At 62.1% G+C, this 225,650-nt stretch carries 213 protein-coding genes, 8 tRNA genes, 3 rRNA genes, 4 pseudogenes and 1 riboswitch (2 of these 229 running past the window's edge); of the genes and pseudogenes, 123 read left to right on the forward strand and 105 right to left on the reverse strand.

The features are described from left to right. The 11 genes from C4K40_RS25990 to wecB all read left to right on the forward strand — a co-directional run. On the forward strand, positions 1–541 hold the 3' portion of the coding sequence (locus C4K40_RS25990; protein ID WP_053131949.1) for a thiamine pyrophosphate-binding protein. Its footprint begins 1,175 nt before the window's first position; the window shows 541 of its 1,716 coding nt (coding positions 1,176–1,716); its start codon lies beyond the left edge, outside the window; the stop codon is at positions 539–541. Next, entirely contained in the window at positions 541–1,473 is a 933-nt protein-coding gene (locus C4K40_RS25995; RefSeq protein ID WP_053131952.1) for an NAD-dependent epimerase/dehydratase family protein, read from the forward strand. Before C4K40_RS25990 ends, C4K40_RS25995 begins: the two co-directional genes overlap by 1 nt. Next, positions 1,470–2,777: a hypothetical protein gene (locus tag C4K40_RS26000; protein WP_053131955.1), complete on the forward strand. Its 1,308-nt coding sequence runs from the start codon at positions 1,470–1,472 to the stop codon at positions 2,775–2,777. Before C4K40_RS25995 ends, C4K40_RS26000 begins: the two co-directional genes overlap by 4 nt. Positions 2,778–2,779: 2 nt before the next feature. After that, positions 2,780–3,796 carry a glycosyltransferase family 2 protein gene (locus tag C4K40_RS26005; RefSeq protein ID WP_083456907.1) on the forward strand — a complete coding sequence of 339 codons (1,017 nt, stop codon included), beginning with the start codon at positions 2,780–2,782 and terminating at the stop codon, positions 3,794–3,796. After that, the gene (locus C4K40_RS26010; RefSeq protein ID WP_083456908.1) at positions 3,771–4,427 is read left to right on the forward strand and encodes a DapH/DapD/GlmU-related protein; all 657 of its coding nucleotides are present in this window, start codon (positions 3,771–3,773) and stop codon (positions 4,425–4,427) included. The genes C4K40_RS26005 and C4K40_RS26010 overlap by 26 nt, the downstream gene beginning before the upstream one ends. Positions 4,428–4,504: 77 nt before the next feature. Further along, a complete protein-coding gene (locus C4K40_RS26015; protein ID WP_053131957.1) occupies positions 4,505–5,323 on the forward strand; it encodes a glycosyltransferase in 819 nt (272 codons plus the stop codon). Between the two features lie 52 nt (positions 5,324–5,375). Further along, positions 5,376–6,569 carry a glycosyltransferase family 4 protein gene (locus C4K40_RS26020; protein ID WP_053131959.1) on the forward strand — a complete coding sequence of 398 codons (1,194 nt, stop codon included), beginning with the start codon at positions 5,376–5,378 and terminating at the stop codon, positions 6,567–6,569. Between the two features lies 1 nt (position 6,570). Beyond that, on the forward strand, positions 6,571–7,800 hold the full coding sequence (locus tag C4K40_RS26025; protein ID WP_053131961.1) for a glycosyltransferase family 4 protein: 1,230 nt from the start codon (positions 6,571–6,573) through the stop codon (positions 7,798–7,800). A 1-nt stretch (position 7,801) separates the two neighbouring features. Then, on the forward strand, positions 7,802–8,659 hold the full coding sequence (locus tag C4K40_RS26030; protein ID WP_053131964.1) for an SDR family oxidoreductase: 858 nt from the start codon (positions 7,802–7,804) through the stop codon (positions 8,657–8,659). 87 nt (positions 8,660–8,746) lie between these two features. Continuing rightward, positions 8,747–9,757: a polysaccharide biosynthesis protein gene (locus C4K40_RS26035; RefSeq protein WP_053131967.1), complete on the forward strand. Its 1,011-nt coding sequence runs from the start codon at positions 8,747–8,749 to the stop codon at positions 9,755–9,757. Next, positions 9,750–10,877 (forward strand): non-hydrolyzing UDP-N-acetylglucosamine 2-epimerase, encoded by a 1,128-nt coding sequence (gene wecB / locus C4K40_RS26040; RefSeq protein WP_053131970.1) that lies wholly within the window; start codon positions 9,750–9,752, stop codon positions 10,875–10,877. Before C4K40_RS26035 ends, wecB begins: the two co-directional genes overlap by 8 nt. Positions 10,878–10,944: 67 nt before the next feature. Here wecB and C4K40_RS26045 read toward each other — a convergent pair whose 3' ends face one another. From C4K40_RS26045 to C4K40_RS26055, 3 genes are all read right to left on the reverse strand, one after another. Further along, positions 10,945–11,445: a methylated-DNA--[protein]-cysteine S-methyltransferase gene (locus C4K40_RS26045; RefSeq protein WP_022640846.1), complete on the reverse strand. Its 501-nt coding sequence runs from the start codon at positions 11,443–11,445 to the stop codon at positions 10,945–10,947. Positions 11,446–11,591: 146 nt separating this feature from the next. After that, complete coding sequence (locus C4K40_RS26050; RefSeq protein ID WP_022640847.1) at positions 11,592–11,840, reverse strand: hypothetical protein; 249 nt, start codon at positions 11,838–11,840, stop codon at positions 11,592–11,594. Next, positions 11,821–12,003, reverse strand: coding sequence for a hypothetical protein (locus tag C4K40_RS26055; RefSeq protein ID WP_031320500.1), 183 nt, complete (start codon positions 12,001–12,003; stop codon positions 11,821–11,823). Before C4K40_RS26055 ends, C4K40_RS26050 begins: the two co-directional genes overlap by 20 nt. A 137-nt stretch (positions 12,004–12,140) precedes the next feature. Here C4K40_RS26055 and C4K40_RS26060 point away from each other — a divergent pair, with 137 nt between their 5' ends. From C4K40_RS26060 to C4K40_RS26070, 3 genes are all read left to right on the forward strand, one after another. After that, entirely contained in the window at positions 12,141–12,815 is a 675-nt protein-coding gene (locus tag C4K40_RS26060) for a response regulator transcription factor (RefSeq protein WP_053131973.1), read from the forward strand. Next, positions 12,808–14,148, forward strand: a complete 1,341-nt coding sequence (locus tag C4K40_RS26065) for a HAMP domain-containing sensor histidine kinase (protein ID WP_022640850.1) — start codon at positions 12,808–12,810, stop codon at positions 14,146–14,148. Before C4K40_RS26060 ends, C4K40_RS26065 begins: the two co-directional genes overlap by 8 nt. Positions 14,149–14,319: 171 nt before the next feature. Next, on the forward strand, positions 14,320–15,246 hold the full coding sequence (locus tag C4K40_RS26070; protein WP_053131976.1) for a LysR family transcriptional regulator: 927 nt from the start codon (positions 14,320–14,322) through the stop codon (positions 15,244–15,246). Here the strand turns inward: C4K40_RS26070 and C4K40_RS26075 are convergent. The 5 genes from C4K40_RS26075 to C4K40_RS26095 form a co-directional block, all read right to left on the reverse strand. After that, on the reverse strand, positions 15,243–17,978 hold the full coding sequence (locus C4K40_RS26075; protein ID WP_053131979.1) for a LuxR C-terminal-related transcriptional regulator: 2,736 nt from the start codon (positions 17,976–17,978) through the stop codon (positions 15,243–15,245). The two genes, C4K40_RS26070 and C4K40_RS26075, sit on opposite strands and share 4 nt — an antisense overlap. A 311-nt stretch (positions 17,979–18,289) precedes the next feature. After that, on the reverse strand, positions 18,290–19,654 hold the full coding sequence (locus C4K40_RS26080) for a DUF1329 domain-containing protein (protein ID WP_022640853.1): 1,365 nt from the start codon (positions 19,652–19,654) through the stop codon (positions 18,290–18,292). A gap of 30 nt (positions 19,655–19,684) precedes the next feature. Next, positions 19,685–21,574, reverse strand: coding sequence for a DUF1302 domain-containing protein (locus C4K40_RS26085; RefSeq protein ID WP_053131982.1), 1,890 nt, complete (start codon positions 21,572–21,574; stop codon positions 19,685–19,687). A gap of 337 nt (positions 21,575–21,911) precedes the next feature. Then, positions 21,912–23,594: a fatty acid--CoA ligase gene (locus C4K40_RS26090; protein WP_053131985.1), complete on the reverse strand. Its 1,683-nt coding sequence runs from the start codon at positions 23,592–23,594 to the stop codon at positions 21,912–21,914. Between the two features lie 145 nt (positions 23,595–23,739). Continuing rightward, the gene (locus C4K40_RS26095; protein WP_053131987.1) at positions 23,740–24,924 is read right to left on the reverse strand and encodes an MFS transporter; all 1,185 of its coding nucleotides are present in this window, start codon (positions 24,922–24,924) and stop codon (positions 23,740–23,742) included. Positions 24,925–25,010: 86 nt separating this feature from the next. Here C4K40_RS26095 and C4K40_RS26100 point away from each other — a divergent pair, with 86 nt between their 5' ends. After that, positions 25,011–25,784: a helix-turn-helix domain-containing protein gene (locus C4K40_RS26100; RefSeq protein WP_053131990.1), complete on the forward strand. Its 774-nt coding sequence runs from the start codon at positions 25,011–25,013 to the stop codon at positions 25,782–25,784. On the opposite strand, the gene C4K40_RS26105 is transcribed toward C4K40_RS26100, so the two are convergent. After that, entirely contained in the window at positions 25,768–26,397 is a 630-nt protein-coding gene (locus tag C4K40_RS26105) for a LysE family translocator (RefSeq protein ID WP_053131993.1), read from the reverse strand. The genes C4K40_RS26100 and C4K40_RS26105 overlap by 17 nt on opposite strands. Before the next feature lie 84 nt (positions 26,398–26,481). On the opposite strand from C4K40_RS26105, the gene C4K40_RS26110 reads away from it, so the two are divergent. The 3 genes from C4K40_RS26110 to C4K40_RS26120 all read left to right on the forward strand — a co-directional run bounded on the left by C4K40_RS26110 (position 26,482) and on the right by C4K40_RS26120 (position 29,326). Then, on the forward strand, positions 26,482–27,447 hold the full coding sequence (locus C4K40_RS26110) for a 2-hydroxyacid dehydrogenase (protein ID WP_053131996.1): 966 nt from the start codon (positions 26,482–26,484) through the stop codon (positions 27,445–27,447). Positions 27,448–27,479: 32 nt separating this feature from the next. Beyond that, positions 27,480–28,478 carry a class I SAM-dependent methyltransferase gene (locus tag C4K40_RS26115; RefSeq protein WP_053131999.1) on the forward strand — a complete coding sequence of 333 codons (999 nt, stop codon included), beginning with the start codon at positions 27,480–27,482 and terminating at the stop codon, positions 28,476–28,478. Between the two features lie 52 nt (positions 28,479–28,530). Continuing rightward, a riboswitch (yybP-ykoY riboswitch) is annotated at positions 28,531–28,665 on the forward strand. Positions 28,666–28,741: 76 nt separating this feature from the next. Next, positions 28,742–29,326, forward strand: coding sequence for a TMEM165/GDT1 family protein (locus C4K40_RS26120; RefSeq protein ID WP_022640859.1), 585 nt, complete (start codon positions 28,742–28,744; stop codon positions 29,324–29,326). 76 nt (positions 29,327–29,402) lie between these two features. Here C4K40_RS26120 and C4K40_RS26125 read toward each other — a convergent pair whose 3' ends face one another. Continuing rightward, positions 29,403–30,224, reverse strand: a complete 822-nt coding sequence (locus C4K40_RS26125; protein ID WP_022640860.1) for a M48 family metallopeptidase — start codon at positions 30,222–30,224, stop codon at positions 29,403–29,405. A 1,360-nt stretch (positions 30,225–31,584) separates the two neighbouring features. Here C4K40_RS26125 and C4K40_RS32315 point away from each other — a divergent pair. Together C4K40_RS32315 and C4K40_RS32320 are read left to right on the forward strand one after the other, a co-directional pair. Then, positions 31,585–31,782: pseudogene (locus C4K40_RS32315) on the forward strand (HAMP domain-containing protein); the annotation flags it as partial. A 111-nt stretch (positions 31,783–31,893) separates the two neighbouring features. Continuing rightward, on the forward strand, positions 31,894–32,637 hold the full coding sequence (locus tag C4K40_RS32320) for a methyl-accepting chemotaxis protein (protein ID WP_371263437.1): 744 nt from the start codon (positions 31,894–31,896) through the stop codon (positions 32,635–32,637). 24 nt (positions 32,638–32,661) lie between these two features. On the opposite strand, the gene C4K40_RS26135 is transcribed toward C4K40_RS32320, so the two are convergent. From C4K40_RS26135 to C4K40_RS26145, 3 genes are read right to left on the reverse strand one after another with little or no spacing between them, the layout of a single operon-like run. After that, positions 32,662–33,282, reverse strand: coding sequence for an SOS response-associated peptidase (locus C4K40_RS26135; protein ID WP_053132002.1), 621 nt, complete (start codon positions 33,280–33,282; stop codon positions 32,662–32,664). Between the two features lie 35 nt (positions 33,283–33,317). Beyond that, complete coding sequence (locus C4K40_RS26140; RefSeq protein ID WP_022640862.1) at positions 33,318–33,578, reverse strand: putative signal transducing protein; 261 nt, start codon at positions 33,576–33,578, stop codon at positions 33,318–33,320. Positions 33,579–33,597: 19 nt separating this feature from the next. Next, complete coding sequence (locus C4K40_RS26145) at positions 33,598–33,780, reverse strand: CPXCG motif-containing cysteine-rich protein (RefSeq protein ID WP_022640863.1); 183 nt, start codon at positions 33,778–33,780, stop codon at positions 33,598–33,600. Between the two features lie 141 nt (positions 33,781–33,921). On the opposite strand from C4K40_RS26145, the gene C4K40_RS26150 reads away from it, so the two are divergent. Beyond that, positions 33,922–35,088: a 1-acyl-sn-glycerol-3-phosphate acyltransferase gene (locus tag C4K40_RS26150; RefSeq protein WP_053132005.1), complete on the forward strand. Its 1,167-nt coding sequence runs from the start codon at positions 33,922–33,924 to the stop codon at positions 35,086–35,088. Between the two features lie 67 nt (positions 35,089–35,155). Here C4K40_RS26150 and C4K40_RS26155 read toward each other — a convergent pair whose 3' ends face one another. Continuing rightward, complete coding sequence (locus C4K40_RS26155) at positions 35,156–35,443, reverse strand: hypothetical protein (RefSeq protein WP_172681634.1); 288 nt, start codon at positions 35,441–35,443, stop codon at positions 35,156–35,158. Positions 35,444–35,633: 190 nt separating this feature from the next. Here C4K40_RS26155 and C4K40_RS26160 point away from each other — a divergent pair, with 190 nt between their 5' ends. Next, a complete protein-coding gene (locus C4K40_RS26160) occupies positions 35,634–35,840 on the forward strand; it encodes a hypothetical protein (protein ID WP_022640865.1) in 207 nt (68 codons plus the stop codon). A 131-nt stretch (positions 35,841–35,971) separates the two neighbouring features. Here C4K40_RS26160 and C4K40_RS26165 read toward each other — a convergent pair whose 3' ends face one another. Beyond that, positions 35,972–36,556 (reverse strand): YajG family lipoprotein, encoded by a 585-nt coding sequence (locus tag C4K40_RS26165; RefSeq protein ID WP_022640866.1) that lies wholly within the window; start codon positions 36,554–36,556, stop codon positions 35,972–35,974. 206 nt (positions 36,557–36,762) lie between these two features. On the opposite strand from C4K40_RS26165, the gene C4K40_RS26170 reads away from it, so the two are divergent. Both C4K40_RS26170 and mqo read left to right on the forward strand, forming a co-directional pair. Beyond that, complete coding sequence (locus C4K40_RS26170) at positions 36,763–36,996, forward strand: hypothetical protein (RefSeq protein ID WP_022640867.1); 234 nt, start codon at positions 36,763–36,765, stop codon at positions 36,994–36,996. Positions 36,997–37,741: 745 nt separating this feature from the next. Further along, positions 37,742–39,253 (forward strand): malate dehydrogenase (quinone), encoded by a 1,512-nt coding sequence (gene mqo, locus C4K40_RS26175; RefSeq protein WP_053132011.1) that lies wholly within the window; start codon positions 37,742–37,744, stop codon positions 39,251–39,253. Positions 39,254–39,342: 89 nt separating this feature from the next. Here mqo and C4K40_RS26180 read toward each other — a convergent pair whose 3' ends face one another. From C4K40_RS26180 to C4K40_RS26195, 4 genes are all read right to left on the reverse strand, one after another. Then, the gene (locus tag C4K40_RS26180) at positions 39,343–39,630 is read right to left on the reverse strand and encodes a PA4642 family protein (protein ID WP_022640869.1); all 288 of its coding nucleotides are present in this window, start codon (positions 39,628–39,630) and stop codon (positions 39,343–39,345) included. Positions 39,631–39,693: 63 nt separating this feature from the next. Continuing rightward, positions 39,694–40,179, reverse strand: coding sequence for a hypothetical protein (locus C4K40_RS26185; RefSeq protein ID WP_053132015.1), 486 nt, complete (start codon positions 40,177–40,179; stop codon positions 39,694–39,696). 143 nt (positions 40,180–40,322) lie between these two features. Beyond that, complete coding sequence (locus C4K40_RS26190) at positions 40,323–40,796, reverse strand: WbuC family cupin fold metalloprotein (protein WP_053132018.1); 474 nt, start codon at positions 40,794–40,796, stop codon at positions 40,323–40,325. A gap of 3 nt (positions 40,797–40,799) precedes the next feature. Continuing rightward, positions 40,800–41,357: a hypoxanthine-guanine phosphoribosyltransferase gene (locus tag C4K40_RS26195; protein ID WP_031320504.1), complete on the reverse strand. Its 558-nt coding sequence runs from the start codon at positions 41,355–41,357 to the stop codon at positions 40,800–40,802. 165 nt (positions 41,358–41,522) lie between these two features. On the opposite strand from C4K40_RS26195, the gene upp reads away from it, so the two are divergent. Together upp and C4K40_RS26205 are read left to right on the forward strand one after the other, a co-directional pair. Continuing rightward, a complete protein-coding gene (upp, locus tag C4K40_RS26200; protein WP_022640873.1) occupies positions 41,523–42,161 on the forward strand; it encodes a uracil phosphoribosyltransferase in 639 nt (212 codons plus the stop codon). A gap of 2 nt (positions 42,162–42,163) precedes the next feature. Then, complete coding sequence (locus C4K40_RS26205; protein ID WP_022640874.1) at positions 42,164–43,438, forward strand: uracil-xanthine permease family protein; 1,275 nt, start codon at positions 42,164–42,166, stop codon at positions 43,436–43,438. A 55-nt stretch (positions 43,439–43,493) separates the two neighbouring features. Here the strand turns inward: C4K40_RS26205 and hemH are convergent, their stop codons facing one another. Together hemH and C4K40_RS26215 are read right to left on the reverse strand one after the other, a co-directional pair. Next, complete coding sequence (gene hemH, locus C4K40_RS26210) at positions 43,494–44,516, reverse strand: ferrochelatase (RefSeq protein WP_053132021.1); 1,023 nt, start codon at positions 44,514–44,516, stop codon at positions 43,494–43,496. 13 nt (positions 44,517–44,529) lie between these two features. Further along, positions 44,530–45,432: a TIGR01777 family oxidoreductase gene (locus C4K40_RS26215; RefSeq protein ID WP_053132024.1), complete on the reverse strand. Its 903-nt coding sequence runs from the start codon at positions 45,430–45,432 to the stop codon at positions 44,530–44,532. A gap of 194 nt (positions 45,433–45,626) precedes the next feature. Here C4K40_RS26215 and C4K40_RS26220 point away from each other — a divergent pair, with 194 nt between their 5' ends. The 12 genes and pseudogenes from C4K40_RS26220 to C4K40_RS26275 form a co-directional block, all read left to right on the forward strand. After that, complete coding sequence (locus C4K40_RS26220) at positions 45,627–46,613, forward strand: NAD(P)/FAD-dependent oxidoreductase (RefSeq protein WP_022640877.1); 987 nt, start codon at positions 45,627–45,629, stop codon at positions 46,611–46,613. Next, positions 46,610–46,825 carry a TIGR02450 family Trp-rich protein gene (locus C4K40_RS26225; RefSeq protein WP_022640878.1) on the forward strand — a complete coding sequence of 72 codons (216 nt, stop codon included), beginning with the start codon at positions 46,610–46,612 and terminating at the stop codon, positions 46,823–46,825. Before C4K40_RS26220 ends, C4K40_RS26225 begins: the two co-directional genes overlap by 4 nt. Positions 46,826–46,941: 116 nt before the next feature. Further along, positions 46,942–47,892 (forward strand): DUF523 and DUF1722 domain-containing protein, encoded by a 951-nt coding sequence (locus C4K40_RS26230; protein WP_022640879.1) that lies wholly within the window; start codon positions 46,942–46,944, stop codon positions 47,890–47,892. A 3-nt stretch (positions 47,893–47,895) separates the two neighbouring features. Beyond that, on the forward strand, positions 47,896–48,819 hold the full coding sequence (locus C4K40_RS26235; protein ID WP_053132027.1) for a MerR family transcriptional regulator: 924 nt from the start codon (positions 47,896–47,898) through the stop codon (positions 48,817–48,819). 13 nt (positions 48,820–48,832) lie between these two features. Next, positions 48,833–50,278, forward strand: a complete 1,446-nt coding sequence (gene phrB, locus C4K40_RS26240) for a deoxyribodipyrimidine photo-lyase (protein ID WP_053132030.1) — start codon at positions 48,833–48,835, stop codon at positions 50,276–50,278. Then, the gene (locus C4K40_RS26245) at positions 50,271–50,696 is read left to right on the forward strand and encodes a nuclear transport factor 2 family protein (RefSeq protein WP_022640882.1); all 426 of its coding nucleotides are present in this window, start codon (positions 50,271–50,273) and stop codon (positions 50,694–50,696) included. Before phrB ends, C4K40_RS26245 begins: the two co-directional genes overlap by 8 nt. Then, positions 50,693–51,463: an SDR family oxidoreductase gene (locus C4K40_RS26250; protein ID WP_053132034.1), complete on the forward strand. Its 771-nt coding sequence runs from the start codon at positions 50,693–50,695 to the stop codon at positions 51,461–51,463. Before C4K40_RS26245 ends, C4K40_RS26250 begins: the two co-directional genes overlap by 4 nt. Then, a complete protein-coding gene (locus C4K40_RS26255) occupies positions 51,460–52,707 on the forward strand; it encodes an NAD(P)/FAD-dependent oxidoreductase (protein WP_053132036.1) in 1,248 nt (415 codons plus the stop codon). Before C4K40_RS26250 ends, C4K40_RS26255 begins: the two co-directional genes overlap by 4 nt. Beyond that, positions 52,704–53,519: a DUF1365 domain-containing protein gene (locus tag C4K40_RS26260; RefSeq protein ID WP_053132038.1), complete on the forward strand. Its 816-nt coding sequence runs from the start codon at positions 52,704–52,706 to the stop codon at positions 53,517–53,519. The genes C4K40_RS26255 and C4K40_RS26260 overlap by 4 nt, the downstream gene beginning before the upstream one ends. Next, entirely contained in the window at positions 53,506–54,777 is a 1,272-nt protein-coding gene (locus tag C4K40_RS26265; protein WP_053132040.1) for a cyclopropane-fatty-acyl-phospholipid synthase family protein, read from the forward strand. The genes C4K40_RS26260 and C4K40_RS26265 overlap by 14 nt, the downstream gene beginning before the upstream one ends. Then, positions 54,770–55,285 carry a DUF2878 domain-containing protein gene (locus C4K40_RS26270; protein ID WP_022640887.1) on the forward strand — a complete coding sequence of 172 codons (516 nt, stop codon included), beginning with the start codon at positions 54,770–54,772 and terminating at the stop codon, positions 55,283–55,285. Before C4K40_RS26265 ends, C4K40_RS26270 begins: the two co-directional genes overlap by 8 nt. A gap of 54 nt (positions 55,286–55,339) precedes the next feature. After that, positions 55,340–55,642, forward strand: a pseudogene (locus C4K40_RS26275) (YkgJ family cysteine cluster protein); the annotation flags it as partial. Between the two features lie 9 nt (positions 55,643–55,651). Here C4K40_RS26275 and C4K40_RS26280 read toward each other — a convergent pair. From C4K40_RS26280 to hemA, 6 genes are all read right to left on the reverse strand, one after another. Next, positions 55,652–56,170: an acyloxyacyl hydrolase gene (locus tag C4K40_RS26280; RefSeq protein WP_022640889.1), complete on the reverse strand. Its 519-nt coding sequence runs from the start codon at positions 56,168–56,170 to the stop codon at positions 55,652–55,654. Between the two features lie 116 nt (positions 56,171–56,286). Next, positions 56,287–57,078 carry a glutamate racemase gene (gene murI, locus C4K40_RS26285; RefSeq protein ID WP_053132043.1) on the reverse strand — a complete coding sequence of 264 codons (792 nt, stop codon included), beginning with the start codon at positions 57,076–57,078 and terminating at the stop codon, positions 56,287–56,289. After that, positions 57,071–57,826, reverse strand: a complete 756-nt coding sequence (locus C4K40_RS26290) for a molybdopterin-synthase adenylyltransferase MoeB (RefSeq protein WP_022640891.1) — start codon at positions 57,824–57,826, stop codon at positions 57,071–57,073. Before C4K40_RS26290 ends, murI begins: the two co-directional genes overlap by 8 nt. Next, positions 57,820–58,650, reverse strand: coding sequence for a peptide chain release factor N(5)-glutamine methyltransferase (gene prmC, locus C4K40_RS26295; RefSeq protein ID WP_022640892.1), 831 nt, complete (start codon positions 58,648–58,650; stop codon positions 57,820–57,822). The genes C4K40_RS26290 and prmC overlap by 7 nt, the downstream gene beginning before the upstream one ends. Further along, a complete protein-coding gene (prfA, locus tag C4K40_RS26300) occupies positions 58,651–59,733 on the reverse strand; it encodes a peptide chain release factor 1 (protein WP_053132046.1) in 1,083 nt (360 codons plus the stop codon). It abuts the gene before it with no gap. Then, the gene (hemA, locus tag C4K40_RS26305; protein WP_031320508.1) at positions 59,730–61,007 is read right to left on the reverse strand and encodes a glutamyl-tRNA reductase; all 1,278 of its coding nucleotides are present in this window, start codon (positions 61,005–61,007) and stop codon (positions 59,730–59,732) included. The genes prfA and hemA overlap by 4 nt, the downstream gene beginning before the upstream one ends. Positions 61,008–61,190: 183 nt before the next feature. Here hemA and C4K40_RS26310 point away from each other — a divergent pair, with 183 nt between their 5' ends. The 10 genes from C4K40_RS26310 to C4K40_RS26355 all read left to right on the forward strand — a co-directional run bounded on the left by C4K40_RS26310 (position 61,191) and on the right by C4K40_RS26355 (position 70,995). Beyond that, entirely contained in the window at positions 61,191–62,915 is a 1,725-nt protein-coding gene (locus tag C4K40_RS26310) for a tetratricopeptide repeat protein (RefSeq protein ID WP_031320509.1), read from the forward strand. Between the two features lie 4 nt (positions 62,916–62,919). After that, complete coding sequence (lolB, locus tag C4K40_RS26315; RefSeq protein ID WP_022640896.1) at positions 62,920–63,537, forward strand: lipoprotein insertase outer membrane protein LolB; 618 nt, start codon at positions 62,920–62,922, stop codon at positions 63,535–63,537. Position 63,538: 1 nt separating this feature from the next. After that, on the forward strand, positions 63,539–64,390 hold the full coding sequence (gene ispE / locus C4K40_RS26320) for a 4-(cytidine 5'-diphospho)-2-C-methyl-D-erythritol kinase (RefSeq protein ID WP_053132050.1): 852 nt from the start codon (positions 63,539–63,541) through the stop codon (positions 64,388–64,390). A gap of 36 nt (positions 64,391–64,426) precedes the next feature. Continuing rightward, positions 64,427–64,501 (forward strand) — tRNA-Gln (locus C4K40_RS26325). Between the two features lie 48 nt (positions 64,502–64,549). Further along, a complete protein-coding gene (locus tag C4K40_RS26330) occupies positions 64,550–65,491 on the forward strand; it encodes a ribose-phosphate pyrophosphokinase (protein WP_003171603.1) in 942 nt (313 codons plus the stop codon). A gap of 139 nt (positions 65,492–65,630) precedes the next feature. After that, a complete protein-coding gene (locus tag C4K40_RS26335) occupies positions 65,631–66,230 on the forward strand; it encodes a 50S ribosomal protein L25/general stress protein Ctc (RefSeq protein ID WP_022640899.1) in 600 nt (199 codons plus the stop codon). A 169-nt stretch (positions 66,231–66,399) separates the two neighbouring features. Further along, the gene (gene pth, locus C4K40_RS26340) at positions 66,400–66,984 is read left to right on the forward strand and encodes an aminoacyl-tRNA hydrolase (RefSeq protein ID WP_031320511.1); all 585 of its coding nucleotides are present in this window, start codon (positions 66,400–66,402) and stop codon (positions 66,982–66,984) included. Between the two features lie 22 nt (positions 66,985–67,006). Continuing rightward, the gene (gene ychF, locus C4K40_RS26345) at positions 67,007–68,107 is read left to right on the forward strand and encodes a redox-regulated ATPase YchF (protein WP_022640901.1); all 1,101 of its coding nucleotides are present in this window, start codon (positions 67,007–67,009) and stop codon (positions 68,105–68,107) included. Positions 68,108–68,332: 225 nt separating this feature from the next. Further along, a complete protein-coding gene (locus C4K40_RS26350) occupies positions 68,333–69,319 on the forward strand; it encodes a LysR family transcriptional regulator (RefSeq protein ID WP_053132053.1) in 987 nt (328 codons plus the stop codon). 353 nt (positions 69,320–69,672) lie between these two features. After that, positions 69,673–70,995: an OprO/OprP family phosphate-selective porin gene (locus C4K40_RS26355; protein WP_083456909.1), complete on the forward strand. Its 1,323-nt coding sequence runs from the start codon at positions 69,673–69,675 to the stop codon at positions 70,993–70,995. Between the two features lie 60 nt (positions 70,996–71,055). Here C4K40_RS26355 and C4K40_RS26360 read toward each other — a convergent pair whose 3' ends face one another. Both C4K40_RS26360 and C4K40_RS26365 read right to left on the reverse strand, forming a co-directional pair. Beyond that, entirely contained in the window at positions 71,056–73,110 is a 2,055-nt protein-coding gene (locus C4K40_RS26360) for a TonB-dependent receptor domain-containing protein (protein WP_053132056.1), read from the reverse strand. A gap of 322 nt (positions 73,111–73,432) precedes the next feature. Next, entirely contained in the window at positions 73,433–74,650 is a 1,218-nt protein-coding gene (locus C4K40_RS26365; protein ID WP_022640905.1) for an MFS transporter, read from the reverse strand. A 255-nt stretch (positions 74,651–74,905) separates the two neighbouring features. On the opposite strand from C4K40_RS26365, the gene C4K40_RS26370 reads away from it, so the two are divergent. From C4K40_RS26370 to rimJ, 3 genes are all read left to right on the forward strand, one after another. Then, a tRNA-Met gene (locus tag C4K40_RS26370) sits at positions 74,906–74,982 on the forward strand. Between the two features lie 181 nt (positions 74,983–75,163). Continuing rightward, on the forward strand, positions 75,164–76,012 hold the full coding sequence (locus C4K40_RS26375) for a 5'-nucleotidase, lipoprotein e(P4) family (RefSeq protein WP_031320515.1): 849 nt from the start codon (positions 75,164–75,166) through the stop codon (positions 76,010–76,012). 70 nt (positions 76,013–76,082) lie between these two features. After that, on the forward strand, positions 76,083–76,655 hold the full coding sequence (gene rimJ, locus C4K40_RS26380) for a ribosomal protein S5-alanine N-acetyltransferase (RefSeq protein ID WP_053132058.1): 573 nt from the start codon (positions 76,083–76,085) through the stop codon (positions 76,653–76,655). A gap of 66 nt (positions 76,656–76,721) precedes the next feature. On the opposite strand, the gene C4K40_RS26385 is transcribed toward rimJ, so the two are convergent. Further along, on the reverse strand, positions 76,722–77,714 hold the full coding sequence (locus tag C4K40_RS26385; protein ID WP_083456910.1) for a cytochrome-c peroxidase: 993 nt from the start codon (positions 77,712–77,714) through the stop codon (positions 76,722–76,724). A gap of 213 nt (positions 77,715–77,927) precedes the next feature. On the opposite strand from C4K40_RS26385, the gene ggt reads away from it, so the two are divergent. The 8 genes and pseudogenes from ggt (at position 77,928) to C4K40_RS26425 (ending at position 83,856) form a co-directional block, all read left to right on the forward strand. Beyond that, complete coding sequence (ggt, locus tag C4K40_RS26390) at positions 77,928–79,763, forward strand: gamma-glutamyltransferase (RefSeq protein WP_053132060.1); 1,836 nt, start codon at positions 77,928–77,930, stop codon at positions 79,761–79,763. Positions 79,764–79,903: 140 nt separating this feature from the next. Continuing rightward, complete coding sequence (locus tag C4K40_RS26395; protein ID WP_022640910.1) at positions 79,904–80,404, forward strand: GNAT family N-acetyltransferase; 501 nt, start codon at positions 79,904–79,906, stop codon at positions 80,402–80,404. Between the two features lie 8 nt (positions 80,405–80,412). Beyond that, positions 80,413–80,662 (forward strand): annotated as a pseudogene (locus tag C4K40_RS26400) (DUF3077 domain-containing protein). A gap of 115 nt (positions 80,663–80,777) precedes the next feature. Next, on the forward strand, positions 80,778–81,080 hold the full coding sequence (locus C4K40_RS26405; RefSeq protein WP_022640911.1) for a type II toxin-antitoxin system HigB family toxin: 303 nt from the start codon (positions 80,778–80,780) through the stop codon (positions 81,078–81,080). Between the two features lie 5 nt (positions 81,081–81,085). Next, positions 81,086–81,457, forward strand: coding sequence for a type II toxin-antitoxin system HigA family antitoxin (locus tag C4K40_RS26410; protein WP_022640912.1), 372 nt, complete (start codon positions 81,086–81,088; stop codon positions 81,455–81,457). Between the two features lie 78 nt (positions 81,458–81,535). Beyond that, a complete protein-coding gene (locus tag C4K40_RS26415) occupies positions 81,536–82,348 on the forward strand; it encodes a MerR family transcriptional regulator (RefSeq protein WP_053132062.1) in 813 nt (270 codons plus the stop codon). Positions 82,349–82,469: 121 nt separating this feature from the next. Then, positions 82,470–83,195 carry a polyphenol oxidase family protein gene (locus C4K40_RS26420; RefSeq protein WP_053132064.1) on the forward strand — a complete coding sequence of 242 codons (726 nt, stop codon included), beginning with the start codon at positions 82,470–82,472 and terminating at the stop codon, positions 83,193–83,195. A 79-nt stretch (positions 83,196–83,274) separates the two neighbouring features. Further along, entirely contained in the window at positions 83,275–83,856 is a 582-nt protein-coding gene (locus C4K40_RS26425) for a hypothetical protein (RefSeq protein ID WP_022640915.1), read from the forward strand. Between the two features lie 2 nt (positions 83,857–83,858). Here the strand turns inward: C4K40_RS26425 and C4K40_RS26430 are convergent, their stop codons facing one another. Genes C4K40_RS26430 through C4K40_RS26440 form a run of 3 tightly spaced genes read right to left on the reverse strand, consistent with a single transcriptional unit; the run spans position 83,859 to position 85,853 of the window. Then, positions 83,859–84,212: a gamma-glutamylcyclotransferase family protein gene (locus C4K40_RS26430; RefSeq protein ID WP_022640916.1), complete on the reverse strand. Its 354-nt coding sequence runs from the start codon at positions 84,210–84,212 to the stop codon at positions 83,859–83,861. A gap of 32 nt (positions 84,213–84,244) precedes the next feature. After that, a complete protein-coding gene (gene ddlA, locus C4K40_RS26435; RefSeq protein ID WP_022640917.1) occupies positions 84,245–85,339 on the reverse strand; it encodes a D-alanine--D-alanine ligase in 1,095 nt (364 codons plus the stop codon). 34 nt (positions 85,340–85,373) lie between these two features. Beyond that, on the reverse strand, positions 85,374–85,853 hold the full coding sequence (locus C4K40_RS26440) for a GNAT family N-acetyltransferase (protein WP_053132067.1): 480 nt from the start codon (positions 85,851–85,853) through the stop codon (positions 85,374–85,376). Between the two features lie 179 nt (positions 85,854–86,032). On the opposite strand from C4K40_RS26440, the gene C4K40_RS26445 reads away from it, so the two are divergent. The 5 genes from C4K40_RS26445 to C4K40_RS26465 all read left to right on the forward strand — a co-directional run bounded on the left by C4K40_RS26445 (position 86,033) and on the right by C4K40_RS26465 (position 90,820). Then, the gene (locus C4K40_RS26445; RefSeq protein WP_022640919.1) at positions 86,033–86,368 is read left to right on the forward strand and encodes a DUF190 domain-containing protein; all 336 of its coding nucleotides are present in this window, start codon (positions 86,033–86,035) and stop codon (positions 86,366–86,368) included. Positions 86,369–86,441: 73 nt separating this feature from the next. Further along, positions 86,442–87,248, forward strand: coding sequence for an AraC family transcriptional regulator (locus C4K40_RS26450; RefSeq protein ID WP_053132069.1), 807 nt, complete (start codon positions 86,442–86,444; stop codon positions 87,246–87,248). A gap of 79 nt (positions 87,249–87,327) precedes the next feature. Further along, positions 87,328–87,723 carry a cupin domain-containing protein gene (locus C4K40_RS26455; protein ID WP_022640921.1) on the forward strand — a complete coding sequence of 132 codons (396 nt, stop codon included), beginning with the start codon at positions 87,328–87,330 and terminating at the stop codon, positions 87,721–87,723. A gap of 251 nt (positions 87,724–87,974) precedes the next feature. Then, positions 87,975–88,589: a biliverdin-producing heme oxygenase gene (locus C4K40_RS26460; protein ID WP_053132072.1), complete on the forward strand. Its 615-nt coding sequence runs from the start codon at positions 87,975–87,977 to the stop codon at positions 88,587–88,589. After that, complete coding sequence (locus C4K40_RS26465) at positions 88,586–90,820, forward strand: ATP-binding protein (RefSeq protein ID WP_053132075.1); 2,235 nt, start codon at positions 88,586–88,588, stop codon at positions 90,818–90,820. The genes C4K40_RS26460 and C4K40_RS26465 overlap by 4 nt, the downstream gene beginning before the upstream one ends. Before the next feature lie 3 nt (positions 90,821–90,823). On the opposite strand, the gene C4K40_RS26470 is transcribed toward C4K40_RS26465, so the two are convergent. Continuing rightward, a complete protein-coding gene (locus tag C4K40_RS26470; protein ID WP_053132077.1) occupies positions 90,824–91,723 on the reverse strand; it encodes a LysR substrate-binding domain-containing protein in 900 nt (299 codons plus the stop codon). A gap of 102 nt (positions 91,724–91,825) precedes the next feature. Between C4K40_RS26470 and C4K40_RS26475 the strand changes: the two genes are divergently transcribed. Next, positions 91,826–92,755 carry a DMT family transporter gene (locus C4K40_RS26475; RefSeq protein ID WP_022640925.1) on the forward strand — a complete coding sequence of 310 codons (930 nt, stop codon included), beginning with the start codon at positions 91,826–91,828 and terminating at the stop codon, positions 92,753–92,755. Between the two features lie 5 nt (positions 92,756–92,760). On the opposite strand, the gene C4K40_RS26480 is transcribed toward C4K40_RS26475, so the two are convergent. Next, complete coding sequence (locus C4K40_RS26480) at positions 92,761–94,167, reverse strand: MFS transporter (RefSeq protein ID WP_053132080.1); 1,407 nt, start codon at positions 94,165–94,167, stop codon at positions 92,761–92,763. 95 nt (positions 94,168–94,262) lie between these two features. Between C4K40_RS26480 and C4K40_RS26485 the strand changes: the two genes are divergently transcribed. Next, a complete protein-coding gene (locus C4K40_RS26485; protein WP_022640928.1) occupies positions 94,263–95,147 on the forward strand; it encodes a LysR family transcriptional regulator in 885 nt (294 codons plus the stop codon). Between the two features lie 6 nt (positions 95,148–95,153). Here the strand turns inward: C4K40_RS26485 and C4K40_RS26490 are convergent, their stop codons facing one another. Then, positions 95,154–95,648, reverse strand: a complete 495-nt coding sequence (locus C4K40_RS26490; RefSeq protein ID WP_022640929.1) for a YbaK/prolyl-tRNA synthetase associated domain-containing protein — start codon at positions 95,646–95,648, stop codon at positions 95,154–95,156. Between the two features lie 12 nt (positions 95,649–95,660). After that, entirely contained in the window at positions 95,661–96,266 is a 606-nt protein-coding gene (locus C4K40_RS26495) for a flavin reductase family protein (protein ID WP_053132083.1), read from the reverse strand. Between the two features lie 162 nt (positions 96,267–96,428). Here C4K40_RS26495 and C4K40_RS26500 point away from each other — a divergent pair, with 162 nt between their 5' ends. The 3 genes from C4K40_RS26500 (at position 96,429) to C4K40_RS26510 (ending at position 98,797) form a co-directional block, all read left to right on the forward strand. Beyond that, positions 96,429–97,202, forward strand: coding sequence for an SDR family oxidoreductase (locus C4K40_RS26500; RefSeq protein WP_053132086.1), 774 nt, complete (start codon positions 96,429–96,431; stop codon positions 97,200–97,202). Between the two features lie 90 nt (positions 97,203–97,292). Next, positions 97,293–98,198, forward strand: coding sequence for a LysR family transcriptional regulator (locus C4K40_RS26505; RefSeq protein ID WP_022640932.1), 906 nt, complete (start codon positions 97,293–97,295; stop codon positions 98,196–98,198). A 71-nt stretch (positions 98,199–98,269) separates the two neighbouring features. Further along, positions 98,270–98,797 (forward strand): GNAT family N-acetyltransferase, encoded by a 528-nt coding sequence (locus C4K40_RS26510; RefSeq protein ID WP_031320520.1) that lies wholly within the window; start codon positions 98,270–98,272, stop codon positions 98,795–98,797. Between the two features lie 44 nt (positions 98,798–98,841). Here C4K40_RS26510 and C4K40_RS32325 read toward each other — a convergent pair whose 3' ends face one another. Continuing rightward, positions 98,842–99,273: a methyl-accepting chemotaxis protein gene (locus C4K40_RS32325; RefSeq protein ID WP_235777324.1), complete on the reverse strand. Its 432-nt coding sequence runs from the start codon at positions 99,271–99,273 to the stop codon at positions 98,842–98,844. 162 nt (positions 99,274–99,435) lie between these two features. After that, a pseudogene (locus tag C4K40_RS32330) lies at positions 99,436–100,158 on the reverse strand (PAS domain-containing protein); the annotation flags it as partial. Between the two features lie 214 nt (positions 100,159–100,372). Between C4K40_RS32330 and C4K40_RS26520 the strand changes: the two are divergent. Then, entirely contained in the window at positions 100,373–100,876 is a 504-nt protein-coding gene (locus tag C4K40_RS26520; RefSeq protein WP_053132089.1) for a RidA family protein, read from the forward strand. Positions 100,877–100,942: 66 nt separating this feature from the next. Here C4K40_RS26520 and C4K40_RS26525 read toward each other — a convergent pair whose 3' ends face one another. Further along, on the reverse strand, positions 100,943–101,275 hold the full coding sequence (locus tag C4K40_RS26525; RefSeq protein ID WP_031320521.1) for a DUF2790 domain-containing protein: 333 nt from the start codon (positions 101,273–101,275) through the stop codon (positions 100,943–100,945). 328 nt (positions 101,276–101,603) lie between these two features. On the opposite strand from C4K40_RS26525, the gene C4K40_RS26530 reads away from it, so the two are divergent. The 3 genes from C4K40_RS26530 (at position 101,604) to C4K40_RS26540 (ending at position 104,144) form a co-directional block, all read left to right on the forward strand. After that, positions 101,604–102,932: an OprD family porin gene (locus C4K40_RS26530; RefSeq protein ID WP_053132092.1), complete on the forward strand. Its 1,329-nt coding sequence runs from the start codon at positions 101,604–101,606 to the stop codon at positions 102,930–102,932. Positions 102,933–103,107: 175 nt separating this feature from the next. After that, positions 103,108–103,314 (forward strand): hypothetical protein, encoded by a 207-nt coding sequence (locus tag C4K40_RS26535; RefSeq protein ID WP_022640938.1) that lies wholly within the window; start codon positions 103,108–103,110, stop codon positions 103,312–103,314. Between the two features lie 356 nt (positions 103,315–103,670). Then, on the forward strand, positions 103,671–104,144 hold the full coding sequence (locus tag C4K40_RS26540) for a transposase (RefSeq protein WP_235777323.1): 474 nt from the start codon (positions 103,671–103,673) through the stop codon (positions 104,142–104,144). An 84-nt stretch (positions 104,145–104,228) separates the two neighbouring features. Here the strand turns inward: C4K40_RS26540 and C4K40_RS26545 are convergent, their stop codons facing one another. From C4K40_RS26545 to C4K40_RS26555, 3 genes are all read right to left on the reverse strand, one after another. Next, positions 104,229–107,363 carry a CusA/CzcA family heavy metal efflux RND transporter gene (locus C4K40_RS26545; protein ID WP_053132098.1) on the reverse strand — a complete coding sequence of 1,045 codons (3,135 nt, stop codon included), beginning with the start codon at positions 107,361–107,363 and terminating at the stop codon, positions 104,229–104,231. 27 nt (positions 107,364–107,390) lie between these two features. Then, entirely contained in the window at positions 107,391–108,620 is a 1,230-nt protein-coding gene (locus C4K40_RS26550) for an efflux RND transporter periplasmic adaptor subunit (RefSeq protein WP_022640941.1), read from the reverse strand. A gap of 199 nt (positions 108,621–108,819) precedes the next feature. After that, a complete protein-coding gene (locus C4K40_RS26555) occupies positions 108,820–110,088 on the reverse strand; it encodes a TolC family protein (RefSeq protein ID WP_053132101.1) in 1,269 nt (422 codons plus the stop codon). Between the two features lie 382 nt (positions 110,089–110,470). Between C4K40_RS26555 and C4K40_RS26560 the strand changes: the two genes are divergently transcribed. Further along, a complete protein-coding gene (locus C4K40_RS26560) occupies positions 110,471–111,145 on the forward strand; it encodes a heavy metal response regulator transcription factor (RefSeq protein ID WP_053132105.1) in 675 nt (224 codons plus the stop codon). Between the two features lie 9 nt (positions 111,146–111,154). On the opposite strand, the gene C4K40_RS26565 is transcribed toward C4K40_RS26560, so the two are convergent. Further along, positions 111,155–112,051, reverse strand: coding sequence for a cation diffusion facilitator family transporter (locus tag C4K40_RS26565; protein WP_053132110.1), 897 nt, complete (start codon positions 112,049–112,051; stop codon positions 111,155–111,157). Between the two features lie 211 nt (positions 112,052–112,262). Here C4K40_RS26565 and C4K40_RS26570 point away from each other — a divergent pair, with 211 nt between their 5' ends. Beyond that, a complete protein-coding gene (locus C4K40_RS26570; protein ID WP_053132113.1) occupies positions 112,263–112,682 on the forward strand; it encodes a lysozyme inhibitor LprI family protein in 420 nt (139 codons plus the stop codon). A gap of 15 nt (positions 112,683–112,697) precedes the next feature. Here C4K40_RS26570 and C4K40_RS26575 read toward each other — a convergent pair whose 3' ends face one another. Together C4K40_RS26575 and C4K40_RS26580 are read right to left on the reverse strand one after the other, a co-directional pair. After that, a complete protein-coding gene (locus C4K40_RS26575; protein ID WP_053132115.1) occupies positions 112,698–114,014 on the reverse strand; it encodes an MFS transporter in 1,317 nt (438 codons plus the stop codon). An 88-nt stretch (positions 114,015–114,102) separates the two neighbouring features. Further along, the gene (locus C4K40_RS26580) at positions 114,103–114,336 is read right to left on the reverse strand and encodes a Pathogenicity locus (RefSeq protein ID WP_053132117.1); all 234 of its coding nucleotides are present in this window, start codon (positions 114,334–114,336) and stop codon (positions 114,103–114,105) included. 115 nt (positions 114,337–114,451) lie between these two features. On the opposite strand from C4K40_RS26580, the gene C4K40_RS26585 reads away from it, so the two are divergent. The 5 genes from C4K40_RS26585 (at position 114,452) to C4K40_RS26605 (ending at position 122,554) form a co-directional block, all read left to right on the forward strand. Then, positions 114,452–115,870, forward strand: a complete 1,419-nt coding sequence (locus C4K40_RS26585) for a short-chain fatty acid transporter (protein WP_053132119.1) — start codon at positions 114,452–114,454, stop codon at positions 115,868–115,870. A 188-nt stretch (positions 115,871–116,058) separates the two neighbouring features. After that, complete coding sequence (acpA, locus tag C4K40_RS26590) at positions 116,059–117,759, forward strand: acid phosphatase (protein ID WP_053132121.1); 1,701 nt, start codon at positions 116,059–116,061, stop codon at positions 117,757–117,759. 166 nt (positions 117,760–117,925) lie between these two features. Further along, positions 117,926–119,623 carry a molecular chaperone HscC gene (locus tag C4K40_RS26595; RefSeq protein WP_053132124.1) on the forward strand — a complete coding sequence of 566 codons (1,698 nt, stop codon included), beginning with the start codon at positions 117,926–117,928 and terminating at the stop codon, positions 119,621–119,623. Between the two features lie 9 nt (positions 119,624–119,632). Then, complete coding sequence (locus C4K40_RS26600; protein WP_053132128.1) at positions 119,633–121,264, forward strand: J domain-containing protein; 1,632 nt, start codon at positions 119,633–119,635, stop codon at positions 121,262–121,264. A gap of 117 nt (positions 121,265–121,381) precedes the next feature. Next, on the forward strand, positions 121,382–122,554 hold the full coding sequence (locus C4K40_RS26605; protein ID WP_053132131.1) for a hypothetical protein: 1,173 nt from the start codon (positions 121,382–121,384) through the stop codon (positions 122,552–122,554). 62 nt (positions 122,555–122,616) lie between these two features. Here the strand turns inward: C4K40_RS26605 and can are convergent, their stop codons facing one another. Continuing rightward, positions 122,617–123,261 carry a carbonate dehydratase gene (gene can / locus C4K40_RS26610; protein WP_053132134.1) on the reverse strand — a complete coding sequence of 215 codons (645 nt, stop codon included), beginning with the start codon at positions 123,259–123,261 and terminating at the stop codon, positions 122,617–122,619. 152 nt (positions 123,262–123,413) lie between these two features. On the opposite strand from can, the gene C4K40_RS26615 reads away from it, so the two are divergent. After that, positions 123,414–123,746, forward strand: a complete 333-nt coding sequence (locus tag C4K40_RS26615) for a hypothetical protein (protein WP_053132136.1) — start codon at positions 123,414–123,416, stop codon at positions 123,744–123,746. A gap of 22 nt (positions 123,747–123,768) precedes the next feature. Here the strand turns inward: C4K40_RS26615 and rimI are convergent, their stop codons facing one another. Together rimI and C4K40_RS26625 are read right to left on the reverse strand one after the other, a co-directional pair. Next, the gene (gene rimI / locus C4K40_RS26620; protein WP_053132139.1) at positions 123,769–124,221 is read right to left on the reverse strand and encodes a ribosomal protein S18-alanine N-acetyltransferase; all 453 of its coding nucleotides are present in this window, start codon (positions 124,219–124,221) and stop codon (positions 123,769–123,771) included. Positions 124,222–124,229: 8 nt separating this feature from the next. Beyond that, a complete protein-coding gene (locus tag C4K40_RS26625) occupies positions 124,230–125,015 on the reverse strand; it encodes an energy transducer TonB (RefSeq protein ID WP_083456913.1) in 786 nt (261 codons plus the stop codon). Positions 125,016–125,193: 178 nt separating this feature from the next. Here C4K40_RS26625 and mksB point away from each other — a divergent pair, with 178 nt between their 5' ends. The 3 genes from mksB to mksF are packed head-to-tail and all read left to right on the forward strand — an operon-like array spanning position 125,194 to position 130,014. Beyond that, positions 125,194–126,471 carry an Mks condensin complex protein MksB gene (gene mksB, locus C4K40_RS26630; protein WP_053132175.1) on the forward strand — a complete coding sequence of 426 codons (1,278 nt, stop codon included), beginning with the start codon at positions 125,194–125,196 and terminating at the stop codon, positions 126,469–126,471. Continuing rightward, on the forward strand, positions 126,461–127,168 hold the full coding sequence (gene mksE / locus C4K40_RS26635; RefSeq protein WP_053132143.1) for an Mks condensin complex protein MksE: 708 nt from the start codon (positions 126,461–126,463) through the stop codon (positions 127,166–127,168). Before mksB ends, mksE begins: the two co-directional genes overlap by 11 nt. Continuing rightward, positions 127,165–130,014 carry an Mks condensin complex protein MksF gene (gene mksF, locus C4K40_RS26640; protein WP_053132145.1) on the forward strand — a complete coding sequence of 950 codons (2,850 nt, stop codon included), beginning with the start codon at positions 127,165–127,167 and terminating at the stop codon, positions 130,012–130,014. Before mksE ends, mksF begins: the two co-directional genes overlap by 4 nt. 64 nt (positions 130,015–130,078) lie before the next feature. Here the strand turns inward: mksF and C4K40_RS26645 are convergent, their stop codons facing one another. From C4K40_RS26645 to mrcB, 17 genes are all read right to left on the reverse strand, one after another. Beyond that, positions 130,079–132,409: a PqiB family protein gene (locus C4K40_RS26645; protein WP_053132148.1), complete on the reverse strand. Its 2,331-nt coding sequence runs from the start codon at positions 132,407–132,409 to the stop codon at positions 130,079–130,081. Beyond that, on the reverse strand, positions 132,402–133,025 hold the full coding sequence (locus tag C4K40_RS26650) for a paraquat-inducible protein A (RefSeq protein ID WP_053132151.1): 624 nt from the start codon (positions 133,023–133,025) through the stop codon (positions 132,402–132,404). Before C4K40_RS26650 ends, C4K40_RS26645 begins: the two co-directional genes overlap by 8 nt. After that, on the reverse strand, positions 133,012–133,671 hold the full coding sequence (locus C4K40_RS26655; RefSeq protein WP_053132153.1) for a paraquat-inducible protein A: 660 nt from the start codon (positions 133,669–133,671) through the stop codon (positions 133,012–133,014). The genes C4K40_RS26650 and C4K40_RS26655 overlap by 14 nt, the downstream gene beginning before the upstream one ends. A 148-nt stretch (positions 133,672–133,819) precedes the next feature. Then, a 5S ribosomal RNA gene (gene rrf, locus C4K40_RS26660) occupies positions 133,820–133,935 on the reverse strand. A 140-nt stretch (positions 133,936–134,075) separates the two neighbouring features. Next, positions 134,076–136,967 (reverse strand): 23S ribosomal RNA (locus C4K40_RS26665). A 214-nt stretch (positions 136,968–137,181) separates the two neighbouring features. Then, positions 137,182–137,257: transfer RNA gene (locus tag C4K40_RS26670), tRNA-Ala, on the reverse strand. A gap of 10 nt (positions 137,258–137,267) precedes the next feature. Continuing rightward, positions 137,268–137,344, reverse strand: a tRNA-Ile gene (locus C4K40_RS26675). A gap of 123 nt (positions 137,345–137,467) precedes the next feature. Further along, positions 137,468–139,004: ribosomal RNA gene (locus tag C4K40_RS26680) — 16S ribosomal RNA — on the reverse strand. The 16S, 23S and 5S rRNA genes sit together here with 2 tRNA genes alongside, the layout of an rRNA operon. A gap of 543 nt (positions 139,005–139,547) precedes the next feature. After that, positions 139,548–140,168 carry a protein-methionine-sulfoxide reductase heme-binding subunit MsrQ gene (gene msrQ, locus C4K40_RS26690; protein WP_053138718.1) on the reverse strand — a complete coding sequence of 207 codons (621 nt, stop codon included), beginning with the start codon at positions 140,166–140,168 and terminating at the stop codon, positions 139,548–139,550. After that, entirely contained in the window at positions 140,168–141,181 is a 1,014-nt protein-coding gene (gene msrP, locus C4K40_RS26695; protein WP_022640999.1) for a protein-methionine-sulfoxide reductase catalytic subunit MsrP, read from the reverse strand. The genes msrQ and msrP overlap by 1 nt, the downstream gene beginning before the upstream one ends. Positions 141,182–141,244: 63 nt before the next feature. Then, positions 141,245–142,102 carry a CDP-diacylglycerol--serine O-phosphatidyltransferase gene (gene pssA, locus C4K40_RS26700; protein ID WP_053138721.1) on the reverse strand — a complete coding sequence of 286 codons (858 nt, stop codon included), beginning with the start codon at positions 142,100–142,102 and terminating at the stop codon, positions 141,245–141,247. A gap of 146 nt (positions 142,103–142,248) precedes the next feature. Next, entirely contained in the window at positions 142,249–143,265 is a 1,017-nt protein-coding gene (ilvC, locus tag C4K40_RS26705; protein WP_022641000.1) for a ketol-acid reductoisomerase, read from the reverse strand. A 45-nt stretch (positions 143,266–143,310) separates the two neighbouring features. Beyond that, positions 143,311–143,802 carry an acetolactate synthase small subunit gene (gene ilvN / locus C4K40_RS26710; RefSeq protein WP_011063488.1) on the reverse strand — a complete coding sequence of 164 codons (492 nt, stop codon included), beginning with the start codon at positions 143,800–143,802 and terminating at the stop codon, positions 143,311–143,313. Between the two features lies 1 nt (position 143,803). Further along, complete coding sequence (locus C4K40_RS26715; protein WP_053138778.1) at positions 143,804–145,528, reverse strand: acetolactate synthase 3 large subunit; 1,725 nt, start codon at positions 145,526–145,528, stop codon at positions 143,804–143,806. 577 nt (positions 145,529–146,105) lie between these two features. Then, positions 146,106–146,441 carry a YqcC family protein gene (locus tag C4K40_RS26720; protein WP_053138724.1) on the reverse strand — a complete coding sequence of 112 codons (336 nt, stop codon included), beginning with the start codon at positions 146,439–146,441 and terminating at the stop codon, positions 146,106–146,108. Next, positions 146,441–147,187, reverse strand: coding sequence for a M48 family metallopeptidase (locus tag C4K40_RS26725; protein WP_053138727.1), 747 nt, complete (start codon positions 147,185–147,187; stop codon positions 146,441–146,443). The genes C4K40_RS26720 and C4K40_RS26725 overlap by 1 nt, the downstream gene beginning before the upstream one ends. Positions 147,188–147,203: 16 nt before the next feature. After that, positions 147,204–149,528 (reverse strand): penicillin-binding protein 1B, encoded by a 2,325-nt coding sequence (gene mrcB, locus C4K40_RS26730; protein ID WP_053138729.1) that lies wholly within the window; start codon positions 149,526–149,528, stop codon positions 147,204–147,206. Positions 149,529–149,642: 114 nt separating this feature from the next. Between mrcB and C4K40_RS26735 the strand changes: the two genes are divergently transcribed. The 4 genes from C4K40_RS26735 (at position 149,643) to C4K40_RS26750 (ending at position 152,942) form a co-directional block, all read left to right on the forward strand. Then, the gene (locus tag C4K40_RS26735) at positions 149,643–151,199 is read left to right on the forward strand and encodes a bifunctional aminoglycoside phosphotransferase/ATP-binding protein (RefSeq protein ID WP_053138732.1); all 1,557 of its coding nucleotides are present in this window, start codon (positions 149,643–149,645) and stop codon (positions 151,197–151,199) included. 93 nt (positions 151,200–151,292) lie between these two features. Beyond that, positions 151,293–151,637 (forward strand): pentapeptide repeat-containing protein, encoded by a 345-nt coding sequence (locus tag C4K40_RS26740; RefSeq protein ID WP_022641006.1) that lies wholly within the window; start codon positions 151,293–151,295, stop codon positions 151,635–151,637. Between the two features lie 218 nt (positions 151,638–151,855). Then, complete coding sequence (locus tag C4K40_RS26745) at positions 151,856–152,128, forward strand: TfoX/Sxy family protein (protein WP_022641008.1); 273 nt, start codon at positions 151,856–151,858, stop codon at positions 152,126–152,128. A gap of 13 nt (positions 152,129–152,141) precedes the next feature. Then, positions 152,142–152,942, forward strand: a complete 801-nt coding sequence (locus C4K40_RS26750) for a Crp/Fnr family transcriptional regulator (protein ID WP_031320547.1) — start codon at positions 152,142–152,144, stop codon at positions 152,940–152,942. Between the two features lie 232 nt (positions 152,943–153,174). Here C4K40_RS26750 and C4K40_RS26755 read toward each other — a convergent pair whose 3' ends face one another. From C4K40_RS26755 to C4K40_RS26770, 4 genes are read right to left on the reverse strand one after another with little or no spacing between them, the layout of a single operon-like run. Further along, complete coding sequence (locus C4K40_RS26755; RefSeq protein ID WP_053138735.1) at positions 153,175–154,038, reverse strand: ChaN family lipoprotein; 864 nt, start codon at positions 154,036–154,038, stop codon at positions 153,175–153,177. Positions 154,039–154,060: 22 nt separating this feature from the next. Further along, positions 154,061–154,828 carry a heme ABC transporter ATP-binding protein gene (locus C4K40_RS26760; RefSeq protein ID WP_053138738.1) on the reverse strand — a complete coding sequence of 256 codons (768 nt, stop codon included), beginning with the start codon at positions 154,826–154,828 and terminating at the stop codon, positions 154,061–154,063. Continuing rightward, positions 154,828–155,811 (reverse strand): iron ABC transporter permease, encoded by a 984-nt coding sequence (locus C4K40_RS26765; RefSeq protein ID WP_164485065.1) that lies wholly within the window; start codon positions 155,809–155,811, stop codon positions 154,828–154,830. The genes C4K40_RS26760 and C4K40_RS26765 overlap by 1 nt, the downstream gene beginning before the upstream one ends. Before the next feature lie 50 nt (positions 155,812–155,861). Continuing rightward, positions 155,862–156,737, reverse strand: coding sequence for a hemin ABC transporter substrate-binding protein (locus tag C4K40_RS26770; RefSeq protein WP_022641013.1), 876 nt, complete (start codon positions 156,735–156,737; stop codon positions 155,862–155,864). Positions 156,738–156,954: 217 nt separating this feature from the next. On the opposite strand from C4K40_RS26770, the gene C4K40_RS26775 reads away from it, so the two are divergent. Next, positions 156,955–157,272: a Rieske (2Fe-2S) protein gene (locus tag C4K40_RS26775; protein ID WP_053138780.1), complete on the forward strand. Its 318-nt coding sequence runs from the start codon at positions 156,955–156,957 to the stop codon at positions 157,270–157,272. Here C4K40_RS26775 and sfsA read toward each other — a convergent pair. Both sfsA and C4K40_RS26785 read right to left on the reverse strand, forming a co-directional pair. After that, the gene (gene sfsA / locus C4K40_RS26780; protein WP_053138741.1) at positions 157,269–157,976 is read right to left on the reverse strand and encodes a DNA/RNA nuclease SfsA; all 708 of its coding nucleotides are present in this window, start codon (positions 157,974–157,976) and stop codon (positions 157,269–157,271) included. The two genes, C4K40_RS26775 and sfsA, sit on opposite strands and share 4 nt — an antisense overlap. Continuing rightward, positions 157,976–159,148, reverse strand: a complete 1,173-nt coding sequence (locus C4K40_RS26785) for a pyridoxal phosphate-dependent aminotransferase (RefSeq protein ID WP_022641016.1) — start codon at positions 159,146–159,148, stop codon at positions 157,976–157,978. The genes sfsA and C4K40_RS26785 overlap by 1 nt, the downstream gene beginning before the upstream one ends. A gap of 336 nt (positions 159,149–159,484) precedes the next feature. Between C4K40_RS26785 and dksA the strand changes: the two genes are divergently transcribed. The 16 genes from dksA (at position 159,485) to C4K40_RS26865 (ending at position 181,185) form a co-directional block, all read left to right on the forward strand. Then, positions 159,485–159,925 carry an RNA polymerase-binding protein DksA gene (gene dksA, locus C4K40_RS26790; RefSeq protein WP_011063504.1) on the forward strand — a complete coding sequence of 147 codons (441 nt, stop codon included), beginning with the start codon at positions 159,485–159,487 and terminating at the stop codon, positions 159,923–159,925. 153 nt (positions 159,926–160,078) lie between these two features. After that, positions 160,079–160,966, forward strand: coding sequence for a tRNA glutamyl-Q(34) synthetase GluQRS (gluQRS, locus tag C4K40_RS26795; protein WP_053138744.1), 888 nt, complete (start codon positions 160,079–160,081; stop codon positions 160,964–160,966). Positions 160,967–161,041: 75 nt separating this feature from the next. Continuing rightward, complete coding sequence (locus C4K40_RS26800; protein WP_003176118.1) at positions 161,042–161,218, forward strand: hypothetical protein; 177 nt, start codon at positions 161,042–161,044, stop codon at positions 161,216–161,218. Beyond that, positions 161,202–164,156, forward strand: a complete 2,955-nt coding sequence (locus tag C4K40_RS26805; protein ID WP_164485042.1) for a sensor histidine kinase — start codon at positions 161,202–161,204, stop codon at positions 164,154–164,156. The genes C4K40_RS26800 and C4K40_RS26805 overlap by 17 nt, the downstream gene beginning before the upstream one ends. Positions 164,157–164,178: 22 nt before the next feature. Then, entirely contained in the window at positions 164,179–165,597 is a 1,419-nt protein-coding gene (locus C4K40_RS26810) for a sigma-54 dependent transcriptional regulator (protein WP_053138750.1), read from the forward strand. A 733-nt stretch (positions 165,598–166,330) separates the two neighbouring features. Then, positions 166,331–167,728, forward strand: a complete 1,398-nt coding sequence (locus C4K40_RS26815; RefSeq protein WP_053138753.1) for a polynucleotide adenylyltransferase PcnB — start codon at positions 166,331–166,333, stop codon at positions 167,726–167,728. A gap of 3 nt (positions 167,729–167,731) precedes the next feature. Continuing rightward, positions 167,732–168,211, forward strand: a complete 480-nt coding sequence (gene folK, locus C4K40_RS26820) for a 2-amino-4-hydroxy-6-hydroxymethyldihydropteridine diphosphokinase (protein ID WP_053138756.1) — start codon at positions 167,732–167,734, stop codon at positions 168,209–168,211. A 392-nt stretch (positions 168,212–168,603) separates the two neighbouring features. Then, positions 168,604–169,404, forward strand: coding sequence for a 3-methyl-2-oxobutanoate hydroxymethyltransferase (gene panB / locus C4K40_RS26825; protein ID WP_053138759.1), 801 nt, complete (start codon positions 168,604–168,606; stop codon positions 169,402–169,404). Next, positions 169,401–170,261 carry a pantoate--beta-alanine ligase gene (panC, locus tag C4K40_RS26830; protein WP_053138762.1) on the forward strand — a complete coding sequence of 287 codons (861 nt, stop codon included), beginning with the start codon at positions 169,401–169,403 and terminating at the stop codon, positions 170,259–170,261. The genes panB and panC overlap by 4 nt, the downstream gene beginning before the upstream one ends. Before the next feature lie 105 nt (positions 170,262–170,366). Beyond that, entirely contained in the window at positions 170,367–170,747 is a 381-nt protein-coding gene (panD, locus tag C4K40_RS26835) for an aspartate 1-decarboxylase (protein WP_053138765.1), read from the forward strand. A 231-nt stretch (positions 170,748–170,978) separates the two neighbouring features. Further along, positions 170,979–172,643, forward strand: coding sequence for a glucose-6-phosphate isomerase (pgi, locus tag C4K40_RS26840; RefSeq protein ID WP_053138768.1), 1,665 nt, complete (start codon positions 170,979–170,981; stop codon positions 172,641–172,643). Positions 172,644–172,758: 115 nt separating this feature from the next. Beyond that, positions 172,759–174,696, forward strand: coding sequence for an acetate--CoA ligase (acs, locus tag C4K40_RS26845; RefSeq protein WP_053138771.1), 1,938 nt, complete (start codon positions 172,759–172,761; stop codon positions 174,694–174,696). A gap of 50 nt (positions 174,697–174,746) precedes the next feature. Beyond that, positions 174,747–175,613, forward strand: a complete 867-nt coding sequence (locus C4K40_RS26850) for an oxygenase MpaB family protein (protein ID WP_053138775.1) — start codon at positions 174,747–174,749, stop codon at positions 175,611–175,613. A 153-nt stretch (positions 175,614–175,766) separates the two neighbouring features. Further along, entirely contained in the window at positions 175,767–176,945 is a 1,179-nt protein-coding gene (locus C4K40_RS26855) for an acetyl-CoA C-acetyltransferase (RefSeq protein WP_124421367.1), read from the forward strand. A gap of 200 nt (positions 176,946–177,145) precedes the next feature. Continuing rightward, positions 177,146–178,162, forward strand: coding sequence for a class I SAM-dependent rRNA methyltransferase (locus C4K40_RS26860; RefSeq protein ID WP_022641053.1), 1,017 nt, complete (start codon positions 177,146–177,148; stop codon positions 178,160–178,162). Positions 178,163–178,266: 104 nt separating this feature from the next. Next, positions 178,267–181,185, forward strand: coding sequence for a DUF748 domain-containing protein (locus C4K40_RS26865; protein ID WP_053134592.1), 2,919 nt, complete (start codon positions 178,267–178,269; stop codon positions 181,183–181,185). 215 nt (positions 181,186–181,400) lie between these two features. On the opposite strand, the gene C4K40_RS26870 is transcribed toward C4K40_RS26865, so the two are convergent. Together C4K40_RS26870 and C4K40_RS26875 are read right to left on the reverse strand one after the other, a co-directional pair. Further along, complete coding sequence (locus tag C4K40_RS26870; protein ID WP_022641055.1) at positions 181,401–181,757, reverse strand: BON domain-containing protein; 357 nt, start codon at positions 181,755–181,757, stop codon at positions 181,401–181,403. 215 nt (positions 181,758–181,972) lie between these two features. Next, entirely contained in the window at positions 181,973–182,389 is a 417-nt protein-coding gene (locus tag C4K40_RS26875) for a pilin (RefSeq protein WP_022641056.1), read from the reverse strand. A 287-nt stretch (positions 182,390–182,676) separates the two neighbouring features. On the opposite strand from C4K40_RS26875, the gene C4K40_RS26880 reads away from it, so the two are divergent. From C4K40_RS26880 to yacG, 4 genes are read left to right on the forward strand one after another with little or no spacing between them, the layout of a single operon-like run. Beyond that, a complete protein-coding gene (locus tag C4K40_RS26880) occupies positions 182,677–183,894 on the forward strand; it encodes a type II secretion system F family protein (RefSeq protein WP_053134597.1) in 1,218 nt (405 codons plus the stop codon). Positions 183,895–183,896: 2 nt separating this feature from the next. Beyond that, complete coding sequence (locus tag C4K40_RS26885) at positions 183,897–184,769, forward strand: A24 family peptidase (RefSeq protein ID WP_053134598.1); 873 nt, start codon at positions 183,897–183,899, stop codon at positions 184,767–184,769. Continuing rightward, positions 184,766–185,389: a dephospho-CoA kinase gene (gene coaE / locus C4K40_RS26890; protein WP_053134599.1), complete on the forward strand. Its 624-nt coding sequence runs from the start codon at positions 184,766–184,768 to the stop codon at positions 185,387–185,389. Before C4K40_RS26885 ends, coaE begins: the two co-directional genes overlap by 4 nt. Beyond that, complete coding sequence (gene yacG, locus C4K40_RS26895) at positions 185,386–185,589, forward strand: DNA gyrase inhibitor YacG (protein WP_022641061.1); 204 nt, start codon at positions 185,386–185,388, stop codon at positions 185,587–185,589. The genes coaE and yacG overlap by 4 nt, the downstream gene beginning before the upstream one ends. A gap of 19 nt (positions 185,590–185,608) precedes the next feature. Here the strand turns inward: yacG and C4K40_RS26900 are convergent, their stop codons facing one another. The 3 genes from C4K40_RS26900 to C4K40_RS26910 form a co-directional block, all read right to left on the reverse strand. Continuing rightward, positions 185,609–185,824, reverse strand: a complete 216-nt coding sequence (locus C4K40_RS26900) for a hypothetical protein (RefSeq protein ID WP_022641062.1) — start codon at positions 185,822–185,824, stop codon at positions 185,609–185,611. Between the two features lie 63 nt (positions 185,825–185,887). After that, entirely contained in the window at positions 185,888–186,577 is a 690-nt protein-coding gene (locus tag C4K40_RS26905) for an energy-coupling factor ABC transporter permease (protein ID WP_022641063.1), read from the reverse strand. Then, complete coding sequence (locus C4K40_RS26910; protein WP_053134602.1) at positions 186,574–187,041, reverse strand: hypothetical protein; 468 nt, start codon at positions 187,039–187,041, stop codon at positions 186,574–186,576. Before C4K40_RS26910 ends, C4K40_RS26905 begins: the two co-directional genes overlap by 4 nt. A 150-nt stretch (positions 187,042–187,191) precedes the next feature. On the opposite strand from C4K40_RS26910, the gene C4K40_RS26915 reads away from it, so the two are divergent. The 3 genes from C4K40_RS26915 to C4K40_RS26925 all read left to right on the forward strand — a co-directional run bounded on the left by C4K40_RS26915 (position 187,192) and on the right by C4K40_RS26925 (position 189,543). After that, positions 187,192–187,821: a DUF1780 domain-containing protein gene (locus C4K40_RS26915; RefSeq protein ID WP_022641065.1), complete on the forward strand. Its 630-nt coding sequence runs from the start codon at positions 187,192–187,194 to the stop codon at positions 187,819–187,821. A gap of 189 nt (positions 187,822–188,010) precedes the next feature. Then, positions 188,011–188,184, forward strand: coding sequence for a DUF3094 family protein (locus C4K40_RS26920; protein ID WP_022641066.1), 174 nt, complete (start codon positions 188,011–188,013; stop codon positions 188,182–188,184). Between the two features lie 60 nt (positions 188,185–188,244). Then, a complete protein-coding gene (locus C4K40_RS26925) occupies positions 188,245–189,543 on the forward strand; it encodes an NAD(P)/FAD-dependent oxidoreductase (protein WP_053134605.1) in 1,299 nt (432 codons plus the stop codon). Positions 189,544–189,641: 98 nt separating this feature from the next. Here the strand turns inward: C4K40_RS26925 and C4K40_RS26930 are convergent, their stop codons facing one another. Continuing rightward, the gene (locus tag C4K40_RS26930; protein ID WP_022641068.1) at positions 189,642–190,271 is read right to left on the reverse strand and encodes a response regulator transcription factor; all 630 of its coding nucleotides are present in this window, start codon (positions 190,269–190,271) and stop codon (positions 189,642–189,644) included. 326 nt (positions 190,272–190,597) lie between these two features. On the opposite strand from C4K40_RS26930, the gene C4K40_RS26935 reads away from it, so the two are divergent. Beyond that, positions 190,598–191,788 carry an EAL domain-containing protein gene (locus tag C4K40_RS26935; RefSeq protein ID WP_053134608.1) on the forward strand — a complete coding sequence of 397 codons (1,191 nt, stop codon included), beginning with the start codon at positions 190,598–190,600 and terminating at the stop codon, positions 191,786–191,788. 105 nt (positions 191,789–191,893) lie between these two features. After that, entirely contained in the window at positions 191,894–195,526 is a 3,633-nt protein-coding gene (locus tag C4K40_RS26940) for an ATP-binding protein (protein WP_053134611.1), read from the forward strand. A gap of 108 nt (positions 195,527–195,634) precedes the next feature. Here C4K40_RS26940 and C4K40_RS26945 read toward each other — a convergent pair. From C4K40_RS26945 to rluD, 7 genes are all read right to left on the reverse strand, one after another. Then, a tRNA-Pro gene (locus tag C4K40_RS26945) sits at positions 195,635–195,711 on the reverse strand. Between the two features lie 93 nt (positions 195,712–195,804). Further along, positions 195,805–195,880, reverse strand: a tRNA-Lys gene (locus tag C4K40_RS26950). Between the two features lie 5 nt (positions 195,881–195,885). Continuing rightward, positions 195,886–195,962: transfer RNA gene (locus C4K40_RS26955), tRNA-Pro, on the reverse strand. Between the two features lie 9 nt (positions 195,963–195,971). After that, positions 195,972–196,047 (reverse strand) — tRNA-Asn (locus C4K40_RS26960). A 295-nt stretch (positions 196,048–196,342) separates the two neighbouring features. Beyond that, positions 196,343–198,907, reverse strand: coding sequence for an ATP-dependent chaperone ClpB (gene clpB, locus C4K40_RS26965; RefSeq protein ID WP_053134614.1), 2,565 nt, complete (start codon positions 198,905–198,907; stop codon positions 196,343–196,345). Positions 198,908–199,037: 130 nt separating this feature from the next. Beyond that, on the reverse strand, positions 199,038–199,763 hold the full coding sequence (gene pgeF / locus C4K40_RS26970; protein WP_053134616.1) for a peptidoglycan editing factor PgeF: 726 nt from the start codon (positions 199,761–199,763) through the stop codon (positions 199,038–199,040). Next, positions 199,760–200,722 (reverse strand): 23S rRNA pseudouridine(1911/1915/1917) synthase RluD, encoded by a 963-nt coding sequence (gene rluD / locus C4K40_RS26975; protein WP_031320555.1) that lies wholly within the window; start codon positions 200,720–200,722, stop codon positions 199,760–199,762. Before rluD ends, pgeF begins: the two co-directional genes overlap by 4 nt. 150 nt (positions 200,723–200,872) lie before the next feature. Between rluD and C4K40_RS26980 the strand changes: the two genes are divergently transcribed. From C4K40_RS26980 to C4K40_RS26990, 3 genes are all read left to right on the forward strand, one after another. Further along, positions 200,873–201,895, forward strand: coding sequence for an outer membrane protein assembly factor BamD (locus C4K40_RS26980; RefSeq protein WP_053134619.1), 1,023 nt, complete (start codon positions 200,873–200,875; stop codon positions 201,893–201,895). A gap of 128 nt (positions 201,896–202,023) precedes the next feature. Further along, a complete protein-coding gene (locus tag C4K40_RS26985) occupies positions 202,024–202,257 on the forward strand; it encodes a PP0621 family protein (RefSeq protein WP_053134621.1) in 234 nt (77 codons plus the stop codon). 270 nt (positions 202,258–202,527) lie between these two features. Further along, positions 202,528–203,859: a sigma-54 dependent transcriptional regulator gene (locus tag C4K40_RS26990; protein ID WP_053134623.1), complete on the forward strand. Its 1,332-nt coding sequence runs from the start codon at positions 202,528–202,530 to the stop codon at positions 203,857–203,859. On the opposite strand, the gene thiO is transcribed toward C4K40_RS26990, so the two are convergent. Genes thiO through pilV form a run of 6 tightly spaced genes read right to left on the reverse strand, consistent with a single transcriptional unit; the run spans position 203,856 to position 207,372 of the window. Further along, complete coding sequence (thiO, locus tag C4K40_RS26995) at positions 203,856–204,968, reverse strand: glycine oxidase ThiO (RefSeq protein ID WP_053134625.1); 1,113 nt, start codon at positions 204,966–204,968, stop codon at positions 203,856–203,858. The two genes, C4K40_RS26990 and thiO, sit on opposite strands and share 4 nt — an antisense overlap. A 56-nt stretch (positions 204,969–205,024) precedes the next feature. Beyond that, positions 205,025–205,426, reverse strand: a complete 402-nt coding sequence (locus tag C4K40_RS27000; RefSeq protein WP_022641078.1) for a type IV pilin protein — start codon at positions 205,424–205,426, stop codon at positions 205,025–205,027. Between the two features lie 15 nt (positions 205,427–205,441). Continuing rightward, positions 205,442–205,789, reverse strand: coding sequence for a hypothetical protein (locus C4K40_RS27005; RefSeq protein ID WP_022641079.1), 348 nt, complete (start codon positions 205,787–205,789; stop codon positions 205,442–205,444). Continuing rightward, positions 205,776–206,249: a PilX N-terminal domain-containing pilus assembly protein gene (locus C4K40_RS27010; RefSeq protein ID WP_022641080.1), complete on the reverse strand. Its 474-nt coding sequence runs from the start codon at positions 206,247–206,249 to the stop codon at positions 205,776–205,778. Before C4K40_RS27010 ends, C4K40_RS27005 begins: the two co-directional genes overlap by 14 nt. Continuing rightward, the gene (locus C4K40_RS27015; RefSeq protein WP_053134628.1) at positions 206,249–206,959 is read right to left on the reverse strand and encodes a PilW family protein; all 711 of its coding nucleotides are present in this window, start codon (positions 206,957–206,959) and stop codon (positions 206,249–206,251) included. Before C4K40_RS27015 ends, C4K40_RS27010 begins: the two co-directional genes overlap by 1 nt. Further along, positions 206,956–207,372 (reverse strand): type IV pilus modification protein PilV, encoded by a 417-nt coding sequence (gene pilV / locus C4K40_RS27020; protein WP_053134631.1) that lies wholly within the window; start codon positions 207,370–207,372, stop codon positions 206,956–206,958. The genes C4K40_RS27015 and pilV overlap by 4 nt, the downstream gene beginning before the upstream one ends. A 302-nt stretch (positions 207,373–207,674) precedes the next feature. Between pilV and C4K40_RS27025 the strand changes: the two genes are divergently transcribed. Continuing rightward, positions 207,675–208,199, forward strand: coding sequence for a GspH/FimT family protein (locus tag C4K40_RS27025; RefSeq protein ID WP_053134634.1), 525 nt, complete (start codon positions 207,675–207,677; stop codon positions 208,197–208,199). Here the strand turns inward: C4K40_RS27025 and ispH are convergent, their stop codons facing one another. The 6 genes from ispH to murJ all read right to left on the reverse strand — a co-directional run bounded on the left by ispH (position 208,200) and on the right by murJ (position 215,678). Next, positions 208,200–209,147 (reverse strand): 4-hydroxy-3-methylbut-2-enyl diphosphate reductase, encoded by a 948-nt coding sequence (ispH, locus tag C4K40_RS27030; protein WP_053134637.1) that lies wholly within the window; start codon positions 209,145–209,147, stop codon positions 208,200–208,202. Positions 209,148–209,270: 123 nt separating this feature from the next. Then, positions 209,271–209,723, reverse strand: a complete 453-nt coding sequence (gene fkpB, locus C4K40_RS27035; protein ID WP_053134640.1) for an FKBP-type peptidyl-prolyl cis-trans isomerase — start codon at positions 209,721–209,723, stop codon at positions 209,271–209,273. Beyond that, complete coding sequence (gene lspA, locus C4K40_RS27040; RefSeq protein ID WP_053134643.1) at positions 209,716–210,228, reverse strand: signal peptidase II; 513 nt, start codon at positions 210,226–210,228, stop codon at positions 209,716–209,718. Before lspA ends, fkpB begins: the two co-directional genes overlap by 8 nt. Further along, entirely contained in the window at positions 210,221–213,052 is a 2,832-nt protein-coding gene (gene ileS / locus C4K40_RS27045; RefSeq protein WP_053134646.1) for an isoleucine--tRNA ligase, read from the reverse strand. Before ileS ends, lspA begins: the two co-directional genes overlap by 8 nt. A gap of 13 nt (positions 213,053–213,065) precedes the next feature. Continuing rightward, on the reverse strand, positions 213,066–214,010 hold the full coding sequence (ribF, locus tag C4K40_RS27050) for a bifunctional riboflavin kinase/FAD synthetase (protein ID WP_022641088.1): 945 nt from the start codon (positions 214,008–214,010) through the stop codon (positions 213,066–213,068). A gap of 129 nt (positions 214,011–214,139) precedes the next feature. Further along, a complete protein-coding gene (gene murJ / locus C4K40_RS27055; RefSeq protein ID WP_053134649.1) occupies positions 214,140–215,678 on the reverse strand; it encodes a murein biosynthesis integral membrane protein MurJ in 1,539 nt (512 codons plus the stop codon). Positions 215,679–215,929: 251 nt separating this feature from the next. Here murJ and rpsT point away from each other — a divergent pair, with 251 nt between their 5' ends. Then, positions 215,930–216,208 (forward strand): 30S ribosomal protein S20, encoded by a 279-nt coding sequence (gene rpsT, locus C4K40_RS27065; protein WP_009050949.1) that lies wholly within the window; start codon positions 215,930–215,932, stop codon positions 216,206–216,208. Between the two features lie 111 nt (positions 216,209–216,319). Here rpsT and C4K40_RS27070 read toward each other — a convergent pair whose 3' ends face one another. The 5 genes from C4K40_RS27070 to rplU all read right to left on the reverse strand — a co-directional run bounded on the left by C4K40_RS27070 (position 216,320) and on the right by rplU (position 220,128). Further along, the gene (locus C4K40_RS27070) at positions 216,320–216,781 is read right to left on the reverse strand and encodes a CreA family protein (protein WP_022641089.1); all 462 of its coding nucleotides are present in this window, start codon (positions 216,779–216,781) and stop codon (positions 216,320–216,322) included. A gap of 20 nt (positions 216,782–216,801) precedes the next feature. Continuing rightward, positions 216,802–217,920 (reverse strand): glutamate 5-kinase, encoded by a 1,119-nt coding sequence (proB, locus tag C4K40_RS27075; RefSeq protein ID WP_053134652.1) that lies wholly within the window; start codon positions 217,918–217,920, stop codon positions 216,802–216,804. 185 nt (positions 217,921–218,105) lie between these two features. Continuing rightward, entirely contained in the window at positions 218,106–219,329 is a 1,224-nt protein-coding gene (cgtA, locus tag C4K40_RS27080; RefSeq protein ID WP_031320559.1) for an Obg family GTPase CgtA, read from the reverse strand. A gap of 194 nt (positions 219,330–219,523) precedes the next feature. Continuing rightward, positions 219,524–219,781: a 50S ribosomal protein L27 gene (rpmA, locus tag C4K40_RS27085; protein ID WP_053134655.1), complete on the reverse strand. Its 258-nt coding sequence runs from the start codon at positions 219,779–219,781 to the stop codon at positions 219,524–219,526. Between the two features lie 35 nt (positions 219,782–219,816). Then, positions 219,817–220,128 carry a 50S ribosomal protein L21 gene (rplU, locus tag C4K40_RS27090; protein ID WP_003228361.1) on the reverse strand — a complete coding sequence of 104 codons (312 nt, stop codon included), beginning with the start codon at positions 220,126–220,128 and terminating at the stop codon, positions 219,817–219,819. Between the two features lie 380 nt (positions 220,129–220,508). Here rplU and C4K40_RS27095 point away from each other — a divergent pair, with 380 nt between their 5' ends. From C4K40_RS27095 to C4K40_RS27105, 3 genes are all read left to right on the forward strand, one after another. After that, positions 220,509–221,477, forward strand: a complete 969-nt coding sequence (locus C4K40_RS27095; protein WP_053134658.1) for a polyprenyl synthetase family protein — start codon at positions 220,509–220,511, stop codon at positions 221,475–221,477. Positions 221,478–221,599: 122 nt separating this feature from the next. Next, positions 221,600–221,941 (forward strand): zinc ribbon domain-containing protein YjdM, encoded by a 342-nt coding sequence (locus tag C4K40_RS27100; protein ID WP_022641094.1) that lies wholly within the window; start codon positions 221,600–221,602, stop codon positions 221,939–221,941. A gap of 189 nt (positions 221,942–222,130) precedes the next feature. Further along, positions 222,131–222,400 carry a hypothetical protein gene (locus C4K40_RS27105; protein WP_022641095.1) on the forward strand — a complete coding sequence of 90 codons (270 nt, stop codon included), beginning with the start codon at positions 222,131–222,133 and terminating at the stop codon, positions 222,398–222,400. An 87-nt stretch (positions 222,401–222,487) separates the two neighbouring features. On the opposite strand, the gene C4K40_RS27110 is transcribed toward C4K40_RS27105, so the two are convergent. From C4K40_RS27110 to C4K40_RS27120, 3 genes are all read right to left on the reverse strand, one after another. Further along, a complete protein-coding gene (locus C4K40_RS27110; RefSeq protein WP_022641096.1) occupies positions 222,488–223,105 on the reverse strand; it encodes an FKBP-type peptidyl-prolyl cis-trans isomerase in 618 nt (205 codons plus the stop codon). A 126-nt stretch (positions 223,106–223,231) separates the two neighbouring features. Continuing rightward, on the reverse strand, positions 223,232–223,537 hold the full coding sequence (locus C4K40_RS27115; protein WP_022641097.1) for a DUF6482 family protein: 306 nt from the start codon (positions 223,535–223,537) through the stop codon (positions 223,232–223,234). Between the two features lie 132 nt (positions 223,538–223,669). After that, positions 223,670–224,158, reverse strand: a complete 489-nt coding sequence (locus tag C4K40_RS27120; RefSeq protein WP_031320561.1) for a TIGR00645 family protein — start codon at positions 224,156–224,158, stop codon at positions 223,670–223,672. A 152-nt stretch (positions 224,159–224,310) separates the two neighbouring features. Here C4K40_RS27120 and C4K40_RS27125 point away from each other — a divergent pair, with 152 nt between their 5' ends. Continuing rightward, positions 224,311–225,650, forward strand: the 5' portion of a protein-coding gene (locus C4K40_RS27125; RefSeq protein ID WP_053134661.1) for a hypothetical protein. Its footprint extends 493 nt past the window's final position; the window shows 1,340 of its 1,833 coding nt (coding positions 1–1,340); it begins with the start codon at positions 224,311–224,313; its stop codon lies off the right edge, out of view.

Raw genomic sequence — 225,650 nt, forward strand, 5'->3', positions numbered from 1 at the left:
TGTCCTCGACGTAGGCAACAATCAAATGTGGGGCGCGCATACACTCAGACTCAACAACGGCCAAGCCATGCATCATTCAGGCGGCCTGGGCAGCATGGGATTTGCGATACCTGCCGCCATTGGCGCTTGTTTCGCAGGCAAGAAACCGGTCATTGTAATTACCGGCGACGGTGGTGCTCAACTCAATATCCAAGAGCTGGATATCATATCCAGAGACAAACTACCCGTTTTGACAATTGTCTTGAATAATCAATCCCTAGGGATGGTTCGAGGCTTTCAAGAAATGTACTTTGAAGGACGAAACTCATCGACCTACTGGAACGGGTACACATCTCAGTTCAAAGATATCGGCTCAGCCTATCGAGTCGAATCAAGAGTCATAATAGACATTATGGCTTTCAGCTCCGCCCTGGAGAGCTTCTTGGAATCGCCGCGCCCTATGCTGCTGGAAGTGTCGATGACCGATGCCAGAGAATGCCGACCAAGGCTGGAGTTCGGCCGTAAAATCGATGAACAATTGCCCATATGGAATAACATCTGATGGAAGTGGCAATATTAGGTGCTAGCAGCCACATAGCCAAAGACTTAATTTTTTCTTTTGCACATGAAACGTCTGTGCGACTGACTCTTTTTTGCCGACAACCTTCGACCCTAGACTCGCAAACCAAGAAAATCGCTGAAGAAAAAAACTATCAAATACTTGAATACTCAGACTTCACGCATGATCTTGATTTCGACGTAATTATAAACTTTGTCGGGATAGGAGACCCAGCAAAAGCAGCGAGCATGGGCAGCCAGATCCTGCAGATCACAGAGCATTACGATGAACTGGCTCTCAGCTACCTAAAACAACACAGCGCCTGTAAATATATATTCTTGAGTAGCGGCGCTGTATATGGTGGAAATTTCACAACCCCCGTAAACAAGAGCTCCCCAGCAATCTTTGAAATTAACGACTTAAAAAATACGAATTGGTACGCCATTGCAAAACTCTATGCCGAAACAAAGCACAGAGCATTACAACATCTACAGATCGTAGATCTTCGAGTATTCAACTACTTCAGCTATACGGCTGACATAGAATCAAGATTTTTAATTACCGACATGGCAAGAGCCATCTTGCGATCTGAAACCTTCTACACCTCAGATCAAAACATTACCCGCGACATTATTACTCCAAAAGACTTCTTTCAGCTCGTTGAAAAGATAGCCCTTACCTCCAGCTTCCTCAACCAAGCTATCGACTGCTACAGTAGCGCCCCGGCTGACAAGCTCTCAATATTAGAAGAGATCAGAAATAACTTCTCCTTCACTTACATTCTTCAAGAGGGTTTTCAATCGGTTAACGCAACAGGTTTCAAGCTCAATTACTACTCGCTATCCAGAGCTCCTGAAGTACTAAAATACCGACCAACTTTATCCTCCATAGAGGGGCTAATTTATGAGATCAAAAAAATACCAGGCATAAGATGAATCTCAAAAACCTCCTCAGTAAAGATTTTCGCCACACTGCCCTGAACCAAATCTGGAAACTGTTTTCCAGCCCACTTCTACTAATACTACTTCCAATATACCTTACTCCTGAAGCACAAGGTTATTGGTACACTTTCATCAGCATGGCTGCTCTGGCCGTTTTCGCCGACATGGGTTTCTCTGCGGTTCTACTGTTATTTTCGGCCCATGAATTTGCGCATCTATCATTTAACGATAGAAAAATTCTAATTGGCCAAGAGGCGAACTTAATTCGGATGGCAACACTTTTCATGTTTGCCGCAAGATGGTCCGCAACGATGGCATTCATTACCTTCCCCATAGTACTTCTAATTGGCTTTTACATTTTAGACTCCAAACAATCAACGGCCGACTGGAAACTTCCCTGGTTGATTTATGGTGCATCCTCAATATTAGTTTTTTTTAACAGTATGCTTCTATCTTTTATAGAGGGGTGCGACAGTGTTAGCGATGCACAGAAAATCCGATTCCAAACCAGCATAGCAACTTTTGCCTCGACTTTTATTTTGCTAATTCTTGGAGCGGGTTTGTACGCACTCGCCATCTCCCTACTGGCAGGAGCAATTACAAGCAGCTTACTAATATTTAAAAAATATAAAAATATGATATTTCAACTATATAAAAAAGGTTTAGTTGAACATCACCCATGGCGTCAAGAAACCCTACCACTAATCTGGCGATTCGCCATTAGCTGGATTAGTGGCTACTTCATATTTTCAATATTCACTCCTATCGCCTTCCACTATTACGGAGCAATAGAAGCAGGGAAAGTAGGTTTATCCATGGCTGTCTGCACAGCAGTTTTTGGAATTTCCAACATATGGATAACGGCCATAACACCAAAAATGAATATTCATGTAGCACAGAACAACTATTTAGCCTTGAACTCAGAGTTCAAAAGAAGCTTATGCATGGCAACACTGACCTATTTCCTGGGAATACTGGCCTTCACATTTGCGTTTAAAGCACTCAAAAATCACATCCCCCTTATAGATCGCTTGGTTTCAATAGATGCATTTCTCATGATTTCTTTAGGCTGGTTAGCCCAGCTTATAATTAATTCACTAGCGATCTACATGCGCACTCACAAAAAAGAGCCCTTGGTAATAGTTTCGGTCACAAACGGAATCTATGTATGTATTTCCACCATATTAGCGGCAGCATACCTTCCTTTTGAATATTTTTTCATCGGTTTCATTAGTGCGTACCTGATAGTCTTACCTTGGGTCTGCAAGATTTTCACGCAGCATTATAAAAAGGCATAGCGATGACTTTGCTTACAAATCCAAAGCTCTCCATCTGCATACCAACATACAACCGCGCAGACTACCTAGATTATTCTCTTGGCGTTCACCTACCAAAGCTAAAAGAACACAACATACAAATATTCATATACGACAACGCATCCAATGACACAACATTCGACGTCGTAAGCAAGTGGAAAAAAGAATATCCTTTAATAAACTACCATCGAAATAACATCAATTTAGGTGCCGACCTTAATATAGAGCTCGCACTAAAAGCCCCAACTACGGATTATATATGGCTGATGGGCGACACTTACCTCATACCTGACAATGGCCTTTCGCATATTCTTGACCTTGCCCAACAGCAAATCGCCTATGATGCTATAGTCGTAAACCTCTTCAACAAGCTGGCATTTCCGACTGGAAACTATAGTGACCATGACCAACTACTCGGTGACCTTGGCGCACTGATGAGTTGTCTAAGCTGCCTAATATTCCATAAAGACCTTATCTCTAACGCCGACTTCCCAAGGTATCGCAATACGAACTTTATCCAAACAGGGATAATATTCGAATACTTATCACGCAAAGAATTCACTGTACACTGGGCCCGAGAAATATCTATAGCCTCTCTAAACAATCCAAACCTCAAAAAAAGCAGTTGGGCCAGTTCAAAAAAAATATTCGATATAGGTATAACTAGCTGGACAAATTTTATATTTTCGCTGCCAGCAAAATACTCTTTAGAAAAAAAACTAGCCACCTGCGTCGGCTTTGGCCAAGTCTCACAAGCATTTACTATCAAGGGCATGTTAATATTGAGGGCACAAGGAACTCTGGATTACGAAATTTATTGTAAATTCAAAGACATCTTCAAACTATCCCTGCCCTATCCAACCTTATTAGTTCTAGCTTTAACCATAATCCCTAAGGGTCTATTGAAGCTGGCTATTTCGGCAAAAAAAAAATTCAAAATCCAACATGAAACTGAATCACATCACGAAAAAAAACATGAAGCTAAACTTGGAAACGCTTAAAAAAAATCATATATTTTTAATATACAAACCATTCAGAAAAATATTTAATATTTTAAAAGTCTTTATCAATTTAAAAATAAACCCTTTTACAAGAAAAAAATGCAACCTAGGCCTATCGCCTAGAATACTTGGGGTCGAAAATATCCATATATCAGGCGACTTCTCGATGGGAGATCACCTGTGGTTGGAGGCAATATCGGAGTACCGAGAGCAGAAGTTCAAACCAAGAATTGAAATAGGTGACAACTTCTCTGCAAGCGACTTTGTTCATATTGCCTGCATAAATAATATAAGCATTGGAAAGAACGTGCTTATAGGGAGCAAAGCCCATATAACGGACCATGCCCATGGCGTTTACAACCACAATTACCCACCTCAATCAAATCCTACAACTGCTCCTATAGAGAGGCCGCTTAGTAGCCCTGGCCATGTTATTATTGAGGATAACGTCTGGATTGGAGATAACGTAGTAATACTACCGAACACCACGATTGGGAGTGGCTCTATTATCGGAGCCAATAGCGTAGTATCGAAAAGCATACCTAAGAATGTTATCGCCGTAGGAATACCCGCCAAGCCCATCAAGGGCTGGGATGAAGAGCAAGAAAAGTGGATAACTTTAACTCCATAGAGTTTCTTCTGAAACTACAAACTTTTCACTCTATTTATATATTGACCAACACCCTCTGACTTCGAAAGAGCAAACCCATGAGCTATTTAATCTTAGTGGTGCTATACGAGAAGTCTTTTACACAATCGGAAAGCATCTCATCCATACTAAAGTCTTTAATATACTTGCAGAGCTCGACCATAATAATATGGGACAACAGTTCAAAGTCAAAAGACGTATCACAGGTAGGCAAATTAAAAAAAATTACAGCCGGGCTCGATGTGATTTACAAACACACGCCCGAAAATAAGCATCTTTCAGAAATCTACAACTCTTTCGTAAATCTTTCGCCTAGAAAACACGACTTCATAGTTCTGCTTGATCATGACACAGTCTTTGACAGCCAGCTCTTCAAAGCCCACCAACAAGCGATCAATGCTGAGAGAAACTCAAACCTTTATCTTCCAGTAGTTAAATTCAAAAACTCGATTGTCAGTCCTGGCAAACAGATTTTCTTCAAAAGTCTTCCTTACAAAGACTTAGGCCCAGGTTTGATGTCTTCGAAGCGAAACACCGCTATTAACAGTGGCATGTTCATTCGCTACTCTTACTTTACCGAAACGTTCAAAGGCTACGATAAGCGCCTTAAATTTTACGGAACTGACGACTACTTCATGATGGAGTATCGGAAGACCAATGAGACATTTTACCTACTGGACTATAGCATCAACCATGACCTGACTTGTAATCCAGACTCGGATAATATTTACAAGTTCAAGTCCAGCTTCCATGAGTCTCAAAAAGCGTTTCTAGTTCTACACGGCAATGGGCGGGCACTATCGATCGCTGGTTTAGTCGTTTTTATAAGACGACTGAAACATACATTAAAATTTCGAATAAACTTTTTCACTGATTAATTATTTACCGTTCTCTGCCCCTAAGGTTTTATCAGAGAGCTTGGAGATTTTCATGGGGCCTGTCTCAAGAAAAAAAGTAAGAATCCTGACATTTGTAAGCTACTATCTTCCGGGCTATAAAGCTGGCGGACCATTACGCACCTTGGCCAATATGGCTGAAAATCTTGGCGACTCATTCGAATTCTGGATAGTCACACGAGATCGTGATCAAGGTGAATCTCAGGCTTTTGACTCGGTTTGTATAAACCAATGGCAAGAAATAGCTAATGCTCATGTCTATTATATTTCTCCCGAGCGTTGCGGCATTCAAAATATAGCTGAGATCATTAGCTCCACAGATCATGATTTGATTTATCTCAACAGTTTTTTTGATCCAACGTTCACCTTGAAACCTTTATTAGCATTAAAATTTTTACTCGCTAGCTACAAGCCAATCATTCTGGCACCCCGAGGTGAGTTTTCAGAGGGCGCATTAATAATTAAGCCTTTTAAAAAGAAATTATATATAAAATTAATCTCTCGATTCTATAAAGGTGTAAAATTCCAAGTTTCAAGCAACTATGAAAAATCCGATACGCTGCGCACCTTGCCATGGTTGCAAGAAAAAGATACTTACATAGCAATCGATCTGGCCGAGAAGCCTACGGCTACACTTCCAATGTCAACAACCCGCACCTTTTCGACAGAGCAATCTATAAGGCTGATTTTTCTGTCCAGAATATGCAAAATGAAAAACCTGGACTATGCGTTATCTGTCCTATCCAAGGTAACCAGCCAGATTTGCCTTGATATATATGGCCCGCAGGAAGAGCCAGACTATTGGAGCGAATGCGAAGTTCTTATCCGAGACCTGCCTGCGAATATTCAGGTGAATTACTGCGGCAACGTGATGCCTGAACACGTCAAACCCACCTTTGCCGCTTATGACCTTTTTTTCTTCCCGACAAAAGGAGAGAATTACGGCCATGTGATCGCAGAGTCCATCAGTGTGGGGACTCCGGTGTTATTGAGTGATCAGACACCGTGGCGTGATCTTGAAAACGAAGGGCTGGGCTGGGACTACCCCCTGGATGACCCTCTTCAATTCGCCAGAGCAATAGAACGGTTCGCATCGATACCAGTGGAAGAAAGAAAATTGCGCCGAGATCTCGTCTACAAGAAAGCAGTCGAAAAGCTCTCTGACCAAAGCGCTATCGAGTCGAACAAACAACTGTTCCTTTCTGTTCTCAAAAACGGGAAGCCCTGAGATGCGAATATTGGTGCTAAGTCAATATTTCTACCCTGAGAGCTTCATCATCAACAACATAGTCTCGACCTTGGCAGAGCAAGGCCATGAGGTGACTGTAGCTACTGGTAAGCCGAATTACCCGGAAGGAGAAATCTTCGAGGGCTATACAGCTCGAGGTGTACAGCGCGACAAATTCCAGGAAAAGGTGGATGTGGTGCGGGTTCCCTTGTGGCCACGTGGTATTGGGGGCGCCAGGAATCTCTTTTTCAATTATCTCTCGTTCGCCTTCTTGGGTTTACTGTGCTTTCCCTGGCTGCTGCGCAAACACAAATTCGATGCAATCCTGGTGTTCGCCCCCTCTCCGGTCACCCAGGCTATTCCAGCCATCCTGCTTAAATGGTTAAAAGGCGCCAAGCTGGCCTTGTGGATTCAAGATCTTTGGCCTGAAAGCCTCTCTGCCACGGGCTTCATCAAGAACCGGCATGCCTTGGGAGTCGTGGGATGGGTAGTCAGGGCGATCTACCGTTGCTGCGATACCTTGCTGGTTCAGTCGCGCGCCTTCGTGGAGCCCGTGGCGCAATACGCTGACAGAAAAAAGATCATCTATTACCCGAACTCCTTCGATTCGAAAATCAAAAGCACTACCCCTATTCCCGACTCGCTGGGCCAGTTGCTCGACCAGCATTTCTGCTTGGTCTTTGCCGGCAATCTTGGAACCGCACAAGCTCTGGATACGCTTGTGCAAGCGGCACTGGAGTTGCGCGACGATCCTTCGATCCGCCTGGTACTGATCGGCAGCGGCAGCCGTCTTGAATGGCTCGATAGCCAACGTAGGGCGCATAATTTGGAGAATCTTGCGTTACCTGGACGCTTCCCAATGGAAAGCATGCCGCAGATATTTCAGCAAGCCTCGGCTTTGCTGGTCTCGCTGACAGACGAGCCCATCTTCGCCCAGACAATCCCAAGCAAAATCCAGGCTTACCTCGCTGCCGGACGCCCGATCATCGCAAGCCTCAATGGCGAAGGTGCTCAAATCGTACTCGACTCGGGGGCAGGGTTCGCTTCGGCGGCCGAGGCAGTTGCTCCCCTGGTCACGAACATACGTCGGATGAAAGCGCTCGAGGAAAGCGAGCGGGAGGCCATGGGACGTGCAGGGCGTGCCTATTTTGATGAACACTTCGAGATGAGCCGGCAGGTTTCAGTGCTGGTGGATCTGCTCGGACAAGACTCGAAAAGCAAGGTTGATTGAAATGAAAGTATTGGTTCTTGGCGTCACGGGCATGCTCGGACAAGCAGTGTTTCGACTGTTTAGTGGCGATACAAAGCATGAGACCTGGGGCACCTTGCGAAGTGCTTCCGGCCTTAGGTACTTTCCCGAAGTCCAACACCCCTACCTGATCAGCGGAATCGATGTCCTGGACCAGGACGCGTTGACCATGACCTTGACCCAGGTCCGTCCTGATGTCGTGATCAATTGCGTCGGCCTGATCAAGCAATTGGCCGATGCCAACGATCCTCTGACCGCACTCCCCATCAACGCAATGTTGCCGCATCGTCTGGCGCGGCTATGTGCACTGGCAGGTGCGCGCTTGGTTCATGTGAGCACTGATTGCGTGTTCTCTGGACGCAAAGGCGGTTATCTGGAGTCGGATATTTCGGATGCAGAAGATCTGTACGGCAAGTCCAAATACATCGGCGAGTTGCATGAAGCTCCCCATGCCATCACCTTGCGTACCTCCATCATTGGTCACGAACTAGGCTCCAGCAATGCTCTGGTCGACTGGTTCCTATCCCAACAAGGCTGCGTGAAGGGCTTCTCCAAAGCCATATTTTCCGGCCTGCCCACAGTGGAACTGGCGCGGGTGATGAAGGATTATGTACTGCCCCATCCGCGACTCAGCGGCCTGTATCATGTAGCAGCCGCCCCGGTTAACAAGCTGGACCTGCTGAGGATGGTGGCCAGCGAGTATGAGCATCCGATAGAGATCGAACCGGATGATGCACTGGTGATCGATCGTTCCCTCAATGGCCAGCGTTTCCATGAGGCCACCGGATACGTTGCCGCTCCTTGGCCAGAGCTGATTCGCAGCATGCACATCAGTCGCTAAGGTAATTGTAAGGATGGCTCCCTGCTGTGGAGTCGACCGGTATCTTTTCTGACCCGTAAATCGGGTCTACATGATTTGGAAGGTTTTATGTTCAACGACAAGGTATTGATGATCACCGGTGGCACCGGCTCATTTGGTCATACTGTGTTGCGCCGTTTTCTCAATACCGATGTACGCGAAATCCGCATCTTTTCCCGTGATGAAAAAAAGCAGGAAGACATGCGCATCGCCCTGTCGAACGACAAGGTCAAGTTCTACATTGGTGACGTGCGTGATCTGGACAGCCTGAGACAAGCCATGGTTGGAGTGGACTATGTCTTCCATGCCGCCGCCTTGAAACAAGTCCCATCCTGCGAGTTCTATCCCATGGAGGCGGTTCGCACCAATGTCCAGGGAACGGAGAATGTACTCAATGCCGCGATTGCCTGCGCAGTGAAGCGCGTGGTGGTGCTAAGTACCGACAAGGCGGTGTACCCCATCAACGCGATGGGTATCTCCAAAGCCATGGCCGAAAAGCTCATGGTGGCCAAGTCACGCATGATCCCTGAAGGAGGCACAGTGGTTTGCGCCACTCGCTACGGTAATGTAATGGCCTCCCGCGGTTCGGTCATCCCGTTGTTCATCGAGCAGTTGCGCAAAGGCGAGGCGCTCACGGTGACAGATCCGCTGATGACTCGCTTCCTCATGTCTCTGGAAGACTCGGTCGATCTGGTACTGCATGCTTTCGAGCACGGTCAGCAAGGCGATCTGTTCGTGCAGAAGGCTCCAGCTTCCACCGTGGGAGACTTGGCACAGGCTCTAAAAGAACTGTTCGTCCTCGATAGTCCGGTTCGGGTCATTGGTACCCGCCATGGCGAAAAACTGTATGAGTCCTTGGTATCGCGCGAGGAAATGGCCAAGGCCGAAGACATGGGACGCTACTACCGGATCCCTGCCGACAACCGCGATCTGAACTACAAGAAATACTTCGTCGAAGGTGAGGAAAAGATCTCCGAGCTTGACGACTATACCTCGCATAACACCGAACGCCTGGATGTACCGGGAATCAAGCAGTTGTTGCTCAAACTCGACTACATCAAGGAGCAGCTCGATGCTTAAAGTCATGACACTGGTAGGCACCCGACCAGAGCTGATCAAAATGAGCCGAGTGATCGCCGAGTTGGACAAGCAGGTCGATCATGTCCTGGTGCATTCGGGGCAGAACTACGATTACGAACTGAACCAAGTGTTCTTCGACGACCTGGAAATCCGTAAGCCCGATCATTTCCTCGGAGCTGCCGGCGAAACCGCCGCCCAGACCATTGCCGAAGTCATCGCCAAGGCAGACCAGGTATTCGAGCTCGAACAGCCCGATGCCTTGCTGCTCTACGGTGACACCAATACCTGCCTTGCAGTGATAGCCGCCAAGCGCCGCAAGATTCCGGTTTTCCATATGGAGGCCGGGAACCGCTGCTTCGACCAACGCGTCCCAGAAGAGTTGAACCGCAAGGTGCTGGACCATCTGTCCGACATCAATATGGTGCTGACTGAACACGCCCGGCGTTACCTGATCGCCGAGGGTATTCGTCCGGAAACCATTATCAAGACCGGTTCGCACATGCAGGAAGTGCTGGACTACTACATGCCCAAGATCCTGGAATCCCAGGTACTCGAACGCAGCGGCCTAGAGGCAGGAAAGTTCTTTATCGTCAGTGCACACCGGGAAGAAAACGTCGACACCCCGGACAATTTGCGCAATCTGCTGGCAAGCCTGCGTGCCCTGGCCGATGAATATGGCTATCCACTTATCGTCTCCACTCATCCACGGACCCGCAAACGTCTTGAAGCACTGGGAGAGTCGCTGGATCACCCACTGATCCGCTTCGTCAAGCCGTTTGGCCTGCTGGACTACATCAAGCTGCAGATGTCGGCTTTCTGTGTCCTGTCCGATAGCGGCACCATCACCGAAGAGGCGTCGCTGCTCAACCTGCCAGCGGTGACTCTGCGTAATGCCCACGAGCGACCAGAGGGGATGGACGAAGGTACGTTGATCATGAGCGGGTTGGAGAAATCTTCAATTCTCGCTGCTGTGAAAGTCATCACCGCGCAACACGATGGGCAGCAACGGACTATCCCGATGGTCCCCGACTATCAGGGAGGCCCCGTATCGCTGCAGGTAGTCCGTGTGGTCCTGAGCTACACCGACTACATCAATCGCACGGTCTGGCGCAAAGCCTGAAGCACCTGCATAACGCCCTTCCACAACGGCTGTTGATGACTCATCGGCTCATCAACAGCCCTCCCTTCTAGAACCCCAGCGGCAAGGTTTCCCCACCTTCCAGCGCCAGCAGGAACTGCTTGGCCTCGAGCCCCCCGGCAAAGCCGGTAAGGCTGCCCGAAGCTCCGATCACCCGGTGACAAGGAGTGACGATGGAAATCGGGTTGCGCCCATTGGCCGCGCCTACCGCACGCACCGCCTTGGGGCTGCCGATCTGCTGGGCGATCTGGCTGTAGCTGCGGGTTTCACCGAAGGGAATGGTCAATAGCGCCTGCCAGACCTTGCACTGGAACTCGGTACCGACGAAATCCAGTTCGAGCTCGAAACGCTTGCGCGTACCGGCGAAGTATTCCTGCAACTGGCGCTCGGTCTCCAGCAGTTGCGGGTGCTCGGGGGCTTGCTCGAGCGGGCCGAGGCGCACCCGGTTCTCGCGCTCCTGCTCCCAGAGAATCGCGGCCAGCTTCGCGCCCCTGGCTACCAGGGTCAGCTCGCCCACAGGGGAGGGAATGATCTTGAATGCACAGGACATGTCGGGGTCTCCTTCAATCCACCAAGGCAATCAGGCGGCCCCTTGCGGGGTTCGAGCCTGGATACGCCTTCACTGTAAATCGCGGTTCGGGCGCAAGAACTACGTTTCTTGCGCTCGAACTCGACGGAGAACCATACGCCCCCGGGCTAGTTATCGTCTTCGATCACGTAGCAGTTGTCACTGCTACTGCGCTGACCATAAGGGTCGACGATAAAGGCTCCACGCCCCTTGCCACACTCGAGCAGGTGCACGGGAGACAGCTCGCGCTGCTTATCGATCTGCGCATTGAAACGCATGATGTAGGCGCCCAGGGAAATCGAAACACAGAGAATCAACACCAGGCACAACACCAACTGATCGGTGTAGCTGGCGTCATCAGAATGCGCTGGCAACATAATCCGGACCTGCACGCTCGGCGCTCTGCCCAATCAGGAACCAGCTCAGCGGGCCACCCTCGCCCAGGCGCACCAAAGGCGCCTTGGAGGGCAGGACGGAGGCCATCAGGCCCAGAAGAATCAAGACCAGCAAGAGACCTCTGATTACCGAAGACAGGTTCATGGCAGCGCCACGCTCAAGAGAAGTAGGATTGCAGACTAGCGAGCCACGGGTTAACAGCAGGTAAACATCGGCGGAGCCCGAATGGAGTTCGCTATCCTTCGCACCAATGAGCGACACAGGCCCTGAGGGACACTCCCGTGCACATTAACCTGCTGCTGGTCGAGGACAATCTCGATCTAGCCAATACCGTCATCGAATACCTGGAAATCAGCGGCATCGTCTGCGATCACGCCAGCAATGGCCAGGCCGGACTCAACCTGGCCCTCAACCAGCATTACGACGTCATTCTCCTGGACATCATGCTGCCGCGCCTGGACGGCCAGCAGCTCTGTGCGCAACTGCGCCAGCAAGGCAGCCGGACCCCGATCCTGATGCTCACCTCCCTCGATGCCCTGCCGGACAAGCTGGCCAGCTTCGCCGCCGGTGCCGACGACTACCTGGTCAAGCCCTTCGAACTGGCCGAGCTGGTCGCCCGGATCCGCGCCCTGAGCCTACGCCGCAGTGGCCAGGCCAGCCGCTTGCAGGTGGCCGACCTGGTCATGGAACTGAGTACTCGCAAGGTCAGTCGGGCCGGCCAGGAACTGCACCTGTCGCCGATTTGCTGGACCTTGCTGGAATGCCTGATGCGCGCCAGCCCAGAACCTGTCACCCGCGAACGCCTGGAAGCGACCATCTGGGGGGACGAACCGCCAGACAGCAACACGCTCAAGGTGCACATGCACCGGCTGCGCAAGACCGTGGACAAGTCCTTCGGCCAGCCGCTGATCCACACGCTCCCCGGCGTCGGCATACAGTTGAGGTCCCATGGGTAAGCGCCTGGCTCTGAAATGGGTGATCAGCGGCAGCTTCCTGTTGCTGATCGCCATCGTGTTGCTGATCTACAGCCTGCTGCTACCCGAATACAGCGTGCGCGGCCTGCTCTATACCGCCAGCGCGATGATGGAAGAGGAGGCGCAGTATTTCTCCAGGCACTACGCCAAGGATCCGAACACGCCGCCACCGAGCAACTATTTCTATACCAGCGTCATCGGCAAGGAAGCATTGCCGGAGAAGATCCGCCACATGCTCGATACCCCGCCGAGCATGTCCTTCGGCGCGGTACAGGTGTTCGGCGACCTGGACTCCGACGACGAGGACGAAGGCCGGGCGGTCCTGGCCCAGCCCCTGAGCGACGGCAAGACCCTGTACATGTACGACATCGATCATGACCAGGAGGAAGGCGGAGAGGTGGAAACCCCACGCTCCGATGCCTACCTGGATCATGAACTGCGTGGCGTCATCTTCATCAGCCTCGCGGTGTTCATACCGGCCCTGATCATCATCGCCCTGCTGGTCTGGTGGGTGGTCCGCCCCCTGGGACGACTGGCCCAGTGGTCCACCACCCTCAAGGACCCGGAAGCCGTGTCCGGCGAACGTCCGAATTTCGGATTCAAGGAGTTCAACATGTTGGCAGATGCCCTGGCCCAGAGCGTGCAACAAGTACAGGCCGCCAGCGTGCGCGAAGGTCGCCTGCTGCGCTACACCAGCCACGAACTGCGTACCCCACTGGCGGTGCTCAAGGCCAATATCGAACTCTTGGCCCTGCAGTCCGGCGGGGTCTTGCCGCCGCCATTGCAAAGGATCGAACGCTCGGTGCTGAACATGCAGCGCATCGCCGAGACCCTGTTGTGGATGAGCCGCGAACTGCCCGAGCCCTTGCCCGAGGAGCCCATCGACATGAGCGGGCTGGTCAACGACCTGATCGAGGAACATCGTTACCTGATCGGCACCCGGGATATCGAGCTGATCCTCGACATCAGCGACGAGCCTTGTCGCCTGCCACTCACGGCCTGCCGCATCGTGGTCGGCAACTTCCTGCGCAACGCCCTGCAGTACGCCGATGACGGCGTCGTCGAGATCAGTTTCGGCTACCCGCAACTGCGCCTGGTCAATCGCATCCGCGAAACCCTGCAAAGCGAGACCTCCAATGACTTCGGCTACGGCCTGGGGCTGGAGTTGATGCGCCAGCTATCGGCACGCCTGGGCTGGCACATCGAGGTGGTAGTCGAAGAACAGTGCTACATCGTCACCCTGGCATTCGAGCCCGCACCGGTCGCCGAGCAGCCACCTGCCGAAGAAGACGGCGAGGCCGGGCAACTGGCCTAGACGGCCTCGGCAAGCGAGGAAAAATATGCTCGCAGGCGATGAAAAAGCTCGGCCGCCCAGGCCCTGTACAGCATCGCTTGTGGGTATCGTGGGCGCACGACAATCGCGCTCGGGAGGCCAGCCACCGGTCCTGCTCTCCCCTTGCGCCCCGGGCAAAGAACGAGGTTCGCCGTGGCCGCCTACAATCTGCGTCAGTTGAAGTACTTCATCACCACCGTCGAATGCGGCAGTGTCGCCGAGGCATCGCGCAAGCTGTACATCGCCCAGCCCTCGATCTCCACCGCGATCAAGGGCCTGGAGGACAGCTTCGGCGTGCAGTTGCTGATCCGCCATCACGCCCAGGGCGTTTCCCTGACTCCCAGTGGCGCGCGCTTCTACCGCAAGGCCCAGGAGCTGCTGCGCATGGCCAGGGAGTTCGAGCAGAACGCCCTGGCGGACAACGATGTGGTTTGCGGGCAGATCGACATCGGTTGTTTCGAGACCGTGGCACCGCTGTACCTGCCGCAATTGATCGCCGGCTTCGGTGCGCTCTATCCCGGGGTGGAGATCCGCATCCGCGATGGCGAGCAGCAGGAACTGGTGCAGGGCCTGACCGGCGGTGCCTACGACCTGGTGATCCTGTACGAGCATGAGCTGGACGGCACCATCGAGACCGAGCCGCTGATGCCGCCGCAACGTCCCTATGCCCTGCTGCCGGCCAACCACCGCTACGCCCAGCAAGCCCGGGTTTCGCTGCGCGACCTCTGCCTGGAACCGATGATCCTGCTGGATGTGCAGCCGAGCCGGACCTACTTCGTCAGCTTGTTCGAGGAGCTGGGCCTGACTCCGCAGATCGCCTTCAGCTCACCGTCCATCGAGATGGTCCGGGGCATGGTGGGCCAGGGCTTCGGCTTCTCGATCCTGGTCACCCGCCCTCACTGCCAATGCTCCTACGACGGCAAGCCGGTGGTGTGCGTGGAGATAGTCGAGGAGGTGACCGGCTCCGGGCTGGTGGCGGCCTGGCTCAAGCGTGGTCAACTGACCAAACCGGCACGCCTGTTCGCCGACTACTGCAAGCAGCACCTGGCCCTGGTCGCCAAGCCGCACGCCGAGCCCTAGCCCAGCAGGCCCAGCTCCTGGGCCCGGGCCACCGCCTGGGTCCGGCGCTCGACACCCAGCTTGCTGTTGATGTGGCTGGCGTGGGTCTTCACGGTGTGCAGGGAAATGAACAGGCGCTCGCTGATCTCCTGGTTGGAGCAGCCTCGGGCAATCAGTTGCAGCACTGCCAGCTCCCGGGAGCTGAGGCTCTCGCTATGGGCGGCGGCTTCGTGCAACTCACGGGGCGCCGAGGGCAGGCGTGCGAGCAGGGCCTGGGTCAACGCGGTGCCGGTACACTGCTCCAGTTGCTCGCGCATCCAGCCGGGATAGTCGAGGATCAACCCGGCGAACGGCTGGAGGATTCCCCCCACTGCCGCCTCCAGGGCCAGGAGCAGATCCTGGCGTGCCTCCTGACTTCGACCGAGGGCCAGCAACAGTGCGGTCTTCTGGGTCAGGGCCATGGCACACAGCAACTGCCGGCCGCTGTTCTGCCCATGCTCCACCAACCGCGCCAGGCGCAGCTCGGCCTGGGCGGCATCACCCTTGATGACTTCCAAGCGAGCCTGCTGCAACTCGATATGCAAGGGCAGTTGGGGATGGAATTCCGGCGGAGCCGCCGCTTGCCCGCCGGTGTAGGTCTGCCCCAGGCGCGCCAGCCAGGCTTCGGCGAGGTCGGTACGGCCCTGGGCCAGCCAAAGCTCGCATTTCACCAGGGTGATCATCGCCAGGTAGTAGATCGGCGGCACGTCCCAGATATGCATCAGGCGCTCGGCCTCGGCCAGTTCGGCGAAGGCCCGGGCGAATTCGCCACGCATGCCGTCCTGCTTGGCGATCACGCAATGACCGATCAGCACGCTGATATCACGACAGGCCCGAGCTTCCACCAGCCCGGCCTGCAACCTGGCCAGGCCGGTCTCGGACTCGAGCCTCAGGGTCAGCAGGTAGCCTTCATACAAGGTCAGCCGGGCCCGCACCGCGTACAACCGCTGGGCCGACAGCCCCTGCAAGCGGCCCAGCCCTTGCTTCACTTCATCCATCGCCCGCAGCACTTCGCCCCGGGCCTGCAGGACCCGCGCCCGATCGTAGTGGGCCAGGGCCTCGAAGAGCGGGTTGCCGACCCGCTGCGCCAGCTCCAGCGACTCACGATTGAGGCTGCGGGCGCGCCACAGGTCGGCATCGGTGATGGCCAGGTTGGACAAGGTCGACAGGCACATCAACCGCTGTCCATAACGCTTGAGGGGCAGGCTCTCCAGGGCCTCGCTGCAATAGGCCAGGGTCTGCTCCCGCTGGCCGCGCCCACGAGCGATGATCCCGCTCAGGGCCAGCCACTGCGCCAGCATCGACTTTTGCGCCGTCGCCGAAGGCGCCGGCAGGAAACGGCTCAACTGGGCCGCCAGCTCCTGGGCCGCATCCAGCTGGCAAGCCAGGCCCAGGGCCCAGCTATACAGCACGATCAGGCGCGGCGTGCTGACCAGCAAGCTGTCGGGCAGGTCCATCTTCCAGCGCAACAGCATGCCGATGTTCTGCTCCGCCAGCAGTTGTTCCTCGGACAAGTTCTGTACCAGGTTGGCGGCCACGTCCAGGTGCCCGGCACGCAGTGCCTGTTCCACCGCCTCATCCAGCAGGCCCTGGGCGTTGAACCAGCGACAGGCACGCAAGTGCAGGCTGGCGGCCGGCACCAGGGCACTGGCCGCTGGACGGCTACGCAACAGGTCGGAAAACAGATGGTGATAACGGTACCAGTGCCCATGCTCGTCCAGTGGCACCAGGAACACCTGGTGCGCCTGCAGGAAGCCGAGGATCTCGGCGCTGTCGTGGGCCTCGCGCAGGGCATCGCACAGCTCGGCGCAGAAGCGCTCCTGGGAGGCGGTGTCGTACAGGAAGGCCTGGACCTCGGCGGGCAGGCAATCGATGACTTCTTCGAGCAGGTAATCGCGGATCAACCCCTCGCCACCATGCAAGCCTTGGGGCAAGGTGCCCATGGCACCGGCTTCGGAGGCGGCGAGCAGCCAGAAGCGCAGCCCCGCGACCCAGCCCTCGCTACGTTCGATCAGGTTTTCCAGGGCCTCGCCGCGCAAGGCGCTGCTGTGTCGGTCCAGCAGGCTCAGGGACTCGTCGTGGGTCAACCGCAGGTCCTGCTCATGCAGCTCCAGCAATTGCCGTGACAGGCGCAGGCGCGCCAGGTGCCAATCCGGGCGCTGCCTGCTGGTGACCATCACCAGCAGGCCATCGGGCAGGTGGTTGAGGAAGAACTGCAGGCAACGATCGAGTACCGGCCCCTGGGCCAGGTGATAGTCGTCCAGCACCAGCAATACCGGGCTGGCACTGGATAACTGCTCCGCCAACTCGTCCAGCAAACCATCCAGCCACTCCTCGAAGGCGAACGGCTGGTGACGCTGGCGCATTTTCAACAACCCCAGGGACTGCCGGCCCAGCTGCGGAAAATACTGCTGCAAACCGGCCAGCAGGCGCTCGAGGAAACGCCCCGGATCGCTGTCCCGCCGGCTCAGGCCCAGCCACAGGCTCTGCCAGTTGCCGGGCAGGCTTTGGCAGAACTCGATCGCCAGGGAGCTCTTGCCGAACCCGGCCGGTGCGCAGACCAGCAACAGGCGTCCCTTCAGCCCTCCCTTCAAGCGCTCACAGAGGCGCGGCCGCGACACATAACCATCAGGCAATGGGGGCCGATAGAAACGTCCTTCCAGTGCAGGAATCACTGCACTGTCAGACCGCTGGAGGGAGAACAGATCAGTCATGGCCAACTCTTATTGGTGTACGGTTGTCGGCGTAGCAGATGTCCGCAGACTAGCGGTAAAAGGCCACCTGTTGAAGATTTTTGCGACCATTCGCGCGAAAAAGACTATGACCAAATCGGTCAGATATTCCGCAATTATTGGGCGATATTTCGTTTGCTTATTTAGACAAGCTCCCAATTCGTCCCGAGAAAGATAGTCGCATTGCCACTGATTTCTACGTCAGCCGGCCCGGACCCTATCCACAGGCAAAAAAAAGCCCCGAACCAGCCGGGGCAATTTTCGAGGATGCGGCCTCTAAGGGGTAACGCGGATCAGCGAACTCCGTCCTGGCGCAGGGCGGCCGGGGTGAAGTCGCTGGTGGTGGCGGTGAAGCCGAAGTCATACGCCTGTTTCTCTTCGTTCTTCATGCCCAGAGCCAGGTAGCGGCCGGACTGCAGGTCGTAGAGGGTTTCCAGGGCGTACCACGGCACTTGCTTGTCGTAGTAGTCCTCGGAATGGGCCTCGGCCACGCGCCACAGTTGGCCACGACCGTCGTAATGGTCGATCACCGCGGCCTGCCAGGTGTCCTCGTCGATATAGAAGTCACGCTTGGCATAGATATGGCGCTGGCCTTCCTTCAGGGTCGCGACCACATGCCAGACCCGGCGCAGCTCGTAGCGAGCCAGGTCCTGGTTGATGTGGCCGGCCTTGATGATGTCGGCGTACTTGAGGGTCGGCGAGTCGATCTTGTAGCTGTTGGAGGCGATGTACATCTCCTTCTTGCCTTCCAGCTTCCAGTCGTAGCGATCCGGAGCGCCGTTGTACATGTCCAGGTTGTCGGAAGTACGCAGGCCGTCGGCGGCGGTACCCGGGCCGTCATAGGAGACTTGCGGGGCGCGACGCACACGGCGCTGGCCGGCGTTGTAGACCCAGGCCGAACGCGGCTCCTTCACCTGGTCCAGGGTTTCGTGCACCAGCAGCACGCCACCGGCCAGGCGCGCCGGGGCGGTGACCTTCTGCTTGAAGTAGAACAGGATGTTGCCCGGGTTCTTCGGATCGTAGTCCTTCATCTTGTCGCGGAACACGAACTGGTCCTGGAAGTACACCAGGCTGTAGGAGCCGTTGGCTTGCGGAGTGGCCTGGGTCACCAGGCGGGTCACGCTGCCGCCGCGATAGCGGGTGATGTGGTTCCAGATCACCTCGACCCCGCTTTTCGGGATCGGGAACGGAATCGCCGTCTCGAAGTTCTCCAGGCCGTTGCCGCCGGAGACCAGGTTGGTCTTGGTGGCGTTGCGCTTGATGGCGGCGAACACGTCAGCCGGCACGGTAGCGCCACGGTGGGTGGCGTATACCGGCATCTTGTAGCTGTCCGGGTAGCGCTTGAACATCGCGTACTGCCCGGGTGCCAGCTTGTCCTTGTACTGCTCGACGTTCTGCGCGGTGATGGTGAACTGCGGTTGTTCGTTGCCATAGGGGTTGGACAGGAAACCCTTGCCATCCACGCTGCCGGCGTTGGTCGCCAGCGGCTTCCAGGCCGGGATGGTGCCGGCGGCGTTACCGGCCATCTCGGCGCCCATCGGCGTCAGGCTGCTGCCCAGCTTGGCAGCCTCGTCGGCCGATACCGCAGCCATGACTGCGGTAGCCAGCAGCGACAGTCCCAGCACACCGACGTGCAACAGACTCTTGGTGATTTTCATATTGTTGTTCTTCCTGAAAATACAATGTGCTTAGAAGTTCACGCCAACGCTCAATGCGAGGAAATCCCGGTCATCCACGGTGCTGTAGTCGCCACCGAAGAAGTTGGTGTAGGCCAGGCTCGCGGTGTAGGTGTTCTGGTACTCGGCGTCCAGCCCCAGGCTGATGGCCTTGCGCCCTTCCTCGAAGTTGCCGCCAGGACCAGGTGAGTAACCCTTGACGTCATGGGACCAGGCCACGTTGGGCTTGAGGTTCACGCCGGCGAACACATCCGGGTATTCCCAGATCGCCCGGCCGCGGTAGCCCCAGGAGGTGGTCGTGGTGAAGCCATCGTTGTTGCAATTGCTGGTGGCGTTGCTGGCATCCGCGCCAGGACCCGCCCCGGCGATGGTAGTGTTGTTGAGCCCAGCGCAGGTGTTCTGGCCGAACGTGGCCGGCAGCTTGCCTGGGCCGAACACTGGATCGCGGCCATACCGCACTTTCGATTTGCTCTCCAGGCCTCCCACGCGGGTAATACCCAATTCACCTACCAGGGTCAGGCGGCTGGCGCCCATGACCTGATCGAAGAAATGCGTGAGCGTGGTCTGGAACTGGGTGATTTCCTTGCGCCGATAGCCATTGAGGTCCTGCCCTGGAACGCCCTCCAGCAACGAAGCATTGGTGAAGGCTCCCTTCAAGGGACGCACGGCGGAATACAGGATGTCGGTGGAGTTGAGCTGGACCGGCGCGTTCGGCCGGTAGCTGATCTCGCCGCTCCATGCGGTCCCCGTGGGCAGGGTGGTGGAGAAGCTCAGGCCGTACAGGCGGATGTCCTCGGGATACTCGACGAAGTACTTCGAGTTGCCGGCGATCCATACCGGAGCCAGGGTGCCGAAGCCCGGGGCCATGGCATAGGCCGACTCCGGTGCGGCGGTAGCGCTGAAGATCGGCGCGCGGCTGTGGTAGTTCATGAAGTAGGCGCCGAACTCGGTGTCCAGCGGCTCGAAGTTGTAGCGGAAGGCCACGCCGAATTGGCCGCCGTCACGGGCATCGCGGTCGCCGCTGCGGCGTACCAGGGTGCCCTCTTCGTTGGTATCGACGCCACGGGCCTGCATCGCCGCCAGCGCCGCTCGCCCCGGGGCCGTGGCGGCGATGGTCGAGCGCTTGGCCAGCAAGCGCAGGTTGTCATCGCAGCCGTCGGAAATGTTGTCCGGCTGGGAGAAGAAGGTCCCGCAGTTGTCGGTGACGGTCTGGTCCCATTCCAGCTGGTAGAAGGCTTCGGCCGACAGGTTTTCGGTCAGGTTCTGCGAGATGTAGAACATGTTGACCGGAATCAGGCCTTCCTTGATTTCGGCACCGGGACGACGGAACGCCGAGACGTCGATCGGGTTGATCGAGTTGATGCCGCCGCCGATGAAGGTGCTCTCGCCCCAGCTCACCACCTGCTTGCCCAGGCGCACCGAACCCGGCTCATCGCCGATGGAGTAGTTGTGGTAGACGAAGGCATCGAGGATCTGCCCGCCGGAGGACTTGGCGCCTTCCTTGCGGTTGCTGTCGCTGATGTTCTTGAAGTCCATGTCTTCGTCTTTGAGCTTGAAGTCGTACCAGTACTTGCCACGGACGAAGACACCGGTATCGCCGTACTTGAGCTCCAGGTCATGGATGCCCTTGAAGATCTTCGAGAAGGTCTGCCCCTTGTTGAAGTTCAAGTGGCCGTCGTCGGTGGTCTGGGACAAGCCCTTGCCGCCGTTGTTGACCCCGATCAGATCCTTGTTGCGCCCTGCGGTCGACCAGCTGGCCCCCAGGGAAAGGGACGAATCGAAGCTGCCTTCGATTTCACCGACGTTGAAAGTGACGCCGAATGCAGGCCCGGCGAGCGTGGAGGCGAGACCGACGGCCAGGGGCAGTTTCGCCCGGCGCCAGAACTGGTTTGCTGATGTCATCGACGCTACTCCATGTGCATTATTGTTATGGCAGTTGGTTTTTCCGAGACCGCCCCGGGTAGCGGCGCCAGCACACTGGCGCAGGCCCTGGGGTTGCGTGGCGCCAATACCCCGCAATGCCCCGTCCCTCGAAAAAGACTGTTAACGGACTATAGCCAGCAAGGATTACTGCTTGATCCCTCTAAAGTGTGATTTGCAGCCATCCGGCCGTGCTGGAGCGGCCCGTTGCCATAACCGCTGAAAAATGGCCGGCAAGGATGACGGAAAAATCCGCGAGTACAAGGCAAAGGCTTGCAGGGTGGGCGCGCCGTGCCCGGGCGGACACGGCGGGAAAGACTCAGAGGGTGGAGAGAAAGGCGCTGTTGCTGGCCTGCCACTCGCTGATGTTGACGCGGATGCGCTTCTTGTCGAGCTTGCCGACGCTGGTCTTGGGAATTTCCGTAACAAGGGCGATCTGGGTGGGAATGGCCCACTTGCTCAGGTGCCCCAGTTCGACGAATGGCTTGAGGTGTTCCTTGAGCTCCCGGGCGCCGATCTCGTGGCCTTCACGGACCACCAGCAAGGCGAACGGCCGCTCTCCCCATTGCGGATCGGCGATGCCCACCACTGCTACTTCGCGTACCGCCCCATGCCGGCTGATGAGGTCCTCCAGGTCCAGGGACGAGATCCACTCCCCGCCGGTCTTGATCACATCCTTGATCCGGTCGCGGATATCGATCACGCCCATGCCGTCCAGGGTCGCCACGTCGCCGGTATGCAGCCAGCCGCCTTCCCAGAGCTCGGCGCCCTTTTGCGGCTCGTTGAAATAACCCTCGCTCAGCCAGGGTGCGCGCAGTACCAGCTCGCCCTGGGATTCGCCGTCCGCCGGCAGGAAGTTGCCCTCGGCGTCGACGATCGCCGCCTCCACCAGGGGCCCGGGCACGCCGGCCTTGATCCGGTAGGTGGTGCGCTCGTCCTCGCTGCCCGCCATCAGTTCATCGTTGAGGTGGGCGCAGGACACCAGCGGCCCGGTCTCGGACATGCCGTAGGCGGCGGTCAACTGCACGCCCCTGGCCTTGGCGGCCTCGTACAGCGCGCGGTTCAGGGCGCTGCCGCCGATAACGATCTTCCAGCCGCCGAAATCCGTGCCCTGGGCCGCCTTGGCATTGAGCACCATCTGCAGGATGGTCGGCACGCAGTGGGAGAAGGTGACTTTTTCCCGGCGCCACAGCTCCACCAGGTACTCGGGGTCGTAGCGCCCCGGATAGACCTGCTTGAGGCCCAGCATGGTGGCCACGTAGGGCAGGCCCCAGGCATGCACGTGGAACATCGGGGTGATGGGCATGTAGACGTCGTTGGTGCCCAGCAGGCGCACGCTGTCGATGGCGCCCATGATGGTGGACACGCCCATGGTGTGCAGCACCAGTTGCCGGTGGGTGAAGTACACGCCCTTGGGATTGCCGGTGGTGCCGGTGGTGTAGAAGGTGGTGGCCACCGAGTTCTCGTCGAAGTCCTCGAACTGGTAGTGCGGGCTGGCGGCCGCCAGCAAGGTCTCGTACTCGCCCACCAGGTTCGGCAGGTCGGCGGTCTTCTGTTCGCCATCGGTGAGCAGCAGGGTCTTGTCCACCGTGGTCAAGTGCCCGGCAATCGCCTGGTACAGGCCGACGAACTCGCTGTTGACCAGCACGAAGCGGTCCTCGGCGTGGTTCATGGTGTAGAGGATCTGCTCCGGCGACAGACGCACGTTGATGGTGTGGATGACCGCGCCGATCATCGGGATGGCGAACATGCACTCCAGGTAACGATGGCTGTCCCAGTCCATCACCGCCACGGTGTCCCCGGCCTTGACCCCGGCCGCGGTCAACACGTTGGCCAGGCGCGCCACCCGCTCGATCAGGGTCGGATAGGTGTAGCGCAACTGGTCGCGGTAGATGATCTCGCGGGTCTTCTCGTAGCGGCTGCCGGACATCAGCAGCCGCTTGATCAGGAGCGGGTATTGGTAGGCCCCTTCGGCGGGGGGGATAACGCGAGTCTGCAACATAAGAATCCCTTTTCTGACGGCTCGGTCGTAACAGGAGAATACTCACTCTAGAGTGCCTGCGCGCCAGCCAAATCAGCCAAAGGGATGATTTGCAGGGACGCCTGATACTAGCTCCAGGCCAGTATCGGCGCGGCCCCGCGTGCCATCACGCCTGCTGGCCCAGCGCCGCTTCAGCCGGCGTGCGGGGGAAAGCCAGGGCGGCGACGAAGGTCAGCGCCGCGATCGCGCCCAGGATCAGGTACAGCCCGGCCAGGCCCTGGCGCGGCTCCACCAGGGCGATCAGCGGAATCGCCGTGGCGCTGGCACCGAACGACAGGCAGTAACGCAAGGCGAATACCCGGGCCTGCCACTGGGGGGCGACGAAGTTGGCGACCATCGCATCGTTGACCGTGACCTGGCCGAACACCACGAACATGAACGCCGCACCCAGCACAATCACATTCCAGCCCTCAGCATGGGCCAGCGCCAGCAACAAAGGCCCCTGGAACAGGGTCATGACGATGAATGGCCATTTCAGGCTGAAGCGATGCAACAGTCGTCCCATGGTCAACTGCGCCACCGCACCGAAGGCGTAGGCCAGGCTCACCACCAGTCCCAGGGTCTGCGGCGAGGTGAAGACGTCCAGCAAGCGCTCCTGGAACAGTTTCGGATAGGTCATGGTGGTGGCGTTGAACACCACGCCACCGGTGGCCGTGGCCAGCGCCAGGACAGCGAACACCAGGAACATCGAGATCTGTTGCCCGCCCTGCCCTTTGAGCGGCGCATGGGCCCGGACCGGGATCGGCTCCTCACGCACCTGCCAGGCAAAACCGATACCCAGCACGATCGCCACGGCCCCTGGCAGGATGAATGCCGAGCGCCAGCCGAAGCGGGCCACCAGGAAGCCGGTGAGCAGCGCCGAGAAGGCCACCCCGAGGTTGCCCCACATGCCGTTGATACCGATCTCGCGCCCACGGTTGCGGGCGTAGGCCACCAACATCGCCGTGCCCACCGGGTGATAGATGGCGGCGAACACCCCCATCAGGGTCAGGCCCAGGGTCAACATCGCCGGGCTGCTGCTCAGGCCCGTGAGGATCGAGGAACCACCGATGCCGAAGAAGAACAGCAGCATCATCCGTCGGCGGCTCCAGTGGTCGCCCAGCCAGCCGGCCGGCAGCGAACAGGCGCCAAAGGCGATGAAACCTCCCAGGGACAAGCCGATCAGAGCGGCATAGTCCATGGCGAAGGCCTGGGTCATGCCCAGTACCGCCGCAGGGAAAATCAGCATGAACATGTGGTCGATGACATGGGCGGCATTGACGTAGCGGATGACATTTCGGGCTTGGTTCATGGCGGCACGCTGCAGGTAGTGAAGGTGACGCTTATGCTAGGTTGGCGACAAACAGCATTCTGGACAACAAAGTCATCGGAACGGACATGTTAATCAGCCACTTCCAGCAGGGCCCGGTCAGCGCCTACTCCAGGGACTACGCCGATGCCGCGCACCAGCCGCTGCACTGTCATCACGAGGCGCAGTTCCTCTACGCCGCCTGCGGCACCATGCGCCTGGTGACCGCCCATGGCGCCTGGGTCATCCCTCCGACCCGCGCAGTATGGATTCCACCACTGGTGGAGCATGAGATCTTCATGGCCGGGGAAGTGCGCATGCGCACGCTGTTCATCGCTGCCGAGCTCTGCCCGGCATCCTTGCAGCAGTGCTGCGTACTGGCGGTCACACCGCTGTTGAGGGAATTGATCTTGCGCGCGGTGCAAGGCCCGAAGCAGGCCCGCAACCCGCTGATCCAGCAACTGATGCTGGAGGAGATCGCCGGCCTGGAGAACCTGCCGCTGCATATCCCGATGCCCCAGGACCGCCGCCTGCAAGCCATCTGCCTGGCCCTGCTGCGCACTCCCGACCATTGCTACACCCTGGAGGATTGGGCGCAGCAGGTGGGCGCCAGCTCACGGACCCTGGCGCGGCTGTTCCAGCAGCAGGTGCGGATGAATTACAACGCCTGGCGCCAGCAACTGCGCCTGATGGAAGCCCTGCCACGCCTGCTCGCCGGGGAAAGCGTGCACAGCGTGGCCGACTCACTGGGCTATGGCAGCGCCCGGGCCTTCAGCGCCATGTTCCAGCGCTTGCTCGGGGATACGCCACGGCATTACGTGGCATCCCTGAACCAGCTCAGTGCCCTCAATGCATCTCGGTGAAGGCCAGCTTGACACCGATGGCGATCAGCACCGCACCCATGGTGCGATCGAACCAATGGCCCATGCGGGCGAAACCAGCCCGCACCCGCTGCTGGCTGAACAGCATGGCCACCAGGCAGAACCAAAGGGCCGTGGCCGCCGCCAGGTAGACCCCATAGCCGGCCTGGATCGCCAGTGGTGTATGAGGGTTGATCACCACGGTGAACAGCGAGAGGAAGAACAGCGTCGCCTTGGGATTCAGGCCATTGGTGACGAAACCTGAGGTGAAGGCTCCGCGGGCGGTGCGCACGCCGGCCTCCTTGTGCAGGTCGTCCGTGGCCGGCTTGGCTGGCTGGGCACGCAGGGCCTTGTAGCCGATGTACAGCAGGTAGGCGGCGGCCAGCCACTTCAGGGCGTTGAACAACACGATGGACTGGGAAACGATCAGGCCGATCCCCAGCAACGAGTACCCCACGTGCAGGAAGATCGCCGAACCCACTCCCAGGGCGGTCCAGGTGCCAGCGCGACGGCCATGGGTCACGCTTTCGCGCACCACCACGGCAAAGTCCGGGCCGGGGCTGGCCACCGCCAGCAGATGGATGAGGGCAACGGTCAAGAACTCGGTGAGGTACATGCAGGCTCCTGTATATGTCTAATTATTTCATCTGTTAGGCTCGGCAGATTACGCCTTGGTTTCCTCGCACGAAAGGTACAGTTCATGACCGACAATCGCCGCGCCGTCTTCCTCGATCACAGTTCGCTGGACTTGGGTGACCTGGATCTGGGGGTGCTGCACGACAGTTTCAGTCCCTTGCACTTGCATGCCCATACGTCCCCGGAACAGGTGGCCGAGCGCCTGCAAGGAGCCCAGGTGGCCATCAGCAACAAGGTGGCGATCAACGCCCAGGCCCTGGCCGCCTGTCCCGAGCTGCGACTGATCCTGGTGACGGCCACCGGCACCAACAACATTGACCTGGAAGCCGCCCGGCGCCAGGGCATCACCGTCAGCAACTGCCAGGGCTACGGCACGCCGTCGGTGGCCCAGCACACCCTGATGCTGCTGCTCAACCTGGCGACACGGGTCGCCGATTATCAACAGGCCGTGGCTGCCGGACGCTGGCAGCAGGCCAGCCAGTTCTGCCTGCTGGATTTCCCGATCATGGAGCTGGCGGGCAAGACCCTGGGCCTGCTGGGCCATGGCGAACTGGGCGGCGCGGTGGCACGCCTGGCCGAAGCCTTCGGCATGCGCGTGGTCCTGGGACAGATTCCCGGACGCCCGCTGCGCGCCGACCGCCTGCCCCTGGACGAACTGCTGCCCCAGGTGGACGCCCTGACCCTGCACTGCCCGCTCAACGAACACACCCGCAACTTGATCGGCGCCCGGGAGCTGGCCCTGCTCAAGCCCGGGGCCCTGGTGGTCAACACCGCCCGCGGCGGGCTGATCGACGAACAGGCCCTGGCCGACGCTCTGCGCAGCGGCCACCTGGGAGGCGCGGCCACCGACGTCCTGAGTGTCGAGCCGCCGGTCAACGGCAACCCCTTGCTGGAGGCCGATATCCCACGCCTGATCGTAACCCCGCACAACGCCTGGGGCAGTCGCGAAGCCCGCCAGCGCATCGTCGGCCAACTGGTGGAAAATGCCCGGGCCTTCTTCAATGGTGAACCGCTGCGGGTCGTGAATTGATAGACTGCGCCACTTTTTTTCAGGTGCGGACGATGGACATACGCAGCGAAATACTCTTACGCCAGGCCGAGCTGTTCCAGGGCCAGGTACTGCTGGCCGGCCTGAGCGCCGATGACCTGCTCGGCCGCCTGCCGGCCGCCCAGGGCTGGAGCTGGCACGCCGGCGACCACACGGCGCTGCAAGCCCGCTTCCCGGATCGCTGCCATTTCGGGGTGAACGCCCCGGACAGCGCCTTCGACAGCGCCGTGCTGTTCCTGCCCAAGTCCAAGGACCTGGCCCACTACCTGCTCAACACCCTGGCTTCGCGCCTGGCCGGGCGCGAGCTGTACCTGGTGGGGGAAAAACGCGCCGGCGTGGAAAGTACCGCCAAGCAGCTCGCCGCCTTCGGCAAGCCGCGCAAGCTCGATAGCGCCAGGCATTGCCAGCTGTGGCAGGTCACGGTGAGCAACGCCCCCGAACCTGTGGCCCTGGAGAGCCTGGCCCAGGAGTACCTGTTGCCATTGGCCGAAGGCCCGCTGAAGGTCGTCAGCCTGCCCGGCGTGTTCAGCCATGGCCGCCTGGATCGCGGCACCGCGCTGCTGCTCGAACACCTGGACCACTTGCCTGCCGGCCACCTGCTGGATTTCGGTTGTGGCGCCGGAGTGCTGGGGGCGACGGTCAAGCGCCGCTATCCGCAAACCCGCGTGACCCTGTTGGACGTGGACGCCTTCGCGGCCCGGAGCAGCCGCCTGACCCTGGCAGCCAACGGCCTGGAAGGCGAAGTCCTGACCGGGGACGGTATCGATGCCGCGCCCATGGGCTTGAACTGCATCCTGACCAATCCGCCGTTCCATACCGGGGTCCACACCGACTATCAGGCCACGGAAAACCTGCTGAGAAAATCCAGTGAACATCTGGAAAAAGGCGGTGAACTGCGGGTAGTCGCCAACAGCTTCCTGCGCTACCAGCCACTGATCGAAGAGCACCTGGGGCCCTGCGCGATCAAGGCCGAAGGCGATGGTTTCCGCATCTACCGGGCCAAGCGCGGCTGAGCGTCTTTTTCACAAACAAGGCTTGCCGAAAGGATTTTGCCTAGGCAGAATCCGCTCCGTCCTAGGGGAGTAGTCTCCCACGAGCGCCACGCTCGTCCGGCATGCGTCAACATACTTGGTCCGAAGACCATGGCGCATGCGACCCAAGAGTCCGCACAGACGGGCTGCCGGGTTTGACAAGACCTATGACACGCACACCTTACCCGGGGCGGGAAGGCTGTACGTGTCATAGCCGTGTCGACCCGCCCCTTAGGAAAACCCTGATGCTGGACTCCCTGCTCGTTCCCACCGCAATCGTTGCCTTGGCCGAAATCGGCGACAAGACGCAACTGCTTGCCCTGATCCTCGCTGCGCGCTTTCGCAAACCCTGGCCGATCATCGCCGGCATCGTCGCCGCGACCCTGGCCAACCATGCGGCCGCCGGTGCGGTAGGTGCCTGGTTCGGCAGCTTCTTCTCGGATGCGACCCTGCACTGGATCCTCGCCGCCAGCTTCACCGCCACCGCGCTGTGGACCCTGGTGCCGGACAAGATGGACGACGACGAAGCCACCACCGCGCGCAAGTTCGGCCCCTTCCTCACGACCCTGATCGCCTTCTTCCTGGCCGAGATCGGCGACAAGACCCAGGTCGCCACGGTCATGCTGGCTGCGCAGTATCCGGAATTGTGGCTGGTGATCATCGGCACCACCCTGGGCATGCTGATCGCCAACGTCCCAGTGGTGCTTGCCGGCAACTTCGCCGCGGACAAACTGCCGTTGACCCTGATCCGGCGCCTGGCGGCATCGGCGTTCGTCATCCTGGCCCTGGTCGCGGTATACAAGGCCATGCAGAGCAGCGGCTGGTTGTAAACGAAAACGCCGGCAAGGCAGCCCCCGTTACGGGAACCGCCTTGCCGGCGAATGCATCATCGGCTGACGCGGTGGATCAGGACTTCTTGGCCTGCTGGTACAGCGGCATCACCTTGGGAATTGCCGCCTGCAACGAGGCGATACGGCTGGTGGACGCCGGGTGAGTGCTCATGAACTCGGGCGGCGCGGAACCACCGGCAGCCTGGCCCATCTTGTTCCACAGGGTAATGGCCGCGTTCGGGTTGTAGCCGGCACGGGCGGCCAGCTCCAGGCCGATCAGGTCAGCCTCGTTCTCGTTCTCACGGCTGTTGGGCAGGGTCATCAACAGGTTGACGCCGTTGTCGCCCAGGGCAACCGTCTGCTGGGAAACACCGAACAGGGTCGCGATCTGCTTGCCGGCACCCAGCGCGTACTGCTTGGACATCGCCTCGCGACCGTGCTCACGCAGGGCGTGGGCGATCTCATGGCCCATCACCGCGGCGATTTCATCGTCGGTCAGCTTCAGTTGCTCGATCAGGCCGGAGTAGAAAATGATCTTGCCGCCAGGACCGCAGTTGGCGTTGAGCTCATCGCTCTTGATCAGGTTGACTTCCCATTTCCACTGCGCGCAATCCGGACGGAAGTTCGGAGCCTGGGCAATCAGGCGGTTGGCGATGACCTGCAGGCGCTTGGCGTTGGCGCTGGTCTTGTCCAGCGCGCCCTGGCTGCTAGCCTCGCTCAGGGTCTCCTGGTAGGACTGTGCGTAGGACTGGTTGACCTCGGCACTGGATACCATGCTGAACATGGACTGTTTGCGATCCACGCCCACCACACCTGCGTTGGTGGTGTTGACCGTCTCGCAACCACTGAGCAATACCGCGGCGCTCAGCGCACATACAACCAATGACTTCTTCTTCATGAAAACCTCCCTGAAAACATGGCGCGTATCCTAAGGGCGAGTTGGTATCCGCGCCAGATGCAAAACGCTTTTTCGCTCGCAATTGAGATGCAGGTCAGCGCTGCAGGAAAAAATTCATCTTGTCCCCAGGGCCCGTGGCATTTGACGTGGCACCTTGCCACTAACGACCTCCGCCTCCTTCCCGGCGTCATTTGTGCAATCCGGGCTAATGACCCACAGGGCTGCGGCCGATACAGCACGGCAGACCTCAATTCCTGCGCCCGGAGCCTCTATGAAGTTCAAGTCGATCCAGTTTTCGGTGGCCGCACTGGCCGGAGCCATCGTCCTCAGCGTGGTTGCAGCCCTGGTGCTGTATGCCCTGTTCTCCGGCGCCCGGACCCAGCAAATGGTGCAGGAAAGGACCCAGGCCCAGTTCGAGCACGTCATCGAGCAACGCTTGAGCGGCCTGGCGCAGACCCAGGTCAGCCAGATCCAGCGGGAACTGGAGGCGCCGCTGCTGATTGCCGCCGGCCTGGTGCGGGTCAACGCCCTGATGGGCAGCCGGGATGCCCAGGGCCAGGCGCAACTGAACCTGAGCCGCGAACAGCTGATCGCCCTGATCAAGGAAAACGTCACCCAGAACCCGAAGATCCTCGGCGCCTATATAGGCTGGGAGCCCAACGCCATCGACCACAACGACGGGGCCTATGTCGGCACCAGCGTGGCCGGCATCGATGCCGCTAGCGGCCGCTTCCTGCCCTGGTGGTTCCGCAACCAGGACTCCAGCCTGGGCCTGGACAAGCTGGCCGACGTCAACGACCGGACCGTGCTGTCCACCGGGGTGCGGGCCAGCGAGTACTACCTGTGCTCCAAGGACAACCTCAAGTCCTGCGTGATCGATCCCGCGCCTTACAAGGTCGGCGACAAGGTGGTGATGCTCGCCTCCTTCATCCAGCCCATCCTGCTGGACGGCAAGTTCCAGGGCATAGTCGGTGCCGACCTGTCGGTGAACTTCATCCAGGACATGCTGGTGGGCGCCAACCAGAAGCTCTACGGCGGCGCCGGCGAGATGGCCCTGATCGGCGGCAACGCGCGCCTGGTGGCCTACACCAAGGACCCCGGCAAGTTCGGCGAGAAGGTCAGCGACGTACTCAACAGCGATACCGTCGCCAAGCTGTCCAATCTCAAGCGCGGCGAGGTGACCTATGACGTCGACCAGGCCAACGGCAAGATCGCCCTCTACCTGCCCTTCGGCATCGGCCAGACCGATGCCCAGTGGACCCTGATGCTGCAGCTGCCCCTGGGCGCGGTAATGGCTGACCTGGACAAGCTCCAAAGCGACCTGGCCGAACAGCGCCAGGCCGACATTTTCGGCATGGCCATGGTCGGCCTGGTGATCGCCGGCGTCGGCCTGCTGGTGATCTGGCTGGTGGGCCACGGCATCGCCCGGCCGCTGCGGCAGATGGTGGCGATGCTCGACGATATCGCCCAGGGCGAAGGCGACCTGACTCGCCGCCTGAGCAGTGACCGGGCCGATGAGCTGGGCTCGATCGCCAAGGGTTTCAACACCTTCCTGGCCAAGTTGCAGGCGATGATCAGCCAGGTGGTGACCTCGGTGCAGAGTGTCAGCGACTCCTCGGAACACACCGCCGATATCGCCATCCGCACCAACCAGGGCGTACACAAGCAGATGGTGGAAATCGACCAGGTGGCCACAGCGGTGCACGAGATGACCGCCACCGCTCAGGACGTGGCACGCAACGCGACCCAGGCTGCACAAGCGGCCAGCCATGCCGACCAGGCCGCCAGCCAGGGCATGCAGGTGGTGCGTGATACCTCCAGCGCCATCGCCGCCCTGGCCGAAGAGATCGGTCGCGCGGTGACCGTGGTGCAGACCCTGGCCAAGGACAGCGAGAACATCAACGCCATCCTCATCGCCATCCGCGGGATCGCCGAACAGACCAACCTGCTGGCCCTCAACGCAGCGATCGAGGCCGCCCGTGCCGGCGAGCAAGGCCGCGGCTTCGCGGTGGTCGCCGACGAGGTGCGCAACCTGGCGCAGAAGACCCAGCAGGCCACCGAGGAAATCCAGTCGATGATCCAGCAACTGCAGCAAGGCACCCGGGAAGTGGTGCGGGTCATGGAGGACAGCCAACACAAGACCGACCAGAGCGTCGAGCATGCGGCCAAGGCGGCCCAGGCCCTGGAGACCATTACCCAGGCGGTCTCGGTGATCAACGACATGAACACCCAGATCGCCAGCGCCGCCGAGGAGCAGAGCGCGGTGGCCGAGGACATCAACCGCAACGTGATCAACATCGGCCAGGTGGCCAACGAAGTGGCTGGCGGGGCCGACGAGTCCAGCGCCGCCAGCGCCGGCCTGACCAAGCTGGCCGAACAGCAACGCCGGCTGATCAACCAGTTCAGGGTCTGAATGTCGAGGCGCCTCGCCCCGGCCTCAAGCGGGGGTCAGGCACTCCGGCCCATTGAGCTTGGGATCGTTGACCAGGTTGGCCAGGACCCGCTCGCGCAAGGCCGCGGGCGGGCTGGCCAGCAAGGCGTGCAGGACATGCAGGGGAGTCTGCGGATCCAGCCAGGCATCCTGGCCGGCAGCGTCGAGGATCAGCGGGCGGCGCAGGGTAGAAGCCGCCTGGGTCACCACCGCGGTGCTCAGCCAGACCTGCTCCTGCACCGGGTAAGCCTCCCAGATCGCAGCGAAGAAGATCGACGACCCTTCCCCCGGCGTCAGCCAGTAGGGACGCTTGCGGCTGCCTCCGCGCCACTCATAGAAACCGTTGGCCGGCAGCAGGCAGCGCCGTTCGCGAAACGCCTGGCGGAACATCGGTTGCTCGGCCAGGGTTTCTGCCCGGGCGTGGGCCGGGGTACGGGACAGGTCGGTCAACCAGGCCGGGGTCAAGCCCCAACGAGCCCTGGCCAGGGTACGCTGGTCGTTCTCCAGGCGCTGGATCAGCACCGAATCATTCGGCGAAATATTCCATTGGGCCCGCTGGTCCGCGGGAAATCCCGGCAAGGCCGCGAAGGCGGGGTTCCAGCGAAACAGGGCATAACGTCCACACATGGGGCAATACGACTCTCGGCAAATCGGCGCTCAGCCTAACAGACCAGCACGCCGGCAAACCCCTCCGGCTCTTCGAAGGGCAACGGCAGGGCGGCATTGTACGCAGCGATCAGTTCCCGCGCGCGCTGCGCCTCGTGGTTTTCCACCGACAGCGCCAACAGCCCGAAGACCGGCAACTCCCCTGCCCCGCCCAACAAGTCGCGTCCCTGCAGGTGCGCCTCGATGCCCTCGCTGGCCAGCATGCGCTGGAGCAGTTCACCTTCCATCAGATTTTCCGGCTCGTAGATCCGCTGCATAAGCACTACTCCCCCAGGTTCAGTCGTTTTCCGCGTGCACATCCAGCATCCATTCCTGGCCATCGGTCTGCAGCGTGAACACGATGGGCCGGCAGCAAACCGGGCAGTCCTCGATATAGGTCTGGTCGCCGGCGGACAGGTCCAGCACCGCCTCTGCCTGTTCGCCGCAGTAAGGACATTGATAATGGTCGGTTTCCAGCATCGCGGTCTCCCGAGTGACTTATGCGTATAATCGCCGGTCTATTTGCAGGGCTTTTAATGCTTGAGCTGAATCTTCAGACCGCGCCCGGCTTTTTTTCGATCCGAACCTTCTTCTTACCCTAGCCGTTTCCAACAAGAGAGCATGATGGGCGAATTCGATGCCATCCGACCTTACCACGACAGCGAAGTACCAGCGGTGCTGGCCCGGCTGCTCAGCGACAAGGCATTCCTAGATATCCTCACCCACTTTCGCTTCCCGCGTTTTGCCAACACTTTCGGTTGGCTGCTCAAGCCCCTGATCGCTCATCGCCTGCGCCGCGAATTCGCCGGCATCACCTCGGTGGCGACCTTGCAGGACAAGGTCGAGTTCTATGTCGACCACACCATCGAACGCGCCACCGACGGCGTGACCTATACCGGCGTCGAGCAATTCAAGTCGGGAACCGCCTACGTGTTCCTGGCCAACCATCGCGATATCGTCATGGACCCGGCGTTCGTCAACTATGCGGTCTATCACGCCGGCCTGCCGACCCCGCGCATCGCCATCGGTGACAACCTGCTGCAAAAACCGTTCGTCAGCGATCTGATGCGCCTGAACAAGAGCTTCATCGTGCATCGCTCCCTCAGCGGGCGGAGGGAAAAGCTCGCGGCCTACCAACTGTTGTCGGCCTACATCAACCACTCGATCCGCAACGACGGTCAGTCGATCTGGATCGCCCAGGCCGAGGGCCGGGCCAAGGACGGCGACGACCGTACCGAGTCGGCGATCCTCAAGATGTTCCACATGAGCCGCAAGGACGAACCGTTCGGCGAAGTGATCCAGTCACTGAACCTGACGCCGGTGTCCATCAGCTACGAATACGATCCTTGCGACCAGGCCAAGGCCCGGGAGCTGTATATCCGCGCCACCACCGGCAGCTATACCAAGGCACCGGGGGAAGACGACGTGAGCATCGCCAAGGGCATCACCGGCTACAAGGGCCGGGTCCACGTGAACTTCGCCACGCCCATCAGCGAAAAGTTCGAAGATACCAAGCAACTGGCCATGGAAATGGATCGGCAGATCCTCGGCGGCTACCGGCTGTTCCCGGTGCACTACCTGGCCTATGCCCAGTGGAGCGATGCCGATCCGCAGTTGCAGGTGCCCAGCGCCGCCGAGGTGTTCCCGGCCCAGGAACTGGCCAAGGCCGAGCAGGAATGGCAGCGTCGCCTGCAAGAATGCCCGCCGGAGCATCGCCCCTACCTGGTGCTGCAGTATGCGACCCCGGTCCGCAACCAGTATCGGGTCAAGGCCGGCCTGGCGCTGTAGGGCCCGGCCTGCTAAAGCACAACGGCGCCTGGGGGCGCCGTTGTCGTATTCGTGGCCAGGTGGGCGATCAGAACCGCGTGCTGATCCAGGACACCAGCAGCGCCAGGCCCAGGCTGGCGAAACCGAAACGATAGAAGAAGCGGTTGATGCGCAGGGTGGCCGGGTCGAGCATCAACATGGGCTGGTCCACCGCCCGTTCTTCACTCTGGACTGCCAGGTTGGCCAGGGCCCGCTGCTCTCGGCGACGAGTGGCGTGCAACAGCCAGCTGCCCGGGCAGGCCAATAGCAGGGCGAACAGGTTGATCAGCTTGCCGGGATGGGCAATGAACATCGACCAGAACATTTGCAACGACATCATGAACCTCGAAAAAGACCGGTGTTCGGGCCGTCGAGTGCGCCCGCGGCGCGGATTCTACTCAATCCCCGGGCGGCCCCACGGACCTTTCCGACCAGTAACGAGGCGCCGGGCAATTAATTTAGTTCGTCATCTTTTCGTCATCTGAACAAGCCAGTCTGTCGCCCCTCGATGACCCACGGAGCTTGTCATGTTGCATGCAGAAAACCAGGACCGCCTCTACCTGATCGCCCCTAGCGAGGAACAGCAGGCGCTGGTCGGAGCCCTGGCCTTCAACGTCCAGGATCGTCACTGGCTGGTGTATTGCGCCCTGGGCGGGCATCAACACGCGGACTTGCCGGAGACCGACCTGCTGACCGGCGTCAGCGTGCTGGACTTCTACGTCGAAGCGGCATGAAGCACTGCCCGACAGGCAATGAAAAAGCCCGGCGTCCAAGGGACCCGGGCTTTTTTGCATCTGTCGGTTTATAGCGTCAAACAAGACCGTGTGGGCTTGCTCGCAGCCGGCGGGCAGCTACAGGGTGCGCATCACTCGCCGAGGATCTGGCCGATGCTCGGATCCTTGAACAGACGGGTCAGCGCGTCGCTCAGTACGTCGCCCACCAGCTTGGTGTTGGTGTCCTGGTTCGGCGCCATGCCGAAGCGCTGGTCCAGGGAAGCACCATAGCGGCCGCTGTAGCGGCGGTTGGCGTTCTGCACGTCGGAGCGGAAGGTCGCACCGATGGTCGCCTCGGTCACGTACATGCCTTCCTTGGGCGATTGATACTTGAGCTCGGCCAGGGTCACGGTCAACTGGGGGGCATTGCTGCCACCGGTGGTCGGGGTAAAGCCCAGCAGGCGCACCGCGGCCTCGGCCTGGGCCTGCAGCTTGGGCAGGATCTGCGCGCCCTGCACGGTGATCGAGCTGGTTTCAGGGTACAGACCGCCACGGGTACCCAGCACAGGGGACGAACGGCCATCGACCACCCTCACCACCACCGGCTGGCCATGGCCCACTGGCGCCAGCTGGGAGGTGAGCTTGGGCTCCGGAGTGAGTTGTTGCGGGCTGTGGGCGCAGCCTGCCAGCGACAGGCTGGCCACAGTGATCAAACCGAACAACAGGCGTTGCAACATGCTCATTTCTCCAGGAATCAGGCACAAACAGGCCCGCAGTATAGCGGTGCACGACAGCGGCAAACCAGCATTGCCGGGGACTTAAGTCATCACTCGGACAGGTCCCGTACAAGCAGGTTCCTGTAACCTGCCGTTCACCCGTAATACACGATGATGTAACGGCTCGGCGGCATGCTTATCGTCAATGACACACTAGGTGCCTGGTCATGAAGCTCCTTCGCTCCCTGTTCGCTCCACGCCATGAGTTCCGTAGCTTCGCCCTGCTGGATTGCCAGGGCCGCTGCCAGGCATTTCGCCATAGTATCGAGGCACCTGTCGGCGACGGCTGGGTGGAAATCCAGGAGATCCGCCTGAACTGGCTGCACCATATGCTGCCCGCCAGCGCCCGCGTGAGCCCGCGCAGCGTGGTCACCGGGGCGCGACCGATACTGGCCACCTGACCAAAAGCCTAATAAAAGTCGCGAAACAGGATCATTTCTGCACATTTCTTCGTTACAATCTCCCCCCGATTATAAGGACGTCTCCTGATCGGGCCTCGCAGTACCGCCAACGCCACTGCCTTGGCACCCCGCACCGCCCACAGAGAGCCGCCCACACAGATCGAGTGAAGCTGGCGTGCTTGCTGTTGTCCCACCTTGCAACCCTCCACTTTTCACGAATCTGCAGAGCTGCCATTGCTCGGACACTTATGCTGTTCGCCCGTCGTGCCCGCATGCCCCAGTCATGCCGGTACCACCGCTCGGGCCAGGTGCCAGGCCAAGGCAGCCCTTTTTTGAGGTTCACGTCTTCAAAAGAGCGTGAAAAAACGGGTTTTCACAACTTCACAAGAGTGTGGCGAGCAAATGAATAGTTTTGCGTCTGAACTGGCACCATTAGCCTCTACAACAGCCCGATTACACAGGTCCGAGCGCTCCTCGAGAGCTGAAGCTTGAAGCCTGTCCGCTGACGGATTTGGTTGCACTGGCGGATGTATCGACCATAAGTCGAATTGCCCCGAGGCTCCCCGAGATGCGTTCATATGCACCTTGAGGCCCGGTTGGTAGCGTCCGCAGAAGTTGCAAAGAATTGCGAAGACTCGGACATGGCAATCCTGGCCATGGGTAACCTGGGGCACCACGTGAATCGCCCCGTCACTCCTGGCAGCCATGCCGTCAATTTGGTGCTGCAGATTTTGGAGACGCGTTAATGGCGCATAACGAAGCAGTAGACGTTGTATTGGTCGGGGCCGGCATCATGAGTGCCACCCTCGCTGTACTGCTCAAGGAGCTCGACCCCGCGATCAAGCTGGAAGTCGTCGAGCTGATGGATTCGGGTGCCGCGGAGAGTTCCAACCCGTGGAACAACGCCGGTACCGGCCACGCTGGCCTCTGTGAGCTGAACTACACGCCACAGGCCGCCGATGGCAGCATCGATATCAAGAAAGCCGTGCACATCAACACCCAGTTCGAGGTGTCGAAGCAGTTCTGGTCCTACCTGACCCGCAAAGGCACCTTCGGCTCGTCCAGGTCCTTCATCAATCCGGTGCCGCACCTGAGCTTCGTCCAGGGCGACAAGGGTGTCGCCTACCTCAAGAAGCGCCATGAAGTGCTGAGCCAGCACCATGCCTTCGCGGACATGGAGTACACCGAGGACAAGGCCAAGATGGCCGAGTGGATGCCGCTGATGATGCCGGGCCGCCCGGCGGATGAAACCATCGCCGCCACCCGGGTCATCAACGGTACCGACGTCAACTTCGGCGCCCTGACCAACCAGTTGCTCAAGCACCTGACCAGCGCCCCCGACGCCCAGGTCAAGTACTGCAAGCGCGTCACCGGCCTCAAGCGCAACAAGGCCAACGGCTGGACCGTGAGCATCAAGGACGTCAACAGCGGCAACACCCGCGAAGTCGACGCCAAGTTCGTCTTCCTCGGTGCCGGCGGCGCGGCCCTGCCGTTGCTGCAGGCTTCGGGCATCGAGGAGAGCAAGGGCTTCGGCGGCTTCCCGGTCAGCGGCCAGTGGCTGCGCTGCGACAACCCGGAAGTGGTCAAGCACCACCAGGCCAAGGTCTACAGCCAGGCCGCCGTGGGTTCGCCACCGATGTCCGTACCGCACCTGGATACCCGCGTGGTCGATGGCAAGAAATCCCTGCTGTTCGGGCCTTATGCCGGCTTCACTACCAAGTTCCTCAAGCACGGTTCGTTCATGGACCTGCCGATGTCGGTTCGCGCCGGCAACATCGGCCCGATGCTGGCCGTGGCTCGCGACAACATGGACCTGACCAAGTACCTGGTCAGCGAAGTCATGCAGTCCATGGAGCAGCGCCTGGAATCCCTGCGTCGGTTCTATCCTGAAGCCAAGGCCGAGGACTGGCGCCTGGAAGTGGCCGGCCAGCGGGTGCAGATCATCAAGAAGGATCCGAAAAAAGGCGGCATCCTGCAGTTCGGCACCGAATTGGTGGCCGCCAAGGACGGTTCCCTGGCCGCCCTGCTGGGCGCCTCGCCTGGCGCCTCGGTGACCGTATCGATCATGCTGGAACTGATCGAACGCTGCTTCCCGGCCAAGACCAGCGGCGAATGGGCCGCCAAGCTCAAGGAAATCTTCCCGGCACGGGAAAAGGTCCTGGCTACCGACGCCGCGCTGTATCACAAGATCAACAGCGAGAACAATCTGCGCCTGGAGCTGGTGGAGCCAAGCAAGGAAACCGAAAGCTACGCTTGATCCGCGACCATGAAAAACGCCCCGTCCTTTGCAGGACGGGGCGTTTTTTTTGCCTGGCCAACAGCTTAGGCACACCGGACAAAGCGCAATCAGCCGCGGGCCTTGTCCATCAGTTCGATGTAGTCGGCGCCGTTGCGCTGGTCACGGATCAGCTCGACGAAGGTCTTGCCCTGCTCGTCCCGGCCGTCCAGGTCGTAACCGGCGGCGACGAAAAAGCCCAGGAAGCGCTCGAAGTCATCGATACGCAGGCCGCGATAGGCCTTGATCAGCTTGTGCAGGGACGGCGAGGTGGCATCGGCCGGTTCGAAATCGAGGAACAACTTGACCTGCTCATCACCGATCTCGTCACCAATCACTTGTTTCTTATCTTTACGCATCGCCGACTCCAGCTCGCAGACATTTCACAGGGCGGGCAGTTTACCTCCAGCCCGCCTCCAGCCTCAACGCGGACGCACGCTGCCGGTATGCAGGTCGGCCCAGATGTGGCCGTTGGCATAGCTGAGGAACTGGCAATACACGGTGTCGTTGCGCAGCAGGTCCATCACCGCCCGGTACTGGGCCAGCGGGTAATAGAGGGTCAGGGTTCGGCTCTGGGCATCGTATTGCGGTTTTTTCAGGCTTTTGCTTTCGCCATCGAAGTTGACCAATACCTGGCTGATGGTGGCGCCCTTGTTCAGGGGCTTGCCCTTGAGCCGCACCCAGACCGGCGAAGTTACCGGAATCGGCTGCTGGTTGGACTGGCGCTGGCTGCCGATGACCACCGAATATTCGGTGACCTGCAGCAGTTGCTGTTGTTCAGGCACCGCATCGCGCAGGGTCAGGTCGTCCGGCGGCAGGAACTGCCCATGCAAGGGCGCCGGGGCGGCCGCCAGGGGCAGGCTCAAGCTCAGAAGAAGGACTGCGCTACCGCGAATCAACAGGCTCATGACAGGCTCCAGGCAAGGGCCGAGCACTCTAGCACGGCTTTCCCCGGATATTGCAGCCACCGGGCGGCCATCAATGCCGAAGGCGGCGCTCCCCGGGGAAAGCGCCGCCTTCAGTGATTCACCCCCTGGCAGGATCGCGGGCGTCAGTCGAACTGCGCGCGCATCCAGGCCAGGTACTCGGCTACGCCGGGCTCGCCTTCGCGGGGTGCCCAGGTCGCTTGTTCGTTCGCATTCAACGCACGATAAGGCCCGGCCTTGCATTCGAACATCAGGCTGTCGGGCTCCAGGGCCACCAGGCCATGGAACACCCCAGCCGGTATATCCACGCCAACGCAGTCGCCACCGGCCTGCAGCTCGCGCTTGTCCTGGAGCTGGCCGGCCTCGTCGAAGACCAACAGGCCCAGGCGGCCCTTGAGCACCAGCAAGGTCTCGGCTTTATCGGCACTCAGGTGGCGATGGGGCGGAACATAGGTCGAGGGCTGCAACCCCACCGCCAGGCGATGGCAGGGCTCTTCCATGGCGTGGAAGTTGTGGTGCTGGCGACCACGGGGGTTGGCCGCGGCCTTCTCTGCCAGGTCGCTGAACAACGCTTGATCGAGAAAGCTCGGCCCGGCCATGTCTTACAGGCCCTTCACGGCATAGATGCCGGCGGCGTTGCGCCAGTAGCCCTTGTAGTCCATGCCGTAGCCGAAGACATAACGGTCGACGCAGGGCAGGCCCATGTAGTTGGCCTTGAGATCGGGACGGGCCTTGCGGTCATGATCCTTGTCGATCAGTACCGCGGTATGCACGGCGCGGGCGCCGGCATGGTGGCAGAAATCGATGATGGCGGTCAGGGTATGCCCTTCGTCGAGGATGTCGTCGATGATCAGCACGTCGCGGTCGATGAAGGAGATTTCCGGCTTGGATTTCCAGAACAGCTCGCCACCGCTGGTTCCGTTGCGATACCGGGTCGCATGCAGATAGGAGGCTTCCAGGGGAAAACGCAGGTGCGTCAGCAACTTGCCAGCGAAGATCAGCCCGCCGTTCATGACACAGAACACCACCGGATTACGCTCAGCCAGTTCTTCAGTGATTTGTGCACCGATCCGGGCGATGGCCGCCTCGACTTCAGCTTCGGTGTACAGGCAGTCAGCCTCGCGCATGATTTGACGGATATGCTCGAGATCAGCGGACATGGCGCTCTCCAAGGGGGTGGCAGTTTCGGAAAAGCGGGCAAAGGTACGCATCCGGCCCCGCCAGATCAAGCGTTTCTGGACTAACGTACTTTATGTCTATAGGACATCAACCCCGGATAGATTAATCTAGGCCGTTTTTTTTGCCCGCCGCCGGAGCCTTTCCCTATGCCCATCCATGAGATCCGCCATCCGCTGATCCGTCATAAACTTGGCCTTATGCGCCGCGCAGACATTAGCACGAAGAACTTTCGCGAACTCGCTCAGGAAGTCGGCGCCCTGCTGACGTACGAAGCCACCAAGGACCTGCCCCTGGAAAGCTATGAGATTCCAGGCTGGTGCGGCCCCGTCCAGGTGGAAAAGATCGCCGGCAAGAAGATCACTGTGGTGCCGATCCTGCGCGCCGGCATCGGCATGCTCGAAGGCGTGCTGAGCCTGATCCCGGGCGCCAAGGTCAGCGCCGTAGGCGTGGCCCGCAACGAGGAAACCCTACAGGCCCACACCTACCTGGAAAAACTGGTACCGGAAATCGACGAGCGCCTGGCGATGATCATCGACCCGATGCTGGCGACCGGCAGCTCCATGGTCGCCACCATCGACCTGCTGAAGAAAGCCGGTTGCCGGGACATTCGCGCCATGGTCCTGGTGGCCGCTCCCGAAGGCATCGCCGTCGTCCAGCAGGCTCACCCGGACGTGACCATCTACACCGCGTCCATCGACCAGAAACTCAACGAGCATGGCTACATCATTCCTGGCCTGGGTGATGCCGGTGACAAGATCTTCGGCACCAAGCAGAAGGACTCCTGATCATGCAGGATGAGTTCAACGATCCGCTCTGGCGCCAGGTGTTGTCTGGCGCCCAGATGCTCTTCGTAGCCTTTGGCGCCTTGGTGTTGATGCCGCTGATCACCGGTCTTGACCCCAACGTGGCGCTGTTCACGGCGGGTCTTGGGACTCTGTTGTTCCAACTGGTCACCGGTCGCCAGGTACCGGTGTTCCTGGCTTCGAGCTTCGCCTTCATTACCCCGATCATCCTCGCCAAGGGCCAGTTCGGCCTGGCCGCGACCATGGGTGGGGTGATGGCGGCAGGCTTCGTCTATACCTTCCTCGGCCTGGCGGTGAAGATCAAAGGCACCGGTTTCATCGATCGCCTGCTGCCGCCAGTGGTCATCGGCCCGGTGATCATCTCCATCGGCCTGGCCATGGCTCCCATCGCCGCCAACATGGCCATGGGCAAGGCGGGCGATGGCAGCGAGCTGATCCATTACCAGACCGCCATGATGATCTCGATGCCGGCGCTGCTCACCACCCTGGTGGTGGCGGTGTTCGGCAAGGGGATCTTCCGCCTGGTACCGATCATTTCCGGGGTACTGGTGGGCTTTGCCCTGTCGTTCTACTTCGGCGTGGTGGATACCGCCAAGATCGCCGCCGCCCCGTGGCTGGCGTTGCCGCATTTCACGGCACCGGAGTTCAACTGGCAGGCGATCCTGTTCATCGTTCCGGTGGCCCTGGCCCCGGCCATCGAGCATATCGGCGGGGTGATCGCGGTAGGCAGCGTGACCGGTCGCGACTACCTGAAGAAGCCCGGCCTGCACCGCACCTTGTTCGGTGACGGCATCGCCACCACCGCTGCCGGCCTGTTCGGCGGCCCGCCCAATACCACCTACGCCGAAGTGACCGGCGCGGTGATGCTGACCAAGAACTACAACCCGAAGATCATGACCTGGGCCGCGGTATTCGCCATTTCCCTGGCCTTCATCGGCAAGTTCGGCGCATTGCTGCAAAGCATCCCGGTACCGGTGATGGGCGGGATCCTCTGCCTGCTGTTCGGTTCGATCGCCGCCGTGGGCATGAACACCCTGATCCGCCATAGGATCGACCTGGGCGAGGCACGCAACCTGGTGATCGTCTCGGTGACCCTGGTGTTCGGTATCGGTGGGATGCTGGTGGGTAGCGGTACCGGGCAGGACGACTTCGGCCTCAAGGGCATCGCCCTGTGCGCCATCGTCGCCATTGCCCTGAACCTGATACTGCCGGGCAACGACGGCTGGAAGAACAAGAAGTCCGACGACCCCCTGATCTGAAAACACTTTCGCCGACCGGTCCTGCAATCAACGAGGGCCGGGCCGGCGAAACCTTCTATAGCGCCAAGGGTGCTCGCAGGCACAAGGCGTTCAAGGCCTGGGCCCATTGCGGGTCGTCATTCAGGCACGGGACCAGCACCAGGTCCTCCCCCCCTGCGGCACGAAACTGCTCACGTCCACGATCACCGATCTCCTCCAGGGTCTCGATGCAATCGGCGACGAAGGCCGGGCACATCACCAACAACTTCTTCACGCCCTGCTTCGCCAGCTCATCCAACCGAGCCTCGGTATAAGGCTCGATCCACTTGGCCCGCCCCAGGCGCGACTGGAACGACACCGACCATTGCTCGTCGGCCAGGCCCATTTGCCCGGCGAAGGCCTTGGCCGTGCGGAAACACTGGCCGCGATAACACTTGGCGAGCACCTGCGGGGAGGCATCCTTGCAGCAGTCACCAGCGCCATCCAGGCTATGCCCCGGATTGAGCTTTTGCAGGTGCCGCTCGGGCAAGCCGTGGAAACTCAGCAGCAGGTGATCGAAGGGTTGCTCCAGGTGCGGCCTGACGCTGGCGACCAGGGCGTCGATGTACTCGGGTTCGTCGTAGAAAGGCTGCAATACATTGAGTTGCACATCCAGGCGGTGCTCGCGTATCACCCGCCGCGCCTCTTCGACCACCGTGGTCACGGTGCTGTCGGCGAACTGTGGATAAAGCGGCGCCAGGGTGATCTTGCGCTGCCCCTTGGCCGCCAATTTCAGCAGCGCCGATTCGATCGATGGCTCGCCGTAGCGCATCGCCAGTTCCACCGGCCCGCACTTCCATTGCTCGCTCATCACTCGCTGCAAGCGCTGGCTTATGACCACCAGCGGCGAACCGTCCTGCCACCAGATCGATTGGTAGGCATGGGCCGACTGGGCCGGACGCTTGATCAGGATCAGCGACACCAACAGGCGCCGCACCGGCCAGGGCAGGTCGATCACATAAGGGTCCATGAGAAACTGATTGAGGTAGCTGCGCACATCCGCCACGGAGGTGGAGGCCGGCGAACCGAGATTGACCAGAAGCAACGCGTGATCGGTCATGCAACGTCCTATTTCAATGGCGGCTGGACACATCGTCCAGGGCCGCGGGCAAATCGGTGAACTGGAAAGTGAAGCCCGCTTCCAGCAAGCGCGCGGGCACGGCACGTTGGCCTCCCAGCAGCAACAGCGACAACTCGCCCAGCGCCAGGCGCAGGACAAAGGCCGGTAGCGGCAGCAATGCGGGCCGGCGCAGGACTCGCCCCAGGGCGGTGGCGAACTCGCGGTTACGCACCGGCTGCGGCGCGCAGGCATTATAAGGACCTCGTGCCGCATCCTGATGCACAAGAAAATCAATCAGGGCGATTTGGTCATCGATGTGGATCCACGGCATCCACTGCCGCCCGTTGCCGATCGGCCCCCCCAGGCCCAGCTTGAACGGCAGCAGCAGGCGCGACAAAAAGCCGCCGTCGGCGGACAGCACCAGGCCGGTGCGCACCAGCACCACGCGCACACCCATGGCTTCTGCACGCTGGGCGGTTTCTTCCCAGGCGATGCACAGCTGGCTGGCAAAATCCTCGCTGACCGGCGGAGAGTCCTCGGCCAGCTCCCGTTCTCCACCGTCGCCATACCAACCCACCGCAGACCCGGAGACCAGCACCCGGGGCTTGTGCTCGCGGCTCTCGATCCAGGTCAGCAGGGTTTCGGTAAGGGTGATGCGGCTGGCCCACAGCAGCGCCTTGCGCTTATGGGTCCAGGGACGATCGGCTATGGGCGCGCCGGCCAGGTTGATCACCGCATCCAGCGGCGCCTGGTCCAGCTCTTGCAAAGATTTGACTGCCCGTACCTGGGGACCGCACAAGGCGGCAACTTTATCGGGCTGGCGGCTCCATACACTCAACTGGTGCCCCTGGGCCAGCCAATGGCGACATAACGCCCGCCCGATCAAACCAGTACCGCCGGTCAGCAAGATATGCATGACGTGTTCCTCGCGTGGCGTTTTACCCGAATCCCTAGTCTATTTTTATAAGCAGGGATCTTTTCAATCGGGCAGGCTGCGTTTTAACGATAGACAACCTGCACAACCGATGACGCCGAAAGCTATACCAAAGAACAACATTGTACAGGTTTTGGCAGCGGCGTAGTCTGTACCAAAAGGTAAACGAGGCCCCTATGACAGTACCCATTGCAATCATTGGTACCGGCATCGCCGGACTCTCCGCCGCCCAGGCGCTTCGAGACGCCGGGCACTGCGTCCAACTCTTCGACAAAAGCCATGGCAGCGGTGGCCGCATGGCGAGCAAGCGCAGCGACGCCGGTAGCCTGGACCTGGGAGCCCAGTACTTCACCGCCCGCGATCGCCGCTTCGTCACCGAGGTCCAGCGCTGGCAGGCCAAAGGCTGGGTCGCCGAATGGACACCGCAGCTCTACAACTCCCATGCCGGCCAGCTCAGCCCTTCCCCCGACGAGCAAACCCGCTGGGTTGGCACGCCGCGCATGAGCGCCATCACTCGCGCCCTGATCGGCGACCTCGAAGTGCACTTCGCCTGCCGTATCACCGAAGTCTTTCGCGGCGAGCGGCACTGGCACCTGCAGGATGCCGAAGGCTCCAACCATGGTCCGTTCAGCCATGTGATCATCGCCACCCCGGCGCCACAGGCCACCGCCCTGCTGGCCGCCGCGCCGAAGCTGGCGGCAGTCGCCGCCGGAGTGAAGATGGATCCGACCTGGGCCGTCGCCCTGGCCTTCGAAACACCCCTGGAAACCCCGATGCAGGGCTGTTTCGTCCAGGACAGCCCACTGGACTGGCTGGCCCGCAATCGCAGCAAGCCCGGGCGTGATAGCCACCTCGACACCTGGGTCCTGCACGCTTCCAGCACCTGGAGTCGACAACACATCGACCTGCCCAAGGAGGCCGTGATCGAGCAGCTGCATGGCGCGTTCGCCGAGTTGCTGCACAGCGTCATGCCCGCCCCCGCTTTCAGCCTGGCGCACCGCTGGCTCTATGCCCGGCCTGCTACCAGTCACGAGTGGGGTGCCCTGGCCGACGCCGACCTGGGCCTGTACGCCTGCGGCGACTGGTGCCTGTCCGGGCGTGTCGAAGGCGCCTGGCTAAGTGGCCAGGAAGCTGCTCGCAGGCTGCACGCGAACCTGCAGTGAACCGGCTCGACCCGCGTAAATTGCTGCTGTCGAAATGGACAGCAGCCCACCCGCAACATCGCGAGAAGCATTTTCTCGTCACCGAACTGTTCTGCAACGAAGAAGGCCGTGTGCTGGAAGTCCAGCTGCAGGCAGTCCTCAACTGCCGCAACCAGCGCCTGGATTGGCAAGCCCTGAAGGACGACCGCCAATGGCGGATGGGCTGGCATTGAACGCAGCGAGTAGCCGCCAATACTTGTACAAATAATTTGACTCGTACAACTTTAAACCTATGATGGAAAAAGTTGTACACGTCTCGTTTCATGTACAGGTATCCGGAGGCCGAACCATGACCGCCAAGCCGAAAATCGCCATCAGCGCCTGCCTGGCCGGCGCCGAAGTCCGCTACAACGGCGGGCACAAGGAATCCCGCCTGTGCAGCCGGGTACTCGCCGAGCACTTCGAGCTGGTGCCGCTTTGCCCGGAGGTCGCCATCGGCCTGGGCATCCCTCGCGAACCGATCCGACTGGTGCAGGGCAACGACCAGCCACGGGCCATCGGGACCCTGGACCAAGCCCTGGATGTCACCCGCCCCCTACAGGACTACGCCGAACGGATGGCCGCCGAAATGACCGACCTGTGCGGCTACATCTTCATGCAGGACTCACCCTCCTGCGGACTGGAACGGGTCAAGGTCTACCAGGGCAGCGGGCCTCATCATCGGCGCGATGGCCGTGGTGTATATGCGCGGGTTTTCTGCGAGCGACGCCCTGACCTGCCAATGGAAGAAGCCGGACGCCTCAACGATCCGGTGCTGCGGGAAAACTTCCTGGCCCGGGTCTATGTCTACCGCGACTGGCGGGCCCTGCTCGAGCAAGGCCTGACCCGCCGCGCCCTCACCGAATTCCATGCCCGCTGCAAATACCTGCTGATGGCCCATCACCCGGTGCAGTACAAGGTCCTCGGCCACCTGCTGGGCAGCATGGGCAGGCAGGATGCGGCACAGGTCGGCCCACGCTATTTCAGCCAATTGATGAACGCCTTGAGGCAATGCGCTACCCGAGGTACCCACAGCAATGTGCTACAGCACCTGAGCGGTTATTTCCGGCAGGCCATCAGCGCCGAAGACAAGCAGGAAATGCAGCATCTCATCGGCCAGTATCGTCAGGGCATCGTGCCCCTGGTGGTACCCCTGACCTTGCTCAAGCATCACTTGCGCCGATACCCCGATCCCTATATCGAGCGGCAGTTGTACCTGCAGCCGCACCCGGAAAACCTCAGCCTGCGCAACGCGATCTGACCCATGGAGCCCAATCTCTTGCCCGCCACGCCCCCCCAAGACAGCCCGGACCAGGAGTGGTTGCCGATCCGCGAGATCGCCCGGCTGACAGGCGTCAATGCAGTCACCTTGCGCGCCTGGGAGCGGCGCTACGGACTGATCGTGCCCCACCGCACGCCCAAGGGGCACCGCCTGTACACCCGGGAACAGGTGCAACAGGTGCTGACCATCCTGACCTGGCTCAACCGTGGCGTCGCGGTCAGCCAGGTCAGGCACCTGCTCGAAAGCGCCCCGGCGTTCAGCGTCCCGGCGCAAAACGATTGGCAACGGCTGCGCCAGGTACTCAGGCAAGCCATCAGCCAACTGGCCGAGCGCAAGGTCGACGATGCCTTCAACCAAGCCATGGCCCTGTATCCACCACGCACCTTGTGCGAGCAGCTGTTGATGCCGCTGCTGGCGGAGCTGGAACAGCATTGGCAAGGACAAGTCGGCAGCCAGTCCGAGCAGGTGTTCTTCTATTCATGGCTGCGCAGCAAGCTCGGCGCCCGGATCTACCACAACAACCGCCAGGTGCAAGGCGCGCCGCTGTTGCTGGTCAATCAGTCGGACCTGCCCCTGGAACCCCATCTGTGGCTCACCGCCTGGCTGGCCAGCAGCGCCGACTGCCCGGTAGAGGTCTTCGACTGGCCCCTGCCCGGGGGCGAACTGGCCCTGGCCACCGAGCGCCTGCAAGCCCGGGGCCTGCTGCTGTACTCCAGCAAGGCGCTCAACCCCGCCCAACTGCCACGGCTGCTGGGCGGCATCGCCTGCAAAAAATTCATCGCCGGACCCACGGTGTGCATCCGTCCCGCCGAGTGGTCCGTATGTATCACTGAAATCGCCGATCTGTACCTGGCCCAAGACCCGATTGCGGCCTACCAGGCACTGCTCGAGCGAGGACTTTTCTGATCCGGAAACCGACATGCAATTGATCTGGCTGCGCAGCGATCTGCGCCTACACGACAACACCGCCCTGAGCGCCGCCGCCGAGCGGGGCCCGACCGTGGCGGTGTACCTGCTGAGCCCGGAGCAGTGGCAGGCCCATGATGATGCGCCCTGCAAGGTCGATTTCTGGCTGCGCAACCTGCAATCGCTGAGTACCGCCCTGGGCCAGCTGAACATCCCGCTCTTGATTCGCAGCGCCGCCACCTGGGACCAGGCACCCCGGGTCCTGCTGGACCTGTGCCGGCAACTGCAGATACGCATGCTGCACTTCAACCAGGAATACGGCATCCACGAAAGCCGTCGCGATGCAGCGGTGACAAGGGTTCTGGAGAAGGCCGGTATCAGCGTCCAAGGCCACTTCGATCAACTGCTGTTCAAGCCCGGTAGCGTGCTGACCAAGAGCGGCGGCTACTTCCAGGTCTTCAGTCAGTTCCGCAAGGTCTGCTACAGCCGCCTGCACACCGCGCTGCCCGTGCTGGTGAGCGCGCCAAGGGCGCAGATGCCGCTGTCGATCAGTGCCGATCCGCTGCCAGGCCAGATCGAGGGCTTCCCCACCCCGAAGCCCGCCTTGCGCGAACTTTGGCCAGCCGGCGAAGACGAAGCACAAGCGCGCCTGGAGCGATTCGCCGATGAGCAGATCCACTACTACCAGGGCGAACGCGACTTTCCGGCCAAGCCCGGCACCAGCCAGCTGTCGCCCTACCTCGCCGCCGGCGTGATCTCGCCCCGCCAATGCCTGCACGCCGCCTTGCGCAGCAACCAGGGCGAGTTCGAAAGCGGCAACCCCGGGGCCGTCACCTGGATCAACGAGTTGCTGTGGCGCGATTTCTACAAGCACATCCTGGCGGGCTACCCACGGGTATCCCGGCACCGCGCCTTCCGACCGGAAACCGAAGCCGTGAAATGGCGCGACGCTCCCGAGGAACTGGCGGCCTGGCAAGAAGCCCGTACCGGCCTGCCGATCATCGATGCCGCCATGCGCCAGTTGCTGGAGACCGGCTGGATGCACAACCGCCTGCGCATGGTGGTGGCGATGTTCCTGACCAAGAACCTGTTGATCGATTGGCGCGAAGGCGAGCGGTTCTTCATGCGTCACCTGATCGACGGCGACCTGGCGGCCAACAACGGCGGCTGGCAGTGGAGCGCCTCCACCGGCACCGATGCGGCGCCCTACTTCCGCATCTTCAACCCGGTGAGCCAATCGCAGAAATTCGACAGCGAGGGGCGCTTCATCAAGCACTGGCTGCCACAACTGGCCGGGCTGAACAAAAAAGATATCCACAACCCGGCGGCCCTGGGCGGGCTGTTCGGCGTCGCCGACTACCCGGCGCCGATGGTGGATCTGCCACGATCCCGGGAACGGGCCCTGGCGGCGTTCAAGGCACTGCCCTCGCGGCTGGATGCGGGAGCCGGCGATGAGTGACTTCCTCGACCACTTCGCCCGGGAATTCGCCACCCTGGACGCCCACAACCTCGATCGCCTGGGCCAGCTCTACAGCGATGACATCCAGTTCACCGACCCTCTGCACGAGGTTCATGGACTGGCCCCTTTGCGCGACTACTTCGCCCAGCTGTACGCCAACGTCCGCGAACTGCGCTTCGACTTCCACGGCAGCGACCAGTGCGCCGAAGGGCAGGGCTACCTACGCTGGACCATGAGCTATCGCCACCCGCGCCTCAACGGCGGCGGCCTGATCCAGGTGGCCGGCTGTTCACACCTGCAATGGCGCGACGCTTTGGTCTATCGCCACCGCGACTATTTCGACGCGGGTGCCCTGCTCTACGAACACCTGCCACTGATCGGGGCAGTGATCGCCTGGTTGAAAAGGAGGCTCGGATGAATCCGGCCATGCCCAGGCGGATCTGGCTCACCGGCGCCAGCAGCGGCATCGGCGCGGCACTGGCCGAAGAGCTGCTCGGGGCTGGTGCCCAGGTGGCGCTCAGTGCCCGCTCGCGCGAGCCGCTGGAGGCCCTGGCCCAGCGCTACCCGGGCCGGGTGCTGGTGGTGCCGGGCGACCTTGGCGACGCCTTGCAGGTACGCGAGATCGGCAAGCGCATCGCCCAGGCCTGGGGCGCTCTGGACAGCGTGATCCTCAATGCCGGGACCTGCGAGTACATCGAGGTGCAGCAATTCGACTCAGCGCTGATCGAACGGGTGCTGAGTACCAACCTGCTGGCCGCAGGCTACTGCATCGAAGCCGCATTGCCGTTGTTGCGCGCCGGCAATCGCCCGCACCTAGTGGGTGTGGCCAGCTCCGTGACCTACCTGGCACTGCCCCGGGCCGGTGCCTACGGCGCCTCCAAGGCAGCGCTGCGCTACCTGCTGCAATCGCTGCGCATCGACCTGGCTGCCGAAGGCATCGATGTGACCCTGGTCAGCCCGGGCTTTGTCGACACGCCGCTGACCGCACGCAACGACTTCGCCATGCCCATGCGCTGGAGCGCCCGGAAGGCCGCTCGGCATATCCATCAGCGCCTGCCCCGCCGGGATCTGGAAATCGCGTTCCCCGCACCGTTCATCTTCGGCCTCAAGCTGCTTTCCTGGCTGCCCGGCCGCCTGCAACTGGCCCTCGCCAAACGCCTGGCCCGTACGGGGAATGCCCCATGAAAATCGCCATCATCGGCAGCGGCATCGCCGGCCTGACCTGCGCCTACCTCCTGAACCGGCGCCATGACATCCAGGTCTACGAAGCCGGCAGCTGGATCGGCGGGCACACCCATACCGTGCAGGTATGCCTCAATGGCGAAACCCAGGCCGTGGACACCGGCTTCATCGTCTTCAACGACTGGACCTACCCCCATTTCATCCGCCTGCTGGGACAGATCGGCGTCAAGTTCAAAGCCACCGAAATGAGCTTCTCGGTATGCGATCCGGCCACGGGCCTGGAGTACAACGGCAACAACCTCAACAGCCTCTTCGCCCAGCGACGCAATCTGCTGTCGCCGGGGTTCTGGGGCATGCTGCGAGACATCCTGCGCTTCAACCAACACGCGCAGCTCGACCTGCAAAACCAGCGGATCACAGCCTCGACCACCCTCGGGGACTACCTGAAGAGCCAGGGCTACGGCGAGCGCTTCATCCAGCACTACATCGTGCCCATGGGCTCGGCGATCTGGTCGATGTCACGGGGGCAGATGCTCGGTTTCCCCCTGCAGTTCTTTGTCCGCTTCTTCAAGAACCACGGCTTGCTGTCGGTGAGCAATCGCCCCCAGTGGTACGTGATCGAAGGCGGCTCAAGCCGCTACATCGAACCACTGACGGCCTCGTTTCGCGAACGCATCCGCCTGGACTGTCCGGTGCAGCGGGTCGAGCGCGACGAACTCGGCGTGCTCATCCACAGCGCCGCCGGCAGCGAGCGCTTCGACAAGGTGGTGTTCGCCTGCCACAGCGACCAGGCCCTGCGGCTGCTGGCCAGCCCTAGCCATGCCGAACAGGAGATCCTCCAGGCGCTGCCCTACGCCGACAACGATGTGGTGCTGCACACCGATACCCGACTGCTACCGCGCCGTCGCCTGGCCTGGGCCAGCTGGAACTACCGCCTCGATGCCAGCGCCGGGAAAGCCGCTGCCGTGACCTACGACATGAACATTCTCCAGGGCCTGCAGAGCAGCACCACCTTCTGCGTCAGCCTCAACCAGAGTGCGGCCATCGATCCGTCGAAGGTCCTCGCCCGCTACACCTACGCCCATCCGCAATACAGCCTGGAGGCGGTGGCCGCACAAGCGCGCTGGAGCGAACTGCAAGGCGCCCGGCACAGCTTCTACTGCGGCGCCTACTGGGCCAACGGTTTCCATGAGGATGGCGTGGTCAGCGCCCTGCGAGTGGTCCAGTCCTTCGGGGAGCAACTGTGAACAGCGCCCTGTACAGCGGCTGGATCAGCCACCGGCGCTTCGCCCCCAGGGGCCACGCCTTCCGCTACCGGATCGGCCTGTTGTACCTGGACCTAGAGGAACAGGACGCGGTACTGGGCCTCTCGCCCCTGGCTGGCCGGAGCCGTTTCGCGCCCTTCGCCTTTCGTCAAGGCGACTACTTGCCGGCCTTCACCGGCCAGGGCATGGACCTGATCGACGCCGTACGCCAGCAGGTGGCCGAGGCCATCGGCCATGCACCGGCTGGCGCGGTGCGACTGCTGACCCAGGTGCGCAGCTGGGGCCTGGCCTTCAACCCGGTGAGCTTCTTCTACTGCTACGAGGCCGATGGGCAACTGGCGGCGATTCTCTGCGAGGTCACCAACACCCCCTGGCGCGAGCGCTATCACTATGTGCTGCCGGCCAGCCCGCACAACGCACAGTCCCCGGAACACCAGCATTTCGCCGTGGCCAAGGCCTTTCACGTGTCGCCGTTCCTGCCCCGGGATCTGGAGTACCGCATGAGCTTCAGCCCTCCGGCCGAGCGCCTGGGCGTGCACATGGCCGACTGGCAGGGTGAGCTCAAGTTGTTCGACGCCACGCTCAACCTGCAACGCCAGGTCCTGGATCGCCGCAGCCTGCACCAGTATCTGCGGCGCTTTCCGTGGATGACCGCCAAGACTTGCCTGGCGATCTACTGGCAGGCCTTGCTCCTGGCTGCCAAGGGCCTGCGTTTTTTTCCCCATCAGGCCGCCGTTGGCGCCTTTCGCACAGCCGCCGTACCACCCAAGGATCGCCGCCATGAAATCCTCTAGCGTCTCGGCCAAAACCAATCTGATCAGCACTCACGGCCTCACTGCCAACCTGTTGCGCCGTGGCGTGCTGCGGCAACTGGCGCAACTCCGGCACGGCCAACTGGTGATCCACGAAAACGGCGAGCGACGGGTGTTCGGCAGCAGCGGCGGCGCCCTGCTGGGGGAAATCCACGTCCATGACAGCAGCGTCTGGGGCTTGGTGGCCAGCAGCGGCTCCATCGGCGCCGGCGAAGCCTTTATCCATGGCTACTGGAGCACCCCGGACCTGACAGCGGTCATCCGCGTGTTCGTCAGCAACCTGGAAGTGCTGGACGCCATGGAAGGCGGCCTGGCCAGGCTCGGCCGGCCGCTGGTTCGCGGCCTGCACTGGCTCAACCGCAACACCCGCAAGGGCGCACAGAAAAACATCGCCGCCCACTACGACCTGGGCAATGAACTGTTCGAGCAGTTCCTGGACCCCACCATGATGTATTCCGCCGCGCAGTTTCGCAGCGCCGAGGACAGCCTGGAGCAGGCCCAGTTGAACAAGCTGCAGCGCATCTGCCAGAAGCTCGCGCTCACCTCCGAGGACCACCTGCTGGAAATCGGCACCGGCTGGGGCAGCATGGCCCTGTATGCCGCGCAGCACTATGGCTGCCGGGTCACCACCACGACCCTGTCCAGGGAACAGTTCGCCTACACCCGGCAGCGGATCGACGCCGCGGGCTTGCAGGACCGGGTGACCCTGCTGCTGGAGGATTACCGCGACCTGCGCGGCCAGTACGACAAGCTGGTGTCGATCGAGATGATCGAAGCCGTGGGCCACCGCTTCCTGCCCACTTACTTCAAGCAGTGCGCACGCTTGCTCAAGAGCAACGGCCTGATGCTGCTGCAGGCCATCACCATTCGCGACCAACGCTACGAGCAGGCGAAGAACGGCGTGGACTTCATCCAGCGCTACATCTTCCCCGGCGGGGCCCTGCCCTGTGTGCAGAAAATGCTCGAGGTGGTCAGTCGCGACACCGACATGAACCTGCTGCACATGGAAGACTTCGGTCTGCACTACGCCCGGACCTTGCGCCTGTGGCACGAGAACTTCCGCCGCGCCCACGGCCGCCTGGGCGAACTGGGCTACGACCCCTATTTCCTGCGGCTCTGGGAGTTCTACCTGTGCTACTGCGAAGGCGGCTTCCTGGAACGCACCATCGGCACCGCACAACTGCTGCTGGCCAAACCCGCCGCGGCGCCACAACCCCTGCTGGGGCGCCTCGATGCCTAGGCAACTGCTCAATGCCCTGCTGTTCCAGCTGGGCTGGTTCATCTGCGTGCTCAGTGGCGACAGCCTGTGGCTATTGCTTGGAGTGGTGATCGTACTGGCGCACTTTCGCTGGGTCGGCCGCTGGAACGACGAAGGTCCGATGATGCTCGGCATTGCGCTGATCGGCATCACCCTGGACAGCTTCCTGAATTGGCTCGGGGTGTTTCAGTTCCAGCAAGTCAGTCTATTGATTCCCTTCTGGCTGATGCTGCTCTGGGTCCTTCTGGCCAGCACCTTGCGCCACGGCCTGGCCTGGAGTGCACGCCCCTGGTGGCGGGCCTGCCTGCTTGGAGCGCTGGCAGGTCCACTGGCCTACTACGCCGGGGGCCGACTGGCCGGCGTGAGCTTTCCCTACGGAACAGGGCCAACCCTGGTCGGGCTGGGGGTGCTCTGGGCCCTGCTGTTGCCACTGCTGCACGTGTTGGCGCAGGCGGCCCTGGAGGCTCCGCCACTGGCCGCTGAAGGCTGAGCGTCTGTCTGGGCTTTCACACAGCCCAGCCCCATGGCCTTACACTACACGCCTATGACCACCATCCCCGTTACCCCCATCGCCGAACCCGCCATCAGTTGCTCGACCTGCGCCGCCTGCTGCTGCCAGCTGGAAGTGATGCTGATCACCGATACCGGGGTGCCCGAACGCTTTATCGATATCGACGACTGGGGTGGGGAGGTGATGCGGCGCCTGGATGATGGCTGGTGCGCGGCGCTGGATCGCGACAGCATGCGTTGCACTATCTATGAGCTGCGCCCCTTGATCTGCCGCGAATTCGAATTGGGAGAGGCGGATTGCCTGAACGAACGCCGGGGCATCGCCACGGCGTATCGCTGGGACGGATCAGAGCGGCATCGTGTAGTGCAGGGCGTAGCTTTCGATACCGTCGTTGGGGGAGCGCAAGCCGGCGTTGGAGTAATGCGTGGCGCGAATGCCGACTTCATGCCCACCGTTGAAGCGCAGGCCGAAACCGATGCGGTCCTCGAACTGGAAGGATGAACCCAGCTTGTTGTCTTCCACCTGGGTATGGGCAAAAGCCGCGACGCCGATCCCGGCCTCGACGTAAGGCTTGACGCTGTTTCCAGCGAACTCGTAGACCAGTACCGGGGAGAATGACAGGCTGTGGTTGCTCGACTTCTTGTCACCGTCCCAGTAGGTATAGGCGCCGCTCCAATAACCGGTCAGGCGACCGACATCGCTTTGCAGCCAGCTCTTGTCCCAGTCGAATTGCATGCCCAATCGGTAGGTTTGCGTGGAATCTCCGGTTTGGCCCACGGAGAACTCGACACCGGCCGCTTGCGCGGAAAGACTTTGCCCCAACAACGCGGCCGCAAGCGCGGCCAGACCCAACAGTCGCTTCATCAGGAACATCCTTTTATTGAACTATTTTGAACGTTTTTGTACCGCCTGGTAGATAGGCTATAGAAGTCCGCGCCTAACCAGAAGTTCAGCGCCGACAGCGGGATTTAACGTTTTTTTCACAAATCGAAAGACTGCACACTACCGGATTCTTGCCACAGGATGGGCAGTACTTTGGCAAAATGCGGCACATCGCCGCTGGTCCAGAAGCGGGTTTCCCGCACGGGGCCATGGGCGCGCAGGTCGCCCTCGTCGAGCAGGCGCTGCAGTTGGCGGGCAACCGCCGCACCAGTGTCCACCAGGCTGATGTGCCCTGGCAGCATCCGTGACAGCACAGGTTTGAGAAACGGATAGTGGGTGCAACCCAGGATGATGGTGTCGCAGCCCGCCGTCAGCAGCGGTTCGACATACCCCTGCAGCAATTGGCACAAGGCCGTGCTATGCAGGTCGCCGTTCTCGATCATCTCCACCAGGCCCGGGCAAGGCTGGGTGACGACCTTCACATCGCCGGCAAAACGGTCGAGCAAGGCGGCGAACTTGGCGCTCTGCAGGGTGCCGGTGGTGGCCAGGACCCCGACCACGCCGCTGCGGGTAGCCGCCGCGGCAGGCTTGACCGCCGGCTCCATGCCGACGATGGGCCAATCCGGGAATTCGCGCCGCAGCTCGGCCACGGCGGCGACGGTGGCGGTGTTGCAGGCCAGCACCAGGGCCTTGGCCCCTTGCTCGCGAAAGAAGCGGGCCATCAGGCCGCAGCGCTGGCGGATGAATTCGGGAGTCTTTTCGCCGTAGGGAATGTAGCCGCAGTCGCCCAGATACAGCAGCGACTCATTGGGCAGCAACTGCTGGATCTCCGCCAGGACCGACAAACCGCCGACCCCGGAATCGAAGACCGCCACCGGCGCTTCACTCATGCCGGCCTCCACAGACCTTGCAGCCTGGGTCGCGCTTGACCCGCAGCTCGCGAAAACGCGTACCCAGGGCGTCGATCAGCAACAACCTGCCCACCAGCGGCTCGCCGAAACCGGCCAGCAGCTTCAAGGCTTCCAGCGCCTGCAGGCTGCCGACGGCTCCCACCAGCGGCCCCAGGACCCCGGCTTCGCTGCAGGTCAGTTCGGCCTCGCTGCCGTGCCCGTACAGGCAGTGATAGCAAGGACTGTGCGCGAGGCGCGGATCGAATACCGACAACTGCCCTTCCAGGCGAATCGCAGCACCACTGACCAGGGGCCTGCCGGCGGCGACACAGGCGGCGTTCACCGCTTCGCGGGTGGAAAAATTGTCACTGCAATCCAGCACCAGGTCCACGCCTGCCACGGCGGCGGCCAGGGAGTCCTCGTCCAGCGCCACTGGATGGGGTACCAGGCGGATCTGCGGGTTGAGGGCAGACAGCCGGCCAATGGCCGAGTCCACCTTGCTCGAACCGACGCTGTTGCTGTCATGGATGATCTGGCGCTGCAGGTTGGTCAGGTCGACGCTGTCGAAGTCGGCCAGGTGCAGCTCGCCGACCCCGGCGGCTGCCAGGTAGAGCGCCGCAGGAGCGCCAAGGCCGCCGAGGCCGACGATCAGCACGCGACTCTGCTTGAGGCGCAATTGACCGTCGATATCGACCTGCTGCAACAGGATCTGCCGGCTATAGCGCAACAGCTCCTCGTCGGTCAGCACGGCAAGCACCCCAGGCTGATGCGCTCATGGCCACCGAGATCGACCCGGCTATGGACTTCGATGAAACCCTGGGCGGTTAGCAACTCGCGTACCGCCGGGGCCTGGTCGTAGCCGTGCTCCAGCATCAACCAGCCACCGGCTTCCAGGTGCAGCGGAGCCTGGGCCACTATCAGGCGCAGGTCATCGAGACCATCCTTGCCGGCCACCAGGGCACTTTCCGGTTCGAAACGCACGTCGCCGGCCGCCAGGTGCGGATCGGCTTCGGCAATATAGGGCGGGTTGCTGACGATCAAGCTGAAGCGCTGGCCCTGGATCGAATCGAACCAGTGGCTGCTGAGCACCGTGACGTTGGCCAGTTGCAGGCGCTGGCGGTTGCGTTCGGCCAGGGCCACGGCTTCCAGCACGCGGTCCAGCGCTGTGACCTGCCAGGCCGGGCGTTCGCTGGCCAGGGCCAGGGCAATGGCGCCACTGCCGGTGCCCAGGTCCAGGACCCGGGCCGGGCCGGCAGGCAACAGTTGCAAGGCGGTCTCCACCAGCAGTTCGGTGTCGGGGCGCGGGATCAGGGTATGGGGAGCCACTTCCAGGTCGAGCTTCCAGAACCCCTGCTGGCCGAGGATGTAGGCCACCGGCTCGCCGGAGCGACGCCGTTGCAGGTATTCACTGAACACCAGGACCGCTTCGCTGGGCACGATGCGCTCCGGCCAGGTATGCAGAAAGCTGCGGGGCTTGCCCAGGGCCGCGGCCAGGAGCAGCTCGGCGTCCAGGCGCGGGGTTGGCGAATCGGGCAGTTGGGCGGCGCGCAACAGGCTGGCGATGATGGTCATTCAATCACCCAATGCGGCAAGTTGGTCGGCCTGGTACTCGGCCAGCAGCGGCTCGATCACCGCTTCCACGCCACCGGCGATGATTTCGTCCAGGGAATACAATGTCAGGTTGACCCGGTGGTCGGTGACACGCCCCTGGGGAAAGTTGTAGGTGCGGATACGTTCGGAGCGGTCGCCCGAACCCACCAGCAGCTTGCGCTCGCTGGCAATGGCGCTGGCCGCCGCACTGGCCTGCTGGTCATTGAGCTTGGCCGACAACCAGGATAGGGCCCGCGCACGGTTCTTGTGCTGGGAGCGTTCTTCCTGGCACTCCACCACGATGCCGGTGGGCAAGTGGGTGATGCGGATGGCCGAGTCGGTCTTGTTCACGTGCTGGCCGCCGGCACCGGAAGAACGATAGGTATCGATGCGCAAGTCCGCCGGGTTGATCTCGATGGCTTCCTGTTCATCCGGTTCGGGCAGTACCGCCACGGTGCAGGCCGAGGTATGGATGCGCCCCTGGGATTCGGTGGCCGGCACTCGCTGTACGCGGTGCGCCCCGGACTCGAACTTCAGCTTGCCGTAGACGTTCTCGCCCTCGACCCGGGCGATGATTTCCTTGTAGCCGCCATGCTCGCCCTCGTTCTCGGAGAGAATCTCCAGGCGCCAGCCACGCCGCTCGGCATAACGCGAATACATGCGAAACAGATCGCCGGAGAAGATCGCCGCCTCGTCACCACCGGTACCGGCACGGATTTCCAGGAACACGTTGCGTCCATCGTTGGGATCCTTGGGCAACAGCATGCGCTGCAGGTTGCTTTCCAGCTCGACCAGTTGTTCCTTGGCTTCGCGGACTTCTTCCACGGCCATCTCCCGCAGGTCCAGATCGCTGTCCTTGAGCAGCGCCTGGGCGCCCTCCAGGTCGGCCTGGACCTTGAGCACCTGTTTGTAGGAGGCGACGATCGGCTCGACTTCCGCGTACTCCTTGGAATAGGCACGGAACTTGGCCTGGTCGGAAATGACCTCGGCATCGCCAAGCAAGGCGGTCAGTTCCTCGAAACGGTCCTGGAGAATGTCCAGCTTACTGAGCAGTGACGCTTTCATTGCGGGGTTTTATCCGAAGAGCCCTCACCGAGGGCAAAGAGTTCTTGGGCCATGGCCAGCGCATCGAGGCGGCCTTCGGCGGAAAGCTTTTTCAACTGCACGCTCGGTGCGTGCAGCAGTTTGTTGGTCAGGCCACGGGCCAGCTGGGCCAGCACGTCTTCGGCGCTGCTACCGTTGGTCAGCATGCGCAGAGCCTTCTGCAGCTCCTCGTCACGCAGGCGCTCGCTCTGTTGACGATAGGCCTTGAGCACGTCCACTGCCGCCAGCTCGCGCAAGCGCACCATGAAATCCTCGGCGCCGATGTTCACCAGTTCCTCGGCAGCCTGTGCCGCGCCCTGGCGACTCTTGAGGTTTTCTGCGACCACTTCGTGAAGATCGTCGACGGTATAGAGGTAAACGTCGTCCAACTCGCCGACTTCCGGCTCGATATCCCGGGGAACCGCGATATCCACCATGAAAATCGGCTTGTGCTTGCGCAGCTTCAGGGCGCTCTCCACCGCCCCCTTGCCCAGGATCGGCAGCTGGCTCGCAGTGGAACTGATGACGATATCGCTGTGCACCAGCTCCTGGGGGATGTCCGAGAGCAGCACCGCATGGGCGCCGAACTGCTCCGCCAGCTGGCTGGCGCGCTCCAGGGTACGGTTGGCCACCACGATGCGCTTGACGCCCAGTTCGTGCAGGTGCCGGGCGACCAGGGTGATGGTCTCGCCCGCACCGATCAACAGCGCCTGGCTGCGCTGCAGGTCGCTGAAGATCTGCTTGGCCAGGCTCACTGCGGCGAAAGCCACGGATACGGGGTTTTCACCGATGGCGGTATCGGTGCGGACCTGCTTGGCGGCATTGAAGGTCGCCTGGAACAGCCGTCCCAGCAAGGGGCCGACGGTGCCGGCCTCACGGGCCACGGCATAGGCGGACTTCATCTGCCCGAGGATCTGCGGCTCGCCCAGCACCAGCGAGTCCAGGCCGGAGGCCACGCGCATCATGTGACGAACTGCCGCATCGTCTTCATGTACATAGGCACTGGCGCGCAGGTCGTCCAGGCTCAGATGGTGGTATTCCGCCAGCCAGCGCAGCACCACATCGGCCGAAAGATGATCCTGTTCTACATAGAGCTCACTGCGATTGCAGGTGGAGAGGATCGCAGCTTCGCGGCTGTCGGTGAGTCGGCAGAGCTGCTGCAAGGCCTCAACCAACTGCTCAGGGGTAAAGGCCACGCGCTCGCGGACGTCTACAGAAGCAGTCTTGTGGTTAATACCAAGTGCAAGGAAGGCCATTCAAGGTCGCTGATGATGTCGAGAAGCCGGCAATTGTCCTACTTCGACAGATTCAGAACAACTCCCGCCGACTATTGTCCTAATAGACTGCCTCTGTTCTGGCATCCCGTTGAGTCTCGGTTATGTTTGGCCGAAGGCTTGTGTCATGATGATCCGACCGCAGGTTAGTCGCCCTCTTCCTATATGAATAGATCCTCCGCGTTGCTCCTCGCCCTTGTCTTCCTCAGCGGATGCCAATCCCTGGCCCCTGTTTCATCGGACGCCACGTCGTCGGTGGAAGACAGCACCCCGGCCCCTGAAAAGCCCAAGGTCTACTCCTCGTTCAGCGAAGACACCGTCTTCAGCCTGCTGAGCGCCGAGCTGGCGGGCCAACGCAATCGCTTCGACATTGCCCTGGACAACTACGTGACCCAGGCCATCAACACCCAGGACCCGGGCATCTCCGAGCGGGCCTTTCGCATCGCCGAGTACCTGGGCGCCGACCAAGCGGCCCTGGATACATCGCTGATCTGGGCGAAGAACGCCCCCGACGACCTCGAGGCGCAGCGTGCGGCCGCCATCCAGCTGGCCCGCGCCGGGCGCTATGACGATTCCATGCTTTATATGGAGAAGGTCCTGCAGGGCAAGGGCGATACCCATTTCGACTTCCTGGCCCTGTCCGCCGCCGATACCGATCAGGAAACCCGTGACGGCCTGATGAAAGGTTTCGACCGCTTACTGCAAAAGCACCCACACAACAGCCAGCTGATTTTCGGCAAGGCCCTGCTGATGCAACAGGATGGCGACGCCAAGGAAGCCCTGGCCCTGCTGGAGGAGAATCCGCCGGAAGACGGCGAAGTGGCGCCGCTACTGTTGCGCGCCCGCCTGCTGCAAAGCCTGAACCGCGGCAAGGAAGCCCTGCCGCTGCTGGAAAAAAGCATCCGCAAGTATCCGGATGACAAACGCCTGCGCCTGACCTACGCCCGCATGCTGGTGGAGCAGGACCGCATGGAAGATGCCAAGGCGCAGTTCTCGAGCCTGGTCCAGCAGTACCCCGAGGACGACGAACTACGCTACTCCCTGGCGCTGGTGTGCCTGGAAGCCAAGGCCTGGGACGAGGCCAAGGGCTACCTCGAAGACCTGATCGCCCGGGAAAGCCATGAAGATTCCGCGCACCTGAACCTGGGCCGGATCGCCGAAGAACTCAACGACCCGCAAGGGGCACTCGCCGAGTATGCCCAGGTCGGCCCGGGCAACGACTACCTGCCGGCGCAACTGCGCCAAGCCGACATTCTGATGAACAACGGCCGTACCGATGAAGCGCAAAAACGCTTGGTGGCGGCTCGCGACGCTCAACCCGACTACGCCATCCAGCTGTATCTGATCGAGGTCGAGACCCTGTCGGCGAACAACCAGGGGCCGCGCGCCTGGAGCGTCATCCAGCAGGCGCTGAAGCAGTATCCCGACGACGTGAACCTGCTCTACACCCGCGCCATGCAGGCCGAGAAACGCAATGACCTGGGGCAGCTGGAAAAGGACCTGCGCCTGATCATCCAGCGCGAGCCGGACAACGCCATGGCACTGAACGCCCTGGGCTATACCTTGTCCGATCGTACGACTCGTTATGCCGAGGCCAAGGCCCTGATCGAACAGGCCCACCAGCTGACGCCGGACGATCCGGCGGTGCTCGACAGCCTGGGCTGGGTGAACTACCGCCTGGGCAACCTGGACGAGGCCGAACGCCTTCTGCGCCAAGCCCTGGAGCGCTTCCCCGACCCGGAAGTCGCCGCGCACCTGGGTGAAGTCCTGTGGCATAACGACAAGCAGCGCGAAGCCCGGCAGATCTGGAGCAAGTTCCTCAAGGACCAGCCGGACAACCCCGTGCTGCGCCAGACCATCAAACGCCTGACCGGATCAGAGACTCTTTAAGACCATGCTCGTGCGCCACTTCATCGTTTTCAGCTTCATTGCCCTGCTGGCCGGTTGCGCCGGTTTCGGCGCCCGCGAATCCGTCCAGGGCCAGGGCAACCCGGCGCAATGGCGCCAGCACAAGGACCAGTTGAGTGGTCTCGATGGCTGGCAGATCAACGGCAAGATCGGCATCCGTGCCCCCAAGGACTCCGGCAGCGGCACGCTGTTCTGGCTGCAACGCCAGGATTACTACGACATCCGCCTGTCCGGCCCGCTGGGCCGCGGCGCCGCACGCCTGACCGGTCGCCCGGGCCAGGTCAGCCTCGAAGTGGCCAACCAGGGCCGCTACGAAGCCAGCAGTCCGGAGTCGCTGCTGGAAGAACAACTGGGCTGGAAACTGCCGGTGTCCCACCTGGGCTGGTGGGTTCGTGGCCTGCCCGCCCCGGGTAGCAAAAGCCGCCTGACCCTGGATGGCGACAGCCACCTGGCGAGCCTGGAACAGGACGGCTGGCAAGTGGAGTACAGCAGCTACTCGCAGCAGAACGGCTACTGGTTGCCCGAGCGGATCAAGCTGCATGGCAGCGACCTTGACGTCACCTTGGTGATCAAGGAATGGCAACCACGCAAGCTGGGGCAATGACATGAGCGTGCAAAAGCTGACCCTGCCCTCCCCGGCCAAGCTCAACCTGATGCTGCATATCCTGGGACGTCGCGCAGACGGTTATCACGAATTGGAGACGCTGTTCCAATTCCTCGACTACGGCGACGAAATCACTTTCGCCGTACGTGATGACGGGGTGATCCGCCTGCATACCGAGTTCGAAGGCGTCCCCCACGACAGCAACCTGATCGTCAAGGCCGCGAAGAAACTCCAGGAACAATCCGGCTGCGCCCTGGGTATCGACATCTGGATCGACAAGATCCTGCCCATGGGCGGCGGCATCGGTGGCGGCAGCTCCAATGCCGCCACCACCCTGCTGGGCCTGAACCATCTCTGGCAACTGGACTGGGATGAAGACCGCCTGGCGGCACTGGGTTTGACCCTGGGCGCCGACGTACCGGTGTTCGTCCGTGGGCATGCGGCATTCGCCGAGGGCGTCGGGGAAAAACTCAGCCCCGAATACCCCGAGGAGCCGTGGTACCTCGTGCTGGTCCCGCAAGTCTCTGTAAGTACAGCAGAAATTTTTTCCGATCCGCTGTTGACACGTGACAGCGCGCCCATTAAAGTGCGCCCCGTTCCCAAGGGAAACAGCAGAAACGACTGCCTTCCGGTAGTCGCAAGGCGTTATCCAGAAGTACGTAACGCATTGAATTTGCTAGGTAAATTTACCGAAGCAAAACTGACTGGAACTGGAAGTTGTGTGTTTGGGGGCTTCCCAAGCAAAGCTGAAGCTGATAAAGTCTCGGCCCTTCTTACAGAGACCCTTACAGGGTTTGTAGCAAAAGGGAGCAACATTTCGATGTTGCATCGCAAGCTGCAAACACTGCTCTAACGGAAACGAGTGCCAGGCACTCGAAGCAACAGATACAGGGGCGTCGCCAAGCGGTAAGGCAGCAGGTTTTGATCCTGCCATGCGTTGGTTCGAATCCAGCCGCCCCTGCCATTTTCCTTATACTCATCCAGGTATACCCTCAGCCTTCAGGTACTGCGCGTGTCCAAGATGATGGTCTTTACGGGGAACGCCAACCCCGATCTGGCTCGGCGTGTCGTACGTCAGCTGCATATCCCTCTCGGTGACATTTCTGTTGGAAAATTTTCCGACGGCGAAATTACTGCCGAGATCAATGAAAATGTCCGCGGTAAAGACGTCTTCATTATTCAGCCGACCTGCGCTCCGACCAACGATAACCTGATGGAACTCGTCGTGATGGCTGATGCCTTCCGTCGTTCCTCGGCTACTCGTATCACTGCTGTTATTCCTTATTTTGGTTATGCCCGTCAGGATCGCCGTCCGCGTTCCGCACGTGTGGCTATCAGCGCGAAAGTCGTGGCTGACATGCTCACCGTAGTCGGTATCGACCGTGTTCTCACGGTTGACCTGCACGCTGACCAGATCCAGGGTTTCTTCGATATCCCGGTAGATAACATCTACGGTTCCCCAGTCCTGGTGGACGATATCGAAGACCAGCGTTTCGAAAACCTGATGATCGTCTCCCCGGACATCGGCGGCGTCGTGCGTGCACGTGCCGTGGCCAAGTCCCTGGGCGTTGATCTCGGGATCATCGACAAGCGTCGTGAGAAAGCCAATCACTCCGAAGTGATGCATATCATCGGCGACGTCGAAGGGCGCACCTGCATTCTGGTCGACGACATGGTCGATACCGCCGGCACCCTGTGCCACGCGGCCAAGGCCCTGAAAGAGCATGGCGCCGCCAAGGTCTTCGCCTACTGCACACACCCTGTGCTGTCGGGCCGGGCCATCGAGAACATCGAAAATTCCGTGCTGGACGAGCTGGTGGTGACCAACACCATCCCGCTGTCCGCAGCAGCACAAGCCTGTGCACGTATCCGCCAACTGGATATCGCACCGGTAGTTGCCGAAGCGGTTCGCCGCATCAGCAACGAAGAATCGATCAGCGCGATGTTCCGCTAAGGGCTAGTCCCTGGCAAAACATCTCGATGACGAAAAGCGCCCCGTCCCAACCTAGGTTGGGACGGGGCTTTTTTGCCCGTATCGCCCTTGGCGCTGGTCGCAAACGCCAAGGCGAACGAGGTTATTTTGGAGATACAAAATGAACGATTTTACCCTGAATGCTGAAGTGCGTTCCGACCTGGGGAAAGGTGCGAGCCGCCGCCTGCGTCGTCTCGCCAGCCTGGTTCCAGCTGTTGTTTACGGTGGCGACAAAGCCCCTGAATCCATCAGCATGCTGGCCAAGGAAATTGCCAAGCTGCTGGAAAACGAAGCTGCCTACAGCCACATCATCGAACTGAACGTCGGTGGCACCAAGCAGAACGTCGTGATCAAGGCCCTGCAACGTCACCCAGCCAAAGGCCACGTAATGCACGCCGACTTCGTTCGCGTAGTTGCCGGCCAGAAACTGACTGCCATCGTTCCAGTGCACTTCATCAACGAATCTGCACCTGTGAAGAAAGGCGGCGAAATCTCCCACGTAGTGTCGGAAATCGAAGTTTCCTGCCTGCCGAAAGATCTGCCTGAGTTCATCGAAGTCGACCTGGCTGACGCTGAAATCGGCACCATCGTTCACCTGTCCAACATCAAGGCCCCTAAAGGCGTTGAGTTCGTGGCCCTGGCACACGGCAACGACCTGGCAGTAGCCAACGTCCACGCTCCACGTGTTGCTCCAGAAGCTGCTGAAGGCGCTGCAGAGTAATTTCACTCTGACGCCGGAGTAGCGGAAACATCGCGGACAGTGACGTAGCGAGAAAGCGGGCGAGAACGCGAAGTTTACGCATCATGGTAAATGAGCTGTTGTCGTCCACTTTCGCCGCTGCCAAGCTGCGCGGCAATGTTATCCACAACTCCAGAGAAGGGCCCCTATCGTGACTGCCATAAAACTGATCGTCGGCCTGGGTAATCCAGGCGCTGAATACGAACAGACCCGGCATAACGCAGGGGCCCTTTTTGTTGAGCGCATCGCCGACAAACAAGGTGTGAACCTTGTGGCCGATCGCAAATATTTCGGCCTGACCGGGCGCTTCAGTCACCAGGGTCAGGACATTCGTCTGCTGATTCCCACCACCTACATGAACCGCAGCGGCCAGGCCGTGGCGGCGCTTGCGGGTTTCTTCCGCATCAAGCCCGAAGAAATCCTGGTGGCCCATGACGAACTAGACTTGCCTCCCGGCGTCGCCAAGCTCAAGACCGGCGGCGGACACGGCGGGCACAACGGACTGCGGGACATCATCGCGCAGCTCGGCAACCAGAATACCTTTCACCGCCTGCGGCTCGGCATCGGCCACCCGGGCGTCGCCAGCATGGTTTCGAACTTTGTCCTGGGTCGTGCGCCACGCGCCGAACAGGAAAAACTCGATGCCAGCATCGATTTTGCCCTCGGCGTGCTGCCGGATATCTTCGCCGGTGAATGGAACCGCGCGATGAAAAACCTGCACAGCCAGAAGGCCTGACTCTTACCCGAGGGGAAACACCATGGGATTCAATTGCGGCATCGTCGGCCTGCCCAACGTCGGCAAGTCCACCCTGTTCAACGCCCTGACCAAGTCCGGCATCGCGGCGGAGAACTTCCCCTTCTGCACCATCGAGCCCAACAGCGGCATCGTGCCGATGCCCGACGCGCGCCTGGATGCCCTGGCCGAGATCGTCAAGCCGAACCGCGTCCTGCCGACCACCATGGAATTCGTCGACATCGCCGGCCTGGTGGCAGGAGCATCCAAGGGTGAAGGCCTGGGCAACAAGTTCCTCGCCAACATCCGCGAGACCGATGCCATCGCCCACGTAGTGCGCTGCTTCGAAGACGAGAACGTGATTCACGTCTCCAACAGCGTCGACCCGAAACGCGACATCGAGATCATCGATCTGGAACTGATCTTCGCTGACCTCGACAGCTGCGAGAAACAACTGCAGAAGGTCGCGCGCAATGCCAAGGGCGGCGACAAGGACGCCCTCGCCCAGAAAGCCATTCTCGAGCAGCTGATCCCGCACTTCACCGAAGGCAAGCCGGCACGCAGTCTGATGAAGAACATGAGCGCCGAAGAAAAGGCCGTGATCCGTGGCTTCCACCTGCTGACCAGCAAGCCGGTGATGTACATCGCCAACGTGGCCGAGGACGGCTTCGAGAACAACCCGCACCTGGACGTGGTCAAGGCCATCGCCGAAGAAGAAGGCGCGGTCGTGGTACCGGTATGCAACAAGATCGAAGCCGAGATCGCCGAGCTGGAAGAAGGTGAAGAAAAGGACATGTTCCTCGAGGCCCTGGGCCTGGAAGAACCTGGCCTGAATCGCGTGATCCGCGCAGGCTACGAACTGCTCAACCTGCAGACCTACTTCACTGCCGGCGTGCAGGAAGTTCGGGCCTGGACCGTTCGCGTCGGCGCCACCGCACCGCAAGCTGCAGGCGTGATCCACACCGACTTCGAAAAAGGCTTCATCCGCGCCGAAGTGGTGGCCTATGACGACTTCATCCAGTTCAAGGGTGAAGCCGGTGCCAAGGAAGCCGGCAAGTGGCGCCTGGAAGGCAAGGAATACATCGTCAAGGATGGCGACGTGATGCACTTCCGCTTCAACGTCTGATCCCCCCGGACGACAGCAACCCCCGTACATCCCCAGGATGCACGGGGGTTTGTTTTTTATGCCCCTGCTTTGCCAGCCCCCGGCCTACTGGCGGGTTGCTCGAACCACCTTGCTGCAAGCAGCTCCCTCCCCCACCCAGGCATTACAGATAAGTAATTTGCCCGCGATGCTGGTGAAAGGTGGCGTTGCGTATCCTTGGCTCCGGATACCAACCAGGAGCCGGGCATGGGGCAGCGAAGAACCACCAACAGTTGCCCTCCAGACACTCCGGGCCTGCCCATGGCTGCAGAAGAACAGCGCATCGACATGCAGTGGATCGATACCCACTGCGCGCAATACTTCCTGGCCAGCGCCCGTTGCGCCTCGTTCAAGCAAGCGGCCCGCAGCTTGAATATCAGTGCGGCAGTGCTACGCAAGAAGCTGCTGGTGCTGGAGCAATGCATAGGCACGCCGCTATTTCTTTACCAGGACAACAAGCTGAGCCTGACCCTGGTGGGCAAGCGCCTGCAAAAAGACCTCTCCAGCCGCCAGGAGCTATGGCCGCCGGGCAAGATCGAGTCCGCCCGGCCGGCCAGCGTGGTCATCGCCGTCGCCGACATGCTGCTGCGAGACGTCCTCACCCGGGACCTAATCACCTTCCTGCGCCGCAACGCCACCTCGCACCTGGAACTGGTTCCGCTGCAAAGAGAGCCTTCGAGCAAGGCCGACATCATGCTGTGGCTGGCCGACCCTGGAAGCCCACGACCGGACCCCGGTTTTGCCACCACCCAACCCATCCGCCTCGCGCAAATCCGCTATTGCGCCCACCTGGCCAAGCGCTATGCCCCCCGGAAGGCCCTGCCCTGGCGCCTCGAGCAACTGGATGACTACCTGCTGGTGCAGGTCAGCGGCCACCATGACATAGCCGCCCTGGAGCCCTGGAACCGCCTGATACGCCGTCGCGCCGGCGGTATCGCACAAACCAGCGACCCGCACCTGGCCCTGGAGCTGATCAGGAACTGCGCCTGCATCGGCCTGTTGCCTGACTACATTGCCCGACTGGACAAGACCCTGCTCCCGCTGCCACAGCTGTTCGATGCACCGCTGCTGCAATACGCCTGGCTCAGCACCCATGCCCAGGCCGCTGCACGCCCCGAAGTCAGGAACCTGGTGGAAGTGATTCAACAGGCCTTCATCAAGCGCCGCGAGTGGTTCTCCCCCTCAGACGCTTGAGCCCGCCGCTTCTGGGGAAGGGAACAAGCCTTATCCCGAGAGTCCCGCCCGCCTCTGGATGACGTTCTCTGTTTGCCGCGAGCTGGTGCGATAGCCAGCCTCTTCGATCCCACGATCCGGCCCATGACTTTTATCTTTCATGTTCCTGACATATTCCAAGGACCTGGTTCGCCATGCCCCCACCACGCCAAGGCCCTTGAAATTCCTGGACTGTGGGATCGCCCTCGCCCGAACGACATAAAAACGTCATGTAAATCAACAAAAAGCTTCATCCGCGCTGACAACTATCCGCCCAGCCAGCCCTACAGGCATGGCCACTCAAGGCAAAAAAGAGAAACGGACGGGAGAGTAGTATGTCGGTCAGAACCACCGGAACCCCAACGGGCTGTGCAGCAGTTTTCGGCCTGTTGGGCATGGCAATCACCCTCACCACTCATGCGGGCACAGTCACCACCGACGGCGCCGATATCGTCGTGAAAACCAAAGGTGGCCAGGAAGTGGCCACTACCGACAAGGAGTTCAGCTTCAAGCTGGGCGGACGCTTGCAGGCGGATTATGGCCGCTTCGACGGCTACTACACCCGTAATGGCAACACCGCGGACGCCGCCTACTTCCGCCGCGCCTACCTGGAGCTGGGCGGCACCGCCTACCGCGACTGGAAATACCAGATCAACTACGACCTGTCGCGCAACGTCGGCAATGACAGCACCGGTTACTTCGATGAAGCGACCGTGACCTACACCGGCTTCGCCCCACTGAACCTGAAGATCGGGCGCTTCTACACCGACTTCGGTCTGGAAAAAGCCACCAGCTCCAAGTGGGTCACGGCCCTGGAACGCAACCTGTCCTATGACGCCGCCGAGTGGGTGGGTGACAACAACGGCACGGGGGTCCAGGCCAATGCCGTGCTGGCCAAGCAGGTCTACCTGTCAGGCAGCCTGTTCAGCGAGAACAACAACGATACCGATGGCGACAGCGTCAAGCGCTACAACTTGCGCGGGGTATTCGCGCCTTGGCATGAATCGGGCAACGTCCTGCACCTGGGCCTGCAATACGCCTACCGGGATCTCAAGGACAGTGCCGTCGACACCCGCATTCGTTCGCGCATGGGCATCCGCGGCGTGGAGACCAATGGCGGCAACAGCGCAGGCAGCAACGGCAACCGCGGGGTCTTCGGCGGCGCCACGGCCCAGTCCGGGTTGTGGAAAGGCGACTCGGTCTGGGGGCTCGAAGGGGCTTGGGCCTTGCAGGCCTTCTCGATCCAGGCCGAATACCTACGCCGTACCCTAAAGGCCGATACCGCCGCCAAGGACCTCAAGGCCTCGGGTTACTACGCACAGCTGGCCTACACCCTCACCGGCGAGCCGCGGATCTACAAGCTCGATGGCGCCAGGTTCGACACCATCAAGCCCGAGGACAAGTCGCTCGGGGCCTGGGAACTGTTCTATCGCTATGACGCCATGAAGGTCGAGGATGACAACGTGGTCGCCAGCAGCGCCTTGCGCAGCGTGGGCGATGCCCAGGGCAAGAGCCATACCCTGGGAGTCAACTGGTATGCCAACGAAGCCCTGAAACTCAGCGCCAACTACATCAAGGCCAGGACCGACAACATCCGCAATGCGGTCGGCGACGACTCCGGCCAGGGCTTGGTCATGCGCATGCAATACGTGTTCTAGACCTACTCGCAACAACAGGGCCGCCCCACCGTCAGGCAATGGGGTAGCCCTGTTGTAACCTCAGAAGTAGGTGGTCGCCCCCGCGAAGAACGCCCTGCCAGGCACATAGAAGTTGGTCGAGCCGTCCCGCAGGTCCTTGTCCAGCAGGTTCTGTACCCCGCCATTCAAGGTCAGCCACTTGGTCAGGGCCAGGTTGGCCGTTAAGTCGTAGGTGGTGTAGGACTGCACGAAGTCATTGCGTATCCCTCGCTGCTTGCCCACATGCTGCGCCGACAGTTCGGTACTCAAGCGATCGTTGACCTGCCAGTCCAGCGCACTGAACAGCGAGAGCTTGGGCGCACTGATCAGGTCCTCGCCGGTGGACAAGTTGCGGCTTTCCAGCATGTAGGTGGCGTTGGTGCGCCAGTTCACCGAGTCGCCCAGCGGGATCCGGGTGGTGCCTTCCCAGCCGCGGGTCCGGGCCTTGTCGATATTTTCCAGCATGGTCCACCAACGGCCTTGGAACTGACCCAGCGGACCATATTCGATCTTGTCAGTGAAGTCGGTATGGAAGTAGGTCAGGCCCAGCTCCCAGTCGTCATGGTTGAAGGACACGCCGATCTCTTTGTTGGTGCTGGTTTCGGGCGTCAGGTCCGGGTTACCGGCCATCCAGCAACTGCCCCGGACATACCCCAGCGGCTTGAGCGAGCCGCAGCCACGGCCACCGGACTCGGTCGCCGCGCCGGCGCTGCCCTCCTTCAGGCTCGGCGCACGAAAGCCCTTGGACACCCCGCCGCGCACCGTCCAGTCCGGATGCGGGTGGTAGACCACATAGGCCCGCGGGCTGTTGTGATTGCCATATTTGTCGCTGTGGTCGAAGCGGTTGCCCAGGGTCAGGGACAGGTTGTCCAGGAGGAACAGCTCATCCTCGATGAAGGCCGCCGAATAATCGCCCTTCAGGGTCGAGCCACTGACTGGCGCGCCCTTGTAGTCCACCGGCACCGTGCCCAGGGTGTCGGTGTTGGTCAGCTCTTCACGCTTCCATTGCCCACCGACGGTCAGGCGCTGGTCCACCAGCAACTCGAACGGCATATTCAGGCTGCCTTCGACGATCTTCTCCTCGGAACTGGCCTTGCCCCAGTCGATATCGTTGCGGTACTTGTTCAGGTAGGCATCGAGTTTCGAGGTACCGAAGCTCCACTCCCCGACATGGGACAGGATGTAGCTGTCGCGGGTCAGGCGGCTGGGGCCAAAGGCTCCGCCAATGGTTTCATCCCAATCACCGAAGGTCTTCTTCGAGGACCAGGCGCGCTCTACGCCATGCACAGCCTCGAAGGACAGGCTCTGCTCATCATTGATCTGCCAGTCCAGCAGGGCATTCAGGCTCTGGTCCTTGGAGCCTCCAGCCCCGTCGCCATACATGAACTCACCCTTCGAATCGAGACGGGCCTCGACCTCGTCCGCCGCGCGCCGGGTCACGTTGGCCCCCAGGCGCAGGCCCAGGGATTCGGTCAGCGGACCGGACAGGTTGGCACTGTACTGGGTGGTCTGGCCGCGGTCGGAATCCTTGGGCACGGTGATATTGGTGCTGGCCGAGCCGCTCCAGGTCCGCGACACCTTGCGGGTGATGATATTGATCACCCCACCCATGGCATCCGAGCCATAAAGCGAAGACATCGGCCCACGGACGATCTCGATGCGCTCGATCATGTTCGGCGAGATCCAGTTCAGGTCCTGGCGCGCCAGGTCACGACGGTAGCTGATATCCCCGGAGCTACCGACCCGCTTGCCGTCCACCAGGATCAGCGTGTACTTGTCGTCCAGCCCCCGCAGCTTGATCTTCGACTGCTCGCCCACCGGGCCGAAACCGCCCGTCACACCCGGCACCCGGCGCAGCAAGGTGTTGAGGTCATAGACCGGCTGACGTTCGATTTCCTCACGGGTGATGACGCTGACACTGGCCGGCGCATCCTTGAGATCAGTGGCACCACCACTGGCCGTGACGAAGGCGGTATCCAATTCCAGCGATGTCGGCTTGGAGTCATCACCGGTCTCGGCGGCCTGTGCCAGCGGACCAAGCAAGCCGACACCGGCACTCAATAGGAGGGAGTTGAACAGGCAGGAGCTGAGTTTCATTACACGCAATCCTTGTCGAACCAATGCACCTTAACGGTGCGCTAAGGGATAGGGGGACCGGAGTGTAATACTAATGATTATCATTTAGATACGAAAAAGTTACAGAACCGACATATTCAGCCGCGTCTGAACCGAGCTCCTGCGGGCGTTTCGCTTGCTGCCATTGTTCAGCCACTTCCTCGAAGGATCGACCCAGGCAACTGTCGATCCAACGCTTGGGCAAATGCCCGTCCGGCCAGATGCACGCCAACGCCAAAACCATTGCCAGGCCCACAAACAAAACGCCCGGGCATGGCCCGGGCGTGTTCGACAGCACTTGGCCTCAGGCCTTGCGAGTCCTGGGCAGGAAGATCGCCAATACGCCGAACAGCGGCAGGAACGAGCACAGGAAATACACATGCTCGATACCGTGCAGGTCCGCCAGGTGCCCCAGTAGGGCCGCACCGATTCCGCCAAAACCGAACATCAGGCCGAAGAATATCCCGGCGATCATGCCCACCTTGCCTGGCACCAGTTCCTGGGCGTAGACCACGATGGCCGAGAATGCCGAGGCCAGGATGAAGCCGATCACCACGCTCAGTACGCTGGTCCAGAACAGGTCGACATGGGGCAGCAACAGGGTGAACGGCGCCACCCCGAGGATCGAGAACCAGATCACCGCCTTGCGCCCGATCTTGTCGCCGATGGGACCACCGAAGAAGGTCCCCGCCGCCACCGCTCCCAGGAACAGGAACAAGTGCAACTGTGAACTGGCCACCGACAGGTCGAACTTCTCGATCAGGTAGAAGGTGAAGTAGCTGGTGAAGCTGGCCATGTAGAAATACTTGGAGAACACCAGCAGCCCCAGCACCACCAGGGCGCTGATCACTCGCTCCCTGGAGAGCCCGTGGGTCGCTGCCTGGCCCTGCTTGAGCTGGTACAGGCGCAGGTGGTTGGCGTACCAGCGACTGATGGCATACAGCACCACCAGGGCGAAGAGCGCGAACAGGCCGAACCAGGCCACGTTGCCCTGGCCATAGGGAATGATGATCGCCGCCGCCAGCAACGGACCGAACGCGGTGCCAGCATTGCCACCTACCTGGAAGCTCGATTGCGCCAGGCCATAGCGGCCGCCAGACGCCAGCCGCGCCACCCGGGAAGCCTCCGGGTGGAAGGTCGAGGAGCCGATGCCGATCAGCCCCGAAGCCAGCAGGATCAAGCCGAAGCTGCCCACCTGGGACATCATCAGGATGCCGACCAGGGTGCAGATCATTCCCGCCGGTAGCAGGAACGGCTGGGGCCGACGGTCGGTGTAGTAACCCACCCAGGGCTGCAGCAACGATGCCGTGAGCTGGAAGGTCAGGGTGATCAGGCCCACCTGGGTGAAGGTCAGGCCATAGTTGGCCTTGAGCATCGGATAGATCGCCGGCATCACCGCCTGGATCAGGTCGTTGATCAGGTGCGCGAGCGCCACCGCGCCAATGATGCGCAGGACCAGCGGGCTGCCTTGGGAAGCAGGAGAAGCCGTCGTTGCGACAGGCTGGGCATTGCTGATAGCCATAGGATTGTTTCCGTACAACGGGTGGATGCACAGGGGCAGGTGCGTCAATGTGCCACTTTTACCGGCACTCACGCCATCCCCTTAGCTTGCTAACGACCTGTTTCGCTCGCAATGCATCCCTGCATCTCGAGCCGCAGGTTGCGACCCGGGAATGCCAGCAAAGCGGGGATTTTGATAAGCGGTTGATAGCGTGGATATTTTTTTGAAAAAAACGCTTGACGCATGTTCGTTCTGAGCGAATAATGCGCGCCACTTGGCTACATAGCTCAGTTGGTTAGAGCATAGCATTCATAATGCTGGGGTCCGGGGTTCAAGTCCCTGTGTAGCCACCAAGTACCGAAAAACGGCTTACCGCAAGGTAGGCCGTTTTTTTATGCCCGCGAAAAAGTACCCGGGATTACGCCTCATTGATCCACAATCGCGACACCCGCATTGAGCGCCGGCGCAGCCTGGGATAGAACACCCGGGCAGTGTTCGTGAGAGCTGCGCAATCCTCACTTCTAGGGCTCGACCATGACAATAAAAACCACCGGGACTTCCCTCGCCCCCTGGCTGTTCTCGCTTCTGGCCATGACCTGTGCCCCGGCCTTCGCCGACCAGGCCAGCGCGCCATCTTCCAACCTGCTGACCGCCGCCGTGGCCTGGCGACAGACCGCCGCCGAGTTCCAGGCGCTGTACTACCAGGGCTTCAACGTGGCCAGGATGCAACTGGACCAGGCCCTGCAACAACGCAAGGCCGGCGACCGCCCGCTGGCGATCATCAGCGATATCGACGACACCGTGCTCAGCAGCAACAGCTACTGGGGCTACCTGATCAACTCGGACAAGGAGTTCTTCGACGACGCCGCCTGGGACCAGTGGGTCGCCGACAACGGCCCGGTCGCCACCCCGGGGGCGCTGGAGTTCCTCAAGTACGCCCAGTCCAAGGGCGTCGAAGTGTTCTACGTCACCAGCCGCGACCAGGGCGAGAAGACCTATGAATACGCCCTGGCCAACCTGCGCCACAACCAGCTACCGTTCGCCGACGAGCAGCACCTGACGGTGTATCGCGACAGCTCCAACAAGGAACCGCGCCAGCAGGAAATCGCCAAGGACCACAACGTGGTGGTGATGCTCGGCGACAACCTCAACGACTTCAAACGCAAGTACTACGTGGCCGACGTCCAGCAGCGCAGCCAACTGATGAACGAAGACCGCGAGCAGTTCGGGCGCAAGTTCATCCTCTTCCCCAACCCCACCGACGGCCATTGGCTGAAGGCGATCTTCGGCGACTCCGAACCACCGGCCACCCCGGAGAACCGCGCCAAGTTCAAGGCGGCCGCCGGAGCGAATGCCTGGCAGGAAAAGGCCGCCAAGCCTTAGGCCCCCACCCTCCACCATGGCCTTTACCGGGCCATGGTTGCGCCCTTCCCCAATCCCGCAGGCGGTAGATATGAACGCTTCCGAAACCCCGACGCCCCTGCCCCTGCATACCGAACGCCTGGTCCTGCGCAGCGCCGATCAAGCCCAAGCCCCGGCCCTGCAGCGTTACCTGCTGGATAACCGCGAGCACCTCGCGCCCTGGGAGCCGCTGCGCGACGAGGAGTACTTCCAGCTTGCGGCGGTGGCCCAGCGGCTAGGGGACATGGCAGGCAAAGTCGCCACACAAGAGGCCCGGCACTGGCTGCTGTTCGATCGTGCCGAGCAGCGAGTGCTGGGCGCCTGCAATTTCACCAACATCGTGCGAGGTGCGTTCCAGGCCTGCCACCTGGGTTTCGCCCTGGCCCGACACGCCCAGGGCCGGGGTCTGATGCACGAAGCCCTGCAAGCGGCCATCGGCCATGCCTTCGATGAGCTGCAACTGCATCGGATCATGGCCAACCACCGCCCCGAGAACCTGCGCAGTGCCCAACTGCTTGCGCGCCTGGGCTTCGAACAAGAGGGCCGGGCCCGCGCCTACCTGAAGATCAACGGTGAATGGGCCGACCATGTGCTGACCGCGTTGATCAACCCTCGGCCGATGTAGGTCGGCCATCCATCAACAGGAGCGCAACGCAAAAAAAACCGCAGCCAGCTGCGGTTTTTTTCATGGTCAGTTGAATGGCTGTGGCCGTGGAGTCTGTGCCGAGGAAGGCGGCAGCATCGGCAGCTTGAAGTCCGGCTGGTCGCCGGTCAGGGTCTGCAGGAACGCGACAATCTGGCCGACCTCCGAGGTGTCCAGCTTGCGTCCCAGTTGCAGGCGGGCCATGACGTCCACCGCCTCGTCCAGGGTCCAGTAGGCACCGTCGTGGAAGTAGGGATAGGTCAGCGCCACGTTGCGCAGGGTCGGGACCTTGAAGCGCATCCGGTCGGCGTCCTTGCCGGTCAGCCCGGCAACGCCCTGGGCCGGGTTCTTGGTCACGTAGGGCTCGATCATGCCCATCTTCTGGAACGAGCTGCCGCCCACTGCCTCGCCGTTGTGGCAGGCCACGCAGCCGATTGACTTGAACAACTGGTAGCCCTTGAGCGCAGTGGGGCTGATGGCCGCCTGGTCGCCTTGCAGCCAGCGGTCGAAGGGCGCGTTGGGGGTCACCAGGGTGTCTTCGAAGGCCGCGATGGCGTTGGTCACGTCATCGAACTTGATGCCATCGTCACCGTAGACCCGCTTGAACGAGGCCCGGTACTGCGGGATGGAGCGCAATACATCCACCGCCAGGTCGTGGGTGAAGCCCATCTCCCCCGGGTTGGCGATGGGGCCGCCGGCCTGCTCCTGGAGCGTGTCGGCGCGGCCGTCCCAATACTGCGCAAAACTCAGGCCCGAGTTGAGCACCGTGGGCGAGTTGATCGGCCCCTGGTGCCAGTTGTGGCCGATGGAGGTCGGCAGGTTGTCGCTGCCACCCATGCTCAGGTTGTGGCAGGAGTTGCAGGAAATGAAACCGGACTTGGACAAGCGCGGGTCGAAGAACAATTGCTTGCCCAGCTCCACCTTGTCGACATCCGTGATCTTCGCCGGCTGCACCGGCTGGATCGGTTCGCTGGGCGGCGCTCCCCACGCCTGGCTCCCCCACAGCAATCCGAAAACAAGCAACCACTTACTCGTGTACATGGCGTCCTCTCATCAGGCTTTATGGTTTGCCCCCAACCATGTGCCCAACGGCTGCCAGGTGCCCTGATTCAGGTCAATCGGTGCAGGTTGAAGCGCCCAGCCGGTCGCACAAGGCCAGGGGTTGCCGGCCGGTGAAGCCCAACGCTGCTTGCTACTGCTGTACATTGCTCCCACGGACGACACCTCAATTCCCCTGCGAACGGAGCTCAACGCGTGTTCTCGACCCTCCCCTCCCGCTATCGCCAACTGGCCGGCATCGGCTTGCTCGCCGCCGCCCTGGGCCTTGCCGCCTGCCACAACCCACCGGCCTCCACCGCCCTGCCACCCGCTCCGGAAGTCGCCTCGGGCTACCGCACCGACATGCAGACCCGGCACGCCGCCAAGCACATGGCCGCTGCCGCCAACCCGCTGGCCGCCGAGGCCGGGCGCGAAATGCTGCGCAAGGGCGGCTCGGCCATCGATGCGGCGATCGCCATGCAGGCCGTGCTGACCCTGGTGGAACCGCAATCCTCGGGGATCGGCGGCGGGGCGATGATCGTGCTCTGGGATGGCAAGGCCGTGCGCACCTATGACGGCCGCGAAACCGCCCCGGCAGGCGCCACCGAGAAGCTGTTCCTGCAGGCCGACGGCAAGCCCATGTCCTTCCCCCAGGCGCAGATCGGCGGACGCTCGGTGGGCACTCCCGGGGTATTGCGTGCCCTGGAGATGGCCCACAAGCAACACGGTCGCCTGCCCTGGGCGCAACTGTTCGAACCGGCGATCCGCCTGGCCGAACAAGGCTTCGCCATCTCGCCACGGCTGCACACCATGATCAGCAGCGACAGCGCCCTGCCGCGCTCGCCGGACATGGCCGCCTACTTCCTCAACGCCGACGGTACGCCCAAGGCCGTCGGCACCCTGCTGAAGAACCCGCAGCTGGCCGCGGTGCTCAAGCGCATCGCCCAGGAAGGCCCGGACGCGCTGTACAAGGGGCCGATCGCCGCCGAGATCGTGGCCAAGGTCCAGGGCCACGCCAACCCCGGCAGCCTGTCGCTCGCCGACCTGCAGAACTACCGCGCCAAGGAGCGCGCGCCACTGTGCAGCGACTACAAGCGCTGGCAGGTCTGCGGCATGCCGCCGCCCTCCTCCGGGGGCGTGGCAGTGGCGCAGATCCTCGGCACCCTGCAAGCCCTGGAGCAGCGTGATCCACGCTACACCCTGGCCAATCTCAAACCGCAGAAAACCCAACAGCCGGCCGGCCTGGAACCGGCGCCACAAGCGGTACACCTGATCGCCGAGGCCGAGCGCCTGGCCTACGCCGACCGCGGCCTGTACGTGGCCGACAGTGACTTCGTGCCAGTGCCGGTAGCCGGCCTGATCGCCCCGGACTACCTGGCCAGTCGTGCCGCCCTGATCGGCGAGCGCAGCATGGGCCAGGCCGAGCCCGGCAAACCGCGGGGCATCCAGGTGGCCTATGCACCGGACCGTTCGCCGATGCGCATCTCCACCTCCCAGGTCGTGGCGGTGGATGACCAGGGCGGCGCGGTGTCCATGACCACCACGGTAGAAGCGGCGTTCGGCTCGCACCTGATGGTCCAGGGCTTCATGCTCAACAACCAGATGACCGACTTCTCCTTCATTCCCGAGGAGAACGGCCAGCCGGTGGCCAACCGCGTGCAGCCGGGCAAGCGCCCACGTTCGTCCATGGCGCCGACCCTGGTCTTCGATCGTGCCAGCGGCGAGCTGCTGGCCAGCGTCGGCTCTCCCGGCGGCTCGCAGATCATCGAGTACGTGGCCAAGTCGGTGATCGGCATGCTCGACTGGAACCTCGACCCGCAAGCCGCCGTTGGCCTGCCCAACTTCGGCAGCCGCAACGGCCCCACCGAGCTGGAGCAGGGCCAGTTCAGCCCGGCGCTGAAACAGGCGTTGCAGGCCCAGGGTCACCAGGTGAATGAAATCGACATGACCAGCGGCACCCAGGCCATCGTTCGCGTGCGTGATGCGAAGGGCAAGGCGTCCTGGGCCGGTGGCGCCGACCCACGGCGTGAAGGCGAGGCGCTGGGGGACTGAGGGTTCTGCGCCGCGCCCGAGGGCTGGCCGTGAGGCCGGCCCTTTTTTGTGGGCCTGTATGCTGTTTTTTGCAGCGCTCTGTATCTGATCGGGCAGGAAGTTCTGCCCTAGCATCAGCGCTTGCCAACGAGGAACAGACAATGCAGCCGATCCCCGCCGATATCACCGTCCCAGGCCTGAGCGTGCGTCGCCTGGGCCTCCAGGACCTGGAACTGGTGTGCACCCACCGCCAGGCGATGTTCCTCGACGCCGGCCACCCGCCAGCCACCTTGCAGGTCATGACCGAACACTTTCGTCCCTGGCTGCATCAACGCCTGGTGGACGGTCGTTACTACGGCTTCGTGCTGCTGGAAGCCGAGCAGCCCGTGGCCAGCATCGGCCTGATGAACATCGACTGGCCGCCCCACCCGGCTCACCCGACCCAGGATCAACGCGGCTACGTGCTCAATGTCTACGTCGAGCCCAGCCACCGCCGCCGGGGCCTGGCCACGGCGCTGATGCAACTGGCGGATGCCGAGTTCCGGCAACGTGGCCTGGGTTTCGCCATCCTGCATGCCACTCGCTCCGGCCAACCCCTCTACCAGGGCCTGGGCTGGGCCGCCACCAGTGAAATGGCCAAGCCCCTGCAACCCTTCGCGTAACCACGCCCCTGACCACCCACGGTGAAATCCGCTTTTCCCTGGGCGGCGAACACCTGCATCCGCTGTTTCGCGTGAAGGCCGATCTACCGATCAGCGAAGCCCTGGAGCACGCCTCGACCCTGTTGCATCTGGCAAAGCAATTCACCCTGGAGACAGCCATGGAGCCCCGGTGCGACCGCTATGCTTGAGCGGCACACTTTCCTGGCGGAGATGGGCAAGGCACCGATGGACGACGTGCACACCACGCTCTGCGCATGACCTTATCGTCACTGAGTCCAGGTAGCGTCTGCGGGCCGATCCATTGATCTGCCCGTACGTCGCTCGACTCACTCAGCGACTTGTTTAAGTCCCATGACGGGACTAGGATCGCGCCATGAGAATTATTGCAGTCAGTCAGTTGAAGGCCTTCTGGAAACGCTACCCGGACGCAGAACAGCCTCTGCTGGCCTGGATCGATGAAGCAAGGAATGCAGAGTGGTCCAACCCTGCGCAGATCAAGGACCAGTACCGCAACGCCAGCATTCTCAAAAGCCGCAGGGTGGTCTTCAACATCAAGGGCAACGAGTATCGATTGATCGTTGCCGCGGCCTATCGTTTCGGTGCGCTCTACATCAAGTTCGTCGGCACTCACCAGCAGTACGACGCGATTGACGCTGACAGCGTAGACATGGAGTAACCCACATGAACATCCGCCCCATCCACACCGACCAGGACTACCGCGCGGCACTGAAGAGCGTCTCGCCGCTGTTCGACAACGAACCACAACCGGGAACCCCTGAAGGCGATTACTTCGACGTGATGATCACCCTGATCGAAGCCTACGAAGCCAAGCGGTTCCCCCTGGACCTGCCCAATCCGATCGAGGCGATCAAGTTCCGCATGGAGCAGTCCGGCTTGTCCGCCGCCGACCTGGTGCCCGCCATCGGCCGCACCAACCGCGTCTATGAAGTGCTCAATGGCAAGCGCGCGCTGACCCTGCCCATGATCTGGAAACTGCACCAGCTGTTCGGCATTCCCGCCCAGAGCCTGATCAAGCCCACAAAATCATCCTGAGCACCACGGCCGGGCTTGAGCTTGCCCTTAGGTAAAGGCCCAACATGCCGGCAAGCCCAACAACACCCAGGACGCTCCATGCTCACCATCGGACAAATGGCCCGCTGCCACGGCCTCACCACCAAGACCCTGCGCCACTACGACAGCATCGGCCTGTTCGCCCCCATGCTCACCGGGCGCGACAACGGATATCGCTACTACAGCCCGCAGCAGATCGCCACCCTCGGCCGGATCGTCTGGCTGCGCCAGTTGGGCATGTCCCTGGAGGACATCCGCACCCTGGCCGACCAGGGCGGCCTGGACAGCCCACTGGCCATGGAGCAGGCGCTGCAAGGGCAGGCACGGCAATTGGAAAGCGACATCGCTCGCGGCCAGAAGGTGCTGGACCAGCTGCAACGCTACCTGGCCCAACCCCCACGCCAGCTCCCCAAGGCCCAGGTGCCGGAACGGGTATTTCTCAGCGCGCAGCGGATCATCGGCATGGCCTGGCAGCAGGGCGATGCGGGCTCCATCCCCGAGTTGTGGCAACGCTTCGAACCCCGCGAGCAGGAGATCCAGCGCCTGGCCGACCCCATGGGCACCTACGGCATCTGCCAGCCCCTGGACGACAGCCAATGGCGCTACATAGCCGGCCTGCCGGTGGCCGCCGACGCGCCCCTGGTACCCGGCATGGTGGAGCTGGAAATCCCCGCTCGCCACTACGCTCGGGTGGAGCACCATGGCACCGTGCAAACCCTGCCGGAAACCTTCCGCGCCGCCTACAGCGAATGGCTGCCCACCGCCGGACTGGTACCCGTGGATGCGGTGGAGTTCGAGTACAGCGGTGAACGCTTCCTCGGCCCAATGCACCCCGACAGCGTGGTGGAGTTGTACATCCCGCTCGGCTCCTGAGGCTCTGGCATCGGGGCGACCGCTGGTCACCCCCCTCTCCCCACGGCTTGCCGGTCAGCAAAAATGCATCGGATACCGCTATGCTCTGCCCCCATCCCCGAGGTAACCGAGCGCAGGCCCGATGAGTTTCCAGGCAAACGTGTTGAAGCAGATCGCAGGTATCCGCCATGAGTTCTCCACCATTGGCGCGACGCTACCGGCCAGCCTGTTCTTCTGCTCCCAGGTGCACAGTGGCGATGTCATCGAGGCCAGCACGACCTTGCCCAGCGGGATCATCCGTGGCGATGCGGTGCTGACTCGCTCCAACCGCCCGATCGCCGTGGTCACCGCCGACTGCCTGCCGATCCTGATCAGCAGCGACGACGGTTCCTGGGTCGCGGCGGTGCATGGCGGCTGGAAGGGCCTGCACGGCGGGATCATCGCCAATGTGCTGCAACACCTGGCAACCAAGGGGGTTGAAGCACACCAGGTACGGGTCGCCATCGGCCCCTCGATCAAGCCTTGCTGCTATGAGGTCAGCGCCGACTTCATCGCCCCGTTCTCGACGGACCCGCAGCGCCCCTGGCCTGCCAGCCAGGCCCCCTGGAGCCATGAGCAGCCGGCACCGCTGCTGCCATCGCAGATCACTCCGCCTTCGGCCAGCCAGCAAGGCTCGTTGTGGTTCGACCTGAGCCGCTACGCCCTGCATCTGCTGCATGCCGCTGGCGTGGCGGACGAGCAGATCGAGATCAGCCCGCTCTGCACCTACTGCTCCACCCCCAGCCTGGCCAGCTACCGGCGCCGAGGCCATCGGGGCGAGGAAAAGACCTTCCAGTATTCCTGGATCGGTCGCACGGCCACGCGCTGAACACAAACATCGAGATGGGCTTGTCCCGCAGGGTGGGGTAACGTGGCCGCCTTTTTCAGGCCCAACCCAAGGAGTGCCCGTGTCTGACAACCTCTATGCCCCGCCCCAGGCGGACCTGGCCACCTCCCTGCCGGAGGCGAAGCAGCCGCCGTTCTACGTGGTATCCCGGGGCAAGTTCCTCACCCTGTTCATCCTCACCTTCGGCCTATACCGGGTGTACTGGGCCTACAAGAACTGGAAGCAGTTCAAGCAGGACAGCGGTGAGGAAATGTGGCCTGTGGCCCGGGCGATCTTCGCCATCTTCTTCACCCATGCTCTGTACCGCGAGGCCGATGCCCGGCTCAAGCGCGATGGCCAGGATTTCAAATGGGAGCACGATGGCCTGGCGACCCTGTTCGTGGTCGTATCGGTGGCCAGCAACGTCCTGGACAGCCTGGCGCGCAACAACGTCGGTTATCCGCTGGTGGATATCGCCAACCTGCTGCTGATACCGGCCCTGGCTTGGATCACCTGGCTGGGCCAGCGCGGCCTGAATGCCGCGGCTGGCGACTTGCACGGCCAGAGCAACGCCCGCTTCACCCCGATCAACTACCTGTTCATGGTGCTCGGGACGCTGCTACTGGTAGTGGTGTGCCTGGGGATGATGGTCATGGCGCGCTGAACTCAGGCGCTGACGTAGACCCAGGCCTGGATGCCGGAAGACAGGGTCACGCTGACTCGCTTGTAGTCCGAGACTTCATAGCGGTCGGCGGCTGCCAGTTCCTCGGCAGTGATGCGAAACACCATGCCGGGGATCGGTGCGCTGTCCGCCGACCCCGGACGCAGGATCGGGTGATGGGTCTTGCCGCTACTGGCCAGCACTTGCGGGTCGGTGATTTCCACCCAGTGCTGGTCGTAGCCGAGCATGGCGTCATGGCGACCCTCCAGTTCGCGGCCGAAGTTGGCCAGTTGCACCGCCTTGTCCTGCAGGGTGCCGTAGGAAAAAAGATAAACCGATGCCGGTGTTGCCGCACTCATCCGTAGTGTCCCAATCAAGGTTGTGATCCGCTTCAGCGGGTGATTTTCAGCGCCTGCCGCTCGTCGTGCCGCTCCAGAGCCAGCTCGATCAACCGGCTGACCAGTTCGCTGTAGCTCATGCCCGCGGCCTGCCACAGCTTGGGGTACATGCTGATGCGCGTGAACCCCGGCAAGGAGTTGACCTCGTTGATCAACACCTGGCCACTGTCGGTGAGAAACACATCGACCCGCGCCAACCCGGAGCAACCCAGCACCTGGAAAGCCTCGATGGCCAGGGCGCGAATCCGCTCGCTGGCTTCATGGTCGATGGCCGCCGGCACTACCACCTGGGCCGCCTGCTCGTCGATGTACTTGCTGTCATAGGAATAGAAACCGCTGCCGACCACGATCTCGCCACAGCCACTGGCGATAGGCTGGTCGTTGCCCAGTACCGCGCACTCGATCTCCCGGCCACGTACCGCCGACTCCACCAGCACCTTGTGGTCGAAGCCCAGGGCCAGCTCTACCGCGGCCTGGTACTGAGCCTCGTCCTCGACCTTGCTCACCCCCACCGACGAGCCCTGGTTGGCCGGTTTGACGAACAACGGCAGGCCAAGCGCCGCCCGGACCTGGGCAAAGTCATGGCGCGCCCGGTTGGCGCGGGTCAGGGTGACGAAGGGCGTCACCGCAAGGCCGGCATCGCGCAGCAGGCGCTTGCTGATGTCCTTGTCCATGCACACCGCCGAGCCCAGCACGTCGGAGCCGACGAAGGGCAAGTCGGCCATGCGCAGCAGGCCCTGCAGGCAACCGTCTTCGCCCAGGGTGCCGTGGACGATGGGGAAGATCACATCGACGTGCCCCAGCAGCTCCTGGCTGGAGGTCTCCACCAGTTGCCCGCTGGCCTTGCCCGGCACCACCGCCAGTTCGCGGTTGGACTGGTTGAGGGCGATCAGCGCCGGGTTCTCCTGGTTGATCAGGAAGTTCGAGGTGTCGTTGAGGTGCCAGTGGCCCTGCTTGTCGATACCGATCAACACCGGTTCGAAACGCGAGCGATCCAGGGCATCGACGATGTTGCGTGCCGATTGCAGCGACACTTCATGCTCGGCCGAACGGCCACCAAAGATAATCCCGACCCGCAGCTTGCTCATGAATGGCTTCCGTCTTGAAAAGAGATTCCCGGCCTCAGCTCGGGCTGTAGCGCAGGTGGATCAGCGCCACCCGCTCGTGTTGTTTGTCCTTGCGTTCCTCGATGGCGAAGGGCACGAACCCCAGCTTCGGATAGAACAACAGCCCCGCCACATTGCTGTTGAAGCAGGACAGGGTCACGTCGCTGGCCTGGTGCCGGCTGCGGGCGAGATAGATCATCTGCCCGATCAACTGCGCGCCCAGCCCGACGCTGCGCACATCCGGGTCGACGATCACGTTGCCGATAGTGCAGGTGCCGCCCTGTTCCCAGCGATAGAAATTGGCGAAACCCACCACCTGTCCGTCACGCTCGATCACCGTGGAATCGCTGCGCTGGGCGATAGAGTCGCGCAACTGCTCATGGGTCAAGGGCCAGGTGGCGGCGGGAAAAAAGAAGAACAGCTCCTGGGCACTGCGCACAAAGCCGCAGATACGCGGGATATCGGCGTCCACCACCGGGCGGAAGGTCACTGCCATGTTCGGTCTCCTGCGGGACGTAGCGTCCTGGTCGAGGTTCGCGTCATGGGCCCCAAACGCTGCCGCATGAGCCTGTAGCGAGGTGGTGGACGCTACTCCTCTCGTTGCGCCCAGGCAACCACCGGGCCGGCCGCCAGCTATGCTCAATTAACGGGCTGCCATGTCGTGGGAGGGCAATCATGCAAGGCTACCTGGTGACCTTCTTCACCCAGCAGAACCGGCGTTACCACGGTCGGATGCTCGGCGACTGGATCATCGACCTGGCCCGGGAAATGGGCCTGCAGGGCGCCACCCTTTCCAGCGCTGTCGAAGGGTTCGGCCATTCCCGGCAACTGCACTCGGTGCATTTTTTCGACCTGGCCGACCAGCCCCTGGAAATCCGCCTGGCCATCAGCGAAGCAGAAGCCCGGCAATTGTTCGAACGCCTGGCCCAGGAAGACTTCGCGCTGTTCTACACCAAGGTCCCCATCGAGTTCGGCCACCTGGGCCGGCAGGCACAACTCGATAGCGCGTGATGGGCCGGGCAAGACAGCCGGTACGGCCTCGGGTTAACGTGCCGGTTTCAGCTACCTGCTCCTGGATTGCCCCATGGCCGGACCGATCATCACCGACTGGGTTCACCGCGCACCGCCCGCCCGGGGCCTGGAACGCATCGAAGCCTACTTCGCCGGCCATGGCTACGACATGCATCGCCACGATACCTACGCCATCGGCCGCACCCTGCACGGGGTACAGAGCTTCCAGTACCGCGGCGGCTGGCGCCATAGCCTGCCGGGCGGAACCATGGTCCTGCACCCCGACGAAGCCCACGATGGCGAAGCCGGGACCCAGGATGGCTTTCACTACCGCATGCTGTATGTCGAGCCGGCGTTGATCCAGCAGATCCTCGGCGGCCAGCCCCTGCCCTTCATCGCTGGCGGCCTGTCCGCCGATCCACGGCTGTTCGCCGCCACCCAGACCCTGCTGCGCAATGTCGACAGCCCCCTGGACCCGCTGGAGCAGCAAGATGCCCTGTTCGACCTGGCCCACGCACTCAACCGGGTATCCGGGGTCGCGGCGCCCCGGCAACGCTTCGACTACCAGGCCGCCGAACGTGCCCGGGAATACATCCACAGTGCCCTGGACCGCACCCTGACCCTCGATGAGCTGGCCGCCCACAGCCAGCGCGATCGCTGGAGCCTGTCCCGGGATTTTCGCCTGCTGTTCGGCACGAGCCCCTACCGCTACCTGAGCATGCGCCGCCTGGACCTGGTCCGGGCGCTGCTGGTGCAGGGCCAGCCCCTGGCCCACGCAGCGCTGGCTGCCGGCTTCGCCGACCAGAGCCACATGACCCGCCAGTTCCGCCAGGCCTATGGCCTGCCACCGGCACGCTGGCTGAAGATGCTCGGCCGCTGAACCACGCACAATCGTTCAAGAATCCACAGCCGCGGGTTGCCTACCCTGGGCGCTCTTTCACCAGCGATATGGAGCCCCCATGGACAATCCCGCCAGCAGCACCGCGCAACGCCAGTACCAGAGCATCAACTTCGCCCAGAAGCTCGGCCTGTTCAGCGAACAGTGGACCCCCAAGGTGATCGCCGAGATGAACGACTACCAGTTCAAGATCTCCAGGCTGCAAGGCGAGTTCGTCTGGCACTCCCACGCCGAGACCGACGAAACCTTCATCGTCCTCGATGGCCTGCTGCACATCGACTTCCGTGACGGCCAGGTGTCCATCGCCAGCGGCGAGATGTTCGTCGTGCCCCGCGGCGTGGAACACAAGCCCTGGTCGGAACAGGAGGTCAAGCTGCTGCTGATCGAGCCTCGGGGCGTACTCAACACCGGTAACCAGGGCGGCGCGCGCACCGCCTTGAACGACGTCTGGATCTGACCCCGCCCGACAGCCGGCCAGGGGAATTAATGCCGTGCTGTCGGAGTCAGAGCTGCGGTAGGCCGTCGATCGACTACCCTTGAACGATCCCTGGAGCGTCGAAAAGCCTGCGCCGCCCCTGGGACCAAAGGTAGAGTGACGCTCCTGCCCTTCTCCGTGCGCTGGCTCGATTGCAGGGACCGCAACCTGGTCCCGGTGTTCGATGACGCCCATGGCGCATCCACCCACCGCAGCGACTCCCGGACCCCTGAATGCCCCAACCGCATCAAGACACTATCGCTCCCACCCTGCTCCAGGACCTGCGCGCCGGCACCGCGACCCTGCATGTGGCCCTGGAACAACGCCTGCCATTTTTCTCCGAGCAGCTCGACGCTGCCTGGTACCAGCGCCTGATCCAAGCCTACTACGGGTTCTACCAGCCCCTGGAGGCGGCCCTGGATCAAAGCGGGCTGATTCCGGCCGGGTACGAGCCGCAACTGCGGCGCAAGACTCCAGCGCTGAACGGCGACCTGCTGGCCCTGGGCCTGAGCCAGGCCGAGATCGACCACCTGCCACGCTGCCCGCAACTGCCCCGACTGGGCACTCCGGGCGCCTGCCTGGGCACTCTCTATGTGCTGGAGGGCGCGACCCTCGGCGGGCAGATCCTGCGCCGCGAAATGGCCCGGCGCCTGGCCCTGGATGCCGGCAATGGCGGGGCCTTCCTCGACGTCTACGGCGCCCTCACCGGCCGGCGCTGGAAGGATTTCCTCGACTACCTGGGCCGCATGCCCAGCCACACCAGCGCCCGCCAGCAAGTGGTGGACGCCGCGCAATCCACATTTGCCTGTTTCGAGCGCTGGCTCGACAGCCGCGAGGTGCTGCTATGACCCCCCAGGATTCCCAGGCCTTCGAGCAGTTGCTGGCCAACTGCGCCAACGAACCCATCCGTTCCCCGGGCGCGATCCAGCCCCATGGCGTCCTGCTGACCCTGGACGAGCCAGGGCTGCGCATCCGCCAGGTCAGCGCCAACGTCGAGACCTTGCTGGGCCAGCGCGCCGAGCAGGTCGTCGAGCAGCCCCTGGACAGCCTCCTGGGCGCCGAACACACCCAGAGCATTCGCCAACTGCTGCAACTGCAACACTTGCTCGATGCCCCGCCGCTGTACCTGGAGCTTCATGGCAGGCGCTTCGAAGCCTTGCTGCATCGGCACCAAGGCGTATTGATCCTGGAACTGGAGCACCAGCTCGAGCAGCACCAGGCCCCGGAGCTCAAGCAGCGCACCGACAACCTCGGGCGCCTGCTGCGCCGCCTGCAGACCGCCAAGACCCTGCAAGAGCTGTACGCCATCAGCGTCAGCGAGATCCAGGCCATGACCGGCTACGACCGGGTGCTGATCTATCGCTTCGAAGACGAAGGCCACGGCCAGGTGATCGCCGAAGCCACGCGACCGACCATGGAAGTGTTCAACGGCCTGTTCTTCCCCGCCTCGGACATTCCCCAGCAGGCCCGCGAGCTGTACCGCAGCAACTGGCTGCGGATCATTCCCGATGCCGACTACCAGCCGGTACCGCTGGTGCCGACCTTGCGCCCGGACACCGGCCAGGCCCTGGACCTGAGCTTCGCCACCTTGCGCAGCGTGTCGCCGATCCACTGCCAGTACATGAAGAACATGGGCGTGCTGTCGTCCATGAGCATCTCCTTGCTCAAGGACGACCAGCTCTGGGGCCTGATCAGTTGCGGCAACCGCCAGCCACTGCTGGTACCCCACGAGTTGCGCATCGCCTGCCAGACCATCGGCCAGGTGCTGTCGCTGCAGATCAGCGCCATGGAAGCCCTGGAAGTCAGCCGCCAGCGCGAGGAAAAGCTCGCCACCCTGGCCAGCCTCAACCAGGCCATGGCGCAGGCCAGCGGCAGCGTGTTCGCCAGCCTGGCCCAGGAGCCCGGGCAGCTGCTGGAGCTGACCGGGGCCGGCGGCGTGGCGATCATCGAGGATCGCCAGCTGCACTGCTTCGGCAACTGCCCGCCGGAGGCTGAAATCCGCGCCCTGCACCGCTGGTTGCAAGAGTCCGGGCAACCGGTGTTCGCCACTCACCACCTGGCCAGCGTCTACCCGCCGGCGGCCAGTTATCAACAGGTGGCCAGCGGTGTCCTGGCCATGAGCCTGCCCAAGCCTGTGGATAACGGCGTGCTGTGGTTCCGGCCCGAGGTGAAGGAAAACATCAACTGGAGCGGCAACCCGCAAAAGCCCCTGGACCTGGAGAACTCCGACGCCGGCCTGCGCCTGCGACCGCGTAGCTCGTTCGAGATCTGGAAAGTGGAAATGGCCGGGATCTCCAGCAAGTGGAGCCACGGCGACCGCTTCGCCGCCAACGACCTGCGCCGCTCGGCCCTGGAGCACGACCTGGCGCGCCAGGTGCTGCGCGAACAACAGGCAGTGCGCGCCCGGGACGAGCTGGTGGCGGTGGTGTCCCACGACCTGCGCAACCCCATGACCGTGATCTCCATGCTCTGCGGCATGATGCAAAAGGCCTTCAGCTCCGACGGCCCGCACACCTCGCGGCGCATCTCCTCGGCCATCGACACCATGCAGCAGGCCGCCAGCCGCATGAACATCCTGCTGGAGGATCTGCTGGACACCTCGAAGATCGAGGCCGGGCGCTACCGCATCGCCCCCCAGCCGCTGGACGTCGCGCAGATCTTCGAGGAAGCCTATTCGCTGCTGGCGCCCCTGGCCCTGGACAAGTCCATCGATATCAGTTTCCACGCCGAACCGGACCTGACCATCCACGCCGACCCCGAGCGGCTGTTCCAAGTGCTGTCGAACCTGGTGGGCAACGCCATCAAGTTCACCCCCAAGCAAGGCAAGGTCGGGGTGGTGGCGATGTCCGACGGCGAGCAGATCGTGTTCAGCGTCCGCGACTCCGGGGAAGGCATCCCCGCCGACCAGCTGCCGTTCATCTTCGACCGCTACTGGACCATGAAGGAAGGCAACCCCAACGGCACCGGCCTGGGGCTGTACATCACCCAGGGCATCGTCCAGGCCCACGGTGGCACGATCCAGGCCTACAGCGAGGTGGGCAAGGGCAGCGAATTCCGCTTCAGCGTGCCCCGGGCCTGAGCCTCACTCGGCGCCGTGGGCCACCAGCCAGTCATGGAACAACTGGCCGCTGGCCGACAGGCGCCGGTTGCGCAGGTGCACCAGGAAGTCCGCCTGGCCGGTATGGAAGGCCCAGTCGCCAACCCGTAGCAACTCGCCCTTGGCCACTCCGTCGCGGGCCATGAAATCCCAGCCCAGGCCCACCCCCAGCTCCTGCTGCACGGCACTGAACATCAAGGTCAGCTGATTGAAGCCCAAGGCTCCCGGCGGCGCGCTGTAGTCCAGGCCGAAGTGACGGAACCAGTCCCGCCAGTCGATGCAGTTCCAGGCCGAGGCGTCCAGCTGGATCAGCGGCAAGGCCGCCAGTTGCTCAAGCTCGCTGACCACCGGCAACTCCAGGCGCCGGCTGGCGATGGGGTAGACGATCTCGGCAAACAGCGGCGTGGCCGCCAGGGACGACCACTGCCCCGGCCCGTAGAGAATGCCGAAATCATGCTCGGCCACGCTGGACTCGTCCATGTCGTTGTTGGCGTGGATGCTCACGGTGATCTCCGGGTGCTGCTTGTTGAATGCCAGCAAGCGCGGGAACAGCCAGAACTGCGCCACCGCATGGGTGCATTGCACGGTGATGGTGTTGGCGTCACGCCCGGCCCGCAAGCGTGTGACGCTGCGCAGCAAGGCTTCGAGCTGGGTGCTGACCTGGGCGAACAGCGTCGCGCCGCTGGCGGTGAGCTTCACTCCGCGGGCCTGGCGCTCGAACAGCTCGGTCTTGAGCGACAGCTCCAGACTGCGGATCTGCTTGCTCACCGCGCTCTGGGTCAGGCACAGCTCGGTGGCGGCCCGGGTGAAGCTGGCGTTGCGGCCCACCGCTTCGAAGGTCACCAGGGTTTCCAGTGGCGGCAAGTGCCGGGCGAAGCGACTCATTAGGTATTCCCCAGGAGAATAGGTAGGTGCCTATATATCCTTTGTCCATCCGGTCAGCAATGACTAGCCTGCGCACCTTGATGAATCGCTGCGAGTGTGTGCATGAAACGCGGAGTTGCTTATGCGGTCCTGGCCGGTGCGGTCTGGGGCCTGGCCATTGTGGTGCCCAGCCTGTTGCCGGAGTTCAGCCCGCTGATGCTCAGCTGTGCCCGCTTCACCCTGTATGGTGCATTCTCCCTGCTCCTGGCTGCGCCCCAGGCACGCGAGCTTCTGCAACGCTTGACCTGGAACGACGCACTGCTGCTGGTGAAGCTGGCACTGACCGGCAACCTGATCTATTTCATGCTGCTGGCCAGCGCCATTCAGTGGGCCGGGGTGGCCAGTACCGCGCTGATCGTCGGCCTCTTGCCCCTGACCATCACCCTGGCCGGGCGCGGGGATGCCGACGCAGTGCCGTTGCGGCGCCTGCGCTGGCCGCTGCTGCTGGTGTTCGGCGGGATCTGCTGCATCAACCTCGACACCCTGCTCACCGCCCAGGGCGATTCGCCGGAGCTGGGCCAGCGCGCCCTGGGCCTGCTGTGTGCCTTCGGCGCGCTGCTGTGCTGGACCTGGTTCGCCAAGGACAACGCCCGCTACCTCAAGAACAGCCGTTTCGACAGCGGCCAGTGGTCGAGCCTGTGGGGCATCACCACCGGCCTGATGAGCGCCGTGGTCTGGCTGCTGGCCCAGGGCCTGGAGTTGCCGGGAACGCGGATCGAGGCCAGCGACCAGCGCTGGATGCTGTTCTGGGGCCTGAGCCTGTGCAGCGCGGTGCTCGGCTCGTGGTTCGGCAATCGCATGTGGAATGCCTCGACCCGGCGCCTGCCACTGACCCTGAGCGGCCAGTTGATCGTGTTCGAGACCCTGTTCGCCCTGCTCTATGGCTTCATCTGCCTGCAGCACCTGCCGAGCTTGCTGCAAGCCAGCGCGGCGTTGTTGTTGCTGGCCGGCGTGCTCTGGGCGGTGCGCCGGCACCTGCCCCAGGCTCACTGAGGGCCTCAGCCCGAGGCCGCAGAACAACCCGGCAGCGCCACCGGGGAATGGGGCAGGCGCAGAGCCAGCAAGGCGCCCAACAACGCCAGCAGGGCGCTGGCGGCGGTGGCCAGCTCGATGCCATAGGCCTGGTTGCCCACCGGGCCCAGGGTGTTGGCCAGGGACACCAGCAAGGCCAGGCCCAGGGCACCGCCGATCTGCTGGCTGGTGGAAGCCACGCCTGCCGCCACGCCCTGCTCGGTTGCGGCAATGCCCTGCCCTGCCGAGATCCACATGGTGTTCCAGGTCATGCCCTGGCCGATGCTCATGATCACGATCCCGGGTAACAGGCCGACAAAACCACGGCTGCCCGGTAGCGCCAGGTAGATCATGCCGATGCCCAGGGCCCCGGCCAGCAAACCGCAGGCCAGGACCGCCCGCAGGCTGGCGCGCCGCAGCGCCCGCTCGCCCAGCCAGATGCCCAGGGTGCAGAGCACCGTCGAGGGCAGGAAGGCCAGGCCACTGTGCAACACACTGAACTGGTAGACCTGCTGGAAGTACAGGCTGAGAAAGTAGTACTGCACGCCGAAGCTGCTCATGAACAACGCGGTGATCAGCATCGCCATGCGCAGCTGTGGATAACCCAGCAGACGCAGGGGCATCAACGGATCACGCCCCAGGCGCTCGATACGCAGGAACAACCCGAGCAAGGCCAGCGCCAGCAGCAGGCAGGCCAGGGTCGCCGGGGCGGCCCAGCCCCATTCCGGCCCCTGGACGATGGCGAACACCAGCAAGGTGCCGCCCAGGGTCACGCTCAAGGCGCCCGGAAGGTCGAACTGGCGCCCGCGCTGGCGCGGAGGATCGGCGGGAATCCAGCGCCGGGCCAGCAGTGCACACGCACCGGCCAGGGGCACGTTGACCAGGAACACCGCCGCCCAGCCCCAGTACTGGGTCAGCACGCCCCCCAGCAGCGCCCCCAGGGCCAGCCCCGCCGCCGACGCCGCGCTCCACACCGCGAAGGCACGGTTACGCGCCGGGCCTTCGGCGTAGTAGGTGTTGATCAGGGCCAGGGTCGCGGGGAACAGCATCGCGCCTCCCACACCCTGCACCGCTCGCGCCAGCACCAGCCACAGGGCACTGCCCCCCAGCCCCCCGGCCAGGGACGCCAGGGCATAAAGTCCCTGGCCGACGATGTAGAAACGCCGCTTGCCCAACAGGTCCGCCGCCCGGCCGCCCAGCAGCAGGAAGCCGCCGAAGGTCACGCTGTAGGCACTGACCACCCATTGCAGCTGCTGGGCGGAAAAGCCCAGGTGCTGGCCGATCTCCGGCAGGGCAACGAAGACGATGGTGGCGTCCAGGGCGATGATCAGCTGGGCCGTGGCCAGCAACAGCAGCATCCAGCCCGACGGCTTGGCTAGTGGGTTCGCGGACATCGCGGGACTCCTCGGATGAAATGACGGCGGTCAGTTTCATCGATGCCATTTAAATGATAAACAAGCCGTTCCTTCTTTCAGTAATGACTTTAATCATGGATCTGAACGCCCTGCGCCTGCTGGTCCGAGTGGCCGAAACCCGCAGCTTCACCCGCGCCGCCGGGGACCTGGGGCTGACCCAGTCCGGCCTGTCCCGGGCCATCTCGCGCCTGGAACAGCAGTTGGGCGTGCGCCTGCTGCAACGCAACACCCGCAGCGTCAGCCTGACCCCGGACGGCCAGATGCTGGTGGAGCGTGCCGGACCGCTGCTGGCGGAACTGGTCCAGACCGAGAGCCTGCTGTTGGAACGCCGCGACTCGCCCACCGGCGTGCTGAAGATCAGCGCTCCCTCGCTGTTCGGACGCAAGGTGGTGATGCCGGTGATCGGCGGCCTGACCGAGCGTTATCCGGCCTTGAGCATCGAGGCGGTGATGACCGACCGGATCGTGGATATCGTCGATGAAGGCTTCGATGCCGTGCTGCGTACCGGAACCATCCAGGACCAGCGCCTGATCGCCCGCCCCCTGGCGCCGCTGCGCTGGGTCACGGTGGCGGCGCCGGCCTACCTGGAACGCCACGGCACACCTCGGGACCTGGCCGAGTTGCAGCGCCACAACTGCCTGACCGTGCGCAACCTGCGCAGCGGCCGGCTGGTGGAATGGCAATTCATGGACCAGGGCAGGCCCCTGGACCTGGCGGTCACGGGACGTTTGATCTTCGATATCGGCGATGCCCTGGTGGACGCCGTGCTGGGTGGTTTCGGCATCGCCCAACTGATGGAGTTCGCCGTGCGCGAGGCCCTGGACGACGGGCGCCTGCGGCCCATTCTCCAGGCGCACGACGGGCGCAGCCGCGAGCTGTCGCTGGTCTACCCGCCCTCGCGCCAGTGTTCGGCAAAACTCACCACGTTCGCCGCGGCCCTGGGCCAGGTGAGCTGGTAAGGCGCGTCAGCCCTCTTCCGGCACATCCTGGGTCACATCGAGCAAGCGCGGCTGGGCGATCCGCAGGTAGTCCTCGGTGGCCAGCACCATGGATGCATCCAGGCGCCCGGCATTGAAGGCGATTTGTTCATAGCGCGAGGTCAGCTGCGGATCGACGATCAACGCAATCCGTGGATCGAAGCTCAGCGGTGGAATGGCTCCGATCACGCAGCCCGTCAGTTCCCGGGCCAGCTGCGGCGCCACGAGCTGGGCTTTCTTGCCTCCCAGGGCCGCGCCGACTTTCTTCATGTCCAGCTTCTGGTTCCCGGACAGGATCACCAGGGCGTAGGCATCGCCACCGCCCTTGAGGCCGCACAGCATGGCCTTGGCCCCCTGGCCCGGCTCGGTGCCGCGAATCTCGGCGACCCGCGCCGACTGCCCTTCGGCCGGGTGCTCGATCACCCGGTAACGGGCTTGATGCCTGTCCAACAGCGCCACCAGGCGTTGGAAAACCTCGTGCATGCAACCTCCTGTTCAGGCCTCGCCGGCCAAGGGCAACTGGCGCCCGTCGATACTCTGGCCAATGGTCAGGAAATGCCCACCGGCCACATGGTGCAAGGTGCGCAGCCGATCATGGCCGTCGAAGTGCCAACGCCCCTCGCTGAACACCCGCGAGTCGGCCTGGGCGGCAATCACTTCGCCGAGGAACAAATCGTATTGCTGGTGGTTGTGGGGCTCGGGCAGCAACCGGCACTCCAGCCAGGCCACGCAACCTTCCAGCAGTGGCGCGGCAAGGGCCTGGCCGGCGAAGGTGGCCAGGCCGTAGGCGCTGAATTTGTCGCGACCGCCCTGGTGCAGTTCCAGCCCGGAGCTGTTGCCCAGGCTCTGGGTGATGTCGACCTGCTCCACGCAGGGCACGTTGAGCACGAAGCTGCCGGAGGCCTCCAGCAGTTGCCGGGTCCAGGTGGTCTTGTCGAGCACCACCGCGACCTTCGGCGGTTGGAAATCCAGGGGCATGGCCCAGGCGGCGGCCATGATGTTGCACTGCCCTTCATGGGCGGCGCTGACCAGTACGGTGGGACCGTGGTTGAGCAGACGATAGGCCTTGTCCAGGGGGACCGAACGACGAAATGCGGGCATGGCAGGCTCCTGAAAAAAAGCGATTGTAGCGCCAAGCCCTGGCCGTGCAGATGGGTCGATTGGACGGATTTCCTGGATGATCCGTCCAGCCCTTGGCGGCTTATCCACAGCGCCCCCCGGACTAGACTCATCCTTCATTTCAACACTTGAAGGATGCGCACCATGGCTGACCATTCCCTGAACGACAAAGTCGTGTTGATCGCCGGCGGCGTGAAGAACCTCGGCGGCCTGATCGCCCGTGACCTCGCCCGCCACGGCGCCCGGGCCGTGGCCGTGCACTACAACAGCGATGCCAGCGCCGCCGATGCCCGGACGACCCTGGCCGCCCTCCAGGAGCTGGGAGTCCAGGCCCAGGCCTGGCAGGCCGACCTGACCCGCGCCGGTGCCGTGGAGCGCCTGTTCGACGAGGTCAAGGCACGCTTCGGCAAGATCGATATCGCCATCAACACCGTGGGCAAGGTGCTGAAGAAACCCATAGTCGAGATCAGTGAAGAGGAGTACGACCAGATGTTCGCGGTCAATGCCAAGAGCGCATTCTTCTTCATCAAGGAGGCCGGCAAACACCTGGAGGACAACGGCAAGCTGGTGACCCTGGTGACTTCGTTGCTGGGTGCGTTCACGCCGTTCTATGCCGCCTATGGCGGCGCCAAGGCGCCGGTGGAGCACTTCACCCGGGCGGCGGCCAAGGAGTTCGGCGCCCGGGGCATCTCGGTCACTGCCGTGGGTCCGGGGCCGATGGACACGCCGTTCTTCTACCCGGCCGAAGGCGCCGATGCCGTTGCCTATCACAAGAGCGCCGCGGCGCTGTCGCCATCGAGCAAGACCGGCCTGACCGACATCGAGGACGTGGTGCCCTTCATCCGCCACCTGGTGACCGAAGGCTGGTGGATCACCGGCCAGACCTTACTGATCAACGGCGGCTACACCACCAAGTAATCCTCGCGTCCAAGGGGTACATTGGCCTGCCGGACCGGCGCCACGGTCCACTCCCCCCAGGCATGCCCGCGAACCAGGACAGTTGCGACGATGGATAAACTTGAGCAGTACCGGGTGTTCATCCAGGTGGCCGACATGGGCAGTTTCATCAAGGCCGCCCATGTCCTGGAGTTGCCCAGGGCCACGGTGTCCTCGGCGGTGCAGCAGTTGGAAACCGGCCTCGGCACAAGGCTGCTGCACCGCACCACCCGCCAGGTGCAACTGACCGCCGACGGCGCCATCCTGCTGGAACGGGCCCGGCGCCTGCTGGCCGACGCGGCGGAACTCAACCAGCTGTTCCAGCATCGCCAGGTGGATGTCAGCGGTCGCCTGAACATCGATGTGCCCAGCCGCATCGCCCGGCGCCTGATCGTGCCCGCCCTGCCCCAGTGGCTGGCTCAATACCCCGGACTGCAACTGGCCCTGGGCGCCTGCGACCGCAGCATCGACCTGGTGCAGGAAGGCGTCGATTGCGCGATCCGCGTCGGCAGCCTGGCCGACAGCAGCCTGATCGCCCGTCCCCTGGGCCAGCTGGGGTTGATCAACTGCGCCAGCCCCGCCTACCTCGCCGCCCATGGTGAACCCCACAGCCCCCAGGACCTGCAGCAGGGCCAGTGGATGATCGGTTATGCCTCACCGGACACCGGCCGCGAGCAACCCTGGGAATACCTGCTCGAAGGCCGCGAGCACCTGATGAGCCTGCCCAGCCGGGTGATCGTCAACAACGTGGAAAACTACATCGCCTGCTGCCGCCAGGGGCTGGGCCTGATCCAGGTTCCGCGCTTCGATGTGCAGCACCTGCTGGACCGTGGCGAGCTGGTGCAAGTGCTGCACGGGCTGCCAGTGGCGCCGATGGATATCTGCGCGCTGTATCCCGACCGGCGCCATCGCTCGCGCCGCCTCAATGTGTTCATCGAATGGTTCGCCGAGCTGATCCAACCACACCTGCAGACTTGAGCCCCAGGCTTGCCCGAGGGCGGCGAATCGTGAGATGAAAGCGCCCCCCAATGGATGGAGGTACCTGGACCATGGCGCACCTGCGAATCGCTGCTCCACAGCTCGACGACCTGAATGACCTGCTGGCCTTCGAAGAGCAGAACCGTGCGTTCTTCGAAGCCTCGATCAACGCCCGGTCGCCCAGCTACTACTGCAGCGAGGGCGTCGCCGAGGCGATCGTCCAGGCGCGGCAAGACGCCGAGGCGGACCGTGGCTACCAGTTCCTGATTCGCCAGGACGGCCTGCTGGTGGGGCGGGTCAACTTGCACCGGGTGCAACGGCACTACTTCAATTGCGCCGAGCTGGGTTATCGGGTTGGCGAGCGTTTCATCGGCCGTGGGATCGCCAGGACGGCGGTAGCCCAGGTACTGCAACGGGCGTTCGGCGAGCTGGGCCTGAGCCGCCTCGAGGCCAACGCCCGGCCGGAGAACATCGGCTCGGTACGCGTGCTCGAGGCCTGCGGTTTTTCCCGCTACGGCCATTCACGCCGCAGCTTCCTGCTCCACGGGCAGTGGTTCGATCGCCTGCACTATGAATGCCACGGGCCGTTGCAGCCCTGAACCGGCCGGCGCCCGCCTGAACGGGCGCCCCTGGCCAGGTGGCGTCAAGTCGAGAGCTGGTTGGCGAACTGCCCCACCGCGCTGACCACCTTCTGGGCGCCGTCCTGGATCTCGACGATCACCGTACCGGCTTCCGCCGCCAGGGCCAGGCCCTGCTCGGCCCGTTGCTTGCCTTCGACCATCAGCTCCACCGCGGTGCGGGCCATGTCCTGGTTCTGGCGCACCACGCCGACGATCTCGTCGGTGGCATTGCTGGTGCGCGAAGCCAGTTGCCGGACTTCGTCGGCCACCACCGCGAACCCTCGTCCCTGCTCACCGGCCCGGGCCGCCTCGATGGCGGCGTTGAGCGCCAGCAGGTTGGTCTGCTCGGCGATCCCGCTGATGGTCTTGACGATGCTGGCGATCACCAGGGACTGCTCGCTGAGGGCCTCGATGCCGTTACCGGCATCCTGCATGTGCCTGGCCAGGTCCTGCATCACCGTCACCGCTTCGGTGACCACCGCAGTGCCGCGCTGGGCGCTGCTGTCGGTCTGCAGCGAGGTGTTGTAGGCGATGCTCGCCGCCTCGGCCACCGCCAGTTCCTGATTCACCTGGTCGGTGATCACGGTGGCGAACTTCACCACCTTGTAGAGCTTGTTGTTGGCGTCCAGCACCGGGTTGTACGAAGCCTCCAGCCAGACCACCCGACCATGGGCGTCGACCCGCTTGAAGCGCTCGGCGATGAACTCGCCGGCATTCAGGCGCCGCCAGAAGTCCTGGTAGGCCGCGCTGTTGTACTCCTCGGGCTCGCAGAAGATGCGGTGATGCTTACCCTGGATCTGCGCCAGGCTGTAGCCCATGCTCGACAGGAACCGCTCGTTGGCGCTGAGGACGTTGCCGTTGAGGTCGAACTCGATCACGGCGGTGGAGCGCACCAGGGCGCCGATCAGGTTCTCGTGCTCGCGGGATGCCTCGATGGTGCGGGTCAGGTCGCTGGAGAAAATCGCGAAGTACTTGATCCGTCCCTCGGAGTCGCGCACCGGCTGGGAAATCGAACGCAGCCAGGCTTCCTGGCCATTGCCACGCAACAGGCGCACCGCCCCGGCGAAATGCTCGCCCCGGGTCAGGGTGCTTTTGAACCGCAGGTGGAACTCGTCGTGCTTGACGTGGGCCGGGACGATATCTTCCAGAGGACGCCCCACCAGGTCGCCGCTCTTGTAGAGCATTTCCTGGGCGAAGTTGTGGTTGACCGATTGAATCCGTCCATCGGCGCTCAAATTGATCACGAGCATCTCGCTTTCAAGGCTTTCCTTCACTTGCTGAAGGCTCGAAAGCTCTTCACGAATGGTCGCCAGCTCTTGCTTCAAGCGTTTATTGAACATGTGGGTGTACCGGGGGACTGGAAAAAATAGGCTGCCTTGGGCCTAACATCGGCCCTGAAATACATTTCTTAATAGCCGTGCGAGGCTGTCCGACGAAAATAATTCGATGGCTGCCACCCCCGTGAAACGGGGCTTTGGCCGGGGATTGTGCGGCGCAGGGCAATGGGTATAGTGCGATTTCGCGAATTTCACTGGCGATCGACGGAGTTGGCTCATGGATGCATCACGCAAGGCACTTTTCCTCCAGGCGGCCGAACGGGTCGGCCACAGTTTCGAAGGCCAGATGCGCATTGGCGGCAACTACGTGCCGGCGGTACGAAACGGCGACGAGGTCTACGTCAGCGGGCAGATCCCCCGGGTCGACAACACGGTGATGGTGGTGGGCCGGGTCGGCGCCGAGACCTCCCTGGAACAGGGCCGGCACGCCGCGCGGATCTGCACCCTGCGGGCCCTGGCCATCCTCGAGCAGATGCTCGGCGACCTTGGGCGGATCAAGCGAATCCTGCGGATCAACGTCTACGTCCAGAGCGCGGCGGACTTCACCCAGCAAAGCGAAGTGGCGGACGGCGCTTCGGAAATTCTCTATGCGGTATTTGCCGAGGCCGGCGTGCATACCAGGACTTCGTTGGGGGTCTACCAACTACCGAAGAACGCTTCGGTGGAGGTCGACATGATCGTCGCCTTGCATCCCGGATCGGCGCAGGACAGAAGACAATGACAGCGGCCGGGCCGCCCTCGGGGGCCCGGCCGGCACATCGCGGGCACGGCAGTGGCCATCCATGGATCAACTGCCATTGTTACGGCACTGGCCCATGATCTGGTACTCGATGGTCTTGAGCTGGCCACTGGAGTCTTCATAGGTCATGCGTGAAGGCACCACCTGGCAAGACTTGATCGGTGGAGTGATGTTGACCACCTTGACGATATCCAGCTCCATGCCATAGCGGTAGTTCTGCACCACCGGCGCGGTCTTGCCCTGCTTCGCGGCGTAGCGCTCCATGGCTTTTTCGTTCTCCTGCATGGCCCGGGCGAAGGTACGGTCACCGCCACCTTCGGCCAACGCCAGGGAAGAGATGGCAAAGAGCATCGCGGCGATGCTCAAGTTAAGTAGTTTCATGACAGCCTCCTCGTTCTGTTGATGTCCACGAGGATAAAAAACCGACCCTGTCAGAATCATCGCGCGCGCATTACTTATCTGTAAGGCACCTCTCCCACCTTCGGCCAGATTCACGAAAAGCCCGGCCCACAAGGGCTGCAGCTCATCCGAGCGATCTCTGGCCAGCCATTTTCTTGCGCAATTGTAATTGTCGGGTCACCCCGTCGTTATCTGCGGTTTGCAACTATCGACAACGGCTCCGGGCGCGGCGATGCCCCGGCGGCCAAACCAATAAGAACGCCTGCGGCGATATAAAAACCGATAGCTGCACACTCAGGAGCGCCCTCCCATGCGTATCAACCCACTTGTGTCCCTGTCCGCACTCACTGCGGCACTGGGGCTCGGTCCTATGGCGGCGGTAGCTGCCGAGGAACGTCCCGAAGGATTTATCGAAGGCAGCCAGCTCAACCTGCTGCTACGCAACTTCTATTTCAATCGCGATGACCGCAAGGGCCAGTCCAGCCCCACCGGCAATGGCTACTCCGAAGCCTGGACCCAAAGCCTGATCGGCAAGTTCGAATCGGGCTTCACCCAGGGCACCGTGGGTTTCGGTCTCGATGCTTTTGTCATGCATGCCTTCAAGCTCGACTCCGGAACAGGGCGCAGCGGCGGCAAGGGGTCGTTCGCCATGCTGCCGGTGAACGGCAGGAACGAACCGGCCGACAGCTATGGCAAAGCGGGAGGCGCGGTGAAGGTGCGAGCCCTGGATACCGTGGCCAGGATCGGCGATGTGTTCCCCATGACACCCGTACTGCACTATGGCGACTCCCGGGTGATGCCCCAGAGCTTTCGCGGCTTCACCCTGGAGAACACCAGCCTCGACGACCTGAAACTGCAAGCCGGGCGCCTGCATGCCGTGGGCTCGACGAACCAGAGCAGCCTGCGCGAGGGCTTCGTCACCTTCTACAAGGGCAAGGTGGACTCTCCCTGGGTCGGCTACTTCGGTGGTGACTACCAAATCGACCCCAACCTCAGCGTCAGCCTCTACGGCAGCCGCCTCAAGGAGGTCTGGGACCAGCGCTACTTCGGCCTCTCGGGCAAGTATCCGTTGTCCCAGGACCTCACGCTGCTGGGCGCCTTCAACTACTACAACGTGGTGGACGAAGGCCGCAAAGAGCTGGGCGAGCTGAACAACAACATTTGGAGCGCCAAGATCGGCGCCACCTTCGGCGCCCACACCCTGGCCCTCTCCCACCAGCGCAACAACGGCAACAACCCCTTCGATTACCTGCGCCAGTCGGACTCGATCTTCCTCGACAACTCGCTCCAGTACAGCGATTTCAACGCCCCCAAGGAACGTTCATGGATGCTGCGCTATGACCTGGACATGCAAACCCTGGGCGTCCCCGGCCTGAGCTTCATGGCCCGCTATGGACGCGGCCGGGGCGCCGATTACAGCCATGCCAACGCGCAGTACATGCAACGCGACGCGGCGGGCAATCCACTGACCGGCCAGCGGCGCTGGGAACGGGATATCGAAGCCAAGTACGTATTCCAGAGCGGACAGCTCAAGGACCTGGCCCTGCGCATCCGCCAGGCCACCGTCCGCTCCAGCCGATTCGAGTCGGACCTGGAGGAATTCCGGCTGATCGTCGAATACCCACTGGCACTGCTCTGATGGCTCTGGCCGGGCAGGTTGCGGCCTGCCCGGTGTTAAAACTTCTTCACAGACTCATGTCTTGCAGAACTGTAATATCCACCTCACCTTCTCGTTAGGTTGGTCTCCTTATACTCCTTGGCAGATTCGGATCCGCTGGTTTTTCGAAGGCGGCCAACCTGTCAGGAGAAACATCATGCGTCCCAGCCAACTGTTGTTCATCGGCCTTCTGGCCAGCACCAGCCTCGGTGCCTGGGCCGCCGACGGCAGCGAACGTTCGCAGCAAGCCCGCGAAGCCTTCCTGGTCAGCCAGGAACAGATTCATGGCGAATCCGAGCAGAAAACGGAAACCGCCACCACCGACGCCCCTTCCACACCCAGCAAGGCTGGCGAAGATATTTGACGGCGTTGGCCCACAGAGCACATTCATCTCTTGAAGCGTTTTCATGATGCTCCTTTGGAAAGAGATGAATCTTCAGCGCCCCCTCGGGGCGCTTTTTTTTGCCTTCCTCACGCACCGCCTTCATGGCGACACCCGCGATCTCGCGCCCCGCAAACCTGTGGCCGCTGCCGCAGGCTGCGCCCGGGCGCGTAGCGGCCGCAACATGAAGTCGCCCGGTCGATCGCCGAAGGCCCTACGGGCCTTGTCGTAGCCTCGCGTTGCTCGGCAGCGGCTACAAGGTTGGGACATACGGGGAAACCGGATACATCTGCCAACAAGCCGGGTCGGGGCTAGGTTGAGACAAATCGTTCAACCTGATGGAGCGCAAGGAAATGAGGGGCCGGCCTGATGGTTTCCGTCTGTTCAAGGGACGGCGTTCGGAGATTGGCAGGATCTATTCCGTGACGGTTGTCACCGAGCACCGGCGCAGAGTATTCGACGACTTCCAGCTCGGCCGTCTGGTGGTCGAGCAACTCAAGGATCAGCACGAGGCAGGCCTGACTCGGACCCTTGCATGGGTAGTGATGCCCGACCACTTGCATTGGCTGTTCCAGCTGCAGAAATGCTCTCTGGAGGAGGCGTTGTGCCGGCTCAAGTCCAGGAGCGGACGCAATATCAACCTGCGCCTGAATAACCGTGGCCGACTTTGGCAGAAGGGGTACTGCCAACGGGCCGTGCGTCAGGAGGAAAACCTCAAGACAATTGCCCGTTACATCATCTGCAACCCGGTCCGCGCCGGCCTGGTCCTGCGTGTAGGCGACTACTCCCTTTGGGATGCGGCTTGGCTCTGACCTGTAACCGCGGCCGCTGCGCTTCCGTGCGCAGCCTGCGGCAGCGGCTAAACGAAGCCACTCCCGGGAGCGATCACACAGGCATCACTCCTCCCGGTGGTGGGCCCACTGGTACAGCGCGGGCAGTACCAGCAGGGTGAGGATGGTGGAGGACAGGATGCCGCCGATCACCACCGTGGCCAGGGGGCGTTGCACCTCGGCGCCGGTGCCGGTGGCCAAGGCCATGGGCACGAAGCCCAGGGACGCCACCAACGCCGTCATCAGTACCGGACGCAACCGGGTCAGGGCGCCCTCACGGATGGCCATGGGCAGCGACCGCCCCTCCTCCCGCAGGTTGCGGATGAAGGCAATCATCACCAGCCCATTGAGCACCGCCACCCCCGACAGGGCGATGAAACCGACCCCCGCCGAGATCGACAGCGGAATGTCCCGCAGCCACAAGGCCATGATCCCGCCGGTCAGGGCGAAGGGAATGCCGGTGAACACCAGCAGCCCGTCCTTGAGGTTGTTGAACATCATGAACAGCAGGCCGAACACCAGCAGCAGGGCCACCGGCACCACCACCTGCAGGCGCTGGGAAGCCTCCTGCAACTGTTCGAACTGGCCGCCCCAGGTGGTCCAGTAACCCGCCGGGACCTTCACCTTGTCGGCGATCAGGGTCGTGGCCTCCTCGACGAAGGAGCCGATATCCCGACCGCGCACGTTGGCGCTGACGATCACCAGGCGCTTGCCGTTTTCCCGGCTGACCTGGTTGGGCCCCAGGACCAGGTCCAGGCTGGCCACTTCCGACAGCGCGATGAAACCAATCTGCCCGTTGACGCTGCCGGCCGTCGCCGGGATCGGGACCAACAACCGCGACAACCCATCGATGTCGGTACGCAACTGATCGGACAGGCGCACCACCATGTCGAAGCGCCGATCGCCCTCATACAGGATTCCGGCCTGGCGCCCGCCCACGGCCACCGCGATGGTGTCTTGCACATCACCGACGTTGAGGCCATAGCGCGCGGCTTTGTCACGGTCGATATTGATGGTCAGCACCGGCAGCCCGGTGGTCTGCTCCACCTTGACCTCCGAAGCGCCCGCCAAGCCCTGCAAGGCGCTGGCGATCTCGTTGGCAGTCTTGTTCAGCACCGCCATGTCGTCGCCGAAGACCTTGACCGCGACATCGCTGCGCACCCCGGAAATCAGTTCGTTGAAACGCAACTGGATCGGCTGCGACAACTCATAGGCATTGCCCGGCACCATGGCGCTGGCGCGCTGGATATCGGCGATCAGCGCCTCCCGGGACTTGCCCGGGTCTGGCCACTGGGCCTTGGGCTTGAGCATCACGTAGCTGTCGGAAATGTTCGGCGGCATCGGGTCCGAGGCGATCTCCGCGGTGCCGGTGCGAGCGAACACCCGCTCTACCTCCGGCACCTGGGCCAGCAGGGTCTTCTCCAGGCGCTGCTGCATGTCCACCGATTGCGAAAGGCTGGTGCCCGGCACCCGCAGGGCCTGCAGGGCCAGGTCGCCCTCGCTGAGGCTGGGGATGAACTCGCTGCCCATGCGGCTGGCCAGCAGGCCGCTGCCCACCAGGACCGCGCCGGCCAGGGCGAAGGTCAGCCCGCGCCGCTGCATCACCCAGTCCAGCACCGGTGCATAACCACGCTTGGCGTTGCGCATCACCAGGTTCTCCTTCTCCTGGACCTTGCCGGTGACGAACAGCGCAATGGCCGCCGGGACGAACGTCACCGAGAGGATCATCGCCCCCAGGAGGGCCATGACCACGGTGAAGGCCATGGGGTGGAACATCTTCCCGGACACACCGGTGAGGGCGAAGATCGGCAGGTACACCACCATGATGATCAACTGGCCGTAGATCAGTGGGCGCCGGGCTTCCTTGGCCGCGGCAAAGACTTCATGCAGGCGCTCCGAGCGGGTCAGCATGCGCCCGTGGCTCTGCTGGGCATGGGCCAGTCGGCGGATGGCGTTCTCGACGATCACCACCGCACCGTCGACGATGATCCCGAAGTCCAGGGCGCCGAGGCTCATCAGGTTGGCACTGACCTTGTTGCTGAACATGCCGGTGAAGGTGAACAGCATCGACAGCGGGATCACCAGGGCGGTGATCAACGCCGCGCGGATATTTCCCAGGAACAGGAACAGGATGACGATCACCAGCAGTGCGCCCTCGAAGAGGTTCTTCTTCACCGTGGCGATGGCTTTCTCCACCAGGTTGGTGCGGTCGTACACGGTGACCGCCACCACGCCCTCGGGCAGTGTGCGATTGATTTCCTCGAGCCGCTTGGCCACCGCCTGGGACACCGCGCGGCTGTTTTCGCCGATCAGCATGAACACTGTGCCCAGCACCACTTCACGGCCATTCTCGGTAGCTGCGCCGGTGCGCAGCTCACGGCCGATTTCCACCTGGGCCACGTTGCGCACGCGGATCGGCGTGCCGTCGCTGCTGCTGATGACGATGTTGGCGATATCGTCGATGGAGGCCAGTTGCCCCGGGGCACGGATCAGCAACTGTTCGCCGCTGCGCTCGATATAGCCGGCACCGACGTTGGCATTGTTGCGTTCCAGGGCCGTCACCAGGTCGGTGAGGGTCAGGCGGTGGGCCGCCAGGCGCTTGGGATCAGGAGCGATCTGGTACTCCTTGGCGAAGCCGCCGATGGTGTTGATCTCGGCTACCCCGGGAACATTGCGCAACTGCGGCTTGATGATCCAGTCCTGGATCACCCGCAGGTCGGTTGGGGTGTAGGGCGTGCCATCTTCCTTGCGTGCGCCTTCCTCGGTCTCCACGGTCCACAGGAAGATTTCTCCCAGCCCGGTGGAAATCGGCCCCATCTGCGCCTCCACCCCTTCGGGCAGTTGCTCGCGAGCCACCTGCAGGCGCTCGTTGACCAGTTGCCGGGCGAAGAAGATATCGGTGCCGTCCTTGAAGATCACCGTCACCTGGGACAGGCCCGAACGCGATAGCGAGCGGGTCTGCTGCAAGCCGGGCAGGCCGGCCATGGCGGTCTCGATGGGAAAGGTGATGCGCTGCTCGGTCTCCAGCGGCGAGAAACCCGGCGCCGCGGAGTTGATCTGCACCTGGACGTTGGTGATGTCGGGGACGGCGTCGATCGGCAGCTTCTGGTAGCTGGCGATGCCGATACCGGCCATCAGCAGTACCCCCAGCAGGACGATGATGCGCTGCTCGATGGCGAATTGAATGATGCGTTCAAACATGGATAGTCACTCTCCGCTAGGGCCTGTTCAGTGGCTGTGCTCGGCCGAACCCTTGCCCAGTTCGGACTTGAGGGTGAAGCTGCCGCGCGTGGCGACCTGGGCGCCGGCGGCCAAGCCTTCGCGGACTTCCACGAACCCATCCTGGCTGGCCCCGAGCACCACGGGCGTAGCCTGGAAACCCTCGGCCACGCGCACGAACACCGAAGGCCGTTCTTCCACGGTCTGGATCGCCTCCTGGGGCACGCTGACCGGCACCTCGACGGCCGCGGTGGCCACCTCGACCGCCACGAACAGGCCCGGGCGCCAGGTCTCCTTGGGGTTGGCCAGGGTCACCCGGACCGTGGCGGTGCGGGTCTGCTCCCCCAGCAGGTTGCCGACATAGGCCACCTGCCCGCGGACCTGGGAGCCCAGTTCGCTGGAGCTGACATTCACCGACTGGCCGACCCGGACCTTGTCCAGGTCCTTGGGGAATACGCCGAAGGTCGCCCAGACCCGGGACAGGTCGGACAGGGTGAAAGCCGCCGTGGTCTCGCCCACCACTTCGCCGACGCTGAGGTGCTTTTCCACCACCACGCCATCGAACGGTGCACGCATTTCATAACGGTTGCCCCCCGCCAGCTGGGCACTGCCAGCTAGCGCCGCCATCTTCTGCCGGGCGTTGCCCAGGGCGATCTCGGCCTCTTGCAGCGTCTGCCGCGCCAGCAGGTAGTCCTGCTCGGCGGAGATCTGGTCGACCCACAACTGACGCTCACGCTCGAAGGTGGTACGGGCCAGTTCCACCCGCCGGCCGGCCGCCGCCAGCTCGCTGCGCTGGTCGGAAACCTGCTGGCTGGCAATCACCGCCAGCAGGTCGCCACGCTTGACCGACTGGCCGAGGTTGGCCTGTACCGACTCCACCACCCCGGCGGCGCGCGGCACGATATGCGAGGTGCGGTCCTCGTCGAAGCGGATCTCCCCCGGCAGGCTGAGCAGGCGATCCAGACGCCGCGGGCCGGCCTCGGCCAGCTCGATCCCGGCCGCGGCGATCTGCTGGGCATCGAGTTCCACCAGGCCTTCGTGGCCCTCCTCCCCATGGCCCTGTTCGCCGTGCCCTTGCTCGGTATGCCCCGGCTCGCCATGCCCGGCGGGCGCCGTGGACGCTGAAGGCTGGCCTGTGGCCGGGGCCTGGCGATTGAACAGGCCCGGCAGCAACGAGGCCGCCAGCCCCAGGCCGGCCACCGCCACTATGGCCACAACAAGGCTGCGTTTTTTGTCCATGGATGCTCCTGAAAATGTCGAGGGTCGGCGGCGCAGGCGCGGCCTTACGAAGTAGACGGAAAGAAGAACTTCTCCAGGGCCCGGTGCAGCTCGTGCACGCACCAGTGCCGGGGGGGCTCGTGGCTGCTGGCCGGAGGCACCCTGCCGCAGTCGCTGAGCAGCAACAGGGCGAAGTACACGAGGCCCCGCAGCCAGGGTTTCACCAGCGGCTGAGGTCGCCGTAGATACGCTCGATCCGTACCCAGGCATCCGTGCTTTGCGCTACCGCCACCAGGTACTGGTTGCGGGCGCCGATCAATGTGCGCTGGGCGTCGAGCACCTCGAGAAAGCTGAATTTGCCCATCTCGAAGCCACGGGTGGCACTGTCCACCGCGCTCTGGGCGGCGGGCAGGATGGTCTGGTTGAACGACTGCACTTCACGCCGGGCGGTTTCCCACTGCTCCAGGGCCTGGCGGGTCTCGGTACGCAGGCGCAGTTCAGTGGCGTTGCGCAGGTCCCGGGCCTGGTCGGCGCGGCGCGCGGCGGAGAGCACGTTGCCCTGGTTGCGATTGAACAACGGCAACGGCATCGACAGGCCGACCAGGTTGATCCGGTCCTTCTTGCTGCCGTCTTCGTTCCTGCTGGCGTCGTATTGGCTGCCGATACTGATATCCAGGTCGGGAATGCGCTGGGCCTTTTCCAGGTCCAGGGACGCCTCGCGCTGGGCGATCTCCTGCTCTGCCAGGCGCAGCTCCGCAGTCTGGGGCAGGCGATTCAACAGCTGCGCCGGCGCCGGCGGCGCAGTGACGCCCCCGGACTGCTCCTGCACCGCGGAAAAGTCCGCGCTGGCGCTACCGGTGACCCTGGCCAGCTGCCGATAGGCGTTGTCCTGCTCCAACTGGCCACGATTGAGTTCCAGGCGGATCTCCGCCAGTTGCACCTGGGCCCGGGTGGCCTCCACCGGCGATGCCTTGCCGGCACCGACCCGCCCCTGGGCCACGGCAAGACCGCGTTCGGCCAGGGCCAGGGAGCGCCCGGCCAGTTGCGTGCGCTCCTGGGCCCGCAGCGCTGCGTAGTAGGCGTCCAGTACATCGGCGCGCAACTGGTTGCGCCGCCGATCCAGCTCCAGGTCCGCGAGCCTCTGGCCCTGGCTGGCCACCTCCACCCGCGCGCCGCGCTTGCCCCCCAGTTCCAGGGTCTGGGTGAGCTTGACCGAGGTGGTGCCCTGTCCGCGCTTGGTGTTCTCGATATCCGTGGATAGCACCGGGTTGGGAATCAGCCCGGCCTGCTGGCGGGCGCCCTGGGCTATATCGATCTCCCAGCTCGCAGCGGCCAGTTCCGGATTGTTGGCAAAAGCCTTGGCCATGGCGCTGTCCAGGCTCAACACCGGTTGCCCGGCGGCATTCGCGGCTTGCCCCGCCAGGACCAGTAATAAAGCCGTGCAACAGCGCCTTGCGGCCCGGGCGCAGATTCTCGGGAAATTCGGCATATCAGGTTCCGACCCTTGCTGAAACGAAGTCTTGGCGCAGGCACGGCGGTATATACCGGTACATATAAAATGGTTATTCGACCGATATGAATTACACCGCTGTACTTGTCGACAGGGAAATATTCAAGATCGGCCAACTTTAACTTTCGGTCCTTATCAGCAGGGTGGCGCAAAAATTACAAATCTGTAATCAAGGTTTACGGCCCAGGCTTCTGTATTAAGATCCCATCAACAAAGCCAAGGCCCACGGTACTTCCACGCCCACAAAGAGAAGTTCCACAAGCAACTTAAAAACTTACCAACGACAACTTGCCCACAACTTAAATAATAACTTTCCAGTGTTTGTCGACTACCAATATCAATTGCAGAGAACTTCCTCAATATGCGCATCCTGGTTATCGAAGACGAACTCAAGACTGCCGACTACCTGCAACAGGGATTGACGGAAAGTGGTTATATCGTGGACTGCGCCAACAGCGGCGCCGATGGCCTGTACCTGACGCGCCAGCATGCTTACGACCTGGTGATCCTGGACGTCAACCTGCCGCAGATCGACGGCTGGGGCGTGCTGGACCAGATCCGCCAGTTCAGCAATACCCGGGTCATGATGCTCAGCGCCCAGGGCCGGCTGGCGGACAAGATCCGTGGCCTGGACCTGGGGGCCGACGACTACCTGGTCAAGCCGTTCGCCTTTCCCGAACTGCTGGCCAGGGTCCGTACCCTGATGCGCCGCAGCGAGCAGTCGCCGGTACCGGATGTGCTGCGGGTCGCCGACCTGGAGCTGGACCAGGGCCGGCACCGGGCCTTTCGCGGCAAGCAGCGAATCGACCTGACCACCAAGGAGTTCGCCCTGTTGCACCTGCTGATGCGCCAGAGCGGCGTGGTGCTGTCGCGGACCCAGATCATCTCCTTCGTCTGGGACATGAACTTCGATTGTGACACCAATGTGGTGGAGGTCTCGATCCGCCGCTTGCGGGCCAAGATCGACGACCCCTTCGAGCGCAAGCTGATCCATACCTTGCGCGGTGTCGGCTATGTGCTCGAGGAGCGCGACTGAGGGCCACCCTCAGTGCTGGTGCGCCTGTTCGTGAAAGCCTGACTGCTCCACCTGCAAGGTGACGTGGGCGATCTCGAAACGCTCCTGCACCAGTTCGCTGACCTCGGCCAGGATCGCCTGCTCGTCACGGCTGCCCAACTGGGCCACCAGGTGCGCGCTGAGCACGTTCTTGCCGCTGGTCAGGGCCCAGATATGCAGGTCGTGCACATCGCTGACCCCTGGCACGCCGCGAATGCCCTGCTCCACCTGGTCGATATCGATGCCTTCGGGCACACCTTGCAGCAGCACGTTGGTGCTTTCCCGGAGCAGGGTCCAGGTCCGTGGCAGCACCCACAGGCCGATGGCCGCGGCCACCAGCGAATCGACCCAGCCCCAGCCGGTGTACATGATCACCAGTGCGGCGAGGATCACCCCCAGCGAGCCGAGCATGTCGCTCCAGACCTCCAGGTAGGCGCCCTTGACGTTGAGGCTCTGGCTGCTGCCGGAGGCCAGCAGGCTCATGGAGATCAGGTTGACGATCAGCCCCAGCACTGCGATCACCAGCATTCCCGTGGACTGGATCTCGGGCGGTGCCTGCAAGCGTTGCCAGGCCTCGAAGAGGATGTAGAAGGCCACCACGAACAACAGCAGGGCATTGAAGGCCGCGGCGAGGATTTCGAATCGCGCATAGCCGAAGGTGCGCTTGCGGTCCGCCGGGCGCTTGGCGACCTGGATCGCCACCAGGGATATCGCCAGCGCCAGGGTATCGGTGAGCATGTGCGCGGCATCCGACAACAGCGCCAGGCTACCGGTGACGAAAGCGCCGATGACCTCGGCGATCATGAAGCTGCCGGTCAGCCCCAGGGCCATCCACAATTTGCGTTCGTGCCCGGCCCGTACCTGTCCGTGACTGTGTCCTGCGCCCATGGAGCCTCCTGCGGTGTGGTGGAAAACCTCGGCCTGATGATAGTCCGGTTGAGCAACGGACAGGCTCGGCCGGGCGAATTGTCATCGGGCTGTTATCTGCCGGTTATCCAGCGTGCCACCAGGACCACTCGCGGCCCGCGCGCTCATGTCGCTTTTGTGCCGGCCGCGGCCCTGTAGAATGCCCGCTTCATTCTTCGCCCAAGGGATCGCCATGCCTCGCCAGCCCCGGATCTTCGCTCTGGCCACCGCCCTGCTGCTCGGCGCCGGCGGCGCTTGGCTGCCAGCGCGAGCAGCAGCCCTGGACTGCGCGCACATCCAATACAGCCAGCAGGTCGATCGCTGTGCCCAGCAAGACAAGGAGCTGGCCGACAGCGCTCTCAACCAGAGCTACCAGGCGCTGCTGGAGCGGGTCCACCAGCGTTATCCCGGCAACCTGCTCCAGGAGCAGGAGTACCTGGGCAAGCTGAAGAACGCCCAGCGCGCCTGGATCAAGTACCGCGACAGCACCTGCGTGCTGGAGGCGGTCGACGTGGAGCCGGGCAAACCGGCCCACACCACCTTGATCAACCGTTGCGTAACCCGCCTGAGCAACGAGCGCAGTCACTACCTGGACCAGTTGCTGGTCGACTGAAGCCAGGCCGTCAGCTCAACAGCAGCCGGCTTCCTGGACCTGGGACCGGCGGGCCTCGCCGACCCGGGTGCCGAAATACCCGGCACTGGCTGCCCCGATCGCCCCCATCACCGCGCAGAAGATCACGCAGATCCAAGGGCTCCAGGGCATCAGGGCGATCAACAGCAACGGGGTGATGCTGGCCCAGAGGGCATAGGCGATGTTGTAGGTGAAGGAAATCCCCGAGACGCGGATCCGTGCCGGGAACAGCCCGACCATCACTGACGGCACGGCCCCCACCACGCCGCACCCCAGGCCGGCGATGGCGTAGGCCAGGCCGATCCAGGCGCCACCGTTGATCAGGCAGCCGTAGAGCACGGCGATCCCCAGGGGCAGCAGCAGGCTGTAGAACATCACCGTGCGCCAGGCCCCCAGGCGGTCGACGAGCAGGCCCGCCAGGACACAGCCGAGGTTGAGGAAGACGATGCCCAGGCTGCTCAGGGCGAAGGTGTGGCTGGCGCTCATGCCGAAGCTCTTCTGCATCATGGTCGGGGTGATGACCACGAACACCACCACCGCCGAGGTCAGCACGCAAGTGAGGATCAGGGCTGGCAGGATCGCCAGGCGGTGTTCGCGCAGCACCGTGCGCAGGGGCAGTTCGCTGGCGTTCTCGCGTTGTTGCTGCAGGGCCATGAACACCGGGGTCTCGCCCAGCCAGCGACGTAGCCAGACACCGATCACGCCGAATAGCCCGCCGAGCAGGAAGGGATAGCGCCAGGCGTGGTCGAGGATTTCCTCGGGGCTGAAGACCTGGGCCAGGAGGGTCGCGGTCAACGCCCCCAGCAAATAGCCGAAGGTCAGTCCGGCCTGGAGAAACCCCAAGGCATAACCGCGATGGGCCCGGGGAGCATGCTCGGCGACGAACACCCAGGCACTGGGCACCTCGCCACCCACCGCGGCGCCTTGCAGGACCCGCAGCGCCAGCAGCAACAAGGGCGCGAAATAACCGATCTGGGCATAGGTGGGCATGCTGCCGATCAGCAGGCACGGCAGCGCCATCATCAGGATGCTCAGGCTGAAGACCTTCTTGCGCCCCAGGCGGTCGGCGAAGTGGGCCATGAGGATGCCGCCCAGGGGCCTGGCCAGGTAACCGGTGACAAAGATCCCGAAGCTCTGCAACAGCCGCAGCCACTCGGGCATTTCCGGTGGGAAGAACAGCTGGCTCAGGGTCAGGGCGAAGAATACGAAGATGATGAAGTCGTAGATTTCCAGGGCCCCGCCCAGGGCGGCCAGGCCCAGGGTCCTGTAGTCGGCGCGGGAAAAACGCGCCGTCGATTCGCTGGCAAGGGTCATGAGGGCAACTCGGGTGGCACAAGACAAGGGCGCCATGGTCTACGCAAAAGTCCCGGGGAACAAGCCGTTCCCCGCACCGGGCGCAGATTCAGTTGCCCTTGGCCAGGGCGATGGCGGCCTGGATCGCCGCGCGGGCCTGGGGGCTGTTCTTCCAGCAACTGGAACCCACCAAGGAGGAGGCCCGGGTCACGATATCCAGGGCGTCGGCGCCAGCCAGCTCGGCCAGGGAGGCGATGCCCAACTGCTCCAGGCGCCCCACCACCGTGGGTCCCACACCCTTGACCTGGAGCAGCGCGGCGCGTTCTTCGGGGGAAAATGTCATGTGCGTTCAATCCTTTGCAGTACGTGGCAATTGCCGCATTCTTGCACAGTTCTCGACCGCCCCAGCCCGGAGCGGCCGACCTCCTTACAAACATAAGAAAACACGAGGTATCCACGTGGCCGCCGATATTCAAGATAGCCGCTCCGCCCGCTTCGCCCTGCGCTGTTCGAACTGGGCCGAGCGCTGGTTTCCCGACTCCTGGGTGTTCGCCGCGCTGGCGGTGATCATCGTCGCCCTGGCCACCCTGGCCATGGGTGCCAAGCCCACCGATGCAGCCATGGCCTTTGGCGACGGTTTCTGGAGCCTGATCCCCTTCACCATGCAGATGGCCTTCGTGGTCATCGGCGGTTATGTGGTGGCCAGCTCGCCGCCAGCGGTGAAACTGATCGACAAACTGGCTCGCATCCCGGCCAACGGCCGCTCGGCGGTAGCCTGGGTGGCACTGATCTCGATGCTCGCCTCGCTGCTCAACTGGGGCCTGTCCCTGGTGTTCGGCGGCCTGCTGGTCCGGGCCCTGGCCCGGCGTACCGAGCTGCGCATGGACTACCGCGCCGCCGGCGCCGCGGCCTACCTGGGCCTGGGTGCGGTCTGGGCCCTGGGGTTGTCATCCTCGGCCGCGCAATTGCAGGCCAACCCCGGGAGCCTGCCGCCTTCGATCCTGGCCATCACCGGGGTGATCCCCTTCACCCAGACCATCTTCCTCTGGCAGTCGGGCGTACTGCTGCTGGCGCTGGTGGTGGTGTCGCTGGTGATTGCCTACGCCACCGCCCCCGGCCCCGGCAGCGCCCGTGACGCCCAGGCCTGCGGGGTCGATCCCAGCTTCAGCCTGCCCAAGGCGCAACCACGCACCCGCCCAGGCGAATGGCTGGAACACAGCCCGCTGCTGATCATCCTCCTGGCCCTGCTGGCCGCCGGCTGGCTGTATCACGAGTTCGCCACCAAGCCGGCGATCACCGCGATCTCCGGGCTCAACACCTACAACTTCCTGTTCCTGATGACCGGGGCCCTGCTGCACTGGCGCCCGCGCAGCTTTCTCGATGCCGTGGCCCGGGCGGTGCCGACCACCACCGGGGTGCTGATCCAGTTCCCGCTGTACGGCTCCATCGCGGCGCTGATGACCGTGGTCAAGGGCGTGGACGGCCAGACCCTGGCCCATCACATCTCGACCTTCTTCGTGCAGATCGCCTCCCACGATACCTACGCCTTGCTGATGGGCCTGTACTCGGCGGTACTGGGCTTCTTCATTCCCTCCGGCGGCGGCAAGTGGATCATCGAGGCGCCCTACGTGATGCAGGTGGCCAACGACCTGCAGTACCACCTGGGCTGGGCAGTGCAGATCTACAACGCTGCCGAGGCCTTGCCGAACCTGATCAACCCCTTCTACATGTTGCCGCTGCTGGGCGTGCTGGGCCTGAAGGCCCGGGACCTGATCGGCTTCTCCTTCGTCCAGTTGCTGGTACATACGCCCCTGGTGCTGATCCTGCTCTGGGCACTGGGCACGACAATGGCCTACCTGCCACCCATGACCCCCTGAGCATCGCCCAGGCTCCACAAGCCGCCCTGCGCGGCTTGTGGATAACTCCCGGCACAGCCCGGGCTTGAGCGGTTCCACCGAAGCCAACCCACCCCTGCGTCGCTGTAGCTTTTTTGTCATATTCGGTTGTTACCGTGCCTGCGAAATACTTTGTAACGATTACCCGGACAGACGAGCAAGGAGCCGCCATGAGCGACGATACCGACCCGCGTGACACCAAGGAAAACGCTGCCGAGCCCCCCACAGGCACCAGCCGCCGGCGCTTTTTGGGCGGGGCCGCGGTGCTGGGCGTCGGTGCCACCCTGGCGGCTTGCGGCAAGACCGGCGCCCCCCAGTGCAAGCCCGATGAGCGCCCGCTGTCGCCCACCGAACTGGACCAGGCGCTGCGCGAGCAGGTGCAGACCGTGGTGGTGATCTACGCCGAGAACCGCAGCTTCAACAACCTGTTCGCCAACTTCCCCGGGGTCGAGCAGCCGCTGGCGGCCCTCAAGTCCGAGGCGTTCCAACAACGCGATCGCGATGGCCGCCTGCTCGACAAGCTGCCGCCGATCTGGGGCGGCCTGCTGCAAGTCGGTCCGCAGACCCTGGATGGGGTTACCTATCCGGTGGAAAGCCAGTTCCAGGAAAACCTGCCCAACGCCCCATTCCCCCTCAAGGGACCACAGGGCGAGGACCTGCCCCTGGGCCTGGTGACCCGCGACCTGTGGCATGTGTTCTACCAGAACCAGATGCAGATCAACGGCGGCAAGAACGATGGCTTCGTCGCCTGGGCCGACTCCGGCGCCCTGCCCATGGGCTACTACGCCCAGACCCGCTACTCCCTGCGCTTGTGGGACGTGGCCCGGGAGTTCGTGCTGTGCGACAACTTCTTCCAGGGCGCTTTCGGCGGCTCCTTCCTCAACCACCAGTACCTGATCAGCGCCAGGGCGCCGTTCTACCCGGATGCAGCCAACTCGGTGGCCAAGTCGCAGATCGCCACCTTGCAGGGCGACGATCCCAAGGGCACCCGTCTCAAGCCCCTGGAGAAATCCCCGGCCAGCGCCATGGACGGTGCACCGCAATTCGGCCCCAGCGCGCTGACCCCGGACGGCTACGCGGTCAACACCATGGCCCCGCCCTACTGGCCGACCTGGATCCGCGACCCGGACCGCCCGGACTACGCCAAGCCCGACTTGCCCAGCGTATTGGTGCCCCAGACCCACGAACACATCGGCGACAAGCTGTCGAAGAAGAATGTCGACTGGGCCTGGTATGGCGGCGCCTGGCAGGCCACCCTGGAGCAGTTCAAGGATTCCGGCGGGATTCCCAAGATCCCCAACTTCCAGTACCACCACCAGCCGTTCAACTATTTCGTGCGCCAGGGCCCGGAGAACCCGGACGAGCGTGCCAAGCGCCTGCGTGACGGCGGTCTGGGCGACGAGTCGAGCAGCAACAAGTTCTTCGCCGACGCCGAGGCCGGCAAGCTGCCGGCGGTGACCTTCTACAAGCCCCAGGGCAACCTCAACCTGCACGCCGGTTATGCCGATGTCGCCGCCGGCGACCGGCACCTGGACCGGGCGCTGAAGGTGCTGCGCGAGAGCCCGCAGTGGAAAAACATGGTGGTGGTGGTCACCTTCGACGAGAACGGCGGCTGGTGGGACCACGTCGCACCGCCCCAGGGCGACCGCTGGGGCCCGGGGACGCGGATCCCGGCACTGGTGGTCTCGCCGTTCGCCCGCAAGGGCACGGTGGACCATACGGTCTATGACACCGCCTCGGTCCTGCGGCTGATCACCCGGGTGTTCCAACTCGAGACTCTCGACGGCCTCAAGGAGCGCGACCAGGCCATGGTCGCTCGTGGCCAGAAGCCCATGGGCGACCTGACCAACGCCCTGCACTTCAAGACCTGACCCGGCCCCCGGTGCGCCATTGCCGCCAACCAGGGGCGGCAATGGTTGGCGCGCCCCTATAATAGCCATGTGACATCATTTTCTTTACCCATTCCCCTGCCGGGTAATATCCTGCGCGCCTCTTATTCGTTTCAGCCGTTTTACCCCCGCCAAGGAGTTCGTCGTCATGATCGTAGGCATCGACCTGGGAACCACCAACAGCCTGGTCGCGGTCTGGCGCGAAACTACCAGCGAACTGGTGCCCAACGCCCTGGGGCAGCTCCTGACGCCCAGCGTTGTGGGCCTGGACGACGAAGGCCGGGTCCTGGTGGGCCAGGCCGCCAAGGAACGCCTGCATACCCATCCACACCTGACCACCGCGCTGTTCAAGCGCTACATGGGCAGCAACACCGAAATACGCCTGGGCGAGCGCTCCTGGCGCCCGGAAGAACTCTCGGCGCTGGTGCTCAAGAGCCTCAAGGAAGACGTCGAGCGCAGCTATGGCGAACCGGTGGTAGAAGCGGTGATCAGCGTGCCGGCCTACTTCAGCGACGCCCAGCGCAAGGCCACGCGGATCGCCGGCGAGCTGGCCGGGCTCAAGGTCGAGAAGCTGGTCAACGAACCCACTGCCGCCGCCCTGGCCTACGGCCTGCACCAGCGTGACAAGGAAACCTCGTTCCTGGTCTTCGACCTGGGCGGCGGCACCTTCGACGTGTCGATCCTGGAACTGTTCGACGGGGTCATGGAGGTCCGCGCCAGCGCCGGCGACAATTTCCTCGGTGGCGAGGACTTCGACAGCCTGTTGCTGGAGCACTTCCTCGCACAACAGGCCCAGGTGCCGGACTTCCCCGAGCGCCAGAGCGTGCTCCAGGCCCTGCGCCGCGAAGCCGAGCGCGTGCGCCGGGCCCTGGGCCAGGACAGCAGCGCCGAATTCAGCTTGCGGGTGGACGGCCGGCAGTGGACCCAGACCATCACCCAGGTCCAGTTGGCGACGCTCTGCGCGCCCCTGCTGGAACGCCTGCGCCTGCCCATCGAGCGGGCCCTGCGCGACGCGCGGATCCGGGTCAGCGACCTGGATGAAATCCTCCTGGTCGGTGGCGCCAGCCGCATGCCCCTGGTGCGCAAGCTGGCAGCCGGGCTGTTCGGCCGGTTTCCCTCGATCACCCTCGACCCGGACCAGGTGGTGGCCCAGGGCGCTGCGGTGCAGGCCGCGCTCAAGGCACGCAGCCTGGCCCTGGAAGAAGTGGTGCTGACCGACGTCTGCTCCTACACCCTGGGTATCGAGACCACCCAACAGCACGGCAACCAGTTCGAAAGCGGGCACTACCTGCCGATCATCGAGCGCAACAGCGTGGTGCCGGTGAGCCGGGTCAAGTCCGTGCAGACCCTGCACGACAATCAGGACCATGTGCTGCTGAAGATCTTCCAGGGCGAGAGCCGCCTGGTGCGCGACAACGTCGCCCTGGGCCAGCTGGAAATCAAGGTGCCCAAGCGCCCGGCCGGGGAAGTCTCGCTGGATGTGCGCTTCACCTACGACATCAACGGCCTGCTGGAGGCCCAGGTGACCATTCCCCTGACCGGGGACAGCCACTCGCTGGTGATCGAGAACAACCCGGGCGTACTGACCCCGGAGGAAATCCAGGAGCGCCTGCTGGCCCTGGCGCAACTGAAGGTCCACCCTCGGGACCAGCAGGCCAATACCCTGCTCAGCGCTCGCCTGGAACGCCTCTACCAGGAGAGCCTGGGGGAACTGCGCGAGCAGGTCGGCTACTGGGCCGGACAGTTCCAGCAGATGCTGGACACCCAGGACGAGCGCCGGATCCGTGAACTGCGCAGCCAGCTCAACGAGCAACTGCAGCGCCTGGAAAACGGCCACTGGCACTAGGAGCCACCCATGGACTGCTGGTCGGTGCTGGAGCTGCCACAAGATGCCAATGAACGAGAGATCAAACGCAGCTACGCCCGGCAGTTGAAGAGCGTGCGGCCCGACACCGATGCCGAGGGCTTCCAGCGCTTGCGCGAAGCCTACGAACGGGCCCTGCAACTGGCCCGCTGGCGAACCAGCGAGGCTGCGCACGAGGCGCAACAGCCAGCAGCCGACAACCTGCGGCAATGGTCGACCCTGGTGGAACTGGCCCCTTTGCCAGTGCCCGGCCCCGCTCCGGTGCCGGTGCCGGTGCCGGTGCCGGTGCCGGTGCCGGTGCCGGTGCCGGTGCCGGTGCTACGATCGCTGCAGGACGGCCTGGACGCCAGCAACCTGCCACAGCGCTGGCAGCAGGCCCAAGAGCAGGACTGCGCCGAACCTTTCCTCAAGCATTTGCTGGCAATCTGTTACGACACTCCCGGACAACACCTGGCGCTGATCGAATGGGCCGTGGCCCACCTGGATTGGCTGACGCCCTGGCAACGCCCGTCGATGACCGCCTTGCAGGAAGCGGTACTGGTACAAGGCCTGTTGCAGCAATATCGCCGAGTGCTGGAAGAACTGCTGGCCGCAGGCCGGGACCGGCAGTTCCTCGAATGCCTGGGCGGCTACTGCGCACAGCCCTGGCTGCAGATCTTCGACCATCGCCAGTACTGGCAGGGTGAGGTCCTGGAACTGTTGCATCAGCAGCCCTGGCCGGCGTCGGTGTTCGAAGGGGTATGCCAGCTGTTCGGCTGGGATGAAAAGCGCGGTGCGACCCCGGAACCCGAATGGATGTGGCGAGCGCTGGCCGAGCGCTACCAACAGGAAGCCTTCTACCAGAAGCTAGAGGCTGATGCCGCCAACAACGCGGATACCACGCCCCAGTCCGCAGCCGCGCGGCTGTTCCTGACCCCGCCGTCCTGGCGCCGCCAGGTCGCCCTGGTCCGTCACTTCCAGAGCGAACACTGGCAGGCCTGCCTGGAGCTGTCGCATACCTTGGCCTCGCGCTTCCCGGCCCTGGTGGAACGCCTGCCCCAGCACGACCTGTTGTTCTGGAGGAGCCTGGTTCCACGCCTGATAGGTGTAGACAACTGGATACGCTGCAGCCTGGGCAGCGGCCTGGCCCTGGGCCTGTACTTCATGCCCAGGCCAGGCTACGGCCCTGAGCTGGCGCTGATCCTGGGGCTGGTCTGCAGTGCCATGCTGGGAGGGTTCGGGATCCTCCTGCTCAGCAATTGGCAACAATTGATTGGCCACTTGCTGTTACCGGACCTGTGGTTGACCGAGCGCCTGGTGCCCAAGCGCCTGAATTCAAGGAGCTACTGGCTCATCCTGCGCCACGGAGTGCCGCAATTGGTGATGCTGGCGCTGTTCGGCTTCTGGCTCGGTCTGCTCGGAATGCTCGGCTATCTGGGCTTTGTCCTGATCGGTTGGCTGCACTCAGGACGCATCGGCCAGGCGAACCCGCAATTCCATGCCCGGCATCCGTGGCTGGGGGCACTGCACTGGAATCACTTCAGCCCATGGCAACCGGTGTACCTGTTGCTCATGGTGGTGCTCGTACGCGCCTGCCAGATCCATGGCCTGGGCTTTCCCCTGACTCGCCTGATCCCGGGGTAGGTACCGACAAGCGGCCGGATGGAAGGTATTTTTTCAGCGCTGGCTGTCGCTGCGCCCGGCGCTGTACCAGTATGTCTTGCCCCCTTCGACGGGGTTCACGCTGAAAAGGATCTGAGCATGTTGAAACTCGCAGGACTGACCCTCGCGCTGGCCGCCGCTACGCTGAGTTCCACCGTCATGGCCGATGTCGAGGTCGACCTGGGCAGCCCGCAACGGGTGACCCGGCTGTTCGCCTTTCCCAACAACTGCAACGTCATCTGCTATCGCGACTGGACCCTGGAACAGACGGTGGCGCACTATCTGACCCAGAGCGTGCAACGCGATGGCTATGCCAACGCCAAGGTCAGCGTCAAGACCGCTGGCGACAAGGTCCTGGCCTCGTTCAGCGGGGTTCCGGCGGGCTACGGCAAGCCCCTGGGCGCCTTGCTGGACGCCGGCGACCTGGCCTACAAGGGCGCCAGCCAACTCAACAGCGACGGCAAGTGGGCCTACAGCTGGTACCTGTTCCTGCCCTTGGGCATGGCCCTGGAAAACCGCAAGAGCGTAGAGCTCCTGCACTTCCCGCCGGACTACTCCCTGACCCAGGCCCAGGACTACCTCGAATCGGCTACCACCGATCGCTGGGCCACCCTGCTGGTCGCCAACGGCATCGACGCCACGCAGACCCCGGCCTACCAGACCATCGTCGACATCGCGCCGATCGCCGCACCGTCCAATGCCGGCAAGGACCTGGAAGGCGTCTACGGCTACTTCAACAACTACCAGACCACCATGGTCAAGGAGGTCAGCCAGGGCAGCAGCGGCGCCGCCCTGCCGATGGTGGCCTTCGGTGCGCCGGTGCGCAGCTGGCTCAAGCAGCAGTACGGGGTAACGGTGAATGTGCTGGGCCTGGCGCAGATCAGCCCCAGTGCCGGACTCAAGGTGCCGGTACTGGGCTCCAACCACCCGAGCTACATCTGGTATGCGGCAGATCCGGCCAACTACGACGATGATGAAACCAAGGCCGATGCCGCGGGCTTGAAGGTGATGGGCCAGGATTTGAGCGCGGCCTGCTGGCAGGCGGGAATGGGCAGCAAGCCGGGTAGCGATGCGCAGGCGCAGTTGAACAGTTGCACCCAGACCTGGCAGGTGACGCAGAAGGCCAAGACCTGCGAGTTGTTCTACACCTCGATCCGCAAGCTGGACCAGCAGCAGGCAGCGGCCAAGTGCGCCAGCGCAGCGGTCAAGAGCCAGTTGCTGCAGCTCCAGTCCCCCGCACCGGCGCCCAGCACCGAAGTGCCACACCTGTGAGGTCGCGCCAGCGTCGGCCCGGACCGGGCTGGGCCGGGCCGGCGCTGGACGCTGCAGGTGCCTCAGGGCGAGCCCACCGGGCGCAGGCGGTACTGCGGCGGCAACTGCTCGGGGCCGCTGATGGTGGTGTTCAGGCTCTTCCAGCGGCCGTCCTTGATCCCATAGATGCAGCCGTGGATCGACAGGCTCTGCCCACGATGCCAGGCGTTCTGCACGATGCTGGTGTGACCGACGTTGGCCACTTGCTGGATCACGTTGAGTTCACACAGGCGGTCGACCCGCTCCTCTTCCGTGGTCAGGGCCCCCAGCGCATCACGGTGTTCGTAGTAAAGGTCGCGGATCGAACGCAGCCAGCCATCGATCAGGCCCAGCTGGCGGTCCTGCATCGAGGCCCGTACACCGCCACAGCCATAATGGCCGGTGACCAGGATGTGCTTGACCTTGAGTACATCCACCGCGTACTGGATCACCGACAGGCAGTTGAGGTCGGTGTGCAGCACCACATTGGCCACGTTACGGTGTACGAACAGGTCGCCCGGCAACATGCCGACAATCTCGTTGGCCGGCACCCGTGCGTCCGAACAGCCGATCCACAGGTACTCCGGGGTCTGCTGGCGGGCCAGCTTGGAGAAGAACTCCGGATCCTGCTGCTTGATCGCTTCGGCCCAACGCTCGTTGTTATCAATCAGGTCTTGTAGTTCGTTCATGCTGTGAAGCCTCAGGAATGATGCGCAGGTTTGACAGACGACCTCCGGCCGGGGTCACGCGCGATGCGGCAGATACCGGTCATCCCATGGGGGGAATCTTCGGCAAGGGGCTCGGTCCACCCCTACAAGCCCCTGAAGTTCGAGGACCTTCCATGACTGAACCACGACGCCCCTACAACGCGCCCCAACCCGAGCCCATCGATGACGACCAGGACCGCATGGGTTCGATGGAGGAATTGCATTTCGACGACCAGGCCCCGGTGGCTGGCGGCGACGGCCCGGCCACCGAGGATGGGTCCACCGCGAACGACCTGAGCCCGGAGATCCTGACGCCGGAAGATGGCGCCCGCTCCGTCCGGGAGAAAGGGGCCAGCCGGCCCGCCGACTGGGACCTGAGCATCGTCGACGATTCGCAGATCGGTGGTGGCTCGGGCCTGGATGAAGCCGAGCTGGCCAGGCGCAAGCCACTGGATGACCAGCGCTGAGGAAAGCGCTGGCTGGCGCGGTTCAATCCACCAGGGTACAGGCCATGACCAGCGCGTCTTCGCGCCCGCCTACCGCCGGGTAGTAGTCGCGGCGGCGCCCGACCTCGTTGAAGCCATAACGCTCGTACAACCGATAGGCGGTCTGGTTGCTGGAGCGCACTTCCAGGAAGCATTCCCGGGCGTCCTTCTGGTAGGCACGCTTCATCAGTGCCTCCAGCAGGTGCAGGCCCAGGCCGCGGCCCTGGTTTTCCGGCTTGACGGTGATGTTCAGCAGATGGGCTTCGTCGATGATCACCTGGATCACCCCATGCCCCACTTGCTGGCTGCCTTCGAACATCAGCCAGACTTCATAGGATTTGAAGGCATCCATGAAGATGCCGCGGGTCCAGGGGTGGCTGAACGCGGCATATTCGATCTTCAGGATGGCATCCAGGTCCGCCTCGGTGGCCAGGCGGAAGGTCAACGCGTCACTCATCGCTACTCTTACTCATCATTGCTTTTCCAGCGCGCCATCAACCGGCGCATGGCTTGCCAGACGTCGGCCTTGCGCTGCGGCTCGTCCATCAACAGTTCCAGCCCGGGCAAGGCCCAGGCCGAGCCCAGGCCCTCGACCTCCAGCTCACGGTTGTAGGACTCGGCATCGGCCTCGCCGGCAAAACGTATGGCCGGCAGGCCCACCAGCCACAGGCAGGCGCAGGGTTGTTCTTCGACCCGCATGCCGACGAAGGCCTGGACGAAATCCCGCGCGGCCTCGGGCCCCTGGTCCAGGTTGCCGCGGGTCAGGCGCGGCCAGCGCACCGGCTCGGCGAGGATCTGCGGGCTGTCCGGCAGGCCGGCGGCGCGCAGCATGTCCTTGAGCAGCAGGTAGGCCGGGTCGCGGCTCTGGAACGCCTCGCCGGTGGGCAATTCCACCAGCAACAGGCAATGTCCGGCCCGCAACAGTTGCAGGGCGAAGCGCGGCGGTGGGACCACCGGCGCCTTGACCACCGGGGCGGCTTCCTCGTCCTCGACCACGGGCTTGGCGACCGGGCGGGCAGAGGCCGCAGCCGGGCGCGGCACTTCGATCTTCGGCCGCTCGACACTGCGCGCCAGCGGGGCCGCTGCGGCCCGAGCCTCGGCGACGGGCGCAGGCGGCGCCTCCACCACCGGCTCCGGCAAAACCAGCAATTCGGGGCGCGAGGGGGCGGCAAAGGGCAATTCGCTGCGCGGCAACCAACTGACCACCTGCATGGCGGACAGATAAGCGCGACGACGGGACTCGATAAGCAAGGGTCGGCCACTTGTGGATAACTGAGGTGGGGGATTCTACCGTCCTTCGCCGAAGATCGCCCGCAGTTGATGCAGCGCAAAAGCGACAGTCCGTCTCCTTACTGGATCCTGGGTGAATCGTCGGCCCCCTGATGCAGTACAATCGCCGCTTTTCATTGCCAACCAGCCGGCCATTCCGATGATCGAACCCAAGCGCGTGTTGCGCGCCCTCGCCGAACACTGGGCACTTCTGGAGCCACTGTGCGAGCACTTCGACCAAGGCACCCTGAGTCTTGCCGAACTGCGCTCACAACTGGCCACCCAGCAACTGGACAGTACGCCCCAGGACATCACCAACCTGCTGGACGTATGGATACGCCTGGACATCCTGGTCCCGGTGGCGAAAAGCCCGAACCGCTTCGAGCTCAACGCGCAGATCCACGACTTCCTCGCCTACCTGCGGCGTGAACACCGCCTGGGCCTGTGCCTGGAGATCGAAGCCTACCTGCGCCACCTGGAGCGCCTGGCAGGTTACATCCAGGACGCCTTCGAGATCCGCGACGGCCACGACCTGGCGCGCCAGCTGCGCCTGCTGGACATGCGGGTACGCGATGTCCTGAAGAAACTCGCCAACGACGAACAGGCCCTGGTGGCGGTGGCCGAACGGGCCAAGACCAGCGACCGGCAGATCCCCCTGCGCCAGCGCTACGCCGAGGTGCTGGCCACCTGGGACGAATACGTCGAGCCGATGATCCAGCTGGTGAACGCCGACGGCGCCTTCGAGCAGGGCGTGCGCAAGGTGGAGAACGTGCTGCTGCGCATGCTCACCGAACAGCAGCGCCTGGGCCACCTGGTGGACGACGACATGCTGCTGCGCACCCACGCGCGGATCCTGGAGATGCAGACCAGCGCCCAGCTGACCCTGCGCCATGCCCGGGAACTGCTGCTGCCGCTGCGCGAAGAGGCCCGCCGGCACAACGCCGTGACCCGCGGTGCGGCCCTGGCCCTGTCGGTCATCCGGCGCAAGGGCATCGATGCGGTGCCCCAGGCGGCGATGCCGATGTTCACCCGCCCGCAGAGTACCTTCCTCGGCAGCTCCGGCCAGGTGGAGGCCTATGTCTACGCCCTGGCCCGCTTCGAGCCCAAGCCGGCGCGCTTCCCCAAGGCCCACAAGACCCACAAGGGCCTGGCCCCCAAGGCGCCGCGCACGGTCCGGGAAATGCTCGAGCGTTGCGAGAACGCGCTGCCGATGCCGGACCTGATGAGCTGGCTGCTGGACCAGGAACCGGACGGCGCCACCGACGAGCTGCTGTACTGGTTCTCCCGCCTGTCCCGGGAAAAACGCTTCAAGCGCGAGCGTCTCGAACGCCGCGAATACCACACCCAGGAGCACCAGGTCAGCCTGCGCTCCTTCGCCCTGCTCTCGGCTCGCGACGACCAGCCCGAGCAAACTGCGAGTAATGCCAATGCATCTTGATCTTTCCGAACTGTCCCAGCTGGCGCCGATCTTCCGCGAGCTGTTCAAGGGCTACCACGTCAGCCGCCGCGATCCGGAGCTGTACGCGCAACTGTCGAATTTCCAGGACCAGTACCGCACCCTGTTCAAGGCCCTGGGCTTCGAGCTGGTGTGCGATACCCGCGGCTTCTATTACTTCGTGCCGGAAAACGCCGCGGCGCAGGTGAACAAGACCGCCCAGCGCCTGGCGCTGTTCACCTTCATCCTGGTGGAGCACCTGGCCGACCAGGGCCGCGACCCGATCGCCGTGCTCGACGGCGGCAGCCTGGGTCGCGACGAGCTGCCCTCGCTGCTGGACAAGTACCGCGACCTGTTCATCCAGGCCGAAGTGCAGACCCAGGAAGAGCTGGAAGAAAAGATCATGCGCCGCATGACCCAGCTGGGCTTCGCCCTGGAGGAGCCGGGGATCTACCGCTTCCTGCCGCCGATGCACCGCTTCCTCGACGTCTGCCTGTCGGTACAGCAAGACCGCGACCTGGCGGCCAGCCTGCACAGCGTGCTGCCATTGCCGACCCCGGTGCTGGTGGACGAGGACAGCGACGAGAAACTGCTGCAAACCGATGACCCGCTGGACCTGAGCGAATTCGACGAGTCCGAGGAAAGTGAAGAAGACGCGCTGGCCCGAGCCATCGCCGAAGAACAGGAGCTCGACGCATGAGCAAGGAACGCTACGGCATCCGCCGCTTTGCCCTTTTGAACACCGCTGGCTACAGCCTGGGCCTGTTCCCCCTGGAAGAGCCGCTGTCGGTCTACGGTGCGAACAACCTGGGCAAGTCGGCGTCGATCAACGCCCTGCAATTCCCGATCCTGGCGCGCATGTCGGACATGAGCTTCGGCAAGTACAGCCTGGAGCAGTCGCGGCGCTTCTACTTCGCCTCCGACACCAGCTACATCCTGGTGGAAGTCTCGCTGCCCCACGGCCCCCACGTCATCGGCGTGTCGGGACGCGGACCGGGTGGTGGCTTCGGCCACCAGTTCTTCGCCTACGCCGGGCAACTGGACCTGGCCCACTACCAGAAGGACGACACCTGCCTGCGGCAGAAAGAGCTGTTCACCAACCTGGAGCGCCATGGCCTGAAGGCCTACGAGCTCAAGCCCGATGAACTGCGGCGCCTGCTGGTCGGTGGCCACACCTCGATCCCCCTGGACCTGACCCTGATCCCGCTGCGCTCCACCAGCGAACAGAGCCTGAAGACCTTCCGCGCGCTGTTCATCAACCTGCTGCACATGCGCGAAATCACCGCGGCCAAGCTCAAGCAGCTGTTCCTCGATGCCTTCGAGCACAGCCTGCGCTCGGGCAGCGTCGACTACATCGCCGCCTGCGACGAGGCGTTCCGCGATGTGCGGCGCATGGAGCAGGACTACAACTCCCTGGTGGCTGCCGGCCCGCTGGTGGAGGCCCTGGCCAACGGCGTGAAGCAACGGGACATCCTGCGCGGCAAGCTGCATCGCCTGTCGCCGCTGCTGGACTCGCTGTTGGGCACTTGGTCGGACTACGCCAGTGCGCGCAAGGAAGAGCTGACCATCCAGGCCGAGCACTACCGCAACGAGCAGGACGCCCTGCAGAACGACCAGCGCAGCAGCACCCAGGAAATGATGCGCCTGGAGCGGGAAATCACCGGTACCCAGCGCTGGCTGGGTGAGCTGTCGGTGCTCAAGCACCGCTTCGCCCTGGTGGATGACGTCAAGGTGCTGGAGCAGCAACTGCTGGCGGCCAAGGATGCCCACGACGAACTGGCCGGCGCCCTGGCCCAGTCCCGGCAGTTCTCCGCCGAAGACCTGGAAGAGCGCCTGCGCGACCTGGAAAAACGCCTGAAGTCGGTGAAGCAGCAGCTCGACCACGCCGACAACAACAGCTACGCCCGCCTGCGCGAGGAGTTCTCCCAGCAGGATGTGGAACGCCTGATGCGCCTGTTCAACAGCGCGCTGTTCAGCCTGCCCCTGGGCGAGCATGGCATCGCCCTGGACGACAATGGCGACTGGGTGAAGTCCGTGGAGCTGATCCTCGACGGCTTCAAGGGCGAGCGTTTCGAAGTGCCCGGGCTGACCATCGACATCTCCCATATCGAACCACCGGCGTTGCAGGCCCTGGCCGACCGCGCGGCACTGCGCGACCAGAAGGAGCGCCTGGAGAAGGAGCTCAAGCAGCTCAAGACCCAGGCCGCCGTGGCTGCCGACCGCGCCGCGAGCAAGACCCAGACCGAGGCCCTGTACCAGCAGGTACTGGATGCGCAGAAAGCCCTGGAAGACTTCCGCCGGACCCAGACCCTGAGCGCCGAGGAAGGCGAGAAGCTGGAACAGCTGGCGCAGATGGAGGCCGCCCAGGACGAACTCAAGCGCTCCAGCGACGCCTTCACCGAGCGCGTCCAGCAACTGTCGGCCAAGCTGCAACTGGTGGGTCGCCAGATCAGCGACATGGAAGCCAAGCAGCGCACCCTCGACGACGCCCTGCGCCGTCGCCAGCTGCTGCCGGCGGACCTGCCGTTCGGCACACCGTTCATGGACCCGGTGGATGACTCCATGGACAACCTGCTGCCGCTGCTCAACGACTACCAGGACAGCTGGCAGGGCCTGCAGCGGGTCGATGGCCAGATCGAGGCGTTGTATGCCCAGGTGCGCCTCAAGGGCGTGGCCAAGTTCGACAGCGAGGATGATGTCGAGCGTCGCCTGCAATTGCTGATCAACGCCTATTCGCACCGCACCGAGGAAGCCCTGACCCTGGGCAAGGCACGCCGTGCGGCGGTCACCGACATCGCCCGGACCCTGCGCAATATCCGCAGCGACTACGACAGCCTGGAACACCAGCTGGCGCTGTTCAACCGCGAGATCAACAAGCGCCAGGTTTCCAACCTGCAGAGCTTCCGCATCGTCCTGGCGCCGAACAAGGAGGCGCTCAAGCACATCGACCAGATCATCCACAGCGCCGGCCAGTACGAGGAAGGCGAGACCCTGTCGGTGTTCGACCTGAGCCAGAGCGCCGAGCAGGACAACAAGAACGAAGAGGCCAAGGAGTACCTGGCGCGGCTGGTGGCGGCCAACCACAACCAGCTGGGCCTGAAGGACCTGTTCGAGCTGGCGTTCGAGATCACCAAGGTCAACGGCCAGCCGGTGATCCATACCGACATCGATGGCGCGGCGTCCAACGGCACCACCATGACCATCAAGGCGCTGACCAACATGTACTTGTTGCTGCACTTGATGGACCGCGACCAGGCCGGGCGTATCCGCCTGCCCTACTACCTCGACGAGGCGGCGGACATCGACGAACGCAACCAGGCGGCGCTGCTCGAGACCAGCCTGCAACTGGGCTTCGTGCCGATCCTGGCCAGTGTGAAGCCGCAGGTTTCGGCCCAGGTGGCCATCGACCTGGAAGGCGGTAGCGGTCCGAACGGCATCTATATCGATGAAGCGGACTGGAAGTTCATCCGGCGCCACGACCAGGTCAAGGCGGTGATGAACGAACAAGCCGAGGATGAAGCACAGGCGGAGTTGGACGAAGCCTGATTTCCCTGCGCTGAAACACAAAGGCCGCCCTCTTGCGAGGGCGGCCTTTTTTATTGGGTTGGCGCTAGCGCGTCACTGGGGCGGCCGGTTGCTTGCCGAGGGGAATCTTCGGCGCCCAGGTCAGCCATTCATCCTCGAACTGATCGAACAGCGGGAAAGTCTGCTCGGGCCGCGCCGGGTTGCCCATGCGCTCGCCCTCCGGGGTGGCGAAGGCGATACCGCCCTGGATCAGGGTCTCCAGGGATTCCGTACGCACGGTCGCGCCCTTGAACAGGCCGAAATCCACGCCAAAGCCGCTGCTGTTCCAGAAGCGCGTGCCACCGCGTACCAGTGGCGCGTACTTGGGCTCGATAAGAATGTGGATCAGGACCCGATCGGCCGTTTGCCCCAGTTCGTAGCCAGTGACCTTGCCCACCGTTATCTCGCGGTAGGTCACGGGTACGCCGATCTTCAGCGATCCACGCCGGGCAGCGCTCAGCACCAGGCTCAGGCCAGGCTCCTGGACACTGGCCTGTGGTGGCTGTGGCAGGGCCACGAAGCTGGTTTGCGCGCCGAGGTTTTTCTCCGGTGGCTGGACTTCGATGTACTGGCCGGTGACCAGGGTCTCCAGGTTCGAGGTCTTCATCAAACCCAACTCGGGCTTGACCACCCAGAACTGGCTACCGACCCGGGCAATACGCTCAGGCACCTCGGTGATGCGCGCCTTGAGCATCACCGACTGCATATCGGGGCTGAGGGTGACTTGCTCGAGCTTGCCCACATCCAGGCCCTTGAAGCGCACCGGGGTGCCGGCACGCAGGCCATCGGCGCGATCGACCTTGATCTGCACCACAATGCCGCGCTGCGCCGCCTCTTCCTGGTTGGCGAACAGGCGGAACCGTGGGATACGCTTTTTCAGCGGTACATCGGGTATTGGCGTATCGAAAGCGATGCCGCCGGCCATCAAGCTTTGCAACGACTCGCTCTTGATCTGGATGCCACCGGTCAAACCACCCGTGAGGGTGATGCCGCTGACATTCCAGAAACGGGTCGAACCGTTGACCAGTTTCTCGTACTCCTTCTCGATGTGGACGCCGATCACCAGCTGCTTGCGGGTATGGGAGAACTGGTAGCTCTGTACGGCCCCGACCTTGACCTGTTTGTAGAGGATCGGGCTGCCGACCTCCAGGGAGCCGAGATTGTCGGTGAACAGCACCATGTGCAGGCCCGGTGTGCGCAGGTCCAGCGGTGGCGCCTTGGCCCGAGCCTCGAATTCACGCTGCGGCGCGGCGCCCTTGTCGCCCGGGCGAACGGCGATGTAGTTGCCCTTGAGCAGGGCCTCCAGCCCGGTGATGCCCGCCAGGGTGATGGATGGCTTGACGGTCCAGAACTGGGTGCCCTGTACCAGATAGTCTTCGGCCAGCGGGTCGAGGGTCAATTCGGCGGTGGCGCTGGTCAGGTCGGCATCGACTTTCAGGGCTTTCAGGCTGCCGACCTGGATGCCCTTGTACATCACTGGCGTATGCCCGGCCTGCAAGCCTTCGAAATCGCTGAGCTTGACCTTGACCCGGATACCGGCCTGGGCGGCGTCGAAGTCTTCGTAGAGGCGAAACGGCAGGCTCGGGTCAGTCGGCGGGCTGTCCTTGCGATTCTCCGGAGTGGCGAAGGCAATACCACCGGCGACGATGCTGGCCAGGGATTCGCTGCGGATCTTCAGCCCGCTCAGGTTGGCGTCGACACTGATGCCGCTGGCGTTCCAGAAACGCGTGTGCTTGCGCACCAGGCTGGCATAGGTCGGCTCGATGTAGACCTTGAGTTCAACGGTGCTCTGGTCTTCGGAGAGCAGGTAGCTCTTGATCTGGCCGACCTGGATCTGTTTGTAGAACACCGGACTGCCACGGGTCAGCGAGCCCAGGCGCTCGGCCTTGATGGTCAGGTGCAGGCCGGGCTTGGCATCGGACAGGGGCGGCTCCTCGACCAGTGCGGTGAACTTGCGGGTCGGTTCTCCACCTTCTCCCGGGCTGACGGCGATGTAGTTGCCCGAGACCAGGGTTTCCAGGCCGGTGATACCGGCCAGGCTGACGCTAGGCTTGACCAGCCAGAATCGCGTGTTGGTCTTCAGGTACTGCTCGACATCCTTGCTCATCTCGACGGTGGCGACCACGCCCTTGGAGCTGCCCTCGTCATCCAGTTCCAGAGACTTGACCTTGCCCACGGGCATGCCTTTGTAGAACACCTCGGTCTTGTTGGCCTGGACGCCTTCGCCGCTTTCAAAGCGTAGCTGGATCAGGATCCCGGTCTCGCTGTAGGCGCGCCAGCCCAGCCAGCCACCAATGACCAGGGCAATCAGGGGTAGCACCCAGATGGCCGACCAATTGGAAGCCGGTCGGGTTTTGGCAGTAGGCAAATCACTCATGGTCGTCGTCCGACTCCGTGTTGTCCCAGATCAGTCGGGGATCGAAGGTTATCGCAGCCATCATGGTGAGGATCACCACGCTGGCAAAGGCGACCGCACCGAGGTTGGCTTCGATGCTGGCCAGCCGGCCAAAGTTGACCACCGCCACCAGGATGGCGATGACGAAGATATCCAGCATCGACCAGCGGCCGATGAATTCGATGAAGCGATACATGACGATCCGCTGCCTAGCCGACAACGGTTGGTGGCGTTGCACCGAGAACAGCAGCAAGGCGATACCCACCAGCTTGAAGGTCGGCACCAGGATGCTGGCGACGAATACCACCGTGGCGATGGGAATCATGCCGTGCTGCACCAATTGGATGACACCCGACATGATGGTGCTGGGGCTGCCTTGGCCCAGGGCGCTGACCGTCATGATCGGCAGGACGTTGGCCGGGATATAGAGGATGGCCGCAGTGATCAGCAATGCCCAGGTCCGCAGGATGCTGTTGGGACGACGGGCATGGACCTTGGCTCCACAACGTGTGCAGGACTGGCTGTGACTGTCGGCCTGCTGCCGGTTCAACTCATGGCATTCGGTACAAATCAGGATGCCCGCATCAATCGCCCGCATGCACGTCTTCTCCGGATAACGCCTGCCAGACCTGGTGTGGCGACATCACCACTTCCAGCCAGACCTGGATCAACAGCAACGCGATAAAGCACACCAGGCCCAGGCCCACGGTAATGGACGCCATGTCGGCCAACTTGACGATGGCTACCAGCACCCCCATGAGGTAGACCTCGAGCATGCCCCAGTCGCGCAGGTGGTGATAAATACGATAGAGCAACAGACCGTAGCTTCGACCGATGCACCAGTGAATGCTCAACAGGACCAGCAGTTGGCAGATCAGCTTCAACAACGGGATGCCCATGCTGCAGAGGAACACCACCACTGCCACGCCTTGCATGCCCGTGTCGAACAGCCCTAGAACTCCACTCCAGACCGTATCGTTGGAAGACTGCCCCATGAGATCGAGCTGCATGATGGGCAGGAAATTGGCCGGCACATAGAGCAGCAAGGCGGCGATCACCAGGGCCAGGCTGCGTTGGACGACGTTGTGCCGGTGGGCATACAACTCGTAACCGCAACGCGGGCATTGGGCTTTTTCGCCATGGGCGAGTGTTGGCTTGCGCATCAGCAAGTCGCACTCATGGCAGGCGACCAAATCATCCAGCGGCAATTCCGACACCCCGGGGGTATCAACCGGATCCAGCATAGAGGGCTCGGGAATTGAGAAAAATAGCCACTATTCTAGTGTTCCGATTCGAAAATAACTGTGCAAATTTGTCCTCGAATCGGAATGTTTTTCGTCCGCGCAAAGACAAAACCCCAACTGCTTTCGCAATTGGGGTTTCGGAATTTAATCTTGACGATGACCTACTCTCACATGGGGAAACCCCACACTACCATCGGCGATGCATCGTTTCACTGCTGAGTTCGGGATGGGATCAGGTGGTTCCAATGCTCTATGGTCGTCAAGAAATTCTGTAGCTGAGCCGTTGTTTGGGCAACGTTCCAGCGAATGGGTATGCAATAGGTTTGTGTGTCAAACTTTCGGTTGGTCATCTTCACACACCGCAATCTGGTCTCTATCGAGTTCGCAAATTGCTTGGGTGTTATATGGTCAAGCCTCACGGGCAATTAGTATTGGTTAGCTCAACGCCTCACAGCGCTTACACACCCAACCTATCAACGTCGTAGTCTTCGACGGCCCTTTAGGGGATTCAAGATCCCAGTGAGATCTCATCTTGAGGCAAGTTTCCCGCTTAGATGCTTTCAGCGGTTATCTTTTCCGAACATAGCTACCCGGCAATGCCACTGGCGTGACAACCGGAACACCAGAGGTTCGTCCACTCCGGTCCTCTCGTACTAGGAGCAGCCCCTCTCAAATCTCAAACGTCCACGGCAGATAGGGACCGAACTGTCTCACGACGTTCTAAACCCAGCTCGCGTACCACTTTAAATGGCGAACAGCCATACCCTTGGGACCGGCTTCAGCCCCAGGATGTGATGAGCCGACATCGAGGTGCCAAACACCGCCGTCGATATGAACTCTTGGGCGGTATCAGCCTGTTATCCCCGGAGTACCTTTTATCCGTTGAGCGATGGCCCTTCCATACAGAACCACCGGATCACTAAGACCTACTTTCGTACCTGCTCGACGTGTTTGTCTCGCAGTCAAGCGCGCTTTTGCCTTTATACTCTGCGACCGATTTCCGACCGGTCTGAGCGCACCTTCGTACTCCTCCGTTACTCTTTAGGAGGAGACCGCCCCAGTCAAACTACCCACCATACACTGTCCTCGATCCGGATAACGGACCTGAGTTAGAACCTCAAGGTTGCCAGGGTGGTATTTCAAGGATGGCTCCATGAGAACTGGCGTCCCCACTTCAAAGCCTCCCACCTATCCTACACAAGCAAGCTCAAAGTCCAGTGCAAAGCTATAGTAAAGGTTCACGGGGTCTTTCCGTCTAGCCGCGGATACACTGCATCTTCACAGCGATTTCAATTTCACTGAGTCTCGGGTGGAGACAGCGCCGCCATCGTTACGCCATTCGTGCAGGTCGGAACTTACCCGACAAGGAATTTCGCTACCTTAGGACCGTTATAGTTACGGCCGCCGTTTACCGGGGCTTCGATCAAGAGCTTCGCTTGCGCTAACCCCATCAATTAACCTTCCGGCACCGGGCAGGCGTCACACCCTATACGTCCACTTTCGTGTTTGCAGAGTGCTGTGTTTTTAATAAACAGTCGCAGCGGCCTGGTATCTTCGACCGGCATGGGCTTACGGAGCAAGTCCTTCACCCTCACCGGCGCACCTTCTCCCGAAGTTACGGTGCCATTTTGCCTAGTTCCTTCACCCGAGTTCTCTCAAGCGCCTTGGTATTCTCTACCTAACCACCTGTGTCGGTTTGGGGTACGGTTCCTGGTTATCTGAAGCTTAGAAGCTTTTCTTGGAAGCATGGCATCAACCACTTCGTCACCTAAAAGGTAACTCGTCATCAGCTCTCGGCCTTGAAATCCCGGATTTTCCTAAGATTTCAGCCTACCACCTTAAACTTGGACAACCAACGCCAAGCTGGCCTAGCCTTCTCCGTCCCTCCATCGCAATAACCAGAAGTACAGGAATATTAACCTGTTTTCCATCGACTACGCTTTTCAGCCTCGCCTTAGGGACCGACTAACCCTGCGTCGATTAACGTTGCGCAGGAAACCTTGGTCTTTCGGCGTGCGAGTTTTTCACTCGCATTGTCGTTACTCATGTCAGCATTCGCACTTCTGATACCTCCAGCAAGCTTCTCAACTCACCTTCACAGGCTTACAGAACGCTCCTCTACCGCATCACTTACGTGATACCCGTAGCTTCGGTGTATGGTTTGAGCCCCGTTACATCTTCCGCGCAGGCCGACTCGACTAGTGAGCTATTACGCTTTCTTTAAAGGATGGCTGCTTCTAAGCCAACCTCCTAGCTGTCTAAGCCTTCCCACATCGTTTCCCACTTAACCATAACTTTGGGACCTTAGCTGACGGTCTGGGTTGTTTCCCTTTTCACGACGGACGTTAGCACCCGCCGTGTGTCTCCCATGCTCGGCACTTCTAGGTATTCGGAGTTTGCATCGGTTTGGTAAGTCGGGATGACCCCCTAGCCGAAACAGTGCTCTACCCCCTAGAGTGATACATGAGGCGCTACCTAAATAGCTTTCGAGGAGAACCAGCTATCTCCGAGCTTGATTAGCCTTTCACTCCGATCCACAGGTCATCCGCTAACTTTTCAACGGTAGTCGGTTCGGTCCTCCAGTCAGTGTTACCTAACCTTCAACCTGCCCATGGATAGATCGCCCGGTTTCGGGTCTATACCCAGCGACTAAACGCCCTATTAAGACTCGCTTTCGCTACGCCTCCCCTATTCGGTTAAGCTTGCCACTGAATATAAGTCGCTGACCCATTATACAAAAGGTACGCAGTCACAGAACAAAGTCTGCTCCCACTGCTTGTACGCATACGGTTTCAGGATCTATTTCACTCCCCTCTCCGGGGTTCTTTTCGCCTTTCCCTCACGGTACTAGTTCACTATCGGTCAGTCAGTAGTATTTAGCCTTGGAGGATGGTCCCCCCATATTCAGACAAGGTTTCTCGTGCCCCGTCCTACTCGATTTCACTTCTAAGATCCTTTCGCGTACAGGGCTATCACCCACTATGGCCGCACTTTCCAGAGCGTTCCGCTAAAATCAAAGAAGCTTAAGGGCTAGTCCCCGTTCGCTCGCCACTACTAAGGGAATCTCGGTTGATTTCTTTTCCTCAGGGTACTTAGATGTTTCAGTTCCCCTGGTTCGCCTCTTGCACCTATGTATTCAGTGCAAGATAACCATCTTATGATGGTTGGGTTCCCCCATTCAGAGATCTCCGGATCAAAGTCTGTTTGCCGACTCCCCGAAGCTTATCGCAGGCTACCACGTCTTTCATCGCCTCTGACTGCCAAGGCATCCACCGTATGCGCTTCTTCACTTGACCATATAACCCCAAGCAATCTGGTTATACTGTGAAGACGACATTCGCCGAAAGTTTGAATTCACAAACTTTACCTTAGCCTGATCCACTACCAGTGAAGTAGTGTTCAGTCTATCTTTCTATCACATACCCAAATTTTTAAAGAACGATCTAATCAAAAGACTAGAAATCAACATTCGATTTGAATGCTCATTTCTAAGCTTTCAGAAGCAGTTTATGGTGGAGCCAAGCGGGATCGAACCGCTGACCTCCTGCGTGCAAGGCAGGCGCTCTCCCAGCTGAGCTATGGCCCCATAACAAAATTGGTGGGTCTGGGCAGATTCGAACTGCCGACCTCACCCTTATCAGGGGTGCGCTCTAACCAACTGAGCTACAGACCCAATTTCGAGCTTGTAACTGTTAGCTTGGAGCTATCAGCTTGGAGCTTAAAGCTGCTTCTATCGTCTTCTTCAATGAATCAAGCAATTCGTGTGGGAGCTTATGAAGCAGCTGATGTCGTCGATTAAGGAGGTGATCCAGCCGCAGGTTCCCCTACGGCTACCTTGTTACGACTTCACCCCAGTCATGAATCACACCGTGGTAACCGTCCTCCCGAAGGTTAGACTAGCTACTTCTGGTGCAACCCACTCCCATGGTGTGACGGGCGGTGTGTACAAGGCCCGGGAACGTATTCACCGCGACATTCTGATTCGCGATTACTAGCGATTCCGACTTCACGCAGTCGAGTTGCAGACTGCGATCCGGACTACGATCGGTTTTGTGGGATTAGCTCCACCTCGCGGCTTGGCAACCCTCTGTACCGACCATTGTAGCACGTGTGTAGCCCAGGCCGTAAGGGCCATGATGACTTGACGTCATCCCCACCTTCCTCCGGTTTGTCACCGGCAGTCTCCTTAGAGTGCCCACCATAACGTGCTGGTAACTAAGGACAAGGGTTGCGCTCGTTACGGGACTTAACCCAACATCTCACGACACGAGCTGACGACAGCCATGCAGCACCTGTGTCAGAGTTCCCGAAGGCACCAATCCATCTCTGGAAAGTTCTCTGCATGTCAAGGCCTGGTAAGGTTCTTCGCGTTGCTTCGAATTAAACCACATGCTCCACCGCTTGTGCGGGCCCCCGTCAATTCATTTGAGTTTTAACCTTGCGGCCGTACTCCCCAGGCGGTCAACTTAATGCGTTAGCTGCGCCACTAAAGTCTCAAGGACCCCAACGGCTAGTTGACATCGTTTACGGCGTGGACTACCAGGGTATCTAATCCTGTTTGCTCCCCACGCTTTCGCACCTCAGTGTCAGTATCAGTCCAGGTGGTCGCCTTCGCCACTGGTGTTCCTTCCTATATCTACGCATTTCACCGCTACACAGGAAATTCCACCACCCTCTACCATACTCTAGCTTGCCAGTTTTGGATGCAGTTCCCAGGTTGAGCCCGGGGCTTTCACATCCAACTTAACAAACCACCTACGCGCGCTTTACGCCCAGTAATTCCGATTAACGCTTGCACCCTCTGTATTACCGCGGCTGCTGGCACAGAGTTAGCCGGTGCTTATTCTGTCGGTAACGTCAAAACAGCAAGATATTAGCTTACTGCCCTTCCTCCCAACTTAAAGTGCTTTACAATCCGAAGACCTTCTTCACACACGCGGCATGGCTGGATCAGGCTTTCGCCCATTGTCCAATATTCCCCACTGCTGCCTCCCGTAGGAGTCTGGACCGTGTCTCAGTTCCAGTGTGACTGATCATCCTCTCAGACCAGTTACGGATCGTCGCCTTGGTGAGCCATTACCTCACCAACTAGCTAATCCGACCTAGGCTCATCTGATAGCGCAAGGCCCGAAGGTCCCCTGCTTTCTCCCGTAGGACGTATGCGGTATTAGCGTCCCTTTCGAAACGTTATCCCCCACTACCAGGCAGATTCCTAGGCATTACTCACCCGTCCGCCGCTAAATCCGTGAGCAAGCTCACTTCATCCGCTCGACTTGCATGTGTTAGGCCTGCCGCCAGCGTTCAATCTGAGCCATGATCAAACTCTTCAGTTCAATACTGCTTGGGTTTTTAAGAAACCCTAAACTTGGCTCAGCAATCTCAAATGACTATGTGATTTCTCGCATGGTCACTCGTGATGCTGATAATCTTTTTGACTATCAGTCTGACTACACAAGCACCCACACGAATTGCTTGATTCAGTTGTTAAAGAGCGGTTGGTTAAGATCTTTCGTCTCAACCGAGGCGCGCATTCTACAGCAGCCTCATTTGCTGTCAAGTGATTTTTTTAAGAAGTTTTCAAAGTTTCCTTTGCAACTTCAACCACTTGCGCTTTCGATCTCTCGTTAGCGGGAGGCGAATTCTACAGCGTTACACGCTGCTGTCAACACCTCTTTTTAACCGCTTTCGATCGAGAGGATCGAAACGCTAACAAGGCTACTTTCGCTGCCTTATCAGCTCCTTTCGGACTTCGATGAACTGAAGCGTGACCGCTGCCGAAATCTTCGTAACTCGTTGAATTTCAAGGAGTTTTCCGTTTCGACTGCGCCGGAAGTGGGGCGAATTATAGACCTGTAGAATCTGCCGTCAAGCACTAATTACACTTTTCTTGCAGAAGATGCTTTTCCAATCATAAGCCGAGGAATACGGCGAGCCACGAAGGGCAGGCGCAGCACCATTAATACTGCCCCCAAAGACGCGTAGATGGCCCATTCCTTCAAATCGGCCCTGACGATCCACAACATATGCAGCAACCCAAGCCCAAGAATGAAATAGACCAAGCGATGCAACTTCTTCCAGCGAGCCCCCAACCGTCGTTGGCTGTAGCGATTGGATGTTACCGCCAACGACAGCAGAAGGATGAACCCCAAACTACCGACAAGGATATAAGGCCGCTTGCGCAGCTCCACGCCAAGTTGCGACCAGTCCAACCCCAGTATGAAAACGCCATAGGCAGTCAAATGCAGCGCCACATAAGCAAAGCACCATAATCCCAACTGCCGTCGCACAGCGATCCAACCCGACCAGCCTGTCAGCTTCTGCAGCGGCGTCATGCTCAACGTGAGTAACAGAAACACCAGGGCTCCCAATCCCAGCCGATCGACCAGGACCTTGCCCGGGTCGGGCCCCAACAGCGAAGCCCAAGCCTCATACAACCAATACATGGGCCATATCGCGCCTGCAATGAATACACCGATGCGCCAGAGCGAATGACGCATCAGTAATCCTTCCTCAGATCCATCCCGCTATATAAAGAGGCGACCTCTTCCCCATAGCCATTGAACATCTGGGTCTCGCGGACATTCGGACTGAACAGCCCACTGGGAAGGCGTCGCTCCCGCGCCTGGGTCCAACGGGGATGGTCGACCGTCGGATTCACATTTGCATAAAAGCCGTATTCGTTGGCGGCGATACTCTGCCAGGTCGTCTTGGGCTGCTCACTGACCAAACTGATACGCACGATGGATTTCACGCTCTTGAAGCCATACTTCCAGGGCACGACCAACCGCAGCGGTGCGCCGTTCTGGTTCGGCAACTCCCGCCCATACATTCCCACCGCCAGGATCGCCAACGGGTTCATCGCCTCATCGAGCCGCAGTCCTTCGACATAAGGCCAATCAATCAAGGCGAACCCGGAGCGCTGCCCCGGCATATGTTCGGGATCACGCAAGGTTTCAAAGCGAATGAACTTGGCCTTGCTGGTGGGCTCGACCTGCTTGAGCAACGCAGAAACGGGAAAGCCGATCCAGGGGATCACCATCGACCAGGCCTCGACACAACGCAGTCGATAGATACGCTCCTCCAACTGGTAAGGCTTGATGAAGTCCTCGAGCGCGTAACGACCCGGCTTGGCTACCTCACCATCCACTACCACACTCCACGGCTCAGTCTTCAGAGCTCCGGCATTGGCGGCGGGATCACCTTTATCAGTGCCGAATTCGTAGAAGTTGTTGTAGTGGGTCGCATCCTTGAAGGGAGTGATCGCCTCCCCCTGGGCAACCACCGCTTGCCAGCGAGTGGCCGGCAATTTCTCCGTGAACCAGGAAGGAGCCTGCCCCGGGTCGACATCGGCATAGCGCACCGCCTCGTCCGCCCTGCCCCAACGAGGCAACGCAGCCGCGGCGAGACCTGCAACGGTGCCACCCAACAGGGCGCGCCGCGACAGGTAGAAGGATTCGGGAGTGATATCCGACGCTTTGCAATCGGAAGACTTGGGGAACTTGAGCAGCATGACAACTCCGCAGTATTGGAGGACAGATGCACCAATAGACTGCGGAGTATGGGGGAAATTACATCACTCGATGTGATTGCGGCGACGAAGATGCAACAGGTACTGGATCGGACCGGAAGCCGCATAGGCCAGGAACACCAGCAACAGTACCCGGGGCGGATCGCTGAACACCACCGCGAAGACCAGGACCACCGCCAGGATGGCCACGAACGGCACCCGGCCCTTGAGGTCGAGATCCTTGAAGCTGTTGTACTTGATGTTGCTGACCATCAGCATGCCGGCAGCCGCCACCATCAGGGCCACCAGGAACGACATCTTCGACCCCTGGATACCATAGTCACTGAAGGCCCAGACGATACCTGCCACCACACCCGCAGCCGCCGGACTGGCCAGGCCAATGAAGTAACGCTTGTCGGCCGTCCCCACTTGAGTATTGAAACGTGCCAGGCGCAATGCGGCACCGGCTACATAAATGAAGGCGACCATCCAGCCAACCTTGCCCATGTCGCCCAGCGCCCAGCCGAAGGCCAGCAACGCCGGGGCAACGCCGAACGCCACCATGTCCGACAAGGAATCGTACTCGGCACCGAACGCACTCTGAGTGTTGGTCATCCGGGCTACGCGGCCATCCAGGCCATCAAGCACCATGGCAACGAAAATCGCGATGGCAGCAAAGGCAAAATACTTGCTCGCTCCGGCAGCATCCCCGGCACTCAGGGCACTCTGGGCACTCATGGAGCTGATGATGGAATAGAACCCCGCGAACAGGTTCGCAGTGGTGAACAGATTCGGCAGAAGATAGATACCACGATGCCGGACTTTACGGCCTTCAGCGTCATGTCCTTCTTCGACATGCTCATCGATCGGTAGCAGGCTTTCGGCGTCAGAGGCCTGGTTTGGCTCTTCGGGACGTTCGCTCATGGACATTACCTTGCAACGGTGTGAAAAGTTTCGACAGATACCCCGGGCCACGGTTCGGCCACAAAGGAGCCTGCTTTATACCAGAACCTATCCCCGCGAACGAAAAAACGCGGCCTAGGCCGCGTTTTCCCTGACAAGACTCGAACTTAGTTCTTGGTTTTGTCGACGATCTTGTTGGCAGAGATCCACGGCATCATCGAACGCAGTTGCTCGCCGATGATCTCGATGCCGTGAGCGGCGTTGTTACGACGCTTGGCGGTCATGGATGGGTAACCGGTAGCGCCTTCGCTGATGAACATCTTCGCGTATTCGCCGTCCTGGATGCGCTTCAGGGCGTTGCGCATGGCCTGGCGGGATTCGGCGTTGATGACTTCTGGGCCCGTCACGTATTCGCCGTACTCGGCGTTGTTGGAGATCGAGTAGTTCATGTTGGCAATACCGCCTTCGTACATGAGGTCAACGATCAGCTTCAGCTCGTGCAGGCATTCGAAGTAGGCCATTTCCGGCGCGTAGCCGGCTTCGACCAGGGTTTCGAAACCGGCCTTGACCAGTTCCACGGTGCCACCACACAGAACGGCTTGCTCGCCGAACAGGTCGGTTTCGGTCTCGTCCTTGAAGGTGGTTTCGATGATGCCGGTACGGCCACCACCTACACCTGCGGCATAGGACAGGGCGACGTTCTTGGCATTGCCCGAGGCATCCTGGTAGATGGCGATCAGGTCAGGGATACCACCGCCCTTGACGAACTCGGAACGCACGGTGTGGCCCGGGGCCTTCGGCGCGATCATGATCACGTCCAGATCGGCACGAGGAACTACCTGGTTGTAGTGGATCGAAAAACCGTGGGAGAAGGCCAGGGTGGCGCCTTTCTTGATGTTCGGCTCGATTTCGTTCTTGTACAGGGCGCCCTGGAACTCGTCTGGAGTCAGGATCATGACCAGGTCGGCAGCGGCGACAGCAGTAGCCACGTCGGCAACTTTCAAGCCATGGGCTTCGGCCTTGGCAACGGTGGCCGAGCCTTTACGCAGGCCGACAGTCACGTCGACGCCGGAGTCTTTCAGGTTGCAAGCTTGAGCGTGACCCTGGGAACCGTAACCGATGATGGCAACCTTCTTGCCCTGGATGATCGACAGGTCGCAGTCTTTATCGTAGAAAACTTTCATGAACTTCCCCTATGTCAGGCCGTTCCGGCCATTCGCTAATTTGAATTAGATGCTCAGTACTTTGTCGCCACGGGCAATCCCGGTGACGCCACTGCGTACGGTTTCCAGAATCGATGCGGTACCGATCGATTGAATGAAGCTGTCGAGCTTGTCGCTGGTACCGGTCAGTTGAACGGTATACACGCTAGCGCTGACATCAACGATCTGCCCACGGTAGATATCGGTGGTGCGCTTGACCTCGGCGCGCTGGGCACCGGTCGCCTTGATCTTGACCAACATCAGCTCACGCTCGATGTGGGCACTTTCCGACAGATCCACCAGCTTGACTACCTCGACCAGCTTGTTCAGGTTCTTGGTGATCTGCTCGATGATCTCGTCATGACCGACGGTAGTCAGGGTCAAGCGCGACAAGGTCGGGTCTTCGGTTGGCGCCACAGTCAGGCTTTCGATGTTGTAGTTGCGCTGCGAGAACAGGCCGACAACACGAGACAGGGCGCCCGGTTCGTTTTCCAGAAGCAAGGAGATGATGTGCCGCATATTAAGTACGCTCCGTCTTGCTCAGCCACATATCGCGCATGGAGCCGTCTTTGATCTGCATCGGATAGACGTGCTCGCTGGTATCGACCTGGATATCGAGGAACACCAGGCGATCCTTCATGGCGAACGCTTCTTCCATCTTCGGCTTCAAGTCCTTCAGGTCGGTGATGCGGATACCCACGTGACCGTAAGCCTCGACCAGCCGGACGAAGTCAGGCAGCGATTCCATGTAGGAGTGCGAATGACGGCTGCCATAGCTCATGTCCTGCCATTGGCGAACCATACCCAGCACGCCGTTGTTCAGGTTGACGATCTTGACTGGCAGGTCGTACTGCAGGCAGGTGGACAGCTCCTGGATATTCATCTGGATACTGCCTTCACCCGTGACGCAGGCGACATCATCATCAGGGAAGCTCAACTTGACTCCCATGGCCGCCGGGAAACCGAAGCCCATGGTGCCCAGGCCACCGGAGTTGATCCAGCGGTTGGGTTTGTTGAACTTGTAGTACTGCGCCGCGAACATCTGGTGCTGGCCCACGTCGGAGGTCACAAAGGCATCGCCCTTGGTCACTTCGCAGAGGGTCTCGATCACGGTCTGCGGCTTGATGATGCTGCCGTCACCCTTGTCGTAAGGGAACAGGCCGCGGTCACCGCGCCACTCGTCGATCTGCTTCCACCAACTGGCGACCGTATCCTTGTTCGGGGTATCGCCGATTTCCTTGAGGGCCGCGACCATTTCGGTCAGGACGCTCTCCACTGGGCCCACGATCGGCACGTCGGCCTTGATGGTCTTGGAGATCGAAGCCGGGTCGATATCGACATGGATGATCTTGGCGTTCGGGCAAAACTTCGGCGCACCGTTGATGACCCGGTCGTCGAAGCGCGCACCCACGGCCAGGATCACATCGGCATGGTGCATGGCCAGGTTGGCGGTATAGCTGCCATGCATGCCGAGCATGCCGACGAACTGCCGGTCGGTCCCCGGATAGGCCCCCAGGCCCATCAAGGTGTTGGTGACTGGCAGGTTGAGCATCTTGGCCAGCTCGGTCAACGCGGCGGAACCACCGCCGAGAATCACGCCACCGCCGGAATACAGCACGGGACGCTTGGCCGACAGGAGCATCTCCGCCGCCTTGCGAATCTGTCCGGAGTGACCACGAACGGCTGGGCTGTACGAGCGCAGCTTGGCCTTCTTGGGAAAAACGTATTCGAACTTTTCAGCCGGGTTGGTCATGTCCTTGGGGATATCGACCACCACCGGGCCAGGACGACCCGATTGCGCCAGATAGAAGGCCTTCTTCATGACTTCCGGAATTTCCGAAGCGTGCTTGATCATGAAGCTGTGCTTCACGATCGGCCGGGAGATACCGATCATGTCGGTTTCCTGGAACGCGTCGGTACCGACCATGGTGCTGGGCACCTGGCCAGAAATGACCACCATCGGAATCGAGTCCATGTAGGCGGTGGCAATACCGGTAATGGCATTGGTCGCGCCCGGGCCGGACGTCACCAGGACCACGCCGGCCTTGCCGGTGGCACGGGCATAACCGTCAGCCATATGGGTAGCCGCTTGTTCGTGACGAACCAGGATGTGGGTAACTTCCGGTTCCTTGAACAGGGCATCGTAAACATGAAGGAGAGCACCACCTGGGTACCCGTAGATATATTTGACGCCTTCGTCACGCAAGAAGCGGACGAGCATCTCACCGCCAGATAAAAGCTCCACGTTGTTCACCTCTAAAACGCCAGAATACCGCCCTCAAAAGGGAGCGGGTCTTAATAGGTTTACTTCTCAGCAGAGCATGAGCGACGGTGGTCGCCGACTACGTCAGCACTGACTGAGCAAGCATTGGGAATGCCCCAAAGTGTTGCGGGGATTTCCCACCCAGCGCGAGGTAACGCGTTGCGGGTGTAGCACTTCGGTGCGGATGTGCACCTCATGATCTGCTGAGCGGGTCTGCTTCTGGCAGTCCCTCTACAGCGGACTTTGGATTCTTCTGTTTCGCCCTCGGCAAGTCAAGCTGTCTATATAGCTAATTCGAACTACGCTCACTAAAACGCAATAAATAGCCCAAAACCAGGGTAAATTTACGCTTCAATTGCGCGTTTTTCCGCAAGAATCTCAGAAATACGAACCTTGACTTTGCCGTTCGAGCACCATCCAAGTCGGACTAGGCAGAGGCCTTGGCCACGGCAGGAACACAGATCGGGAGCATGCGACCCAATCATGGGTCGACCCGGCACGGGGATGCACGCAGAAGTGGCGGGCTAGAGGCTGCCAGGAGGCTCCTGGCAGCCTTGTTTCAGCGAGTGGCGACGATCAGTTGATCGAACTCTTTGAGCAGCACTTGCAGCTGCAGATCACGCCCTTGCATCGAGCGGCTGGAGAACACCATCTCGGCCATCTCCTGGATCCCGGAAGCATTGGGCAGCGGCAGGTCCTGTTCAAGGATCATCTTCATGCGCGGCAGGAAGATCCATTGCAGCCACTGCTCGAACTCCAGCGTATCCACGGCGAACGGCTGGGTGCTGGCCAGGGCTTCGGCGCTGGGAGACTCATCCCCCCATAGCCCCTGGAGCCGCAGTTCACGCTCGATCAACAGCAACTGTTCGGCGATCTTGGGAAAACGTACGTCCATCACAGCGACACCCGGGCCTTCTGGCGAGCCTGGGCTGCACCGGCGGCATCCCCCTGCTTATCACGCGCCTGGGCGATCAACTCCCACAGGCTGGCTTGCAGGTCAGGGCGGCCATTGGCGAAGCTCAGGCCACGGCGAGCGAACTGTTCGGCTTGTGGGGCATCGCCCTGGGCCATGCGCACCTGGGCCAGGCGATACAGCACTTGCGGTTCCCGGGGAGCCACTCGCTGCGCGCGCTCGAGGCTGGAAGAAGCGCCATTCAGGTCACCACTGGACTGTTGCTGCTGAGCGGTCGTGAGCAACGCCAGTACCGGGCCATCCAACTGCTCGTCCGCCGACAGGCCACCGGAACGGGCCGAGGGAATGCCGCTTGGAGCCGAGGGCATGTTGTAGCTGCCCTGGTTGATCGGTGCTGGCTGGTAGCTCGAACCATCCACAGGCCCAGGTGTAATGGGACCGGAAGAAACCGGGCCCGGGGTGATCGGCGAAGTGCTGATCGGTGTCGAGGTGGTCGCGCCACCACCCGGTACCATGACCACCACGCCCGAATCCTGGGGAATAGTCTGGGCTTGGGCCTGCGCCGGACGCTTGATCGTCGTCTGGCGGAAACCTCCGGTAGCGGAAATCCGCTCATTGTTGGACACGGCTGTACCCGAGTCCACGACGGGAATCGAGCCGCGCTGCACGCTGGCGCAACCATTGAGCAACGCCAGAGCTGTAATAGCTGGAACCCACCACTTGTTCACGTCAAATCCTCATCGCTTAGTTCATCCAGCCCTTGACCCAATCCATCACCGACTCGCCACCTGCCGGGCTTTCGCCACCGCAGGAAGCGCCGGGAGGCGGTTCGCTGCCGCGAATATACGGCATCTGCACAGCCCCCGGACAGTTGGCATCGGAGCCCTGCCCGGTACGTGAATCGACCCAGGCCTGGACCACGTTGTCCGGCTGTGGCATGTCCAGCGGCAGCGGATCGGCCTTGCGCATGAAACTGGTCCACACCTGCAGGGCGCCGGTGGCTCCCGTGAACGGCGTCTTGCCGTTGTCGTCGCGGCCAAGCCAGATCACTGCCAGCAGGTCCTGGCTGAACCCGGCGAACCAGCTGTCGCGGGAATCGTTACTGGTGCCGGTCTTGCCGGCGAGCGTCAGGTTGCTGGGCAGCACGCTGTACACCGAGCGCCCGGTACCCTCGCGCATGACTCGCTGCATGGCGCTCTGGATCAGGTAGATCGAGCCCGCATCGAAACGCTGCTGGATCTGGAACGGATAGCGCTTGAGCGGCTCGCCCTCTGCGGTCAGCACACTGCGAATCCCGCGCATCGGCGTATTGAAACCGCCATTGGCCAGGGTCTGGTACATGGTGGCCACTTCCATCGGGCTCATGCCCCCCGCGCCCAACAGCATGGATGGGAATGCCGGGAACTCCCGGGTTACCCCCAGGCGCCCGAGCGTCTTCAAGACATTCGGCACGCCCACTTCCAGGCCGAGCCGGGCCGTGGAAAGGTTGTAGGAATGCGCCAGCCCCTGGTACAGGAAGACCGTGCCATGGCTGCGGCGATCATAGTTCTGCGGCTTCCACACCTGGCCATCCGCGCCCTTGACCGAGAAGGCTTCATCCGAAAGCCAGCTGGTCAGCGTGTACTGGCTGGGTTTCTCCAGGGCCGTCAGGTAGACCGCCGGCTTGATCAGCGAGCCGATCGGACGCACGGCATCCAGGGCTCGGTTGAATCCGGCGAAACCGGCCTGGCGACTACCGATCATCGCCTGGACTTCACCGGTTTCCGGATTGGTCACCACCATCGCCGCCTCGACCTCATCCGACCCCTTGCGTCCGGACAGGCGCTTGAAGGTGTCGTTGACGGAGGCTTCGGCCTTCATTTGCAGGATCGGATCGAAGCTGGTGAAGATCCGCAGTCCTTCCTCGGTCAAGTCTTCATCGCGATAGTCTTCGCGCAGCTGACGCTTGACCAGGTCGAGGAAACCGGGGAACGAACTGTCTGCCAGGCTGCCGCGCTTGGTCACGCCCAGGGGCATCTTCTTCGCCGCCTCGACCTGCTCAGGCGTGGCGACGCCCTGTTGAGCCAGCAGATCGAGCACCAGGTTACGCCGCTCCAGAGCACGTTCCGGATAACGCCGCGGGTTGTAATAGGAAGGCCCCTTGACCATGCCCACCAATAGCGCCACTTGATGCAGCTTGAGTTCGGACAGCGGCTGGCTGAAGAAGAACTGGCTGGCCAGGCCGAAACCATGCACCGCGCGCTGGCCATCCTGGCCGACGAACACTTCGTTGAGGTAGGCCTCGAGGATCTCGCGCTTGTCGTAATGCAGCTCCAGCAACAAGGCCATCATGGCCTCGGTGAGCTTGCGCGACAGGCTGCGCTCGTTAGTCAGGAAGAAGTTCTTCACCAATTGCTGGGTCAGGGTGCTACCGCCCTGGCGCATCTGGCCCGACGAAGTGTTGACCCAGATCGCCCGGGCGATGGACTTGGGCGAGACCCCGAAGTGCGAGTAGAAGTCCCGGTCCTCGACGGTCACCAGGGTTTCCAGCAGGTACGGCGGAACCTGGTCGATCTTGATCAGGATCCGGTCTTCGAGGTTCTTGGGATACAGGCCACCGATCAACAGGGGCTCAAGACGTACCACCGCCAGTTTCGCGCCCTTGCTGCCGGACAGTTCGGCCACGTAATCGCCGGAGAAACGCACGCGCACCGGCTGCGCCTGCTCCAGTCCTTCATAGAACTGGAAGCCCCGGGTATTCAAGTCAACGGTATTGCCGCTGACCGAAGCCGCGCCGGGGCCATTGGCAACGCTTTCACGGCGATAGCCCAAGGCGTCGAGCTCCGTGAGGAAGTCGTCCTTGCTGAGCTTCTGTCCGACGAACAGCTCCAGCGGGCGCGCATAGACCTTGGCCGGAATGGTCCAGCGCTTGCCGGAGAACTTCTCCTGGACCACGGCATCGAGGTAGACGGCGAAGCCGGCCAGCACCACCAGGCCCACCAGACTGAGCTTGAGCGCCCAGCCCAGCCAGGGGCGCAGGCCGCCAGAGGGAGATTTTTTTGCAGAACGAGGGGATCGGGTACGAGTCATGGCGGCGGATTATACGCACTTTGATTCATCATCAACATGCGCCAGCGAGGTTTGCCATGACGCCCACAGCGGCCATAATGACGCCCTCGATTTTCCGACCCTGAAGGACCGCCTGTGAGCCAGTCACTGATCGCCGCCTTGCAAAACCCAGCTCTGTACCCGCATCCGGTAGACGGATTCCAGGTCATCGAAACCCATATTTCCTGGGTGATCCTCACCGGCCCCTTCGCCTATAAAGTGAAGAAGCCGGTCAACTTCGGCTTCCTGGACTTCACCAGCCTGAAAGCCCGCGAGCATTTCTGCGGCGAGGAGTTGCGTCTTAACCAGCGCCTGACCCAGGACCTGTACCTGGAAGTCCTGCCGATCACTGGCAGCGCCGAGACCCCGGAACTGGGCGGTAGCGGCCCGGTGGTCGACTATGTGCTGAAAATGCGCCAGTTCCCCCAGAGCCAGTTGTTGAGCACCTTGCAGGCCAATGGCGAACTGACCACTGCGCACATCGACCAGATGGCCCGACAGATCGCCCAGTTCCACCTCAGCGCTCCCCAGGTTCCCGCCGATCATGAAGCCGGAACCCCGGACAGTGTGATGGCGCCGGTGCGCCAGAACTTCGAGCAGATCCGCCCATTCCTCAGCGACAAGGCCGACCTGCAGCAACTCGAGGCCCTGGAAGCCTGGGCCGAAACCAGCTTCGAACGCCTCAAGCCCCTTCTGGCCCAGCGCAAGAGCGATGGTTTCATTCGCGAATGCCACGGCGACATCCACCTGGGCAACGCCACCCTCATCGATGGCGACGTGGTGATCTTCGACTGCATCGAATTCAACGAGCCCTTCCGCTTCACCGATGTGTACGCCGACACCGGCTTCCTCGCCATGGACCTGGAAGACCGTGGCCTGAAGAGCCTGGCGCGACGTTTCGTCAGCCAGTACCTGGAGCTGACCGGCGACTACCAGGGCCTGGAACTGCTCAACTTCTACAAGGCATACCGCGCCCTGGTACGGGCCAAGGTCAGTCTGTTCAGCATGCCGGCCGACGCCACCGCAGTTCAGCGCGCCACCACCCTGCGCCAGTACCGCAACTACGCCAACCTGGCGGAAAGCTACAGCACCATTCCATCGCGCTTCCTGGCCATCACCTCCGGCGTCTCGGCGGTAGGCAAGAGCCATGTGGCCATGCGCCTGGTCGATGCCCTGGGCGCCGTTCGGCTGCGCTCCGACGTCGAACGCAAGCGCCTGTTCGGCGAGCAGCAGGGAGCCAACGACCTGCATGCCGGCATCTATAGCAACGATGCCAGCAACGCGACCTATGAGCGCCTGCATGAAATCGCCGAAGTCATCCTGCGTGCCGGCTTCCCCGTCATCATCGACGCCACCTACCTCAAGCGTGCCCAGCGTGACGCCGCCGCCAAGGTTGCCGAAGCCACCGGCACGCCATGCCTGATCATCGACTGCAACGCCCCACAGGCGGTCATCGCCAGCTGGCTCGAGCAACGTCAGGCCGACCAGAACGATCCATCGGACGCTACCCTGGCGGTGATCGCCGAGCAGCAAGCCACGCGCGAGGCGTTGACAGAAGAGGAACTGCTGCGCAGCAAGCGCGTCGAGACCAACGAAAGCGGTAGCCTGGACGTCCTGGTCGCCAATATTCGCCAGCGCCTGCCGGGTCTCTGAGTCACTCTTTCAGCCGTGAAGTGGCAAAGACTTCACGGCTGAAAAACAGTGGCACTATACTGGCGTCATAAATCCACCGCCGGTGACGTCGACATGAGCCAACCCAAACTTCTCGACACTGCGCTTTACGCTCTGCTGCACAAGGACGACATCACGGGCTTCAACCGTGAGCGCCCCAAAGATCAACCCATCGACATGCGTGGCGGCGACTTCCGCGGTCTCGACCTGCGCGAACTGAACGCCACCGGCATCGATTTCACCGACGCCTATTTCCGCTCTGCCGACCTGCGCGGCCTGGATCTTCGAAACGCCTCGATGGAAGGCGCAAGCCTTGCCCACGCGCAGATTTCCGGGGCCTACTTCCCCGTGGAGCTGACTGCCGACGAGATCCTGATGTCGGTCAATTTCGGCACCCGCCTGCGTTACAACACCCGCTGAGGCTCCTCTCTGCATGTCCGGCGCATCGCCCTGCGCCGGACATGCCCCTCGCTCCTTCCCCTGCCGTACTGCGTCGCGAACTCCCCCGCTCCAACGATGAACTGACCCGCCTTAGAAGCATTTGCGTCGAACCCGACCAACGCACAGCGCGTTTTCTGCTGAGCGCTACACTCCTTTGAAGCTGCCCACTCACCATTCGGCCATCGCCAGGAGGCTTGATGAATGATGAACTGCAACACCTGAAGAACCTCGGCAAGACATCCGCGCAGTGGCTGCATGCAGTGGGCATCCATAGTGCTTCGGACCTGCGTCGCCTGGGAGCGGTGGACGCATACCGGGCCGTGCGCACCCGAGGTTTTCGTGCCTCGAAGGTCTTGCTCTATGCCATCGAGGGCGCGCTGATGGACATGCACTGGAACGACCTCCCCGCCGAACGCAAGGAAGCCCTGAACAAGCAGCTGGATGCCATTTCCACTCGTCAAAAAAACTGATTGGCACACCTCTATGTATCTAATGGGAGAACAGCCGGCCTACGCCGATGCCTTGATCAATCGCCTGCAGAACATTCCGCCGCAACTGCTCGAAGGCCTGGCGCCCTGCGGCCCGACACTGGAACTGCCGGCCATGGCGGACCTTTCAGGCGCCCTGCCCGGCCATCAGATCTACCTGCTGGAAAGCGGTGTGATCCAGGCGAGCGTCGAGGATCGTCCACTGTTCTACCTGCACGAAGGCGACCTGGTGGGACTGCGTCGGGGCCTCGAGCAGCCCCACTGGCTGCTTGGCTGCGACGCGCCCTTGCAACTGATTCCGTACCTGAGGGCAGATGTGTTCCGGCACATCCATGCCGATGAACAGCGCTCGGAGTTGCTGCTGCAATACCTGATCGGCCAAACCGCCCTGCTCTCGGATGCCGTTGTCCGCCTGAAACCGCCGGAGCTGCGCAGTCATAATGGCTTCAAGCGCGTACAGCAAGGCGAAGTGCTGATCGCCCAGGGCGATGAGGCGGACCATGTCTTCGTGATAGTCGAGGGGCATGCCCAGGCCTTCGTCGACGGGCACAAGGTCGGCGACGTGCCCAAGGACGAGATCTTCGGCGCCATGTCGGTGTTCACCGGTGAAAAGCGCAGCGCCAGCGTGATCGCCAGCGAACCGACCACCGTGATGCTGATTCCCAGGGATCAGTTCCTCAGCCTGACCCAGAGCAATCCACGAGTAGCCCATAGCCTGATCGAAAGCATGGCCCGGCGCATCAACCTGTTGAACCGGGAAGTGATCCGGCTCAAGGGCCTCGGCGATCGCGAATAAGCCCGAATCCGGAGGACGATTCAAACGAGCGTTTAGCGAAATATGCAAAAACTGGAAATCACCACGTTGACATCGAAATGAGAATCGTTATGATTACCACAACTGGTCGCGAGATCAGCCGATAACCTGGAAGACCAGTGGTTCGGACTCTCAGATTATCTCCTCATCAGGCTAATCACGGTTATTTGACCCGGCTCTGCCGGGTCTTTTTTTGCCTGCGAAAAACCTTCGCTCAACGCCTCAACGGTGCGCAGTAATCGCGTTCGGGTTGGGGCGGGGTGAACCAGACCAGGTCGGCATTGGCCAGATCCGCCGAGTGGCCACGCTCCGCCAGCATCAACACCAGCACTTCCTGCGGATGCCCAAGGTCGGCCAGATGCAAGGGCACGCCCAGATCCTTGCGCGCATGGAACGCACCAGCAAACAACAAGGCGGGAGCTGGTGCCGCGAGCAGGCGCTCGGCCATGCGCCGATCACGCTGCTGCTGTACGGCCAGCATGGCTGGTACCTGGCTTTGAGGCAGCAGACCGCAATGGGATTCGCGAATCTGTGCGGCCAAGGTCGTGGTTACCCTGTCGTCGTTGACCCGAGAGCCGGACAGCGATGGCGCCTTGGCATAGATATCACGCACTTCCTGGCGATCCAGGTTGGCGCAGAGCAGCGGATAAGGCTGCTTCAAGGCATACCCCACTAACGGGCCATAGAGGCTCCAGTCCCAGCCGGGCTGCCAGGCCAGCGCAGCAGGCAGGTCATCAGGCCAACGCCCCGTGCCAACCGCCGCCCTGCTGGCATCGACACGGGATTGCTGATCGGGGTTGAGCATTTCCAGCAGCAAGCTGCCCTGGGGCCGTTGTACGGCCATCGAACGCAGCAACCACAATTGCACGGCGTGGTGCTCGGGGTTGTCGTGCTGCTCGCCGACGATCACCCGTGATGCCTGGCCCAACAGCACCGCCAGCTCCTCGGGAGCAAGTATTCGACCATTGCGCAGGTCGACGATGCTGCCCACAGGCGTCGCCACCGGAGGCGGCAGGATCGGGGCCGAGGTCTGGCAGCCCGCCAGTGACAACACCAGCAGAAGTAGCAACGAACGCATCGGAACACCTCCAGATTGCCCGTCAGCGGGCGATGATCAACGGATGCCCGCGCTCCGGATGCTCCTGCACCAGCACCTCCAGGCCAAATACCGCCTTCAGCGGTTCGGCGCGCAGCACGGCGGCCGGAACACCCATGGAATGCGGTCGTCCACCTTCGAGTAACAGCACCCGATCACAATAACGAGCGGCCAGGTTTAGGTCATGGAGGATGACCAGCACCGCCACGCCACGATCGGCGAACGCGCGGATAGCCTGCAAGGTGACGTGCTGGTGCAACGGATCGAGGGCCGAGGTAGGTTCGTCGAGCAACAGGCTGTGCCCTGGCTCGCCCGGCCACAATTGCGCCAGGACCCTGGCCAGGTGCACCCGCTGGCGCTCCCCGCCCGACAGGGCCAGGTAGCTGCGCCCTCCAAGATGCGCGATATCGGCTGCCTCCAGGGCTGCGGCCACTATCTCCTGGTCACGCAGCAGACCACTCTGGTGAGGCAGGCGCCCCAGGCCCACCACCTCTTCGACCCGGAAGGCGAAATCCAGGCTCGATGCCTGTGGCAACACGGCCAGGCGCCGGGCACGCTGGACACCGTCCCATTGCGCCAGCTCGCGCTCGTCCAGCAACACTCGCCCCTGGTGAGCCGCCAGCTCACCACTCAAGGCGCCGAGCAGGCTGCTCTTGCCCGCGCCGTTGGGTCCCAGCACTCCCAGCACCTCACCGGGCGCCAGCTGCAAGTCGATACCGGTCAGCACATCCTTGCCGCCGCGTCGCACATGCAGATTCTTGACTCGCAACATCAGGCGCGCCCTCGCAGCAACAGATATAGAAAGAAGGGGGCGCCGAGAAAGGCGGTGACGATACCTATGGGCAGCTCCGCTGGAGCCAATGCCAGGCGCGCCACCAGATCGGCCAGCAGCAACAGGCTAGCGCCCGCGAGGATCGACGCTGGCAGCAAGATCCGATGGTCCGGCCCCGCCAGCAGGCGCACCAGATGCGGCACCACCAGGCCGACAAAACCGATCATCCCCGCCGCCGCGACGGCAGCGCCCACGCCCAGGGCAGTGCAGAACACCAGTTCACGCTTGAGCCCTTCGACATCGACCCCCAGGTGCTTGGCTTCCGACTCTCCCAGCAACAGGGCATTCAGGGCCTTGGCCCGCCGCGGCAACCACAGTGCGACAGCCAGGGTCACCAGCAACAACGGCCACAGCCGCTGATAGCTGGCACCGTTGAGGCTGCCCAGGTTCCAGAAGGTCAAGGTACGCAAGGTGGCGTCATCGGCCAGGTAGGTGAACAGCCCCACGGCGGAACCGGCCAGGGCGGTCAGGGCGATCCCAGCCAGGAGCATGGTCGCCACGTGGGTCTGGCCATTGCGGCGGCCCAGGCGATAGACCAGCGCCGTCACCCCCAGGCCGCCGAGGAAGGCACACAACGACAGGAGGTAAGGACCGACGGCCTCCGGCAGGCCTCCGAACATCGCGCCGCCGACGATGGCGATAGCCGCGCCCAACGCCGCGCCGCTGGAGACGCCCACCAGCCCGGGGTCGGCCAGGGGATTGCGGAACAGGCCCTGCATGGCCACGCCGGACAAGGCCAGGACACCTCCGACCGCCAGGCCGAGCAAGGTCCGGGGCAGGCGGATCTGGCCGAGAATCAGTTCAGCCTGCTCCAGGCCCTGGCCGTCGATCGGCAGGCCGAGCATCCGCAGGGCCGCACGCAGGGTATCGAACAGCGGCAGGCTCACCGGCCCCAGGGCCAGGGACAGCCAGGTGGCCACCAGGCAAAGGCACCCAAGGCCGAGAAACAGTGTGCGCGGCTGGACCAGGCGACTCATTGAGCCGGCTTGGCCTGTGGATAAAAGGTCGCCGACAGTTGCTTCAGGCTGTCAGGCAGGCGTGGGCCGAGCCCTCCCACCAAGAGAGTCGGATCCAGTTCCACTACTCGTCCGGCCTTGACCGCCTTGGTGGCAGCCAGCGCCGGGTTTTCCTTGAACAGCGCGGCGCGCGCCGCCTCACCACTCAGACTGCGATCGGAGAACACCAGCACCTCCGGGCTCAGCCCAGCCAGGGACTCCACCGAGAACGGCTTGTAGCCGCTGTGGGTCGCCAGGTTACGCCCGCCAGCCTGTTGCAGCAGCCAGTCTGCCGCGGTGTCCTTGCCAGCGATCAAAGGCTTGCCGCCGGCATGTCCGAGTACCAGCAAGACTCCGGGCGCAGGTTGTTGGGCCTGGGCCTGGGCGATCCAGGCCCGTTGCTGGTCGAGTCGCTGCTGATAACGCTGGAACAGCTGCCCGGCCTGCTCTTCAAGCCCGAGCAACTGCCCCAGGTGTTGCAGGGTGCCCTGCAAGGTGGGCAGGTCCGGCTGGGCGGAAAACATCTCGACCCGAACGCCCGAACCGCGAATCTGCGAGATCACCGGCGGCGGCCCCATTTCCTCGGTTCCCACCAGCACCTGGGGCCGCAGGCTCAAGACGCCTTCTGCCGACAGCTGGCGCTGGTAGCCAATGCTGGGCAGCGCCTTGAGCGAAGCCGGATGCTGGCTGGTAGTGTCGACGCCGACCAGCTTCGACTCCGCGCCCAGGGCACTCACCCACTCGGACAAGGCGCCCCCGGCACTGACCCAACGCTGCGGCAACTCCTCGGCGGCGGCCCAGTGGCTCACCAGCAATCCGGCACAGAGCGCAAAGGCGCTGGCAGTCAGGCGCATAGAACGTTTCCTTTATAGAAGTGAGGCCCGAGAAGCGGCTGTCCATGTGACACGCCTGGTTGGCCAGGCATCGAAATGAGCAAGCGCCCCTTAGCGAGCGAGACGGCCATTTGATAATTGTTTTCATTTGACCGTCAAGCGCCGGCGCATTCGCTCCTGTAACCGCAGGAAACCCGTGACAGGCCGATGCCAGGGCCTTCGGAGCCAGAGGATGAGCATGATATTTCTTTGCACCGGCAGCGATCTGCCCGAGGCCAGCAGCCGGGGATTCCAGATCGAGGGCGTGAAGCTCCTGGCCGTGCGCCGCGACCGCCAGGCCTATGTCTACAGCAACCGCTGCCCACATCGTGGAGTGCCCCTGGAGTGGCAACCCGACCAGTTCCTGGACCCCAGCCGCAGCCTGATCCAGTGCGCCACCCATGGCGCACTGTTCCTGATCGAAAGTGGCGAATGCGTGGCCGGCCCCTGCGCCGGCCAGTTCTTGCAAGCCATCGACTGTCGCGAGGACAGCCAGGGGATCTGGATCGATCTCTAGAGCAGCACCTCGAGGCGCCGGTCGATACAGACTTGCTCGGCCGTCAGGCTGGCGCCATAGGCCAGCACCTCGACCCCGGCCGCCACTGCCTCGCGTAACGCCGCGGCATAACCCGGATCGATTTCCTCGGCCGGACGCACCGCGTCGATGCCCGACAGGTTGACGCAATACAACTGCACCGCCCGGACACCGTCGCGAGCCAGGGTCGCCAGCTCCCTCAGGTGCTTGGCGCCACGCAGGGTCACCGCGTCGGGAAAGGCCGCGACCGACGAACCATCGAAGCCCAGGGTGACGCTCTTGACCTCGACGAAGGCCGAGCCATGGGGATAGTCGAGGCGAAAGTCGACTCGGCTGTTCTCCTGCCCATAGGCCACCTCGCGCTTGAGCCCGGTGAAACCGCGCAACTCCTCGATCACCCCGGCCTGCAACGCCTCCTCCACCAGGCGGTTGGCCCGCCCGGTATTCACGCAAGCCAGCCGCCCCTGCGGGGTTTCACTGATTTCCCAGGTCCCCGGAAGCTTGCGCTTGGGGTCGTTGGAGCGGCTGAACCACACCTGCCCGCCTTCGACCATGCAGTTGAGCATCGAGCCGGTATTGGGACAATGGATGGTCATCTGCTCGCCGTGGAGCGTCTCGATATCGGCCAGAAAGCGCTTGTAGCGGCGCAGCAGGCGCCCCTCTTCCAGGGGAGGATCGAAGCGCATCAGCCTTGCCAGCTCTGCAGGCCACGGGCGATTCGCGCCACCGCTTCCTGCAGGCGCTCCAGGCTCTGGGTGTAGGCGAAACGCACATGGTGCCCGGCCTGGTAACGCCCAAAGTCCAGGCCCGGGGTGAAGGCCAGGTGTTCGGTCTCCAGGAAGTGCCGGCAAAAGGCGAAGGCATCGCCACCAAAAGCGCTGATATCGGCATACAGGTAGAACGCGCCCTCTGGCTCCACGGCGATGCCGAAGCCCAGCTCACGCAGGGCCGGCAGCAGGAAGTCGCGACGCCGCCCGAACTCGGCGCGCCGCTGCTCCAGGATGTCGATGGTCGCGGATTCGAAACAGGCCAGGGCGGCATGCTGGGCGACGCTGGGGGCGCTGATGTAGAGGTTCTGCGCCAGTTTCTCCAGCTCACCGATGGCAGCCTCTGGCGCCACCAGCCAGCCAAGGCGCCAGCCGGTCATGCCGAAATACTTGGAAAAACTATTCAGGACGAAAGCGCTGTCATCCACTTCCAGGACGCTGGCCGCATCGGTGCCGTAGGTCAGGCCGTGGTAGATCTCATCCACCACCAGATGCCCGTTGCGCGCCTTGATCGCGGCGGACAGCCCCGCCAATTCGTCACGGCTGAGCACGGTACCGGTGGGGTTCGCCGGGGACGCCACCAGGGCGCCGACGCTGTCCTGGTCCCAGTAGCGCTCCACCAGGTCCGGAGTCAGTTGGTAACGCACATCGGGGCCGACCGGGACCAGTTGCGCGGCGCCTTCCACCAGGCGCAGGAAATGCCGGTTGCAAGGATAGCCGGGGTCCGCCAGCAACCAGTGCTTGCCAGGGTCCACCAGCAGGCTGCTGGCCAGCAGCAGGGCGCCGGAACCGCCGGGAGTGATCATGATCCGCTCGGGGTCTATGTCCAGGCCATAACGCTGCCGATAGAAACCGGAGATCGCCATACGCAGCTCGGGAATGCCACGGGCCGCGGTGTAGCGGGTCTTGCCGGCACCCAGGGCCGCCTGGCCGGCCTGGACGATCGGTTCGGCGGTGGTGAAGTCCGGTTCGCCGATCTCCAGGTGGATCACATCGTGTCCGGCGGCTTGCAGTTCGTTGGCCCGGGCCAGCAAGGCCATGACATGGAAAGGTTCGATAGCGCGACTGCGCGCACTGTAGGGCAGAGCCATTGGCCTTCCTTCATCCAAGGGGAGCAAAAACCCGATTCTACCCATGCTCTCAAGATAGGGAGAACCCGGGCTGGTCCGGGCGCCTTGTTCCTGGCTTCGCACACAATCAACGGAACCTGCAGCATTGGCTAAAATCAATGATTGAACGAGACAGTCAGAAAGCCCTGTAGGACTTTTCCTACCCCTGTAGACCAGGCAGGACAGGGGTTCGACAACCGGGAGTAGCGCGCTCTGATTTGATCTGGTAAGTTCGCCGGCTTGCAGTCGCAGGGCCGGCAACTGTCGGAGATGGAGCAATCCTGCGCAATGGATTACAAGAGTAGAGGCGGTCCATTCATGCCCACCCAAGCAAAGCAACAGATTCAATCGATCAGCGGTTTTGAACCTTATGTTGAGACTGCGGGCGAAGAGTACATGGGCAAGCCCATGCGCGAGCACTTCACCAAGATCCTGAACAAGTGGAAGCAGGACTTGATGCAGGAAGTCGACCGCACTGTTGATCACATGAAAGACGAGGCAGCCAACTTCCCCGACCCGGCCGACCGTGCCAGCCAGGAAGAAGAATTCAGCCTCGAACTGCGCGCCCGCGACCGTGAGCGCAAGCTGATCAAGAAGATCGACAAGACCCTGCAACTGATCGAAGACGAAGAATACGGCTGGTGCGAATCCTGCGGCGTCGAGATCGGTATTCGCCGCCTGGAAGCCCGCCCTACCGCCGACATGTGCGTAGACTGCAAGACCCTTGCGGAAATCAAGGAAAAACAGGTCGGCAAGTAAGCACCGACCCGGCCCAGAAACGGAGCGTACATACGCTCCGTTTTCGTTTCTGCACTCTCCTTCCGCCTCCCCCGCAAGAGCGATCCCGCTCGCGATGGTGCTCCCCGCCGACTCCATCGCCATCGTGGGGCCAGACCAAGTAACATCCGCACCATGACTGCCTCTCCCTACATCGGCCGCTTCGCCCCCACGCCCAGCGGCTACCTGCACTTCGGCTCGCTGGTCGCTGCCCTCGCCTCTTACCTGGATGCCCGCGCCGTCGGCGGTCGCTGGCTGCTGCGCATGGAAGACCTGGACCCACCCCGCGAAGAACCGGGCGCCCAGGCGGCGATCCTCAAGGCCCTGGAAAGCTACGGCTTCGAATGGGATGGCGAGATGATCCGCCAGAGTGAACGCCATGACGCCTACGCCCAGGTCCTGGATCGCCTGTTCAACCAGGGGCTGGCCTACGCCTGCACCTGTTCGCGCAAGCAACTGGAGTCCTACCAGGGCATCTACCCGGGGCTGTGCCGCAACCTCGGACACGCCCAGGATGACGCGGCGATCCGCCTGCGGGTGCCGGAACTCGAATACCACTTCATCGACCGGGTCCAGGGCCAGTTCCGCCAGCACCTGGGCCGGGAAGCGGGAGACTTCGTGATTCGCCGTCGCGACGGGCTCTATGCCTACCAGCTGGCCGTGGTGCTCGACGATGCCTGGCAGGGGATCACCGATATCGTGCGCGGCGCCGACCTGCTGGACTCCACCCCTCGCCAGCTCTATCTGCAGGAACTTCTGGGCCTGCCCCAGCCGCGCTACCTGCACGTGCCACTGATCACCCAGCCCGACGGCCACAAGCTCGGTAAATCCTATCGTTCGCCGCCACTGGCCGAGGACCAGGCGCCGCCATTGCTCCTGCGTGCCCTTCGGGCCCTGGGGCAGAATCCGCCAGCCGAACTGGACGGCGCCAGCGTGGCCGAGATCATGCAGTGGGGAACCCGCCACTGGGACGCAACGCTGATTCCGCGCACACTGAGCGTGCCGGAAGCGCAATTGAACTGACGCCACTTGCAGCCTGGCGCCCATCCGTTACCATCGCCGCACGTTTTCGGGCACACACAATAAAGAGAGGCCGGGATGTACATCTATCGCTTGGTCCTGCTCCTGGTAGTGGGGATCTATCTGTTTTCCCCCGCCATCATGGATTGGTGGATCGATGCTACTGGCGCCTGGTATCGCCCGTACCTGCTCTGGCTGATTCTGATCGTCGTGACCTTCATCCTGCAGAGTCAAAAAGATGCCGATGAGCTTTAGCCTGACCCAGATGATCCTGATCAGCGCCGCCTACCTGCTGGTGCTGTTCGGGGTGGCCTGGATCAGCGAGCGTGGCATGATCCCGCGCTCGATCATCCGCCACCCGCTGACCTACACCCTGTCGCTGGGGGTCTATGCCAGTGCCTGGGCCTTCTACGGTACCGTGGGCCTGGCCTACCAGTACGGCTACGGCTTCCTCTCCAGCTACCTGGGGGTTTCCGGGGCCTTCCTGCTGGCGCCGGTGCTGCTGTATCCGATCTTGAAGATCACCCGCACCTACCAACTGTCGTCACTGGCCGACCTCTTCGCCTTCCGCTTCCGCAGTACCTGGGCCGGGGCCCTGACCACCATCTTCATGCTGGTCGGAGTCCTGCCGCTGCTGGCCCTGCAAATCCAGACGGTGGCCGACTCAATCGGCATCCTGACCCATGAACCGGTACAGCATCGAGTGGCCCTGAGCTTCTGCGCGCTGATCACGTTGTTCACCATCTTCTTCGGTTCACGGCACATCGCCACCCGGGAGAAACACGAGGGCCTGGTGTTCGCCATCGCCTTCGAGTCGGTGATCAAGCTGATCGCCATCGGTGGCGTGGGCCTGTATGCGCTGTATGGGGTATTCGACGGACCACAGCAACTGGAACTCTGGCTGTTGCAGAACCAGACGGCCCTCGCCGCCCTGCACACGCCATTGCAGGAAGGCCCCTGGCGTACCCTGCTGCTGGTGTTCTTCGCCTCGGCGATCGTCATGCCGCACATGTACCACATGACCTTCACCGAGAACCTCAACCCCCGTGCCCTGGTCAGCGCCAGTTGGGGATTGCCGCTGTTCCTGCTGTTGATGAGCCTGGCGGTGCCGCTGATCCTCTGGGCCGGCCTCAAGCTCGGCGCCACTACCAACCCGGAATACTTCACCCTGGGCATCGGCATCGCCGCCGACAGCCCCGCCCTGGCGCTGATGGCCTACGTCGGAGGGTTATCGGCCGCCAGCGGCCTGATCATCGTCACCACGCTGGCACTGTCGGGGATGGCTCTTAACCACCTGGTGCTGCCGCTGTACCAGCCGCCGGCGGAAGGCAATATCTATCGCTGGCTGAAGTGGACCCGGCGCGCGCTCATCGTCGCCATCATCATGGCCGGTTATGCCTTCTACCTGCTGCTGGGAGCCGAGCAAGACCTGGCCAACCTGGGGATCGTGGCCTTCGTCGCCACCTTGCAGTTCCTTCCCGGGGTGCTCTCGGTCCTGTACTGGCCGACCGCCAACCGCCGTGGCTTCATCGCCGGCCTGCTGGCGGGCATCCTGGTCTGGATGGTGACCATGCTGCTGCCGCTGGTGGGCAACCTGCAGGGCTTCTACATTCCCCTGCTGAACATGATCTACGTCCTCGACGACACCAGCTGGCACATGGCGGCCATCGCTTCGCTGGCAGCCAACGTGCTGATGTTCACCTTGATCTCGCTATTCACCAATGCCAGCTCCGAGGAGACCAGTGCCGCCGAAGCTTGCGCGGTGGACAACGTACGCCGACCGCAGCGCCGGGAGCTGCATGCGGCCTCGCCCCAGGAGTTCGCCACCCAGCTGGCCAAGCCACTGGGGGCCAAGGCCGCGCAGAAGGAAGTGGAACAGGCCCTGCGCGATCTCTACCTGCCCTTCGACGAACGCCGCCCCTATGCGCTGCGACGCCTGCGGGACCGCATCGAGGCCAACCTGTCCGGGCTGATGGGGCCCAGCGTGGCCCAGGACATGGTGGAGACCTTCCTGCCCTACAAGGCCGGTGGCGAGAACTACGTGACCGAGGACATCCACTTCATCGAGAGCCGGCTCGAGGACTACCACTCGCGCCTCACTGGCCTGGCCGCCGAGCTCGACGCCCTGCGTCGCTACCACCGGCAAACCCTGCAAGAGCTGCCAATGGGCGTCTGCTCCCTGGCCAAGGACCAGGAGATCCTGATGTGGAACAAGGCCATGGAGGAACTCACCGGGATTCCCGCCCAGCATGTGGTGGGGTCGCGCCTGGGGACCATCGCCAACCCGTGGAGGGACCTGCTCCAGGGCTTCATCGACCTGCCCGACGAACACCTGCACAAGCAGCATCTGGCCCTGGACGGCCAGACCCGCTGGCTGAACCTGCACAAGGCAGCCATCGACGAGCCCTTGGCGCCGGGCAACAGCGGCCTGGTGTTGCTGGTGGAGGACCTGACCGAGACCCAGACTCTGGAAGACAAGCTGGTGCACTCCGAGCGCCTGGCCAGTATCGGCCGCCTGGCCGCCGGGGTCGCCCATGAAATCGGCAACCCGGTCACCGGCATCGCCTGCCTGGCGCAGAACCTGCGCGAGGAACGCGAGGAAGATGGCGAACTGACGGAGATCAGCGAGCAGATCCTGGAGCAGACCAAACGCATCTCGCGCATCGTCCAGTCGCTGATGAGTTTCGCCCATGCCGGCAGCCACCAGCACAACGACGAAGCCGTATGCCTGGCCGAGGTGGCCCAGGATGCCATCGGCCTGCTGGCACTGAACCGGCGTAATTTCGAGGTGCAGTTCTTCAATTTGTGCGATCCCGACCACTGGGTGGATGGCGATCCCCAGCGCCTGGCCCAGGTGTTGATCAACCTGCTGTCCAACGCTCGCGACGCCTCCCCCGCAGGGAGCGCGGTACGCGTCAAGAGCGAGGCTTTCGAGCATACGGTCGACCTGATCGTGGAAGATGAAGGCAGCGGCATTCCCAAGAACATCATGGACCGATTGTTCGAACCGTTTTTCACCACCAAGGATCCAGGGGAAGGCACCGGTCTGGGCCTTGCACTGGTCTATTCCATCGTTGAAGAGCATTATGGACAAATCACCATCGACAGCCCGGCCGATCCACAGAGCCAGCGCGGCACCCGTATTCGAGTGACCTTGCCGCGCCATGTCGAAGCGACGTCCGCTGTGAACTGAGACCGTCGAGAGAATTGAATCAATGCCGCATATTCTGATCGTCGAAGACGAAACCATCATCCGCTCCGCCTTGCGACGCCTGCTGGAACGCAACCAGTATCAGGTCAGCGAGGCTGGTTCGGTGCAGGAAGCACAGGAACGCTTCAGTATTCCCACGTTCGACCTGATCGTCAGCGACTTGCGTTTGCCAGGCGCCCCGGGCACCGAGCTGATCAAGCTGGGCCAAGGTAAGCCGGTGCTGATCATGACCAGCTACGCCAGTCTGCGCTCGGCCGTGGACTCGATGAAAATGGGCGCGGTGGACTACATCGCCAAGCCGTTCGACCACGACGAGATGCTCCAGGCCGTGGCACGTATCCTGCGGGACCGGCAAAGCGCCGACCAGGCACCGGCCGAGCGGCCAGCCGGCAAGGCCGCTGGCACCGACAAGAGCGCGGCCAGCAACGGCGAGATCGGCATCATCGGCTCCTGCGCGCCCATGCAGGATCTGTACGGCAAGATCCGCAAGGTGGCGCCAACCGATTCCAATGTACTGATCCAGGGTGAATCCGGTACCGGCAAGGAGCTGGTGGCCCGGGCGCTGCACAACCTGTCCAAGCGCGCCAAGGCGCCGATGATCTCGGTGAACTGTGCGGCCATTCCGGAAACCCTGATCGAATCCGAACTGTTCGGCCATGAAAAAGGCGCGTTCACCGGCGCCAGTGCCGGACGTGCCGGCCTGGTGGAAGCGGCCGACGGCGGCACGCTGTTCCTCGACGAAATCGGCGAGCTGCCGCTGGAGGCCCAGGCGCGCTTGCTGCGGGTCTTGCAGGAGGGCGAGATCCGCCGCGTGGGCTCGGTGCAATCGCAGAAGGTCGATGTTCGCCTGATCGCCGCGACCCACCGCGACCTCAAGAGCCTGTCGAAGATCGGCCAGTTCCGTGAAGACCTGTATTACCGCCTGCATGTGATTGCCTTGAAGCTGCCGGCCCTGCGTGAGCGCGGCGCCGACGTCAACGAAATCGCCAACGCCTTCCTCGCCCGCCAAAGTGCGCGCATCGGCCGTACGGACCTGAAGTTCGCCGCCGATGCCGAACAAGCGATCCGCCATTATTCCTGGCCCGGTAACGTGCGTGAGCTGGAAAACGCCGTCGAGCGCGCGGTGATCCTGTGCGAGAGCCCGGAAATCTCCGCGGACCTGCTGGGCATCGACATCGAACTGAGCGACCTGGAAGACGAGGACTTCGGCAGCCTGGCGCCGCAAACGGCACCTACCAGCCATGAGCCCACCGAAGACCTGTCCCTGGAAGACTACTTCCAGCACTTCGTCCTCGAGCACCAGGACCACATGACCGAGACCGAGCTGGCACGCAAGCTGGGCGTCAGCCGCAAGTGCCTGTGGGAACGCCGTCAGCGCCTGGGTATCCCACGGCGCAAGAGCGGGGTGACCAGCGAAAGCTGATACCTGCGCGACCTGGTGAGGTAACACCGGGTTTGTGAAAAAAACTGTTACCCCTGTAAGTGGACGTAACAGAAGCCGGGGCTAAAGGTAACGAAGCCCCGGTTTTTTTGCCTCGAGAAAAGCAGCCCACCCCGTCTAACCCCTTGTTTTACTGGGCTTTGCAAAAGTTGGCACGGCACCTGCTATATGTTTGGTACAAGAACAATAACAAGCAATGCACAAGACAATAAAAATAAGACGAATCGACTCACGCATAACAAAAACAACACGGCGGAGGCGCAGCTAACTGATTCTTTTGAAGAGGCGTTGTATTTGGGGCTTGCCCCACAACCAGGCTGAGAACAACAAAAACTGCCCTAAAGCAGAGCCTGAACTGGTTGGATCGAAAGATCATTGCAACTCAGCGATCAAAGCAATCCGTTTGCTCTTAGCTCCCGATTGGGAGGGCCACTCTGGACAAACCAGATGGCAAGGGCGTTAAACAAAAACAAGAAGCCCGAAACCAATAATAAAAATAGAGCACGCAACTATTCTGGGGGAGCTTCGGCTCCCCTTGTGGTTCCTGGCGTTCAGCCATCGCCTCACGTCCATCCCCACGACTCATCCTGATGGAATGTCCTGTGCATAAGTCGCGGCAGCTTCCTACACCATCCTTCGACTAAATGCTAGAATCCCCGCCCATCATGCGGTCATTCTTCGTTTTGGCCGAACATTCCTTCAAACAGTGCATCCCATGCTGAAGAAGCTGTTCCAGTCATTCCGTTCTCCCTTGCGTCGTACGCAACATAAACGCAGCACCCCTGAAGTGCTCAACAGCAGCCAGCACTCGCTGCAGCGCGCCCAGTTCAGCCGGTATGCGGTCAATATCGTCGAACGCCTGCAGAACGCCGGCTACCAGGCCTACCTGGTGGGTGGCTGCGTGCGCGACATGCTGCTCAACATCACCCCCAAGGATTTCGACGTCGCCACCAGCGCCACGCCGGAACAGGTCCGGGCCGAGTTTCGCAATGCGCGAATCATTGGCCGGCGGTTCAAGCTGGTGCACATCCACTTCGGTCGCGAAATCATCGAGGTGGCGACCTTCCGCGCCAATCACCCGCAGAACGAAGACGAAGAGGACAGCAACCAATCCTCGCGCAACGAAAGCGGGCGGATCCTGCGGGACAACGTCTACGGCACCCTGGAGGATGATGCGCAACGCCGCGACTTCACCATCAATGCCCTGTACTACGACCCGGTCAGCGAACGCATCCTCGACTATGCCAATGGCGTCCACGACATTCGCAACAACCTGGTGCGTCTGATCGGCGATCCGCGCAAGCGCTACCAGGAAGATCCGGTGCGCATGCTGCGAGCGGTGCGCTTTGCCGCCAAGCTGAACTTCGGGATCGAAAAGCACACCGCCGCGCCGATCCGCGAACTGGCGCCGATGCTGCGGGAAATCCCTTCGGCGCGCCTGTTCGAGGAAGTGCTCAAGCTGTTCCTCTCCGGCCATGCCGCCGATACCTTCGAGATGCTGGTGGACCTGCAGCTGTTCGATCCGCTGTTCCCAGCCAGCGCCGAAGCCCTGGAATACAACCCGACCTACACCCATACGCTGATCAGCGAGGCATTGGCCAACACCGATCTGCGGATCAAGCAGAACAAACCGGTAACCCCGGCCTTCCTGTTCGCTGCCCTGCTCTGGCCGGCCCTGCCTGCCCGGGTCCTGCACCTGCAGGAACGCGGCATGCCGCCGATCCCGGCCATGCAGGAAGCCGCCCACGAACTGATCGCCGAACAGTGCCAGCGCATCGCCATCCCCAAACGTTTCACCATGCCGATCCGCGAGATCTGGGACATGCAGGAACGCCTGCCGCGCCGCAGTGGCAAGCGAGCCGACCAATTGCTGGACAATCCACGCTTCCGCGCCGGCTACGACTTCCTGCTGCTACGCGAAAGCGCCGGCGAACAAACCGACGGCCTCGGTGAATGGTGGACCGACTACCAGGACGCCAATGACACCGAACGTCGCGACATGATCCGTGACCTCAGCGGCAAGGACGATGCCAGTGGCGCGCCACGCAAACGCCGGCGCAGCGGTGGTGCCAAGCGCAAGCGGGCCGGCGGCGCCGATACGTCGGGCGAATGACCGATGGAGCGTATCTATATCGGCCTGGGCAGCAACCTGGCGGATCCCGAGGAGCAACTGCGCAGCGCCATCGAGGCCCTGGGGAAGATCCCCGCGAGCCGTCTGCATGGCGTTTCGGCGTTCTACCAAAGCGATTCGCTGTTGCCCGGCCAACCGCGCTTCACCAACGCCGTGGCGGCGCTGGACAGCGCCCTCGAGCCGCTGCAATTGCTCGATGCGCTGCAAGCCATCGAGCAACAACAAGGCCGGGAACGCCACGAACGCTGGGGCCCAAGGACCCTGGACCTGGACATCCTGCTGTTCGGTGATCGGCTGATCGACGAACCCCGCCTCAAAGTCCCGCACTACCACATGCAGGCCCGCCCCTTCGTCCTCTATCCCCTGGCGGAACTGGCTCCGGCCGACCTGCAGCTGGCCGATGGCCGCAGCCTGCGGGAACTGCTCGCCGCCTGCCCATTTGTCGGCCTGGAACGCCAGGCCTGACAGCTGAAACGCATCAGTAACGGCGGTAACACTACCGCCGTAACAATGCGGTAACACATCTAATTGACTTCCAGAGTTCTCCTCACGACTATAGGCGTCCCGTTGCCGCCATCACGGCGTTAAAGGGCGCAATTCAAGTGAAGCTTGTTCGCGGCGAACCCGGGAAACGCCAGGCAGAGGCAGTGATGCAAGGGCGGAACACCCGTCGGCACGCGACCTTTTTCCACCATGGCAAGCTGTACATGACGCCCCACGGGGGCGTATCCGGGATCGTTCAAATCGCTTGGAAGCAGGCTGTATAAGCACGACAAAAGACCGTGCGCCTGAACAACGAAGAATCACGCGCGTTACTCGCAGTAGTTTCCAAAGCGCCTGAATGAGGACCCCTTTTCATGCCAGACATCACTCTGACCACCCTGCAAAGCCTCAAGCAGAAAGGTGAGAAAATCACCATGCTGACCTGCTATGACGCCACCTTCGCCCACACATGCAACGAAGCCGGCGTCGAAGTCCTGCTGGTCGGCGACTCCCTGGGCATGGTCTTGCAAGGGCACGACAGCACATTGCCAGTCACCGTCGCCGACATGGCCTACCATGTCGCAGCGGTGAAACGCGGCAACAGCGGGGCCCTGATCCTCGCCGACCTGCCCTTCATGTCCTACGCCACCACTGAACAGGCCCTGAGCAGTTCGGCGCAGCTGATGCAGGCTGGTGCGCACATGGTCAAGATCGAAGGCGCGGCCTGGCTGGCCGAGCCGGTCCGCCTGCTGAACGAGCGTGGCGTCCCGGTCTGTGTGCACATGGGGCTGACCCCACAGACCGTGAACGTCCTGGGCGGCTACAAGGTCCAGGGACGCAACGAGAGCCAGGCCCGGCAGATGCGTGCCGACGCCATCGCCCTGGAACAGGCCGGTGCGGCCATGCTGCTGCTCGAATGCGTGCCCAGCGAGCTGGCGGCGGAAATCACCCAGGCGGTGAAGATCCCGGTGATCGGCATCGGTGCCGGCAGCGCCACCGATGGCCAGGTGCTGGTGCTCCACGACATGCTGGGCCTGTCCCTCACCGGCCGTTCGCCCAAGTTCGTGAAGAACTTCATGGCCGGCAAGGACAGCATCCAGGCGGCGCTGAGCGCCTACGTGCAGGAAGTCAAGGCCGTCACCTTCCCTGGCGCCGAACACGGGTTCTCCGCATGAATACTGTAAAGACCGTGCGTGAGTTGCGCGCCGCGGTTGCTCGCGCTCGCAGCGAAGGCAAGCGTATCGGCTTCGTGCCGACCATGGGCAACCTGCACAGCGGGCACGCCGCGCTGGTGGCCAAGGCCGCACAGCGCGTGGACTTCGTGGTCGCCAGCATCTTCGTCAACCCGCTGCAGTTCGGCGCCGGCGAAGACCTGGACAAATATCCCCGCACCCTCGCCGCCGACCAGGAAAAACTGCTCCAGGCTGGCTGCCACCTGCTGTTCGCCCCCACTGTCGAAGAGATGTACCCCGACGGCATGGCCGGACAGACCCGGGTCAGCGTTCCCCAGTTGTCCGAAGGCCTGTGCGGCGGTAGCCGCCCCGGACACTTCGAAGGGGTGGCCACGGTGGTCAGCAAGCTGTTCAACATGGTGCAGCCCGATCTCGCGGTGTTCGGCCAGAAGGACTACCAGCAGCTGGCCGTCATCCGCGCTCTGGTACATGACTTGAACATGCCGATCCAGATCATCGGCGAACCCACGGTGCGAGCCGAGGATGGCTTGGCGTTATCCTCGCGCAACGGTTACCTGAGCGCAGAACAGCGGGCCATCGCCCCGGTGCTCTATCGCAGCCTGAGCCAGATCGCCGAGGCCATCCGCAATGGCGTGCGCGACTATCCGCAACTACTGGCCGAACAGCAGCGCCTGCTGGAGGCCGCCGGCCTGCGCCAGGACTACCTGGAAATCCGTCACGCCCGGAACCTGCGCCCGGCCACCGCCGAGGACCGAGACCTGGTGATCCTGGTGGCGGCCTACCTGGGTACCACGCGCCTGATCGACAACCTGCACCTGGACCTCGACGCGCCGGCCTGATCAGCCGATTGCCCGAACCCCAACCTTCGGGCAAACTGCCGCCCGCCGGGGCCTGCAGCTAAAACTGCAGGCCCCTTTTCGAGGATCCGACCTAGGGAAAATCCCATGCACGCCATCATGCTCAAGGCCAAGCTGCATCGCGCAGAAGTCACCCACGCCGTGCTTGACTACGAAGGCTCTTGCGCCATCGACGGCGACTGGCTGGACCTCTCCGGCATTCGCGAATACGAGCAGATCCAGATCTACAACATCGACAATGGCGAACGCTTCACCACCTACGCCATCCGTGGCGAATCCGGCTCGCGCATGATCTCGGTGAACGGCGCGGCCGCACACAAGGCCAAGGTCGGCGATCGGGTGATCATCTGCGCCTACGCCCACTACAGCGAAGCCGAATTGCTCAACTTCAAGCCCCGCATGCTGTACATGGCTCCCGGCAACGAGCTGAGCCACACCAGCCACGCGATTCCGGTTCAGGTCGCCTGACCCCTTAGTTTCTTCACACCGCAAGCCTATGCCGCGCGGTCGGTGCAAAATAGTACCGACCGCAAGTCGGAGAAGGCCGAGACAGGAGCCCAGGCTGGAGTTACTGTTGTCGCCCCGGGTGATTAATCGAATCAGCACAGGGCCGAACGCACCAAGTCCGTGAATCCAGAATGGACGTTCCGGGCTTTTCAGTGTCCAAAAGGCAGTTCAAGCAAAAGGAAAACCGCAGCGATGGCGTACTACCGCACTCCTCACGACGTTACCGCTCTGCCCGCCTGGCAAGCGTTGAAAGACCATCGCCAAGCCATGCAGGATTTCAGCATGCGCGAGGCATTCAATGCCGACCCACAGCGCTTCAGCCAGTTCACCCTGAGCAGCTGCGGATTGTTTCTCGACTACTCCAAGAACCTGATCACCGGCCAGACCCGCGACCTGCTGGTGGACCTGGCCAAGGAAGTCGGGCTGGCCGACGCAATCAAGTCGATGATGACCGGCGAACTGGTCAACGCCTCCGAAGGCCGCCCGGCCCTGCACACCGCCCTGCGCCGCCCGGTAGGCGACAAGCTGTCGGTCAATGGCGTGAACGTCATGCCGGAAGTGCACAAGGTGCTGAACCAGATCACCGAACTGGTGGGCCGCATCCACGACGGCCTGTGGCGCGGCTATACCGAGAAACCCATCACCGACGTGGTGAACATCGGTATCGGCGGCTCCTTCCTCGGCCCAGAGCTGGTATCCGAAGCCCTGCTGTCGTACACCCACAAGGGCGTGCGCTGCCACTACCTGGCCAATATCGACGGCAGCGAATTCCATGAGCTTTCGGCGAAGATCCGCGCAGAGACCACGCTGTTCATCGTTTCGTCCAAATCCTTCAACACCCTCGAGACCCTGAAGAACGCCCAAGCCGCACGCGCCTGGTACCTGGCCCAGGGCGGTTCCGAAGCCGAGCTGCACCGCCACTTCATCGCGGTGTCGAGCAACAACGCCGCCGCCGTGGCCTTCGGCATCCGCGAAGAGAACATCTTCCCGATGTGGGACTGGGTCGGCGGGCGCTACTCGCTGTGGTCCGCCATCGGCCTGCCGATCGCCCTGGCCATCGGCATGTCCAACTTCAAGGAACTGCTGTCCGGCGCCTACACCATGGACCAGCACTTCCAGAGCGCGCCGTTCGAGCAGAACATGCCGGTGCTGCTGGCGCTGCTGGGCGTGTGGTACGGCAACTTCTGGGGCGCGCAGAGCCACGCGATCCTGCCGTACGACCACTACCTGCGCAACATCACCAAGCACCTGCAGCAGCTGGACATGGAATCCAACGGCAAGAGCGTGCGCCAGGACGGTACCCCAGTGGGCACCGACACCGGTCCGGTGATCTGGGGCGGCGTGGGCTGCAACGGCCAGCACGCCTACCACCAGCTGCTGCACCAAGGCACCCAACTGATCCCGGCCGACTTCATCGTGCCGATCGTCAGCTTCAACCCGGTGGCCGACCACCACCAGTGGCTGTACGCCAACTGCCTGTCCCAGAGCCAGGCGCTGATGCTCGGCAAGACCCGCGCCGAAGCCGAGAGCGAGCTGCGCAACAAGGGCCTGAGCGAAGCCGAGGTGCAACGTCTCGCACCGCACAAGGTGATCCCCGGCAACCGGCCGAGCAACACCCTGGTGGTCGAGCGCATCAGCCCACGGCGTCTTGGCGCGCTGGTGGCGCTCTACGAGCACAAGGTGTTCGTGCAGAGCGTGATCTGGGGCATCAACGCCTTCGACCAATGGGGCGTGGAGCTGGGCAAGGAGCTGGGCAAGGGCGTCTACGGTCGCCTGGTGGGCAGCGACGAAACCAGCGCCGAGGATGCCTCGACCCAGGGGCTGATCAACTACTTCCGCGGTCGTCATCGCGGCTGATCGCCACTCTGCGGGAGCCGGCTTGCCGGCTCCCGTTCGGGCCATGGCCCTTGAACCTTGCCCTCACATGCGCGCACCCTTGAGCCTTGTCGCCAAACAAGCACAAGGAGCCGTCATGTTCGATATCAGCATTTTTCCGAAAGCCGATGCCGTCCGCCAGGCAGCCCAACTGAGCCAGGACGACTACCTCCACCTCTATCGCCAGTCCATCGAGCAGCCAGAACTGTTCTGGGCCGGGCAAGCCAAGCGTTTTTTGCATTGGAGCCAACCCTGGGCCGAAGTGCATCGCCATGACAGCCGCACCGGCCAGGCCAGTTGGTTCCGCGGCGGCCAGCTCAATGTCAGCTACAACTGCATCGACCGCCACCTGGAAACACGCGGTGACCAGACCGCAATCATCTGGGAAGGCGACGACCCTGCCGAATCCTTGCGCATCACTTACCGCACCTTGCATCAACAGGTCTGCCGACTGGCCAACCTGCTCAAGAGCCGCGGCGTGAAGAAAGGCGACCGGGTATGCATCTACATGCCGATGATTCCCGAGGCCGCCTACGCCATGCTCGCCTGCACGCGCATCGGTGCCGTGCATTCGGTGGTTTTCGGCGGCTTCTCCCCGGAGGCCCTGCGCGACCGGATCCTCAATGCCGATTGCCATACCCTGATCACCGCCAACGAAGGCCTGCGCGGCGGCAAGCTGGTGCCGCTTAAAAGCAACGTCGACAAGGCGCTGCTCAGTTGCCCGGACGTCAGCAACGTGATCATGGTCCAGCGCACCGGCGCAGTAGTGAACTGGGTCGACGGCCGCGACATTCACTATGAGCAGGCCATGGCCGCCAGCAGCGACCAGTGCGCCCCCGAACCGATGGACGCCGAGGATCCGCTGTTCATCCTCTACACCTCCGGCAGCACCGGCAAACCCAAGGGAGTACTGCACACCACCGGCGGCTACCTGCTGCAGGTGGCCATGACCTTCAAGTACGTCATGGACTACCGCGACGGCGAGGTCTTCTGGTGCACCGCCGATGTCGGCTGGGTCACCGGTCACAGCTATATCCTCTACGGTCCGCTGGCCAACGGCGCCACCACGCTGATCTTCGAAGGAGTCCCCAACCACCCCAGCACTTCACGCTTCTGGGAAGTGGTGGACAAGCATCGGGTGAACATCTTCTACACCGCGCCCACCGCCTTGCGCGCCTTGATGCGCGAAGGCAGCGGACCGTTGCGCAACAGCTCGCGCGCCAGCCTGCGCCTGCTCGGCAGCGTCGGTGAGCCGATCAATCCGGAGGCCTGGGAATGGTATTTCAACGAGGTGGGCGAACAACGCTGCCCAATCGTCGATACCTGGTGGCAGACCGAGACCGGCGGCATCATGCTCAGCCCGCTGGCCAGCACCCGGCAAATCAAGCCCGGTTGCGCCATGACGCCGATGTTCGGCGTGCAGCCGGTGTTGCTGGATGACCAGGGCCAGGAGATCCAGGGCGCCGGTAGCGGCATCCTGGTGCTCAAGGGCAGTTGGCCCGGGCAGATCCGTACCGTCTATGGCGACCCGCAACGCATGGTCGAGACCTACTTCGCGCCTTACCCGGGCTACTACTTCACCGGTGACGGCGCCCGACGCGATGAAGACGGCAGCTACTGGATCACCGGGCGCATCGATGACGTGATCAACGTCTCCGGACACCGCATCGGTACCGCGGAGGTAGAGAGCGCCCTGGTGCTCCACGACAGCATCGCCGAAGCCGCCGTGGTGGGTTATCCCCATGACCTCAAGGGCCAAGGTATCTATGCCTTCGTCACGCCAATGCAGGGGATAGAGCCCGACGCCACCCTGAAGCAGGAACTCCTGGCCCTGGTCAGCCGCGAGATCGGCAGCTTCGCCAAGCCGGAGCTGATCCAGTGGGCACCGGCCCTGCCCAAGACTCGCTCGGGCAAGATCATGCGGCGTATCCTGCGCAAGATTGCCTGCAACGAGCTGGACAGCCTGGGCGATACCTCGACCCTGGCCGACCCTGGAGTGGTGCAGGGTCTGATCGATCAACGCTTGAACCTCTGAAAGCGGCGCGGCCCGGCCGCGCCATCGTTTCCCAACAGCAGCGAGCCGTCATGGAATTCATTCGCAGCCGTATCGAAAGCCAGGTCATGAGCCTCTCCGGCCTGTCCCTGGGCCAGCTCGACCTGGAAAACCCCAAGGGCGATCCGGGTCTATTCGGTCCAGGGGCCGTTTGCTGGCAAGTGCATGCCGACTTCAGCAGCATGCTGATCGGCGGCATCAGCGCCCTGTTGCTGCAAGCCCTGCATCCCTTGGCGCTGGCCGGGGTCTGGGACCACTCCAACTTTCGCCAGGACCTGATCGGCCGCCTGCGCCGCACCGGGCAGTTCATTTCCGGGACCACCTTCGGCTCGCGCCAGGACGCCCAATGGCTGATCGAGAAAGTCCGTGGCATCCACTTGCACATCACCGGCACCGCCCCCGATGGCCGGCCCTACGCGGCCAGCGATCCAGACTTGCTGACCTGGGTCCATGTAGCTGAGGTCAGCAGTTTCCTGGCGGCCCACCTGCGCTACTTCAATCCGCGCTTGTCCGGCGCCGACCAGGATCGCTACTACGATGAAATCGCCTTGGTGGCCGAGCGCCTGGGCGCCCGCGACGTACCCCGTTCACGGCAGGCTGTGGCCGATTACCTGCAAGCCATGCGCCCGCAGTTGTTGTGCGACCAGCGCAGCCGCGAAGTGCTGCGCCTGCTGCAGGCCGCACCAGCCCCCAGCCGCCTGGCCAAACCCTTTGGCTCGTTGATGATGCAAGCCGGGATCGACCTGCTGCCGGACTGGGCCGGCGAGCTGCTGGGGGTCGAGCAGAGCCCGCTGCAACGCCAGCTGATCCGCGCCAGCATCAAGCGCAGCGCGCCGATGCTGCGCTGGGCGGTACGCGACAGCTCGGCCCATCGTGCCAGGCGACGCATGGGCCTGTAGGCAGCGACCGACCGAGCACAACGCGACCGACCGGTTCGCGATTGGCCGGCCTCCAGGGTTGTGTGCAACCATGATTTTCAGGACTTCCAGCGCCTGGACGACGGGTTCGCCGAACCGCTCCAGGCCCCAGCCATCGAATCTGAGGACCCGACCATGCAAGACGTCGTAATCGTTGCCGCTACCCGCACCGCCGTGGGCACCTTCCAGGGCTCGCTGGCGGCCATTCCCGCCGTCGACCTCGGCGCCGCGGTGATCCGCCAACTGCTGGCCCAGACCGGCATCGACCCGGCCCAGGTCGACGAAGTCATCATGGGCCAGGTGCTCACCGCCGGCGCCGGGCAGAACCCCGCACGCCAGGCCGCGATCAAGGCCGGCCTGCCCCATGCCGTGCCCGCCATGACCCTGAACAAGGTCTGCGGCTCCGGCCTCAAGGCCCTGCACCTGGCCGCCCAGGCCATCCGCTGCGGCGACGCCGAGGTGATCATCGCCGGCGGCCAGGAGAACATGAGCCTGGCCAACTACGTCCTGCCCGGCGCCCGCACCGGCCTGCGCATGGGCCACAGCCAGATGATCGACTCCATGATCAGCGACGGCCTGTGGGATGCCTTCAACGACTATCACATGGGCATCACCGCCGAGAACCTGGTGGAAAAATACGGCATCACTCGTGAAGCCCAGGACGCCTTCGCCGCCGACTCCCAGCGCAAGGCCGCCGCGGCCATCGAGGCCGGGCGCTTCGTCGACGAGATCACCCCGATCCAGATTCCCCAGCGCAAGGGCGAGCCCGTCACCTTCGCCACCGACGAACAACCCCGCCCCGGCACCACCGCCGAGGCCCTGGCCAAGCTCAAGCCGGCGTTCAAGAAAGACGGCAGCGTCACCGCCGGCAACGCCTCGGCGCTGAACGACGGCGCCGCCGCCGTGATCCTGATGAGCGCCAGCAAGGCGCGGGCCCTGGGCCTGCCGGTACTGGCGAAGATCGCCGCCTACGCCAACGCCGGGGTCGATCCGGCGATCATGGGTATCGGCCCCGTCTCGGCCACCCGCCGCTGCCTGGAGAAGGCCGGCTGGAGCCTGGAGCAACTGGACCTGATCGAAGCCAACGAAGCCTTCGCCGCGCAGTCGCTGTCGGTGGCCAAGGAGCTTGCATGGGACCCGGCCAAGGTCAACGTCAACGGCGGCGCCATCGCCATCGGCCACCCCATCGGCGCGTCGGGCTGCCGGGTGCTGGTGACCCTGCTGCATGAAATGATCAAGCGCGATGCCCACAAGGGCATGGCGACCCTGTGCATCGGCGGCGGCCAGGGCGTGGCCCTGGCGATCGAGCGCTAACCCCGTACATCTCATACATATCCAGGAACGAGGCTTGCCCGCGAAACACACGTCGTTACAGCGCAGTGCATCAGGCACAGCGCGTCTTCGTTGACGATCGATCGCAGGCAAGCCTCGCTCCTACAGCCAAGCGCGCCTCGCCTACAAGCACTGAACGAAGCTGGTAAACTGCCCCGCCCAATCATTCGCAAGGCGCCCGCATGTCTTCCTTGAACCAGGCGCTGCGCGCCGCCCTCGATCATCGCCAGGACCTGCTCGCCGAACTGCACCAGCAAGGCACCGATTGCTATCGCCTGTTCCATGGCAGCCAGGAAGGCGCCGGCGGCCTGACCGTCGACCGCTACGGCCCGCAGCTGCTGGTACAGAGCTTTCACCAACCGCTGGAGCGCGATGCCTTGCTGCAACTGCAGGAAATCGTCGACCAGCGACTGCAACTGTCCACCCTGCTGGTCTACAACGATCGCTCCCAGGGCAACTCGCGCATCGCCCGCGAGGATTCGGTATACCGCGCCGAAGACGCTGCCCTGCAAGACCTGGTCGGGCATGAATGGGGCCTGAACTACCGGGTCCGTGGACGCCACGCCGGGCAGGACCCGCTGCTGTTCCTGGACCTGCGCAATGCCCGGGGCTGGGTCAAGCACCACAGCGCCGGCAAGAGTGTGCTCAACCTCTTCGCCTACACCTGCGGTGTGGGCCTTTGCGCCGCGGCCGGCGGCGCCCGGGAGGTCTGCAACCTGGACTTCGCCGAAGGCAACCTGGCGGTCGGCCGGGAGAACGGCCAGCTCAACCCGCAACTGCCGCCGATGCAATTCGTGCAGTCGGACTACTTCCCGGCGATCCGCCAGCTGGCGGGCCTGCCGATCAGCCAGCGGCGAGGCCAGAAGCTGCCCAGCTATCCGCGCCTGGAACAGCGCCAGTACGACCTGGTACTCCTGGACCCACCAGCCTGGGCCAAGAGCGCCTTCGGCACCGTCGACCTGCTGCGCGACTACCAGAGCCTGCTCAAGCCCGCCCTGCTGGCCACCGCCGAGGATGGAGTGCTGATCTGCTGCAACAACCTGGCCAAGGTCTCGCTGCAGGACTGGCGCGAGCAGGTGCTGCGTTGCGCCGAGAAAGCCGGGCGCCCGGTACGCGATTGCCAGGTGCTGAAACCGGCTGCGGATTTTCCCTCCCTGGACGGCCAGCCACCACTGAAAACCCTGGTCCTGCAACTTTAAGGACAGCTACAAAATCTGAACAATCCTGAAAACAGGGCTGGTTTCGGAACCGTAAACGCGTGCCATACTCCAAGGCACATTTGATTCAAAAGATGAAGCCTCGCATGACCAAAGGATTGATTCGCGCTATTGGCGCCTTGTTGACCGCCCTGGCCCTTTACAGTCTGCTGGGTTTCCTGATCCTGCCAGGCATCGCCCTGCGCGTGGCCAACCAGCAGTTGGCCAACTACGCCACCACGCCGGCCCATATCCAGCGCATCGAACTCAACCCCTTCAGCCTGGAGCTGACCGTCTGGGGCCTGAACATCGGCGAACCGGGCAAGGAACAGATCGCCTTCGACCGCCTCTACGCCAACCTGCAACTGGACAGCCTGTGGACCCGGGCGTTGCACCTGGCGGATGTGGAGCTGGACCGACCCAAGACCGAGATCCTGTTCGACAAGGATGGCCAGCTCAACCTGTTGGGTCTGTTCAAGCTGCCCGCCAGCGAGCCGACCCCCAGCGACCCCGAGGCCAAGCCGTTTCCGGTACGCATAGAGCGCATCAAGCTGGCCGGCGGCTACGTGCACTTCCAGGACCTGCGCCCCAGCGAGCCCATCGAGTTCCTCTACGACAAGCTCGAGTTCGAACTGAAGAACCTCAGCACCCTGCCCGACGACAGCGCCGACATGACCCTGGTGGCCACCGGCCCCGAAGGTGGACAGATCGACTGGAGCGGTAACTTCAGCGTGACCCCGCTGACCTCCGAAGGCACCCTGAAGGTCACCGGCGGCAAGATGAAGGCCTGGTGGCCCTACGTCCGCGATGCGGTGCCGCTGGTGCTGGAAGACGGCCTGCTGAACCTCGATACCCACTACAAGTTCAGCCTGGCCAAGGGCACCGAACTGCTACTGGACAACGCCTCGCTCAGCGTCGCTCCATTCGCCATCAAGGCCCCGGATGGCCGACCGCTGGCGCGCCTGGAGCGCCTGGATGTCAGCGAGACCACGGTGGACCTGGCCAAGCAGCAAGTGGTGGTCGGCAAGATCCGCAGCCAGAAGCTCGAGACCTGGGCCGCCCGCGAGGCCGATGGCCAGCTGGACTGGCAGAAGCTGTTCGCCAGCCAACCGCCCAAGCCGGCCCCCAAGCATGAACCGGCCACCGCCGAAGCTCCCAAGGAGCCGGCGGCACCGAGCAAGCCCTGGCAGGTACTGCTCAAGGACGTCGAGCTGCGCAACTACCAGGTGCACCTGGCAGACCGCCAGGTCAAGCCGGCAGTGGCCCTGGAAGTGGGGCCGCTGAACCTGGACCTGAAGAACTTCGACAGCCTCAACCAGTCGCCCTTCACCCTTAAGCTCGATACCGGGCTGGGCAAGCAAGGCCGGATCAATGCCAGCGGCGAGGTCAACCTCAACCCGATCACCGCCAAGCTCAAGGTCCAGACCAAGGACATCGACCTGCGAGTCGCCCAGTCCTACATCAGCCCCTTCATCCGCCTGGAACTGCGTAGCGGCATGCTCGGCAGCGACCTGGCGGTAGACCTGAAGAAGGTCGAACCACTGGCCTTCAGCATCACCGGCCGGGCCAACGTGGATCAACTGCATACCCTGGATACCCTCAAGACTCGCGACTTCGTAAAGTGGAAGCAGGTGGTGGTCGAGGGCCTGAACTACCAGCATGGCGACAGCTTGAACATCAGCCGCATCAACCTGATGCAGCCCTATGCCCGCTTCATCATCAACGATGACCGCACCACCAACGTCGACGACCTGCTGATCCCGCAACCGGCGAGCAGCTCCGGCAAGTCCACGGCCAAGCCGGCCGCCAGCTCGGGCAAGCCATTGGGCATCCGCATCGGCGAAATCGCCATCAACGATGGCTCGGCCAACTTCGCCGACCTGACCCTGACCCCCAACTTCGCCACCGCCGTGCAGCAACTCAACGGCAGGATCGGTACCATCGACAGCCGCCAGGCCAAGCCGGCGGACGTCGACGTCAAGGGCAAGGTCGACCGCTATGCGCCGGTGACCATCAAGGGCAGCGTCAATCCTTTCGACCCGATGGCGGCCCTGGACATCGCCACCAGCTTCAAGCGGGTCGAGCTGACCACCCTCACCCCCTACTCCGGCAAGTTCGCGGGCTTTCGCATTCGCAAGGGCCGGCTCAACCTCGACCTGCACTACATGATCACCAAGGGCCAGCTCAAGGCCGAGAACAAACTGGTGGTCGAGCAGTTGCAACTGGGGGAAAAAGTCGACAGCCCGGACGCCGTGGATCTGCCGATCCGCCTCGCGGTAGCCCTGCTCAAGGACACCGACGGCAAGATCTCCATCGAACTGCCCATTTCCGGTGATCTGAACAACCCGCAATTCAGCGTCATGCCGATCGTCTGGCAAACCCTGCGCAACCTGGTGCTGCGTGCGGCCCAGGCGCCGTTCAAGTTCATCGGCGGCCTGATCACCGGTGGCGGCTCGGAGGACCTGGGCAGCGTCAGCTTCGCCCCTGGTTCCAGCGAATTGAGCAAGGAATCCGAATCGGCCCTGACCACTTTGGCCAAGGCCCTCCAGGAACGCCCGACTCTACGCCTGGAGATCGAGGGCACCAGCGCCAAGAGCAGCGATGGTCCGCTGATCGCCGACCAGCGACTGGAGCGCGAATACCAGTACAACTACTACAAGATCCTCCAGCGTCGCGGCGACAAGGTCCCGGCACAGGCATCCTTGTTGAAGGTCCCGGAAGATGAGAAGGCGCCACTGCTGGAGGGTATCTACCGCACCCGCCTGAAGCAGCAGCCGCCAGCAGAATGGAGCCAGCTCAGCCGCGACGAACGTAGCGCCAAGCTGCGCGAGGGCCTGATCCAGTTCTGGAGCGGCAGCGAAGTATTGCTGCGCCAACTGGGCCAGGAGCGAGCCAGCAGCATCAAGGACTTCCTGGTGGACAAGGCCCAGCTGGCCGATGATCGGGTCTACTTCATCGATGCCAACCTGGGCGAAGCCGAAAGCAACGGCAACGTCATCACCCCGATGCACCTGGACAGCGAGTAATCAGGTTTGCGCCGGGCCACGCCCGGCGCCCTTCGCCTAAGCCAGCCAGCCAGCCAGCCAGCCAGCAACTTTGAATCCCGCCCAATAGAACAAGCCCCGACACGAGTGCCGGGGCCTGTAATGATCACGTCCTTGTGATCTTCCGCATGAACCCTTGGAAGAGACGGCAGCTCAAGTGCCCGCCGCGTCCACCTGTCCAGGCAGGAGGCTGGGTCTTACTCGGCCTTCAGGCCGTCAGCGGAGACTGCCTTCACGCCCTTGATCTTCTTGGTGATCGCCACTGCGGTGGCTTTCTGTGCCTCGGTAATGGCCACGGTGGACGACAGCGAAACTACGCCCTTGTTGGTTTCGACCTTGATATCGGTACCAGGAATGCCTTTCTCGGTGACCAGATCGCTTTTCACTTTGGTGGTGATCCAGGTGTCGGAGGTGGCCTCTTTGGCCTTGGTCACTTCACCGGCGGCCACGACCATCGGCGACTGAGTGCCTTGGGTGGGCTGCGCAAAGGCTGCGTTGGCCATGGTCAGGGTCAGAGCGGTAGCGGTTGCAGCAGCGATAGCGAACTTCTTCATACGAGTAACTCCTGTTTTTCTGGAAAGCCTGCGCCGTGTCCTGGCCACAGGGTTATCAGAGATATTGCAGGGGCTGTGCCAAATTCATAACTGCAAAAATAACCATAAAAATCAATGAGTTATAAAGTTACGAAAAAATCAGGACCATGCAAAATGCATGATCCCCCCTCTCCCTGCATGCAAGTTGCGAGTTTTACCGGGGAACTGGCCCAGGCTCACACCCCCTCGGTCTCGCAGCCTTTGGGAGCATAGTCGGCGTCCACCGTGGTGGTGCAGTTCCAACCGGTGGTTGCCGAGCGAATCAGGGTCAGGCTCTTGTCCAGCACCGGGCCCGGGGCGTTGAGGATGGTGCAGCCGATACTGCCCTCTCCCGTGGCGGCCGTGCCGCTGGCGGTCATCCGGCAGTTGGCTGTCTGCGCCGTGCCTCCGGCCAGCACCAGGGTCGGATCGGTGCCCTGGCCCAGCAGGTCCTCGACACCGGCCTTGAGCGCCGAGACCTCCGCCAGCGCGGCGATGACCTTGGCTCGCGCTTGATACTTGGCATAAAGCGGCATCGCCACCATGGCGAGTACGCCGATGATCGCTACCACCACCAGCAATTCGATCAGGGTGAAACCAGACTGTCGTTTCATTGGGTCGCCTCCTGGCTTGAACGAAAGTTACAAGAAAGGCCACAAGGGCCATCAGCTTCGAAGCACGCCCTGTGCCAGGGAACAAAACCCATGAAATACGCGGTCTGCGCGCCAGGTGGTCCAGCTCTCGAGAAGCAGAAGTCGCATCAACTGACAAATCTGGTCAGCACCTGACGCTACCCGGCAGCTCGCCACGGCTAGGCTTGGCTAGACGTGGACACGTCCTGCCGCTGCTTCTGCAGCAAGGCGACGTCCGCCTCGACCTCCGTCTGCTCAAGGACCGAACCATGACGGTACAACCACCCGCCACCAGCACCTATGTCTGGCAGGGCACCGATAACCAGGGCCATGCCCTGCAAGGCGAATTGGTTGCCGCCAGCCCGGCATTGGCCAGGGCCCGCCTGCGCCGACAGGGCATAGTCCCGAGCCGGATCCGCCGCAAGTCCTCCAGCCTGCCGCGCCTGGGACAACGAATCAGGCCCCGGGACATCGCCCTGTTCGCCCGGCAACTGGCGACCTTGTTCCAGGCCGGCGTACCCCTGCTGCAATCCCTGGAAATAATCGCCGAAAGCTTCGAACAGCCGCCCATGCGCCAACTGCTGGCCAGCCTCAAGCGCGATATCGAGGCTGGCTCCAGCCTGGCCAGCGCATTGCGCCGGCACCCGCGCCATTTCGACCCGCTGTACTGCGACCTGGTGGAAGCCGGGGAGCAGGCCGGGGCCCTGGATACCCTGCTGGACCGGGTCGCCAGCTACCAGGAACAGAGCGAGCGCCTCAAGGCCCGGTTGTACAAGGCCATGGTCTATCCCCTGGCGGTGATCGGAGTGGCGATCATCGTCAGCAGCATCCTGCTGCTCAAGGTCGTCCCGCAGTTCCAGAACCTGTTCGCCGGCTTCAATGCCGAACTCCCCCTGCTGACCCGCTGGGTCATCGGCCTCTCGCACTTTCTCCAGGAACAAGGCGCGAGCCTACTGGCTGCCGGCCTGGGACTGGGTTTCGGCGTGCGCCTGGCCTATCGCCGCTCGCCCCGCCTGCGCGATGCCGTGGATATCGTCCTGCTGCGCCTGCCCTTGACCGGCACCTTGCTGAACAAGGCCGCCGTGGCCCGCCTGGCCCGGACCCTGGCCACCACCTTCGCCGCCGGCGTGCCGCTGGTACAGGCCCTGGAATCGGTGGCGGGGGCCAGCGGCAACAGCGTGCATCGCCGGGCGGTGGAGAGGATCCAGGTACAAGTCGCCAGCGGCATGCAATTGAACTTCGCCATGCGCGCCAGCGGCGTCTTCCCGGAAATGGCGATCCAGATGACCGCCATTGGCGAAGAGTCCGGGACCCTCGATCATCTGCTGGAAAAAATCGCCATGCACTATGAGAGCGAGGTGGACAACCTGGTGGACAGCCTCACCAGCCTCATGGAGCCTTTGATCATGGTGCTGCTGGGCAGTATCGTCGGAGCCCTGGTGCTAGCCATGTACCTGCCCATCTTTCAACTCGGTACAGCGAACTGAACATGTCCTTGACTGAAGTCCTGAGCCTTTACCCCCTGGCGTTCGTGCTGGCATCCCTGGTACTGGGGCTGATCGTCGGCAGCTTCCTCAACGTGCTGGCCTGGCGCCTGCCGCGCATGCTCGAGCGCGATTGGCGCGCCCAGGCCCATGAAATCCTGGGGCTGCCCGCGGAGCCCGTGACAGCTCCCTACAACCTGTTGCTCCCCCACTCCCACTGCCCGCATTGCGCACGGCCCGTGCGCCCCTGGCATAACGTCCCCCTGCTCGGCTACCTGTGGCTGGGCGGTCGCTGCGCCCACTGCAAGACCCGGATCAGCGCGCGCTACCCACTGGTCGAGCTGGCGTGTGGACTGCTTTCGGCATTCGTGGCCTGGCATTTCGGCTTCGGCTGGACGGCCGGCCTGCTGTTGCTGTTGAGCTGGGGCCTGCTGGGCATGAGCCTGATCGATGCCGAGCACCAATTGCTGCCGGATGTGCTGGTACTGCCCCTGTTATGGCTGGGCTTGATCGTCAACAGCTTCGGCCTGCTGGCGAGCCTGGAGGACGCCCTCTGGGGCGCGGTGGTGGGTTACCTGCTGCTGTGGTCGGTGTTCTGGCTGTTCAAGCTGCTGACTGGCAAGGACGGCATGGGCCATGGCGATTTCAAGCTGCTGGCGATGCTAGGGGCCTGGGGCGGCTGGCAGGTCCTGCCGCTGACCTTGCTGCTGGCCTCCCTGGCCGGCGCACTGATTGGCAGCCTATTGTTGCGCCTGCGCCAGGCCAAGGGCTCGACTCCGATCCCCTTCGGCCCCTTTCTGGCCATTGCCGGCTGGATTGCCTTGCTCTGGGGTGGTCAAATAACCGACTTCTATTTGCAGTTTGTCGGTTTCCAATGACTCGCTCCGTTAACACCCCCTGGATCCTCGGCCTCACCGGCGGGATCGGTAGCGGCAAGAGCGCCGCTGCCCAGCACTTCATCGACCTGGGTATCCATGTGATCGATGCCGATCATGCCGCCCGCTGGGTGGTAGAGCCCGGGCGCCCGGCCCTGGAACAGATCGCCCGGCATTTTGGCGAGGGCGTGCTGCAGGCCGACGGCCAACTGGACCGTGCCGCCCTGCGCAAGCTGATCTTCGAGGACCCACAGCAGCGACGCTGGCTGGAGGCCCTGCTGCATCCGCTGATCGCCGAGGAAATCGCCAGCCACCTGGCCCGGGCGCAATCGCCCTATGCCATCCTGGTTTCGCCGTTGCTGGTGGAATCGGGACAGGCCCGGATGACCCAGCGCATCCTGGTGATCGATGCGCCCCAACAGTTGCAGATCGAACGCACCCTGTTGCGCGACCAGGTCAGCGAACAGCAGGTCCAGGCAATTCTCCAGGCCCAGGCCAGCCGCGAGGAGCGCCTACGAAATGCCGACGACGTACTGGTCAACGACCGCGACCATGCCTGGTTGCACAGCGAAGTCGAACGCCTGCATCACTTTTATCTAACCTTGCGTGGAGGCCAGCCATGAGCCAACCCTTGACCGTCGAATGCCCGACCTGTGGCGCCCCAGTGGAATGGACCCCAGCCAATATCAACCGGCCGTTCTGCTCCGATCGTTGCAAACTGATCGACCTTGGAGCCTGGGCCGCAGAGGAGCACAAGATCCCGGTGAGCCCGGACGCCGAGGACGACCTATTCTCCGAAGAACTGCCGCCCCGCGCCCACTGAAGATTCTCTTGAAGGCCGATCAGGGCCGCATGAAGCTGTAGTCCTGATCGTCGTCGAGGTTTTCCGCGAGGAACTGCAACTCATCCGCCAGGTCCTCGATGCTGCGCACATTCTTGCTCTGCTGTACCACCGCGCTGAGCAGCGCCCGCAAACTCAGCCCGGGCTCAAAGCCCTCCTGCAGGGCGTTTTGCAGACTGTCGCGCACTTCCTGCCGGGCCCACTGATAGACACTCATGACCACACTCCTGGAATTTTTGCCGAGCATGCAGCGCGGCCAGGCGTGCGCAATTGATATGGATCAAGGGCGCGGATCCTCGTCCTTCCAGGGCGCCGAGAGGTAACGGGTGCGGTTGAAGGTCTCCAGCCACTCGGGGCAGAACACCACCAGCGCACTGACCACCATGCCGTTGATGAAGGCCTCGGGAAAGATGATCAGCCACAGGTAGCCGATGAAGTCCTCCAGCCATTCGGGCATGGCGAAACGCTCGTCCAACCACAAGAGGCCCAATCCGCACAGCAGGCACAACAATGCCGAGAGCGCAGCGGCAAAAAATCCCGAACAGAAGATATAGACGAACAGGTTGCGCGGCTGGGCCCGCTCCACCAACCAGGCGCAGGCCTCGGTCACCGCCACCGGCAGCAGCACCAGCAACATCCCGTTGATGCCCAGGGCCGCCAGGTCCTGGCGTCCCAACGCCAGTAGTCCCAACTGCGCGACCAGGCCCCCGACTATGGCCAGGGGCCAATCCAGCAACAAGGTCACCGCAGTCATGCCGATGAAGTGATAGGACACGCCGGTATCGAAATCCCGTCGGACCAGCCACAACAGGAACAGGGCGAAGACCGTGCCGAACAGCAGGTGCTGGCGGCGACTGTCGGTGAACAGCTCGACCCAGGGCGCTCGCCATATGGCCCAGAGCAGCAGCGGCACATACAACAGCCAGCCCAGGATCAGCGTCTGCGGCGCCAGCAGTGCCGCGCTGATCATGGCCTGGCTTGCTCCAGGGCCGCAGCTAGCTGCTCGGCACTGGCGTACTCATGGCGCTCGACGAGTTGTCCATCCCGCAGTTGCAGCCACAGCACCTTGTCCTCGGTTGCCGGGTAGCGCGGCGCCACTCGCCCCTCACGATCGAGCATCACCCGGTAGGGATAGTCGCGCATGGCCGGTACGGCGAACATCTTGGCGATCAGCGCGGGCATGCGCTGGATATCGGCGACAAAGACGCCACCCCGCTCCTGCAGATAGCCCTTGGGCTGGTCCTTGAGCGCCGCATTCACCAGCTTGGCCGCGCCCATGCTACGTGCCACCAACAGGATCCGGGCCTGGCCGTCGAGGCTATAGGCCTCGTCGAACTGGTCCAGCAGGGTCCAGGGCGCCAGGCGCTCCCCGATCTCGAGGGCCTGGGCCCATAACGGCAACAGGACCAGCAACAGCATTGACCAGCGCTTCACGGCACACTCCTTATCGTTCGATGGGACGCGCAACAGTCTACACCGCCCCTGGGCAGGCTCCAGTAGGCACGCCCGGGAACGACCAGGGCCGAGGTGCTTTTTCCGTACGGCGGGTTCTTAAGGTCACATTTGGGCGCTAAGCTTGAGGGTATGGATGACTCAGATTTCTTGCGCCTGCTAACCATCCAGGCCGAGCAAGCCAATGCGTTCCTGTCCAATGCCCGCAAATGGGAGCGCGAGCGTTGGGTCTGCCAGCGCCTGCTGCAAGGCTTGAATATTCCCTACCGCAATGACGAATTCACCGCTCCCGGGCAAGAGCCGCCGGATGTACTGTTTCGCGAGGCCAGCTTCGAGGTGTTCTTCGTCCTCGACGAGGGACGTCGGCTCAACGATGAATGGCGCGACGAACTGCAACGCCGGCGCAGCGCGTTTTCCCTGAGCCAATTGGTGCGGCGCGAAGCCAAGCCCAAACGCATCCCGGCCAGCGAACTGCTGCTGCGGCTGGCGCCGACCTTGCGCAAGAAGGCTCGCAATTATCAGGAGCGCGGAATGAACCTGGGGGAGCTGGACATCATCGCCTTTGCCGCCCTCAAGCGCGAAGTGCTGGACCTCAACAGCCATTTCCCGCCGCCTACCGAATACCTGCGCCAGGGCTGGCGCTCGTTGTCCCTGGTCGGGCCAACCTTCGCCCGGGTACTGTTCGCCCACCCGGATGCCCCGGAGTTCCTGCGCAGCAACCTGGGGCGCAGCATCGTCTTCGATGTCGGTATCAGTTTGTGAGGCTCGTCAATCCGCCATCGGTGGGCATGGCGCAATCCTCCCCGCAATGGTAAAAAGCGCTCATGCCTGCCGGCCCCGGGGGTCTTGCCATGGATCTCCACATGGCAGCGGTGATGCTCCTTTTCATGCCGGATTACACTGCGCTGTAACATTCCTCCATGTTGCGACGTCTACCCGACGAGGCCTTTTATGAGCAGCCGCCTGAACCCCGACGACCAACGCCATGTCGAAGAATACCTGCACCTGCCCCAGCACCGAGTCGAGCGCCGGCCCTTCAGGCCGTGGATGCTCCTCGTGGTGGTGGTCGTGGTGACCGTGGCCCTCGGCCTGTTGAGCCGTCTTATCAGTTACCTGACGCTATGAGCCGCATCGCGCTCGCTCGGTCGACTGCCCCGATTTCTTTTAGCCTTGCGAGATATCCCCATGAACCATCGTATTGTCATCGTCGGCGGCGGCGCCGGCGGCCTGGAGTTGGCGACCCGCCTGGGTAAGACCCTGGGCAAACGCGGTACGGCCAGCATAACGCTGGTCGACGCCAACCTGACCCATATCTGGAAACCCTTGCTGCACGAAGTGGCTGCCGGATCGCTGAACTCCTCCGCGGACGAACTCAACTACGTTGCCCAAGCAAAATGGAACCACTTCGAGTTCCAGCTGGGCCGCATGAGTGGGCTCGACCGCCAGCAGAAAAAAATCCAGCTGGCGGCCACCTATGACGAAGAAGGAGCCGAACTGCTGCCTGCCCGTGAGCTCGGCTACGACACCCTGGTGCTCGCGGTGGGTAGCACCACCAACGACTTCGGCACCCAGGGCGCCGCCCAGCATTGCCTGTTCCTCGACACGCGCAAACAGGCCGAGCGCTTCCACCAGCAACTGCTCAACCACTACTTGCGAGCCCACGCCGGACAGACCGAGGAACTGGAGCAGATCAGCGTGGCGATCGTCGGCGCCGGAGCCACGGGTGTCGAGCTGGCGGCCGAGCTGCACAACGCCGCCCACGAGCTGGCAGCCTACGGCCTGGACCGGATCCGCCCGGAGAACATGCACATCACTTTGATCGAAGCCGGTCCGAGAGTCCTGCCGGCCCTGCCCGAACGCATCAGCGGGCCGGTGCACAATACCCTGGAGAAACTCGGGGTGCGGGTCATGACCAACGCCTCGGTCAGCGAAGTGACCGCAGAAAGCCTGCTCACCGCCGACGGCCAGGTCATTCCTGCCAGCCTCAAGGTGTGGGCCGCAGGGATCCGCGCCCCGGGCTTCCTCAAGGATATCGACGGCCTGGAGACCAACCGCATCAACCAGCTCCAGGTATTGCCGACCCTGCAGACCACCCGCGATCCGGACATCTTCGCCTTCGGCGATTGCGCCGCCTGCCCGCAACCTGGCAGCGATCGCAACGTTCCACCACGGGCCCAGGCCGCGCACCAGCAAGCCTCCTTGCTGGCCAAGTCGTTGAAGCTGCGCCTGGAAGGCAAGGAATTGCCGACCTACAAGTACACCGACTACGGTTCGCTGATCTCGCTCTCGCGCTTCTCGGCGGTGGGCAACCTGATGGGCAACCTCACGGGCAGCGTGATGCTCGAGGGCTGGTTGGCGCGGATGTTCTACATCTCGTTGTATCGCATGCACCAGATGGCCCTGTACGGAATGTTCCGCACGGCGATGATGATGCTTGGGAGTCGGATCGGACGCGGTACGGACCCACGCCTGAAGCTGCACTGAACACTTGGCCCCCGCCACGCCCTGTAGCGGGGGCCAAGTCATAGAGGTGGCGCAAATGCGTCTGGAAGCCGGCCCGCAATGGGCCGGCGCCTTCCTGGTCAGGGAATCAGCGCATTGCGCTTGGCGAACTCCGCCAGGCTGACCTGGGAACCCAGCCCCAGCTTCTGCAACAGGCGGGTCTTGTAGGTACTTACCGTCTTGTTGCTCAAGAACAGTTTTTCCCCGATGGCCTTGTTCGAATGTCCCTGGGCCAGGTGCTGCAGGACGATCATTTCCCGATCGGTCAGCAGGCCGATCTGCTCGGCCTCGGAACGCTGCTCCACCGCCGAGGCGGACACATCCAGGGCCAGCGACGGGTAGAAGGTGTAGCCGGCCAGCACGGCGTTCAGGGCCACCACCAGGTTGCCCAGGTCCTCTTCCTTGTTGACGAACCCCCGGGCCCCCAGCTGAATGCAACGCCGGCAGAACCCCTCCACCGATTGCGAGGTGAGCACCAGTACTTCGGTGGGCAGGCCCAGGGCCTTGATACGCGACAACACCTTGAGACCATCGAGCTTGGGAATCCCGATATCGAGGATCACCGCGTCGGGAACATGCTCACGAACCAGTTCCAACGCATCCAGTCCGTTGTCTGTCTCGGCCACCACGCGCATGTTGTGCTTTTCCAACAACACCTTGACGGCAAGCCGCACGACAGGATGATCATCCACTATCAATACGCTGTGCATATTGTCATTTCACCTTAAGAACTCGAACGTCGGTCAACCATGACCACTGGAAAAAAATACGTCATCGCACCTTGCTCAGGTGCCATTCACTGCCATGCGAAACCTTGAGCCTTGGCTTCGCGATGAGAATCCTCTTGCTAGTCCAGCGGAAAATTCAGGTTCCAGACAAATAACCGGCGATACAAGGGGTTAAGGAGCAGGTCCTATGGAATCAGATAATTCGATTATCCTTGAGGAAAATTCCTACAAACCATAGAGATACGACCAATGGACCCTGCTCTGGAATCTTAAGCAAGATGCTCGGCGATCAATGACTCGAGCCGGCAATGCAACACTTGAACGTCCTGGTTCTGGATGACGAACCACTCCAACGACTGATCACCATCACCGCCTTGAGCAAGGCAATGCCCGGGCGGGTGCACGAAGCCGGTAATGGCGACGAGGCCCTGGCCCTGCTGGCCAGTTGCGAAAAAATCGATATCGCCATCTGCGACTTGAGGATGCCCGGCATGGACGGCCTGGCTTTCCTGCGCCATGCCAGTCAGAGCGGCAAGCTGCGCTCGGTGATCCTGTGCAGCCAGGCCGACCCGATACTGCGGCAAACCACCATCGCCATGATCAAGCGCCTGGGCCTGGATTTTCTCGGCGACCTGGGCAAGCCATTTCGCCTGGAACGACTGGCCGCCATGCTGGCGCGCCACCAGAGCTGGCGCCACGGCCAGCCCCTGCCCCTGGCCAGGTCCGGCCTGCCGACGTTGGCCGAAGTGGTTCGTGGCCTGGATAACGGCGAATTCGAACCCTACTACCAGCCCAGGGTGGCGCTCGAGGACGCCTCGCTGCTTGGCGTGGAATCCCTGGCACGCTGGAATCACCCAAGACTTGGCGTACTCCCGCCATCGCACTTCCTGCCCCTCATGGAACAGCACAAGCTCCTGGACCGCTTGTTCTGGCAATTGCTCGAACAAGGACTGGCACTACGCAGGAGTCTCGCCAACCAGGGCCGCTCCCTGGAGTTTTCTTTCAACCTGCATCCGGCGCAACTGGCCTCCCAGGCCTTGAGCAGTGCTATCGGCACCTGGCTCGCGCGATTCCAGGTGCCACCGGCCAGCATCATCTTCGAAATAACCGAGACCAGCCTGATCACCGCACCGGCTTGCAGCCTGGAGAACCTGGTGCGCTTGCGCTTGATGGGTTGCGGCCTGGCCATGGATGACTTCGGTGCAGGCCACTCGTCACTACAGCGCTTGTGCGAACTGCCCTTCAGCCAGATCAAGCTCGACGGTGCCTTCGTTCGCAAGATGAAGTACCAACCCAGGAGCTGCGCAATCATCAGTTACACAGTAGCCCTTGCTCGCTCACTGGGCATGTCGCTGATCATTGAGGGTGTCGAGAATATCGAACAGCAAGAGCGCCTGCGGGACCTCGGATGCCAAGCGGCCCAGGGATTCCTGTTCGCGCGACCGATGCCCGAACACCATTTCATAGCCTATTGCCGCGCAGATCCGCCGCCAGGATGAGTCCATCGATCGTTCACCAGCCTCCCACGCCCCTGTTCTACATGCCGATGCCGCCCCCTCCGGTCCATCGACCACTCCCTGGCTCCCTATTTTTCTGAAGCAATCATGCATTCCCGACTTTTCTCGCTTTTCATCTGTTTGGCGATCATCGGCCCCCAACCGGCCTTGGCCCAGATACTCCCCCATACGCTGTACAGCACGGCCCGCCTCGATCACCACGAACTCGCTCTCGAGGACGAGGATTGGCACTGGCTACGACACAAGCTGGAATTGAAGATCGGAGCGGTCGCACAAGAGTCGGCGCCTTTCAGCGTCAGCTACAACGATGGTCGCTACGAAGGGATCACCGCCGATATCAGTGCCCTGCTGGGACAGTTGCTGGGGGTGCGCATCAAGCTCCTTCCCTTCCAGACCCACGAAGAGGCCCTGCAGGCGCTGCAAGCCGGGACCATCGACTTCATGGGCAGCTACAACTCCGGGCATCCCGATGCCAGTATCAGGCACACCCGACCGTTCGCCGAAGGGCGCCTGGCCCTGTTCAAGCGCAGCGATGAACTGCGCACCCCGCCTCGCGATCTCGCCGGCCTGCGAGTTGCCGTGCCCGAGCAACATGCCGCCGAGCTGCGCGCCCACTTCCCCCTTGCCCGATTGGTGGTGCAGCCCAGCCATGAGAACGCCATCGCGGCGGCCGCCTTCGGCCAGGCCGACCTCTATGTCGACGATGTGCTCAGCGCCTACTTCCAGATCAACCGCTCCTACTACGGCTTTCTCAGGTTCGAGCGCTTCGCCGACCATCCCAAGGGCGACTACGGCTTCGCGCTCAAGGGCAACAATGAACGCCTGCAACGGATCCTGGACCAAAGCATCGAGGCCATCGGCCAGGAAAAGCTCACCGTGCTGAGTCGGCGCTGGGTAGGTAGCGGCTTCTTGCCAACGGACGAACGCATCCCCCTGACAGCCCAGGAAGCCCGCTGGATCGAGCGTAATCCGGTGCTGCGCCTGGTGATCAACGATGACTTGGCGCCGGTCGCCTTCTTCGATGCCAACGGCGTGTTCTCCGGGGTCGCCGCAGAACTGCTGGAAGTGATCTCCCAGCGCACGGGTCTGCAATTCCAGGTGACGGCACGCAATGGTGGGTATCCGGAGCAGATCGAAACCTTGCGCCAGTCCGAGGCGGACCTGGCCATCATGACCGCCAGTGCACAGCGCGAGGAAAAACTGCGTTTCACCCGTCCATTCCTGGCCAGCCCCTTCGTGCTGATTACCCAGGCTGACAAGACCGGCAAAGCCAAGTCGCCTGGCAACCTGGCAGGCAAGCGCCTGGCCATTCCCACCGGGCATGTCATGCTGCAGCAAGTACGCGAGCTTTATCCGGACACCGAGCTGATAGAAACGCAGACCGCCCTGGACAGCCTGAACAAGGTCTATTCAGGCGATGCCGACGCCACCGTGATGTCGCTGCCTACCTCGCGCTACTACATCGTCCGCCTGTTCCAGAACCGCCTGGCCATCGCCGAGCTGATCCATACCAGCCAGAAGACCGCGAACTTCGCCTTGCGCCGGGAAGATTCGGAGCTGCAGTCGATCCTCGACAAGGCCCTGCTCAGCCTTCCGGCGGACGATCTCAACGCCATGGCCAACCATTGGCGCTCACCACCGGGCATGAGCGGCGAAACCTGGCGCGACTACACCATCGTCATCGCCGAAATCGTCACCGGGGCCTCGCTGCTGCTATTGCTGTCGTTGATCTGGGGCTTCTACCTGCAGCGCCGGGTCAGGGTCGAGAAAACCCTCAACGACCAGTTGCGCTTCATCGAAACCCTGACCGAGAACATGCCGCCAGTGCTCTACATACGAGACCTCGACGGCGCCATGCTGTCCTGCAATCGCAGCTACCTGCGCAGCGTCGGCCTGAACGCCGAACAGGTGCTGAACAAGACCGTGCGGGAGCTGCCCGAGGCCCACTTCTCCGCGGAGCCGGGCCTGCACCAGCGATACTTGCAGGCGATCACCGCCGGCCAGACCCTCACCTCGGTGGAGACCGTTCGCTTGCAGGGCAAGGAGGTCTGGATCGAGCACTGGATCCAGCCGTTCCAGGACAGCCATGGCGTCACCAAGGGCGTGATCTGTGGTTGGCTGGATATCACCAAGCATCGCCATCTGGTCCAGGAACTGAAAGAGGCCAAGAACCTCGCCGACGAGGCCAGTCGGGCCAAGACCACCTTCCTGGCGACCATGAGCCATGAAATCCGCACGCCGATGAACGCCGTCATCAGCATCCTTGAGCTGGAGCTCAAGCGAGCCGACAACGACCAGATCGAACGCTCCAGCATCGAAATCGCCTACAGCTCGGCCAAGAGCCTGCTGGAGCTGATCGGCGACATTCTCGACATCGCCCGGATCGAGTCCGGACGCCTGAGCCTTTCGCCCAAACGCGCCAACCTGCGGGAGTTGGTGGAATCCGTCGCCCGGGTATTCGAGGGGCTGGCTCGGCAAAAATGCCTGAACCTGGTACTGAAAATCGACTCCAGCATCAACGGCGACGTGCTGGTGGACGGCATGCGCTTCAAGCAGGTCCTGTCCAACCTAGTGAGCAATGCCATCAAGTTCACCGAGTCCGGCTTCATCAAAGTGACCATTGGCGCCGATCTCCTGGAAAACTCGGCGCTGAAGGTCAAGCTCAGCGTGGAAGATACCGGGATCGGGATCTCTCCAGCCAATCAGCAACGCCTGTTCCAGCCGTTTTCCCAGGTGGAGCGCAATGTGCAGCATACCGAGGGCACGGGGCTGGGCTTGGTGATCTGCCGGAGCCTGTGCGAAATGATGGGCGGGCACATCTCGCTGAGCAGCGCGCTGGGGCAAGGTACCCGGGTGGACGTGGAACTGCTCCTGCAAGCGCTGGAACGCATGGAAGCCCCAGAGCGCCCGCCGCTGCCCAAGACGCGCCCGATGTACCGCTTGCAGATCCTGATCGTGGACGACCATGCGGTGAACCGCCAGGTCCTGCAGCAGCAGTTGAGCTTCCTCGGACACGACGTGGTGGAAGCGGAAAATGGCCTGGATGCGTTGAATATCTGGCGCGAGCGAGGATTCGACATGATCATCACCGACTACCACATGCCCATCATGAATGGCGCCGAGCTGGCCCGCGCCATTCGCCGCTATGAGCGGGACAACATCAGCCCGTCGGTGATGATCATCGGCTTGACCGCCGACGCCCAGCCTGAGGAAGTGGAACGTTGTGTCCAGGCCGGGATGAACGATTGCCTGGTCAAGCCTATCGGCCTGGACGAACTGGAGCTGCGCTTGCTATCCATCGGCGACACCGATGATAGTGAGATAGAACTGCTTCCTGCCCAGGGCGATGCGCCTGCACCGAGCAGCTTCGACCTGGAATCCCTGCAAAGCCTGGTGGGCAGTGAGCCGAAAATGCTCCGTCATATATTGAGCGAGCTGATCGTCAACAATCGCACCGACCAACAAGCGCTCACGACCTGCCTGCGCAAACAGGCGACAGTCGAACTTGCAGAGCTGGCTCATCGCATCAAAGGGGCAGCACGAGTGGTCAAGGGTGAGTTGTTGGTGGAGCGTTGCCGCCAACTGGAGCAGGCGTGCCTCAATCATGTGCCGCTGCAGGACATCGCTGAGCATGTGGAACAGGTGCAACTGGCCATGACGGCCCTGGAGCAGGGCTTGCTGGCCCAGCCAGGTATCTGGGACGGCTCGCAAGAGCTGTGACAAATGGCGGCTCAAGGGCCGCCGCTTGCCAAACGCCGGCAAGCCTGGGGATATTTTCAGAGACAAACGAAAAAGGGCACCTCATTGAGGTGCCCTTCTTCGTGAATATGGTCGGGGTAAGGGGATTCGAACTCCTGACATCCTGCTCCCAAAGCAGGCGCGCTACCGGACTGCGCTATACCCCGGTAAAAAAAAGGCACCTACGAGAGGCGCCTTCTGCGAGCAGCGCTTTTGGCTTCTGCTCTTAAGATTCGATTCCAGCGAACTGGTTTCAAAAATGGTGGGTCGTGTAGGATTCGAACCTACGACCAATTGGTTAAAAGCCAACTGCTCTACCAACTGAGCTAACGACCCAAATATGGTCGGGGTAAGGGGATTCGAACTCCTGACATCCTGCTCCCAAAGCAGGCGCGCTACCGGACTGCGCTATACCCCGGTTTGAAGTTGGCTCCGTGACCAGGACTCGAACCTGGGACCCAATGATTAACAGTCATTTGCTCTACCGACTGAGCTATCACGGAACTGATTACTTCAAGCTACAACGTGTTGCTTCATCCTCTTCGACTTTCTGCGTATCGCTACGTTCATGTCTCTGAGGCGCGCCATTTTACAATCTTTTAAACCTCTGTCAACCCCCTAAATTGCTTTTAAGACAATGATTTGCGACTTCATTGCCGGTTTCTTCTTCAGCAGAAAAAACCTGAGGGGTGACTGACTGCGGGGCGCACTTTACAAGCCTTTTCCTTACAGTTCAACGCCCTAGTGAAAAAAAAGGCCTCGCAATGCGAGGCCTCTTCATTTCCAGGCAACCGGAGATCAGTTGAAGACGATCTCGTCGTCCTGCACCACCGCCGTGATGGTGCTGCCAGGCAGGAAACCGCCGGACAGGATCAACTGGGCCAACGGGTTCTCGATCCAGCGCTGGATCGCCCGTTTCAGCGGCCGAGCACCGTACACCGGGTCGTAACCCACGGCGATCAGCTTGTCCAAGGCCTCATCACTCAGCTCCAGGCGCAACTCACGCTCCGCCAGACGGCTACGCAGACGCCCCAGCTGGATCTGGGTGATACCAGCGATCTGATCCCGGGCCAGCGGCTCGAAGATCACCACTTCATCGACCCGGTTGATGAATTCCGGCCGGAAATGGCTGGATACCGCATCCATTACCGCAGCGCGCTGGGCCTCGCGGTCGCCCACCAACTCCTGGATCTGCGCCGAGCCCAGGTTGGAAGTCATGACGATCACGGTATTGCGGAAATCCACCGTACGCCCGTGGCTGTCCGTCAACCGTCCGTCTTCCAGGACCTGCAGCAAGATGTTGAACACATCCGGGTGCGCTTTCTCCACCTCGTCCAGCAAGATCACCGAGTACGGCTTGCGGCGTACAGCTTCAGTCAGGTAGCCACCTTCCTCGTAACCGACATAACCCGGAGGTGCCCCGATCAGGCGAGCCACGGAGTGTTTCTCCATGAACTCGGACATGTCGATCCGTACCATGGCCTCTTCGGTATCGAAGAGAAACTCCGCCAGCGCCTTGCACAGCTCGGTCTTGCCCACCCCGGTCGGGCCGAGGAACATGAACGAACCGCTTGGCCGATTCGGGTCCGCCAAGCCAGCGCGAGAGCGACGCACGGCATTGGATACCGCCACCACCGCTTCATTCTGGCCAATGACCCGCTGATGCAGCAGGCTTTCCATCCTCAACAGCTTGTCGCGCTCGCCCTCGAGCATCTTCGACACAGGAATGCCGGTCCACTTGGACACCACCTCGGCAATTTCTTCCTCGGTCACCTTGTTACGCAGCAACTGGTTCTCGGTCTTGCCGTGCTGGTCGACCATCTGCAGGCTGCGCTCCAGGTCCGGGATCACCCCATACTGCAGCTCGGCCATGCGGCTGAGATCACCCTTGCGCCGCGCCGCTTCCAACTCCTGGCGAGCTTGCTCGATCTTTTGCTGGATCTGCGCGGAGCCCTGCACCTCGGCCTTTTCAGAGGCCCAGATCTCTTCGAGGTCGGAGTACTCGCGCTCCAGGCGCTCGATTTCCTCGGTCAGTTTTTCCAGGCGCTTCTTCGCTGCTTCGTCTTCTTCTTTCTTCAGCGCCTGGGACTCCACCTTCAACTGGATCAGGCGACGGTCGAGGCGATCGAGCACTTCGGGCTTGGAATCGATCTCCATGCGGATACGGCTGGCCGCTTCGTCGATCAGGTCGATGGCCTTGTCCGGCAACTGGCGATCGGTGATATAGCGATGGCTGAGCTTGGCCGCGGCAATGATCGCGCCGTCGGTGATCGCCACCTTGTGGTGCACCTCATAGCGCTCTTTCAAGCCACGCAAGATAGCGATGGTGTCTTCCTCACTCGGTTCTTCCACCAGTACCTTCTGGAAGCGACGCTCCAGGGCAGCATCTTTTTCGATGAACTGGCGGTATTCGTTGAGCGTGGTGGCGCCAACGCAGTGCAACTCGCCACGGGCCAGGGCCGGCTTGAGCATGTTGCCGGCGTCCATGGCGCCCTCGCCCTTGCCGGCGCCGACCATGGTGTGCAGTTCATCGATGAACAGGATGATCTGCCCTTCCTGCTTCGACAGTTCGTTGAGCAGCGACTTGAGCCGCTCCTCGAATTCACCGCGGTACTTGGCGCCAGCAATCAGCGCGCCCATGTCCAGCGCCAGCAGGCGCTTGCCCTTCAGGCCGTCGGGCACCTCGCCATTGATGATCCGCTGGGCCAGGCCCTCGGCAATGGCGGTCTTGCCCACGCCAGGCTCGCCGATCAGCACCGGGTTGTTCTTGGTCCGGCGCTGCAGCACCTGGATGGTGCGGCGAATCTCGTCGTCACGGCCGATCACCGGATCGAGCTTGCCGTCCTCGGCACGCTTGGTCAGGTCGACGGTGTACTTATCCAGTGCCTGGCGCGACTCCTCGACGTTGGCGTCATTCACCGCCTCGCCGCCGCGCAGGTTATTGATGGCGTTTTCCAGGGCCTTCTTGCTCACGCCCTGGCCCAGCAGCAGTTTGCCGAGCTTGCTGTTTTCATCCATGGCCGCCAGCAGCACCAGTTCACTGGAAATGAACTGGTCGCCTTTCTGCTGGGCCAGGCGATCGGCCTGGTTGAGCAGGCGCGCCAGGTCCTGGGACATGTTCACGTCGCCAGTGGGGTTCTGGATCTTCGGCAGTTGGTCGAGCTCTTTGCTCAGTTCCTTGCGCAGGCTGTTGACGTCAAAGCCCACTTGCATCAGCAGGGGCTTGATGGAGCCACCTTGCTGTTCAAGCAGGGCCTGCATCAGGTGCGCCGGTTCGATGGCCGGGTGGTCGAGGCCTACCGCCAGAGATTGGGAATCGGATAAAGCCAGCTGAAGCTTGCTGGTCAATCGGTCTATACGCATTAGTCACCTTCCTTTTGAGCAGGCCGGAGCGATGGACACACCTAAATAGAGAAACCTGCCAGATGATTCCCTAGATGCGGTCGATTCTGGGAGATTCAAGCGTCAGTTGCTTGACGCAGGTCAGATTAGTCTAGCGCTCGAGCCAGACGAGGGAGGCGAAACGCCCGGTACGCGGATTGCGCCTATAGGAGAAGAAACGCGGGTCGCTGACAGTGCAGTAACCACCGCCATAAACAGCGGTGACACCACGGGCCGCCAGGCGCAGGCGTGCCAACTGGTAGATATCGGCCATGAAACGTCCGGCATTGATGCTCGGGACAAAGGCCTGCGCGGCTTCGGCCAACTGAGTGACGAACGCCTCGCGCACTTCGGCGCCCACTTCGAAACGCTGTGGACCTATCGCCGGCCCTAGCCATACCAGGACCTGGTCGGCGGGCACGTCGAGGTGGTCGAGCGTGGCTTCCAGCACTCCGGCAGCCAGCCCACGCCAACCGGCATGGGCGGCCGCGACCCGGGTCCCGGCACGGTTACAGAACAGCGCCGGCAGGCAGTCGGCGGTCATCACCGCGCAGGCAACACCCGGCGTGGCGGACCAGCTGGCATCAGCGGTTGCAACCACGGCGGGATCGGCGTGAGCCACCGTGACCCCATGCACCTGCTGCAGCCAGGCTGGAGCGATGGAGAACTGCTCGGTGAGGCGACGCCGGTTCTCGGCCACTGCTTCGGGTTGGTCGTCGACGTGATCGCCCAGGTTGAGACTGTCGAACGGCGCCAGGCTAACGCCGCCACTGCGGGTGGTGACACAGGACTTGACCCCGGCCGGCGCGGGCCAGTCAGGAATCAGCCAGTCATTCATCCGATGAACGCCTCACGGTCTTGCTTGAGCAGCGACAGCAACCAGACGAAGTCTTCCGGCAACGGCGACTCCCAGCTCATGCGCTTGCCGGTGGTCGGGTGGTCCAGCTCGAGAAAGCGCGCATGCAGCGCCTGGCGCGGGAAGTTCTTCAGCGAATCGACCATGGTCGGGCTGGCGGCCGGAGGGATGCGGAAGCGGCCGCCGTACGCCGGATCGCCCACCAACGGGAAGTTGATGTGGGCCATGTGGACCCGAATCTGGTGGGTACGCCCGGTTTCCAGCTTGACCCGCACATGGGTATGGGAGCGGAAGCGCTCCAGTACCCGATAGTGGCTGACTGCCGGCTTGCCACCTTCCATCACAGCCATGCGCTGGCGCTGCTGGCCATGGCGACCGATGGGGGCATTGATCTTGCCGCCTGCGGTCACCACGCCGATCACGATGCATTCATATATGCGGCTGACGGTGCGGCTCTGCAACTGGGCCACCAGTTGCGTCTGCGCCTGGATGGTCTTGGCCACCACCATCAGGCCGGTGGTGTCCTTGTCCAGGCGGTGGACGATACCGGCCCGCGGCACGTTGATGATGTCGGGAATATGATGCAGCAGCGCATTGAGCAAGGTGCCGTCAGCATGGCCGGCAGCCGGGTGCACCACCAGTCCCGCCGGTTTGTTGATCACCAGGATGTCGTCGTCTTCGTAGACGATGTCCAGCTCGATGTCCTGGGCAACCCATTCGCCCTGGGCTTCCTGCTCGGCAGTCAGCTCGAGGACGGAGCCGCCGTGGACGATGTCACGGGGACGAAGTACCGCCCCGTCCACGGTCAGGCGACCGTCCTTGATCCAGGCGGAAAGGCGCGAGCGCGAATGCTCGGCGAATAATTGGGCGGCGACTTGATCGAGGCGTTGACCGCCCAGTTCGGACGGCACCTCTGCGCGAAGTTCTATTTTATCGGACATGCTCGGACTGGGGGTCGGCACAGCCTTTGGTTTCGGCTGCGCGCTTGTGGTTAAATACGGCGTCTTTTGCCCCGAGGCTTTCAACGGGGCGCTCATCATAACAGGACGGCCCCGCCCAAGACAGCGGCCGTCATAGGGACGCAAGCCGCTATGCAAGTGAAACACCTGCTGCTGATCGCCATCCTCGCACTGACCGCTGCTTGCTCATCGAAGGAAGTCGTTGACGAAAACCTGAGCGAAGTCGAGCTGTACCAGCAGGCGCAGACCGACCTGGACAACCACAGTTATACCAGCGCCACTGCCAAGCTCAAGGCCCTGGAGTCGCGCTATCCCTTCGGTCGCTACGCCGACCAGGCACAGCTCGAGCTGATCTATGCCAACTACAAGAATGCCGAGCCGGAAGCCGCCAAGTCGGCTGCCGAGCGCTTCATTCGCCTGCACCCGCAGCATCCGAACGTCGACTACGCCTATTACCTCAAGGGCCTGACCTCGTTCGACCAGGACGTCGGCCTGCTGGCGCGCTTCCTGCCGCTGGACATGACCAAGCGCGACCCAGGTGCCGCTCGCGATTCGTACAACGAATTCGCCCAGCTCACCAGCCGCTACCCGAACAGCCGCTACGCCCCGGATGCCAAGCAGCGCATGATCTACCTGCGCAACCTGCTGGCTTCCTATGAAATCCACGTAGCCGACTACTACCTCACCCGCCAGGCCTATGTCGCCGCCGCCAACCGTGGCCGCTACGTGGTGGAGAACTTCCAGGAAACCCCATCGGTAGGCGATGGCCTGGCGGTCATGACCGAGGCCTATCAGCGCCTGCACCTGGATGAGCTGGCAGCCACCAGCCTGGAAACCCTCAAGCTCAACTACCCAGACCACCCAAGCCTGGTGGATGGCCAGTTCGTGCCGCGGGTAGCCGAGGCCGACAACCGCTCCTGGCTGAGCAAGGCCACCCTGGGCCTGATCGAATCCCGTCCGCCGCTGCCGCCGGGAGAAACCCGCGCCAACCAGGACATCATGAAGCAATATCAGGATGCCAAGGAAGCGATCCCCGAGGAGCTCAAGCCCAAGGACAGCAACGGCGAAGTGATCGAGGAAGAAAATCACCAAGCCGCTGGCAACAACGAAGATCGCTCCTGGTTCAGCTACATGACCTTCGGCGTATTCGACTGATCAGCAGCAGCCTGTTCAATAAAGGGAGACTTCAAGTCTCCCTTTTTCATGCCTGCAATCCTGCGGGCCTGTGCGACCGGCAAGCGCTTGGCTAAACTGCCGCATCTTTCCTCAAGAAACTGGATGCCATGGTTCGTCTACTGTTCTGGATCGCCCTGATTGCCGCTGCGGTATGGTTCTGGCGTAAATTCAAGCGCCCCGCCTCGGCTCCCCATAACCCCGCTGAGCCAGGTAGCACGCCCATGGTGCGTTGTGCCCACTGCGGCGTACACCTGCCCCAGGACCGGGCCCTGAGCCTGTCGCAGCAGTGGTATTGCAGCCAGGCCCACCTGGAACAAGGCCCCGTTAACCAGAACCGCTGACCGCACCCGCCCTGCGCCTGGCGGCACGGGGCAATCGCCCCATCGCCAGAATAATTGGCGACAAAATAACCTCCGTCCTCCAAGCCGGCGGGGCAACCCCTCCAGCCCCCGGATTCAGTGGTCCTGCTGCCCCTCGAGCTGGTCCGCCCCCCTGGTCGGCGCCGCCACCTCCGCCGCTGCCCTGCCGCTCTTGCCTAGCGGGCCTAGACTTCAACTCTCGGCCTGGCGATGCGCCGGCTGCCCGTTCTTCATGGATGAAGGCGCACTGTCATGAATCCACGGCAAACGGTCCTGGTGGTCGATGGGGCCAAGGAAGTACGCGCCCTTGTGGAAATCACTCTCGGCCGGATGCACCTGCACACCCGCAGCGCCCGCACCTTGCAAGAAGCCCGCGACCACTTGAGGCAAAATCGTTTCGACCTGTGCCTGACCGACCTGCATCTGCCGGACGGCTGCGGCCTGGAACTACTGAGACACATCCGCCAGGAGCACTCCCGTGTTCCGGTGGCCGTACTCAGCGACGATACCAGCCAGCAAACCGCTGCCAGTGCCTTGCAGGCCGGAGCCTGCGATCTGCTGCACAAACCCCTGGATCTCAAGCATCTACGAGAGCTGGTCGGCAACCGCCTCAAGCCACCTGTGCCCCGGGAAACCTCGGCAAGCAAGCAACTGCTGGGCAACTCACCAGCAATGGCCGACCTGCGCCGCCAGATCACCAAGCTGGCGCCCAGCCAGGCAGCGGTCTACATCAGCGGCGAATCCGGTAGCGGCAAGGAACGGGTCGCCCGCTTGATCCACGACCTGAGCCCCAGGGCCCGGCGACCGTTCATTGCGGTCAACTGTGGAGCCATCCCTTCGGAGTTGATGGAGAGCGAATTCTTCGGTCACCGCAAAGGCAGCTTCAGTGGGGCCATGGCGGACCAGCCCGGGCTGTTCCTGGCCGCACGGGGCGGCACCCTGTTCCTCGACGAAGTAGCCGAACTGCCGCTGGCCATGCAGGTGAAACTCCTGCGTGCCTTGCAGGAAAAGTCCGTACGGGCAGTGGGTAGCCAGACAGAGGAAGCGGTGGACCTCAGGATTCTGTGTGCCACCCACCAGGATCTGAAGCAGCAGGTGGAAGCCGGACGCTTCCGCCAGGATCTGTACTATCGCCTGAACGTCATCGAACTACGGGTTCCACCCCTGCGCGAGCGCCATGCCGATATCAACCTGTTGGCCCGGCATATCCTGCAGCGCTTGGCCATCGACAGCGGCCAGACGGTAGCCCAGCTGAGCCCGGAAGCACTGCAGGCGCTGGAGGCCCACGACTTTCCCGGCAATGTGCGAGAACTGGAAAACCTGCTGGAACGGGCACAGGTTTTCCGCGAAGGACAATGGATAGAAGTGGCGGACCTCGGCCTGCCCTGCGCCAGCCGAGCGGAAAGTCTCCCGCATCCAGCCGCGACCGCGTTCGATCTGGCGCTCCACCTGCAACAGGTGGAGCGCCAGTTGCTGCTCCAGGCGCTGGAAGCATGCCGCTGGAACCGCACGGAGGCGGCTCGCCGGCTGGGTCTGTCGTTTCGCTCGATGCGCTATCGCTTGAAGAAACTGGGACTGGACTAGACGCGCGCCTCGATGCGTCCCGCAGGAGCATATGGCTGTGGGTCGATGATCGGCTGGTTGCCCAACAACAGGTCGCAGAACAATTGGCAGGAAGCCGGAGCCAACACCAGGCCGTTACGGTAATGCCCGCAGTTGAGCCACAAACCGTCGAATCCGGGAACCTGTCCGATGTAGGGAATGCCTTCAGGAGAGCCCGGACGCAAGCCCGCCCAATGCCCAACCACCTCTGCGTCCGCCAGGGCCGGGATCAGCTCGACGGCCGACGCCTTGAGGCTATCCAGGGCAGAGGTGGTCGGAGTCTTGTCGAAACCTTCATGCTCCAGGGTGCTGCCCACCAGGATATGCCCATCGCGCCGGGGAATCGCATAGCGTCCCTTGGCCAGGACCATGCAAGACAAGAAGTCGGCGGCGCACTTGTACAGGATCATCTGTCCCTTGACCGGCTCCACCGGCAACGCCAGCCCCAGGCTGGACAGCAACTCACCGCTCCAGGCCCCGGCACAAAGCACCACTTGGTCCGCCCTCAACTCACCCAGGGCGCTGTGCACACCCAGCACTCGCTGCTCGTCCCGGATGAACCCCGTGACCTGGCATTGCTCATCGATATGCACATTGGGCAGGGCCTGCAACGCCGCCTTGAGGGACTTCACCAGGCGCGGATTACGCACATTGGCCACATTGGCCATGTAGATCGCCTGCTGATAGCCGCTCCCGAGTACCGGCACCGCATCATGCACGGCGCTGATGTCCACCTGGCTCAGCGGCCGCCCTTCACGCCGCGCCCACTCCAGGGCCGGGGCCTGGTCTTCCAGGTCCAACCAGTAGAGGCCGGTGGTATGCACTTCGGGATCGATCCCGGTATCACCGAACAGCTGCGCTGCAAGCTGCGGATAAAAATCCTGCGACCAGTGGGCCAGTGCGGTGACCGCCGGGCTGTACCGCCAGGGATAGAGCGGGGAAACGATCCCGCCACCGGCCCAGGAAGACTCACGCCCCAGGTCAGAGCGCTCCAGGAGCCGCACTTGCTGCCCCTTGGAAGCCAGGTTGTAGGCGGTGAGCAGGCCGATTACCCCGCCTCCGATCACCAGCACTTGCTGTTGCTTAGCCATGGATGGTTCCAATCAATGAGAAAGACAGTGGGCGCCTGGGCTCCCGAAGCAGGTACTCAGCGGCCCCAGCAGTCCTTGGTCGTCACCCCATCGGCCTGGCCTGCCAGGCCGATCGCCCCGGCCTGGTCGAGGGTGAAGCTGCCGCACTTGTCGGCCGCCATCAGGCCATCGGCCTTGGGCACTGCCGTCAGCGAGAATCCGCTATCGGTCAGGGCTGCACTGAGACTGTAGTAGTCATTGCCCGTGCTCAGGCCAGGTGCATTGCTATAGACCCCGGCCGAGGCGTGATGGCGCTCGAGTAACTGTGCCTGCTCGGTGAGCAGCACCGTGACTTCACTGCGGTGAGGCTTCCTCATGTACTCGGTGATGCTGGGAAGGCTCAAGGTGAGGACCAGACCGATGATCGCAATCACGATCATGATTTCGATCAGGGTAAGACCTTGGTTGGATCTGCGCATGGTCAAGAATCTCGCTTACTGGATTTGTCGCCACAGGATGCGCCGGCCAGCGGCATCGGGGCGCTGCAAGGGGGGCTCGATAGCGCCGCCTCCAGGCTCCCGGGAGACATTGTCAGACTGGCCCGGCATCGGGGCGCCGAGCATCTTACCGCCGAACACAGGTACATCGGGCAAATTCCCGCCATCGATATTGCCGCAGCAAGTCTCCGGTTCCTGCGGCGACAACAGCGTCATCCCTCTCGCCGTCGCCAGATCATCAGCCAGCACCTGGGTAGTAGCCGCTGGGCACAGCCCCCACAGCAGGCCGCCCAGGGCCAGCAGGCTGCTGCGCCAACGTCCGCGATCCGCGTCAGTATTTGGCATAGATACTTTCCAGCACGCTGCGTGCCTGGCCAGCCAAGCCGATGGCCGTCACTCGATACAGGGTGGCCGTGACCTCCTCGGGCAATCGGACCGCCCCCTTGACGAGCCCCAGGTTCTGCACCGCGTAATAACCATCGACCGTTGCCACCCAGCGCACTCCGGAATTTACGTTCCAGCCAGCATCGATCACCAATGACGACTCGCCAGGGGGAGCGCACCGCTCTGGCGTCGCACATACCGGCCAGATGCCCCCCTTGCGCACTTGCGCCTCGCCCAGGCGCAATGCCGTCTCGGCGGCCTGGAAGGCACGATGCTGCTGGGCCAGGCTGGCGGCCATCCGCTCCTGCAAGGTGGCGTTCTGCATGGCTGAAACACCGATCATCGTCAACAGCGACAGGAACAACAGGCTGGCCGGCAAGGCCATGCCTCGTTCGAAGCGCAAACCGGGCAGCGGTTGCATCAGGACAACCTGTTGCGCAAGGCCGCCACGAGAGTGAACTCCTGGGGCCGGACGGCACCACTTGGGTCGCTCAAGGTCAGGCGCAGCCGTACGCTGAGGATCAATGTGGGGTCGCCAGGCTGGCGGCTATAGCCTGCCAGGACGTTGTCCGTAGCCGAACGGGCCAGGCCAAAACCGACCTCGAAGGACTGGACATTGTCCAGCAGCACCATCTGTTGTTGCTCGAGGCCGGTACCGAACAGCAACTGCTGGTTCCTGAAGCGGTAGGACACCCGGCGCAAGGCGAACACCTGTTGCCCCTCACCGGCTTTTCGAGCTCCCGAATAGACTACTGCCTCCTTCCGGCAGTCGGTGACCAGGCTCCAGGTCGGCGCGCCATCGACCTCTCCTGCATCGACGGTCATCAGGCTCAGTTTCTGCTCCGTGTCACTCCAGTGAATTGGCGTCGCCGCCAAGCGAGAAAAACTCCCACCCTCACTGGCATCGCGAATCCTCCTCAGGCAACCAGAGAATCCAGCCATGCGGATTTCCCGGAGCATCTTGCTCAGGACGAAACGCGCCTCTTCTTGCTGGTAGGCCGAGGCACCCTGGCTGAGATAGGTCTGCTTGGCCGCCATGAATACCCGACTCGCCCCGAGCATCAACACCAGGCTCAGCAACAGCACCATCATTACTTCCACCAAGCCGAAACCCCGACTCCAACGATTCACGGCGTACCATCCGAGGCTATTGCCAGCCGGCTGCCAAGCATCAACTCACGCGGCTGCCCGCCGGAACCCGAGGCACGCGAATCATCCCAAGTGATGTGAACGATGTAGAGGCCCTGGCCGGCATCGACGCGGCCCCGGGCATCGACACCAGCGAAATTCGCAACATCACTGGCGAAATCCGCCAGGTCCTGGGCTCGCAGGCCGCCTGAAGCCGCCTCCCCCGGCTTGGCCTGGAGAACATCCGACGGGGTACTGGTTCGAATCCGCTCGAGCATGCCGTGGGCGATGAAGCTCGCCTGGGTACTCATCCGTGCGCTATCGGTGTACTGCAAGGCCTTGAGCTGCACCGCCGCAGCCCCCAGCAAGCCCAAGGCGAGGACCAACAACGCCACCAGGACCTCGATCAGGGTCATGCCGAACTCGCTTCCTGCTCCTTTCACCCGAAGTTCCTCCGATCCGTGGAGAGCGGCATACCAGGCTCGATCAGCCCCGCCGCCTCTTGAGGTTAGCCGGCAATGGAGCGCGGTTTGGTATCTGGTACACCCGGCAATACATTGCCGGGATCGGCCCGGGCCAGGCGCCAATGGTCGGCAATTCCTTGTATGCAAATTGACCATCTAGCCTGGGAACGCCCGGGCTATAACAAACGAGTCCTTGAATCACCAAGGGCCGCGCACGGATAGCGTGAAGTTGTGTTTCCAAGGAGGGAGACGCCATGCAACAGAAAGGCTTCAGCTTGCTAGAACTCCTGGTCACCCTGGCCTTGCTGGCGATCCTGCTGCCTCTGTCCGGCACCGGACTCGGCCAACTGCTGCAATCGAATCGACAATTGGATACTGCTCGAACCCTCGCCAGCGACCTGCGCAACGCCCGGGCGGCAGCCATCCTGCAACGTCATACGGCCCTGGTACACGGGCTGGACGGTGACTGGAGCAAGGGTTGGCGAATCATCCTGGATGCCAGCGGCAAGGGGCCGGACGATCCGGAAAATCCCCTGCTGATAGAGCGTCGGCATGCCGGGCACGTGCAGATAATAGGCAATCGCCCGGTGCAGCAGTTCGTGCGCTTTGGCGTTCTGGGCAACCCATTGCTGCCCACGGGCGCCTTCCAGGCCGGCACGCTGCACATCTGCCAGAAGGGTCGAGGAGACAGCCGCCACCAGGTAGTGCTGTCGCGTAGCGGGAGGATCAGCCTGCGCAGCGACATCGCCGAGCAGGCCCTGTGCATGAGTGCAGGATGATCAGAGCAGGGAACGGACCCGCAGCTCCTTGGGCATGGAGAAGGTGATGTTCTCTTCACGGCCGGCCAACTCGTCGGCACCGGTGGCGCCCCAGGCTTGCAGCTGCTGGATCACGCCACGTACCAGGACTTCCGGAGCCGAGGCGCCGGCGGTGATACCGATGCGCTCGACGCCATCGAACCAGTTGCGTTGCAGGTCCTCGGCGCCATCGATGAGATAGGCCGGGGTGGACATGCGCTCGGCCAGCTCACGCAGGCGATTGGAGTTGGAGCTGTTGGGGCTACCCACTACCAACACCACGTCGCACTCGTCGGCCAGTTGCTTGACGGCGTCCTGGCGATTTTGCGTGGCGTAGCAGATATCGTCCTTGCGTGGCCCGCCAATGGCCGGGAAACGAGCACGCAAGGCGTCGATCACCCGGCTGGTGTCGTCCATGGACAAGGTGGTCTGGGTCACGAAGGCCAGTCGCTCGGGATTCTGTACCTGCAGCCTGGCGACGTCGTCCTCATCTTCCACCAAGTAGATGGCGCCGCCGTTGCTGGCGTCGTACTGGCCCATGGTGCCTTCGACCTCCGGATGACCAGCGTGGCCGATGAGGATGCATTCCCGACCATCACGGCTATAGCGCGCGACTTCGATATGCACCTTGGTCACCAACGGGCAGGTGGCGTCGAATACCTTGAGACCGCGACCGGCCGCTTCGCTGCGTACAGCCTGGGACACGCCGTGGGCACTGAAGATGACGATGACATCGTCCGGCACCTGGTCTAGCTCCTCGACGAAGATCGCCCCGCGATTACGCAGGTCCTCGACGACGAACTTGTTATGCACCACTTCGTGCCGGACATAGATCGGGGGCCCGAAGACCTCCAGGGCGCGATTGACGATTTCGATCGCCCGGTCCACACCGGCGCAGAAGCCACGGGGGTTGGCGAGTTTGATTTGCATGCTGTGCCTCGTGTCTTGCGCGCAAGGAATAATCATGGCAACCGCTTCGCGGTTGATCGCAAGCAAGCCCGCCCCCGCAAGAACACCGAGGTTCTTGCGGGGGCGGGCTCGCCCGTGATGTGGTTAAAGCGCCTTGACGTCGATGATCTCGACATCGAAGGTCAGGGTCTTGCCGGCCAGCGGATGGTTGAAATCAACGGTGACCTGGGCGTCATCGAAGCTTTTGACCACGCCGGGCAATTCGGTGTTCGCCGCATCGTTGAAAATCACCAGCAACCCCTCCGACAGCTCCATGTCCTGGAACTGCGAACGGGGAATCACCTGCACGTTCTGCGGGTTTGGCTGGCCAAAGGCGTTTTCCGGCTCGATGGTCAGGTTACGCTTGTCCCCTGCCTTGAAGCCGAACAGCGCCGCCTCGAACCCTGGGAGCAGGTTGCCATCGCCAACCTTGAAGGTCGCCGGGGCCTTGTCGAAAGTACTGTCCACCGTGTCACCGTTCTCCAGGCGCAATGCGAAATGCAAGGTGACTTCGGTGTTCTGGCCGATACGTTGTCCAGCCAATACCTGTTCAGTCATGAACGGTTTCTCCGGTTTTCTTACTCTTGAACATATCCAGGGCCAGCATCACGGCACCGACGGTAATAGCGCTGTCGGCGAAGTTGAATGCCGGGAAGTACCAGCGGTTCTGCCAATGCACCAGGATGAAATCGATCACATGACCCAGGACGATGCGGTCATACAGGTTGCCCAGGGCACCACCGAGCACCAGGGCCAGGGCGATGGCCAGCCAGGTTTCGTTACGCCCCAGGCGCTTGAGCCAGACCACCAGCACCGCACTGACCACGATGGCGATCAGGGCGAACAGCCAGCGCTGCCAGCCCGAACCATCGGCCAGGAAACTGAAGGCGGCACCGGTGTTGTAGGCCAGGGTCCAGCTGAAGTAGTCGGGAATCACCACGATCTGCTGGTACATGGTCAACGAGTTTTCGAAGTGCAGCTTGCTGACCTGGTCGATGACCAGGACCAGCACGCTCAGCAACAGCCAGCCCAGACGACCGAAACGGCCTGCGGCATTAGGCATAGTGACGGACCTCGCCTTCACCGCTGATGTTATCTACGCAGCGACCGCAGATCTCCGGATGCTCAGGGTGGACGCCGACATCTTCACGGCAATGCCAGCAACGGACGCACTTGGCGAAGCTCGACTTGACCACTTTCAGCTTGAGACCGCTGACCTCGGTGGCTACCGCGTCCGCCGGAGCCTGCACCAGGGGCGCGACACTGGCGGTGGAGGTGATCAGCACGAAGCGCAGCTCATTGCTCAGCTTGGCCAGGTCGGCCGACAGCGCGTCCTCGGCGTACAGCGTCACTTCGGCCTGCAGGTTGCCGCCCACCGCCTTGGCGGCACGCTGGTTCTCCAGTTCCTTGTTGACCGCGACCTTGACCGCCATGATCCGCTCCCAGTAGGCGCGATCCAGCTCGAAGCCTTCCGGCAGCTCGCTCAACCCCTCGTACCAGGTGTTGAGCATCACCGACTCGTTGCGCTCGCCCGGCAGGTATTGCCACAGCTCGTCGGCGGTGAAGGCCAGGATCGGCGCGATCCAGCGCACCAGCGCCTCGCTGATGTGGAACAGCGCGGTCTGGCAGGAACGACGGGCCTTGCTGTCGGCGCCGGTGGTGTACTGGCGGTCCTTGATGATGTCCAGGTAGAAACCGCCCAGCTCCTGCACGCAGAAGTTGTGCACCTTGGAGTAGACGTTCCAGAAGCGGTACTCGCCGTAGTGCAGCTCCAGCTCACGCTGCAGCAGCAAGGTGCGGTCCACGGCCCAGCGATCCAGGGCCAGCATGTCTTCGGCCGGCAGCAGATCGGTGGCGGGGTTGAAGCCGCTCAGGTTGGAGAGCAGGAAACGCGCGGTATTGCGGATCCGCCGGTAGGCGTCGGCACTACGCTGCAGGATCTGGTCGGATACCGCCATCTCGCCGGAATAATCAGTGGCCGAGACCCACAGGCGCATGATGTCGGCACCCAGGGTGTTGTTGACCTTCTCCGGCTCGATGGTATTGCCCAGCGACTTGGACATCTTGCGCCCGCTCTCGTCCACGGTGAAACCGTGGGTCAGCAGTTCGCGGTACGGCGCGTGGCCGTCGATGGCGCAACCGGTGAGCAGGGAAGAGTGGAACCAGCCACGGTGCTGGTCGGAACCTTCCAGGTACAGGTCGGCACGCGGGCCAGTGGCGTGGCCGATATCGTGGGAGCCACGCAGCACATGCCAGTGAGTGGTGCCGGAATCGAACCAGACGTCCAGGGTGTCGGCGATCTTGTCGTACTGGCCAGCTTCATCGCCGAGCAGCTCGGCGGCATCCAGCTTGAACCAGGCCTCGATGCCTTCCTGCTCGACGCGCTTGGCCACTTCTTCCATCAGCTCGACGGTGCGCGGGTGCAACTCGCCGCTTTCCTTGTGCAGGAAGAACGGGATCGGCACGCCCCAGTTGCGCTGGCGGGAGATGCACCAGTCCGGGCGGTTGGCGATCATCGAGTGCAGGCGCGCCTGGCCCCAGGCCGGCACGAACTGGGTGTTCTCGATAGCCTGCAGGGCACGCTGGCGCAGGGTGTCTCCGGCCACCGGCTGCTTGTCCATGCCGACGAACCATTGCGCGGTAGCGCGATAGATCAGCGGAGTCTTGTGACGCCAGCAATGCATGTAGCTGTGGCTGATGGTCTCGGTGTGCAGCAACGCACCGACTTCGCTCAACTTGTCGACGATGGCCGGGTTGGCCTTCCAGATGAACTGGCCACCGAAGAACTCCAGGGAAGGTGCGTACACACCATTGCTCTGGACCGGGTTGAGGATGTCGTCGTTGACCATGCCGTAGCGCTTGCAGGTCACGAAGTCGTCTTCACCGTAGGCCGGCGCGGAGTGAACCACGCCGGTACCGGCGCCCAGCTCCACGTAGTCGGCCAGGTATACCGGCGACAGGCGATCGTAGAACGGATGGCGGAAATTGATCAGCTCCAGGGCGGAACCGGGGGCCGTGGCGATCACCGAACCTTCCAGGCCGTAACGGGCCAGGCAGGACTCCACCAGCTCCTCGGCCAGGACCAACAGGCGCTCGCCGGTATCCACCAGGGCGTAGTTGAACTCCGGATGGATGTTCAGGGCCTGGTTGGCCGGGATGGTCCACGGGGTGGTGGTCCAGATCACGATGGCTGCGGGTTTGGCCAGCTTGGCCAGGCCAAAGGCGGCGGCCAGCTTGTCCTCGTCGGCGACCGGGAAGGCCACGTCGATGGTGGCGGACTTCTTGTCCTGGTACTCGACTTCCGCCTCGGCCAGGGCCGAACCGCAATCGAAGCACCAGTTAACCGGCTTGAGGCCCTTGAACACGAAGCCACCCTTGACCATCTCCGCCAGGGCACGGATTTCTCCGGCCTCGTTGGCAAAGTTCATGGTCTTGTAGGGATTGTCCCAGTCACCCAGCACGCCCAGGCGAATGAACTCGGTCTTCTGGCCTTCGATCTGCTCGGAAGCGTAGGCACGGCACAGCTCGCGAGTCTGGTCCGAGGTCAGGTTCTTGCCGTGGGTCACCTCGATCTTGTGCTCGATCGGCAGGCCGTGGCAGTCCCAGCCCGGTACGTAGGGCGCGTCGAAGCCGGACAGGGTCTTGGAACGAACGATCATGTCCTTGAGAATCTTGTTCAGCGCGTGACCGATGTGGATCTTGCCATTGGCATAGGGAGGACCGTCGTGCAGAACGAACTTGGGACGATCCTTGCCAATCTCGCGCAACTTTCCGTACAGGCCAATGCTGTCCCAACGCTGCAGAATCTGTGGTTCGCGCTGAGGCAGGCCGGCCTTCATTGGGAAGGCGGTGTCCGGAAGGTTTAACGTGGCTTTATAGTCGGTCATTTAAGGCTCTTCATTAGCGATTGGCGCTATGGATACGTGCAACTTGGGCACGGGCGGCGGCAACATCCGCATTGATCGCCGTCTTCAACGCCTCCAGGGAGGCGAAACGCTGCTCTTCACGCAGCTTTTGGTGGAAAACCACCGTCAAACGCCGGTCGTACAGGTCACCGGCAAAATCTAGAAGGTGAATCTCCAGGTGGGCCTTGCCATCACCTGCGACCGTGGGCCGGACGCCGATGTTGGCGACTCCGGGCCAGGCCTGGCCATCGATATCGACACTGACCAGGTAAACCCCGGAAAGCGGTACGCGACGGCGTTTCAACTGCACGTTGGCAGTGGGGGTGCCCAGCTGGCGCGCCAGCTTCTGCCCATGCAGGACCCGACCGGCAATCCGGAAGGGGCGACCGAGCAGACGCTCGGCAAGATCGAAATCGGCAGCGGCCAGGGCATTGCGGACCTGGGTGCTGCTGATGCGCAACCCATCCATTTCCACAGTGCGGGCCGCTTCGACGGTGAATCCATGGGTCGCACCGGCCTGCTGCAGGAACTCGAAGTCACCGACCCGGTCGCAGCCGAAGCGGAAGTCGTCACCGACCTCCAGGTGCCGCACACCCAGGCCATCCACCAGGATTCGCTCGACGAACTCGCTGGCGCTGAGCTTGCTCAGGCGCTGGTTGAACGCCAGGCACAGAACCCGGTCGACCCCGGCTTGCGCCAGCAATTGCAGCTTGTCCCGCAGGCGGGTCAGGCGCGCTGGAGCGGTTTCGGGAGAAAAGAACTCACGCGGCTGCGGTTCGAAAATCACCACGCAGCTGGGTACGCCCAACTCGAGCGCACGCTCACGCAGCCGGTCCAGGATAGCCTGGTGACCACGGTGAACACCGTCAAAGTTGCCAATAGTGGCGACGCAGCCCCGATGCTGGGGGCGCAGATTGTGAAGGCCTCGAACCAGCTGCATAACGCGCTTCTTGCTCATAAAGTGGCCGATTATAACCACACCGGGCGGCTGACGACAGGCAGCACCGCAACCCAAAGTGATCGAACCGACAAAACCTGTGTCCACCCTGCTGCGACGACCGGATCCTCGTCAGCCCAGGACCTTGCGATTGAAATCCCGCAGGCGGAAGCCCAGCAGGGCCAGCATGCCGAAATAGACCACCACACCGGCTACCACCAGAGCGCCCAGGCGCAGGAAACGCTGGAGCATGTGCCCCTCGTCCCAGGCTGGCATGTAGTGCATCGCACCCAGCAACACCGCCGACATGACCACCACGGCAACCAGCAACTTGAGGATGAACATTCCCCACCCTGGCTGCGGCTGGAACATCCGCTGCTTGCGCAGCTGGTAGAACAGCAGGCCGGCGTTGATGCAAGCCCCGCCACTGATGGCCAGGGCCAGCCCGGCATGCTTCAGGGGGCCGATCAGCGCCAGGTTCAACAACTGGGTGACCATCAGGGTGAAGATGGCGATTTTCACCGGGGTCCGGATGTTCTGCTGGGCATAGAAGCCCGGAGCCAGCACCTTGATCATGATGATGCCCAGCAAACCGATTGCGTAAGCCACCAGCGCCCGCTGGGTCATGGATGCGTCGAAGGCGCTGAATTCACCGTACTGGAACAACGATACCGTCAACGGCTCGGCCAGGATCCCCAGCGCCAGGGAGCAAGGCAGCACCAGGATGAAGCACAGGCGCAGCCCCCAATCAAGAATTCGCGAATACTCATGACGATCCTTGCTGGCGTAGGTCTTGGCCAGGGTCGGCAGCAGGATGGTCCCCAGCGCCACGCCCAGCACTCCGGACGGCAGCTCCATGAGCCGGTCGGCGTAGTACATCCAGGAGACCGAGCCAGCCACCAGGAACGAGGCGAAGATCGTGTTGATGATCAGCGAGATCTGGCTCACGGATACCCCGAGGATCGCCGGCAGCATCTGCTTCAACACTCGCCAGACCCCGGTATCGCGCAGGTTGAGGCGTGGGAGCACGAGCATGCCGATCTTCTTCAGGTGCGGCAGCTGGTACAGCAACTGTGCCAGGCCACCGGCCAGTACCGCCCAGCCCAGGGCCATCACCGGCGGATCGAAATACGGCGTGAGGAACACCGCGAAGATGATCATGCTGACATTGAGCAGGGTCGGCACGAAGGCCGGTACCGAGAAGCGGTTCCAGGTATTGAGGATGGCTCCGGCCAGGGATGAGAGGGAGATCAGCAATATATAAGGAAAGGTCACCCGCAACAGGTCCGCAGTCAGGGCGAACTTTTCCGGGGAATCGACGAACCCCGGCGCCGTGGCCCAGATGACCCAGGGCGCCGCGATCATTCCCAGGGCCGTGACCAAAGCCAGCACCAGGGTCAGCAAGCCGGATACGTAGGCGATGAAGGTGCGCGTCGCCTCTTCGCCCTGCTGGGTCTTGTATTCCGCCAGGATCGGTACGAAAGCCTGGGAGAACGCTCCCTCGGCGAAGATCCGTCGCAGCAGGTTGGGCAGCTTGAAGGCGATGAAGAAGGCGTCCGTGGCCATGCCGGCACCGAAGGTGCGCGCGATGATGGTGTCGCGCACGAAGCCCAGCACGCGGGAAAGCATCGTGATAGAGCTGACGGCGGCCAACGACTTGAGCAAGTTCATGAAAAGGTTTGTGCCTTGTAGATAAACAGTGGGCGAAAAGGCGCCCACTTGTGCGATACTCCGCGCCGCAACAGCACAGAGCCAAAGCTCGCGAGTTTACAGGTCAAGCGCCGGAAATAAATATCCCGCCTCTACAGATCGACCACTCAGCGGAACGCATCAGCTGCCCTTGACAACACACCAACTCATCGGCATGATTCGCGGCCTATTTTGTTTGCTATTTCCCAAAAAGTCTTTCGAGGAGCTCGACGGTGGCCAACTCACCTTCCGCCAAAAAACGTGCAAAACAGGCTGAGAAGCGTCGCAGCCACAACGCCAGCCTGCGTTCCATGGTTCGTACCTACATCAAGAACGTAGTTAAAGCCATCGACGCAAAAGACGCCGAAAAAGCGCAAGCCGCTTACGTTCTGGCCGTGCCAGTTATCGACCGTATGGCCGATAAAGGCATCATTCACAAGAACAAAGCTGCTCGCCATAAAGGCCGCCTGAATGGCCACATCAAGGCTCTGAAGCTCGCTGCTGCAGCCTAAGCGACACGCTTGTTGAAAAACCGACCCAAGGGTCGGTTTTTTATTGCCTGCGATTTACCCCGCCCAGCGAGCCAACCCAGCATTCACTGGACCGACCCGCCAGCGATCAGATCACTGATGCGACCACGGCAGGATCGGAATCGCCGTCACCGCATTCTGCGGACTACCCTCGATTAACCGGTCGCTGTAGACCAGGTACACCAGGGTATTGCGCTTCTTGTCGAGAAACCGCACCACCTGCATGGTCTTGAACACCAACGAGGTGCGCTCCTTGAACACTTCCTCGCCATCCTTCAGATCACCCTTGAAGGCGATCGGCCCGACCTGGCGACAGGCAATCGAGGCCTCGGCCCGATCCTCGGCCAAGCCCAGGCCGCCCTTGAGACCACCCGTCTTGGCTCGCGACAGATAACAGGTGACGCCATCGACCTTGGGATCATCGAACGCCTCGACCACGATCCGATCATTCGGCCCGACGAACTTGAAAACCGTGGACACCTGGCCAATCTCCTCGGCCGACACCATGAACGGCATCACCAAGAACAAACCCAACAATCCTTTTGCCATGCGCATGCGTTTTTTCCTTATGCCACTCAAACCAGAATCAGATTGTCACGATGGACCAGCTCCGGCTCAGCCATGTAGCCCAGCACACCGACAATCGCATCGGAAGGCTGGCCGATGATCTTCTGCGCCTCCAAGGCGCTGTAGTTGGCCAAGCCGCGGGCGATCTCGCGCCCGTCAGGCGCCACGCAGACCACCATCTCGCCGCGCCGGAAGCCGCCCTGGACCTGCTTGACCCCCACCGGCAACAAGCTCTTGCGCCCTTCGGACAAAGCGGACACTGCGCCCTCGTCCAGCACCAGGGTGCCACGGGTTTGCAAATGACCGGCCAGCCATTGCTTGCGCGCAGCCAACATACCGCGCTCCGGAGACAGCAAGGTACCAATGCGCTCGCCCGCCTTCAGCCGATCCAGCACCCGCTCCAGGCGCCCACCGACGATGATGGTGTGTGCCCCGGAACGCGCCGCCAGACGCGCCGCACGCAGCTTGGTCTGCATACCGCCACGCCCCAGGGCACCGCCAGTACCGCCAGCCACCGCATCCAGGGCCGGATCATCGGCTCGCGCCTCGTAGATCAGCTGTGCGTCTGGATTGCTGCGCGGGTCGGCATCGAACATGCCATCGCGATCGGTTAGGATCACCAGCAGGTCAGCCTCCACCAGATTGGCCACCAGCGCCGCCAGGGTATCGTTATCGCCAAAACGGATTTCATCGGTGACCACGGTGTCGTTCTCGTTGATCACCGGGATCACCTTGAGCTCGACCAATGCCCGTAGGGTACTGCGCGCATTGAGGTAACGCTTGCGGTCCGACAGGTCGTCATGGGTCAGGAGGATTTGCGCGGTATGCCGGCCATGCTCGGCAAAGCTCGACTCCCAGGCCTGCACCAGACCCATCTGGCCAATGGCCGCCGCCGCCTGCAGCTCATGCATCGCACTCGGTCGTGCGGTCCAGCCCAGGCGGCTCATGCCAGCAGCAACAGCACCGGAAGATACCAGCACCAATTCGACACCAGCCTCATGCAAGGCCACCATCTGCTCGACCCATACTCCCATTGCCGCACGATCCAGCCCTTTGCCGTCCGCCGTCAGCAACGCGCTACCGATCTTCACGACCCAGCGCTGTGCACCCGTCACCTTGCTCCGCATCTCATTCAACCTTTGCCAGCGAGCGGCGCGACCGAGCGCCACTCATGGGGTTATTCGTATTTACGCCGTGCAGACACCAAAACGCCGCTCAGATGAGCGGCGCATTGAAAGCTGGCCCGGCAGCGATGATAACACCGCACCAAGCCAGATAAACCGTCTTCGCGGGCAAGCCCGCCAACGATGAATCAGTCGCGAACGTAGATGATTTCCGGGCCATCCTCGTCATCCACATCTTCCTCGTCCCAGTCATCGTCGCCGATGTCATGGACGCTCTTCACGCCAGTGCGGCGCAGGGCCCGCTGGTCATCCAGGGCCTGCAGCTGGGCACGCGCCTCATCTTCGATGCGCTGATCCAGCTCGGCCAGCTCATCGGCAAAGGCCGGGTCAGCCGCCAGGCGATCGGCACGATCCTCCAGGTACCGCATGATGTCGCGGCTCAGGCGCTCGGTACCCTCTTTGGAGATGGCCGAGATCACATACACAGGACCGGTCCACTCCAGACGCTCGACAACCTCCTTGACCCGCTCCTCCTGCTCCTCCTCGAGAAGCATGTCGCTCTTGTTCAGCACCAGCCAGCGCTCGCGCTCAGCCAGGGACGGACTGAACTTCATCAGCTCGTTGACGATCACCTCAGCGGCATCGGCGGGACTGCTCTCATCCAGCGGCGCCATGTCCACCAGGTGCAGCAGGATCCGCGTACGCGCCAAGTGCTTGAGGAAGCGAATCCCCAGGCCGGCACCATCGGAAGCCCCCTCGATCAGACCAGGAATGTCGGCGATCACGAAGCTCTTCCAGCGATCGACGCTGACCACGCCCAGGTTCGGCACCAGGGTCGTGAACGGATAGTCGGCGACTTTCGGCTTGGCCGCGGAAACCGAACGGATGAAGGTGCTCTTGCCGGCATTCGGCAAGCCCAGCAGACCAACGTCCGCCAGCACCTTCAACTCCAACTTGAGGTCACGCTGCTCACCCGGCTTGCCCGGCGTAGTCTGGCGCGGCGCACGGTTGGTACTGGACTTGAAGCGAGTGTTACCCAGGCCGTGCCAACCACCCTGCACCACCATCAGGCGCTGGCCCGCCTTGGTCAGGTCACCAATGACCTCCTGGGTGCCCGCATCGATCACAGTGGTACCAACCGGAACCCGCAACTCCAGGTCCTCACCTTTCTTGCCAGTGCAATCGGTGCTGCCACCATTGGAGCCACGCTCGGCATCGAAATGACGGGTGTAGCGATAGTCCACCAGGGTATTGAGGTTCTCGTCGGCGACCATGAAGATCGAGCCGCCATCACCACCATCACCACCGTTGGGACCACCGTTCTCGATGAACTTTTCGCGACGGAAACTCATGCAACCATTGCCGCCGTCGCCAGCCTTTACTCGGATCGAAACTTCATCAACAAACTTCATGATCAAACGCCTCTCGCCGCATGGGCGAGCTGAAAAAACCAAGACATAAGACTCTTGCAAAAATGAGCGCAGCGGCCTCAATCAACGACCGAAAATTCCAACGCTGGCAGCCCGTACAAACAGCTTTGCAAGAGACTCATCCCACAAACGAAAAAGCCCCGTCGCGAGACAGGGCTTTTCCAGCGATCACGCAATTAAGCTGCGACGACGCTCACGTAACGACGACCGAAGGCGCCTTTTACTTCAAACTTGATCACGCCTTCGATTTTCGCGAACAGGGTGTGATCTTTACCCATGCCAACGCCGTAGCCAGCGTGGAATTGGGTGCCGCGCTGACGCACGATGATGTTGCCGGCCTTGATGGCCTGGCCGCCATACATCTTCACGCCAAGGCGTTTGGCTTCTGAGTCGCGACCGTTACGGGTACTACCACCAGCTTTTTTGTGTGCCATGAGTTCAATTCTCCTAGTGAGGAATTAGGCTGAAATTAAGCCTGAATACCGGTGATTTTGATCTCGGTGAACCACTGGCGGTGGCCCATACGCTTCATGTGGTGCTTACGGCGACGGAACTTGATGATGCGGACTTTATCGTGACGACCTTGGGAGATCACTTCAGCCTTGACGGTTGCGCCAGCAACAACAGGTGCGCCGATGTTCACGTCGTCGCCATTGGCGACCAACAGAACGCGGTCAAAAGTCACGGATTCGCCAGTAGCGACTTCCAGTTTTTCGATCTTCAGGTATTCACCTTCAGCGACCTTGTATTGCTTACCGCCGGTAACGATTACTGCGTACATGGTATTTCTCCGATAATCCTGCTCACCCAGCTCTTAATAGGAAGAGGTATTGGCTGGCATGGCTGCTTGGGGCTGGAACGGCCCTGTGCAATTGCGTAAGGCAGGTGCTGCCCAGGAAGTTCAGGGTGCGCGATTGTACGCAAGGCACAATTGCCTTGCAAGTGCCGCTCAGGCGGCGCGAGGCGGAATCACAGGGCCCCGTGGACGGGAGGAACAACTGCCTGTGGTCAGGTTTTCATGGCAAACCATGACCATTAACCTAGTGTTCTACCCTGATAAATTAACGCCCGCCGGGGCTTTGGCTACCCGGGAAGGCGCCTTGACACCTGGGGACGCGGGTCCTAGCATGCCGCGCACCCCTTCTGGAGCACCTGTCACTGATGCAACCCCAAGCTTTCTACCGCGCGGTGGCGGAAGATTTTAACGCCGTCGACGGCATCATCAAGAAGCAACTGACGTCCCGCGTACCGCTGGTCTCGAAAATCGGCGACTACATTACGTCGGCCGGCGGCAAGCGCCTGCGCCCCTTGCTGGTGCTGCTGTGCGGCAAGGCCCTGGGCCGCGAAGGCGAAGAACTGCGACTGCTGGCCGCCACCATCGAGTTCCTGCACACCGCTACCCTGCTGCATGACGATGTGGTCGACATGTCCGGCATGCGCCGTGGCCGCTCGACCGCCAATGCCATGTGGGGCAATGCGCCCAGCGTATTGGTGGGTGACTTCCTATATTCCCGCTCCTTCGAGATGATGGTCGAACTGGGTTCGATGCCGGTCATGCGCATCCTGTCCCAGGCTACCCGGGTCATCGCCGAAGGCGAAGTCCTGCAGCTGTCCAAGGTGCGCGACGCCAGCACCACTGAAGAAACCTACATGGAAGTCATCCGCGGCAAGACCGCGATGCTCTTCGAAGCCTCGACCCACAGCGCCGCGGCCCTGGCCGGCGCCACACCGGAACAGGCCGAGGCCTTGCGGACCTTCGGCGACCACCTGGGCGTGGCCTTCCAACTGGTCGACGACCTGCTGGACTACCGCGGTGACGCCGAGACCCTGGGCAAGAACGTGGGCGACGACCTGGCGGAAGGCAAGCCTACGCTGCCACTGATCTACACCATGCGCGAAGGCACCCCGGAACAGGCCGCCCTGGTTCGCCAGGCGATCCAGAAAGGCGGGATCGAGGACCTGGAAAGCATCCGCAATGCCGTCGAAGCCTCGGGCTCCCTGGACTACACCGCGCAACTGGCTCGCGACTACGTCGCTCGCGCCATCGCCTGCCTGGAAGCCCTGCCGGCAAGCGAGTATCGCGACGCCCTGGTGGAACTGAGCGAGTTCGCCGTCGCCCGTACCCACTGACAGGCTCACGGCCCCTGCCTGCAGCAGGGGCCGGCTCCGCGCCACAGCCCTGCTCGCCCCCCCTGCCCGGCAAAACCCTGTACAATGTGCGCCTTTAGCCATCCTGACCTTGAGGAGCTTAAGTGAGCACTTTGCCACCCTGCCCAAAATGCAATTCCGAATACACCTATGAGGACGGCATCCAGCTGATCTGCCCCGAGTGCGCCCATGAGTGGTCCGCCGGCGGCGAAGCCGAAACCGTATCCGCTGAAACTGTGAAGAAGGATTCGGTGGGCAACGTGTTGCAAGACGGCGACACCATCACCGTGATCAAGGACCTCAAGGTCAAGGGCACCTCGCTGGTAGTCAAGGTCGGCACCAAGGTCAAGAACATCCGCCTGTGCGATGGCGACCATGACATCGACTGCAAGATCGACGGTATCGGTCCGATGAAACTCAAGTCCGAGTTCGTCCGTAAAGTCTGAATCCCTTCCCTCTCGCGCCCGGCGCGAGAGGGGCCCGCCCCGCCCCCCGTGACGTAGCAAGCGAAAGGCCATGGTCTTTGCGCGACAGCAACTCTTGGGCAGAAAAAAGCAGAAACCGCCAATAGGTACTTGCTATTCATTGAATAAGAATTATTCTCATTGAACCCCCAATTCAAGGAGATGAGAACCATGACTTATTTGATCGATGCCTGGCTGGACCGCCCACATCCCTACCTGCGAATCCTGCATCGGGAAACCGGGGAAGTCTGTGCAGTACTGGAAGAGGAAGCCCTGAACGAGCTGCAGGACCAGGGAGACCTGGACCTCAATGGCTTGAGCTCCAGCGAGCCGCTGGTACTCAAGGAGTTGGTGCGTAACCTGTTTTTGTTCTGCTACGCCAGAGCCTTGCGGCCGACCGGCGCCGAAAGCCAAGGCCTGAGTGCAAGAATCCGCGTATGAAACCCAAGCCGATAAAGGAGCCTGCCTGCTGGCGATGAACCATCCGCGGCCAAGCCGCCATCGCTCGCAGGTCGGCTCCTCGGGGAATTACAGAACGTCCAGCAGCTCGACGTCGAACACCAGGACGCTATGCGGCGGGATGCTACCTACGCCTTGTGCGCCGTAAGCCAGTTCGCTCGGCACGTACAGACGCCATTTGCTACCGGCGTTCATCAGCTGCAGCGCTTCAGTCCAGCCCGCGATCACACCACCCACCGGGAACTCGGCAGGTTGGCCACGCTCGTAGGAGCTGTCAAATACGGTACCGTCGATCAGGGTGCCGTGGTAATGGGTACGCACGCTGTCTTCACGGCTCGGCTTGGCGCCTTCACCCTGGGTCAGCACTTCGAATTGCAGGCCGGAGGCCAGGGTGGTGATGCCTTCGCGCTTGGCATTTTCAGCCAGGAAAGCCAGGCCAGCGCCTGCTGCGGCTTCAGCCTTGGCAGCGGCTTCAGCCTGCATGATTTCGCGGATGACCTTGAAGCTGGCGGACATTTCTTCCTGGCCCACACGACTTGGCTTGCCGGAAAACGCATCGGTCAGGCCAGCCAGGATCGCTTCCAGGCTCACACCTGGTGGTGGATTGTCACGCAGTTGGTCGCCCAGCTGACGGCCAATGCCGTAGCTGACGCGGGTTTCGTCGGTAGACAGGTTTACTTCGGACATGACGCTGCTCCGCTGTGCGGACGGCTCGGGAAAGGCCGTGCAGACACAGCGCATTCCGGAGCGCCCGGAACCAAAAGGGCGAGCAGACTAGCACAGAAGGCCGGCGCGGATCATCGCCGCCCGGACTCAACCACCGGAGTGCAGGACGATGGGAACTTTCAGATTGTCCTCGACAGTACCGGACAAGCCGCACATCTCATCATGCACCGAGGTATGGATCAGGTTGAATGGCAAGTCGGGAAAGGCTTGCAGCACCTCGCGAGCATGCTCCACCGAGCGCAGGTGGAACGTCTGCCCGTGGGCATCGCTCAGTGGATAGGCCGTCCCGCGCATGCGCGCCTCGAGCAGGTAGATCCCGCCTTCCAGGGAGATCAGGTTCAGTTCGTCGAGTTTTCCGGCGATGGCATAGGCATTCATTTCCTGCAGGTTCATGAGCGCACCTCATGCATTCCAGGCCCGTGACACCTAAAGGGATATGCCGCGACCAGGAAAAGCACAAGCCACAAACGACACCGCCCGTCCGTTTCACAACGGCCGGGCGGCTTACAGGCAATCAAGAGTTCGTCAGTGCTTGGTCAGCTTGTCCAGGTAGCCCATGGCAAACGCGGAGACCACGAAGGTCATGTGGATCACCACGTACCACAGCAGGTACTCCGTAGGAGTGTTCTTGGCATCCATGAACACCCGCAGCAGGTGGATCGAGGAAATCGCCACGATGGATGCCGCCACTTTCATCTTCAGCGACGAGGAGTCCATCTTGCCCAGCCAGCTGAGCTTTTCCTTGTTTTCGTCGATATCCAGTTGCGACACGAAGTTCTCGTAGCCAGAGATCATCACCATCACCAGCAAGCCGCCCACCAGTGCCATGTCGATCAACGACAACAGGACCAGGATCAGCTCGGACTCAGCCATGGCGAACACGTTGGGAATGACGTGGAAAACTTCCTGGAAGAACTTCAATGCCAGCGCCAGCAGGCCCAGTGACAGACCGAAGTAGATCGGCGCCAGCAGCCAGCGTGATGCATACATTGTATTTTCGATAAAACGTTCCATTGGAATCTCGCAGCCGGTGTGAAAACGGCGGCGAGTATATCAGCGCCCCAAAACCCCATAAACCACAGGTCCACGGGTTTTTCCGAGCGTTTTTTCTGCTAGTGTCGAAGCCACTCCAACCGCCCACCGACCCTGGACAGGAAAACTGGAAAATGGATTTGCGATTGCCTTTGGCGAGCCTCGGCCTTGGTCTGGCCCTGCTGAGTAGCGGCGGCTGTTCGCCCAGCGATGAAAAGCAAGAGGCCAACCTCAAGGACGAAGCCGCGCAACTGGAAAAGTCCCTTGCGGCCATCCAGGACCCCAAGCTCAAGGATGCCTTCGCCGACCTTGGCGGTTCGCTGCTGTTGCTGGAGCGAGCCCAGCTCAAGCTCGCCACCAAGCCCATCGAGACCGAGTACGGCGATGACAGTCTCGCCGTGCTCAAGCACTACCCTACCCCGCAGGCCCTGGTGGATACCTATGTCAACGGCCTGTTCGTGCTGCGCAAGCGTTCGAACTCGGACTACCTGACCGACCTGCAACCGATCTTTCCCTTCAACTTCAGCATCCCTGGGCACTTCCCTTTTCCCCATGGCCTGGAATGGCAATCGGTCACCCTGAGCAACAAGAAAGTCGTGGACTTCCAGCCTGAATGGTCGGAAACCGACCCAGGTATCCAGCTGAGTCCTTCCAGCTCGAACATGACCAACCCGGATGACCTGACCGTCGCCTATCCCTTCGTCGAAGGCCTGGAAATCGACAACAAGAGCCAGCCGCAGCCGGTCTCCCTGCAAGGCAAGCTCGAGGTCATGGCGCCCCAGCGAGTGCTGACTTTCGAGCTGGCCAAGGCCGACATCGGCAAGCCACGCAAGGACGGCAACATCAGCCTGACCCTGCTGACCCTGGAGAAAAACGTCGCCGAGATCGAGATGAACAACAACGCTCCAGTGCTCGAGGAGGCCAGTGACGTTTCGGTCAATACCCTGATGGTGCAGGCCCGGGACAGCAGCGGCCAGGTCCTCTCGCGTTCCGGATCGATCAACGAGGACGCCGAGCAGATCGCCTTCTACCGGCGCCAACTGGCCGCAATGCAAAAGCAGAGCGCATGGAGCGATGCCTTCGAAAAGCAACTGGAAGATGAACAGCAAGCCTTCGACCGCAAGCACACCCGACGCTACGCCAAGGTCTACTTCAACGGCATGGTGGACAAGCTGGAGGTCGCGGTACTGGATTTCTCCAAGGCACAGGTCACACGCAAGGATCTTGACCTGCCGGTATTGAGTTTCGAACGCAACACCACCGACAAGACCATCCAGGCACTACCAATACCGGTGGTGGTCTATGACGACCAGGCGGCCAGCTACCTCAAGGGAGCGCAGATCGACGAGGAGTCGCTGAAGAAGTCAGTGACCATCAGCCAGTCGGTGGAGGACGCCAGTGATGCACGCATCGAGTTCAGCCATCCGCGGACCTTCAACGATGAGCTGTTGGGCGGGCAGTTCAGTACAGGCGA

It is taken from the genome of Pseudomonas sp. CMR5c (assembly GCF_003850545.1).
Classification (GTDB): domain Bacteria; phylum Pseudomonadota; class Gammaproteobacteria; order Pseudomonadales; family Pseudomonadaceae; genus Aquipseudomonas; species Aquipseudomonas piscis.

Bases quoted from the DNA above. Each gene is read 5' to 3' on its own strand.
- C4K40_RS25995 (WP_053131952.1), top strand. From the start codon at position 541: ATGGAAGTGGCAATATTAGGTGCTAGCAGCCACATAGCCAAAGACTTA.
- C4K40_RS26000 (WP_053131955.1), top strand. From the start codon at position 1,470: ATGAATCTCAAAAACCTCCTCAGTAAAGATTTTCGCCACACTGCCCTG.
- C4K40_RS26005 (WP_083456907.1), top strand. From the start codon at position 2,780: ATGACTTTGCTTACAAATCCAAAGCTCTCCATCTGCATACCAACATAC.
- C4K40_RS26010 (WP_083456908.1), top strand. From the start codon at position 3,771: ATGAAGCTAAACTTGGAAACGCTTAAAAAAAATCATATATTTTTAATA.
- C4K40_RS26015 (WP_053131957.1), top strand. From the start codon at position 4,505: ATGAGCTATTTAATCTTAGTGGTGCTATACGAGAAGTCTTTTACACAA.
- C4K40_RS26020 (WP_053131959.1), top strand. From the start codon at position 5,376: ATGGGGCCTGTCTCAAGAAAAAAAGTAAGAATCCTGACATTTGTAAGC.
- C4K40_RS26025 (WP_053131961.1), top strand. From the start codon at position 6,571: ATGCGAATATTGGTGCTAAGTCAATATTTCTACCCTGAGAGCTTCATC.
- C4K40_RS26030 (WP_053131964.1), top strand. From the start codon at position 7,802: ATGAAAGTATTGGTTCTTGGCGTCACGGGCATGCTCGGACAAGCAGTG.
- C4K40_RS26035 (WP_053131967.1), top strand. From the start codon at position 8,747: ATGTTCAACGACAAGGTATTGATGATCACCGGTGGCACCGGCTCATTT.
- wecB (WP_053131970.1), top strand. From the start codon at position 9,750: ATGCTTAAAGTCATGACACTGGTAGGCACCCGACCAGAGCTGATCAAA.
- C4K40_RS26045 (WP_022640846.1), bottom strand. From the start codon at position 11,445: ATGTCCTGTGCATTCAAGATCATTCCCTCCCCTGTGGGCGAGCTGACC.
- C4K40_RS26050 (WP_022640847.1), bottom strand. From the start codon at position 11,840: ATGTTGCCAGCGCATTCTGATGACGCCAGCTACACCGATCAGTTGGTG.
- C4K40_RS26055 (WP_031320500.1), bottom strand. From the start codon at position 12,003: ATGAACCTGTCTTCGGTAATCAGAGGTCTCTTGCTGGTCTTGATTCTT.
- C4K40_RS26065 (WP_022640850.1), top strand. From the start codon at position 12,808: ATGGGTAAGCGCCTGGCTCTGAAATGGGTGATCAGCGGCAGCTTCCTG.
- C4K40_RS26075 (WP_053131979.1), bottom strand. From the start codon at position 17,978: ATGACTGATCTGTTCTCCCTCCAGCGGTCTGACAGTGCAGTGATTCCT.
- C4K40_RS26080 (WP_022640853.1), bottom strand. From the start codon at position 19,654: ATGAAAATCACCAAGAGTCTGTTGCACGTCGGTGTGCTGGGACTGTCG.
- C4K40_RS26085 (WP_053131982.1), bottom strand. From the start codon at position 21,574: ATGACATCAGCAAACCAGTTCTGGCGCCGGGCGAAACTGCCCCTGGCC.
- C4K40_RS26090 (WP_053131985.1), bottom strand. From the start codon at position 23,594: ATGTTGCAGACTCGCGTTATCCCCCCCGCCGAAGGGGCCTACCAATAC.
- C4K40_RS26095 (WP_053131987.1), bottom strand. From the start codon at position 24,924: ATGAACCAAGCCCGAAATGTCATCCGCTACGTCAATGCCGCCCATGTC.
- C4K40_RS26100 (WP_053131990.1), top strand. From the start codon at position 25,011: ATGTTAATCAGCCACTTCCAGCAGGGCCCGGTCAGCGCCTACTCCAGG.
- C4K40_RS26105 (WP_053131993.1), bottom strand. From the start codon at position 26,397: ATGTACCTCACCGAGTTCTTGACCGTTGCCCTCATCCATCTGCTGGCG.
- C4K40_RS26110 (WP_053131996.1), top strand. From the start codon at position 26,482: ATGACCGACAATCGCCGCGCCGTCTTCCTCGATCACAGTTCGCTGGAC.
- C4K40_RS26115 (WP_053131999.1), top strand. From the start codon at position 27,480: ATGGACATACGCAGCGAAATACTCTTACGCCAGGCCGAGCTGTTCCAG.
- C4K40_RS26120 (WP_022640859.1), top strand. From the start codon at position 28,742: ATGCTGGACTCCCTGCTCGTTCCCACCGCAATCGTTGCCTTGGCCGAA.
- C4K40_RS26125 (WP_022640860.1), bottom strand. From the start codon at position 30,224: ATGAAGAAGAAGTCATTGGTTGTATGTGCGCTGAGCGCCGCGGTATTG.
- C4K40_RS32320 (WP_371263437.1), top strand. From the start codon at position 31,894: ATGGTGGAAATCGACCAGGTGGCCACAGCGGTGCACGAGATGACCGCC.
- C4K40_RS26135 (WP_053132002.1), bottom strand. From the start codon at position 33,282: ATGTGTGGACGTTATGCCCTGTTTCGCTGGAACCCCGCCTTCGCGGCC.
- C4K40_RS26140 (WP_022640862.1), bottom strand. From the start codon at position 33,578: ATGCAGCGGATCTACGAGCCGGAAAATCTGATGGAAGGTGAACTGCTC.
- C4K40_RS26145 (WP_022640863.1), bottom strand. From the start codon at position 33,780: ATGCTGGAAACCGACCATTATCAATGTCCTTACTGCGGCGAACAGGCA.
- C4K40_RS26150 (WP_053132005.1), top strand. From the start codon at position 33,922: ATGATGGGCGAATTCGATGCCATCCGACCTTACCACGACAGCGAAGTA.
- C4K40_RS26155 (WP_172681634.1), bottom strand. From the start codon at position 35,443: ATGTCGTTGCAAATGTTCTGGTCGATGTTCATTGCCCATCCCGGCAAG.
- C4K40_RS26160 (WP_022640865.1), top strand. From the start codon at position 35,634: ATGTTGCATGCAGAAAACCAGGACCGCCTCTACCTGATCGCCCCTAGC.
- C4K40_RS26165 (WP_022640866.1), bottom strand. From the start codon at position 36,556: ATGTTGCAACGCCTGTTGTTCGGTTTGATCACTGTGGCCAGCCTGTCG.
- C4K40_RS26170 (WP_022640867.1), top strand. From the start codon at position 36,763: ATGAAGCTCCTTCGCTCCCTGTTCGCTCCACGCCATGAGTTCCGTAGC.
- mqo (WP_053132011.1), top strand. From the start codon at position 37,742: ATGGCGCATAACGAAGCAGTAGACGTTGTATTGGTCGGGGCCGGCATC.
- C4K40_RS26180 (WP_022640869.1), bottom strand. From the start codon at position 39,630: ATGCGTAAAGATAAGAAACAAGTGATTGGTGACGAGATCGGTGATGAG.
- C4K40_RS26185 (WP_053132015.1), bottom strand. From the start codon at position 40,179: ATGAGCCTGTTGATTCGCGGTAGCGCAGTCCTTCTTCTGAGCTTGAGC.
- C4K40_RS26190 (WP_053132018.1), bottom strand. From the start codon at position 40,796: ATGGCCGGGCCGAGCTTTCTCGATCAAGCGTTGTTCAGCGACCTGGCA.
- C4K40_RS26195 (WP_031320504.1), bottom strand. From the start codon at position 41,357: ATGTCCGCTGATCTCGAGCATATCCGTCAAATCATGCGCGAGGCTGAC.
- upp (WP_022640873.1), top strand. From the start codon at position 41,523: ATGCCCATCCATGAGATCCGCCATCCGCTGATCCGTCATAAACTTGGC.
- C4K40_RS26205 (WP_022640874.1), top strand. From the start codon at position 42,164: ATGCAGGATGAGTTCAACGATCCGCTCTGGCGCCAGGTGTTGTCTGGC.
- hemH (WP_053132021.1), bottom strand. From the start codon at position 44,516: ATGACCGATCACGCGTTGCTTCTGGTCAATCTCGGTTCGCCGGCCTCC.
- C4K40_RS26215 (WP_053132024.1), bottom strand. From the start codon at position 45,432: ATGCATATCTTGCTGACCGGCGGTACTGGTTTGATCGGGCGGGCGTTA.
- C4K40_RS26220 (WP_022640877.1), top strand. From the start codon at position 45,627: ATGACAGTACCCATTGCAATCATTGGTACCGGCATCGCCGGACTCTCC.
- C4K40_RS26230 (WP_022640879.1), top strand. From the start codon at position 46,942: ATGACCGCCAAGCCGAAAATCGCCATCAGCGCCTGCCTGGCCGGCGCC.
- C4K40_RS26235 (WP_053132027.1), top strand. From the start codon at position 47,896: ATGGAGCCCAATCTCTTGCCCGCCACGCCCCCCCAAGACAGCCCGGAC.
- phrB (WP_053132030.1), top strand. From the start codon at position 48,833: ATGCAATTGATCTGGCTGCGCAGCGATCTGCGCCTACACGACAACACC.
- C4K40_RS26245 (WP_022640882.1), top strand. From the start codon at position 50,271: ATGAGTGACTTCCTCGACCACTTCGCCCGGGAATTCGCCACCCTGGAC.
- C4K40_RS26250 (WP_053132034.1), top strand. From the start codon at position 50,693: ATGAATCCGGCCATGCCCAGGCGGATCTGGCTCACCGGCGCCAGCAGC.
- C4K40_RS26255 (WP_053132036.1), top strand. From the start codon at position 51,460: ATGAAAATCGCCATCATCGGCAGCGGCATCGCCGGCCTGACCTGCGCC.
- C4K40_RS26265 (WP_053132040.1), top strand. From the start codon at position 53,506: ATGAAATCCTCTAGCGTCTCGGCCAAAACCAATCTGATCAGCACTCAC.
- C4K40_RS26270 (WP_022640887.1), top strand. From the start codon at position 54,770: ATGCCTAGGCAACTGCTCAATGCCCTGCTGTTCCAGCTGGGCTGGTTC.
- C4K40_RS26280 (WP_022640889.1), bottom strand. From the start codon at position 56,170: ATGAAGCGACTGTTGGGTCTGGCCGCGCTTGCGGCCGCGTTGTTGGGG.
- murI (WP_053132043.1), bottom strand. From the start codon at position 57,078: ATGAGTGAAGCGCCGGTGGCGGTCTTCGATTCCGGGGTCGGCGGTTTG.
- prmC (WP_022640892.1), bottom strand. From the start codon at position 58,650: ATGACCATCATCGCCAGCCTGTTGCGCGCCGCCCAACTGCCCGATTCG.
- prfA (WP_053132046.1), bottom strand. From the start codon at position 59,733: ATGAAAGCGTCACTGCTCAGTAAGCTGGACATTCTCCAGGACCGTTTC.
- hemA (WP_031320508.1), bottom strand. From the start codon at position 61,007: ATGGCCTTCCTTGCACTTGGTATTAACCACAAGACTGCTTCTGTAGAC.
- C4K40_RS26310 (WP_031320509.1), top strand. From the start codon at position 61,191: ATGAATAGATCCTCCGCGTTGCTCCTCGCCCTTGTCTTCCTCAGCGGA.
- lolB (WP_022640896.1), top strand. From the start codon at position 62,920: ATGCTCGTGCGCCACTTCATCGTTTTCAGCTTCATTGCCCTGCTGGCC.
- ispE (WP_053132050.1), top strand. From the start codon at position 63,539: ATGAGCGTGCAAAAGCTGACCCTGCCCTCCCCGGCCAAGCTCAACCTG.
- C4K40_RS26335 (WP_022640899.1), top strand. From the start codon at position 65,631: ATGAACGATTTTACCCTGAATGCTGAAGTGCGTTCCGACCTGGGGAAA.
- ychF (WP_022640901.1), top strand. From the start codon at position 67,007: ATGGGATTCAATTGCGGCATCGTCGGCCTGCCCAACGTCGGCAAGTCC.
- C4K40_RS26350 (WP_053132053.1), top strand. From the start codon at position 68,333: ATGGGGCAGCGAAGAACCACCAACAGTTGCCCTCCAGACACTCCGGGC.
- C4K40_RS26355 (WP_083456909.1), top strand. From the start codon at position 69,673: ATGTCGGTCAGAACCACCGGAACCCCAACGGGCTGTGCAGCAGTTTTC.
- C4K40_RS26360 (WP_053132056.1), bottom strand. From the start codon at position 73,110: ATGAAACTCAGCTCCTGCCTGTTCAACTCCCTCCTATTGAGTGCCGGT.
- C4K40_RS26365 (WP_022640905.1), bottom strand. From the start codon at position 74,650: ATGGCTATCAGCAATGCCCAGCCTGTCGCAACGACGGCTTCTCCTGCT.
- C4K40_RS26375 (WP_031320515.1), top strand. From the start codon at position 75,164: ATGACAATAAAAACCACCGGGACTTCCCTCGCCCCCTGGCTGTTCTCG.
- rimJ (WP_053132058.1), top strand. From the start codon at position 76,083: ATGAACGCTTCCGAAACCCCGACGCCCCTGCCCCTGCATACCGAACGC.
- C4K40_RS26385 (WP_083456910.1), bottom strand. From the start codon at position 77,714: ATGTACACGAGTAAGTGGTTGCTTGTTTTCGGATTGCTGTGGGGGAGC.
- C4K40_RS26395 (WP_022640910.1), top strand. From the start codon at position 79,904: ATGCAGCCGATCCCCGCCGATATCACCGTCCCAGGCCTGAGCGTGCGT.
- C4K40_RS26405 (WP_022640911.1), top strand. From the start codon at position 80,778: ATGAGAATTATTGCAGTCAGTCAGTTGAAGGCCTTCTGGAAACGCTAC.
- C4K40_RS26410 (WP_022640912.1), top strand. From the start codon at position 81,086: ATGAACATCCGCCCCATCCACACCGACCAGGACTACCGCGCGGCACTG.
- C4K40_RS26415 (WP_053132062.1), top strand. From the start codon at position 81,536: ATGCTCACCATCGGACAAATGGCCCGCTGCCACGGCCTCACCACCAAG.
- C4K40_RS26420 (WP_053132064.1), top strand. From the start codon at position 82,470: ATGAGTTTCCAGGCAAACGTGTTGAAGCAGATCGCAGGTATCCGCCAT.
- C4K40_RS26430 (WP_022640916.1), bottom strand. From the start codon at position 84,212: ATGAGTGCGGCAACACCGGCATCGGTTTATCTTTTTTCCTACGGCACC.
- ddlA (WP_022640917.1), bottom strand. From the start codon at position 85,339: ATGAGCAAGCTGCGGGTCGGGATTATCTTTGGTGGCCGTTCGGCCGAG.
- C4K40_RS26440 (WP_053132067.1), bottom strand. From the start codon at position 85,853: ATGGCAGTGACCTTCCGCCCGGTGGTGGACGCCGATATCCCGCGTATC.
- C4K40_RS26445 (WP_022640919.1), top strand. From the start codon at position 86,033: ATGCAAGGCTACCTGGTGACCTTCTTCACCCAGCAGAACCGGCGTTAC.
- C4K40_RS26450 (WP_053132069.1), top strand. From the start codon at position 86,442: ATGGCCGGACCGATCATCACCGACTGGGTTCACCGCGCACCGCCCGCC.
- C4K40_RS26455 (WP_022640921.1), top strand. From the start codon at position 87,328: ATGGACAATCCCGCCAGCAGCACCGCGCAACGCCAGTACCAGAGCATC.
- C4K40_RS26460 (WP_053132072.1), top strand. From the start codon at position 87,975: ATGCCCCAACCGCATCAAGACACTATCGCTCCCACCCTGCTCCAGGAC.
- C4K40_RS26465 (WP_053132075.1), top strand. From the start codon at position 88,586: ATGACCCCCCAGGATTCCCAGGCCTTCGAGCAGTTGCTGGCCAACTGC.
- C4K40_RS26470 (WP_053132077.1), bottom strand. From the start codon at position 91,723: ATGAGTCGCTTCGCCCGGCACTTGCCGCCACTGGAAACCCTGGTGACC.
- C4K40_RS26475 (WP_022640925.1), top strand. From the start codon at position 91,826: ATGAAACGCGGAGTTGCTTATGCGGTCCTGGCCGGTGCGGTCTGGGGC.
- C4K40_RS26480 (WP_053132080.1), bottom strand. From the start codon at position 94,167: ATGTCCGCGAACCCACTAGCCAAGCCGTCGGGCTGGATGCTGCTGTTG.
- C4K40_RS26485 (WP_022640928.1), top strand. From the start codon at position 94,263: ATGGATCTGAACGCCCTGCGCCTGCTGGTCCGAGTGGCCGAAACCCGC.
- C4K40_RS26490 (WP_022640929.1), bottom strand. From the start codon at position 95,648: ATGCACGAGGTTTTCCAACGCCTGGTGGCGCTGTTGGACAGGCATCAA.
- C4K40_RS26495 (WP_053132083.1), bottom strand. From the start codon at position 96,266: ATGCCCGCATTTCGTCGTTCGGTCCCCCTGGACAAGGCCTATCGTCTG.
- C4K40_RS26500 (WP_053132086.1), top strand. From the start codon at position 96,429: ATGGCTGACCATTCCCTGAACGACAAAGTCGTGTTGATCGCCGGCGGC.
- C4K40_RS26505 (WP_022640932.1), top strand. From the start codon at position 97,293: ATGGATAAACTTGAGCAGTACCGGGTGTTCATCCAGGTGGCCGACATG.
- C4K40_RS26510 (WP_031320520.1), top strand. From the start codon at position 98,270: ATGGCGCACCTGCGAATCGCTGCTCCACAGCTCGACGACCTGAATGAC.
- C4K40_RS32325 (WP_235777324.1), bottom strand. From the start codon at position 99,273: ATGCAGGACCTGGCCAGGCACATGCAGGATGCCGGTAACGGCATCGAG.
- C4K40_RS26520 (WP_053132089.1), top strand. From the start codon at position 100,373: ATGGATGCATCACGCAAGGCACTTTTCCTCCAGGCGGCCGAACGGGTC.
- C4K40_RS26525 (WP_031320521.1), bottom strand. From the start codon at position 101,275: ATGAAACTACTTAACTTGAGCATCGCCGCGATGCTCTTTGCCATCTCT.
- C4K40_RS26530 (WP_053132092.1), top strand. From the start codon at position 101,604: ATGCGTATCAACCCACTTGTGTCCCTGTCCGCACTCACTGCGGCACTG.
- C4K40_RS26535 (WP_022640938.1), top strand. From the start codon at position 103,108: ATGCGTCCCAGCCAACTGTTGTTCATCGGCCTTCTGGCCAGCACCAGC.
- C4K40_RS26540 (WP_235777323.1), top strand. From the start codon at position 103,671: ATGGAGCGCAAGGAAATGAGGGGCCGGCCTGATGGTTTCCGTCTGTTC.
- C4K40_RS26545 (WP_053132098.1), bottom strand. From the start codon at position 107,363: ATGTTTGAACGCATCATTCAATTCGCCATCGAGCAGCGCATCATCGTC.
- C4K40_RS26550 (WP_022640941.1), bottom strand. From the start codon at position 108,620: ATGGACAAAAAACGCAGCCTTGTTGTGGCCATAGTGGCGGTGGCCGGC.
- C4K40_RS26555 (WP_053132101.1), bottom strand. From the start codon at position 110,088: ATGCCGAATTTCCCGAGAATCTGCGCCCGGGCCGCAAGGCGCTGTTGC.
- C4K40_RS26560 (WP_053132105.1), top strand. From the start codon at position 110,471: ATGCGCATCCTGGTTATCGAAGACGAACTCAAGACTGCCGACTACCTG.
- C4K40_RS26565 (WP_053132110.1), bottom strand. From the start codon at position 112,051: ATGGGCGCAGGACACAGTCACGGACAGGTACGGGCCGGGCACGAACGC.
- C4K40_RS26570 (WP_053132113.1), top strand. From the start codon at position 112,263: ATGCCTCGCCAGCCCCGGATCTTCGCTCTGGCCACCGCCCTGCTGCTC.
- C4K40_RS26575 (WP_053132115.1), bottom strand. From the start codon at position 114,014: ATGACCCTTGCCAGCGAATCGACGGCGCGTTTTTCCCGCGCCGACTAC.
- C4K40_RS26580 (WP_053132117.1), bottom strand. From the start codon at position 114,336: ATGACATTTTCCCCCGAAGAACGCGCCGCGCTGCTCCAGGTCAAGGGT.
- acpA (WP_053132121.1), top strand. From the start codon at position 116,059: ATGAGCGACGATACCGACCCGCGTGACACCAAGGAAAACGCTGCCGAG.
- C4K40_RS26595 (WP_053132124.1), top strand. From the start codon at position 117,926: ATGATCGTAGGCATCGACCTGGGAACCACCAACAGCCTGGTCGCGGTC.
- C4K40_RS26600 (WP_053132128.1), top strand. From the start codon at position 119,633: ATGGACTGCTGGTCGGTGCTGGAGCTGCCACAAGATGCCAATGAACGA.
- C4K40_RS26605 (WP_053132131.1), top strand. From the start codon at position 121,382: ATGTTGAAACTCGCAGGACTGACCCTCGCGCTGGCCGCCGCTACGCTG.
- can (WP_053132134.1), bottom strand. From the start codon at position 123,261: ATGAACGAACTACAAGACCTGATTGATAACAACGAGCGTTGGGCCGAA.
- C4K40_RS26615 (WP_053132136.1), top strand. From the start codon at position 123,414: ATGACTGAACCACGACGCCCCTACAACGCGCCCCAACCCGAGCCCATC.
- rimI (WP_053132139.1), bottom strand. From the start codon at position 124,221: ATGAGTGACGCGTTGACCTTCCGCCTGGCCACCGAGGCGGACCTGGAT.
- mksB (WP_053132175.1), top strand. From the start codon at position 125,194: ATGATCGAACCCAAGCGCGTGTTGCGCGCCCTCGCCGAACACTGGGCA.
- mksE (WP_053132143.1), top strand. From the start codon at position 126,461: ATGCATCTTGATCTTTCCGAACTGTCCCAGCTGGCGCCGATCTTCCGC.
- mksF (WP_053132145.1), top strand. From the start codon at position 127,165: ATGAGCAAGGAACGCTACGGCATCCGCCGCTTTGCCCTTTTGAACACC.
- C4K40_RS26645 (WP_053132148.1), bottom strand. From the start codon at position 132,409: ATGAGTGATTTGCCTACTGCCAAAACCCGACCGGCTTCCAATTGGTCG.
- C4K40_RS26650 (WP_053132151.1), bottom strand. From the start codon at position 133,025: ATGCGGGCGATTGATGCGGGCATCCTGATTTGTACCGAATGCCATGAG.
- C4K40_RS26655 (WP_053132153.1), bottom strand. From the start codon at position 133,671: ATGCTGGATCCGGTTGATACCCCCGGGGTGTCGGAATTGCCGCTGGAT.
- msrQ (WP_053138718.1), bottom strand. From the start codon at position 140,168: ATGCGTCATTCGCTCTGGCGCATCGGTGTATTCATTGCAGGCGCGATA.
- msrP (WP_022640999.1), bottom strand. From the start codon at position 141,181: ATGCTGCTCAAGTTCCCCAAGTCTTCCGATTGCAAAGCGTCGGATATC.
- pssA (WP_053138721.1), bottom strand. From the start codon at position 142,102: ATGAGCGAACGTCCCGAAGAGCCAAACCAGGCCTCTGACGCCGAAAGC.
- ilvC (WP_022641000.1), bottom strand. From the start codon at position 143,265: ATGAAAGTTTTCTACGATAAAGACTGCGACCTGTCGATCATCCAGGGC.
- ilvN (WP_011063488.1), bottom strand. From the start codon at position 143,802: ATGCGGCACATCATCTCCTTGCTTCTGGAAAACGAACCGGGCGCCCTG.
- C4K40_RS26720 (WP_053138724.1), bottom strand. From the start codon at position 146,441: ATGGACGTACGTTTTCCCAAGATCGCCGAACAGTTGCTGTTGATCGAG.
- mrcB (WP_053138729.1), bottom strand. From the start codon at position 149,528: ATGACTCGTACCCGATCCCCTCGTTCTGCAAAAAAATCTCCCTCTGGC.
- C4K40_RS26740 (WP_022641006.1), top strand. From the start codon at position 151,293: ATGAGCCAACCCAAACTTCTCGACACTGCGCTTTACGCTCTGCTGCAC.
- C4K40_RS26745 (WP_022641008.1), top strand. From the start codon at position 151,856: ATGAATGATGAACTGCAACACCTGAAGAACCTCGGCAAGACATCCGCG.
- C4K40_RS26750 (WP_031320547.1), top strand. From the start codon at position 152,142: ATGTATCTAATGGGAGAACAGCCGGCCTACGCCGATGCCTTGATCAAT.
- C4K40_RS26755 (WP_053138735.1), bottom strand. From the start codon at position 154,038: ATGCGTTCGTTGCTACTTCTGCTGGTGTTGTCACTGGCGGGCTGCCAG.
- C4K40_RS26760 (WP_053138738.1), bottom strand. From the start codon at position 154,828: ATGTTGCGAGTCAAGAATCTGCATGTGCGACGCGGCGGCAAGGATGTG.
- C4K40_RS26770 (WP_022641013.1), bottom strand. From the start codon at position 156,737: ATGCGCCTGACTGCCAGCGCCTTTGCGCTCTGTGCCGGATTGCTGGTG.
- C4K40_RS26775 (WP_053138780.1), top strand. From the start codon at position 156,955: ATGATATTTCTTTGCACCGGCAGCGATCTGCCCGAGGCCAGCAGCCGG.
- sfsA (WP_053138741.1), bottom strand. From the start codon at position 157,976: ATGCGCTTCGATCCTCCCCTGGAAGAGGGGCGCCTGCTGCGCCGCTAC.
- C4K40_RS26785 (WP_022641016.1), bottom strand. From the start codon at position 159,148: ATGGCTCTGCCCTACAGTGCGCGCAGTCGCGCTATCGAACCTTTCCAT.
- dksA (WP_011063504.1), top strand. From the start codon at position 159,485: ATGCCCACCCAAGCAAAGCAACAGATTCAATCGATCAGCGGTTTTGAA.
- gluQRS (WP_053138744.1), top strand. From the start codon at position 160,079: ATGACTGCCTCTCCCTACATCGGCCGCTTCGCCCCCACGCCCAGCGGC.
- C4K40_RS26800 (WP_003176118.1), top strand. From the start codon at position 161,042: ATGTACATCTATCGCTTGGTCCTGCTCCTGGTAGTGGGGATCTATCTG.
- C4K40_RS26805 (WP_164485042.1), top strand. From the start codon at position 161,202: ATGCCGATGAGCTTTAGCCTGACCCAGATGATCCTGATCAGCGCCGCC.
- C4K40_RS26810 (WP_053138750.1), top strand. From the start codon at position 164,179: ATGCCGCATATTCTGATCGTCGAAGACGAAACCATCATCCGCTCCGCC.
- C4K40_RS26815 (WP_053138753.1), top strand. From the start codon at position 166,331: ATGCTGAAGAAGCTGTTCCAGTCATTCCGTTCTCCCTTGCGTCGTACG.
- folK (WP_053138756.1), top strand. From the start codon at position 167,732: ATGGAGCGTATCTATATCGGCCTGGGCAGCAACCTGGCGGATCCCGAG.
- panB (WP_053138759.1), top strand. From the start codon at position 168,604: ATGCCAGACATCACTCTGACCACCCTGCAAAGCCTCAAGCAGAAAGGT.
- panC (WP_053138762.1), top strand. From the start codon at position 169,401: ATGAATACTGTAAAGACCGTGCGTGAGTTGCGCGCCGCGGTTGCTCGC.
- panD (WP_053138765.1), top strand. From the start codon at position 170,367: ATGCACGCCATCATGCTCAAGGCCAAGCTGCATCGCGCAGAAGTCACC.
- pgi (WP_053138768.1), top strand. From the start codon at position 170,979: ATGGCGTACTACCGCACTCCTCACGACGTTACCGCTCTGCCCGCCTGG.
- acs (WP_053138771.1), top strand. From the start codon at position 172,759: ATGTTCGATATCAGCATTTTTCCGAAAGCCGATGCCGTCCGCCAGGCA.
- C4K40_RS26850 (WP_053138775.1), top strand. From the start codon at position 174,747: ATGGAATTCATTCGCAGCCGTATCGAAAGCCAGGTCATGAGCCTCTCC.
- C4K40_RS26855 (WP_124421367.1), top strand. From the start codon at position 175,767: ATGCAAGACGTCGTAATCGTTGCCGCTACCCGCACCGCCGTGGGCACC.
- C4K40_RS26860 (WP_022641053.1), top strand. From the start codon at position 177,146: ATGTCTTCCTTGAACCAGGCGCTGCGCGCCGCCCTCGATCATCGCCAG.
- C4K40_RS26865 (WP_053134592.1), top strand. From the start codon at position 178,267: ATGACCAAAGGATTGATTCGCGCTATTGGCGCCTTGTTGACCGCCCTG.
- C4K40_RS26870 (WP_022641055.1), bottom strand. From the start codon at position 181,757: ATGAAGAAGTTCGCTATCGCTGCTGCAACCGCTACCGCTCTGACCCTG.
- C4K40_RS26875 (WP_022641056.1), bottom strand. From the start codon at position 182,389: ATGAAACGACAGTCTGGTTTCACCCTGATCGAATTGCTGGTGGTGGTA.
- C4K40_RS26880 (WP_053134597.1), top strand. From the start codon at position 182,677: ATGACGGTACAACCACCCGCCACCAGCACCTATGTCTGGCAGGGCACC.
- C4K40_RS26885 (WP_053134598.1), top strand. From the start codon at position 183,897: ATGTCCTTGACTGAAGTCCTGAGCCTTTACCCCCTGGCGTTCGTGCTG.
- coaE (WP_053134599.1), top strand. From the start codon at position 184,766: ATGACTCGCTCCGTTAACACCCCCTGGATCCTCGGCCTCACCGGCGGG.
- yacG (WP_022641061.1), top strand. From the start codon at position 185,386: ATGAGCCAACCCTTGACCGTCGAATGCCCGACCTGTGGCGCCCCAGTG.
- C4K40_RS26900 (WP_022641062.1), bottom strand. From the start codon at position 185,824: ATGAGTGTCTATCAGTGGGCCCGGCAGGAAGTGCGCGACAGTCTGCAA.
- C4K40_RS26905 (WP_022641063.1), bottom strand. From the start codon at position 186,577: ATGATCAGCGCGGCACTGCTGGCGCCGCAGACGCTGATCCTGGGCTGG.
- C4K40_RS26915 (WP_022641065.1), top strand. From the start codon at position 187,192: ATGGATGACTCAGATTTCTTGCGCCTGCTAACCATCCAGGCCGAGCAA.
- C4K40_RS26920 (WP_022641066.1), top strand. From the start codon at position 188,011: ATGAGCAGCCGCCTGAACCCCGACGACCAACGCCATGTCGAAGAATAC.
- C4K40_RS26925 (WP_053134605.1), top strand. From the start codon at position 188,245: ATGAACCATCGTATTGTCATCGTCGGCGGCGGCGCCGGCGGCCTGGAG.
- C4K40_RS26930 (WP_022641068.1), bottom strand. From the start codon at position 190,271: ATGCACAGCGTATTGATAGTGGATGATCATCCTGTCGTGCGGCTTGCC.
- C4K40_RS26935 (WP_053134608.1), top strand. From the start codon at position 190,598: ATGCAACACTTGAACGTCCTGGTTCTGGATGACGAACCACTCCAACGA.
- C4K40_RS26940 (WP_053134611.1), top strand. From the start codon at position 191,894: ATGCATTCCCGACTTTTCTCGCTTTTCATCTGTTTGGCGATCATCGGC.
- clpB (WP_053134614.1), bottom strand. From the start codon at position 198,907: ATGCGTATAGACCGATTGACCAGCAAGCTTCAGCTGGCTTTATCCGAT.
- pgeF (WP_053134616.1), bottom strand. From the start codon at position 199,763: ATGAATGACTGGCTGATTCCTGACTGGCCCGCGCCGGCCGGGGTCAAG.
- rluD (WP_031320555.1), bottom strand. From the start codon at position 200,722: ATGTCCGATAAAATAGAACTTCGCGCAGAGGTGCCGTCCGAACTGGGC.
- C4K40_RS26980 (WP_053134619.1), top strand. From the start codon at position 200,873: ATGCAAGTGAAACACCTGCTGCTGATCGCCATCCTCGCACTGACCGCT.
- C4K40_RS26985 (WP_053134621.1), top strand. From the start codon at position 202,024: ATGGTTCGTCTACTGTTCTGGATCGCCCTGATTGCCGCTGCGGTATGG.
- C4K40_RS26990 (WP_053134623.1), top strand. From the start codon at position 202,528: ATGAATCCACGGCAAACGGTCCTGGTGGTCGATGGGGCCAAGGAAGTA.
- thiO (WP_053134625.1), bottom strand. From the start codon at position 204,968: ATGGCTAAGCAACAGCAAGTGCTGGTGATCGGAGGCGGGGTAATCGGC.
- C4K40_RS27000 (WP_022641078.1), bottom strand. From the start codon at position 205,426: ATGCGCAGATCCAACCAAGGTCTTACCCTGATCGAAATCATGATCGTG.
- C4K40_RS27005 (WP_022641079.1), bottom strand. From the start codon at position 205,789: ATGCCAAATACTGACGCGGATCGCGGACGTTGGCGCAGCAGCCTGCTG.
- C4K40_RS27010 (WP_022641080.1), bottom strand. From the start codon at position 206,249: ATGCAACCGCTGCCCGGTTTGCGCTTCGAACGAGGCATGGCCTTGCCG.
- pilV (WP_053134631.1), bottom strand. From the start codon at position 207,372: ATGACCCTGATCGAGGTCCTGGTGGCGTTGTTGGTCCTCGCCTTGGGC.
- C4K40_RS27025 (WP_053134634.1), top strand. From the start codon at position 207,675: ATGCAACAGAAAGGCTTCAGCTTGCTAGAACTCCTGGTCACCCTGGCC.
- ispH (WP_053134637.1), bottom strand. From the start codon at position 209,147: ATGCAAATCAAACTCGCCAACCCCCGTGGCTTCTGCGCCGGTGTGGAC.
- fkpB (WP_053134640.1), bottom strand. From the start codon at position 209,723: ATGACTGAACAGGTATTGGCTGGACAACGTATCGGCCAGAACACCGAA.
- lspA (WP_053134643.1), bottom strand. From the start codon at position 210,228: ATGCCTAATGCCGCAGGCCGTTTCGGTCGTCTGGGCTGGCTGTTGCTG.
- ileS (WP_053134646.1), bottom strand. From the start codon at position 213,052: ATGACCGACTATAAAGCCACGTTAAACCTTCCGGACACCGCCTTCCCA.
- ribF (WP_022641088.1), bottom strand. From the start codon at position 214,010: ATGCAGCTGGTTCGAGGCCTTCACAATCTGCGCCCCCAGCATCGGGGC.
- murJ (WP_053134649.1), bottom strand. From the start codon at position 215,678: ATGAACTTGCTCAAGTCGTTGGCCGCCGTCAGCTCTATCACGATGCTT.
- C4K40_RS27070 (WP_022641089.1), bottom strand. From the start codon at position 216,781: ATGCGCATGGCAAAAGGATTGTTGGGTTTGTTCTTGGTGATGCCGTTC.
- proB (WP_053134652.1), bottom strand. From the start codon at position 217,920: ATGCGGAGCAAGGTGACGGGTGCACAGCGCTGGGTCGTGAAGATCGGT.
- cgtA (WP_031320559.1), bottom strand. From the start codon at position 219,329: ATGAAGTTTGTTGATGAAGTTTCGATCCGAGTAAAGGCTGGCGACGGC.
- rpmA (WP_053134655.1), bottom strand. From the start codon at position 219,781: ATGGCACACAAAAAAGCTGGTGGTAGTACCCGTAACGGTCGCGACTCA.
- rplU (WP_003228361.1), bottom strand. From the start codon at position 220,128: ATGTACGCAGTAATCGTTACCGGCGGTAAGCAATACAAGGTCGCTGAA.
- C4K40_RS27095 (WP_053134658.1), top strand. From the start codon at position 220,509: ATGCAACCCCAAGCTTTCTACCGCGCGGTGGCGGAAGATTTTAACGCC.
- C4K40_RS27105 (WP_022641095.1), top strand. From the start codon at position 222,131: ATGACTTATTTGATCGATGCCTGGCTGGACCGCCCACATCCCTACCTG.
- C4K40_RS27110 (WP_022641096.1), bottom strand. From the start codon at position 223,105: ATGTCCGAAGTAAACCTGTCTACCGACGAAACCCGCGTCAGCTACGGC.
- C4K40_RS27115 (WP_022641097.1), bottom strand. From the start codon at position 223,537: ATGAACCTGCAGGAAATGAATGCCTATGCCATCGCCGGAAAACTCGAC.
- C4K40_RS27120 (WP_031320561.1), bottom strand. From the start codon at position 224,158: ATGGAACGTTTTATCGAAAATACAATGTATGCATCACGCTGGCTGCTG.